Annotated in this window: 150 protein-coding genes, 2 tRNA genes, 1 other RNA gene, 1 pseudogene and 2 riboswitches; of the genes and pseudogenes, 100 read left to right on the top strand and 54 right to left on the bottom strand. The window is 44.8% G+C overall.

Going from position 1 to position 166532, the window contains the following annotated elements:
• Positions 1 to 38: 38 nt before the first annotated feature.
• The 3 genes from ACE1OE_RS16065 (at position 39) to ACE1OE_RS16055 (ending at position 876) form a co-directional block, all read left to right on the top strand.
• Positions 39 to 115 (top strand) — tRNA-Asp (locus ACE1OE_RS16065).
• Positions 116 to 151: 36 nt separating this feature from the next.
• A tRNA-Trp gene (locus ACE1OE_RS16060) sits at positions 152 to 228 on the top strand.
• Between the two features lie 339 nt (positions 229 to 567).
• Entirely contained in the window at positions 568 to 876 is a 309-nt protein-coding gene (locus ACE1OE_RS16055; protein ID WP_102471074.1) for a hypothetical protein, read from the top strand.
• A 36-nt stretch (positions 877 to 912) separates the two neighbouring features.
• Here ACE1OE_RS16055 and ACE1OE_RS16050 read toward each other — a convergent pair whose 3' ends face one another.
• From ACE1OE_RS16050 to rdgC, 3 genes are all read right to left on the bottom strand, one after another.
• A complete protein-coding gene (locus ACE1OE_RS16050; protein ID WP_449211624.1) occupies positions 913 to 1167 on the bottom strand; it encodes a YfhL family 4Fe-4S dicluster ferredoxin in 255 nt (84 codons plus the stop codon).
• Between the two features lies 1 nt (position 1168).
• Entirely contained in the window at positions 1169 to 2554 is a 1386-nt protein-coding gene (gene trhP / locus ACE1OE_RS16045) for a prephenate-dependent tRNA uridine(34) hydroxylase TrhP (protein ID WP_449211623.1), read from the bottom strand.
• 137 nt (positions 2555 to 2691) lie between these two features.
• Complete coding sequence (gene rdgC, locus ACE1OE_RS16040) at positions 2692 to 3600, bottom strand: recombination-associated protein RdgC (protein WP_372061895.1); 909 nt, start codon at positions 3598 to 3600, stop codon at positions 2692 to 2694.
• A 194-nt stretch (positions 3601 to 3794) separates the two neighbouring features.
• Between rdgC and phoB the strand changes: the two genes are divergently transcribed.
• From phoB to ACE1OE_RS16025, 3 genes are read left to right on the top strand one after another with little or no spacing between them, the layout of a single operon-like run.
• Complete coding sequence (phoB, locus tag ACE1OE_RS16035; RefSeq protein WP_042500693.1) at positions 3795 to 4484, top strand: phosphate regulon transcriptional regulator PhoB; 690 nt, start codon at positions 3795 to 3797, stop codon at positions 4482 to 4484.
• Between the two features lie 19 nt (positions 4485 to 4503).
• Positions 4504 to 5802: a phosphate regulon sensor histidine kinase PhoR gene (gene phoR / locus ACE1OE_RS16030; protein ID WP_102471070.1), complete on the top strand. Its 1299-nt coding sequence runs from the start codon at positions 4504 to 4506 to the stop codon at positions 5800 to 5802.
• Positions 5802 to 6767, top strand: a complete 966-nt coding sequence (locus ACE1OE_RS16025; RefSeq protein ID WP_449211622.1) for a PstS family phosphate ABC transporter substrate-binding protein — start codon at positions 5802 to 5804, stop codon at positions 6765 to 6767. The genes phoR and ACE1OE_RS16025 overlap by 1 nt, the downstream gene beginning before the upstream one ends.
• Positions 6768 to 6831: 64 nt before the next feature.
• Here ACE1OE_RS16025 and ppx read toward each other — a convergent pair whose 3' ends face one another.
• Positions 6832 to 8340, bottom strand: coding sequence for an exopolyphosphatase (gene ppx, locus ACE1OE_RS16020; RefSeq protein ID WP_372061893.1), 1509 nt, complete (start codon positions 8338 to 8340; stop codon positions 6832 to 6834).
• Positions 8312 to 10426 (bottom strand): polyphosphate kinase 1, encoded by a 2115-nt coding sequence (gene ppk1 / locus ACE1OE_RS16015; RefSeq protein ID WP_372061892.1) that lies wholly within the window; start codon positions 10424 to 10426, stop codon positions 8312 to 8314. The genes ppx and ppk1 overlap by 29 nt, the downstream gene beginning before the upstream one ends.
• Before the next feature lie 275 nt (positions 10427 to 10701).
• On the opposite strand from ppk1, the gene ACE1OE_RS16010 reads away from it, so the two are divergent.
• The 4 genes from ACE1OE_RS16010 to phoU are packed head-to-tail and all read left to right on the top strand — an operon-like array spanning position 10702 to position 16174.
• A complete protein-coding gene (locus ACE1OE_RS16010; RefSeq protein ID WP_449211621.1) occupies positions 10702 to 12975 on the top strand; it encodes an ABC transporter permease subunit in 2274 nt (757 codons plus the stop codon).
• A gap of 20 nt (positions 12976 to 12995) precedes the next feature.
• The gene (gene pstA / locus ACE1OE_RS16005; RefSeq protein ID WP_449211620.1) at positions 12996 to 14642 is read left to right on the top strand and encodes a phosphate ABC transporter permease PstA; all 1647 of its coding nucleotides are present in this window, start codon (positions 12996 to 12998) and stop codon (positions 14640 to 14642) included.
• Between the two features lie 2 nt (positions 14643 to 14644).
• Positions 14645 to 15463, top strand: coding sequence for a phosphate ABC transporter ATP-binding protein PstB (gene pstB / locus ACE1OE_RS16000; protein ID WP_102471065.1), 819 nt, complete (start codon positions 14645 to 14647; stop codon positions 15461 to 15463).
• A gap of 15 nt (positions 15464 to 15478) precedes the next feature.
• The gene (phoU, locus tag ACE1OE_RS15995) at positions 15479 to 16174 is read left to right on the top strand and encodes a phosphate signaling complex protein PhoU (protein ID WP_102471064.1); all 696 of its coding nucleotides are present in this window, start codon (positions 15479 to 15481) and stop codon (positions 16172 to 16174) included.
• 86 nt (positions 16175 to 16260) lie between these two features.
• Here phoU and ACE1OE_RS15990 read toward each other — a convergent pair whose 3' ends face one another.
• The gene (locus ACE1OE_RS15990; protein WP_449211619.1) at positions 16261 to 17010 is read right to left on the bottom strand and encodes a copper homeostasis protein CutC; all 750 of its coding nucleotides are present in this window, start codon (positions 17008 to 17010) and stop codon (positions 16261 to 16263) included.
• A 214-nt stretch (positions 17011 to 17224) separates the two neighbouring features.
• Positions 17225 to 17833 (bottom strand): peroxiredoxin C, encoded by a 609-nt coding sequence (locus tag ACE1OE_RS15985; RefSeq protein WP_102471062.1) that lies wholly within the window; start codon positions 17831 to 17833, stop codon positions 17225 to 17227.
• A gap of 186 nt (positions 17834 to 18019) precedes the next feature.
• On the opposite strand from ACE1OE_RS15985, the gene ACE1OE_RS15980 reads away from it, so the two are divergent.
• Entirely contained in the window at positions 18020 to 18925 is a 906-nt protein-coding gene (locus tag ACE1OE_RS15980; protein WP_102471061.1) for a hydrogen peroxide-inducible genes activator, read from the top strand.
• Positions 18926 to 19031: 106 nt separating this feature from the next.
• Here the strand turns inward: ACE1OE_RS15980 and ACE1OE_RS15975 are convergent, their stop codons facing one another.
• Positions 19032 to 19505, bottom strand: a complete 474-nt coding sequence (locus ACE1OE_RS15975) for a CBS domain-containing protein (RefSeq protein ID WP_102471060.1) — start codon at positions 19503 to 19505, stop codon at positions 19032 to 19034.
• 258 nt (positions 19506 to 19763) lie between these two features.
• Between ACE1OE_RS15975 and queA the strand changes: the two genes are divergently transcribed.
• The 5 genes from queA (at position 19764) to secF (ending at position 25453) form a co-directional block, all read left to right on the top strand.
• Positions 19764 to 20816, top strand: a complete 1053-nt coding sequence (gene queA, locus ACE1OE_RS15970) for a tRNA preQ1(34) S-adenosylmethionine ribosyltransferase-isomerase QueA (protein WP_449211618.1) — start codon at positions 19764 to 19766, stop codon at positions 20814 to 20816.
• Between the two features lie 167 nt (positions 20817 to 20983).
• Positions 20984 to 22117, top strand: coding sequence for a tRNA guanosine(34) transglycosylase Tgt (gene tgt, locus ACE1OE_RS15965; RefSeq protein WP_102471058.1), 1134 nt, complete (start codon positions 20984 to 20986; stop codon positions 22115 to 22117).
• Positions 22118 to 22287: 170 nt separating this feature from the next.
• Positions 22288 to 22617, top strand: a complete 330-nt coding sequence (yajC, locus tag ACE1OE_RS15960; protein ID WP_102471057.1) for a preprotein translocase subunit YajC — start codon at positions 22288 to 22290, stop codon at positions 22615 to 22617.
• Positions 22618 to 22639: 22 nt separating this feature from the next.
• Positions 22640 to 24496, top strand: coding sequence for a protein translocase subunit SecD (gene secD, locus ACE1OE_RS15955; RefSeq protein ID WP_102471056.1), 1857 nt, complete (start codon positions 22640 to 22642; stop codon positions 24494 to 24496).
• A 9-nt stretch (positions 24497 to 24505) separates the two neighbouring features.
• The gene (gene secF / locus ACE1OE_RS15950; RefSeq protein ID WP_102471055.1) at positions 24506 to 25453 is read left to right on the top strand and encodes a protein translocase subunit SecF; all 948 of its coding nucleotides are present in this window, start codon (positions 24506 to 24508) and stop codon (positions 25451 to 25453) included.
• 171 nt (positions 25454 to 25624) lie between these two features.
• On the opposite strand, the gene suhB is transcribed toward secF, so the two are convergent.
• A complete protein-coding gene (suhB, locus tag ACE1OE_RS15945; protein WP_372061882.1) occupies positions 25625 to 26428 on the bottom strand; it encodes an inositol-1-monophosphatase in 804 nt (267 codons plus the stop codon).
• Between the two features lie 177 nt (positions 26429 to 26605).
• Here suhB and trmJ point away from each other — a divergent pair, with 177 nt between their 5' ends.
• The 20 genes from trmJ to ACE1OE_RS15845 all read left to right on the top strand — a co-directional run bounded on the left by trmJ (position 26606) and on the right by ACE1OE_RS15845 (position 45113).
• On the top strand, positions 26606 to 27337 hold the full coding sequence (trmJ, locus tag ACE1OE_RS15940) for a tRNA (cytosine(32)/uridine(32)-2'-O)-methyltransferase TrmJ (RefSeq protein ID WP_449211617.1): 732 nt from the start codon (positions 26606 to 26608) through the stop codon (positions 27335 to 27337).
• Positions 27338 to 27449: 112 nt separating this feature from the next.
• Positions 27450 to 27956 carry a Fe-S cluster assembly transcriptional regulator IscR gene (gene iscR / locus ACE1OE_RS15935; protein WP_102471052.1) on the top strand — a complete coding sequence of 169 codons (507 nt, stop codon included), beginning with the start codon at positions 27450 to 27452 and terminating at the stop codon, positions 27954 to 27956.
• A gap of 29 nt (positions 27957 to 27985) precedes the next feature.
• Positions 27986 to 29200 (top strand): IscS subfamily cysteine desulfurase, encoded by a 1215-nt coding sequence (locus ACE1OE_RS15930; RefSeq protein ID WP_102471051.1) that lies wholly within the window; start codon positions 27986 to 27988, stop codon positions 29198 to 29200.
• A gap of 33 nt (positions 29201 to 29233) precedes the next feature.
• Positions 29234 to 29614 carry a Fe-S cluster assembly scaffold IscU gene (iscU, locus tag ACE1OE_RS15925; protein WP_102471050.1) on the top strand — a complete coding sequence of 127 codons (381 nt, stop codon included), beginning with the start codon at positions 29234 to 29236 and terminating at the stop codon, positions 29612 to 29614.
• A 56-nt stretch (positions 29615 to 29670) separates the two neighbouring features.
• Positions 29671 to 29994, top strand: coding sequence for an iron-sulfur cluster assembly protein IscA (iscA, locus tag ACE1OE_RS15920; protein ID WP_102471049.1), 324 nt, complete (start codon positions 29671 to 29673; stop codon positions 29992 to 29994).
• A gap of 49 nt (positions 29995 to 30043) precedes the next feature.
• A complete protein-coding gene (hscB, locus tag ACE1OE_RS15915) occupies positions 30044 to 30559 on the top strand; it encodes a co-chaperone HscB (RefSeq protein WP_102471048.1) in 516 nt (171 codons plus the stop codon).
• A 23-nt stretch (positions 30560 to 30582) separates the two neighbouring features.
• Positions 30583 to 32433 carry a Fe-S protein assembly chaperone HscA gene (hscA, locus tag ACE1OE_RS15910; RefSeq protein WP_449211616.1) on the top strand — a complete coding sequence of 617 codons (1851 nt, stop codon included), beginning with the start codon at positions 30583 to 30585 and terminating at the stop codon, positions 32431 to 32433.
• A 19-nt stretch (positions 32434 to 32452) separates the two neighbouring features.
• On the top strand, positions 32453 to 32791 hold the full coding sequence (gene fdx, locus ACE1OE_RS15905; protein ID WP_102471046.1) for an ISC system 2Fe-2S type ferredoxin: 339 nt from the start codon (positions 32453 to 32455) through the stop codon (positions 32789 to 32791).
• Between the two features lie 27 nt (positions 32792 to 32818).
• The gene (iscX, locus tag ACE1OE_RS15900; protein ID WP_102471076.1) at positions 32819 to 33013 is read left to right on the top strand and encodes a Fe-S cluster assembly protein IscX; all 195 of its coding nucleotides are present in this window, start codon (positions 32819 to 32821) and stop codon (positions 33011 to 33013) included.
• Positions 33014 to 33189: 176 nt separating this feature from the next.
• On the top strand, positions 33190 to 34485 hold the full coding sequence (pepB, locus tag ACE1OE_RS15895) for an aminopeptidase PepB (RefSeq protein ID WP_102471045.1): 1296 nt from the start codon (positions 33190 to 33192) through the stop codon (positions 34483 to 34485).
• Positions 34486 to 34519: 34 nt separating this feature from the next.
• Positions 34520 to 34945, top strand: coding sequence for a nucleoside-diphosphate kinase (ndk, locus tag ACE1OE_RS15890; protein ID WP_102471044.1), 426 nt, complete (start codon positions 34520 to 34522; stop codon positions 34943 to 34945).
• Between the two features lie 186 nt (positions 34946 to 35131).
• On the top strand, positions 35132 to 36256 hold the full coding sequence (locus ACE1OE_RS15885; protein ID WP_102471043.1) for a bifunctional tRNA (adenosine(37)-C2)-methyltransferase TrmG/ribosomal RNA large subunit methyltransferase RlmN: 1125 nt from the start codon (positions 35132 to 35134) through the stop codon (positions 36254 to 36256).
• Positions 36257 to 36769: 513 nt separating this feature from the next.
• Positions 36770 to 37696, top strand: coding sequence for a cytoskeleton protein RodZ (gene rodZ, locus ACE1OE_RS15880; protein ID WP_449211628.1), 927 nt, complete (start codon positions 36770 to 36772; stop codon positions 37694 to 37696).
• Positions 37697 to 37705: 9 nt separating this feature from the next.
• The gene (ispG, locus tag ACE1OE_RS15875; protein WP_102471042.1) at positions 37706 to 38827 is read left to right on the top strand and encodes a flavodoxin-dependent (E)-4-hydroxy-3-methylbut-2-enyl-diphosphate synthase; all 1122 of its coding nucleotides are present in this window, start codon (positions 37706 to 37708) and stop codon (positions 38825 to 38827) included.
• Positions 38828 to 38851: 24 nt separating this feature from the next.
• On the top strand, positions 38852 to 40120 hold the full coding sequence (gene hisS / locus ACE1OE_RS15870; protein ID WP_102471041.1) for a histidine--tRNA ligase: 1269 nt from the start codon (positions 38852 to 38854) through the stop codon (positions 40118 to 40120).
• An 84-nt stretch (positions 40121 to 40204) separates the two neighbouring features.
• Positions 40205 to 40819 carry a YfgM family protein gene (locus ACE1OE_RS15865; RefSeq protein WP_102471040.1) on the top strand — a complete coding sequence of 205 codons (615 nt, stop codon included), beginning with the start codon at positions 40205 to 40207 and terminating at the stop codon, positions 40817 to 40819.
• A gap of 11 nt (positions 40820 to 40830) precedes the next feature.
• Positions 40831 to 41988 (top strand): outer membrane protein assembly factor BamB, encoded by a 1158-nt coding sequence (gene bamB, locus ACE1OE_RS15860; RefSeq protein WP_449211615.1) that lies wholly within the window; start codon positions 40831 to 40833, stop codon positions 41986 to 41988.
• Between the two features lie 170 nt (positions 41989 to 42158).
• The gene (der, locus tag ACE1OE_RS15855) at positions 42159 to 43646 is read left to right on the top strand and encodes a ribosome biogenesis GTPase Der (protein ID WP_102471038.1); all 1488 of its coding nucleotides are present in this window, start codon (positions 42159 to 42161) and stop codon (positions 43644 to 43646) included.
• 66 nt (positions 43647 to 43712) lie between these two features.
• The gene (locus ACE1OE_RS15850) at positions 43713 to 44576 is read left to right on the top strand and encodes an alanyl-tRNA editing protein (protein ID WP_449211614.1); all 864 of its coding nucleotides are present in this window, start codon (positions 43713 to 43715) and stop codon (positions 44574 to 44576) included.
• Between the two features lie 297 nt (positions 44577 to 44873).
• Positions 44874 to 45113, top strand: a complete 240-nt coding sequence (locus ACE1OE_RS15845; protein WP_449211627.1) for a zinc ribbon domain-containing protein — start codon at positions 44874 to 44876, stop codon at positions 45111 to 45113.
• A gap of 89 nt (positions 45114 to 45202) precedes the next feature.
• Here the strand turns inward: ACE1OE_RS15845 and xseA are convergent, their stop codons facing one another.
• The gene (xseA, locus tag ACE1OE_RS15840; RefSeq protein WP_102471035.1) at positions 45203 to 46540 is read right to left on the bottom strand and encodes an exodeoxyribonuclease VII large subunit; all 1338 of its coding nucleotides are present in this window, start codon (positions 46538 to 46540) and stop codon (positions 45203 to 45205) included.
• Positions 46541 to 46783: 243 nt separating this feature from the next.
• On the opposite strand from xseA, the gene guaB reads away from it, so the two are divergent.
• The 3 genes from guaB (at position 46784) to ACE1OE_RS15825 (ending at position 50812) form a co-directional block, all read left to right on the top strand.
• The gene (guaB, locus tag ACE1OE_RS15835) at positions 46784 to 48247 is read left to right on the top strand and encodes an IMP dehydrogenase (RefSeq protein ID WP_449211613.1); all 1464 of its coding nucleotides are present in this window, start codon (positions 46784 to 46786) and stop codon (positions 48245 to 48247) included.
• Positions 48248 to 48363: 116 nt separating this feature from the next.
• Positions 48364 to 49917 (top strand): glutamine-hydrolyzing GMP synthase, encoded by a 1554-nt coding sequence (gene guaA, locus ACE1OE_RS15830; protein ID WP_102471033.1) that lies wholly within the window; start codon positions 48364 to 48366, stop codon positions 49915 to 49917.
• Between the two features lie 292 nt (positions 49918 to 50209).
• Positions 50210 to 50812 carry an acetate uptake transporter gene (locus tag ACE1OE_RS15825; RefSeq protein WP_102471032.1) on the top strand — a complete coding sequence of 201 codons (603 nt, stop codon included), beginning with the start codon at positions 50210 to 50212 and terminating at the stop codon, positions 50810 to 50812.
• Between the two features lie 180 nt (positions 50813 to 50992).
• On the opposite strand, the gene ACE1OE_RS15820 is transcribed toward ACE1OE_RS15825, so the two are convergent.
• The 6 genes from ACE1OE_RS15820 to thiD form a co-directional block, all read right to left on the bottom strand.
• Positions 50993 to 52543 (bottom strand): alanine/glycine:cation symporter family protein, encoded by a 1551-nt coding sequence (locus tag ACE1OE_RS15820; protein ID WP_102471031.1) that lies wholly within the window; start codon positions 52541 to 52543, stop codon positions 50993 to 50995.
• Positions 52544 to 52875: 332 nt separating this feature from the next.
• A complete protein-coding gene (gene tenA, locus ACE1OE_RS15815) occupies positions 52876 to 53538 on the bottom strand; it encodes a thiaminase II (RefSeq protein WP_102471030.1) in 663 nt (220 codons plus the stop codon).
• A 25-nt stretch (positions 53539 to 53563) separates the two neighbouring features.
• The gene (locus ACE1OE_RS15810) at positions 53564 to 54511 is read right to left on the bottom strand and encodes an ABC transporter substrate-binding protein (protein ID WP_449211612.1); all 948 of its coding nucleotides are present in this window, start codon (positions 54509 to 54511) and stop codon (positions 53564 to 53566) included.
• 19 nt (positions 54512 to 54530) lie between these two features.
• Positions 54531 to 55277, bottom strand: coding sequence for an ABC transporter permease (locus ACE1OE_RS15805; protein WP_372062721.1), 747 nt, complete (start codon positions 55275 to 55277; stop codon positions 54531 to 54533).
• 67 nt (positions 55278 to 55344) lie between these two features.
• Positions 55345 to 56097, bottom strand: a complete 753-nt coding sequence (locus ACE1OE_RS15800; protein WP_449211611.1) for an ABC transporter ATP-binding protein — start codon at positions 56095 to 56097, stop codon at positions 55345 to 55347.
• Complete coding sequence (gene thiD / locus ACE1OE_RS15795; RefSeq protein WP_102471026.1) at positions 56097 to 56915, bottom strand: bifunctional hydroxymethylpyrimidine kinase/phosphomethylpyrimidine kinase; 819 nt, start codon at positions 56913 to 56915, stop codon at positions 56097 to 56099. Before thiD ends, ACE1OE_RS15800 begins: the two co-directional genes overlap by 1 nt.
• A gap of 61 nt (positions 56916 to 56976) precedes the next feature.
• A riboswitch (TPP riboswitch) is annotated at positions 56977 to 57076 on the bottom strand.
• Between the two features lie 327 nt (positions 57077 to 57403).
• On the opposite strand from thiD, the gene ACE1OE_RS15790 reads away from it, so the two are divergent.
• Entirely contained in the window at positions 57404 to 59926 is a 2523-nt protein-coding gene (locus ACE1OE_RS15790) for a glycosyl hydrolase family 18 protein (RefSeq protein WP_449211610.1), read from the top strand.
• 114 nt (positions 59927 to 60040) lie between these two features.
• On the opposite strand, the gene ribB is transcribed toward ACE1OE_RS15790, so the two are convergent.
• The gene (gene ribB, locus ACE1OE_RS15785) at positions 60041 to 60703 is read right to left on the bottom strand and encodes a 3,4-dihydroxy-2-butanone-4-phosphate synthase (protein WP_449211609.1); all 663 of its coding nucleotides are present in this window, start codon (positions 60701 to 60703) and stop codon (positions 60041 to 60043) included.
• Positions 60704 to 60806: 103 nt separating this feature from the next.
• A riboswitch (FMN riboswitch) is annotated at positions 60807 to 60959 on the bottom strand.
• A gap of 259 nt (positions 60960 to 61218) precedes the next feature.
• On the bottom strand, positions 61219 to 63372 hold the full coding sequence (locus ACE1OE_RS15780) for a bifunctional 2',3'-cyclic-nucleotide 2'-phosphodiesterase/3'-nucleotidase (protein WP_449211608.1): 2154 nt from the start codon (positions 63370 to 63372) through the stop codon (positions 61219 to 61221).
• Positions 63373 to 63830: 458 nt separating this feature from the next.
• Between ACE1OE_RS15780 and ACE1OE_RS15775 the strand changes: the two genes are divergently transcribed.
• From ACE1OE_RS15775 to ACE1OE_RS15750, 6 genes are all read left to right on the top strand, one after another.
• Positions 63831 to 64895 carry a threonine aldolase family protein gene (locus ACE1OE_RS15775; RefSeq protein WP_449211607.1) on the top strand — a complete coding sequence of 355 codons (1065 nt, stop codon included), beginning with the start codon at positions 63831 to 63833 and terminating at the stop codon, positions 64893 to 64895.
• Positions 64896 to 64993: 98 nt separating this feature from the next.
• Complete coding sequence (locus ACE1OE_RS15770; RefSeq protein ID WP_449211606.1) at positions 64994 to 65833, top strand: LysR family transcriptional regulator; 840 nt, start codon at positions 64994 to 64996, stop codon at positions 65831 to 65833.
• A 410-nt stretch (positions 65834 to 66243) separates the two neighbouring features.
• The gene (gene gntH, locus ACE1OE_RS15765) at positions 66244 to 67869 is read left to right on the top strand and encodes a guanitoxin biosynthesis MBL fold metallo-hydrolase GntH (RefSeq protein ID WP_372062696.1); all 1626 of its coding nucleotides are present in this window, start codon (positions 66244 to 66246) and stop codon (positions 67867 to 67869) included.
• A 129-nt stretch (positions 67870 to 67998) separates the two neighbouring features.
• Positions 67999 to 68511, top strand: a complete 513-nt coding sequence (locus tag ACE1OE_RS15760; protein WP_372062697.1) for a hypothetical protein — start codon at positions 67999 to 68001, stop codon at positions 68509 to 68511.
• Between the two features lie 103 nt (positions 68512 to 68614).
• On the top strand, positions 68615 to 69106 hold the full coding sequence (locus ACE1OE_RS15755) for a hypothetical protein (RefSeq protein ID WP_372062698.1): 492 nt from the start codon (positions 68615 to 68617) through the stop codon (positions 69104 to 69106).
• 249 nt (positions 69107 to 69355) lie between these two features.
• Complete coding sequence (locus ACE1OE_RS15750; protein WP_102471119.1) at positions 69356 to 69781, top strand: phosphate-starvation-inducible protein PsiE; 426 nt, start codon at positions 69356 to 69358, stop codon at positions 69779 to 69781.
• A 248-nt stretch (positions 69782 to 70029) separates the two neighbouring features.
• Here ACE1OE_RS15750 and ACE1OE_RS15745 read toward each other — a convergent pair whose 3' ends face one another.
• Positions 70030 to 70617, bottom strand: coding sequence for a porin family protein (locus ACE1OE_RS15745; protein WP_372062699.1), 588 nt, complete (start codon positions 70615 to 70617; stop codon positions 70030 to 70032).
• Between the two features lie 849 nt (positions 70618 to 71466).
• Here ACE1OE_RS15745 and ACE1OE_RS15740 point away from each other — a divergent pair.
• Positions 71467 to 74163, top strand: a complete 2697-nt coding sequence (locus ACE1OE_RS15740; RefSeq protein ID WP_449211605.1) for a polysaccharide lyase 6 family protein — start codon at positions 71467 to 71469, stop codon at positions 74161 to 74163.
• Positions 74164 to 74583: 420 nt separating this feature from the next.
• Here ACE1OE_RS15740 and ssrA read toward each other — a convergent pair.
• Together ssrA and smpB are read right to left on the bottom strand one after the other, a co-directional pair.
• Positions 74584 to 74950: a transfer-messenger RNA gene (gene ssrA, locus ACE1OE_RS15735) on the bottom strand.
• Between the two features lie 68 nt (positions 74951 to 75018).
• Positions 75019 to 75504, bottom strand: coding sequence for an SsrA-binding protein SmpB (gene smpB / locus ACE1OE_RS15730; RefSeq protein WP_102469622.1), 486 nt, complete (start codon positions 75502 to 75504; stop codon positions 75019 to 75021).
• A 175-nt stretch (positions 75505 to 75679) separates the two neighbouring features.
• Between smpB and ACE1OE_RS15725 the strand changes: the two genes are divergently transcribed.
• Both ACE1OE_RS15725 and ACE1OE_RS15720 read left to right on the top strand, forming a co-directional pair.
• Positions 75680 to 76108, top strand: coding sequence for an SRPBCC family protein (locus ACE1OE_RS15725; RefSeq protein ID WP_102469687.1), 429 nt, complete (start codon positions 75680 to 75682; stop codon positions 76106 to 76108).
• Between the two features lies 1 nt (position 76109).
• Entirely contained in the window at positions 76110 to 76412 is a 303-nt protein-coding gene (locus ACE1OE_RS15720; protein WP_372062808.1) for an RnfH family protein, read from the top strand.
• A 98-nt stretch (positions 76413 to 76510) separates the two neighbouring features.
• On the opposite strand, the gene bamE is transcribed toward ACE1OE_RS15720, so the two are convergent.
• The 3 genes from bamE to nadK form a co-directional block, all read right to left on the bottom strand.
• Positions 76511 to 76870 (bottom strand): outer membrane protein assembly factor BamE, encoded by a 360-nt coding sequence (gene bamE / locus ACE1OE_RS15715; protein WP_372062809.1) that lies wholly within the window; start codon positions 76868 to 76870, stop codon positions 76511 to 76513.
• A gap of 158 nt (positions 76871 to 77028) precedes the next feature.
• The gene (gene recN, locus ACE1OE_RS15710) at positions 77029 to 78693 is read right to left on the bottom strand and encodes a DNA repair protein RecN (RefSeq protein WP_449211604.1); all 1665 of its coding nucleotides are present in this window, start codon (positions 78691 to 78693) and stop codon (positions 77029 to 77031) included.
• 237 nt (positions 78694 to 78930) lie between these two features.
• Entirely contained in the window at positions 78931 to 79815 is an 885-nt protein-coding gene (gene nadK, locus ACE1OE_RS15705) for an NAD(+) kinase (protein ID WP_102469626.1), read from the bottom strand.
• Between the two features lie 151 nt (positions 79816 to 79966).
• Between nadK and grpE the strand changes: the two genes are divergently transcribed.
• The 4 genes from grpE to dnaJ all read left to right on the top strand — a co-directional run bounded on the left by grpE (position 79967) and on the right by dnaJ (position 85690).
• Positions 79967 to 80569, top strand: coding sequence for a nucleotide exchange factor GrpE (gene grpE, locus ACE1OE_RS15700; protein WP_372062811.1), 603 nt, complete (start codon positions 79967 to 79969; stop codon positions 80567 to 80569).
• A gap of 273 nt (positions 80570 to 80842) precedes the next feature.
• On the top strand, positions 80843 to 82117 hold the full coding sequence (locus ACE1OE_RS15695) for a dicarboxylate/amino acid:cation symporter (RefSeq protein ID WP_449211603.1): 1275 nt from the start codon (positions 80843 to 80845) through the stop codon (positions 82115 to 82117).
• A gap of 244 nt (positions 82118 to 82361) precedes the next feature.
• Positions 82362 to 84269, top strand: a complete 1908-nt coding sequence (gene dnaK, locus ACE1OE_RS15690) for a molecular chaperone DnaK (RefSeq protein WP_102469629.1) — start codon at positions 82362 to 82364, stop codon at positions 84267 to 84269.
• Positions 84270 to 84550: 281 nt separating this feature from the next.
• The gene (gene dnaJ, locus ACE1OE_RS15685) at positions 84551 to 85690 is read left to right on the top strand and encodes a molecular chaperone DnaJ (RefSeq protein ID WP_102469630.1); all 1140 of its coding nucleotides are present in this window, start codon (positions 84551 to 84553) and stop codon (positions 85688 to 85690) included.
• 127 nt (positions 85691 to 85817) lie between these two features.
• On the opposite strand, the gene ACE1OE_RS15680 is transcribed toward dnaJ, so the two are convergent.
• Positions 85818 to 86237: a type IV pilin protein gene (locus tag ACE1OE_RS15680; RefSeq protein ID WP_449211602.1), complete on the bottom strand. Its 420-nt coding sequence runs from the start codon at positions 86235 to 86237 to the stop codon at positions 85818 to 85820.
• Positions 86238 to 86351: 114 nt separating this feature from the next.
• Between ACE1OE_RS15680 and ACE1OE_RS15675 the strand changes: the two genes are divergently transcribed.
• The 5 genes from ACE1OE_RS15675 (at position 86352) to ACE1OE_RS15655 (ending at position 91049) form a co-directional block, all read left to right on the top strand.
• A complete protein-coding gene (locus ACE1OE_RS15675) occupies positions 86352 to 86864 on the top strand; it encodes a GspH/FimT family pseudopilin (protein ID WP_372062814.1) in 513 nt (170 codons plus the stop codon).
• On the top strand, positions 86852 to 87469 hold the full coding sequence (locus tag ACE1OE_RS15670; protein ID WP_449211601.1) for a PilW family protein: 618 nt from the start codon (positions 86852 to 86854) through the stop codon (positions 87467 to 87469). Before ACE1OE_RS15675 ends, ACE1OE_RS15670 begins: the two co-directional genes overlap by 13 nt.
• Complete coding sequence (locus ACE1OE_RS15665; RefSeq protein WP_449211600.1) at positions 87466 to 88731, top strand: hypothetical protein; 1266 nt, start codon at positions 87466 to 87468, stop codon at positions 88729 to 88731. Before ACE1OE_RS15670 ends, ACE1OE_RS15665 begins: the two co-directional genes overlap by 4 nt.
• A complete protein-coding gene (locus tag ACE1OE_RS15660) occupies positions 88721 to 89134 on the top strand; it encodes a type IV pilus modification PilV family protein (protein WP_449211599.1) in 414 nt (137 codons plus the stop codon). Before ACE1OE_RS15665 ends, ACE1OE_RS15660 begins: the two co-directional genes overlap by 11 nt.
• 355 nt (positions 89135 to 89489) lie before the next feature.
• Positions 89490 to 91049 carry an AbgT family transporter gene (locus ACE1OE_RS15655; RefSeq protein ID WP_102469635.1) on the top strand — a complete coding sequence of 520 codons (1560 nt, stop codon included), beginning with the start codon at positions 89490 to 89492 and terminating at the stop codon, positions 91047 to 91049.
• Positions 91050 to 91224: 175 nt separating this feature from the next.
• Here ACE1OE_RS15655 and fghA read toward each other — a convergent pair whose 3' ends face one another.
• Together fghA and ACE1OE_RS15645 are read right to left on the bottom strand one after the other, a co-directional pair.
• On the bottom strand, positions 91225 to 92076 hold the full coding sequence (gene fghA / locus ACE1OE_RS15650; RefSeq protein ID WP_372062818.1) for an S-formylglutathione hydrolase: 852 nt from the start codon (positions 92074 to 92076) through the stop codon (positions 91225 to 91227).
• 57 nt (positions 92077 to 92133) lie between these two features.
• Positions 92134 to 93264 (bottom strand): S-(hydroxymethyl)glutathione dehydrogenase/class III alcohol dehydrogenase, encoded by a 1131-nt coding sequence (locus ACE1OE_RS15645; RefSeq protein ID WP_372062819.1) that lies wholly within the window; start codon positions 93262 to 93264, stop codon positions 92134 to 92136.
• 185 nt (positions 93265 to 93449) lie between these two features.
• Here ACE1OE_RS15645 and ACE1OE_RS15640 point away from each other — a divergent pair, with 185 nt between their 5' ends.
• Positions 93450 to 94319: a LysR family transcriptional regulator gene (locus tag ACE1OE_RS15640; RefSeq protein ID WP_449211598.1), complete on the top strand. Its 870-nt coding sequence runs from the start codon at positions 93450 to 93452 to the stop codon at positions 94317 to 94319.
• A 1-nt stretch (position 94320) separates the two neighbouring features.
• Positions 94321 to 94869: a tRNA adenosine(34) deaminase TadA gene (gene tadA / locus ACE1OE_RS15635; protein ID WP_449211597.1), complete on the top strand. Its 549-nt coding sequence runs from the start codon at positions 94321 to 94323 to the stop codon at positions 94867 to 94869.
• A 25-nt stretch (positions 94870 to 94894) separates the two neighbouring features.
• On the opposite strand, the gene ACE1OE_RS15630 is transcribed toward tadA, so the two are convergent.
• Complete coding sequence (locus ACE1OE_RS15630) at positions 94895 to 95032, bottom strand: hypothetical protein (RefSeq protein WP_198593089.1); 138 nt, start codon at positions 95030 to 95032, stop codon at positions 94895 to 94897.
• A gap of 264 nt (positions 95033 to 95296) precedes the next feature.
• The gene (mltF, locus tag ACE1OE_RS15625) at positions 95297 to 96880 is read right to left on the bottom strand and encodes a membrane-bound lytic murein transglycosylase MltF (RefSeq protein ID WP_449211596.1); all 1584 of its coding nucleotides are present in this window, start codon (positions 96878 to 96880) and stop codon (positions 95297 to 95299) included.
• Positions 96881 to 97177: 297 nt separating this feature from the next.
• Between mltF and purL the strand changes: the two genes are divergently transcribed.
• Together purL and ACE1OE_RS15615 are read left to right on the top strand one after the other, a co-directional pair.
• Positions 97178 to 101074, top strand: coding sequence for a phosphoribosylformylglycinamidine synthase (gene purL / locus ACE1OE_RS15620; protein ID WP_449211595.1), 3897 nt, complete (start codon positions 97178 to 97180; stop codon positions 101072 to 101074).
• A gap of 246 nt (positions 101075 to 101320) precedes the next feature.
• Positions 101321 to 101632 carry a DUF3622 domain-containing protein gene (locus ACE1OE_RS15615; RefSeq protein WP_102469642.1) on the top strand — a complete coding sequence of 104 codons (312 nt, stop codon included), beginning with the start codon at positions 101321 to 101323 and terminating at the stop codon, positions 101630 to 101632.
• Positions 101633 to 101819: 187 nt separating this feature from the next.
• On the opposite strand, the gene ACE1OE_RS15610 is transcribed toward ACE1OE_RS15615, so the two are convergent.
• The 3 genes from ACE1OE_RS15610 to tsaA all read right to left on the bottom strand — a co-directional run bounded on the left by ACE1OE_RS15610 (position 101820) and on the right by tsaA (position 105263).
• Positions 101820 to 102482 carry a tellurite resistance TerB family protein gene (locus ACE1OE_RS15610; protein ID WP_102469643.1) on the bottom strand — a complete coding sequence of 221 codons (663 nt, stop codon included), beginning with the start codon at positions 102480 to 102482 and terminating at the stop codon, positions 101820 to 101822.
• A 276-nt stretch (positions 102483 to 102758) separates the two neighbouring features.
• Positions 102759 to 104474: a proline--tRNA ligase gene (locus ACE1OE_RS15605; RefSeq protein WP_102469644.1), complete on the bottom strand. Its 1716-nt coding sequence runs from the start codon at positions 104472 to 104474 to the stop codon at positions 102759 to 102761.
• Between the two features lie 90 nt (positions 104475 to 104564).
• Positions 104565 to 105263: a tRNA (N6-threonylcarbamoyladenosine(37)-N6)-methyltransferase TrmO gene (tsaA, locus tag ACE1OE_RS15600; RefSeq protein WP_102469645.1), complete on the bottom strand. Its 699-nt coding sequence runs from the start codon at positions 105261 to 105263 to the stop codon at positions 104565 to 104567.
• Positions 105264 to 105570: 307 nt separating this feature from the next.
• Here tsaA and ACE1OE_RS15595 point away from each other — a divergent pair, with 307 nt between their 5' ends.
• Positions 105571 to 107157, top strand: coding sequence for an AbgT family transporter (locus ACE1OE_RS15595; protein WP_449211594.1), 1587 nt, complete (start codon positions 105571 to 105573; stop codon positions 107155 to 107157).
• Positions 107158 to 107229: 72 nt separating this feature from the next.
• Here the strand turns inward: ACE1OE_RS15595 and ACE1OE_RS15590 are convergent, their stop codons facing one another.
• The 3 genes from ACE1OE_RS15590 to map form a co-directional block, all read right to left on the bottom strand.
• Positions 107230 to 107613, bottom strand: coding sequence for a DUF3461 family protein (locus ACE1OE_RS15590; protein WP_372062828.1), 384 nt, complete (start codon positions 107611 to 107613; stop codon positions 107230 to 107232).
• Positions 107614 to 107814: 201 nt separating this feature from the next.
• Positions 107815 to 110439 (bottom strand): bifunctional uridylyltransferase/uridylyl-removing protein GlnD, encoded by a 2625-nt coding sequence (gene glnD / locus ACE1OE_RS15585; protein WP_449211593.1) that lies wholly within the window; start codon positions 110437 to 110439, stop codon positions 107815 to 107817.
• A 118-nt stretch (positions 110440 to 110557) separates the two neighbouring features.
• Positions 110558 to 111436 carry a type I methionyl aminopeptidase gene (gene map, locus ACE1OE_RS15580; RefSeq protein ID WP_449211592.1) on the bottom strand — a complete coding sequence of 293 codons (879 nt, stop codon included), beginning with the start codon at positions 111434 to 111436 and terminating at the stop codon, positions 110558 to 110560.
• Positions 111437 to 111809: 373 nt separating this feature from the next.
• Here map and rpsB point away from each other — a divergent pair, with 373 nt between their 5' ends.
• From rpsB to ACE1OE_RS15475, 21 genes are all read left to right on the top strand, one after another.
• A complete protein-coding gene (gene rpsB / locus ACE1OE_RS15575; protein ID WP_102469650.1) occupies positions 111810 to 112547 on the top strand; it encodes a 30S ribosomal protein S2 in 738 nt (245 codons plus the stop codon).
• Positions 112548 to 112678: 131 nt separating this feature from the next.
• Positions 112679 to 113524: a translation elongation factor Ts gene (gene tsf, locus ACE1OE_RS15570; RefSeq protein WP_102469651.1), complete on the top strand. Its 846-nt coding sequence runs from the start codon at positions 112679 to 112681 to the stop codon at positions 113522 to 113524.
• A 181-nt stretch (positions 113525 to 113705) separates the two neighbouring features.
• Complete coding sequence (gene pyrH / locus ACE1OE_RS15565) at positions 113706 to 114437, top strand: UMP kinase (protein ID WP_102469652.1); 732 nt, start codon at positions 113706 to 113708, stop codon at positions 114435 to 114437.
• An 84-nt stretch (positions 114438 to 114521) separates the two neighbouring features.
• On the top strand, positions 114522 to 115079 hold the full coding sequence (frr, locus tag ACE1OE_RS15560) for a ribosome recycling factor (protein WP_102469653.1): 558 nt from the start codon (positions 114522 to 114524) through the stop codon (positions 115077 to 115079).
• A gap of 94 nt (positions 115080 to 115173) precedes the next feature.
• The gene (locus tag ACE1OE_RS15555; protein ID WP_449211591.1) at positions 115174 to 115929 is read left to right on the top strand and encodes an isoprenyl transferase; all 756 of its coding nucleotides are present in this window, start codon (positions 115174 to 115176) and stop codon (positions 115927 to 115929) included.
• A gap of 12 nt (positions 115930 to 115941) precedes the next feature.
• Positions 115942 to 116784 (top strand): phosphatidate cytidylyltransferase, encoded by an 843-nt coding sequence (locus ACE1OE_RS15550; RefSeq protein WP_102469654.1) that lies wholly within the window; start codon positions 115942 to 115944, stop codon positions 116782 to 116784.
• 56 nt (positions 116785 to 116840) lie between these two features.
• Positions 116841 to 118040, top strand: a complete 1200-nt coding sequence (gene ispC, locus ACE1OE_RS15545; protein WP_449211590.1) for a 1-deoxy-D-xylulose-5-phosphate reductoisomerase — start codon at positions 116841 to 116843, stop codon at positions 118038 to 118040.
• Between the two features lie 48 nt (positions 118041 to 118088).
• Positions 118089 to 119447 carry a sigma E protease regulator RseP gene (gene rseP, locus ACE1OE_RS15540; RefSeq protein ID WP_449211589.1) on the top strand — a complete coding sequence of 453 codons (1359 nt, stop codon included), beginning with the start codon at positions 118089 to 118091 and terminating at the stop codon, positions 119445 to 119447.
• 48 nt (positions 119448 to 119495) lie between these two features.
• Positions 119496 to 121931 (top strand): outer membrane protein assembly factor BamA, encoded by a 2436-nt coding sequence (bamA, locus tag ACE1OE_RS15535; protein WP_449211588.1) that lies wholly within the window; start codon positions 119496 to 119498, stop codon positions 121929 to 121931.
• A gap of 84 nt (positions 121932 to 122015) precedes the next feature.
• Positions 122016 to 122516, top strand: coding sequence for an OmpH family outer membrane protein (locus tag ACE1OE_RS15530; RefSeq protein WP_198593091.1), 501 nt, complete (start codon positions 122016 to 122018; stop codon positions 122514 to 122516).
• Between the two features lie 26 nt (positions 122517 to 122542).
• Positions 122543 to 123571, top strand: a complete 1029-nt coding sequence (lpxD, locus tag ACE1OE_RS15525) for a UDP-3-O-(3-hydroxymyristoyl)glucosamine N-acyltransferase (protein WP_449211587.1) — start codon at positions 122543 to 122545, stop codon at positions 123569 to 123571.
• A gap of 170 nt (positions 123572 to 123741) precedes the next feature.
• Positions 123742 to 124173, top strand: a complete 432-nt coding sequence (fabZ, locus tag ACE1OE_RS15520; RefSeq protein WP_449211626.1) for a 3-hydroxyacyl-ACP dehydratase FabZ — start codon at positions 123742 to 123744, stop codon at positions 124171 to 124173.
• Between the two features lies 1 nt (position 124174).
• On the top strand, positions 124175 to 124963 hold the full coding sequence (lpxA, locus tag ACE1OE_RS15515; RefSeq protein WP_449211586.1) for an acyl-ACP--UDP-N-acetylglucosamine O-acyltransferase: 789 nt from the start codon (positions 124175 to 124177) through the stop codon (positions 124961 to 124963).
• A 118-nt stretch (positions 124964 to 125081) separates the two neighbouring features.
• Positions 125082 to 126221 (top strand): lipid-A-disaccharide synthase, encoded by a 1140-nt coding sequence (lpxB, locus tag ACE1OE_RS15510; RefSeq protein WP_449211585.1) that lies wholly within the window; start codon positions 125082 to 125084, stop codon positions 126219 to 126221.
• A 17-nt stretch (positions 126222 to 126238) separates the two neighbouring features.
• Positions 126239 to 126859, top strand: a complete 621-nt coding sequence (rnhB, locus tag ACE1OE_RS15505; RefSeq protein ID WP_372062838.1) for a ribonuclease HII — start codon at positions 126239 to 126241, stop codon at positions 126857 to 126859.
• Between the two features lie 44 nt (positions 126860 to 126903).
• On the top strand, positions 126904 to 130383 hold the full coding sequence (gene dnaE, locus ACE1OE_RS15500) for a DNA polymerase III subunit alpha (RefSeq protein WP_449211584.1): 3480 nt from the start codon (positions 126904 to 126906) through the stop codon (positions 130381 to 130383).
• 49 nt (positions 130384 to 130432) lie between these two features.
• Complete coding sequence (gene accA / locus ACE1OE_RS15495) at positions 130433 to 131392, top strand: acetyl-CoA carboxylase carboxyl transferase subunit alpha (protein WP_102469665.1); 960 nt, start codon at positions 130433 to 130435, stop codon at positions 131390 to 131392.
• 66 nt (positions 131393 to 131458) lie between these two features.
• On the top strand, positions 131459 to 132847 hold the full coding sequence (tilS, locus tag ACE1OE_RS15490; RefSeq protein ID WP_449211583.1) for a tRNA lysidine(34) synthetase TilS: 1389 nt from the start codon (positions 131459 to 131461) through the stop codon (positions 132845 to 132847).
• A 108-nt stretch (positions 132848 to 132955) separates the two neighbouring features.
• A complete protein-coding gene (locus tag ACE1OE_RS15485) occupies positions 132956 to 133267 on the top strand; it encodes a c-type cytochrome (protein WP_102469690.1) in 312 nt (103 codons plus the stop codon).
• 117 nt (positions 133268 to 133384) lie between these two features.
• Positions 133385 to 133723, top strand: coding sequence for a nitrogen regulatory protein P-II (gene glnB, locus ACE1OE_RS15480; RefSeq protein WP_102469667.1), 339 nt, complete (start codon positions 133385 to 133387; stop codon positions 133721 to 133723).
• A gap of 69 nt (positions 133724 to 133792) precedes the next feature.
• Complete coding sequence (locus ACE1OE_RS15475) at positions 133793 to 134638, top strand: endonuclease/exonuclease/phosphatase family protein (protein WP_449211582.1); 846 nt, start codon at positions 133793 to 133795, stop codon at positions 134636 to 134638.
• A 104-nt stretch (positions 134639 to 134742) separates the two neighbouring features.
• Here ACE1OE_RS15475 and ACE1OE_RS15470 read toward each other — a convergent pair.
• A pseudogene (locus ACE1OE_RS15470) lies at positions 134743 to 136140 on the bottom strand (LysM peptidoglycan-binding domain-containing protein); the annotation flags it as partial.
• 245 nt (positions 136141 to 136385) lie between these two features.
• Positions 136386 to 137144, bottom strand: a complete 759-nt coding sequence (gene gloB, locus ACE1OE_RS15465) for a hydroxyacylglutathione hydrolase (protein WP_102469670.1) — start codon at positions 137142 to 137144, stop codon at positions 136386 to 136388.
• Positions 137145 to 137184: 40 nt separating this feature from the next.
• Between gloB and ACE1OE_RS15460 the strand changes: the two genes are divergently transcribed.
• On the top strand, positions 137185 to 137925 hold the full coding sequence (locus tag ACE1OE_RS15460) for a class I SAM-dependent methyltransferase (RefSeq protein ID WP_372062842.1): 741 nt from the start codon (positions 137185 to 137187) through the stop codon (positions 137923 to 137925).
• 82 nt (positions 137926 to 138007) lie between these two features.
• On the opposite strand, the gene rnhA is transcribed toward ACE1OE_RS15460, so the two are convergent.
• Positions 138008 to 138472, bottom strand: coding sequence for a ribonuclease HI (gene rnhA, locus ACE1OE_RS15455; RefSeq protein WP_372062843.1), 465 nt, complete (start codon positions 138470 to 138472; stop codon positions 138008 to 138010).
• A 57-nt stretch (positions 138473 to 138529) separates the two neighbouring features.
• Between rnhA and dnaQ the strand changes: the two genes are divergently transcribed.
• Positions 138530 to 139270 carry a DNA polymerase III subunit epsilon gene (dnaQ, locus tag ACE1OE_RS15450; protein ID WP_449211581.1) on the top strand — a complete coding sequence of 247 codons (741 nt, stop codon included), beginning with the start codon at positions 138530 to 138532 and terminating at the stop codon, positions 139268 to 139270.
• Positions 139271 to 139279: 9 nt separating this feature from the next.
• A complete protein-coding gene (locus tag ACE1OE_RS15445; RefSeq protein WP_449211580.1) occupies positions 139280 to 140524 on the top strand; it encodes a TIGR03503 family protein in 1245 nt (414 codons plus the stop codon).
• Between the two features lie 256 nt (positions 140525 to 140780).
• Here ACE1OE_RS15445 and fadE read toward each other — a convergent pair whose 3' ends face one another.
• A complete protein-coding gene (gene fadE / locus ACE1OE_RS15440; protein WP_372062846.1) occupies positions 140781 to 143225 on the bottom strand; it encodes an acyl-CoA dehydrogenase FadE in 2445 nt (814 codons plus the stop codon).
• 355 nt (positions 143226 to 143580) lie between these two features.
• Between fadE and lpcA the strand changes: the two genes are divergently transcribed.
• The gene (gene lpcA, locus ACE1OE_RS15435) at positions 143581 to 144156 is read left to right on the top strand and encodes a D-sedoheptulose 7-phosphate isomerase (RefSeq protein ID WP_102469675.1); all 576 of its coding nucleotides are present in this window, start codon (positions 143581 to 143583) and stop codon (positions 144154 to 144156) included.
• A 76-nt stretch (positions 144157 to 144232) separates the two neighbouring features.
• Positions 144233 to 145075, top strand: a complete 843-nt coding sequence (locus ACE1OE_RS15430; protein WP_449211579.1) for a class II glutamine amidotransferase — start codon at positions 144233 to 144235, stop codon at positions 145073 to 145075.
• Between the two features lie 63 nt (positions 145076 to 145138).
• Here the strand turns inward: ACE1OE_RS15430 and purN are convergent, their stop codons facing one another.
• Together purN and purM are read right to left on the bottom strand one after the other, a co-directional pair.
• Positions 145139 to 145777, bottom strand: coding sequence for a phosphoribosylglycinamide formyltransferase (gene purN / locus ACE1OE_RS15425; RefSeq protein WP_102469677.1), 639 nt, complete (start codon positions 145775 to 145777; stop codon positions 145139 to 145141).
• Between the two features lie 3 nt (positions 145778 to 145780).
• On the bottom strand, positions 145781 to 146821 hold the full coding sequence (purM, locus tag ACE1OE_RS15420) for a phosphoribosylformylglycinamidine cyclo-ligase (RefSeq protein ID WP_102469678.1): 1041 nt from the start codon (positions 146819 to 146821) through the stop codon (positions 145781 to 145783).
• Positions 146822 to 147064: 243 nt separating this feature from the next.
• Here purM and upp point away from each other — a divergent pair, with 243 nt between their 5' ends.
• Positions 147065 to 147691 (top strand): uracil phosphoribosyltransferase, encoded by a 627-nt coding sequence (gene upp, locus ACE1OE_RS15415; RefSeq protein ID WP_102469679.1) that lies wholly within the window; start codon positions 147065 to 147067, stop codon positions 147689 to 147691.
• A 67-nt stretch (positions 147692 to 147758) separates the two neighbouring features.
• Here upp and ACE1OE_RS15410 read toward each other — a convergent pair whose 3' ends face one another.
• Positions 147759 to 149000 carry a uracil-xanthine permease family protein gene (locus tag ACE1OE_RS15410; RefSeq protein WP_102469680.1) on the bottom strand — a complete coding sequence of 414 codons (1242 nt, stop codon included), beginning with the start codon at positions 148998 to 149000 and terminating at the stop codon, positions 147759 to 147761.
• Positions 149001 to 149272: 272 nt separating this feature from the next.
• On the opposite strand from ACE1OE_RS15410, the gene ACE1OE_RS15405 reads away from it, so the two are divergent.
• Positions 149273 to 150544 (top strand): DUF2066 domain-containing protein, encoded by a 1272-nt coding sequence (locus ACE1OE_RS15405; protein ID WP_449211578.1) that lies wholly within the window; start codon positions 149273 to 149275, stop codon positions 150542 to 150544.
• A gap of 81 nt (positions 150545 to 150625) precedes the next feature.
• On the opposite strand, the gene ACE1OE_RS15400 is transcribed toward ACE1OE_RS15405, so the two are convergent.
• Genes ACE1OE_RS15400 through bepA form a run of 4 tightly spaced genes read right to left on the bottom strand, consistent with a single transcriptional unit; the run spans position 150626 to position 153443 of the window.
• Entirely contained in the window at positions 150626 to 151051 is a 426-nt protein-coding gene (locus ACE1OE_RS15400) for a DUF2069 domain-containing protein (protein WP_449211625.1), read from the bottom strand.
• A 5-nt stretch (positions 151052 to 151056) separates the two neighbouring features.
• Positions 151057 to 151629: an NAD(P)H:quinone oxidoreductase gene (wrbA, locus tag ACE1OE_RS15395; protein WP_102469682.1), complete on the bottom strand. Its 573-nt coding sequence runs from the start codon at positions 151627 to 151629 to the stop codon at positions 151057 to 151059.
• On the bottom strand, positions 151629 to 151979 hold the full coding sequence (gene arsC, locus ACE1OE_RS15390; RefSeq protein WP_102469683.1) for an arsenate reductase (glutaredoxin): 351 nt from the start codon (positions 151977 to 151979) through the stop codon (positions 151629 to 151631). The genes wrbA and arsC overlap by 1 nt, the downstream gene beginning before the upstream one ends.
• Before the next feature lie 12 nt (positions 151980 to 151991).
• The gene (bepA, locus tag ACE1OE_RS15385) at positions 151992 to 153443 is read right to left on the bottom strand and encodes a beta-barrel assembly-enhancing protease (RefSeq protein WP_102469684.1); all 1452 of its coding nucleotides are present in this window, start codon (positions 153441 to 153443) and stop codon (positions 151992 to 151994) included.
• Positions 153444 to 153724: 281 nt separating this feature from the next.
• On the opposite strand from bepA, the gene ACE1OE_RS15380 reads away from it, so the two are divergent.
• Both ACE1OE_RS15380 and ACE1OE_RS15375 read left to right on the top strand, forming a co-directional pair.
• On the top strand, positions 153725 to 153952 hold the full coding sequence (locus ACE1OE_RS15380) for a sulfurtransferase TusA family protein (RefSeq protein ID WP_102469685.1): 228 nt from the start codon (positions 153725 to 153727) through the stop codon (positions 153950 to 153952).
• Between the two features lie 3 nt (positions 153953 to 153955).
• Positions 153956 to 155023 (top strand): AI-2E family transporter, encoded by a 1068-nt coding sequence (locus ACE1OE_RS15375; RefSeq protein ID WP_102469686.1) that lies wholly within the window; start codon positions 153956 to 153958, stop codon positions 155021 to 155023.
• A 127-nt stretch (positions 155024 to 155150) separates the two neighbouring features.
• Here the strand turns inward: ACE1OE_RS15375 and bcp are convergent, their stop codons facing one another.
• Positions 155151 to 155621 carry a thioredoxin-dependent thiol peroxidase gene (gene bcp, locus ACE1OE_RS15370; protein WP_102471232.1) on the bottom strand — a complete coding sequence of 157 codons (471 nt, stop codon included), beginning with the start codon at positions 155619 to 155621 and terminating at the stop codon, positions 155151 to 155153.
• Positions 155622 to 155867: 246 nt separating this feature from the next.
• Complete coding sequence (locus ACE1OE_RS15365; protein WP_102471233.1) at positions 155868 to 156413, bottom strand: glycine cleavage system protein R; 546 nt, start codon at positions 156411 to 156413, stop codon at positions 155868 to 155870.
• Between the two features lie 287 nt (positions 156414 to 156700).
• Here ACE1OE_RS15365 and dapA point away from each other — a divergent pair, with 287 nt between their 5' ends.
• Together dapA and bamC are read left to right on the top strand one after the other, a co-directional pair.
• Positions 156701 to 157579 (top strand): 4-hydroxy-tetrahydrodipicolinate synthase, encoded by an 879-nt coding sequence (gene dapA, locus ACE1OE_RS15360; protein WP_102471234.1) that lies wholly within the window; start codon positions 156701 to 156703, stop codon positions 157577 to 157579.
• Between the two features lie 49 nt (positions 157580 to 157628).
• Positions 157629 to 158660, top strand: a complete 1032-nt coding sequence (gene bamC / locus ACE1OE_RS15355; RefSeq protein ID WP_449211577.1) for an outer membrane protein assembly factor BamC — start codon at positions 157629 to 157631, stop codon at positions 158658 to 158660.
• Positions 158661 to 158685: 25 nt separating this feature from the next.
• On the opposite strand, the gene ACE1OE_RS15350 is transcribed toward bamC, so the two are convergent.
• From ACE1OE_RS15350 to ACE1OE_RS15335, 4 genes are read right to left on the bottom strand one after another with little or no spacing between them, the layout of a single operon-like run.
• A complete protein-coding gene (locus ACE1OE_RS15350) occupies positions 158686 to 158883 on the bottom strand; it encodes a DUF2897 family protein (protein ID WP_102471236.1) in 198 nt (65 codons plus the stop codon).
• 9 nt (positions 158884 to 158892) lie between these two features.
• On the bottom strand, positions 158893 to 159570 hold the full coding sequence (locus tag ACE1OE_RS15345; RefSeq protein WP_102471237.1) for a M15 family metallopeptidase: 678 nt from the start codon (positions 159568 to 159570) through the stop codon (positions 158893 to 158895).
• A 2-nt stretch (positions 159571 to 159572) separates the two neighbouring features.
• Positions 159573 to 160709, bottom strand: a complete 1137-nt coding sequence (gene dapE, locus ACE1OE_RS15340) for a succinyl-diaminopimelate desuccinylase (RefSeq protein WP_102471238.1) — start codon at positions 160707 to 160709, stop codon at positions 159573 to 159575.
• 41 nt (positions 160710 to 160750) lie between these two features.
• Positions 160751 to 161101, bottom strand: a complete 351-nt coding sequence (locus ACE1OE_RS15335; RefSeq protein ID WP_102471239.1) for an ArsC family reductase — start codon at positions 161099 to 161101, stop codon at positions 160751 to 160753.
• A gap of 291 nt (positions 161102 to 161392) precedes the next feature.
• On the opposite strand from ACE1OE_RS15335, the gene ACE1OE_RS15330 reads away from it, so the two are divergent.
• A complete protein-coding gene (locus ACE1OE_RS15330; protein ID WP_372062031.1) occupies positions 161393 to 161674 on the top strand; it encodes a winged helix-turn-helix domain-containing protein in 282 nt (93 codons plus the stop codon).
• A gap of 82 nt (positions 161675 to 161756) precedes the next feature.
• On the opposite strand, the gene ACE1OE_RS15325 is transcribed toward ACE1OE_RS15330, so the two are convergent.
• Together ACE1OE_RS15325 and ACE1OE_RS15320 are read right to left on the bottom strand one after the other, a co-directional pair.
• On the bottom strand, positions 161757 to 162062 hold the full coding sequence (locus tag ACE1OE_RS15325) for a DUF4156 domain-containing protein (RefSeq protein WP_449211576.1): 306 nt from the start codon (positions 162060 to 162062) through the stop codon (positions 161757 to 161759).
• A gap of 31 nt (positions 162063 to 162093) precedes the next feature.
• Positions 162094 to 162444, bottom strand: coding sequence for a DUF2956 domain-containing protein (locus ACE1OE_RS15320; protein ID WP_449211575.1), 351 nt, complete (start codon positions 162442 to 162444; stop codon positions 162094 to 162096).
• Between the two features lie 111 nt (positions 162445 to 162555).
• Between ACE1OE_RS15320 and ACE1OE_RS15315 the strand changes: the two genes are divergently transcribed.
• The 4 genes from ACE1OE_RS15315 to ACE1OE_RS15300 form a co-directional block, all read left to right on the top strand.
• The gene (locus ACE1OE_RS15315) at positions 162556 to 163050 is read left to right on the top strand and encodes a DUF2919 domain-containing protein (protein WP_449211574.1); all 495 of its coding nucleotides are present in this window, start codon (positions 162556 to 162558) and stop codon (positions 163048 to 163050) included.
• A 35-nt stretch (positions 163051 to 163085) separates the two neighbouring features.
• Positions 163086 to 163988: a Dyp-type peroxidase gene (locus ACE1OE_RS15310; protein ID WP_449211573.1), complete on the top strand. Its 903-nt coding sequence runs from the start codon at positions 163086 to 163088 to the stop codon at positions 163986 to 163988.
• A gap of 150 nt (positions 163989 to 164138) precedes the next feature.
• Positions 164139 to 165275: a flagellin gene (locus tag ACE1OE_RS15305; RefSeq protein ID WP_449211572.1), complete on the top strand. Its 1137-nt coding sequence runs from the start codon at positions 164139 to 164141 to the stop codon at positions 165273 to 165275.
• 230 nt (positions 165276 to 165505) lie between these two features.
• On the top strand, positions 165506 to 166532 hold a 1027-nt coding region (locus ACE1OE_RS15300; RefSeq protein WP_449211571.1), incomplete at its 3' end, for a flagellin.

Genomic DNA, 166532 nt, shown 5'->3' with positions numbered 1-166532 from the left:
TAATTTATGGACACTTGCAATAGCGAGTAAGCCACTGCGGAGTGGTAGTTCAGTTGGTTAGAATACCGGCCTGTCACGCCGGGGGTCGCGGGTTCGAGTCCCGTCCACTCCGCCATTTATTTAGACAAAGTTAAGTCTTTAAAACAACTACAGGGGTGTAGCTCCAATTGGCAGAGCAGCGGATTCCAAATCCGCGTGTTGGGAGTTCGAATCTCTCCACCCCTGCCATATTCAAGGCTCTGACTTAGGTCAGGGCCTTTTTTACATCATATAAAAACCTATCCCTTATAAGACTTATTCTACTTTCCACACCTTTATAGGTAAGCGGAATCAAATCATATTTGACCCTTGAAGCTTACTTCCTAATCTATCTCTACAGATACATGTCCGTCTTTATATGAATCAAGCTTCTCTCATATTTGCGACTGGAGAAGTGGCGGTTAGTTGGCTATCTTTATCTGTAATTCAGTGGATTAGTTGTTTTGTCGGTGCTCTTATCTTAGTGGGAACTACTCTACTGCTTTTCTTTGGCGCAAGCCCTTAAAGTTTTAGGTAAGGAATACCGTTATGACAATGATATCAGCACGGCAGTTTTCGAGGTGGTTGAGAGAAAGGTTTGCTTCTGAGAAATCGGGGGTAATTTTAACGCGAGAAGATATTAACCAACTTTCTGGTCGACAAAGTTTCACGCTCGGGTTTATCAATGATATTCATTTTGAATTGATGCAGCATGGCATTGCGTTTGTCACAGACACCAGCCGAGAAAAATTTTATTTAATTCCAATAAACTCAGCTGAAAACTGGCGCAAAAAACTAGAGATACAATATGAGAAAGAGTTGTATTGTAATGTCTTTCCAATAGAAAAATCAGGTTAAAAAAAAGCCTTCGTCTGACGAAGGCTTTTTACTTGTCTAGGCCATGCCTTGAATGACAACAAATTTTTCTAACAATTCATCTTCCGTTTCTATGTGCTTTGGATCGGTGATGATGCAGTTACTTATAGGACAGACCGATTGACATGTCGGTTTATCATAGTGTCCTTTGCATTCCGTACATAGAATAGGATCGATTTCATAGATCTCCGCGCCCATAGCAATAGCATCATTCGGACACTCTGGGTCACACATATCACAGTTAATGCATTTATCTGTAATTAACAGTGCCATGTTATTTGCCTGTTGGGTTGCGGGTATCCTGACCATTATCTAGATTACGCATCAATAAGGCATAATCAAGCTCCATGTCCGCTGGAACTGGAATAAATACGAAGTGGCCATTGCCTTTCGCATCATCGATAGTTTCTGACTTACGGTTTTCCATTGCTTCTAGGGTAAAAATAACGTTGCCGTTAGGTGTCATTAGCTCAAGGCTATCGCCGACAATGAATTTGTTTTTCACGTCTACTTCTGCAAGATCACCACGGCGCTTGCCGGTGAATTCACCAACAAATTGCTGAGCATCAGAAACAGAATATCCATAGTCATAGTTTTGATAAGCATCGTGGGTATGACGACGCAAGAAGCCTTCTGTATAACCACGGTGTGCCAAACTCTCGAGGGTGCTCATCAGAGTTTCATCAAATGGCTTACCTGCTACTGCGTCATCTATTGCTTGGCGATATAGTTGGGCGGTACGAGCACAATAATAGAAGGATTTAGTTCGACCTTCGATTTTAAGCGAATGAACGCCCATTTTTGTCAATCTTTCGACATGTTGAATAGCACGAAGATCTTTTGAGTTCATGATGTAAGTGCCATGCTCATCTTCAAACGCTGCCATTTTTTCATCGGGACGGTGGCTTTCCGAAAGAAGAACAACCTCATCCGTTGGTTTACCAAGTCCGAGGGTGTTATCAGGACGCTCGTCTTGAACTTCGATTGGGTTAGCCGTTTTAGGATCGAACTCTTCTACGATCTGTCCAGCATCATTTTCTTTACCCTTTTCAACATTATATTCCCAACGACAAGCATTAGTGCATGTACCTTGGTTCGGGTCTCTTTTGTTGATGTAACCGGAGAGCAAACAACGACCAGAATACGCCATACAAAGTGCACCATGGACAAACACCTCTAACTCAGTCTCAGGACAATGCTCACGAATCTCTTCAATCTCTTCAAGCGATAGTTCACGAGAAACGATGACACGTTCAACGCCGTTTGCCGCCCAAAATTTCACGGTTGCCCAGTTGACGGCATTTGCTTGAACCGATAGGTGGATGGCCATATCAGGAAATGCTTCGCGGACCATCATAATGAGACCAGGATCAGACATGATTAGTGCATCAGGGCCCATCTCAACAACAGGTTTGAGATCGCGAATAAAGGTTTTTAGCTTTGAGTTATGAGGCTGAATATTGCAGACCACATAAAATTGCTTACCGAGTTCGTGGGCTTCGTTAATGCCAATCTGAAGATTCTCATGATTAAATTCATTATTACGTACACGAAGACTGTAGCGTGGTTGCCCTGCATAAACGGCATCAGCACCATAAGCGAATGCGTAACGCATGTTTTTAAGGCTGCCAGCTGGAGACAAGAGTTCAGGAGTAAACATTGCTTAATTCTCTATTCTGATTATAAGTCAGGGAAGTACCACCTCATGGTACTAAGGGGCGCAAATTTTACGCTAAAATTGTGGGTATTCCAAGCGCAGAAATATGCCCGGAAGAGCCGGGCATTGATTAGAAAGGATTATTGCTGTGGTAAACCGCCAAATGCGTTATACAGACTTGGTAAAAATGCGCTCAGCTCTCCACATAGCAAAGAGAAGTCAGCGTCAATTCGTGCTGCGGCATCTTCTCTTGGGATATCTTCGTTTTGGTCTTTTAGCTCGTCACTAAATTTCAGGCGTTTGATGCTGCCATCGTCAGCAAAGATAAATTCAATACGCTCCTGCCAGTTAAGGGCAAGCTTGGTCACAAATTTATTCGCCTCAATATGACCAAGGATTTCATCACTAGATAGCTCTTGTTTTTTACAGCGAATGATACCGCCGTCTTCAAGTACTGATTTGAGTTCAGCCTCGTCTAGCATATTGAAGCCTGCTGGTGTCGTGCCAGTCTTTACCCATTCAGTCAGCGTGTTTTCAATTGGTTGCTCTGGAAATGCAGGTATGACCGGTAAGCTGCCCATGGTTTTACGTAGCAGTGCGATCACGTCTTCTGCTTTTTTAAAGCTGCTTGAGTCAACGATAATAAAGCCATCTTTTGGCATTATTACCATGTAGGTTAGGTTACTTCGACTAAATGCACGTGGCAGTAAATCAATGATAATGTCTTCTTTAAGATCGTCTTTTTCTTTTTTCTTCAGGGGACGACCTTCCTGCGTTTCTAATAAATCTACCTTGTTGCTCAATGACTCTTTGATCACTGATGCCGGCAACATTTTTTCTTCTTTCTTAGCGCAAAGCAAAATACGGTCTTCAGATACATGAGTCATCATGTCGCCATGTTTACCCAATGCAGTAACCCAGCCAAATTTTTGCTTATCTTGGCTACCACATGGTGTGAAACGAAACTCTTCAAGCTGCTGTTCTAGCTTATCAGCGTTAAACTCAAGTTCCTTATTGAAACGATAGACCAAACAGTTTTTAAACCACATATTACTCTCACATTAATAATTGAACGCTGCACATCATAGGCAATTTTTATGGAAATGTCTTAGCCTAAATATTGATTCTGACAATGGGATTTGTGCGAAACTTATATTAAAAATTGTTTTCAATGGTCACAAAAGTGTCATAATAATTACTGATAATGCATGCAGTTGATTAGATTCCATAAGGTTATTCCATTATGTCTAGAAGAATCCTGGTTGTTGAGGATGAAGCGCCAATTCGCGAAATGTTGTGCTTTGTATTAGAGCAGAAAGGCTACCAAGCCGTAGAAGCTGAAGATTACGACACGGCAGTAAATAAATTGGCTGAACCGTTCCCCGATCTTGTCCTTTTGGATTGGATGCTGCCTGGTGGCTCCGGCATTAACTTTATCAAACATATGAAGCGTGAAGAGTTAACGCGTAATATCCCGGTAGTCATGCTGACAGCTCGAGGTGAAGAAGAAGATAAGGTACGTGGCCTTGAAGTTGGGGCTGATGACTATATTACAAAGCCATTCTCACCGAAAGAGTTGGTGGCTCGATTGAAAGCCGTCATTCGCCGAGTCACACCAACGGCGCTAGAAGATGTTATTGATGTACAAGGTTTAAAATTGGATCCTGTTTCGCACCGCGTAACCGCTAATGATCAACCATTAGATATGGGGCCAACCGAGTTTAAAATGTTGCACTTCTTTATGACCCATCAAGAACGAGTGTATAGCCGAGAGCAGTTATTGAATAACGTTTGGGGTACGAATGTGTATGTAGAAGATCGCACGGTTGATGTTCATATTCGTCGTTTGCGAAAGGCATTAGAGTCAGCTGGACATGATAAGTTGATTCAAACTGTTCGAGGTGCTGGTTATCGTTTTTCAACCAAAGGCTAGCACTGAACTGGAGAAATAAATGGTTGAACGATTAACATGGAAAAAGCTAGCCTGGGAGCTGGCTTTTTTTTACACCCCTTGGATTATTGTCGGGTGGATGTTTGGCTACATGCCATGGTTACTGCTTGCTGCAACGGTGATGCAGCTTGTATGGCATCTACACAACCAAATGCGCCTGTCAGCATGGCTTTGGGACGAGAAGCGCCTGACGCCGCCGTCTGGTACTGGTAATTGGGAGCTGTTATTTAATGGCATTTACCGATTACAGCAACGCCAAAGACGTAAGCGTAAAGAGCTAACGAATCTTATTCGACGTTTTAAAAATGGTGCCGAGTCACTGCCCGATGCTGTCGTTGTATTTCGCAGCGAAGGTAATATTGTGTGGTGTAACAAACTTGCTCAGCACTTACTCGGCTTTCGTTGGCCAGGTGACTCTGGTCAGCCAATTTCGAATTTAATCCGAACGCCAGATTTCATAAAATACCTCAATAAAAACGATTTCTCTGAGCCGTTAGAAATGCCTTCACCCCTGAACGTAGAAAGAATGATTGAATTACGTATCGTGCCTTACACGGAAGGTGAACACTTGATGGTGGTACGTGACGTAAGTCAGTTGAAGCAACTGGAAGGTATGCGTCGTAACTTCTTTGCCAACGTTTCACATGAACTACGTACACCAATGACCGTACTTCAGGGTTATCTGGAAATGACAGAAGACCCTGACATGGTGGTTGGACCTATGTGGACTAAGGCTCATGGGGTCATGACCGAGCAGCTCAATAGGATGAACAGTTTGGTGAATCAGCTGCTCACACTTTCTAAAATTGAGGCAGCACCAATGCATGAGCTTGATGAGGTTGTTAATGTACCCGCCATGCTTGAAATTTTGGAAAAAGAAGCGGTCAGCTTGAGTGGCGATGATCAACATAAGATAGAATTCGATATCGATAACCGTCTGCGAGTGTTTGGTGATGAAGACCAGCTGCGTAGTGCTATTTCTAACCTAGTTTACAATGCCGTGAAGTACACACCACCAGGGGCTGGAGTCAAGGTCCGCTGGTACCAATCCTCTCAAGGGGCATGCTTGGATGTAGAAGACACAGGTGATGGTATTGAAGCCCAACATTTACATCGTTTAACCGAGCGTTTTTATCGAGTGGACAAGGCTCGGTCGAGAGACACTGGAGGCAGTGGCTTAGGGTTAGCGATTGTAAAACATGCCTTGTCTCACCATGACTCTCATTTGGAGATTCATTCAGAGGTTGATGTTGGGAGTAAGTTTTCCTTTATTCTTCCAGAAAGACTGGTTGTTGAGTAATGACTCATCGCTTTTACGCCATTTTAGCATCATGGACGTTGTCAGTTTCACTGGGAGTGGGGGCAACAGATCTTCCTCGTTATCAGAAGATACCAGGTGTATCGGGTAACCTCTCATCAGTGGGATCTGATACGCTCTCAGGAATGACAACATTGTGGTTAGAAGAGTTTAAGACTATCTATCCAAATGTGAATGCACAAATACAAGCATCCGGTTCTTCAACTGCTCCGCCGGCGCTCGCTGAGGGAACGGCACAGTTTGGGCCGATGAGTCGAGCTATGCGACTTCAAGAAGTGACGGCATTCGAGCGTGAGTATGGCTATAAACCCACAGCACTTAGTGTTGCGATCGATGCAATAGGTATCTTCGTTCACAAGGATAATCCGATCAAAGGGCTTAATTTTGAAGAGCTTGATAGTATCTTCTCTGCGACCTTGCGTTGTGGTGCGTTAGAAAGTGTTCAAACTTGGTCAGATTTGGGTGTTGAGAGTAGTTGGAGTCAACGGCCTATACAAATGTTTGGACGTAACTCAGTATCAGGTACCTACGGATTTTTTAAAAAAAATGCTCTGTGCGGAGGTGACTTTAAGCGAAATGTAAATGAGCAACCCGGCTCTGCTTCGGCTGTTCAATCTGTCGCATCTTCAGTGAATACGATTGGTTATTCAGGTATTGGTTACAAAGTGTCTGATGCACGGCTGCTACCGATTGCCAAGTATGGTAAGCAGTATGTCTATCCGCACCGAGAGAACGTTTTATCTGGTGATTACCCATTGTCACGCTATCTTTATATCTACGTTAATAAAAACCCTAATAAACCGCTAGAGCCCATAGAAGAAGCCTATATCCGTTATATCTATTCTCAAGAGGGGCAACAAATTGTCGAGCAAGATGGCTATGTGCCATTAACTCGATCTTTTGTTGAACATGAGCTATCTAAGGTTGGTCTCTCTCTGGCGCAGTAAGCTTCGTTTCAGTTTCGGTGGTGCAAGTCTGGTGATGTCAGTGATGAGTTATTGAAATATAACATCATGAAAACTCTAATACCCAACCGGCACCTTGCCAGTAGCGCTGTTCGGTTTGTAAATCCGCATCAAGTAACTTGTTATGGAGAAGCCAATCTTTCTGAGTACTTGAGAGTATCCAAGCGCCTTTATTGATGACAATTTGCATGGGAGGCTTAGGCTCTTCATTGCGTTGACCATTTAAAATTATGGCTAACCTTAGTACCCGAATTAACCCTTCAATATGCTTCTTTTTATATAAAGAAAACTCAGGGAGTTCTTGTAACTTAAGTTGCTTTCTTTGAAAGCGAGCGAGTGTTGCGAGCACAAGTTGCTCTTCACTGTTGAATCCAGGCATAGTGGTATGTTGAAGAATATAGCTTGAATGCTTATGAAAGGCTTGGTAGTTGATACTCAGCCCTACCTCGTGAAGTAGCGCGCTCCATTCGATTAGGCTATAGAGCTTACTTTTCTTTTTTAGTTCCAGAGAATCGTGTAATTGGTAGAGAAAGTCACGAGCTTGAACTCGGACATTGTCTGCATGATTGATGTCGACAGAGTGTTTTTGAGCCAGGTTTTCGGCGGTTCTCATTCTAATGTCTGAACGCTGAAACTGATCTTCCATCTCATACAACAACCCTTCACGGAGTGCACCCGTTGAGCAATGCATTTCATCTAAAGATAGGCTATCAAAAATGGCGGCTAAGATCGCGACACCAGCAGCAAAAACAGGCTGTCGTTCAACCGTCAAGCCGGGGAAGGTAATGTTGTCGATATGGTTAAACTCACAAAGCTTATCAATGAGTTTGTGTAAACGTTTAAGGGTGATGACGCCATCATCATAACCCAGCCCCACAAGTACTTCTTTAATTGCTTTTATCGTACCTGATGAACCTAATGCGATCTCCCACCCTGACTTTCTGTAGCGAGGGCTCAACGCTTCCAGCCGTTGCTGAGCGGACAGGATAGCCTTGGAAAAGTTCTTAGTGGATAGCTTACCATTCGCGAAGTATTTTTTTGTATAACTGACACACCCCATTTGGGTACTATTGAGTAATTTAGGTGTGAACGCTTCGCCTATAATGAGTTCTGTGCTGCCACCACCGATATCTACCACAAGCTTGGAACTTGATTCTGTTTGCGTATGAGCAACGCCAGAATAAATGAGCCTTGCTTCTTCTTCGCCTGGAATGATCTCGATAGGAAACGGCAGGATCGCTTTAGCGCGTTGCAAAAATATGTGGGCATTATTGGCGATACGTAATGTATGTGTCGCTGCAATCCGGACGTGGCCGACCTCAAAACCCTGCAATCTTTCTGCGAACATGGCGAGGCACTCAAGGCCTCGTTCAATCGACGCGTTATCCAAATTATTTTGCGCGTCTAGCCCGAGCGCTAAGCGCACCCTTTGCTTATGTCGACTAACGATTTGCAAGTCTTGATTGATGACTTTAGCGACGACCATATGAAAGCTATTGGAGCCTAAATCAATGGCCGCGACCTGTTTACTGATTTCCGTTATGTTCTGACTCATTCTCTAATCGCTGCTTATTGTTCTTTTTAGTTTGCTTCTCTACGTGTTTAAGATAGTCGTAAATAGCAACTTGTGAACGCACTTTTTTCTTATTGCCCCGTGAAACGTAAGCGTTACTCATTTCTTTATCGATGTGGCGTGCTTTCATTGTGTCTGTGAAATGGATATTGATAATATCAATGATTCGCTGTTTTAAACGTGTGTCGTAAATCGGTGTGGCAACCTCAATTCGATGGTCAATATTTCGAGTCATCCAGTCGGCAGAGGATATATAGACCTTAGGATCGCCATTGTTGTGGGTAATGATAACTCTTGGATGTTCCAAAAAACGATCGACAATACTAATTATAGTGATGTTATCGCTGATCCCTTCTAGTCCTGGTACTAACGCACACATGCCACGAACAATCATATTGATTTTCACCCCCGCCTGGCTTGCGGTATAAAGCCTATTGACCAGCCCTTTATCAGCAAGGTTATTCACTTTCAAGGTGAGCTTGGCTTTATTTCCCGCATGAGCGTGACTGATTTCTTCATCGATGAGTTGATAAAGTTGTTTACGAGAATTGCGAGGAGAGACAATTAAATGGTCAAATTTTACGGGTCTATACGGGTTTTCTATATAACCAAAGACATTACGGACTTCATTGGTAATGGCATGATCGGCAGTAAGTAACGAGAAGTCAGTGTAGAAACGAGCATTTTTTTCGTGAAAATTGCCTGTACCAACATGGGCGTAGCGGACGATCTCCCCGTGTTCGAGTCGGCTAATAAGCAATAGTTTCGAGTGGATTTTGAGGCCTGGAGCGCCAAAAATTACCTGGACGCCATTGTCAGTGAGTACTTTCGACCATTCAATATTGGCTTCTTCATCAAAGCGTGCTTGCAGTTCAACCACGACGGTCACAGCCTTACCATTGTGTCGTGCATCGATGAGAGAGTTCATTAATCTAGAATCTTTTGCGACTCGATAGATATTAATCTTAATACCACGGACTTTAGGGTCGTAAGAGGCTTGGCGAACGAGCTCGGTAACGTGTTCAAATGAATGATATGGGAAATTTAATAGAATATCTTGTGCACGTATAGCATCAAACTGATTGGCGTAGCCATCAAAATCGGCGCAACGCATTGGAGGTAATGGTTTGTTTTCTAAGTAATCGCGGCCTACGTTTGGAAAATTGATGAAATCTTTAAAGTTATGGTAACGCCCACCCCGAATCAAACTGTCATAGTTTGAAATGCCGAGCTTGTTACACAATAAGGTGAGCATGCTTTCGGGCATACCATCTTCATATACAAATCGAACGGGCATTGCGCTTAGGCGTTGGTTGACCCCTTCCGACATTTGTTCGAGCAAACTATGTTCAACCTCATGACTCAGGTCATATTCCGCGTCACGTGTCATTTTGATTGAATAGCCATTGAGTGAATCGTAATCAAAAAAACCTCGAAAGACGTCGTCTAAGCAATATCGAATGATGTTATCGAGTAAAATAATGGTCTTGCGTCGCTCTCCCTTTTGTTCCGGTACCATAACAAAGCGGGGGAGGTGGTCCGTTGGAATCTCGAGTAATGCGTATTGAGACGTCTCTTCTTTTTTTATATCTACACCGATATAGGCGTATTCATCTTTTAAAAATTGCAGAACGTCGATATCATCTTTGAGAAGCAATGGCGTTAAATGAGGGAGTACTTTCTTCTGGAAGTACTTCTGAATCCATTTTTTCTGGGTGTCGGTGAGTTGCGTTTCATTGACCAAAAAAATGCGTCGGCGCGCCATTTCCAAAATGAGTTCATTGTAGAGCTCATCAAATCTAAGGTTTAGCTTGAGAACCTTGCTCTGCATTTTTGAAAGCAGCCGCTTGGATTTATCACCATTACCACTTTCTTGGTTTATTAAAATTCGACGTTTAACGTCTGAAAATCGAACCTTGTAGAATTCATCTAGGTTGTTAGAGAAGATCCCGAGAAATCGGATCCTTTCGATCAGAGGAACGGTTTTATCCGCAGCTTCCTGAAGTACCCGCTCATTGAAAGACAACCAGCTAAGTTCTTTTTCTACATAGAATTTTTCTGCGCTCATATAATCAACCATTCTTAATACCCTATTGATGAACAGGGGGGATAACGAAATCTAGCCGTGAACCATAGTGGTCTTACATGACACTTTTATTTAATTTCTAATACAGCGTACTACATTTTATGATTTTCAGTACGTTAGAGGCTGTGTAATATAATTGTCACCTAAACGACATATTATGTTGAGGCATTTCGTGCAAGCTTGTATTTTATCCCATAATCTAAGTGGGACAGCTCCCCTTACAACCTCAAACATCATCAAGAGATAGAATGTAAATTATGGCAAACGCCAGCTTTTCATTGCACACTAAAGATCGTAAACGTCAGATTCAGGATCGGCTCGTTCGTTGGATCGTCTCATTCGGTGGCCTCAGTGTGCTTGCTGGATTGATCTTTATCTTTGTCTACCTTGCCTTTGTTACCTTCCCCATTTTTTCTGATGCTAAGATCACTTGGTTAAAGGCTGAGCCGATTGAACTTACCGCCCCTATTATAACAACCGTTGTTGATGATAATGCGACTAAAGCTCGGTTTTATACGTCTGACGGAATTGTCACAGAAAAATCGTTAGTATCAGGACAAGTGACGCAATCGCAGTACCTCCAAGATGGAGCGGAATTATTAAGCTCGTCATCCAAATGGTTAATACTGCTTCGTAATGGCAATCAATTGGCCGCTGTAACGCCGAGCTTTGACATTGAAATCGCGAGCAATCAGGTTGTAGCGTCAGACAACAACAGATTGAATTGGATTGTCGCGTCGACGGATGGGCAGCCCGTCGTGATTGCTGCAGCGGCGAAGAATCAAAAGACGATGTCCTTTGCGACGATAGATGCACTGGGTCATGTGCATCTAATCCAAGAAACAGAGAGCTCGAATGATGACTTGATGAGCCGATTGTCCGATCACGTTGAGAAAGACCATATTCAAACATTAAGTGCTCAACGTACGACAAGTATTTCGGATGATAATACGCCAATAGCAGGGGCTAACATCACGACGTCAAACTTCACTATAAACGATGCCGATCAATTGTTGCTGACCCCCAATGGCAACACGATATACGTCCGCGTTAAAGATGAATTGTATGTCATTGTTCATCAATCAAATCAACTGACCGTCAGAGAAGTGATTAACCTAAGAAGTGCTAACGAAGCGGCAGTGACGGACATATCGTTGCTAGCTGGGGCCTATTCATTGCTTGTTCAATACGATAATCACATGGTTTGGCAGTGGTTTGATGTATTAACGAATAAAACAAGGGTATTGACGCCGATTCGTTCGTTTGAATTTGATGCTTCGGTTGAACAAATTATACCCGAGAACCTTAGTAAAGGCTTTTTAGCTCGCTTGGATACTGGTGAGATCCAAGGGCGTTATACCACCAGTGAAAAAGCGGTCTCTGATCTTCGACTACCCGATGGCACATTACAAAGCATCGGCTTATCGAATAATAATCGCTATGCCGCGTTGGTCATCGATAATGTCCTTCATATCGCTAAAATAGATAATGAACATCCGGAGATATCCTGGAGTGCGCTGTGGGGCAAGGTTTGGTATGAAAGCTACCCAGAACCTGAGTTTGTTTGGCAGACAACGGCAGCAAATGATGATTTTGAGCCTAAATTCAGCTTAGTTCCTATTGCGTTTGGCACGATAAAAGCCGCGGCGTTTGCTATGTTGTTTGCTGCACCTATTGCCGTATTTGGTGCTATTTATACTGCTTACTTTATGTCTTCGGGAATGCGTAAAGTCGTCAAACCGACCATTGAATTGATGGAAGCTTTACCTACGGTGATTATTGGCTTTTTGGCCGGGATGTGGTTTGCTCCTATCGTCGAAAGTCATTTACCTGCAGTGATGATGTTGCTTATCACGCTACCGCTCTTATCGTTAGCTTCTGGAATCGTCTGGTACCTTATTCCCAAGCGTTTTACCGGGAAGCTACCCAGTGGATTGCACCCGTTTACGCTGATCCCTGTGATTATCATTGCCATGTACTTAATGATGACGTACTCCTACGATATGGAGGTATGGATGTTTGGTGGTGATGTTAGGGTGTATCTGGCGCAACACGGCATTGATTTTGACCAACGCAATGCGCTGGTGGTTGGCTTTGCAATGGGCTTTGCTGTGATACCAACAATCTTCACTATTGCAGAGGACGCTATTTTCTCAGTGCCTAAGCACTTGTGCGATGGTTCATTGGCATTAGGGGCAACACAGTGGCAAACCCTATTATATGTGGTTTTGCTGACAGCAAGTCCAGGGATTTTCTCCGCGGTAATGATGGGGTTAGGTCGAGCGGTGGGGGAAACGATGATTGTGCTTATGGCAACAGGTAATACCCCGATACTTGATTGGAATATTTTTGAAGGCATGAGAACCCTTTCTGCCACAATGGCGGTGGAGTTACCCGAATCAGAAGTGAACAGTACTCATTATCGCCTATTGTTCTTGATTGCTTTGATTTTGTTTAGTTTTACTTTTGTTGTTAATTCATTAGCTGAGTGGGTACGACAAAGGTTAAGAGAGAAATACAGTGCACTTTGACGTTGTTAAGGAAGCTCACCATGTTTAAATGGTTTAAGTCTGGAGCGCCTTGGGTTTGGTTGACCGGTGGTGCGGTCAGTATTAGCTTGATTTCTGTCTTAGGCTTGTTGCTTCTGATTGGTTGGAAAGGGTTAGCTTATTTTTGGCCTGCTCCTTTGTACCAGTGGCAAGATGCCGACGGTAAATATCTTATTGGGCAAGTGTATTCCAGAACCTGGATGTCGACTCATACTATTCCCAATGCTTCATCGGTATTACCTGAGTCGGTTATCGCATCAGGTAAGGTTGAGCGGTTGAGTATTAAAACCGCCAATCGTGATTTGTATGGGATGGACTTTGTATCGGTTTTAGAGCCAGAGCTTTATAACCAAACCACCCCTGCAGGGCTTGTTGTTATCGAACGGACGAGAGGTGGAGACTTCTTTGGTGATATTCTCGCGCTCAATACGCCTGACGGTGCGTTTGTTAAGGATATTCATCTGCGATTGGATGAGGCCTTAGCGCTGACGCAGCAAACACAGCAAGCGATTGATGATATTGTGGATCGAAAAATACGCGGTCTGGGCTATCAACTTGAAGTGATGAGGTTAAAGCATCGCAAGGAACAGCTGAACGGCACATTAACTGCAGCATTATCGGAAAAGTATCGACAACAAAAGCGTATTATTCAGCAACAACTGGCAATCAATGAACTTGAGCTAGATGAGCTAAGAAACACCCTCAATAGCAAGACACTTATCGTCGCGGACATGAAGGGCGACCGAGTAGAGGTTCCCCTCAGCCGTATTGTGGATTTTTGGTTCCCTAATGATATGACGCTTGCTGAAAAACTCACACATTGGAGTGGTCAAGTTTGGAAGTTTTTGTCAGACGACCCGCGTGAATCTAACTCTGAAGGTGGTGTTTTTCCCGCTATCTTCGGTACGGTATTGTTGGTATTAATTATGTCGGTGATGGTGATGCCGCTAGGGGTGCTCGTTGCGCTGTATTTGCACGAATACGCTGAAAATAATTGGCTAACCCGTATGATACGTGTCGGCGTTATTAACCTTGCTGGCGTCCCCTCCATTGTGTATGGCGTATTTGGACTTGGCTTCTTTGTGTACACTATTGGTGGCTCGATAGACTCATTGTTTTATGCTGAGCGACTACCGGCTCCTACCTTCGGAACGCCAGGTTTACTTTGGTCAGCATTAACATTAGCTATTTTGACGTTACCCGTTGTGATCGTAACGACAGAAGAAGGCCTGAATCGTATTCCACTCTCAGCAAGGCATGGTTCTTTGGCGTTAGGTGCCACGCAATTCGAAACAATATGGCGGATAGTCTTACCAATGGCGAGCCCTGCTATTATCACCGGGCTCATCTTGGCGGTAGCGAGGGCGGCGGGTGAAGTGGCACCTTTGATGCTTGTTGGCGTGGTGAAATTTGCCTCTAGCCTGCCTGTTGATGCCCAATTTCCTTTTTTACATCTAGAGCGAAAGTTCATGCATCTAGGTTTTCATATATACGATGTTGGTTTCCAAACCTCTAATATAGAGGCCGCTCGCCCATTGGTTTATGCGACGTCATTTTTGTTGGTGACAGTGGTGGTCGGTTTGAACTTAACCGCGATTGCTATTCGCAATAATCTAAGAGAAAAATATCGAACATTGGGACAAGACTAACTATGTTTTCTATCAATCAAACCCTAGGTTACCCCACACCACTTGATGTTAATGACTTAAATGATGATCAGACCGCCATTGAAATAGAAAAATTAAATTTGTTCTATCGCGGTTCGCAAGCTCTGGATAATGTTTCAATGCGCATTCCAAAAGGGCAAGTTACCGCGTTCATTGGGCCTTCTGGTTGTGGCAAGTCAACCTTGTTGCGATGTATCAATCGTATGAATGACCTCGTTGAAGGATGCAAGGTCGAGGGAGATGTTAGACTGCACGGGAAAAATATTTATCACCCTAAAGTGGATGTGGCAACATTGCGCCGTCGAGTCGGTATGGTATTTCAAAGACCCAACCCGTTCCCCAAGTCTATTTATGAAAATGTGGTGTATGGATTACGCTTACAAGGGATACGCAATAGTCGTAATCTCGATGATGCGGTTGAGCGCTCACTGCGCGCTGCTGCTTTATGGGACGAGGTTAAAGACCGACTCCATGATAATGCGTTTGGATTATCGGGTGGTCAGCAGCAGCGTTTAGTGATTGCTCGTGCGATTGCTATTGAGCCAGAGGTTCTGCTTCTGGATGAACCAACCTCAGCGCTTGATCCTATCTCGACACTGACGATCGAAGAGTTGATTAACGATTTAAAGAGAAAGTACACCGTGGTGATGGTGACGCATAACATGCAACAAGCAGCGCGAGTAAGTGATCACACTGCGTTTATTCATTTGGGAAAACTGGTAGAGTACTCAGATACCGATGCAATCTTTACATCACCGCTGCAAAAGCAAACGGAAGACTATATTACTGGTCGATACGGATAGAGGAATAGTTAACACATGCACTTTGGTCGTCATATTTCTGGTCAATTCAATGCGGAATTGGAATCCATTCGTACTCACGTCCTTACGATGGGAGGGCTGGTGGAGCAACAGCTTTCATTTTCAATGCAGGCGCTACACAGTGACGATATTGATTTAGCGAGAAAGGTGGTACGTGATGATCATAAGGTGAATGCGATGGAGGTCTCTATCGATGAAGCTTGTACTCGAATTATCGCCAAGCGGCAACCCACAGCCAAAGACTTGCGTTTGGTTATGGCCATTATTAAAACCATTACAGATTTAGAGCGTATAGGCGATGTGGCTACGAGAATCGCAAGAGTAGCCATCGAGACGCCATCAACCAAAGAACAAAATTATCATGTGTCGCTAGAGCCGTTATGCCGTCAAGCTATTGGTATGCTTCATCAGGTGTTGGATGCCTTTGCGCGAATGGATGTTGATGCCGCCGCCGAGGTCTATAAACAAGATGATAAACTTGACGCTGAGTATGAAGCAGTGATTCGCCAACTGACGGCGTACATGATGGAAAACCCCAAAAACATCCCTAACATATTACAGGTTATGTGGTCTGCACGTGCCATTGAGCGGGTAGGTGATCGCTGCCAGAATATTTGTGAATACATTATTTATTTTGTGAAGGGCAAGGATGTTCGCCACCTTGATGAGAAAGAGATCGATAACTTTTTATAGCTTGAGACCGTCGCTCTACTGCCGGTTAGCGAGTGACTAACCCAGCAATTTTGGTGGGCTTATAGGTGTACTGGTCACCAACCTCTTTATACGTTGGGCAGTTGCTCGATGACGGCTCGTATTTTATCTGGATCGGTAACGGGAATCGCAAAGTCATCCACATCGTCTTGTCCCATTTTAGCTGTCGAAGCGACAAATAACATCTGACTTGGGCGAGTGGATTTCCCTGAAAGGTGGACCTCAGTCACCTGAGTTGTCGCAATCACATCCGCAACATTTTTCTCATTCAGCCCAGCGCCCGCCATAATAGCAACTCGCCCATTCGCCTTCTCGTTGAGCTGTTTCAGCATCGCCATACCCTCACAAACATTTTTTCCCAGACCAGAAGTGAGTATGCGCTCACACCCCAGTTCAATAACATGTTCTAAGGCTTGGAATGGATTGCTGCATTGGTCAAAAGCACGGTGAAAGGTTACGCCTAGCCCTAGTTTATGTGCGAGGGCAATAAGACGAGTAGCTAGTGGTTTATCGATGTTCCCTTCTTTGTCTAGCATACCTAATACGATACCTTGAGCACCATATTGAGCGCTGATTCGAATATCTTCTGCCATGACCTCGGCATCACTGTGATCATAGAGAAAATCACCTTGCCTAGGGCGAATCATGACATAAATAGGAATTGACGATGCTTGTACCGCTTGTTTTATCAAGCCTGCATTAGGAGTAAGCCCGCCAAGAGCTAATGAAGCGCACAGTTCTATTCGAGTTGCGCCACCCTGAATAGCCAATGGGAGAGATTCAATATTGTCGATGCACACTTCGATTTGGTAGGTCATTGAGTTATCCGACAGAAAGGAGGGGGGCAACAATATAACCCTCTGAGGCTGGATATACTAGCGATGAAAAGTGTATTGAGGGGAAATAAAAAAAGCCCGAGTAAAAACTCGGGCTTGGATTCGGCTAACTGAAAATCTCTTCAATGATTGGCTGCGGTGTCCGCTTTATTATTTCCAACCATCAACCCCGTGAGCATGGGGCGGAAGGTTTCAATTATTTAGATAGGTCGTCTGCGTGCTCAGATAGGAACGCTGCAACGCCTGTTGGAGATGCGTCCATACCAGCTTTGCCTTCTTCCCATTGTGCAGGACAAACTTCACCATTCTTCTCGTGGAAGTTTAGTGCGTCTACCATACGAAGCATTTCATCGATATTACGACCAAGTGGAAGATCGTTCACTACTTGGTGACGAACAAGGCCGTCAGCATCAATTAGGAAAGAACCACGGAACGCAACGCCAGCTTCTGGGTGCTCTACGTCGTATGCTTTGCAGATTTCGTGCTTAACATCAGCAACTAGAGGGTATTTAACTTGACCGATACCGCCATCTTCGATAGCAGTGTTACGCCATGCGTTGTGAGAGAATTGAGAATCGATAGAAATACCGATAACTTCTGCGCCTTTAGCTTGGAAATCAGCTAGACGGTTATCAAATGCGATAAGCTCAGATGGGCAAACGAACGTGAAATCTAGTGGGTAGAAGAAAACAACTGCTTTTTTACCTTTAGTGAATTCAGCGAAGTTGAAGTTATCAACGATTTCGCCGTTACCAAGAACAGCTGCTGCAGTAAAATCTGGGGCTTGACGACCAACTAGTACCATTTTTTTGCTCCTAAAATAGGTTAATTCAAACCGTCTTCGGTTTGGTCCGTGTTTGTACGAGACAAACTATAGTACACATTGTAGTATTGAAAAAAGCGAAATTAATAGATTGATTTAATCGAAAAAAGCGATGAATGAAACTGACTCATTCCTTTTTTGATAGTGTGTTAAAAGCAGGCAATAATTATGAACAAATGGCCCAGTTTAAAACAAATTCACTACCTCGTAACGCTGAATGAAACTCGACATTTTAGTGAAGCCGCAGAGCGTTGTTTTGTTAGTCAATCGACCTTGAGCAAAGGTATCCAAAACCTTGAAGAGCTCATTGGTTGCCCGCTTTATGAGAAAAAAGATAAGAAAAGCCCATTAGTATTCACCCAGGCGGGTGAAATGGTGGTAAAGCAAGGTAGGGAGCTGCTTGCGAAAGGGCAAGACCTAATGGAATTAGGTAATTATTGCCAAGGTGACGCGATGCAAGGGCAGATTAAGCTTGGTTGCATTCCAACGATTGCGCCGTTTCTATTGTGTGATTTAGTGCAAGAGGTTAACGCTCGCTACCCGCAGCTTAACCTACTACTAAGAGAAGATACGACCTCCAATTTATTAGCCGCCTTGAAACACGGTGAGTTAGATGTGCTTATTCTCGCTTTACCAATGGAAATTGGTAATATGGAGAGCTGTATTGTTGGGCAAGATCCGTTCAAAATGGTGATAAGCCGAACTCAAGCCGATCGTATCCGAGTACCAATTAAGTATGATGATCTACCGGATGAATCAGTATTCTTACTAGAAAATGAACACTGTTTAACCGAGCATGCAGTGTCTGCTTGTAAGTTGACCAAAAAAGAAAAAATCAATCCATTTAGTGCAACGAGTTTGCACACGCTTGTGCAGATGGTGGCAAACGGTTTGGGTACCACATTTATCCCACAAATGGCGATTGAGCACGGGTTATTAGACAATCAGAATCTGATTGTTATTGAGCCGCCAGGTCAGCAAGCACACAGAGAAATTGGTTTAGTTTGGAGGCCTAGTTCGTCAAGGCGAGAATCTTTTATGCACTTAGCGGATGTCGTTTCGGGGTTGCTGTAATACTAGTGAGTCTCTGCTGCAGAATAAAGTATGCGTTGCTATTTGGGGTTGGTATATAAGACACATACACCAACCATCTTGTTGTGTTTTAGATGACGTTGTTAAACTATGAAGGCTCGGTGGTTTGCTGAACCACTTCAACTTCCGACTCTTCTGGTTCTACTTCCTCTTGTAATTCGAGTAAATTAATCGCGATAGCAACAAAATCACTGTCAGTGATGATGCCCACTAATTCTCCTTTTTTGACCACTGGCAAACAGCCTACTTTGTGTTTTTGCATATACACGGCACTTTCACGAAGCCCTGCTCTGGGTTCAATTGTCATGATATTGACATGCATAAAATCGCTAATAGGTGTTGATAATGTGTAAGATTGGTCGCTTGGAACACGTTGTAAGATGGATTCTTGTACGGCGAACAAGTCGCGTTGGGAAATAATGCCTAATAGTTGTTTGTGGGCATCAACGATAGGGATATGCCTGATATCAAGCGCTTCCATCATGTGCTTAGCATCGGCGAGAGAGTGAGACCGCAATAGGGTGTGAGGGTTGCGGGTCATCATATCTTCGACCTTAATCATATAGGGCCTCCAACTCAGTGTGAATGTCTACTTTAACTATAGAATTTTCGACGCATTAAAGTTGAGAACTCGGTCGTTATTTGATGCGAATCATTAAAATTAGATAGCAAAAATGGAGTGACCGTCACGCACTAACATTTTGCTCGAAAAACCAGCATGATTACCCTTGTTCAACTTGCTATTCCATGCCGTAAGCCTATACTTAGCCGCTGCGAAATTTTTCGCCCTTCATGTCATAGATTAAGAAAGATTGGTGTTATGCAAGTTTCAGATTTTCACTTCGACCTACCTGACGAACTCATCGCCCGCTACCCTAAAGCAGAGCGCAGCGCTAGCCGGTTATTGCAGCTCACTGGCAATACAGGCGAAGTGGCAGATAAAACTTTTACCGACATTGCCAGTTTGGTTCAACCCGGCGATTTATTGGTGTTCAATAACACGCGCGTCATTCCTGCCAGAATGTTTGGACGTAAAGCATCGGGTGGCAAGTTAGAGGTGTTAGTTGAGCGCATGCTCGATGATAAACGTGTATTAGCTCATGTTCGTTGTTCTAAATCGCCAAAGGTGGGAACTGAACTATTTCTTGGTGAAAACGATGATTATCAAGCGATCATGGTCGCTAGACACGATGCATTGTTTGAGATTGAAGTGCAATCTGACAAAACGGTACTCGAGGTATTAAATGACATCGGTCATATGCCGCTGCCGCCGTATATTGATAGACCTGATGAAGACACTGACAAAGAACGCTATCAAACGGTTTACAATGAAAAGCCCGGAGCCGTTGCAGCGCCTACCGCTGGTTTGCATTTTGATGACAAAGTATTAGCAGAAATAAAAGCAAAGGGTGTGAATTTCGCCTACGTGACACTACACGTTGGTGCCGGCACTTTCCAGCCTGTCCGAGTCGACAATATCGACGACCACCATATGCACTCTGAATACGTTGAAGTATCTGAAGAAGTGGTGAAAGCCGTCGCTGAAACCAAAGCACGTGGTGGGCGAGTCATTGCTGTCGGGACAACGTCTGTACGCTCTCTAGAAAGCGCGGCTCAAGACGCGAAAGCAAAAGGAACGGAATTAGCGCCGTTTTTCGGGGATACAGAAATCTTCATTTTCCCTGGTTATGAGTACCAAGTCGTCGATTGTTTAGTGACGAACTTCCATCTACCAGAATCGACGCTTATTATGTTAGTGAGTGCATTTGCTGGCTACGATAACGTCATGGCCGCGTATCAGCATGCGGTCGATAGTGAATACCGTTTCTTTAGCTATGGTGATGCAATGTTCATCACTAAAAAAGCCGATTAGCGTTCGGTATTAGTTTTTCGTTTCACTCAAGGAATCAGTGAGAGTTTTGGTAAGGATGACCATCAAGCATTGGACAGAAATGTCAGTGCAATCGAGTGCGACAAGCTACGCTTGTTAGTGCGTTTTGACATTGAGTCAGACTGTGTCTCTGGCGAATAGGAGCCTTCGTGAAATTACAATACGAACTTAAGAAAAAAAATGGTCATGCCCGCCGTGGTCAATTGACGTTTGAACGCGGTACCGTGCAGACCCCGGCATTTATGCCAGTTGGTACCTACGGTACCGTGAAAGGTATGACACCTGAAGAAGTGAAAGACACCGGAGCGGAGATCTTGCTTGGTAATACTTTCCACCTTTGGCTACGCCCTGGTCAAGAGATCATGAAGCTACACGGTGATTTACATGATTTCATGAACTGGAAAGGACCTATCTTGACCGATTCAGGCGGTTTTCAGGTATTCAGTCTAGGTGCGACACGTAAAATCACTGAAGAAGGTGTGCATTTCCGTAGCCCAGTAAATGGCGACAAAGTATTCATGGATGCTGAGAAATCCATGGAAATTCAAAAAGATCTTGGCTCAGATGTCGTCATGATTTTTGATGAATGTACGCCTTATCCTGCGACTCACGACGAAGCAAAGAAATCGATGGAGATGTCTCTGCGTTGGGCTCAGCGTTCTCGAGATCATTTTGATAAGCTTGATAACCCGAACTCGCTATTTGGTATCGTTCAGGGTGGCGTCTATGAAGACCTTCGTGATGTCTCCGTTGATGGTTTAACCAATATTGGCTTTGACGGTTATGCCGTTGGTGGTCTAGCAGTAGGTGAACCAAAAGAAGATATGCACCGTGTACTTGAACACACAACTCCAAGACTTCCGGAAGATAAACCTCGCTACCTGATGGGTGTAGGTAAACCAGAAGATTTGGTTGAAGGTGTTCGCCGTGGCATCGATATGTTCGATTGTGTTATGCCAACACGTAATGCTCGTAATGGTCACTTGTTTGTGACAGGCGGCGTGATTAAGATCCGTAACGCCAAACATAAAACAGATGTGAGCCCTCTTGATCCAGAATGTGACTGCTACACGTGTAAGAATTACTCGAAAGCGTACTTGCATCACCTTGATCGTTGTAACGAAATTTTGGGCGCACGCCTGAATACGATTCACAACCTTCGCTACTATCAACGCCTGATGGAAAGCATTCGTAAATCCATTGACGAAGACCGTTTTGAAGAATTTGTACAAGAGTTTTACGCACGTCGCGATCGCGAAGTGCCGCCAATTGATATGAAATAATTGGTTAAATTTACGGCTATCCTGACAGTAGCTAACAATTCCTAGCTCTACGTCACATTTTTTGTGCACTTAAAGGGTGAAGAAACATTGAGTTACTGTTTGCTTCTTGAAAAGATAGGGGGATAGCCCAATTTTGAATATGTATTTACATTTAACGAGGATGTTTTCCAATGAGTTTGATTAGTTCAGCTTACGCTGCTGAAGCCGCTCCACAAGGCGGTGGTTTTGAAATGTTGATTATGCTTGGCATGTTTGCAGTGATCTTTTACTTCATGATCTACCGCCCACAAGCAAAGCGTACTAAAGAGCACAAGAACCTAATGTCATCTATGGGCAAAGGCGATGAAGTGCTAACAAACGGTGGTCTAATTGGTAAAATTACTAAGATTGCTGAAGACAACGACTACATTGCTATCGCGCTAAACGATAACAACGAAGTGGTTATCAAGAAAGATTTCATCACTGCAGTGCTACCAAAAGGTACGCTGAAGTCTCTATAAAAACAGCTAAAGGATCCTCGCTGTGCTAAACCGTTATCCCCTGTGGAAGTACTTAATGGTGATTTTCACCATTGCTATCGCAGCATTATATGCGCTTCCCAACTTATACGGTGAAGATCCGGCTATTCAAATTACAGGGGCGCGTGGCGCCTCTGTTGATATGTCGACGCTGGATACTGTCACTCAAGCTCTAGATGAAGAGCAACTCTCTTATAAATCCATTGCCTTAGAAAATGGCTCAATCTTGGTTCGTTTCAACAATACTGATGTTCAAATCGGTGCGCGAGACGTAATCAGTGAAGCTCTAGGTCAAGATTCTATAGTTGCCCTTAACCTTGCAGCCGCAACGCCTCATTGGCTTGAAGCAATTGGTGCTGCGCCAATGAAACTAGGTCTCGATCTACGTGGTGGTGTTCACTTCTTAATGGAAGTCGACATGGATGCGGCCATGGACAAGCTGGTTGGTCAACAAGAAGAAGCCTTTCGAAGTGAATTGCGCGAAGACCGCATTCGCTATCGCTCGATTCGCCCTTCAGGAAAAGACGCCGTCGAGGTTTTACTTCGAGATGAAGCGCAGCTTGCACAAGCATTGGCATCATTAGAGTCAAAGCATCCAGATATGGATTTCTTTGATTCCAATACTAATGGGCGCTTTGCTATTGTTGCTCGTTTTAAAGAAACCCGCCTACAAGAAATCCGTAATTATGCTGTCGAGCAGAACATTACCATTCTACGTAACCGTGTGAATGAGCTTGGTGTTGCTGAACCATTAGTGCAGCGTCAAGGCGCGAGTCGTATTGTAGTTGAGCTCCCTGGTGTTCAAGATACGGCAAGAGCGAAAGAGATTCTTGGTGCAACGGCAACCCTTGAGTTCCGAGAAGTCGATAGCAGCGCTGATCTAGCGGCTGCGGCTAGTGGCCGTGCGCCTGCAGGCAGTGAGATTAAGTTTGATCGTGATGGTCGTCCTGCTGTACTGAAGAAGCGTATAATCCTTGGCGGAGCAAGCATTACCGATGCGAGCTCAAGTGCTGATGAATACGGTCGTCCACAAGTTAACATCTCGCTAGATAGCGAAGGTGGTAATAAAATGGCGGCGTTCTCTCGTCAAAATATCGGCAAACTGATGGCAACAGTGTTTGCGGAATATAAAGACAGTGGTAAGCGCACCCCTGAAGGCAAAGTCATTCTTGATAAGCACGAAGAGGTGATCAACCAAGCAACGATTCAATCGGCGCTGGGGCGTAACTTCCGAATTACGGGTATCGATTCTGCGGCTGAAGCCCATAACCTTGCATTGTTGCTTCGTGCTGGTGCCTTGATTGCACCTATCTCTATTGTTGAAGAAAGAACCATTGGTCCATCAATGGGACAGCAGAATATTGATATGGGTATCATGGCGTGTATTACCGGTATGATTGCTGTGATGCTGTTTACGCTTATCTACTACCGTGGTTTTGGTCTTTTTGCTAACTGTGCCTTGATGGCAAACATCGTTTTAATTATCGGTGTGATGTCGATGATTCCTGGCGCGACAATGACGCTCCCTGGTATCGCTGGTATTGTACTGACGGTCGGTATGGCAGTTGATGCCAACGTACTGATTTTTGAGCGAATACGGGAAGAGTTAAGAGACGGACGCAATCCTCAACAAGCGATCCAACAAGGCTACGCAAACGCATTTAGTACGATTGCCGATGCCAACATTACGACGCTAATTACTGCCATTATTTTGTTTGCTGTCGGTACGGGGGCTATCAAAGGCTTCGCTGTGACACTTTCAATCGGTATTATTACCTCTATGTTTACCGCAATCATTGGTACTCGCTGTTTAGTGAACCTGGTTTATGGCGGCAAGCGCGTTAAAAAATTGTCGATCTAGGAATTAGTTATGTTTCAGATAATGAAATTGGACAAAACGATCGACTTTATGCGTTGGTCAAAAGTAGCATTTGCGTTCTCACTCGTAATGATTGCTGCAGCATTATTTACTCTGTCTACGAAGTGGTTAAATTGGGGGCTAGATTTCACCGGCGGTACGCTGATTGAAGTTGGTTTTGAGCAACCTGCGAACCTTGAAGATGTGCGTAGCGCATTGGATGCCGAAGGCTTTGGCGATGCAACCGTGCAGAACTTTGGTTCTTCTCGTGATGTCATGGTGCGTTTACGCCCGCGTGATGGTGTTCAAGCTGAAGCGCTAGGTAATCAAATCCTGAGTGCAATCAAAGAAGGTACGGGCGAAAGTGTTGAAATGCGCCGTATTGAATTCGTCGGCCCGAATGTGGGAGATGAGCTAACGGAAGCGGGTGGTCTGGCCATCTTAGTCTCACTGATCTGTATCTTGATTTATGTCTCGATACGTTTTGAGTGGCGCTTAGCGGCGGGTGCTGTTATGGCGCTGGCGCACGATGTTATTATTACCTTAGGTATCTTCTCTCTATTACAGATAGAGGTTGATTTGACCATTGTGGCAGCATTGCTCACCGTGGTTGGTTACTCACTCAACGATACCATCGTAGTTTTTGACCGAATTCGTGAGAATTTCCGTAAGATGCGGAAAGGTGAATCGCCAGACATCATGAATAGCTCGATTACACAAACGCTAAGCCGTACGTTAATTACGTCTGGCACGACATTGTTTGTGGTCATTGCGTTGTTTACGCAAGGCGGAGCGATGATCCATGGCTTTGCATTAGCACTATTGCTTGGTATTACTGTTGGTACTTATTCTTCAATCTATGTGGCTTCAGCCCTTGCTCTGAAACTTGGTATTCAGCGTGAGCACTTGATGCCAACACCGATAGAAAAAGAAGGCGAAGAGTTCGACGAAATGCCGTAGTTCTTTGATGTTGAATGAAAAGGGTCGCTCTCAGAGCGGCCTTTTTTTTGAGGGTAGGTTTCTATTATTCATTGATTAATGAAAACTAGCAGGAAGAAAAGCAACAGGTAAAAAAAATCCCAGCCGATGGCCGGGATTACAATTCAATACTTAGCGCTTAGTCATTATGACTTACTTAAGCATACCTTCGTTTGAATTTTCACGAATGTGTTTAAGCATTGATTTCACGCCACGAGCACTTGAAGCAACGATGTTGCCTGATTTCATGTGGTCTGTTCCGCCAGCAAAATCAGTAACAATAGCGCCTGCTTCACGAGCAATAAGATCGCCAGCTGCCATGTTCCAAGGCTTTAGTCCAAGCTCGAAGTAACCATCTACGCGACCTGCTGCTAAGTAGCAAAGGTCAAGTGCTGGAGAGCCAGTATGACGGAAGTCAGAACACTCAACAAACATTGAAGACATGATTTTGAAAAAGCTTTCAGAATGCTGCTTTTGCTTGTATGGGAAGCCAGTACCGATAATGGTACCTTTGATATCTTTTAAAGGAGTAACGCGAATACGAGCGTTATTGAGTTGAGCGCCAGAACCACGTTGTGCGGTAAATAGCTCATTGCGCATTGGGTCGTAAACACACGCTACTTCTGTTCTGCCTTTAATGCGAACAGCAATAGAAACACAAAAGTGCGGGAAACCATTGATAAGGTTAGTGGTGCCATCCAGTGGGTCGATGATCCATTGAACATCACTATCTTTACCTTCAATCATACCGCTTTCTTCAGCAACAATGCTGTGCTCAGGGTAAGAGGTTTGAATGGTATGGATAATGAGTGCTTCAGCTTCGTTGTCTACGTTAGTGACAAACTCCTGAGTGCCTTTCTGTACTGATTCAATCTTATCAGTGTTTTCAAGTGATTTAGCAATATGGTTGCCAGCTTTACGCGCTGCGCGTATAGCGATATTTAGCATTGGATGCATACGAATTTTCCCAACGGATGTTAAAGAACAAAAAGCGGCGGCGAGTATACCAAAGATTGAAGAAAAAGGAAGTGGTTATTTTTTGTCCTGTCATCGGCGTGAATAAAAAGACCCTGACTATTTTAGTCGGGTTTATGTTATTATTCGTCGATTTTGTAATCTTGGTGCTATTTGACAATGCTAAACAACGTTAAGATCATTCTTGTTGGGACGTCCCACTCGGGGAATATTGGTTCGGCAGCCCGTGCGATGAAAGTAATGGGAATGAGCCAGATGGTATTGGTTGATCCCCAATGTGAAGTAGACGCACAAGCCGTTGCTTTAGCTGCGGGTGCAAGTGATATCGCTTTAGGTGCCACTATTGTCTCGACTTTAGAAGAAGCCATAGAAGATTGTGGCCTAGTTGTTGGCTCAAGTGCGCGCTCTCGTACATTAGATTGGCCTATGATAGAGCCTCGTGAATGTGGTCAGCGTTTTGCTGTGGAAAGCGAAAAACATCCTGTAGCGTTAGTGTTTGGTAGAGAGCGTACCGGTCTAACTAATGATGAATTACAGTTGTGTCATTATCATACCTGCATCCCAGCTAACCCAGAATACAGTTCGTTAAATTTGGCCATGGCCGTTCAAACGTTGAGTTATGAAGTTCGGGTTGCTCATCTCGATAGAGCAAGCCAACAATTTCCGGCTCAAGATGAGCCTGATTATCCTCGTCATAAAGAGTTGGAATTATTCTATCAACACCTTGAAAAAGTGATCACGGATACCCAATTTATATCTAAAGATAAGCCGAACTTAGTGATGAATAAGTTACGTAGACTATTCAGCCGAGCTCGCCCTGAGTCTCAAGAAATCAATACCTTGCGAGGCATTTTGACCTCTATCGAGAAAACGAATTCCAAAGATATTTAACCGCACTAACTGTGTGGATGAATACCTGACTATTTTAGTCAAATGAATACTTGACTAAAATAGTCAGGTATGAAAAAATTGTTCCCACAAAGACAATGTGGAAACGTGTGATATGAGATTAACATCAAAAGGAAGATACGCAGTAACGGCGATGCTCGATGTCGCTCTGCATTCGCAGCAAAGTCCAGTCCCACTGGCCGATATTTCTGAGCGTCAAGGGATTTCCCTTTCTTACTTAGAACAGCTGTTTTCAAAACTGCGTAAAGCTGGATTAGTCTCAAGTGTGCGGGGTCCTGGTGGTGGTTATCGCTTAGGCTCGGACGCCACTGATATTTCTATTGGTACCGTTATTGCTGCCGTCGATGAATCAGTCGACGCAACAAAGTGCGCTGGCAAAGGTGATTGTCAGGGCGGTACACGTTGCTTAACTCACACATTGTGGCGAGATTTGAGTTCTCGCATTAGCGACTTTTTAAACAACATCACTCTCGGTGAGTTGATGGTGGATAATGAAGTCCTACAAATTTCTGACCGTCAGGACATTGACCTTACGGTAAATAATGGGTTTTCAAGAAAGAATAATAACGCCGCGCCCATCGGTATCAATGTTCGCTCGTAAGTAGTGTTGCTTTTACATTGGAGTAAAGAATGAAACTGCCGATATATTTAGATTATTCTGCCACTTGTCCAGTTGACCCACGCGTCGCTGAAAAAATGGTTAAATGCATGACAATGGACGGAACGTTTGGTAATCCAGCATCACGTTCACACCGTTATGGATGGCAGGCAGAAGAAGCAGTCGATAATGCACGTGAGCAAGTCGCAGATTTGCTCAACGCTGACCCTCGTGAAATTGTCTTCACATCGGGCGCAACAGAATCAGATAACCTTGCGATAAAAGGTGCTGCGCACTTTTATGGTAAGAAAGGCAAGCACATAATTACGTGCAAAACCGAACATAAAGCGGTATTAGATCCATGCCGTCAACTCGAGCGTGAAGGGTTTGAAGTGACTTATCTTCAACCTGAAAGCAACGGGATTATTGATCTCAGCAAGCTTGAAGCAGCAATGCGTGAAGACACGGTGTTAGTCTCTATCATGCACGTGAACAACGAAATTGGTGTCGTTCAAGACATTACGGCAATCGGTGAGTTATGCCGTAGCAGAAAGATCATCTTCCATGTCGATGCGGCTCAATCTGCGGGTAAAATCCCAATTGATGTACAAGAGATGAAAGTTGATTTGATCTCATTATCTGCTCATAAAGCGTATGGCCCTAAAGGTATTGGTGCACTTTACGTGAGTCGTAAACCACGTGTTCGCCTCGAGGCGCAAATGCATGGTGGCGGTCATGAGCGTGGTTTCCGCTCGGGCACACTTGCTACTCATCAGATTGTTGGTATGGGTGAAGCGTTTGCTATCGCTAAACAAGATATGCAGAAAGACTATGAACACGCGAAAGCATTAAGCGAACGTCTTTACGCAGGTGTTAAAGATCTTGAAGCGGTCACTGTGAATGGCGACCTTGAGATGCGAGTACCGCATAACCTGAACATTAGCTTTGCTTTTGTCGAAGGTGAATCATTATTAATGTCGTTGAAAGACCTAGCCGTATCTTCGGGTTCGGCGTGTACTTCAGCGAGCTTAGAGCCGTCTTATGTTCTGCGTGCGCTGGGTCTCAACGATGAGCTTGCACACAGCTCTGTTCGTTTCTCTTTTGGTCGTTTTACGACAGAAGAAGAAGTAGATTATGCGATTGAGCAGCTTAAGACAGCGGTGAATAAATTACGCGACATGTCTCCTCTATGGGATATGTATAACGAAGGGATTGACCTTGATACGGTCGAGTGGGCACACCACTAATCTCAAGGAAATAGAGGATTCGAGGAATAAATTATGGCGTACAGTGAAAAAGTAATTGACCACTATGAGAACCCACGTAATGTTGGTTCATTTGATAAAAATGACCCAAGCGTAGGTAGTGGTATGGTAGGCGCACCAGCATGTGGTGACGTGATGAAACTGCAAATCAAGGTAACACCAGAAGGTATTATCGAAGATGCGAAGTTTAAAACCTACGGCTGCGGCTCTGCGATTGCATCAAGCTCACTGGTAACAGAATGGGTTAAAGGCAAGTCAGTAGACGAAGCCGCTGCAATTAAAAACTCAGAAATTGCTGATGAGTTGGAATTGCCACCAGTAAAAGTGCACTGTTCTATTCTTGCAGAAGACGCGATTAAAGCCGCGGTTGCTGATTACAAGAAAAAGCGCGACTAAATACCGGGTTGATACCCACAGAATTGATTCAATAGATAAACAGATAAGGTTGTAGTATGGCCATCTCCATGACAGACGCAGCAGCGAGTCGAGTAAAAGCATTTCTAGATAATCGAGGCAAAGGCCTTGGTTTGCGCCTAGGTGTCAAAACAACTGGGTGTTCAGGAATGGCTTACGTGCTTGAATTCGTTGATGACCTTGACGATGGTGATGAAGTCTTTGAGCACGCTGGTGTAAAGGTGATCATCGATGCTAAGAGCCTTGTCTATTTAGATGGAACAGAACTGGATTACGTAAAAGAAGGTTTGAACGAAGGCTTTGAATTCAATAACCCGAACGCGAAAGGCGAATGTGGTTGTGGTGAAAGCTTTAATGTTTAACCGATAAGGAGCTCAGTTTACTGAGCTCCATTACTACGAGTCATACGATATGAACCATTTTGAACTATTTGGGCTACCTGTTCAGTTTCCGCTGGACGGTAGCCTTCTTTCTTCTCAGTTCCTTGAGCTTCAAAAGCGCTTTCACCCTGATAACTTTTCGACAGCTTCAGAGCGAGATCGTTTGCTGGCGGTACAAAAAGCCGCACAGATCAATGATGCGTATGAAGTATTACGACGGCCCATATCTCGAGCGGAATATTTACTTGCTGAAAACGGCATTGATATTCGGGGAGAGCACAGGACATTGCAGGATCCTCTGTTTCTTATGGAACAAATGGAGCTGCGTGAAACCCTCGAAGACGTCGCGAATTCACCTGATGCAGAAGAAGAACTTTTTGACTTTGAACGTCAGGTAAGCAAAATGTTTAACGAACACCTATCAAGTCTGACGAATGAGCTGGTCAACGGCCATTGGGATAGCGCTGCAGATAGTATTCGGAAACTCAAATTTATCGCCAAGCTGAAAAGCGAAATAGAACAATTAGAAGAAAAACTGCTTGGTTAATCACAGCCTCCAAGGATATTTGAATGGCATTACTTCAAATCGCAGAGCCGGGACAAAGTTCTGCACCACACGAACATAAACTGGCCGCGGGTATTGATTTAGGCACCACTAATTCATTGGTCGCAAGTGTAAAAAGTGGCGAGACCTCAACACTTTCAGATTCACAAGGTCGAAAAATCCTTCCCTCTGCTGTGCATTACTCACCAGAGCAAGTAACGGTTGGTTACGATGCGAGAAATAACGCATCGAAAGACCCAGAGAATACAATTGTCTCTGTAAAGCGCCTATTAGGTCGCTCATTAACAGACGTTAGATCACGCTACCCATCATTGCCTTACCATCTAGTCGAAAGCGACAACGGCTTACCGATATTGCAAACGATGAACGGCGACAAAAACCCTATTCAAGTCTCCGCGGATATCCTTAAGGCATTGGCGGCTCGCGCAGAAGCGTCATTGGGTGGCGATCTTGCGGGTGTTGTCATTACCGTACCCGCGTATTTCGACGACGCGCAGCGTGTCGGAACCAAAGATGCGGCAAATCTAGCGGGATTACATGTGCTTCGTTTGCTTAACGAACCGACGGCTGCCGCGATCGCTTATGGACTGGATAGCGGTCAAGAAGGTGTTATTGCCGTGTATGATCTCGGTGGTGGGACGTTTGACGTCTCCATATTACGCTTATCAAAAGGCATTTTTGAGGTACTGGCAACCGGCGGTGATTCGGCGTTGGGCGGCGATGACTTTGACCATCTTATCGCTGATCACATCCAATCTTTAATCGGAATGTCAGCGCTATCTTCGGCTCAACAGCGCGAACTGCTTGATGCGGCTACTCAGGCTAAAATCGATCTAAGTGAGGCAGAGCGTGCCACGATCTCTGTGCTGGATTGGCAAGGAGAACTGACGCGCGACACATTTAATGATCTTGTTCGACCTTTATTGAAGAAAACGTTGATGTCATGCCGTCGTGCTTTGCGCGATGCAGAAGTTGAGGCCGATGAGGTCTTAGAAGTCGTGATGGTCGGCGGCTCGACTCGTACCCCTCTAGTTCGCGATATGGTTGGAGAGTTCTTCGGTAAAACACCACTTACGAGCATTAACCCTGATGAAGTGGTCGCGTTAGGCGCGGCTATTCAAGCCGATATCTTGGTGGGGAATAAACCCGACTCTGAGATGCTACTTTTAGACGTGATTCCATTGTCGCTCGGTATTGAAACGATGGGCGGCTTGGTTGAAAAAATTGTGCCTCGTAATACAACAATTCCAGTTGCCAAGGCGCAAGAGTTTACGACGTTCAAAGATGGTCAAACAGCGATGTCTGTGCATATTGTTCAAGGTGAAAGGGAGCTGATTGATGACTGTCGTTCATTAGCGCGCTTTTCTTTGAAAGGGATCCCACCGATGACGGCGGGGGCTGCGCACATTCGAGTCACCTATCAAGTTGATGCAGACGGTTTGCTCTCTGTGACCGCAATGGAAAAAAGCACCGGTGTTCAATCAGAAATCCAAGTGAAACCGTCTTATGGGTTGAGTGATGAAGAAGTCACCAATATGCTCAAGGACTCAATGACGTTCGCTAAAGAAGATATGCTCGCACGAGCATTAGCGGAGCAGCGCGTTGAAGCGGACCGAGTGATTGAAGGACTGGTCGCTGCAATGCAGGCAGATGGCGATGAGTTGTTAGATGAAGCCGGTAAGCAAGCGTTGATGAATGCGATAGAATCATTGATCCAATTGCGCAATGGCGACAGTGCCGATGCAATTGAACAAGGTATTAAAGACACTGATAAAGCCAGCCAAGATTTTGCCTCTCGTCGAATGGATAAATCTATCCGAGAAGCTTTAGCTGGTCAGTCAGTCGACAATATTTAAAAGTAAGGACCAAGTAGTCATGCCAAAAATTGTTGTATTACCTCACGAGGACCTTTGTCCTGAAGGTGCGGTTTTAGAAGCGAAACCGGGTGAAACGGTATTAGATGTTGCTTTAAAGAATGGTATCGGAATTGAGCACGCATGTGAGAAGTCATGTGCCTGCACCACATGTCACATTATCGTGCGTGAGGGCTTTGATTCTCTTGATGAAAGTGAAGAGTTAGAAGATGACATGCTCGATAAAGCGTGGGGACTTGAACCCGAGTCTCGTCTTGGGTGCCAAGCAAAAGTGATGGATGAAGACCTGGTTGTTGAAATCCCTAAATATACACTTAACCACGCGTCAGAAGACCACTAATCGGTCTGCTAAGGAGAGCTTATGAGTATTACATGGACGGATTCGCGCGATATCGCCATTGAGTTGTGTGACAAATTTCCTGAGACGGATCCTAAAACGGTACGTTTTACGGACTTACATCAATGGATCATCGAGTTGGATGAATTTGACGATGAGCCAAATCGTTCCAATGAAAAGATCTTGGAAGCCGTCATATTATGCTGGATGGATGAGTTTGAGTAAGCAAATTCGCTGACTAAATATAAAAAAAACGGGCCTTTGGCCCGTTTTTTTGTACCGACTTGTTACATTGTTATTAAATCGGATGGGCCTGTCATTGGTATTGACTCTACATAATGCTAACATCTTGGAATTACAGGTACGATGAAACATAAAAATGGACAAGACAAGGAGAAACCATGTCTAACACACTGTCAGTATTTCTTAGCCAAGAAGTGGCTCCTTCTCAATGGGGCGAAAACGCGACTCTTTCCTATCTAGAGTCAGGCGTTACCATTCATATCAGCGATAACCTAGAGCTAGATGTTATTCAAAAAGCGGCTCGTAAATTGGATGCTCAAGGTATTACGAGTGTTGTTTTACAAGGGGGTGAGTGGGATTTGGAAGCGTCTTGGGCTTTTTACCAAGGGTATCGTAATCCGAAGAAAACCACGACAGTTGAACTGCCGACGCTATCTGAAGCGGATAACAATGAGTTGAATGCACGCATCAAAGCGTCTAATTGGACTCGTGACATCATCAATAAAAGTGCAGAAGAAGTCGCACCTCGCCAATTAGCGACGATGGCTGCCGAGTTTATTAAATCGACCGCACCAGAACATGTGACTTATCGTATCGTTAAAGACAAAGACCTGTTAACTGAAGGGTGGACGGGTATTTTTGCGGTAGGTCGCGGCTCTGAGCGCACATCAGCTATGCTCCAACTCGATTATAATCCAACAGGCGACCCTGAAGCGCCAGTATTTGCTTGTCTTGTCGGCAAAGGAATTACGTTTGATTCTGGTGGCTATAGCTTGAAACCTTCAAATTTCATGACGGCGATGAAAGCTGACATGGGCGGCGCAGCCACGATTACAGGCGGCCTAGGTCTTGCTATTCTTCGTGGATTGAACAAGCGAGTGAAGCTTATTCTTTGCTGCGCAGAAAACATGGTTTCAGGACGAGCGTTAAAGCTTGGCGACGTTATTACCTACAAAAATGGTAAAACGGTTGAGATCATGAATACTGATGCGGAAGGACGCTTGGTATTGGCGGATGGTCTAATTTTTGCGAGTGAACAGAACCCAGAAATGATCATCGATTGCGCCACATTAACCGGTGCGGCTAAGAATGCATTGGGGAATGATTACCACGCTGTTTTATCGTTTGATGACGAGCTCACTCATCAAGCTCTAACGCATGCCAATCAAGAAAAAGAAGGGCTCTGGCCACTTCCTGTTGCTGACTTCCACCGTAGCATGTTGCCATCAAACTTTGCCGACTTATCCAACATCAGTAGTGGCGATTACTCACCAGGTGCCAGCACCGCTGCTGCGTTCTTATCGTACTTTGTTGAAGATTATAAGAAAGGTTGGCTGCACTTTGACTGTGCCGGTACATATCGCAAGTCTGGCTCTGATAAATGGGCCGCTGGCGCAACGGGTATGGGGACACGCACTCTTGCTCGATTACTCGTAGAACAATCTAAAAAATAGAAAACAACTGATAATAAAAAAGAAAGGAAAAACGATGACCCTAGAAAGAACATTTTCAATCGTTAAACCCGATGCAGTAGAGCGTAATCTTATTGGCGAAATCTATCACAGAATAGAAAAAGCCGGTTTGAGTATCGTTGCTGCTAAAATGGTTCGCTTAACGGATGACCAAGCGAAAGGCTTCTATGCGGAGCACGAAGGCAAACCTTTTTTTGGCGCATTACGTGAGTTCATGACATCGGGACCTATTATGGTTCAGGTCTTAGAAGGGGAGAATGCGATCTCTCGTTACCGTGAGCTTATGGGGAAAACAAACCCAGAAGAAGCCGCGTGCGGCACCATTCGTTCTGACTATGCGCTAAGTATGCGTTATAACTCCGTGCATGGCTCTGACAGCCCTGAATCAGCAGCGCGAGAAATTGAATTTTTCTTTCCAGAATCTGAAATCTGCCCTCGTTAATCGAGTGCTGAAGATTAAAAGGAGGCTGAGGCCTCCTTTTTTATTGCCACTCTTCTTTACTGTATGAAAAATGTTCACTTATAAATGAAAGCCTTATTATTTTAAGGTTTTGTTGCGCTTGTTGCAGGAGGCTAAAGGCTGTACAATTCGCGCCCTTAACAGAATCTTCGTCATTTAAGAGGCAACATGACCGTACAAAAAGTCAATCTACTCGATTTTGATCGCAAGGGCTTGCGCAAGTTTTTCCAAGAAGAGCTAGGCGAGAAAGCCTTTCGTGCTGATCAGGTAATGAAGTGGATCTACCATTTCGGTTGTGATGACTTTGAGAAAATGAACAACATCAACAAGAAACTTCGTGAGAAGCTGTTGAGAGTTGCCGAAATAAAGGCTCCGACTGTTTCAGAAGCTCAGCATTCATCGGATGGCACCATAAAATGGGCGATGCGAGTAGGGGATCAAGATGTTGAAACCGTTTATATTCCTGATGATGATCGGGCCACTTTGTGTGTGTCATCTCAAGTGGGTTGTGCGTTAGCGTGTACATTTTGCTCTACGGCTCAGCAAGGCTTTAACCGTAACCTAAAAGTATCAGAAATTATTGGTCAGGTTTGGCGCGCTGCGCGTGAGATTGGTCTGCAAAAAGAGACTGGCCGCCGCCCGATCACGAATGTCGTGATGATGGGGATGGGCGAGCCTCTACTAAATATGAAAAACTTGATACCAGCGCTAGAGTTGATGCTTGATGATTATGGCTTTGGTTTGTCAAAACGCCGTATCACTGTCTCAACCTCAGGTGTTGTGTCGGGTCTTGACCAAATGACCGGCAATATCGATGTAGCGCTTGCCATCTCTTTGCACGCACCTAATGATAAGCTTCGTAGTGAAATCATGCCGATCAATGATCGTTGGGATATCCAAGACTTTTTGGCGTCAGTTCAGCGTTATATTGCCTCATCAAATGCCAACCGTGGCAGAGTAACGGTTGAATATGTTCTCCTCGATCATGTCAATGATGATATGGACCATGCTCGAGAGCTCGCTGAGTTGCTTAAAGATACGCCTGCGAAGATTAACTTAATTCCATTTAACCCTTATCCGGGCTCACCGTATAAAAAGCCAAGTAATTCTCGTATTGATCGCTTTATGAAAACGTTGATGCAATACGATTATACCGTCACGGTGCGAAAAACACGTGGTGATGACATCGATGCAGCGTGTGGCCAATTGGTTGGCGACGTGATCGACAGAACGAAACGAACGAAGCAACCAGCGTTACAAGGTGCGGAAGAGATTCCAGTCAAGACACTGTAATAATTTGCGTGATTTAAAAGCCAAGTTTCGACTTGGCTTTTTTGTACCAATACATAAAGTGTAAATACACGGTATTTATCCGATCGCAGCCACAAACTGATACAATTATTTTTTCCATTAGGGAACAAATATTGTTTTTATTAATCAAATAGTTCAAACCGTCGCCTGATTGACGTAAGTTTTGTTATTTTTTAATCAAAATAGCGTGTATTCGTAATGATTTACGATTGGTTATTTTAACTCACGATCATAATCGACTATCATGGTACGCCGGAATTGATAATCTCAGGCTTTGGGCATTGATTCTTTCAGTGAGAACATATTATAGCGTCGGCAGTTCGGTAATGAATACCTCGTTGACGTTGGCCATTAGGGACTATGCTGTAAAAACAGGTAGTGCATTCGATTGACTATACTGAAGCTGGTAAGCACCAATAAATAAAATGAAATAAGTGTGCATCAACTACAGTACCAACTATAAGAAGTACAAAATTAATGAGCACAGAAACGAAGATGAATACCGACGACGTAGTAAAAGACAAAGACGTTGTTTTAGCCGGCACAATTTTAAAGCAAAAACGTGAGGCATTAGGGCTTACTCAAAAGCAAATTGCCGATAGGCTTCGCCTAAGAGTCGCTTTGATTCAAAAGATAGAAGCAAACGAGTTTGATGGTGAACTGGTCGCTACCTTTACGCGCGGTTATCTTCGTTCATATGCTAAAGCTGTTGGCGTTGACGAAAAAGAAGTGCTGGGCGCAATCGATCATCATGGAGAAGCTCAGCATAGCGAACAAGCAATGCAGAGCTTTTCTAAGAAAACGAATAAAGAAAAACATGATAGCCGAATCATGAAACTTACCTGGGGCATCTTTGCCGTTATTATCGGTATATCTTCGATTTGGTGGCTACAGAATCAACAAAAAGATACCTTGTCTGAAATTGCAGATACTAGTGAACCTAGTGCTGAGGTTGCTGAATCTGCGGTTATCGAAGACACTAATTTTGAAAGCGTTTCTGATGCTGAAACTGCACCGGTTAAGACTCTTGATGTTTCTGCTGTGTTGGAATCATCAACGCCGGCTACTGAGCAAAATGTAACAGACACAATTGATGCTTCAGCCACGGAAGAGAACCTTTCAACGGCCTCTGAGGAAGTCGAGAGTGAAGTAGCTCCAGTGGAAAAAAAAACAGCTGAAATTGGGTTAACGAATCTTACAATGTCGTTTGAAGGTGATTGTTGGATCCAAGTAAAGGATGCCAACGGGAAAACCATTACGACAGGCATCAAGAAACCCGGAGAGCGAGTAGATGTGAACGGCACTGCGCCGTTTAAGATCATTTTAGGCGCGCCAGAAAAGGTTTCTATGACATTTGCGAGTGAACCTGTTGACCTTTCTGGGTATACTTCAGGCAAAGTAGCTCGATTCACCTTACCTTAGATATTTACTATGCATCACGAATCTCCAATTAAACGTCGCCCATCTACGCGTATTTATGTGGGTGATGTACCTATCGGTGACGGCGCTCCAATTGCCGTTCAATCCATGACAAACACGCGTACGACGGACGTGCAAGCGACCGTCGCCCAAATCCGTGCGTTGGAAAATGTAGGGGCGGATATTGTCCGTGTCTCAGTGCCAACAATGGATGCGGCAGAAGCATTTAGAGAAATAAAAAAACAAGTCTCGGTCCCCCTGGTTGCTGATATCCATTTCGATTACCGAATTGCATTGAAGGTTGCTGAATATGGGGTGGATTGCTTACGGATCAACCCTGGTAACATCGGTAATGAAGAGCGAATTCGTTCTGTTGTCGATTGTGCAAGAGATAAGAATATCCCTATCCGAATCGGCGTCAATGGTGGTTCGTTAGAGAAAGAAATCCAGATGAAATATGGCGAACCGACACCTGAGGCGTTGGTAGAGTCAGCAATGCGCCATGTGGATATTCTGGATCGCTTGAACTTTGATCAATTTAAGATCAGCGTGAAAGCCTCTGATGTATTTCTAGCGGTTGACTCCTATCGTTTGTTAGCAAAGAAAATTGATCAGCCCCTCCATCTCGGCATTACTGAAGCTGGTGGAGCAAGAGCTGGGGCCGTTAAATCCTCTGTGGGTTTAGGCATGTTGCTTGCAGAAGGTATTGGCGACACACTGCGAATTTCTTTAGCCGCAGATCCGGTTGAAGAAATCAAAGTAGGTTTTGATATCTTAAAATCGCTGAGAATTCGCTCACGCGGTATCAATTTTATTGCTTGCCCAAGCTGTTCTCGCCAAGAGTTTGATGTCATTAATACGGTCAATGCGCTTGAAGAACGTTTGGAAGATATTATTACTCCAATGGACGTATCCATTATAGGCTGTGTGGTGAATGGACCAGGAGAGGCAGAAGTGTCTCACCTTGGATTAGCTGGCAGCAATAAAAAAAGCGCTTTTTATGAGGACGGTAAACGTCAAAAAGAGCGCTTGGACAATGACGATCTAATCAGTAAGTTAGAAGCTAAAATTAGGGCTAAAGCCTCAATCTTAGATGAAAGCAATCGAATCGACATTAATCAAATCGACAAATAATCTCAATGATAACGGTATGTAACTGTGGCTAAAACAATACAAGCAATTCGAGGCATGAATGATTGCCTTCCAACACAATCTCCACTGTGGCAAAAAGTAGAGAATACGGTTAAGCAGGTTGTCAGTGCATACGGCTACAATGAAGTCCGTATGCCAATTGTTGAGATGACAAACTTATTTCGCCGTGCGATCGGCGAGGTAACGGACGTGGTTGAAAAGGAGATGTATACCTTTGAAGACCGCAACGGCGACAGTCTAACGCTTCGTCCTGAAGGTACGGCTGGTTGCGTTCGTGCGGGAATCGAAAATGGTTTGCTCTATAACCAAGAACAACGTTTGTGGTACATGGGACCAATGTTCCGTCATGAACGCCCACAAAAAGGCCGCTACCGCCAATTCCATCAATGTGGTGTTGAAGTATTTGGTCTCAATGGCCCTGACGTGGATGCTGAACTGATCATGATGACCGCACGTTTATGGCGTGAATTGGGTATTAATGAACATGTCCGTCTTGAGTTGAACTCAATTGGCTCACTGGAAGCTCGAGCGAATTATCGCACGGCATTGATTGCTCACTTAGAGCAGCATATTGATGTGTTGGATGAAGACAGTAAGCGCCGTATGCACACCAACCCGTTACGTGTTCTTGACAGTAAGAATAAAGATGTTCAAGCCATTCTCGTTGATGCTCCTGAGCTGTCTGACTATTTGGACGAAGAATCAAAAGCCCATTTTGCTGGCTTGTGTGCATTATTAGACGCAGCAGGCATCGCTTATACGGTTAATCAACGTCTTGTTCGCGGTTTAGATTATTATAACCGCACGGTATTTGAGTGGATTACTGAAAGTCTAGGTGCACAAGGTACGGTTTGTGGTGGCGGTCGTTATGATGGTCTCGTCGAGCAATTGGGTGGCAAAGCAATGCCAGCGGTTGGCTTCGCAATGGGATTGGAGCGCCTTGTTCTAATGATGGAAACGTTAGAGCTGACCGAAGTACGTCGTAGTGTTGATGCTTATGTCGTTACTTCTGGTGATAGCACGATGACGGCAGGCGTTAAACTCGCTGAGCACCTTCGTGAATCTATCCCTGGTATCCGTGTCATGAACCACTTTGGTGGCGGCAACTTTAAGAAGCAGTTTAAGAGAGCTGATAAAGTAGGCGCGGTGTACGCATTGGTTCTAGGTGACACTGAAGTCGCTGAGAACACGGTTGTGGTCAAAGATTTACAAGGTGGCTCACAAGAAACAGTTGCGCTTAATGAGTTAGTCGCTAAATTAGCAGATATTATTTAAATCCTGTCTTATGAATAAATAAGAGGCGTTTATAGCACGACCTCTTATTTGGACAGCGATGGCATTATTTTAAGAGGACAGGAAGTGGAACTCTACGATTCTGAAGAACAACAAGTAGAAGCGATCAAAGATTGGTGGCAAGAGAACGGCAAAGCGGTTGTATTAGGCGTTGTTGTTGGCTTAGGTGGCTTATTCGGCTGGCGTTACTATCAAGACTCAGCGGTTGAAGCTCAAGAAGCGGCTTCTGAGCAGTACACGAAAGTAATACAAGCTCTCGCAGCGCAAGGCGTGGATGCAAGTGACGACGTCCAAAGCTTTATCGATAGCAGTAAAACAACGGAATATTCAATTTTGGCTGCGTTGCAACTAGCAAAAGCTCAGGTTGAAGCCGGCAATCTTGATCAAGCCTTAGAGCAGTTACAGTGGGCTCAAAGTAATACGAAGGATGAGGCGGTTTCTCCGTTGGTCACGTACCGTATTGCGAGAATAATGGCGGAACAAGACAACGTTGATGGTGCAAGAGCTGAGTTGGATAAAGTCTCTGATGAAGCTTGGGCTGGTCGTGTCGCTGAGCTCCGTGGTGATATTGCTATTAAAGCCGGTGACCGTGACGCAGCTTATTCAGCGTATACAGAAGCACAGCAAGCACAAGATGCAAGTCAAGGGCTACAAATTAAACTGGACGATCTTGCTAAGTAAGGGCTTAACCGATGAATAGATTCGTTAAGAAAGTCCTACTTTCTATTTCGGTATTGGGCGTGTTGGTGGGGTGTTCTAGTGAAGAAGACACCATCATAATGGCACCATTACCGGTCGTTCAAAGTGAGTTTTCACCAACAACCGAATGGTCATCAAGCATTGGTGACGGTATTGGGCAGTTTTTTTCAAAACTGTCACCTGCGTATTCGTATGACAAGTTATTTGTCGCAAGTAGAGATGGTGTTGTCAAAGCGTATGATCCTGAGAATGGCAATACGTTATGGCAAATAGATCTCGAAGAAGATGACACGGCTCGCTTGTCTGGTGGCATCGCCGCAGCCTATCAAAAGATTTATATTGGTAGTGAAAATGGCGAAGTGATTGCTCTTGATGTAGAAACGGGTGAAGTCGCGTGGCGTGCAAAGGTTAATGGTGAGGTACTGGCTAAGCCCGTCGCTGATTCTAACCTGATCATGGTACATACCAGCCAAGGCTTATTAGTCGCGCTAGAACAAAGCACTGGAGAAGAACGTTGGGCTATCAGTACCGACGTTCCAAACCTAACATTGCGCGGAGATAGTTCACCCGCCACCGTCTCTGGTGGTGTATTTTGGGGAACGGCAAACGGGCGTCTAGCGGCAGCGATTATCGAGCGTGGCCAACTTATATGGCAACAGCCGGTAGGGACACCAAAAGGTGCAACTGAAATTGATCGCTTGGTCGATGTTGATGCATCACCGGTCATCCTAGGCGGTACCTTGTACACAATAGGGTTTAACGGACAGTTGATCTCTATTGATTTACGCTCAGGTAACCCAATTTGGAAACGTAATTACTCTTCAGCTACGGACATGGCGACAGACAACCGTAACCTTTACTTAGTTACCGACAACGATCATGTTGTTGCTGTTGATGCACGAAGCGGTACCGAGCTATGGGAAAATGATCTGTTAGAAAATAGACAACTTACAGCGCCAGTGATTGTTGATGGTTTCATCGTCGTGGGTGACAGCCTAGGTTATCTGCATTGGTTAGATCGTGAGACAGGGTATTTTGTCTCTCAGCAAATGACGAACGATAGTGGCTTGTCTGTTGGACCAACGATGGTCCCTGGCGGTTACATCATCGTGAATCGTGATGGTGAAATAAAGAAACTGACGATCAACTAAAAAATCGTGATATAATTCACATAAGGCTCCTTGCTGATTTCAGTTAGGAGCCGTTTTATTGCTGCGAAGCAAAAGGATCTTTTCGTACTCGGATAGATGGATAATGATGTGGTTATAGGAAAGCAAGATTTTACCTATAACCACATAACAAGATAAGTATAGAGGTTATTATGGTACCTGTTGTTGCCCTAGTTGGACGTCCAAACGTAGGTAAGTCGACCCTGTTTAACAGGCTAACTCGCACTCGTGATGCGTTGGTTGCAGATTTCCCTGGACTAACTCGAGACCGTAAATATGGTCAGGCGAAGCTAGGTGAGCATGAATTCATTGTGATCGATACTGGTGGTATCGATGGCACTGAAGAAGGTGTTGAAACAAAAATGGCAGAACAGTCATTAGCGGCAATTGATGAAGCTGATGTTGTATTGTTTATGGTTGATGGTCGTGCGGGTCTGACTGGATCAGATGAAGCTATCGCTCAGCATCTACGTAAAATTGATAAACCAGCCATTTTAGTAGTAAATAAAGTTGATGGTATAGACCCTGATACAGCCAGCGTAGAGTTTTGGAAGCTTGGTATGGAGTCTATGTACCAAATCGCAGCCGCTCATGGTCGTGGTGTCTCGGTGTTGATTGATCTAGCATTGAATCCTTTTGCAGAAGCGCTTGAACAAGCCAATGGTGAACTTGAAGATCTTACTGAGTTTGAAGATTCAGAAGAAGAGAAACTTGATTACACCGAAGAAGAAGCAGAAGAGGAATTCAAACGCCTGCAAGATCAACCAATCAAATTGGCAATCATTGGTCGCCCTAATGTTGGTAAGTCAACCTTGACTAACCGTATCCTAGGGGAAGAACGCGTCGTCGTTTATGATATGCCTGGGACCACGCGTGACTCTATATACATTCCAATGCAGCGTGATGAGCGTGAATACGTACTAATTGATACCGCAGGTGTTCGTCGTCGTCGACGCATCAATGAAACCGTAGAGAAGTTTTCAGTGGTAAAAACCCTGAAAGCCATCGAAGATGCCAACGTGGTTTTACTCGTTATTGATGCCCGTGAGAATATCTCAGATCAAGACCTGAACTTACTCGGTTTTGCGCTAAACTCTGGTCGCTCTATTGTGATTGCAGTAAACAAATGGGATGGACTTGCAAATGACGTTAAGGATGAGGTTAAAAAGCAATTAGACCGTCGCCTTGGCTTCGTTGATTTTGCTAGAATCCACTTCATTTCGGCTTTGCATGGAACGGGTGTTGGCCACTTGTTTGAATCTGTGCAAGAAGCTTATAAATCAGCGACGACACGAGTGGGTACCTCAGTTCTTACTCGTATCATGAAAATGGCAACTGACGATCACCAACCGCCGATGGTACGTGGACGTCGTGTTAAGCTAAAATACGCGCACGCGGGTGGCTATAACCCACCAATCGTTGTTATTCATGGCAACCAAGTAAAAGAGCTGCCAGATTCGTACAAACGTTTCTTAATGAATTACTATCGTCGCGCATTAGAAATAATGGGCACGCCGATTCGAATTCAGTTCCAGAACAGCGAAAACCCGTTCGAAGGAAAAACGAATAAGATGACCCTTTCGCAAGAGCGTAAACATAAACGCTTGATGACGATGATGAAAGGTCGTACGAAGAAATAAACAATAGCAATAATAGAAACGCCCGCTGATTATCAGTGGGCTTTTTTTTGGTTTGAAGGAATGAAAATGATCACAGCGACAAAAACCTATTTTTGCCATGAACTCGATTCAATGGAAACCTTTGTACAACTCAGCGTTAATCATTCAACACATACCGACATTGTGGTTGAAAATACGCCTTTCCATCCCGTCAGCCATATTTGGCCCGATCACCCAGCTGATATAGGGTGGGTAACCATTAAAGGAGAGTGCTACCAGGTCTTTGATTGCCTGGTTGGCGCGGTAGAGCTAGCGACGACTACCCTTTATGTTGGAAAAGAAATCCCAGTTAAGAGAGATACAGAGGGTTGGCTGTTCGTTGTTGTACACCGTGTAAAAGAAAAGCTTGAGCTGTTCTCAGACCAAACGATCAGTCTTAAAGTGGACCGTGACTATCAATTAAGCTTAAGCCGTGGTCACAGCGCTGGGCACATCGCATCATTGGCACTCAATAAAGTCTTAGCGAATCAATATTGGCGTAAAGTTGCTGACCGCACGGATGGATTGGGTCATTACGATTTTAACAGCTACGCACAAGAAAAAAGCGAGGTGTTTCCTGAGCGCTGTGTCGACCTGTATCGCCTTGGTAAGACCTTAAAGAAACGCGGTCTTAATACCGCTGATGTGTTGGCGGACTTAGTTCAGATTGAATCTGAGGTCAATGCCGTGTTACAGCATTGGCTTGCCAAACCGACATCAATTCGAATGAGATTAGAGGGCCCCTATTTGACCAGTTCACGCTACTGGGAATGGGAAATGAGTGATGCGGTGGTTGTTATGCCTTGCGGGGGGACACATGTTTCATCTACCGCAGAGTTATCCCAAGTCAGTATTGAGCTCCAAATGATAGAATCTACGTATATACAGATGCATACCTATGTAAATCGATAATAGCCAAGATGATCTTTTTATTAAATTCTTAAATGCTGTATCTTTCAATGCTTGAGTAGAGTTTTATTTTGCGCAAAGTCCAAATGCAGGATATGTAACTTATGCTTTCGGTGTGTGGTTATATAAATGTTCTTTTAGGAGCAGATCGCTGATCAAGATAGCTTTTGCATAGGATCGCGATAAGATCATCAAAACCAGAAGTAAGCTCAACACGTCGATACTGCTGCTTTCTGTTTCTATTATGTGGCTGATACGAGATAATGCAACGAAGAAATTGGTATTAGGGGATCCATCGTGATACAGCAAAATAACCACTGTCCCAAGTGTGAATCTGAATTGGGGTGGGATGGACAATATTATTGCTCATCGTGCAATGAGCATTTTAGTAAGGTAGGTTTTTGTCCTGATTGCGAAGAGGTGCTAGAAAAGCTGCAGGCTTGTGGGTCTGCGAGTTATTTTTGCCCGACGTGTAATGAACTGAAATCTAAGTCCAGAGTCGTCGTTGAATTCCAACCTATTCCAGTGAGCCCAAAATAAGCAGTGAGCTCAAAATAAGCGGTGGACCTAGAATATATTGGTAGTGCAATCAATAGTTATCACGCTCTTGATTGCACGAATGAACCGAATCAAACCGGTCGAATTTTTGTCACGGTTGCTTCGATGACACCTTTTTCTACTTGGGTTGTCATCGAGTCACCCACTTCTATTTGGTTTACCGCGGTAATGACTCGGCCTTTACCATCTTGGGTAATGGAATAGCCACGCTTTAGAGTGGCAAGTGGACTAACAGTATCGAGTTTTTCCACAGCAACTGTAAATTGGTGGCGTAGCTGCGTTAGTTGGCGGTCCATAGCCTGCTTTAAGCGCTGCTCAGATTGCTGCATTTGAAACTGTTGTTGCTGCAGTTTTTTTACCGGCGAGCATAGCGTCAGGCGATGTTCTTTTGCTTTCATCCGCATGGTTTCTTGCGATAGACGCTGACGCATTGCTGCACTTAATCGGTACTCCGCCTCGTCAAGCAATTGATTTTGGCGTTGGAGTTGGTGCTTTGGATGATGAGTATTTAGGGCTTGGATCTTTATCTGTAAGTGCTGTTTTTTCTCAGCGAGGTAGACCCTTAATAAGTGGTGTAGCTGTTGTTGCTTAGTGAGCAAGGATTCTCTTTTATGAGAGGTGTCATTACTGACGAGCTCCGCTGCGGCACTTGGAGTGGGTGCGCGTACATCGGCTACATAGTCAGCGATAGTGACATCAACTTCGTGTCCTACTGCGCTAATAATTGGAATTTGGCTGGCTGCCATCGTACGAGCGACGATCTCATGATTGAAGCTCCATAGATCCTCAAGAGAACCACCACCACGACCTACGATGAGAACATCACACTCATTGCGAGTATTCGCTCGTCCTATTGCCTGAGCAATGTCTATCGCTGCGTTATCACCCTGTACCATGGTTGGATAAACGATGACAGGTAAGCTTGGATCTCGACGTTTCAAAACATCTAAAATGTCATAGAGGGCGGCGCCCGTTTTTGACGTGATAACACCTACACATTTAGGGTGTGCGGGTAATGTTTTTTTCAACGACTGTGCGAATAAACCTTCTGCTGCGAGCGACATCTTGAGCTTTTCAAACTCTTGTTGAAGTCGACCATCCCCTTCAGGCTGCATAGATTCGATGATCAGCTGATAATCGCCACGAGGTTCATACAATGATAGCCGAGCTTTAACTAGTACCTGGTTGCCATTCATAGGTTTGAATGCCACGTGTCGGTTATTGCCTTTGAACATGGCACATTTCACTTGAGCGCGAGCGTCTTTTAAAGTGAGATACCAGTGGCCAGAAACCGGCGCAGAAAAGTTGGAAATTTCGCCAATCAACCAGACTATTCCCATTTCGTTTTCAAGCAGTAAGCGGACTTCTGCATTGAGGCGAGAAACGGTAAAAATGTTCTGGTTTTGCACAGAGGAATTCGATACGGAACGTGGAGAAAGGGACACAGCTAATCTCTAAGACGTGAGTATGGAAATTAGCGACAACATAATACATATCAAGCCTTAAAATGCAAATAAAAAGTATAAAAATGAGTAGCCAACCGATTACGTGCAGCGTATAATCCCACCGCAATATCTAGCCCAAACCCCTTATTATGCGAAACGATAAGGGAGGGTTAATTCCTTAAACTCCTCTGTTGTGAGATATTGCAAATGCTAAGAATTGCCAAAGAAGCGCTGACGTTCGATGACGTATTACTCGTACCAGCACACTCCACCGTTCTCCCGAATACCGCCGATCTTCGCACTCGGTTGACCAAGAATATCGATCTAAATATTCCGATGATTTCAGCGTCTATGGACACTGTAACTGAAGCTCGCCTAGCGATTGCGCTAGCGCAAGAAGGTGGCATTGGCTTTATTCATAAAAACATGTCTATCGAACAACAAGCTGAGCAAGTTCGCCTTGTTAAAATCTTCGAAGCAGGCGTGGTCACTAATCCTGTTACGGTTCGCCCTGATGAGACAATTGCTGACGTTAAAGCACTGACTGAAAAACATGGTTTTGCAGGCTTCCCTGTTGTCACTGAAACGAACGAACTCGTGGGTATTATCACGGGTCGTGATGTTCGTTTTGTTACTGACCTCAACAAGAAAGTTGAATTGGTTATGACACCGAAATCGCGTCTTGCTTCAATTAAAGAAGGGGCATCACGTGAATCTGTTCAAGAAGAGATGCATCGAGCACGTGTAGAGAAAGTATTGGTCGTCAATGATGAATTTCAATTGACCGGTATGATCACAGCAAAAGATTTCCATAAAGCAGAGCGTAAGCCTAATGCATGTAAAGATGCACAAGGCCGTTTGCGTGTTGGTGCAGCAGTAGGTGCGGGTGCTGGCAATGAAGAGCGCGTCAAAGCGTTGGTTGAAGCGGGCGTTGACGTACTGCTTATCGATTCCTCTCACGGTCACTCTGAAGGTGTGTTACAGCGCATTCGTGATACACGTGCATTGTATCCAAATCTAGAAATAATTGGCGGCAACGTTGCAACAGCAGCGGGCGCTCAGGCATTGATTGATGCTGGTGTTAGTGCTGTTAAAGTGGGTATCGGCCCTGGCTCTATCTGTACGACTCGTATCGTAACGGGCGTTGGTGTTCCACAAGTGACCGCTATTGCTGACGCGGCTTCTGTTGCCAATGAGCACAACATCCCAGTGATTGCTGATGGCGGCATTCGCTTCTCTGGCGATATCTGTAAAGCTATCGTTGCTGGCGCATCTTGTGTCATGGTGGGCTCTATGTTCGCAGGAACAGAAGAAGCGCCGGGTGAAGTCATTCTTTACCAAGGTCGCTCATACAAATCTTACCGTGGTATGGGATCGTTGGGCGCCATGTCTCAAGGCTCATCGGATCGTTATTTCCAAACAGATAATGCGGCCGATAAGCTCGTACCTGAGGGTATTGAAGGTCGTATCGCTTATAAAGGTCGTCTTAAAGAGATCGTTCACCAGCAGATGGGCGGTCTACGCTCAAGCATGGGCTTAACAGGTTCTGCCACAATTGAAGATATGCGTACGAAAGCAGAGTTTGTCCGTATCTCTGGTGCTGGCCTGAACGAATCACACGTACACGATGTTCAGATTACAAAAGAAGCTCCGAATTACCGCTTAGGTTAATTCGACGTTGGTAAGAATCATTCTTACGTAAACGTTTGCTTTTTTCCTTGAAGCATTGATGTGAGGCGAGTAAACTCGCCTCCGTTCTCAACACTTAGCTTATAAGATTGCCCAAAATGACGAAAAATATTCATGACCAACGAATTCTTATCCTAGATTTCGGTTCTCAATATACTCAACTGGTCGCTCGCCGTATTCGTGAAATCGGTGTGTACTGTGAGCTTTGGAGCTGGGATGTAGAAGAAGCGGATATCCGCGAATTTAACCCAGACGGGATCATTCTTTCTGGTGGCCCTGAAAGCGTTACGGAAGCAAATTCGCCACGTGCACCACAATACGTTTTTGACTCAGGTGTGCCTGTTTTTGGTATCTGCTACGGAATGCAGACCATGGCTGAGCAATTAGGCGGTAAAGTTGCCGGCTCTGATGAGCGTGAATTTGGTTACGCGGCCGTTCAAGTTACCGGTGAATCTGCGCTGTTCAAAGACCTTGAGGCAACTCAAGATGTTTGGATGAGCCACGGTGATAAAGTGGTCGAGATTCCTGCTGATTTCGTTAAAGTCGCTCAAACGGATACTTGCCCTTATGCGGCAATGGCCAATGAAGACAAAAAATACTACGGTGTTCAGTTTCACCCAGAAGTAACACACACGAAAAATGGCATGCAAATGCTAGAGAACTTTGTGCTTGGAGCTTGTGGTTGTGAGCGCCTATGGACATCTGAATCTATTATTGAAGATGCTGTCGCGCGTATTAAAGAACAAGTCGGCGATGATGAGGTCATTCTTGGCCTGTCGGGTGGTGTTGATTCATCAGTTGTAGCAATGCTTGCTCACCGCGCCATTGGCGATAAATTGACGTGTGTGTTTGTTGATAACGGCCTACTTCGATTAAACGAAGGCGAGCAAGTTATGGAGATGTTTGGTGACAAATTTGGCCTAAACATTATCCATGTTAAAGCGGAAGACCGCTTCTTGGCTGCACTGGAAGGCGAAAGCGATCCAGAAGCTAAGCGTAAGATCATTGGCCACGTATTTGTTGATATCTTTGATGAAGAATCAAAGAAACTCTCTAATGCAAAATGGTTAGCTCAAGGGACTATCTACCCAGATGTGATTGAATCAGCAGCCTCTAAAACAGGCAAAGCACATGTGATTAAATCGCACCATAACGTAGGTGGTCTCCCTGACGATATGGAAATGGGTCTGGTAGAGCCATTACGTGAACTGTTTAAAGATGAAGTGCGTAAGATTGGTCTAGAGCTTGGGCTGCCTTACAACATGCTTTATCGTCACCCGTTCCCAGGTCCAGGCCTTGGTGTACGTGTTCTTGGTGAGATCAAGAAAGAGTACTGTGACTTGCTACGTCGTGCGGATGCGATCTTCATTGAAGAATTACACGCAGCAGACCTATATAACAAAGTTTCTCAAGCATTTACGGTTTTCTTACCAGTACGCTCTGTGGGTGTCATGGGTGACGGCCGTAAATATGACTGGGTTGTTTCGTTACGTGCGGTTGAAACCATTGATTTTATGACGGCGCATTGGGCTCACTTACCATATGATTTCTTAGGTAAGGTATCCAATCGAATCATTAACGAAGTGGGTGGCATCTCTCGCGTGGTTTATGATATTTCAGGTAAACCACCTGCAACGATTGAATGGGAATAACCATTTAGCTGTTGACGCTTTAAAATAAAAAAACCGACCTAGAGTCGGTTTTTTTATTTCTGCTTTTGACCCGTCCTAAATAAGGTTGTTACTTTTAATCAATATGCCGACTTCTCTGTTAGAGCCGTTTTTGCGAGCGAGTGTCACCTGTCATCTAAACGTATGCATTGTTTTTTATATGATCGATTTATCAATCTAAGATTGCAGATAAGAGATCTGCTGCTTATCACAAAAATAGATTAAAATTTTCATGTAAATTTTATTACTTAATTTGAAATCAGGGCTCTTTTACATGTCGAACAAACTCGCAAACCCAGCGCCGTTAGGCCTAATGGGTTTTGGTATGACTACCATCCTTTTGAATATCCACAATGCAGGTTTCTTTCCTATTGATTCAATGATTCTAGCTATGGGGATTTTTTATGGCGGTCTAAGCCAAGTGCTAGTGGGTATGATGTGCTTTAAGCGCGGTGATACATTTGGTACAACGGCCTTCACGTCTTATGGCCTCTTTTGGTTGTCGCTTGTCGGCATTATCGTTATGCCATATATGGGCCTACCAGCAAGCCCTGCGAGCTTTATGGGTTGGTACCTGCTGTTATGGGGTATTTTCACTGGTTTCATGTTTATTGGCTCATTATGCTACCCAGTTGCGAAGCAAGTCGTGTTTGGTTCTCTAACCATCTTGTTCTTCCTTCTAGCCGCTCGTGATTTCACGGGTAGTGAATTGATCGGTACTATTGCCGGCTTTGAAGGTATTTTCTGTGGAGCGAGTGCGATTTACTTTGCTATGGCTCAGGTCATCAACAACGAATATGGTCGTACAGTGATGCCTATTGGTGATAAAAAACCAGCGGCAGCGCCAGTTCAAGCGACACAAGAAATTACCGCATAGATTTAAGTTTATTCATTTCGGAAACGATGAATAGCAAAAAAGGAGGGTAGCGAACGCTACCCTCCTTTTTTAATACATAAATGTTAGCCAATGGGTAAACGCAAACAATGTATCAGGAGCAATCTACTTGCCCTTGTGATTACGTTGCCATTGTACTCCCGCTTACGATGGTGTCCCTACTCACAACTGTGTTTGAGTATTAGGGGTGGCTGTGCTTTCTGTTTCTTTGCTTGCCGTTTCCCCTGTGCGTCTTTTGTATTTTCCTTCCCAATAATGAGCGCCTTTAATACCCAACGCTACAGGGTTAAACGTATAATCTTTAACGCCTTTCTTCTGTTGGGCTTCGTAGTCTTTAAGTGCAAGAATAGCGGGTTTGCCCATAAAGAAGATGATGACGAGACCGACGATGTTAAGCCAAGCCATCAAGCCAACACCGATATCACCCATTGCCCAAGCTAAGTTGGCCGTTTTTACGGTACCGTAGAACACCGATGCCATAATCACGAGTTTCAATATAAACATCAGTCCACTGACCTTAAAGGTACGACGAATGTAGGCAATATTGGTTTCAGCGATATAGTAGTAAGCCAGAATTGTCGTGAAAGCGAAAAAGAACAGCGCAAAAGCGATGAACGGTTTTCCTACACCTGGCATGGTGCTTTCAATCGCAAGTTGTGTAAAGGCTGGTCCATTTGCTCCGATATTTGCCGCAAGGTTTTGAACAAGGAAGGCTTCGTCACCGCCGCCGTGTACATTGTAAGCACCAGTAATCAAAATCATAAATGCCGTTGCTGAACAGACAAGCAAGGTATCAATGTAGATAGAGAATGATTGCACAAGGCCTTGCTGGGCTGGATGGTCTACGTTTGCCGCAGCCGCCGCGTGTGGACCTGTACCTTGACCGGCTTCGTTAGAATAAACCCCACGCTTTACACCCCAACCAATGGCCGCGCCAAAACCAGCCATAGGAGTAAAGGCATCACCGATAATTAATCCTACAATGCGCGGTACCTCACCAATGTTGAGTAAGATGATCACGAAAGCAATAATTATGTAAGCGAGCGCCATAAATGGCACGACAACTTGTGTGAAATTGGCAATACGTTTAACACCACCAAAGATGATGAAACCTAAGATAATTGAAACAACGGTACCGGTGAAAATTTTTGCAAAACTAAAGGTGCCGATAGCCGTTTCAATCATAGGGCCAGTGCCAAATGCGGTTTCTACTGCGTTACCAATACTGTTAGATTGGACGCCTGGAAGAAGCACACCACAAGCAAATATCGTGGCAATGGCGAAAATCCATGCATACCATTTTTGCCCCATTGCTTTCTCGATGTAGTAGGCAGGGCCTCCTCGAAATTGTCCTTCGTCTTCTTCTTTATAAATTTGAGCTAATGTCGATTCAATGTACGCGGTCGCAGCGCCAAAGAAAGCCACGACCCACATCCAGAATACGGCACCAGGACCACCAAAACCGATGGCAGCGGCGACGCCAGCGATATTACCTGTACCGACTCGGCCTGATAATGAAACGGCGAGTGCCTGAAATGATGAAATGCCTTTTTCAGAACTTTTTCCTGACAGTAACAATCGCCACATCTCAAAGAAATGGCGGATTTGAACGAAGCGAGTTAGCACTGAATAAAACAGGCCGGCACCAAGACATAAATAAATAAGAGCGGGGCTCCAGATAACCCCGTTCAATAGATCAACAAATGATTGCATAGTTCTTCCCTGTAAAGCTCGGGTAAATATCCATTCATCGACGGCTATAAGCGTAAGATGATGGGTATTTTTGTTGTGAATTAGAGTCCCTCAATCGTCCTTGCTTGTACGAAAAGCATGAGAAAATCTAAGTGCGAGTGTTTAATTTTATAAAGCAAGCGAGGCCATCCTAACCAATTGTGACCGCGTTGTTAACTGGAGATGTAAAATTTATGTTAACCCGTGACGGTTAGCACAAAATTTCATCACTTTGACTAAAAGGTGTGGTTTGTTTTCATATTGAACTGAACGGCGAGATAAAGATTGGCCTCGTTAGAGGCCAATTATATTGATTAAGCGGCGTCTAAACCTTGCTGCCAAAAGGCAATTTCCATTCGAGTCGCTGTTTTAAATACGTGTATTAATTCCTGCGCTCGCTGGCTGTTCACATCAATGTCTTCAAGGAGTGCATCCAAACGTTGAATGGACGTCTGAACGCCAGACTGGAACTCTTCGCTCGCGTACATTTCGATCCAGCTTCGATACGGGTTGCCTTCGAGTGATGTGCTTGCGTGCTTTAATCTCTCTTCGCCAATTACGGCGTAGCCAATCGAGCAAGGCGCGAGCGCAGCGTATAGGTCGACCAGTTCACCTGTCATGCCAGCGTCCAACACGTAGCGCGTATAAGCAACGGTGCCAAAATCCTCTTGCTCCGCTTCCATATCCGATTCGGTTAAGCCCCATTGGCTGCAATAGCTTACATGGTGAGCGATTTCGCTATTGAGCAGCGCTAGCACACTGGGAACGGCTTCTCTCATTTGATCCAGTGTTTTTGCTTTATAAATAGCCAGTGCATAAGCCCGCGCATATTGTTTTAAGAACAAGAAGTCTTGCTTTAAATAATGCAAATAAGCGTCTGGGTGTAGCTCCCCAGTTGCGAGTTGCTCAACAAAGCTGTGCTGTGTGTAAGCGTGCCATTCGTCTTGGCATGCTTGAATAAGGTCATTGTGATTCATGGTATTCCTACAGAAATTATGGCTATTACAGCGTCGGTACAAACGTGGCCGCTTTTGGCTGAGTTGGGATGATTTTATGCTGGTACATAAACTCAGTGAACGCGTCGTATTTGTTGATATCGACGGCTGATGGGCGTAATGCAAAACGCGTCAGGGTATCGCGCCATGCACGCTTATTGAGCTCGTTGTTTAGTGTATCGGGTGCGTAGGCAACGAATTCGTTCCAAGAATCATGAGGATGATTAACAATATACGTTGTGGCTTTCTCTATTGCGCGATTAAACTTCTTGATGGCCTCTTTGTCGTAGCTGTTCGCATTGGCGACAAATACAAGTTCCTCGTAGGTTGGCACGCCATGCTCTTCTGGGAAGAACGCTTTTGGCTTAAACCCTTCAAGTTCAAGCTGATTGGTTTCAAAGTTGCGTAGTCCGCCCCATATTGCATCTACTTGTCCAGACGCGAGAGACGATGACAATGCCCAACCAACATTGATGATCTTCACATCTTCAAATGCGACACCCTCTGATTTCAGCATAGTGCCGATGGTGGCTTCCTCGTTTCCTGCGATGGCAATACCAATCTTTTTGCCTTTTAAGTCAGCTAGGTTATTGATCTTGCCGTTGTCGATAACCATCATGGTGTTCAACGGTGTGGCAATTAGCGTTGCGCTGCGAATTAATGGCAGACCCGCTGCGACATCAATGGTAAGACTCGTTTGATAAGAAACGGCCATGTCTACCTTACCTGCGGCGACAAGCTTCGCTGGGGTACTAGGGTCCGCAGGTTCTTGGATATTAATCTTAAGCCCTTGCTCTTGAAAGTAGCCTTTTTCTTTTGCAATAACGATAGGGCCATGGTTTGGATTAACAAACCAATCGAGCATTAGCGTCAATTCTTTGTCTGCCGCTTGCGCGGGCAAAGTGGCAGCGAGCGCTATCAAAGCGGCAATGCCTTTTTTGAAGATAGGGGTCATGACTTTTCCTTTTTGATTATTATTTACTTTCCCAAGGGATGATGTGTTTTAGCAGCCTGTCGGTGATGAAGTACAAAGACACAGAAAGGCTGGCGAGAATAAATAGTGCCGCAAACATCTCATCGATGAGCATGCGCGCGTTAGTTTGTAGCATGAGATAACCTAGGCCCTCACTTGAGCCTACCCACTCACCGGCAACGGCGCCAATGGGAGCAATCACGACAGCGACTCGAATACCAGAAGCGAGCACAGGCAGTGACGCAGGTAAGCGAACATGCCAAAGTTGTTGCCAACGACTGGCACCCATCGTTTGAGCAAGGTCGAGGTAGCCAGTGGGGGTATTGCGAAGTCCGTCGTAACAACAGGTTGTTACTGGGAAGAAGATAATCAACGCCGCCATGACCACTTTAGAAGCGATACCATAGCCAAGCCAAAGCATTAAAATGGGGGCGAGGGCAAAAACGGGAATCGCTTGGCTAGCAATGAGAATAGGTAACAGCCAGCGTTTTAAAGGTTGAAATAACAGCATCTGTAAGGCAAAAAATAACCCCATGCTTAGCCCTAACAACAGGCCAAGTAAGATCTCTTGCGCGGTTACCCAAGTATGTTTAAGTAACACCTCGTGACGACTGACGAGTTTACTCGCGACACTTTCTGGTGAGGGTAAAATAAAGCTAGGCATATTGAATGCGACTACGATGATTTTCCATAACCCTATAATTACAATCGCACTGATCAACATTCGAGTGACTGCGTTTATGCCCACTCTTTCATTGTCGGAGTGATGCGCAGAATGTGGCGAGTGATGTCTTTCTTTCGAAGGCTGGGCTAATTTAGTCAGAAGTGTCATCTGCTCCCTCCAAACGCTTTAAAATCTGTTGTTGAAGAGCGGCAAACTGTGCGTCAATCTCTCTAGGTACCGCTGTCGTCGGGGCAGTAATGGGGAATAGCGCAGCGGGCTTGCCATTCATGACCAAAATCTGATGACCGAGACGAAGCGCTTCTTGTGGATCATGGGTAATCAGCAGTACGGTTTTTTCCGCTAGGAGTGAGGCCGCTAAATTTTGCAACTTGTAACGTGTGACTGCATCCAGCGCAGAGAAAGGCTCATCCATTAACACGATGGGCTTATCTTGCATAAGTGTTCTGGCTAGTGCGACCCTCTGCTTTTGTCCGCCAGATAAGGCGGTGGTCTTGTCATAAGCCTTGTCTTTCAATCCGACACTAGCCAATAAAAACAAGGCGCGTTCGGTAATCTCAGGGGTGACATTGACTCCCCGTAACCTTGATGCCAAACACACATTGTCGATGACACTCAACCAAGGCATCAATAAATCTTGTTGTGCCATGTACGCAATTTGATGGTGAATACCAGCCTGAGATGATGATGTCAGTTGCCCGGTAAATGTGACTTGGTCTTTGAGTAATCCAGCCACGTAACGCAGCAAGGTACTCTTTCCGCACCCGCTAGGCCCAAGGACAGCGGTGCAGCTTCCTGATCCCAAGGTCATGTTTAGGTTGGAAAATATCGGTTGCTCATCCCCTAGATAGGTCAGGGATGCATTGCACAGCGTAATATCTATCATTACTTCAGCATATAAAAGTGGTTAACTGGGCCGTGTCCCTTGCCAATTGAAAGGGTATCAGCGTGAGAAATAGCCTGTGTGATGTAATGCTTCCCTGACTGGACGGCGTCGTGAAGCGTTTCACCTTGCGCAAGAAATGATGCGATGGCCGAGCTTAATGTACACCCAGTGCCATGCGTGTTGTTGGTGTGAATTCGCGTGGTCTCAAGGCGGGTGACGTCGTTAGCTGTGATCAACAAATCTGTGCTGGTGGATTCTGATTCTAAGTGGCCACCCTTCAACAAAATTGCTGGGGTTTGGAGTGTTCTGAGTCCATCAATCATCTGATCCATTTCTTCTTCAGATTGCGGAATAGCACAATCAAGTAACGCAGCACCTTCCGGTAAATTGGGTGTGATGACAGTGGCGAGTGGTAATAGCTCGGTTTTTAGTGCGTCGATGGCAGAAGTGGCTAGTAGGAGGTCCCCACTGGTTGCAACCATCACGGGGTCGAGCACAACGTACTGAGGTTGATACTGTTTAAGCTTCTTAGCAACAGATCGAATAATGGCAGTATCCGCTAACATACCTATTTTGACGGCGACCACGTTGAGGTCTGAGAAAACGGCATCTAATTGCGCCTCAATAAAGTCAGGCTCAATACCAAGTATTCCCGAGACACCTTGTGTGTTTTGTGCGGTGAGTGCAGTAATAACAGAGCAGGCGTAACTGCCCGTGGCGGAAATAGCTTTGATATCGGCTTGAATACCTGCGCCACCACCAGAGTCAGATCCAGCAATAGTGAGAACAATAGGGGTAGAAGTTGAAAGGCTTGCCATGAGAGTGCTCCTCGCCGACGTAGGAGCGAGCGCATAGCCTGGAGCACAATAGGCTACCGGTAAGCTATGTCGATCAGTTCCCTACGTCAGTGTTAACTGAATCAGGTTCAACGGGTCTCACCTATGGTGATCTCAGCAGTAATGCTCCCCGACTAATGAGAAAACATATTGTTATACAAGCGCCCAATTTTTTCCAGCGTTAAAAACAAACTCTGAATGATGAAGCGTTAAATTGACATGGATTATGGGTGGTGTGGGCGTTTGTTCTGTTTTTTGGTTATTTTTCCCATCATTACGTTACAAATTATTTGTGCAGAAGATTAAACGGTTTGTGAAAACATGTGCTTCAAGATTCCTTTTTATGAGCGATCACTCGAAGAGCTGTTTAATTTTTAATCGTTAATTATTATCAAGTTCTAATACTGTTCTCGATGCCAATAAGAATTTTTTGGCAGGATTTAATTTTTCAGGGAATAGAGAATATACCAATGAACAGAATTGTATTGGGTGCTTCGCTCCTAACGCTCGCGATGAGTAATGCCTCTTGGGCAGCACCAGCTACACCAGCTATTGACGCTTATGGCTCCAATAATTTGCAGTTTTCGAAAGTACAACTGGCGATGGAAACCACCGCTGGGTATAGCCAGATGGTTCAATATCAAGATGCCGCGGATATTACTATCAAGTTTAATCAATGGAGCGGAACACCAGGAGACACATATCACGTCTATTTTGATGGGAGCAAGGTGGCGACGGGGCCCATCACCGGGAGTCAAACTGCTGCGATTTTCACTTATGCAAAAGGCGGGCGGTATCAAGTTCAGGTAGAAGCTTGTGATGCCAGTGGCTGTGCTAAAAGTAGCTCGATGGAGTTAGTTGTCGCCGATACGGACGGGTCCCATCTGCCACCTTTGGTGATGAATGTGGATCCCAATAACAAGTCCTTTGATACTGACCCCAATACAGTGGTAGGGACCTATTTTGTTGAATGGGGTATTTATGGCCGAGATTTCACGGTTGATAATATTCCTGTTGATAACCTGACGCATATTATCTACGGCTTCATTCCAATTTGTGGGCCGAATGAGTCGGTAAAATCAGTTGGTGGTAACAGCTTTAATGCCCTGCAAACCGCTTGCCAAGGCATGGACGATTATGAGGTCGTGATTCATGATCCTTGGGCCGCTTATCAAAAAAGTTTTTCTCAAGCAGGGCATGAATACAGTTCGCCAATTAAAGGTAATTACGCGATGTTGATGGCGCTTAAACAGCGAAATCCGGATCTGAAAATATTGCCTTCCATCGGTGGTTGGACTCTGTCTGATCCATTCTATAGCTTTACGGACAAAGCGAACCGAGATGTATTTGTGGCCTCAGTTAAACAATTCCTCACCACTTGGAAGTTTTATGACGGTGTCGATATTGACTGGGAATATCCGGGTGGTGACGGTGCAGTGCCGGATCTTGGCGATCCAAGTAAGGATGGCGCAGCATACGCGGTGTTGATGCAAGAGCTGAGAGCCATGCTTGATCAGCTATCAGCAGAAACAGGCCGAACCTATGAATTGACATCAGCAGTTGGTGTGGGTTTTGATAAAATTCAAGATGTTGACTACGCTCAGGCCGTTCCTTTTATGGATTATATCTTTGCGATGACGTATGACTTTTACGGCGGCTGGAACAATGTTCCCGGGCATCAGGCTGGGTTATATTGCGGCAGTTTCATGAGGGTAGGTCAGTGTGATGGCAGTGGCGTTGATGCCGAAGGCGTGCCGTACAAAGGCCCTGCCTATACTGCTGACAATGGTATAGAACTGTTGCTCTCAAAAGGGGTTCCGGCTAACAAACTGGTTTTAGGCGCGGCAATGTATGGGCGTGGCTGGGAAGGTGTTATGCCTAGTACATTAACCGACCCTACCGATCCAATGACGGGTACCGCGAGTGGAAAATTGAAAGGCTCCACAGCACAAGGTGTATGGGAAGATGGCGTTATCGATTATAAAGGCATTAAATCCTTCATGCTTGGCGATGGTCATACCGGGATTAACGGCTATGAATATGGCTACGATGCCTTAGCAGAGGCGGCCTATGTTTGGAATCAAACGACGGGCGCGTTGATTACTTTTGATGATAACCGCTCAGTAAAAGCAAAAGGCGCATACGCTCGCAGCTTAGGTCTTGCAGGGTTATTTTCATGGGAAATTGATGCCGATAATGGCGATATTTTAAATGCAATGCATGAGGGCCTGGCTGGTGGTACGCCGAGTAACCGTCCTCCTAAAGCGAATGCAGGTGTTGATCAATACGTTGAGGGCCCAATGGTTCTCTCGCTTAGTGGCGCAGCGTCAAGCGATAGCGATGGCAATATAGTGAGTTACGCCTGGACTCAAAGCGCGGGGTCGCCGTTAGTTTTAGTGGATAAGAACACGGTTACTCTACAAGTGAATATTGGGGAAGTGACAGAGAACAACAAATATGAATTTGTCCTTACTGTGACCGATAACGAAGGGGCGACTCATTCCGATACGGTCGTCGTCAATGTTGCACCTAACAATACCAAGCCAACGAATACGCCGCCTGTCGCGAGAATAACAGGACCAACTAGCGCCGTGGCTAATGAGGTTGTCTTGTTGGATGCATCGAGCTCGACGGATATCGATAACGATGTTCTGACTTATATTTGGCAATCACCAGCAGGACTGAGTGTGAAGACGCAAGGAGACATACTGAGTTTTAACGCGCCAAGTTTGCCGGAGAGCACGGATTATCAATTTATTGTGACGGTCAGCGATGGCTCACTTAATTCAGTGATGAGTCATACCGTAACGGTCGCCGCAGATACTGGCGGTGTGGTGTGCGAAAATACATGGCAAGCCGATTCGGTTTATACCGGTGGTGAGCAAGTGATATATAAAGGTAATACTTACCAAGCCAAGTGGTGGACACAAGGTGAAGACCCGCAGACAACGGGAGAGTGGGGGGTATGGAAAAACCTAGGGAATTGTTTGTAATACAGACCCGTGTGCAAGCCTCAATATTGACTATTTAAAATGTGAGATGAGCCTTAGTCACAAGGAATAAAAGGGAAGCGCTGGCTTCCCTTTTTTCAAATCAATTAATCGGTATTACGCGGATTTTTCGGTGAGAGCGATGCGGTATTGAACCATATCTTCAATCGTCAACACTGGCATATTGTGGTGTTTACCGAATGCCACAATTTCTGGGGCTTTTGCCATTGTGCCATCAGGGTTGGTGACTTCACATAGTACGCCAAATGGTGATAGGCCGGCCATTTGCATCAGATCTATTGTGCCTTCTGTGTGCCCACGGCGAGTTAAAACACCGCCCTGACGTGCTCGTAGTGGGAAGACATGACCGGGTCTTGCAAGATCTTCTGGTCTTGCTTGTTGCGCGCAAGCCGTTTTGATGGTTGTGACTCTATCGGCGGCGGATACGCCAGTTGTAACGCCGACTTTTGCTTCGATTGAGACGGTAAAAGCCGTTTGATTGGCGCTATTATTGTTCACGACCATTGGAGGAAGTTCCAGTTGCTCTGCTTGCTCATCGTTGATGCACAAGCAAACAATGCCACTGCCTTCTCGTATCATTAACGCCATTTGTTGATCGGTTAAGTGATCCACTGAGCAAATAATATCGCCTTCGTTCTCGCGATCTTCATCATCGAGTAGCAATACACCGCGGCCTTCACGAAGTGCAGCGAGAGCAATCTCTACGCGTTCCATCGGTGTGCCGAATTCTGAAAGTAGTGAGGTTTGGTTCTGATTCATGGTAAGACTCCGAAATAAAATACCAGAATCAGGGCATAAGTAATGGGGACCACGTTTGATCCAAGAGATGTCGGAACGCTCCCTCGTTAAAAGGAAGTGCTCTAATTATCCTCTCCCATCCGGACTATGACCGTCGGCTCTGGATTCACACCAGATCTGCTGACCTTAAATCACAAGAGTGAGATAAGCGCTCGCGGGCTAACCAAAAATCTGGCTTACCGCCGGTGGGGAATTGCGCCCCGCCCTGAGAATAAAATAGGTGTCAAAAATTGACAGTAAAGATGGTAGCGTTTTTTGCTCTTAATGGAAAGTATTAGGGAGGAGGTTAGTGATGCTAATGTATATCAAGGCATCACTACGCTAACACGCCATTGACCCAAGGACGTGGTTTTGATTGGCCTGCGTATCGTACCGTCATAGTAATGCTATCTATAAAAAGTACCTGCATAAGCAGGTACTTTATTACCGTTAATGGTTACCGGTTTGTTGCCTACATTCAGTAAGTGATGAAGGCGTTAGTCAAAGGAGTAGAGATAGACAGAATAGCCATGTTTATCACCCATGCTACCCGTATCTTCCGTCCAAGTAACATTGTCTAATGTGGTTGAGTACTCTTGCCCTGCAGGACCGGATAAGAATTGAACTTTGATGCCTGCAGGCCCTGCTAGTTCATAGTTATTCATGTTCTCAAAGCGAACTAACGGAACATCACCGCCAAGCGCTTCAGCAAGTTCTTGCAGATATTGGCTGACGAGCTCTCGATTTGAGTATGCTGCATCTTCAAGAACTAGTGTTGCGTTACCTACGCCAGGTATGTTTGTATTTGTAGCGCGGTAGTTATTTGTTACGACATAAAATATTTGCTCATCGTCTACGTCGGTACCGTCGTAAGTTAAATTGGAGATTCGATTGACACCGTCGTTTGGAATTGCTTGATTATTGTCGTCATATATTAGGCCACCAGTATCATTTACTTTGTATCCTGGCTCTACACCAACATCGATAGTGTAACTCATTTCAATGCTTTCTCCGGCAGCATTCCAACCGCCATAAAATGCATCAAAGTTGTAACTATCAAATTCGTTAAATAGAAGATCATCATTATCAGTGGCGACCGTTCGGTATTGCTGAGACGCAATGGCTTCTAACCACTTTTTGACATCCGCTGCCGTGAGCTTAAGAACCGCAGGTGTGTTGTTGTCAAAGTTGTATAGGTCGGCAACACTGGCGTTAGTGAGTACGTCACCATCAATATTTGTGTAGTTGTGATTACCGTCACGGCCTCCTTTAAATGGTGCAGAAACTGAAATCAGAATTGCTTCTTCTTCCATGGCTAGATTGCCTTCGGCAACTTGTTTGACACCCCAATTAAATTGAGCTTCATTTACGATTTGAATTGAAAGATCAGGTTCAACAGCAGAGAAGAAACTATTGATTGATTGCTCGATAGCAACAATTGGCTCTTCCATATAACTGACAGTATTATCATGATCGGCTTTGACTACTGAAACAATATCGTCAGCAACCAAGTCTGGGTTTTCAGGTAAGCCTCTTAGCTGAGCTGAACTTTCAGGATAATTAACAACCCATGAGTCGCCGCTGTTACTGGTTTGAATGACAAGATCAATAACACCGACTTTATCGCCTAATGAGCCTGGCATCACAGCAGGTTTACCAAAGATAGTTCCCTTAGGTCCATTAACACCGTCCATCCCATCATAAGTACCGGCATCGGTTGGGAAGTTATTGTGATCATGGCCAAACATAATGGCGTCAATACCATCAATTTGTGCAAGCTCCCAAGTTGCGTTGTCTTGGAATGGAGTGGCATTGTCACTGTTTGATAGGCCACTATGTGGAACCGCAACAATGATGTCAGCCCCATCTTCTAGCATTCTAGGCACATAATATTCAGCGGTGGTTTTTATATCTGACACCAAGACTTCACACTCTAAATGTGATTTGTCCCATCCCATGATGCCAGGAGGGGTAAAGCCGATAACGCCAACTTTTACCGTGTAGGATTCACCGTTTCTTGCTTTGAATGTTCTATCAAGGATTTCGTATGGGGCAACTGTGTTAAATGCTGATTCCGCAAAATCATAAAAATCCTTGTGTTCAATACGTGGCGAACAAGTGTTCTCGAATGTACCGTACGTGCCAGCAACGGATTCATCATATTTCCAAACATTTGAAACGACGTAAGGAAACTCGGCACCTTCAATAGAGTGTTCCATAAACGCTATGCCGTAGTTAAATTCATGATTACCAATATTAGCTGCGTCGTAATCTAGAAGGTTCATTGCCTTATAAACGGGATGGCGACCATGTTTCTCAAAATAATCTAAACCGAGGTTAGCAACGTAATCTGCCATTGGGCTACCTTGAATAAGGTCACCATTATCAAAGAGCATACTATTATCTACTTCATCACGAGCATCACGAATAATAACGGCGGCACGAGCTAAACTTAGGTTACTATCGGTCTTATTATCGAAGTAATTAAAAGGCATCATTGTGCCATGCAGATCTGTTGTTTCCATAAGACGTAAGTCGATGGTTGCATTTCGATCTCTGACTATATCTTGGTTATCTTCGCTGCCGCAACCCGTCATGGCTGCTGCTACAGAGAGTGCTAACAGGGCTTTATACCCCAATGCTATTTTCATTTTCCTTTCACCTAAATTATTGAATCACTCGAATCCGCGTCAATGTAGATGTCTTACGTGAAGTTTTTATTACACTTTTGTTGGGGGAGATTACTTATTGTCAGTGAAGGGTTCATTGAACTTATATAGGATGGTGATGTAATCAATTACATTATTTATTTTCTTTTTTTTGATTTATTTTGCTGATATATCGGCCTGTTTTTTATTTTATTTATTTGATATGTGCTGGTTCGTATTAATATAGATGTGCTGTTTATAAATTTATGTTTCGATAATGTATATATATCCTCTTCGTAATAAATTAAGTTATTCGAATAAATAAGGCCGGATTAAATACGAGTGAGTGAAAGCGCATTTAAGGGGGTTATGAAGCATGATGATAAACGAAGACACTGCTTTACTCATTGGTCACTAGATGAGATTGTTGGGTAATTGCTAGCGTTTAAAAGGAACAATACATGCAGGATAAGTGTCGCGTAGTGCTACCCGGTAACCATGAACAAAGCCCGGCCGATATGTTTGCTGGTATGGCTGCATGGTGTAAAGACAACCATGTTACTCACGATAGATACGGTGAGGGAGAACTTATTCAATCATTTGAGCAAAAGGTTGCGACGTTGCTTGGGTTTGAGTCGGGGCTTTTCGTGATCACCGGCACCATGACACAACCGACCGCCTTGCAAATAGCTTGTGAAGAACGACGCTGCCATAACGTTGCAATGCACCCATCAAGTCATATCTATATTCATGAGAATCAGGGTTATCAGTTACAAAATCGCTTTAATGTATTGACCGTCGGTAAGCCTTTTCAACCATGGACTGTGGATTCCATTGCCCAGATTCCCGACGAAATTGGCGCTGTACTTTATGAGCTGCCAATGCGAGAGATTGGAGGACAACTTCCGAGCTTTGAAGCGCTAGAAGCAATCAAACACCATTGTAATCAGTCTAATATTCATTTGCATATGGATGGCGCTCGCCTCTGGGAAACCTCTGCATTCTTTGGCAAAGCCTATGATGAAATCGCACATGGTTTTAACTCTGCCTACGTTTCTCTTTACAAAGGTATCGGTGGTCTAGGTGGAGCAATGTTGGTGGGAGATAAGGAATTTATCGATAAAGCGAGCGTATGGATGCATAGGCAAGGTGGCAGCGTTTACCACCGTACGCCTTATATTGTTGCGGCTGCCATGCAGTTTGAGCAACGACTCAAGCTTATGCCTGCTCTGTTTGAAAGAACGAAACAGGTTTATCAGATACTGAAAGAATTTCCGCTGTTGACGCCAAATCCAGAGAAACCACAAGCCAATATGTTACATATCCATCTTCCGGTTGGTTATGATCGGGCAGTGGAACTCCGTGACACGCTTGCAAAAGAAAAGAGTGTATGGATGGGTAATCCACAGCGAGGGCAATTGCCACAACAAAGTTATATTGAGTGGTATGTTGGTGACCGATTACTGAGCATGTCGGATGAGGATCTGCGACAGTATTTAACGTTACTGAGTAAAGGTTGCGTTTAAATCATTGCTGTTTTGTGCCCAATTCAGGTTGGGCTCTGAGATAATAAATAAGTACTGTACTGTGCCTAACAATTAGATTGAGTTAAGGGGAAAATATTTTGGATCTTAATCTACTAACGACATTTTTCGCCGTATATAAGCAGCGATCAATTACGCTTGCCGCCGACCAATTAGACTTAACTCAGCCAGCGGTCAGTGCTGCCATCAGGCGCTTAGAAGCTGTGATAGGGAAGGCACTTTTTGTTCGGGACGGCAGGGGCATTGTTCCCACCAGTACGGCGGTGCAACTGGCGACCAGAATAGAAGACCCATTAAGTATTATCGATAATGTAGACAAGCATACTTACGATCTCAAAGTGTATTGTACCGAGAGTTTGATTCATTTCATTACCGGTGTTGATGGCATCAAGCTGAGCGAAGCTCCGCTTGATGAAAGTGAACTGTTTGATGCACTCGTCACGCAAAAGATCGATATTGTAATTGATGTTGTGTCTAGCAAGAAACATTCGTTATTAGAAGAAGCATTGTTTGAAGAAGAAGCGGTCTGCCTTACCCGAATTGATCACCCTCGTATCGGCGAGACCCTGACTCAAGAAGCGTACTATCAGGAACAACATATCGCGTTAAAGCTTAAGCGCGGAGATATGAATACGGTAGAATTTTTGTCACAAGGTGAGCAAAAACCCCGTAACGTAAAAATTGAAACCAGTTCGATTTCTAGTATGTTGATACTGGCGAGTACAACTGATTATATCGCCTCTTCAACCCGCTCATTTGCAGAACAATGGGCTCCTAAATTAGGCTTACGGATTCATCCCATTCCCCTTAGCTTGAGCAAGTTCAAGTTTCGAATGCTCTACCATAAGCGGTACGTTAATGATAACCATCACCGTAAAATCAGAGAGGATTTGATCAACGCTTTCGCTAGGCGCACATAAAGATCATCAAGATGAACGGTGGCTCGATGTCGATGACGAACTATTTTGGCAGCGTCGAGCTACTAAGTAGGCGTCGTACGCACATTGTCTAACGCATGATTCCTAGAGACTCTAATGAGGTCAAAATCTTGACCAACAAGTGGCTAAGTGCTCTTAATATTTAGTCACTTAGCGACCCTTCCTTCTATCGCATTATGATTTATCCCTTTCTATTTTTTGCCAATACAGAGAGCGTTTTAGCTGCTCGCCATTATTTTTAAATCACGATAATGGACATTTATATATAAATGCTGCTTATATATTGACGCCTGTTAGCTATATTTATCTGTTTTTTGTTTATGAGTAAACTCTTTGCATCGGAGTGAGGAAGGAACTTCATTCATACACATACTCAACCGATAGGTGGCACGATGAGAACCTTTGCAAAACTATCCTTAGCATCAACGGCGATGTTCATCACGACGACGGCATTTGCTGCTGACCCTATGATGGAATACAACACAAAGAAAACTCAATCAGATATTGAAAACCTTCAAAAATTTGAATATCACGAAGGGGATACGCTAGATGAATATCTAGAAGGTCAACCCAAAGGCAAGCTTTACTCCTCTGAAGAAGATGTACTTTCAGTGCTCATGGGTGGGGTTAATAATGGTGAATATCGAACTAAAACCGACTCAGGCTGGAAGGAAGGCTTAATGTTTGAGGGCATCGCTCCTTATGGTGATCATATGGTGTCAGGTGCTAACTGGTTCCCTCGTACTGAAGAGGTGCAGCCAGATGAAATGCGAGTGACGTTTATGGGGACTTCTCCAATGATTCGTCCCGGGCAAGCGAACACGTCCATCTATGTAGAATTAGGTAATGGGTCAAATTTTGTCTTTGATTTGGGTGAAGCTTCGATTGCAAACTATGTCGCGGCAGGGGTAGCGCTTAATGAATTAGACCATATATTTATTACTCATTTGCATGTTGATCACTATGGATCCCTGCCTTACTTGTATCAGTTCGGTGGGTGGAACGGACGTTGGGAAAAACCGCTGAATATTTATGGTCCAAGTGGTGCAACCCCGGAATATGGCACTCGCCATATGATTGAAGGTATGCAACAAATGTTGAACTGGCATACCGATGCATTTGATGTCTTCCCAGCAGGAAACGATATTGTTGTTCATGAGTTTGATTTTCGTGATGACGGTGGCGTCATTTACGACCAAGACAATGTACAAGTCATCCATTGGCGTCGCAGCCATGCCAAAGATGGTGCTTCAGGTTATCGTCTAAATTGGACCCAGGATGATGGTCGAGTGCTGTCATTCGTGTGGACTGGTGATGGTCGCCCAACCGAGCTAGATCTTAAATATGCTAAGGGTGCAGATTTGTTTATTACCGAGCTTCAAACGGAAACCTTTGGCGTCTCTTCGATCATCCAAGGAGTCCCCCCATTCCTAGCGCGTTATACCGTCGATACTCATCATACACCAGCGTATGCCGCAGGATATGTTGCCAATGAGGTCCAGCCTCGATTGTTCATGACCACTCACATGACATTCGACCCTTATTTGAATGAAGAAACGGTTGCAGAAGTTCGTCATCATTGGAAAGGACCTTATCACTTTGGAGCGCCTGATGGCATCGTAGTCAACATGACCAAGGATAATGCTTGGGTACGTGAAGGGATCTTACCGGATTTCCCTAACGCGAGAGCCCCACAATTTGATTTAGCTGATGGCTCTGAATTCCGTATTCCGATGCCTAAAAATAGCCGTGAGGATATTCAAGAGCAGGAGATCCGTGACCTAGAGCTTGATCCGAAGCTTTATTACCCTGAGGGCTACATGCCAGAACTAATGACGGAGTGGCCAGTTGACAGTGACATTGTGATACCTGCAGAGCAAGTACCTGATGCAATGAGAAAAGGCATGAACACGAAACAAGAATACGTGGATAGAGTGCGCGAGCATCATAACTTAGAGCGCAAGTCAGTGACTCGTCCAACGGAACCCGGAGAAGGCTCAGGAACCGATAAAGAATAGGGCGACATAGAATGAAAAGGGGAGCGTTTTGACGCCCCCTTCAGCTTAAGGAAAACACATTCCATTAATACGTTAATCGGTCTTTGTTTTCATCACTTGATGTAAGTGACTCAATATTTGGAGTACAACATGAAAAAATCCATTATCACAGTAGTTATTCTCACCATCGTTTCTGGTTCAGCGTTTGCTGCTGGACAATCAAATGCTCATGACTACCGACCTGGTGCAACCAATAACCAAGAACGCCTTGCCGCTATAGACCCAAACTACGAGCTGACACTGCCTTCCGAAAAAGAGGGCTATACCATGTATGACAATCAATACATGTCTGACGGCGGCACTTATACGACCTATGTGAAGCCAAATCCAACAGATGAGCTTCATGTCGCCGATAAAGGGTCTTTAAAAATCACCCATGGCCAAGGCGGCAGCATCATGACGGACTACACAACAAAAAATGGAACCAATGCATTTTCAGTGATGTGTGGGTATACCTCTGGGCCTTCTTTTTGGGCGGATGGTAAACCAGCGAATGTTTGTAAAGATGCTCAGGCGCTGGCGGTGAGTTTGGAAGCTGAAGGGAAATGGGAGGTTAACCCAATGGTTTATACCGTAGCACCCCCGAGTATTGTGGTTAACTAACTCTATTGGCATGTTTGATTAGTGAAATGAATAAGGAAATTTATTGACTATGTTGACTCAAATTTCTTTGATTAAATCACATTAGATGTGGAGACCGTATCCTATGAATCACGTTTTAAAATTACTTACCCTTGCATGTCTACTTGTTACGCCGACGATGGCAGTAGCGGAAGGACATAACCACAGTCACAATCATTTTAGTCCAGCACTAGAGCGACTAGGTGACGACATTATCGGTTTGACGGTTTGTTATAGAAATGGCTATCTATCCGATGAGGATCAAGAGCCTGCTTTTACCAATTTAATCAACCAAGCTAATGCAACCGGTGAAGAATTAGGTATGTTCTACATGGATAAGCTAGGGCCTAAAGCGGAAACGATTATGGGTGATGACAATGCACGAGCGTTATGGAGCCAAGATTTTTGTTCAGATTTAACGACCACTTACTTAGATGCGGATGAGTTAGCGAAATCTAAAAATCATCAACATGACCATACACACGCTCATGAACACCATAACCACGACCATGCTGACCTATCGGCAGATATCGTTCAGCAGGATATAGAACGAGGACGCTTACTCAGCATTAATTAACTCTTTGTCCAAATACGAATGAGCTTGAAAGGGGAGAGGGTTTGGACTTCTCCTTTTTTATGAGCATGGTGTAGAGCCTTATTGGACACGCATTCAAAATGTGTGGGGCTTTTATCTAAAGGCATGATGGGCTGTGGATCGTGTCTAGTGTTTATGGAAGGTAATAGAAAGGCGATGACGGGAGATTGCGCGATTAACGCTGATGCATGCTAATCTAGAATATAGATTAATCATTTTTGAAGAACGTTTATGCCATCCCACTTACCGAAATCCTTTAGTAAGCCTTTTTTGAAGGTTTTTTACGTGCTTGAGGCCGTGTTGTTAGTTGCCATTACGCTCGCAACACTGTTTGCCATGATGGAGGAATTCATGCACGTTTTCACTGAACGCCGAGTTCAGTTGACCGATATCCTTCTCATGTTTATCTATTTAGAAGTGTTGGCCATGGTTCAGCAATTTGTAATGAACGGGAAGATTCCGGTTCGTTATCCTATCTATATCGCCATGATGGCGATAGCTCGGTATATCACTCTAGGCATGAAAGAGTTGGATGCAGTGCTAATCGTTTGGCTATCTGTTGCTGCCTTTATACTCGCGGCCGCGACGTTATTGATTCGAGTCGGGCACCATTACTGGCCTTATGTAGATATCAGAACTAAGCGGCCAGATGAGTAAAGACTGATTGAGTAAACCTAGTTATTTTAACTAGGTTTTTATCCAATATCGCTCAATATATCATTTAAATCTGGCTACTCTATTGAAGAAGCAGCCAGATCATATGATGTTAGAAGTTCAAGTATTTTTTAATAAATCATCTTTGAGCGCTTATGTATTAATTGCTATTAAGCACCCCTACCAATAAATATTATTTGCTACTAGATCGTTAAATCACTAAAGATTATTAGCTTCATTCACTATAATATTTAGAATCGGTACTGAACACCAAGGTTAAAACCACTGTGTGTTGCCGTAAAATCAACATCACTGTCAAGATCTATCTTCACGGCACGATAGCCAATTGTTGCTACCATGTTTGGTTGAAATCTATAGCCTAATTCAGCACCATATTGCCAGCCGGTATCAGTAGAGGTATCAGATTCATTGCCAGTACCGGTATAAACTGTTGCTTCGGTGCGATATTGACCTATACCCGCTAATAGACCAACATAAATTGGGCTATTCTTAATATGGAACTTTGGTCTTAAATTAAATGATAGCCCTTGCCCAGACACCTTCAGAATAGTCTGTCCACCTTCTTTATATTTACCTTCTCCTAACCAGCGGTATTCAGCTTCAAACCCAATGGTTACGTTAGGAGCCAATGCTATATCGTAGCCAGCATTAATATTGACAGGAAAATTGTCAATATCTGCATCGGCAGACGTTCCTTGTACTTCAAGCTCTACCGAATTTAAGACACCTAATTCAATACCAGCGTATGCACCTTCGAGACTTTCTTGAGCAAAAGAATAGGTTGGTAATAACGCCAATAATAATACCGTTTTTTTCATTGTTACATCCTTGATAGTTTATAGACCTAAGTAGCGGTCGCTTTATTTTTATAGATTAATCACCACTGCTATCATTAAAATGCAAGTGCATTATGTAGCATATCACATGAACTATACTACTATCAGATATGAAGTAAATAGAAAACTAACCAAACCTGGTTTAATAATACTTAGATGTTAATGGTACTAACTAAATTCACATAAAAACCATTAGATAATTAACGCAATAATCCATATGGAAATTTTTACTTTAGGACATTGAGATACTCACTCTAAGTCGCCACCGTTTTTATGGTGCAGTGGTTAACTTAATCGTTGTCGTGTTGTTGAATGTTACCAAAAACAATGATTCAAATTTATTGGGCGTCAGAAATTTATTCTATTGTTGAGGTGTAATCTGACAATAATATTGAATTATGTATCAGATTTGTGTAAATCGATGAAACTGAGTCAATAACCCACGACTGTGAGTTTTATCGTAATGCCACCTTAGCAACTACATCACAATAATAAAGGCAATTAGTACTACAGAGTTATATTGAATTGATCGGCTCATTTAAAAATCAGAAGTTGAATGATGACGTTGTTTAGTATTGATTGCCGACGGCTATTGCCAAAAAACCGCGACTTAGATCATCGATAGACTATTTGGTCTGTCGGTAACCTAAAGCTTCAGCGGCATCGTCACCTAAAAGGGGTGTGATCCTAGATTTGAATCACAGATTCACGGTGTAAGCCTGTCAATGTGTTTCACACCTCAAGTAATTGTGTTGAGAGTCACAGAACAAACGCCTTATTTATCACATTGTATTACAAAAATACAAGATGATATGTTTGCATGGAGAGTATATGAAGTTGGGTAAGCTTAGTTTTTTGATCATCGCAACATTACTTGCAGGTTGTAATAGCGATTCTAATACTACCGGAGACAGCACTACGGGCGGTACGCCTCCTGTAGATCCCAAGCTTCCTGGTGAAGTGACTGAAGGTGAAAGTCATGATGTCATCGCCGATATTCTTCCTGCCGCCATTTTATCCGTTCCGGATGTTATTTGTAGCGAGGTATTCACCTCAACTTCTGCGTTAGAAAGCGCGGTATCAAAAGAGATGCAGGCAGGCACTACGTTTTGCTTGGCTGACGGGACTTATAACGATCTTGAGATTACCTTTGGTGGGGTTGGTACCGAAGACAATGTCATTAAAGTCGCCGCCCAAAATTCAGGGAAAGTGGAAATAATAGGTTCGGCAAAAATTATTATGGGTGGCAGTTACGTTCAGCTGCAAGGGTTTGTTTTCAATGGAGCATCAAGCTCAAGTAGCAATTTGATCAGCACTCGTTTTGGTACCGGTGACCTTTGTCACCATTGCCGAATTACTGAAATAGCTGTTATCGATGTGGATGCTGATCAAGGTATTAGTTCAGATGATTCGACTTCGGGAGAGTGGATTCATATTTACGGGAAAAACAATTGGCTAGATCATAGTATCTTGAGCGGTAAAACCACCGCATCCCCCATGATTTCATTTAACCGCTGGGTAGATAGCAGCTGGGATGAAGCGACTAAGGTCGCGGAACTAGCACAAGGTATCATTGTTTATAATAACTACATCGCGAACCGAGCGCCTGCCAAGGGGCAAATGTATGCACAAAGTAGCGATAACAACTATGAGGCAATACGAACAGGGTTAAGTGATACGCATCATTATGATGGTGATTCATTCATTGTCGGTAATCTTTTTGAGAATATTCAAGGTGAAGCTGAGGTTGTGTCGAACAAAGGCACAAACAATACGATTAGCTTCAATACGATTCGTAACAGTTATGGTTCGGTTACTACTCGACATGGTGGCGGTGCGACTATTAGTAATAACTTTTTCTTTGGAGAAGACTACCCGTTAGCTGGCGGAATACGTCTAGTTGATGGTGATCATACGGTAACCAATAACTACATAGAAGGGGCTCGCTACAAAGATACCACGCATCATGGCGGCATAGTGATGATGGGATCTGATGGTGCGGGTGATGGTGACAATGGGTACCAAGAATTCTCAAATGTTCATATTGCGCATAATACTATCGTCGATAGCGTAAACAGCCTCAATATCGACGGTGGTGGAAAGTCATCAGCCCCTAAACAAGCTTTCCTCGCTAATAATCTAATAGACCTTGCTATTGGCCCGGTATTGACTCAGTCAGAGCGCGGCTTCGATTCTTCTTCACAGATCACTGGCAATATTATCTACGGGCAGGCCTTTGCAGATAGTGATAGCTTGCGGGTTGGTGAGCCTGGGTTTGAATTTATCTCAGCAGCATTAGAAAAAGACCAGTCCGGAGTTTATCGTCTATCGAATGATTCGCCTAATCTCGATGCCGTCAATGATTATGAGAAAGGAGAGTTTGAAGCGGTTTATATTGACCTAGATGGTCAAGTTCGCAGTGAAACAACCCTTGTAGGGGCGGATGAGCCATTTGCTAGTGAAGCGATTTATGTACCATTAAATTACGAGAATGTTGGACCGGTAAACTATACGTTACCCAAGCCGGTGGCTATCATGATTGAATCCCCATTAAATAATGCCTCATTTGATGAAGGTTTAGAGGGATGGTCATATCAAAACGCTCAGTTAATCGAAGGTAGTGACGCATTTTCTCGCAACAGCAGTATTATGGTTGGTGCGAATAGTGAATTGTCACAAGCAGTGACGTTAGCGCCCAATACTCGCTATAACGTGTCTGCGTTTGTTAAAGGCGCTTATCGTATCGCAGTCGGTGATGGCGTTACGTTAGAAGGACAAGCAAAAGCAGATGAATATACATGGGTAAATAAAGAGTTTGTTTCCGGTAGTAGTGGTGTCGCTGAACTGGTTTTAGGTTTGCCAAAAAGTGTCCAGCTATTTGCTAATGTAGCCGACCCTCAATTAGGGCTTTGGCGACAAGATTCAGGAAGCAGTGATGTTTGGACTACATATGAAGGTAGCAGCAGTGGTAATGGCGATGTAGGAAGTTCAGGAGACAGTGCGTTTAATGATTCTGAAGGAGAAAATGGTTCTGCGAGAATTCGTTATAAATCCAGTGAATTATCTCATGATTTTGAATCAAAACCGGGGCTCAGTCAGGTTGTCAGTGGTTTACCTCTGCATACGGATATGACGGCATCAGTTTATTATTGCGATAGTAAAGGTGACGATTCAATTAGCACATTACATTTTGGATTACGCCAACCAAATGAAGGAACGATTGCTGCAGATAGACGTGCGCATGTCAGTGAACTTGATGATGCCGACGTGGGCAGCGTAAAAAGCTGTTTTCGTAGGGTTACATTAGACTTCAATACTGGTGACAATGACACGCTTGAATTATTTGCTCTGATGGAAGTAAATACCGATGAGTATACCAACGACCAACTGATGGCACACAATCAGTACACGGACAACGGTTTTGAAGTACGAGTAGATGAATTTGCAATAAGCTATTCTGGTGAACCAAGTGATGAACTTGTGGGATATTTAGATGAAATCAGACTTGTTAAACGTGTAGAGCGTTAAGTTAAAACTCAGTCTTCATATAACGTTAGATTCTATGCAGCTGCCTTTATTTTGGCAGCCGCAGCCCTGTTTATTCGGGTGGGGCACCATTAACTGTCCGTATGTGGGACTCAGAAATAAGCAGCAAGATCAGTAAAGGGCAATGAGATAAGTTGTTGCCGTATATATGGAAAAACGTTACTACCAAGCGGTAGTGCAAACGGCGGCTTGTTGAGTTTTTTGTTTTTGCTCTTCAAATCGATGTTTAAACAGAGGACTGTGGATGGCGGGGATTTGAAACCGGAACGACTAGATTCCAGTTCTACTAAGGGTTAGATGGCGAATGTTTTAGTACCTACGTTCAGTACAAAACGACTAAAACTAGATGTATAAATACAAAAAGGGCGATAACTCAAAGAGTTACCGCCCTTTCCAAACGTTTGGTGGAGCTGGCGGGAGTTGAACCCGCGTCCAAAAATCATTCATCATTGGTACTACATGCTTAGTCGATCTTTAATTTCACCAAGTACCTGCGAACCGACACGCTAGTAAATGACTATCCTGAATTAAATTTCGAACTTCATCTCTCAGGCGGGAGAATCCGATCTAGCTAGTTTGGGTTTGACTCTTTGTTATTCCCCGTCTTACAAGCGGAAGCTAGGGCAAAGAGGCTCTCAGCAGGTTATTAAGCTGCTAGTGCGTAGTTTTCGTCGTTTGCGACTATTTTTTTGCGGCTTTTAACGTGGCCAACCGCCCCACGGCATGCACCTCAGACTTCAAAATTCCTGTCGAATCCTAAATCAGCCCCAAGTGTTATTTTTCATAGTACCAGAAAAGCTAAGCCTGTCTAGTAGCTGAAAGTTCAAGTGGTTAAGATTAGCGCAAATTACTCTTCATAACTCGTGCTTTGTCTCTTGCCCAGTCTTTTTCTTTTAAATCTTCGCGTTTATCGTGCAGCTTTTTACCTTTAGCCACACCAACTTTGAGTTTTGCCCAAGAGCGAGACCAATACAAAGAAAGCGCGATGAGTGTCATACCTTCACGATTGACACGACCGATAAGGTTATCGAGCTCTTTGCGGCGCATAAGCAGTTTGCGCACACGTGTGGGTTCGGCCACTATATGAGTAGACGCTTGATTTAGCGGGAGAATAGACATGCCACTGATGTAGGCTTCGCCATCGCGTACAAAAACGTAGCTTTCGACGATGTTAGCTTTGCCCTGACGAAGTGATTTGACTTCCCAGCCCTGTAGCTCAATACCAGCTTCGATATCATCTTCAATGTGATATTCGTGGCGAGCCTTTTTGTTTTGCGCGATAGTGTTACTACCCGCTTTATTTTTTGAGTTCTTTTTTACCATAGTGGCGCCATTATAAGGTGAGTCTGGAGTTTTAGGAAAGGCTTTTGTTTCCGCTCTATGAATTTACCACGACTCGCCAGTGCTTTGATATATTTGTCTTGAATGAGTTGGGAGCTTGAGCTGAATCATGGATATCAGTAGAATTGAACCTAGCCTTTTATTACGAGATGTATTTATGCCACAAGTGAAGCGTTCAGCGTTAGTGATGTTCAGTGCTGACCAAATGTTCAACTTGGTCAATGATGTTGCCAGTTATCAAGAGTTCTTACCAGGGTGCTCCGGCTCTCGAGTGCTTGAATCATCGGGTGTTGGCATGGTGGCATCGGTTGATGTATCGAAAGCGGGCATTAGTAAGACGTTTACAACGGCGAATACTTTGGTTCAAGGCAGCGAGATATTGATGGAACTGGTTGATGGCCCTTTTAAGGCGCTAAAAGGAGTTTGGTCGTTTATTCCTTTGGATGATCAAGCATGCAAGGTTGAACTTAAACTCGATTTTGAATTTTCTAGTAAGATGATCGAGCTTGCATTCGGTAAAATATTCCATGATGTCACCAGTAATATGGTGAATGCTTTCACCAAGCGTGCGAAAGAGGTGTATTGAAATGAATGCTGAACAGCCATTGATCCACGTTGAAGTGGTGTATGCATTACCTCAAGAGCAACGTGTTTTTACTATCGTGGTCAATCATGAATTAACGGTAGAAGAGATTATCGAAAAGTCAGGGGTATTAGCGGTCTACCCTGAGATTGACTTAAAGATGAATAAAGTGGGTGTTTTTAGTCGCAATGTAAAACTAGATGCAACCGTGAGAGATAAAGATAGAATTGAGATCTATCGCCCTTTGCTTGCTGATCCTAAAGAAATTAGACGTAAACGTGCGGAGCAAGCTAAAGCGGGTAAGTAACTTGTCATTTATGCCGTTATAAGAGTGCGAGGAAAAGCCTCAAGTATGACAATGTTAAATAATAAAAAAGCTCGCGATGCGAGCTTTTTTATTTGGATTTAGTTCAGGCTTTCGAAAAACTGATCACTCGCTTCGTAATCACCAGAAATCGTCGTTAATGTGCCGGTGGCGTCGAAGTCGACGACAAGATTTCGTTGTACTGGGTCATTGTGGCCCTTCGTCGCATGGTAGACGTAATACCAAGTATTAGGGTAACCATTTTCGATAAGCATCGGTGACCCAAGAACAAAGCGAACCTGTTCTCTTGTCATACCAAAACGTAATTGTTCAACCGCATTTTGTTCGACAAAATTACCTTGGTTGATATCAATACGATAAACGATTTTCTCTATTACTGAACAACCCGTCAGTAACGTTAGGGCGAGTGGTATTGCTGCCAACCACTTTTTTAATTGCATAGCGTCAATTTACAACTTTGATTTTTTAAACTTAACCGATAATAAACAAGGATGAGGCAGATGTAAAAACATGTCTGCTTCATAATGTAAAAAGAACACTGATTTATGAGTCAGATTACAATCCTTGCTGAAATCTATTGGTTTAGGGAACTTAACGTCTAAGCTGCAATCAATAACTCTTTTGCATTCGCTAGGGTAGACTCTGTAATTTGGCTTCCACCCAATAAGCGAGCGAGTTCGCTTATGCGCTCTTGTTCACTTAGCGCATTTATACTCGTTTCAGTTTTATTGCCTTTGGTTGTTTTGGTGACAAATAATTGATGATGACCATGACCAGCGACTTGAGGTAAGTGAGTGACACACAGTACCTGCGTGGATTCGCCAAGCTTTCTCAACATTTGTCCGACTACGGCCGCTGTTGGTCCACTGATGCCCACATCAACCTCATCAAAAATGAGGCTAGGGGTATCGACTTTCTGAGCCGTAATAACTTGAATAGCCAAGGAAATTCGTGATAACTCACCACCAGATGCTACTTTTGCGATAGGCTGCATGGGTTGGCCAGGGTTGGTTGATACCAAGAAGACCACCGAGTCCATTCCGGTCGGAGATGGATGTTCAGATTGAAACGTCACATCAATAGCAAATTTAGCTTTATCCATACTGAGCTCGTGCATGCTTTGTGAGATGAGTTTGTTCAGCTCTTTAGCGTAACGGCCACGTGACTTACTGAGCTTTTCACAAACCCGGGTGTATTTTTCGTAAAGAGCAGCGACTTCTTCTTCCTTAACTGACATGGTTTCTTCAGAACAATCTAGCTGTTCTATTTGAGTCAGTAAGCTTTGATGGTGCTGGTAAAGTTCATCTGGAAGCACATGATGTTTACGAGCAAGCGACATGATTTTTGAAAAGCGTGATTCCACATAAGCCATTCGCCCAGGATCCACATCGACTTTATCAAGGTAATCACGTAGCTCTGCATTCACTTCTTCAATTTGGATCATGGCTTCTTCTAGCATCGCTGGTAAAGGTGCAAGCGCAGTATCTAGCTCTGAGAGTTGAATGAGCTTGCTGCTGGCGCTTTGCAGTAACGCTAGTGCATTGACGTCATCACCTTCGTAAATAATATCAATGGCTTGTTGGCATGAAGTCGCAAGCTCTCCACTGTTGGCTAAGCGTTTGTGTTCTTGCTCAAGTTCTGGAAATTCTTGTTCCTCAATAGCGAGCTCATTGAGTTCCTTAATTTGATATTCAAGTAACTGCAACTGAGCTTGGTTATTGGCGCTGTTTTCTTTGAGTTTACGCAACGCAATATCGGCGCTTCGCCAAGTTTGGTAACTATTACGGACTTGCTTTTGTAAGGTGGTATGACCGGAATATTGGTCCAGTAATGAAAGTTGATAGTCGCTTTTCATCAGTTGATGGTGGGCGTGTTGCCCGTGAATGTTGATCAGCGTTTGTCCCAAAGATTTGAGTTGGGATAATGGCACTGGGCTACCATTAATGAAGGCTCGAGAGCGACCTTCTTTGGTAATGCTTCGTCGCAAGATACATTCACTACCATCATAGAGATCGTTGTCTTCTAACCATCTGGTGGCGTGGATATTATCATCAATCATGAAGGCGGCGGTGACTTCGGTTTTATCTTCACCAATTCTTACCGCACCAGCGTCAGACCGCCCACCGAGACAAAGGCTGAGAGCGTCAATCGCGATGGATTTACCCGCCCCCGTTTCTCCAGTGATGGTTGTCATCCCTGTACTGAGTTCTAACTGCAGAGATTTTACAATAGCAAAATTATTAACACTTAGATGAGACAGCATTTTCGTTACCTGTTTAAATCAACATTACTGTATATAAGGTCAGTATATACTGTTTCTTTATACAGTAAAGTTGTTCGATGGTTTTTTATGAGATTTAGTGCACGGATATCAGCAAGAAAGTAGATGAAGAGAGTGACAAAGCAGCGACAAAATAAGGAGGGAAAGTGGTATTCAATAGCGTTCAAAGAAATGGCAAGAAAAAGCCATGCCAGATGGGCATGGCTTTATACGCGGTGCTTAAAAGAGTTTGCTTGACCAGCCAAGCTTGTTACGCAAGACGTGATAGTAACTGTAATCTTTAGGGTGGATGAGCCTTAGTGCATTTGGGCTTTGGAAAATATGAATTTCATCTCCCGGCGATACGGGCAGTGAAATCTGCCCGTCACAGCTGACCTCTTGCGTGCCTCGATTATCAGGCGACACGATTAATTTGATGCGGCAATTGCCGTCAACAACCAGTGGTCTGCTGGACAGCGTATGAGGGAACATAGGAACTAACGAGATGGCGTTGAGTTGAGCGGATAGAATAGGGCCTCCACCAGATAACGAATAAGCCGTGGAGCCCGTTGGTGTCGCAACGATTAATCCGTCAGAGCGCTGACTAAAGGCAAAGGTGTCGTCAATGTAGACCTCAAACTCAATCATGCGAGCCACCTGTCCGGGGTGCAATACCGCTTCATTTAAAGCAGCATTATGGCTTTTGACTTGCCCATGGCGATGGATCTCAGCCTCGAGTAAAAAACGCTTTTCCTCTACATATTCACCTTGTAAAACGGATTCAAGCGCTTGATCAAAACCTTCAGGGTTCAGATCAGTGAGAAAGCCTAGGTTGCCACGATTCACACCAATGACGGCGACATCAAAGCGTGATAGTACACGTGCTGCACCCAGCATGTTGCCATCCCCACCGACGACAATGGCAAGGTCGGCTTCTCGCCCAATTCTGACGAGGCTGAAAAAGTGCTGTCTTGGAATGTCGACAAGAATATCAATTAATCGGTCATCAACGAGGACTTCATAACCCTTAGACGTAAGCCAATGAAACAATTCTTTGTGCGTCTGAATTGCTTTCTGTGCTCGGGGTTTACCTATGATGGCGATCACCTTAAAGGTGTTTTTCATATCACTTCCAAACTTTTAGTGCTTGAATCAAAAATCTTCATCCCCATAATATACCCAAAGTATTTATATATGCAGTGTTTGGAATGAAATTAATCCAAGTTTCTGGCTTGGCCAGCATGCATTGAATTGAATAGAGTATTTCGGAGAGACCATGAACAACGAAGAAAACAAAGTAAATAAAGACGATCTGCATACACAAGATGTTGAAACACAAGACGCCGATGTGGTGGGTTCTGACGCTGATGTTGAATGGAACGAAGAATCTGAGCAAGATATCCAAGAAGCTAAGATCGCTCAATTAGAAGCAGCATTGCTGTCTAGCGAAGCTAAGATTAAAGAGCAACAAGACTCGGTATTGCGCGCAAAAGCTGAGATGGAAAACATGCGTCGTCGTACTGAACAAGAAATTGATAAGGCACGTAAATACGCGCTGAATAAATTCTCTGAAGAGTTGCTGCCTGTGATTGATAACCTTGAACGTGCAATCGCAGCAGCTGATACAGAGAATGAAGTGGTTAAGCCGATCGTTGAAGGTGTTGAACTGACGCACAAAACATTGGTTGACGTTGTGGCTAAATTTGGCCTTAAGGAGATTAACCCTGAAGGCGAAACGTTCAACCCAGAACTGCACCAAGCGATGTCAATTCAAGAGAGCGCCGATCACGAACCTAATACTGTGATGTTCGTCATGCAAAAAGGTTATGAGCTGAACGGCCGTGTGATCCGACCTGCGATGGTCATGGTCTCTAAATAGTACTCAACGAAACTTTTGATAGAGAGAGTCAGCTTTATCATTAGTCTAAGTATTTCAATTAAATGAAGCCATATGGCTTCATTTTTTTTGGTTAAAAATATCAGTAGCCATGTTTGCATTAGGTTTTTATATTGTTTCGCTGAGGTAACAAAATGTAAAATTAATGCTTTATTTTAACCTCTGAATCTGTAAGATGCCCTGAGTTTTCTATCAATAAGAAAGCAAATAACTAGAAACACACAGGGAATCAACACAACATTCTGGAGTCTATGAATGAATAAACCACTATCCCAAAAGATCTTCATTGGTCTATTTGCTGGTCTACTGATTGGTACTGCAATTCAATACTTGTTCGCGGGCGTTAGCCTCTTTGATCAATACCTACTTGGCCTTGCGGAAGGCGTGGGCGGTATGTTTGTATCGCTGATAAAATTACTTGTTGTACCACTCGTCTATGTATCTATCGTTTGCGGTATTGTAGAACTTAAAGACATTAAATCCTTTGGCCGCCTGGGCGGTAAAACTTTTGCGCTTTATATTCTTAATACTGTCGTTGCGATTACCTTTGCACTGACTATTGGCATGATTGTTCAGCCAGGTGCTGGCGCTAACCTTGGCGGTACCGTTGCTGCAACTGTCGAGCTTACATCGACGACGACGCCGGATATCTTCTCGCTGATCACAAACATTGTACCAAGCAACCCTTTCCAAGCGTTTGCTAATGGCGACATGTTACAGATTATATTCATGGCTATTTTGACTGGGTTAGCGATTCAAGCCCTAGACAAGAAGGGTGGCCCAGCAATCAGTGCATTTAAAATGGGCAACGATATCATGATGAAGCTTATCGGCTTGGTGATGAGTCTTGCGCCATACGGTGTGTTTGCATTGATGATTCAACTTGGCGCTACTTTAGATGCGGGTACATTGGCGTCTGTTGCCGGATATGTTGCCCTAGTGGTGGGTATTCTTATCCTGTGGATATTTGTGGTCTACCCGATTATGGTTGGGGTCACAACGAAAGTGACACCGGCTCAATTTATGCGTGCGACGCGTGAGCAAGTTCTATTTTCATTATCGACGGCCAGTTCAAATGCAACCATCCCTGTGACAATGAGAACGTTGACAGACAAGATTGGTGTGTCTAAATCTGTCGCTGGTTTTGGTGTGCCTCTTGGCGCAACTATGAACATGGCTGGGGTGTCTATCTATATTGCGATTGCGACTATCTTTATTGCAAACGCGTTTGGTCAACCGATCCAGATGACGGATCTCGTGACAATGGGCTTTACTATCTTGTTGTTGTCGATTGGCGCTGGTGGTGTTCCTGGTGGCGGTGTGGTGATGATTGGTGTACTTCTACATCAACTTGGGTTGCCACCAGAAGGCCTAGCTATCGTTGCCGCCGTTGACCGTATCAATGATATGTTCTGTACCAGTTCCAACGTTGTCGGCGATACTGCTGTGAATACGATTGTTGCGCATACAGAAGGTGAGATTGATTCTGACTCAGTCAATGATGCAGCGCCGATTCAAGGGCAAGCATAAGCAACATAAGCAGTAACGCGCGAAGCGTGAACTCGATGAAACGGAGCCTTTGAGCTCCGTTTTTTGTCTAAATACAATAAAAATGCAATTTTTTTTAGCGCTCTCCCTTGAAAAGCGCGTTGCTGCCCTTATTTATGGTTCATACAGAAAACAAACCTATTTTGAGTTGGTTTTCAAACTGGCTCTCAGTCCCAATGTTGGGCATTAGAAAGCGTAATTACAGAATTTATTCGGAGATAGCCTGATGGGTAAGATCATTGGTATTGATTTAGGTACTACTAACTCATGTGTTGCAGTTTTAGACGGCGACAAGCCACGCATACTTGAAAACGCGGAAGGCGAACGCACAACCGCATCGGTTATTGCTTATACAGACGGTGAAACTCTTGTAGGTCAACCTGCAAAACGTCAAGCAGTGACTAACCCAGAAAATACGTTGTTTGCAATCAAGCGTCTTATCGGTCGTCGTTTTGAAGATGAAGAAGTTCAGCGTGACATCGAAATCATGCCTTACAAAATTGTTAAAGCTGACAATGGTGATGCATGGGTAGAAGCGCAAGGCCAAAAAATGGCAGCGCCTCAAGTTTCGGCTGAAATCTTGAAAAAAATGAAGAAAACGGCTGAAGACTTCCTTGGTGAAGCAGTAACGGGTGCAGTAATTACTGTTCCGGCTTACTTTAACGATGCACAGCGTCAAGCAACCAAAGATGCAGGTCGTATCGCAGGTCTAGAAGTTAAACGTATCATCAATGAGCCTACAGCGGCTGCATTGGCATACGGTCTAGACAAGAAAGGCGGCGATCGCACTATCGCGGTTTATGACCTTGGTGGTGGTACATTCGATATCTCTATCATCGAAATCGATGAAGTTGAAGGTGAGAAAACGTTTGAAGTACTTGCAACTAACGGTGATACACACCTTGGTGGTGAAGATTTCGATACTCGTCTGATCAACTACTTGGTTGAAGAATTCAACAAAGAGCAAGGCATCAATCTTAAGAACGATCCACTTGCTATGCAACGTGTTAAAGAAGCAGCAGAGAAAGCAAAAATTGAGCTTTCTTCTACTTCTCAAACTGACGTGAACCTACCGTACGTAACGGCAGACGCGACAGGTCCTAAGCACATGAACGTTAAAGTGACTCGTGCAAAACTAGAATCTCTAGTTGAAGACCTAGTACAACGTTCACTTGAGCCACTTAAAGTTGCACTAGCAGATGCAGATCTATCAGTAAGCGACATCAACGACGTTATCCTAGTGGGTGGCCAAACTCGTATGCCTATGGTTCAAGCTAAGGTAACTGAGTTCTTCGGTAAAGAACCACGTAAAGACGTAAACCCGGATGAAGCAGTAGCAATGGGTGCTGCAGTTCAAGGTGGCGTACTTGCTGGTGATGTGAAAGACGTACTTCTTCTAGATGTTACTCCTCTTTCTCTAGGTATCGAGACAATGGGCGGCGTAATGACGAAGCTTGTTGAGAAGAACACAACGATCCCAACAAAAGCGAACCAAGTTTTCTCTACTGCAGAAGACAACCAAAGCGCGGTAACTATCCACGTTTTACAAGGTGAGCGTAAGCAAGCGACTTACAACAAGTCTCTAGGTCAATTCAACCTAGAAGGCATTCAAGCTGCTGCTCGTGGTATGCCTCAAATCGAAGTAACTTTCGACCTTGATGCGGATGGTATCCTACACGTATCTGCGAAAGACAAGTCGACAGGTAAAGAGCAGAAGATCACTATCCAAGCATCAAGTGGTCTGAGCGACGAAGACATCGAGAAAATGGTTCAGGAAGCGGAAGCGAACAAAGAAGCGGACAAGAAGTTCGAAGATTTAGTTGCAACACGTAACCAAGCGGACCAAATGATTCACGGTACTCGCAAGCAAATTGAAGAAGCGGGCGAAGCGCTTCCAGCGGAAGAGAAAGAAAAAATCGAAACCGCTATCAAAGAGCTAGAGGAAGTGAAGAGCGGCGATGATAAAGAAGCTATCGATGCTAAAGTTCAAGCGCTAATGGCTGCTGCTCAAAAGCTAATGGAAATGGCACAACAACAAGCGCAAGGCGCTGACGCAGAAGCTGGTGAACAGCCTAAGCAAGAAGACGACGTTGTTGATGCTGAGTTCGAAGAAGTGAAAGACGAGAAAAAATAATTCTTGTCGCTAGGCTGCCTAATCTCGGAGCCGGAGAGGCACGTTTTCTTACTCATTAATAAGAAAACGACGTGTTTTCCTCCTCTGATTTAGGATGGTTTAGCTGAGAGGACTCTTCTTAGAGTCCTTAAAAAAGCGATTTATACGGGCGTTTAGGGTAACCTTTACGCCCGTATAGTTATCATCTGTCTTTCTAGATAAGGAATTGCAATCTTTATCTAGAACGATACAACCCCAAAACAGCGCTGGGCTGTTTGTCGAAGTAATTGGTACCAAGCAATATGTCAAAACGTGATTTTTACGAAGTATTAGGTGTAGGTCGTGATGCGTCTGAACGCGATATCAAGAAGTCCTATAAACGTCTAGCTATGAAGTTTCACCCGGATAGAAACCAAGGTGATGAATCGGCGGCAGATAAATTTAAAGAAGTAAAAGAAGCGTACGAAATCCTAACTGACCCTCAGAAAAAAGCCGCATATGACCAATATGGCCATGCAGCTTTTGAGCAAGGTGGTATGGGCGGTGGCGGCTTCGGCGGCGGTGGCTCTGGTGATTTTGGCGATATTTTTGGCGATGTTTTCGGCGATATCTTTGGCGGCGGTCGACGTGGCCAATCACGCGCTCAACGTGGTTCTGATTTACGCTACAACATGGAGCTCTCGTTAGAGGAAGCGGTTCGTGGTGTATCAAAAGAAATCGAAGTTCCAACATTAGTTGAGTGTGAACCTTGTGACGGCAGTGGCGCTAAAAAAGGCTCATCACCACAGACTTGTGGTACTTGTCATGGGCATGGCCAAGTTCAGATGCGTCAAGGTTTCTTTGCGGTACAACAAACCTGTCCAACCTGTAATGGGCAAGGCAAGATTATTAAAGATCCATGTAATAGCTGTCATGGTCAAGGGCGTATTCAAAAATCTAAAACGCTGAACGTGAAAATCCCAGCTGGTGTTGATACTGGCGATCGTATCCGATTGTCTGGTGAAGGCGAAGCTGGCGAGCAAGGCGCACCAGCGGGTGATCTTTACGTGCAAGTTCATGTCAAAGAACACCATATCTTTGAGCGTGAAGGTAATAACTTGTACTGTGAGGTGCCGGTAAGCTTTGCTCAAGCGGCGCTTGGTGGTGAAGTTGAAGTACCAACGCTTGATGGCCGTGTTAACTTGAAGGTGCCAGAAGAGACACAAACTAGTCGTATGTTCCGTATGCGTGGCAAAGGCGTGAAGGGTGTACGTGGTGGCGGTGTTGGAGACTTAATTGTTAAATTGGTTATTGAAACACCAGTGAAACTAAGTGCCCGCCAAAAAGAATTACTTCGCGAGTTTGAAGATACTTGTGGTGGCGACGCGGCAAATAAGCATCAGCCAAAATCCGAAGGTTTTTTCAATGGCGTTAAGAAGTTCTTTGATGATCTAACCAGCTAATCAGCTCGGTGATAACAACCTAACCGAGTTGTATTACAGTAACCCGTCTAGATAAAGGCCACTGTTTAGCGAAGAGAAGCTCGCCTCATATGGCGAGCTTTTTTGTATCTGGAGCATAGATATCAATCTACTTCCAACAAGCCTCCGGAAGCGCAATACCTTTGGAATCTATGGTCATTACCCCTTCTTTTTTTAAACACGTATCTTGTGTTTGCTTAGTAACTGCTTGGGCTAGTGCGATGATCGTATAGGCGGCATCAGCCGAGCTGACCACCTTGAATTGATAACGGTCCCACTCCGACTCACAAGCGAGACATTGCCCATTTGAGATAACTCGAGTGAAGTCATAGCCCGCACTATAGCTACGTTCGAGTTCAAGTTGTATCTCAAGCATATCCCCCAAGGCAATCATTCGATATGCCTCTCGAGTGTGTTGAGTATAGGTGGGATACACCACCGCACTTAAGACACCGAGTACGGCTAAAGTGATAAGAAGTTCGATCAAGGTCAAACCAGATTGAATCTGATGGCTTGTTTTACATTTCATTTTATTAACTCAGCCCAACTGTCTATTTTTTATGGCTTTTATAGTGTTCTCGCCTGATAGGATTTGTGCAATATCTATTCGATTGTTGTGGAAGGTTACATTGGGATTTGAGAAATGGTTCGCGGATTTACCCTACTAGAGCTAATGATTAGCGTGTTTGTGATGGCGGTGTTGATGATAGCAATCGTGCCCAACTTTTCAGGGTTGTCGAGGGAGACTAAGGTAGAGCGAGTTGCTCAAGAAATCTATGGGTTAATGATGCAAACCAAGGCCCACGCTATCATGAGAAATGAACCGTTATGGGTTCACTTCAGTAATCTTCCTCATGGTTCGGAGCTTGGGGAGTGGGATATTACGGTAACGAATGATGCTTCTTCATCGACAGCTGCTGTCTTTACCCTGCATGGCCAACCTTATAAGAGTGTCTATATTCAACTCAATCACAATAGCCAGCAGATTAAGTTTGACCATTTAACCGGTGTCGTCTTATCTGCAGGGACGCTGACTATCAGTCCTTATTCTCAACAAGAGTCGGGGATTAAAATTGTTACCTCATCAGCTTCAGGTCGAATCGTCATCTGTCAGTTTGGGAGCCGAGAATATGGGGTCGGGCGGTGTTCATCGTGAGGCTTTGTCGTGAAAAAGGCGGTTCACTTATTGAGATGCTGATTGCTTCGACAATCGGTCTCATTGCGATTGGATCCATTGGTTCAATTTACCTAGTGGTGCAGCAGCACGCCTCTGAGCGCTCCCAAGTATTATTGCTTAATCAAGCGATGGCCACCGCTGCTCGTCGTATTCAAAATGATTTACTCAGAGCAGGCTACAGCGAGTTAGGAACCACAAGCCGACCATTGGGGGCGACGTCGACGATACATGTCTCTGCAGACGGAGCTCGCGCCCAATACGTGTACTGGGACGATCATCAAGAAAGTGGTGCTGAGTATGAAAATGTATTGTGGACATTCTCTGCTGCGTCTCAATCGTTGCGAATTTGTCGGCATCGTAAGAACACGATTCTTGATACGAATTATTTCAGTGCGAAGCGTTGTACGTCGTTACTTGAGGAAGACTTGATTTCAGTGACTCACTTTGCTTTGGGGGTATTTAATGTCTCTGGCCCTAGCGCCAGTAAGCAATACCTCCATTTGTCTATGGCTGCTCAACTTAGAGGTAACTCAGAGGTCACAGCAAGTATGGAAAGAAAGTTTCTCATTAGGAATGGTCAATGACGTCTATGTCGAAGAAGCCCCAAAGAGGCATGGCAACATTGATCACAACCGCTTTATTGTTGTTGATTGCCTTAGTCGTGGCATTAGGCGGTTATAAATCGACGTTCTACGAAATAAAAAGAGCGCAAAATGAGGTGTTATCTCGTCAAATGCATTGGCTTGCCGAAGGCGGTATTGAATGCGGGTTGGCTATCAATAGAATGAACCCTAGCATCCCCCCTTTGAGTCAAAACTATTCGTTGTGCCAAGAGAGTGCTGTCACGGTTGAGGAGATACCCAATAGCTCGACAGAATTTACCCTGAGTGCGCTGGCGAAAGGGACGAAAGAAATTAAACGGACCATTCAGTTTCAAACGAGATATACAGGGGCAATTCAAGCTCGATCTGATTTGATGTTAATCGGTTCGTATTACTTTACGCCTGAGCTCACCGGCATTGATACGTGTGTATCGGTTCGCTATCAAAATGCCTTAATTTTAAGAGGTGCTTTTAAAACCAAGTCTCCCTCCCTATCAACACCTTGTCATGCAATGATGCAAACGGACACTAGCTTGGTGACCTGCCCGGCCAGTACGGCAAACGGCAACTGTGTCGAACACGGTAGTCATGACGTTTATGTCAACATAACGGGTCAAAATGATGGGTTAGTTGGTGACGGGAAATTGTTAGAAAATGATTTTGTTTATACTGCGGATCTTGACCCGTTCCAGTCGTTCTTTGGCAAGCCTAGATCGGAATTAGAGTCAGTAAAGTCTGATTTTGAAATTGTTGCAGGCACGCTCATTCCCAACGCTCTTGGAAGTTGTCAGGAGCGGATAAGAAAGGCATTTGAATTCACTGATAAGGTTTGGGTTGAAGGGGACTGCGACCTTGAAGATGGCAGCAGCATGACCGATGCAAAACTAGGTTGGAAACCAAAAGTGTTAGTGGTTGAAAATGGGGTATTAGCAGTGCGAGGAAGTCATACCTTTACTGGGATGATCTACCATTTATTTACGTCCGGCATTGGCGATATGACAAAGCGTTGGGATCATAACGTATCGAGCTCAGCGTATATACCAGTGAGTCTAACGACGACACAGAAAGAGAACTTGGTATTTATGGTTAGCGGTTCTTTTAAACCCACTGGAGGGTATGTACTTGATACGCCAGGAGGGATGAGTGTATTTGATGGCGCTGTTGACCTGGATTTCGATCGTGCCGCGATTCCTGATTTCGCGTCTTTTGTTAAATGGAAAAAAGGTGCGTGGCGTGACTTCTAATCAGCGAGGCTTTAGCTTAATTGAAGTTATGATTTCTTTTTGTTTGATTAGTGTTGGTGCATTAGGGCTAGTAAAAATGCAAACCTACATTGAGCAACGCGCCGATTATGCATCGCAAAGCATTAAGGCACTTGGACTGGCAGAGTCACAGTTCGAGTGGTTTAGAACACGCGGCGCAGATGCCGCGATGTCGACATTGTCTATTGCTGATTTTGATACAGATATTGTTGCTGGTATGGATGCGACCCATCCCCCTTTTTTGATCAAATGGACCGTCAGTACTGGTTTATTAGGAGGTCGCGTTAAAACAATTGATATTGTGGTGACATGGCCTGATCGGACCGGACAACACCAATCGATCAATTTACAAACCAAGCTCACGCAATACAGCGAATTTGACTAGCTTCGTAAGCAGCGAGCACCTGTCGTATTTCTGATTTTTTCCTTTCTCATTTTTTATCATCACGAGTGATATTGTCACGCATTGCATTGGCCTCCTAACTTGGTCGATTAGTGCGCTATTATTATATAATTGGGTGTTTTACGTGCTAGTTAGAGGAATGTTTTGAATATGTGCGAGTTAATGTTGTTTTAATGTTATCTCTACTGGTGTTTTTTGCAAAATAAGTCTACAAAAATGGAAATACTTTGAAATTATCTACTATTTTCATTTTTTTTAAATAAAATGAGCACGAAGAATTTATAACACAGTGAAGCTACCCAAAGTTCACGCATTACAACATCAAAATGGAGTTACCATGAGTAACCAAAATATCAATCAAGCACCAACTCCAAAGCCGAGTGGAATGGATCGCTTTTTAAACGCAATTGAAAAGGCAGGGAACAAGATTCCTGATCCTGCTATTCTCTTTTTCTGGGCGCTCGTTATTGTTTGGGTTGCCTCTGCTGTCTTATCTAATGTTAGCTTTGACTTAATTAACCCGCGTACTGGCGGTGTGCTTGAAGTGAATAACTTGCTAACAGGCGAAGCGCTAGCAAGCTTCTTAGCCAACATGGTTACAACGTTCACAAGCTTTGCGCCACTTGGTATTGTATTGGTTGCAATGTTGGGTGTTGGTGTTGCTGATTCATCTGGCTTTATCCAAACTGGCCTGAAGAAGATGTTGAACTTCACGCCAGCAAAACTTCTTACACCAATGTTAATCTTGGTGGCTATCGTTTCTCATACTGCAGCCGACGCTGGCTATGTATTGGTTATCCCGCTTGGTGGCATCATCTTCCATGCTGCGGGTCGTCACCCACTGGCTGGTATTGCTGCTGCGTTTGCTGGTGTGTCGGGTGGTTTCTCTGCTAACTTTATTCCGTCTGGTATTGATCCGCTATTGGCTGGTTTCACACAAACTGCGGCTCAAGTATTAGACCAAGATTATGTGATTAACCCACTTTCAAATATTTTCTTCACAGGCCTATCTTCAATCCTAGTGATTGCAATTGGTTGGTACGTAACAGAGAAAATCATTGAACCACGCCTTGCTAATCTTCCTGTTGATGAAGATGCAGAAGAAGCGCCTGATCTGGGATCGTTTAACGAAACAGAATCAAAAGCTTTCCGTGCTGCAGGCTGGGCTATGATGGCTGGTATTGCGTTGCTAGTGGTTGCGCTTATGCCTGAAAACTCGGCACTTCGTTCTCCTGAAGGCGAGCTGACAGCGTTCTCTGCACCTATCATGCAGTCGATTGTACCTTTGATCTTTATCCTGTTTATTATTCCGGGTATTGTTTACGGCCGCGTTTCAGGGACGTTTAAAAACAGCAATGACATCATTAAGGCTATGTCACACACCATGTCTACCATGGGTGCATACATTGTAATGTCGTTCTTCTGTGCTCAGTTTTTATCCGCATTTGCTCAATCAAACATTGGTACGATGCTGGCACTTTACGGTGCAGAAGGTCTGAAAGCGATGAACCTTCCGGGTCAAGCGACTATCGTAGGGATGATTCTTCTTACTGCGTTTGTAAACCTTCTTGTTGGCTCTGCATCGGCTAAATGGGCGCTTATTGGCCCAATCCTAGTGCCAATGCTTATGGCTGTTGGTATCTCTCCTGAGCTTTCTCAGGCGGCTTACCGTGTAGGTGATTCTGTGTCTAACATCATTTCTCCACTTATGGTGTTCTTCCCGCTAGTTGTGGTTTACTGCCAACGCTACGTTAAATCAACGGGTATCGGTACGCTGGCTTCATTGATGATGCCATTCTCTATCGCTATGCTCATTGGCTGGACGGCCTTCCTGCTTGCTTATTGGGCACTTGGTATCCCACTAGGTATTCAAGCACCTTACACTTACACGATGTAAAGGTAAGGGGCCTGCGCCGATGAAATACTCGGGTGCAACCTAAAGTGATAAATAGAGAAAATCCCGTCCTTGAGACGGGATTTTTATTCTGTTGAGCACTTTAAAAAAAGGGCGCTTTAGCCATGAGTTACGTTTACCCATTAAAGTAGGGAAAGAGCAACATTCAGCGCAATGCTCATCGAGAGGTATTTAAGAAACTGGCGTGAAACCGAAGGTGATCGTCTATAAAGCTTTGGATAAAGAAATAGCTGTGATCATACCCAGGCTGCATCCTAAGTTTTACATCACTACCAGAAACTTCGGCAGCGGCCAGTAACAACTCAGGCTTGAGTTGCTCTTGCAAGAAGCCATCATCTTCCCCCTGGTCGACGAGAATCGGTAGCGTCGCCATTTTTGCCTTTAGCAGCTCGACACTATCGTATTCTTTCCAGCCGTCTACATTGTTGCCTAGGTATTGACTAAAGGCCTTTTGCCCCCAAGGACAATTCATTGGGTTAGTGATAGGACTAAAGGCTGAAATAGAGCGATACTTGTCGCTATTTTTCAGGCCGATTGTCAAAGCGCCATGCCCGCCCATGCTATGCCCTGAGATGGATTTGTCTTGCGTCACAGGGAAATGTTGTTCAATCAGTGCCGGCAGCTCATCAACGACATAACGATACATATGATAGTTTCGGTTCCATGGCGATTGAGTGGCATTTAGATAAAAACCTGCACCGAGCCCAAAATCATACGCACCGTCAGGATCATCAGGAATGCCTTCGCCACGTGGGCTGGTGTCTGGTGCCACAATGGCGATGCCTAATTTAGCGGCCATCTTGAACGCGCCCGCCTTTTGCATAAAGTTTTCATCGCTGCATGTTAAGCCTGACAACCAATATAAGACGGGTACGGGCGTCTCTTTGCTGGCTTCTGGAGGAAGATAGACCGCAAATCTCATCGCGCAATCTAACGCGCTAGAGTGATGAGTATATTGTTTATGCCAACCACCAAAGGCTTTTGCTTGGCTAATGTTTTCAATAGTCATGGGGATTATTATGCTCCAAAAAAAGCCCTAGGTTTGAGCCTAGGGCTTAGTCGATATTTATTTGCTGTAGTGAATAACGGTACGGATACTTTCGCCTTTGTGCATTAACTCAAAGGCTTCGTTAATCTCTTCAAGCGGCATCGTGTGCGTAATGAACTCTTGTAACCCAAACTCACCCGCCATATAACGGTCTACAATTTCTGGCAGTTCGCTGCGGCCTTTCACGCCACCAAATGCGCTACCACGCCATACTCGTCCTGTGACAAGCTGAAATGGGCGAGTGGAGATCTCTTGCCCTGCGCCAGCAACACCGATGATAACTGATTCGCCCCAGCCTTTGTGGCAGCACTCGAGAGCTTGACGCATGACGTTGACATTACCGATACACTCAAATGAATAGTCCACACCACCATCGGTCATTTCAACAATAACTTCTTGGATAGGCTTATCGAATTTGGTTGGATTGATTACATCCGTTGCGCCCAGTTGTTTAGCAAGGTCAAACTTGCTCTCATTGATGTCGACACCAATGATACGACTGGCGCCAGCCATGCGCGCACCGATGATGGCTGACAGGCCAATACCGCCTAACCCAAAGATAGCGACGGTGTCGCCTTTCTCTACTTTGGCGGTATTCAGTACCGCGCCCATGCCCGTCGTGACACCACAACCCAGCAGACAAACCTCTTCAAGAGGGGCTTCTTTGTTTACTTTAGCAAGAGAAATTTCTGGTAGTACGGTGTACTCAGAAAAAGTTGAACAACCCATGTAGTGGTAAATTGGTTGGCCGTCTTTATAGAAACGTGTTGTACCATCTGGCATTAAGCCTTTGCCTTGTGTTTCACGAACGGCTTGGCAGAGGTTCGTTTTACCCGATTTACAGAATTTACATTCACCACATTCAGCGGTGTAAAGTGGAATAACATGATCGCCGACTTCAACGCTGGTGACACCTTCACCAATCATCTCAACAATACCACCACCCTCGTGACCAAGGATGCTTGGGAAGATGCCTTCAGGATCGTCACCAGATAAAGTAAACGCATCTGTGTGGCAAACGCCAGTGGCGACGATTTTCACTAATACTTCACCCGCCTTCGGCAACATAACATCAACTTCTTCCATTTTAAGAGGTTGGTTTGGCCCCCAAGCTACGGCCGCGCGAGATTTAATAAATTGTTCAGTCATGATTACTTCCTTCCAAAATCGGTAGAGATAGCGTTGTTATGATTCACGGGTGAATTCAGTCTTATAAGACTAGCTCACTGTGCGTCATTTGCATTTGATACCGCCAGTATATTTGTTTCTTAAAAAATGATAATTAGCAAGATTTGAAATAAACTATTACCACAGTGTAATAATCAGGGTGTTCTATGGCCGATTGGGAAGGCGTAAACGAATTTGTTGCGGTGGTTGAAAGCCAAAGTTTTACCGGTGCCGCGAAACGGCTTAACACATCGGTGGCCAATATTAGTCGTCGTGTGAATGCACTAGAACAGCGTCTAGGGGTAAAGTTGTTGGTGCGAACGACCCGAAAAGTATCAGTGACAGAAGCGGGGGAGAGTTACTTCCGACACTGTAAACCGCTACTTGAAGGCTTGATGAGTGCTGAGCTTGCGGTGACTCAATTGCAAATCGCCCCAAAAGGATTAATTAAGGTTACAGCGCCCGTGACGTTTGGGGAGCAATCATTAGCCCCCATTTTGCATCAGTTCCTAAAGCTCCACCCACAAATTGAGTTGGATGTTATGCTCTCAAACCAAAAAGTCGACTTAGTACAGGAAGGGTTTGATCTAGCGATTCGTTTAGGCCAGCTTGATGACTCGACAATGATGGCCAGAAAGCTGCTTGATCGGCAATTGTTTGTTTGTTGTAGTCCTGATTATCTGGCCACTTACGGCGAGCCGCATACGCTGTCTGAGATAAAAAGGCATCAATGTCTTAGAGGATCCGTTAAACACTGGCGCTTCTCAAATGGAGGCAGTGAGCGAATGATCAATATTAATGGTCGATTACAATGTAATAGCGGTTACGCATTAGTCGATGCAGCGTTAAAAGGTTTGGGTATCGTTCAACTTCCCGATTATTATGTGCAGTCTTACTTGGAGTCGGGCGAGCTGGTTGAATTGCTCACCGACTATCGTGGTGACAGAGAAGGTATTTGGGCGTTGTATCCACAAAATAGAATGCTAACGTCGAAGGTGAGAACATTGATCGATTATCTTGTTGAGGCATTTCGTTAACATGACAAAAGAACATACGGAAGAAGCGGTGATTTACAGCGAAGATGATCAGCGGTTTATGCGCCGAGCAATAGCGTTAGCGAATGAGGCAGAGCGCGAAGGAGAAGTCCCCGTCGGTGCGGTGCTTGTTAAAGACGGTGAGGTTATTGCTGAAGGATGGAATCGATCCATTGGCCAGCATGATGCAACTGCGCACGCGGAGATTCAGGTGTTGAGAGCGGCCGGGAAAACACTCGGGAACTATCGCCTACTTGATACCACATTGTACGTGACGCTAGAGCCATGCCCGATGTGCGCGGGTGCGTTACTACATAGCAGAGTGAAACGAATCGTTTATGGCGCGCCAGATTTGAAAGCGGGAGCGGCAGGGACGGTACTTAATTTATTTGAGAGTCAGGCTTCGTATCATTATGCTGATGTTGAGGCGGGGTTGTTGGCTGATGAGTGCCGAGGTCAGCTTCAAGCGTTTTTTAAGCGCAGACGAAAAGAGATCAAAGACGCCAAAAAAGCCAAGCGTGAACAAGAAGAAAAAGGAACAACAAACACCTGATTGCCAGGTGTTTGTACAAAATAGTTTAAGGTGCGATAAGCTGCATGAATGCACGATTACGCCAAATGATTTTTTTCTTGTTATTGGCCAGTTTACGTTTTCGGCGATTAGCCGAGACCGTTTTACTCAGGTTTTTTGATTGTACTCGTCTCTTAGCAAGCATGAAACGATCTCCTATCACTAATAATTAGTTGTCTCAGTGGGCAGGCAAGGGGGGAATCAAACATCCCTTATCCTCAAAGTGCGCTACAGGTGTATACATTGCGGATGTGACAATATCATTAATTTAGGATGAGTTGGCGCTTTTTCATAGTTTGAGTGCCGTCGCATAATAATCAAGGGTAAAAACGGACGTAACTTTCGACGCATTTTTACCCTTGGATGTCTGCTATCTCAGCAGGATTATTTTATCTGCACAAAGCCATTCTTATTGAGTGTCACCTGACGCGCTGGCTTCATTTGACGAGGTAGTTTCATTTTCAGGCGATGATGCGACTGCACTGCTGACCGAATGAGAGATTGAACCCTCAGCGCCAGATACCGGTTCTATGGGGGTAATGACCTCTATCCCCTCAGTGCTATTATCCAGTGCGGCCTCGGCGGCAATTTTCTTGTTAACGTGGCCAATAATACTTTGATAGTAGCGGCGAATGTTTTCGACATAGTTTTGAGCCTCATCTCCACGAGCATAACCATATCGAGTTTGACTGTAGTATTTCTTTTGGCGCAATAGAGGCAGGCGATCTTTAACATCAGCCCAAGCGTCAGGGTTACCACCTTGGCGCTTGGTTAGTCGTCGAGCGTCCATCATATGCCCAAACCCAAGGTTGTATGAGGCAAGCGCAAACCATATTTTTTCGTGTTCGGGAATGGAATCGGGGACTCGGCCGACGATATAGCGCAGGTACTGTACGCCACCACGAACAGACTGCTCAGGGTCAAGGCGGTTAGTCACATTGACAATTTTAGCCGTTGGTAGGGTCAGCATCATCATCCCACGCACCCCAGTTGGAGATTTGGCTACGGGGTTCCAATGTGACTCTTGATAGGCTAGAGCAGCAATTAGGCGCCAGTCGAACTCTTGAGAGTACTGTTTAAACAATGGTGACCATTTCGGTAGTTTACTGTCGAGAGCTCGAATAAAGGCGCGCGTGTCGACGTAATCGAATGTACCGATATGACCGATGTATTTCTCTTCTAGGTTGGCGAGGTCACCGCTTTGTTTGAGATTGCCAAAAAACTCGATAAGTAATGCGTATAAACTCTCATCATCCGATTTACGCATATACCAAGATATCGGTTGGTCCTCGGTCATTTCAAAAGCAAGGGCTAAATCTGGGTAGATTCGTTGCGAAAGAGAGAGTTCGACCGAATCTGCCATGGTGAACAGTAGCTCGCCTTCAGAGACTTGCTTGAGCAGATCGTTGACATCGGCATTGGCATCGACTTTGTAGTGAAATTCAGAGTTATTTTCCGCAACGTTATCCAACGTCCGCTCAAAGTGAGAGTCTTGTACGACAGCAAAGATGTCCTCCCCCTCGGCTTTTTCGACTAATTCCGCCTGATTTGCTAAAAGCTGTTCTAGGTTTCTTGGGCGCCATTGGCCCTTTTTATAGACTACTTGTTGGCTGACGTAATAATACGCTGGACCTGCTCTAAATTGCTTAATTCGTTGAGGAGACTGGCTTAGCCCTGCGGAAATAATATCAATCTCCCCTTTCTCTAGGGCAGGGAAGAGGCTCGCTAAACGATAAGCGGGTTTCATTTCCAGTTTTACGCCTAATTCATCAGCAAACTGACGTGCGAGCTCATAATCGAGCCCTGTCGGGCCATCGGGGCCGATATAATAAGAAAGCTGATTGTTAAGCGTGCCGACTCGAAGCACACCACGCTCTTTGATGCCTTCTAGCTCACTTTTAGGATCAGAATCAATCTGGCATCCAAAGAGCCCTAAAGATAAGGTCAACAAGGAGGCAAGCTTTAGCCAACGTATATCAGAAATATTTCGCATTAATTCATTTATCTCACAAGAACTATGTTGCCTTTATACCAAAGCTAGAACTTCTGGCAAAGCAACATCATAGAAACTCTCGTTTACTATCACTTTATCGACATTGAACGACGGTTTTTTGTCTTTCGAAAAAAAATGACGAAAACGTTTGCGTTAGTGGTTACGTCACAAAAAAAAATACACTATAATACGCCCGAATCAGGGTAGGAGAAATTGGCATACGTTCATTTTTATGATGTAACCAATTGAATTTATTCCAATATCACCTCAAATCAATTGCATAAGAGACCTAAGCACATGAGAATTTTGCGTGGCTCCCCAGCTCTTTCTGAGTTTCGTGTTAACAAGCTAGTCGATCTTTGTCGTGAACTAAGCCTACCTGTAACGGGTATTTATGCTGAGTTTGCTCACTTTGCCGATCTAACGTCAGACCTAGACGCGTCTGAAATTGAAAAGTTGGAAAAGCTACTGACTTACGGACCAACAATCGAAGAGCACGAACCAACGGGCACATTGTTACTTGTCACGCCTCGTCCGGGTACTATCTCGCCATGGTCGTCTAAATCGACAGACATTGCGCATAACTGTGGTCTTAATAAAGTCTCACGCTTAGAGCGTGGTACCGCTTTTTATGTTGAGTCTTCTACTGAGCTAACTAAGCTTCAATTAGTTGAGTTAAAAGCGATTCTTCATGACCGCATGATGGAAGTTGTTTTTTCTGACTTCGATTCAGTGTCGGCGCTCTTCACGGTAGCAGAGCCTGCTCCTTATGCTGAGGTTGACTTATTGAACGGTGGCCGTAAAGCCCTCGAAGAAGCGAACATCACGCTGGGTCTTGCACTCGCAGAAGATGAAATTGATTACCTTCTTGAAAGCTTCACTGAAAAGCTAGGTCGTAACCCGACTGACATCGAGCTTATGATGTTTGCACAAGCGAACTCAGAGCACTGTCGTCACAAGATCTTTAACGCTGATTGGACTATCGATGGCGTTAAGCAAGAAAAATCATTGTTTAAGATGATTAAGAACACGTTCGAAGTAACACCAGAGCATGTGTTGTCTGCTTATAAAGATAACGCCGCTGTCATGAGTGGTTCAACCGTTGGACGTTTCTTCCCTGATCCAAAAACACGTCAATATAACTATCATCAAGAAAAGACTCACATCTTGATGAAAGTAGAAACGCACAACCACCCAACGGCAATCTCTCCGTGGCCAGGTGCATCAACAGGTTCAGGCGGTGAAATCCGTGATGAAGGCGCAACCGGTATTGGTGGTAAGCCAAAAGCAGGTTTAGTGGCGTTCTCTGTATCTAACCTTAAGATCCCGAACTTCGTTCAGCCTTGGGAAACGGATTTTGGTAAGCCAAGCCGTATCGTAACAGCGTTGGATATTATGCTAGAAGGCCCACTAGGTGGCGCGGCATTCAACAACGAATTTGGTCGTCCTAATCTACTCGGTTACTTCCGTACTTACGAAGAAAAAGTTAACTCTCATAACGGTGAAGAAGTTCGTGGTTACCACAAGCCAATCATGCTTGCTGGTGGTCTAGGTAACATCCGTGATGATCATGTTCAAAAGAAAGAGATCCCAGTCGGTGCAAGCCTAATCGTGCTTGGCGGTCCAGCGATGAACATCGGCCTTGGTGGCGGTGCGGCATCTTCAATGGACTCTGGTTCTTCTTCTGAAGATCTAGACTTTGCTTCTGTACAACGTGAAAACCCAGAGATGGAACGTCGTTGCCAAGAAGTTATTGACCGTTGTTGGCAGCTTGGTGATGCGAACCCAATCGCATTTATTCACGATGTAGGCGCGGGCGGTATCTCGAATGCACTTCCTGAGCTGGTAGACGATGGTGAGCGTGGCGGTATTTTCAACCTACGTGACGTGCCAAACGATGAGCCGGGCATGAGCCCACTTGAGATCTGGTGTAACGAATCTCAAGAGCGTTACGTAATGGCGGTTGCTGATAAAGACATGGCAACGTTCGATGCCATTTGTAAGCGTGAGCGTGCACCATACGCAGTCGTTGGTAAAGCAACGGAAGAGCGTGAGCTTAAACTTGAAGATTCACACTTCGACAACACACCAATTGATATGCCAATGGACATCCTATTAGGTAAAACGCCTAAGATGCACCGTGATGCGAAAACGCTAAAAGCAAATAACCCAGCGATTGACCGTTCTGGTATCGAAATGAATGAAGCGGTTGACCGTGTTCTTCGCTTGCCAACCGTTGCCGAGAAAACATTCCTTATCACCATCGGTGACCGCTCGGTAACTGGCCTTGTTGCTCGTGACCAAATGGTTGGCCCATGGCAGGTTCCTGTTGCTAACTGCGCGGTAACTGCAGCTAGTTACGACTCTTACCACGGTGAGGCGATGTCTCTTGGTGAGCGCACACCAGTGGCACTACTAGACTTCGGTGCATCGGCTCGTCTAGCGGTTGGTGAAGCAATCACTAACATCGCAGCGACGAACATCGGCGATATCAAACACATTAAACTGTCAGCGAACTGGATGTCTCCAGCGGGTCACCCAGGTGAAGATGCTGGTCTTTACGAAGCGGTGAAAGCCGTTGGTGAAGAGCTTTGTCCTGCACTTGGCTTAACGATTCCAGTTGGTAAAGACTCAATGTCGATGAAGACCAAGTGGGAAGATAATGGCGAGCAAAAAGAAGTCACGTCTCCGCTGTCTCTTGTTATCACTGCATTTGCCCGTGTTGAAGATGTTCGTAAGACAATCACGCCGCAGCTTCGTACCGACAAAGGTGATTCAAGCCTAGTACTTATCGACCTAGGTAACGGCAAAAACCGTATGGGTGCAACAGCACTTGCACAGGTTTACAAGCAGCTTGGTGATAAGCCAGCAGACGTAGACAACGCAGCGCAGCTAAAAGGTTTCTACGAAGGCGTTCAGGCGCTAGTTGCTAACGACCAAGTTGTCGCTTACCACGATAAAGGCGATGGTGGTTTATTCGTAACGCTAGCTGAAATGGCATTCGCAGGTCACTGTGGTGTTAATGCTAATATTGAAACATTAGGTGAAGACGCATTAGCCGCATTGTTTAACGAAGAGTTGGGTGCTGTTATCCAAGTTCGTAACGATGACCTAGACGCCGTACTTGCTACGCTTGCTGCAAATGGTCTAGAAACGTGTTCACACGTAATCGGTTCTGTTGAAGCCTCTGATGTGCTCGTGATTAAGTCTGGTGAATCGGTAGTGATTGAACGTAACCGTACTGAACTACGCACAATCTGGGCTGAGACCACGCATAAAATGCAATCACTTCGTGATAACTCTGCGTGTGCAGACCAAGAGCATGAAGCGAAGAAAGATAACTCAGACCCAGGTCTAAACGTTAGCTTGAGCTACGATGTTAATGAAGATATCGCAGCGCCATATATTGCGACAGGTGCGAAACCTAAGATGGCAATTTTGCGTGAGCAAGGTGTTAACTCTCACGTTGAAATGGCCGCGGCATTTGACCGCGCAGGCTTTGAAGCCACCGATATCCACATGAGCGATATCCTAACGGGTCAAGCGGTTCTAGAAGAGTACAACGGCCTTGTGGCTTGTGGTGGCTTCTCTTACGGTGACGTACTAGGTGCGGGTGAAGGTTGGGCTAAGTCAGTTCTGTTTAACGACGCTACGCGTGACCAGTTTGAAAACTTCTTCAAGCGTGAAGATACGTTCTCTCTAGGCGTGTGTAACGGTTGTCAGATGTTGTCTAACTTGCGTGAATTGATTCCGGGCGCAGAATACTGGCCTCGTTTCGTGCGTAACGAATCTGAGCGCTTTGAAGCTCGTTTCAGCCTAGTAGAAGTTCAGAAGTCTGATTCTGTATTCTTCAACGGTATGGAAGGGTCTCGTATGCCTATCGCTGTTTCTCACGGTGAAGGCCGCGTAGAAGTGCGTGATAACGAGCACCTAAACGCGATTGAAAATTCAGGTACAGTGGCGCTACGTTACGTTGATAACAACGGTAACCCGACGCAGCAATACCCAAATAACCCGAATGGTTCGCCAAACGCTATCACCGGTCTAACGACAACGGATGGTCGTGTCACGATCATGATGCCTCACCCAGAGCGTGTATTCCGTACGGTTGCTAACTCTTGGGCTCCAGAAACTTGGGGCGAAAACGGTGCTTGGATGCGTATGTTCCAAAACGCGCGTAAGAATATCGGTTAATCGATAGTCAACGACAGAGTAAATTGAAAGGTCGTCAGCAAGAGTGCTGACGACCTTTTTTATTATCAGTCGTTTTATGGCAATTATTCATGATTTAACACGATAAAAAACCGACGCTGTTACGAAAAATAGTGGAGCGTAATTGAGCTAATTGTGTTCTAATACCGCGCTGGCTTAGGGATGGCTGACAAAGTAACGATAATTATGTTGGAACATCCCTTAACAAAACCCTTAGGAATCATCTAAATGTCTGAAAATAAAAAATTTGCTATCCGTCTTACGGAAAAGCGCAACGGTTGGTCTGCAGAAATTACTCGCCAAGTAACCTCTCGTAGAACAGTAGTATCTAAGCGTGAAATGGGTTTTGAAAGCGAAGAGCTAGCACAAGCATGGGCTGAGAAAGAGCTCCAAGGCTTTATTGCAAGCCAAGCGGAACGCAACGTTCGTAAAGCTGATGCTCGTAAAGAGAAAGAAGCGAAAGAGCACGCGAAAGAAGCCTTAAAAGCGGTAAAAGCAGCCGCTCGTCAAGCTAGCGCTGAGCAAGAAGACGAAGAGTAATAGTTTTTAGTACGGTTGACGGGTCGTGATTCGTTGATTGATACGCACAAAAAAGCCGCTGTGTTATCAGCGGCTTTTTTGTGCGTGTTTTTCATGGAAAGGGCTAATCGCCTCAGAGCTTAAATAGCATGGTGTTTAACGTCGTATGGTGCTTAAAGTAGCGTTGTGAATCAACGGATTGGTTAGCTTAAGACACCTGCTCTTCGAGTTTGACGACGAGCTCTGACGGAAGCTGCAGTTGTTTCGCTAATTCCTGCAGGTAGGCTTTTTCCATAAAGTTTTGTTCATCCACGACGAGTAGACTTGCAAGGTAAATTTCTGCTGCTTGTTCAGGGGAGCGTGAAAGCTGGGCAATATAATGCGGATCCAGCGGTTTAGCGATTTCGGCTTGGACCAATGCCTGAACATGAGCGTCGGCATGCATTTGTTGAAGGGCTTGATCGATTTTACTCATTTCAGCATCGTCGATATGCCCGTCAGCTTTTGCTGCCCCAATCATGGCTTTGAGAACGATTTCTTCATGATTGGTATTGGCAAATTCATCGATGGTCGCACCTTGTGCGTCTGGTGTGTTCTTTTTATCCCAATCGTTATAGATTTTGAATGCAAGCGCACCAAGTGCCGCAGCACTGCCGACGCCGAGTGCGGTTTTACCCATTTTTTTTGTTTTCTTCGAACCCATTAACATGCCTAATAAACCACCGCCTACGGCGCCTGCACCCAAGGCTCCTAGGGTTTTTTTGTCACCGAGCGCTGAGCTGATGTTAGACGATGATTGTGAGGCTTTTTGAGTCGCGCTGCTAACGACATCTGACTTGAGTGCTTGATTAAGTAGTGATTTCAAATCCATCGTATTCTCCAAAATGTGGTAGAGGAACTCATGTAGGCAAGTGGTGAGTTATTGCCATTGAACGCGGTTGCCAGTTGAATAGTCCTGATGGTAAAGGAGTGAAGCTGAACAGAAGATGAAGAGGGTTCGCTTTTTTTAGTGGATATTAGGTGAATCGACGAATGAACTGGGGATCCTTATTGGCCACGTAAAGAAAAAGGCAGCCGATTGGCTGCCTTTTCGATCGTTAAGACTCAACTGGATCGTATTAATATCAATAGCGAAGTTAGTTAATCGTTAAGCTAACTGTGCTTTGATGTGCTCTACGATGTCAGTGATAGCGATTGGCGCTTTTTCACCGTTGCGACGGTTCTTATATTCGAAGTTGCCTTCGTCCATGCTGCGATCGCCAATGACTACAGTGTGCGGAATGCCAACCAGTTCGATATCTTTAAACATCACACCTGGACGTTCTTTACGATCATCGAATAGTACTTCGATACCCATCGCCGTCAATTCTGCATAAAGCTTTTCAGCGGCTTCTTTGACACGCTCAGATTTGTGCATGTTCATCGGAACAATCGCAACCTGGAATGGTGCTAGCGCTTCAGGCCAAATGATGCCGAACTTATCATGGTTTTGCTCGATGGCAGAGGCAACAACACGTGATACACCAATGCCGTAACATCCCATTTCTAGCGTTACACTCTTACCATCAGGACCAAGCACATTACAGTTCATTTTTTCTGAGTAGTTAGTGCCTAGTTGGAAGATATGGCCGACTTCGATACCACGTTTGAGTTGCAGTGTACCTTGACCACATGGGCTTAAGTCACCTTCTACTACGTTACGTAGGTCTTCAACTTGTGCAAGCTCAACGTCACGACCCCAGTTAATACCGAAGTAGTGTTTACCATCTACGTTTGCGCCCGCACCAAAGTCACTCATTACTGCAACGCTGCGATCTACAATGAATGGTAGCTCTAGACCTACAGGGCCTAGTGAACCTGGACCTGCGCCGACAAGAGCACGAATTTCTTCTTCCGTTGCCATCTCCAGTGGTGATGCCACTTGAGTTAGGTTTTCTGCTTTGATTTCGTTGAGTTCGTGATCGCCACGAATGATCAATGCAATGATGTCCGCATCTATGTCGTCAGACGCTTTAACAAATAATGTTTTAACGGTTTTCTCGATCGCGAGTCCGTGCTGCTCTACCAGCTCAGCGATGGTTTTTGCGTTGGGTGTATCAACCAGCGTCATTTCTTGAGTTGGCGTGGCAAGCTCAGCCGTTGGCGCAAGCGCTTCTGCTTTTTCGATATTTGCCGCGTAATCGGACTCAGAAGAAAAGGCGATAAGATCTTCACCACTTTCAGCTAGTACGTGGAATTCGTGAGAGTTTTTGCCGCCAATTGCGCCTGTATCCGCTAGAACTGGACGGTAGTTTAGTCCCATACGGTCAAATGCTTTACAGTAAGCGTCGTGCATCGCCTCGTAAGACTTTTGTAAGCCATCTTTGTTGATATCAAAGCTGTAAGCATCCATCATTGAGAACTCACGCGCACGCATCACACCAAAACGAGGGCGTCTTTCGTCACGGAATTTGGTTTGGATTTGATACAGATTCAAAGGAAGCTGTTTATACGAACTGATCTCGTTACGCACAAGGCTAGTGACCACTTCTTCTGCTGTCGGGCTTAGAACAAACGGACGAGCATGACGGTCAGTAAAGCGAAGTAGTTCTGGGCCCATGGTTTCAGAGCGACCGGTTTCTTCCCACAGCTCAAACGGCTGAACAACGGGCATTAAGATCTCGACAGCATTGGCATTATCGATTTCTTGACGAACGATGTTTTCGACTTTACGCAGCACACGTAGACCAGTAGGTAGCCAAGTATATAGACCTGAAGCTAGCTTACGAATCATACCTGCACGTAGCATCAGCTGGTGGCTGATAACTTCTGCGTCGTTTGGAGTCTCTTTCAGAGTGGAAAGAAGGTAGTTACTGGTACGCATTCTATGGTATCCGTTTCATCATGATAATAAGAGATTCAAGCCTGAGCTCAAATCGAGTTAAGCCGACTATGATATCAGCGTATTGCTGTTCTACAAAGGTTCAATCGTTGTTACCAATACGGATTCGTCCATTATTTTGAATTTGACGTTCCAGTCATACAGTTTGACTCCGTACTCTTTGTGATCGGCTTTGCCTTTTCGGTATGCGGGCCTTGGATCTTGTGCGAGCACTTGTGAAATCACTTGCCGTTTATGATCCCCATCCTTGTTCTGACTCAGGAAAGAGTCAACGTCTGGAGTAAATTGAACATCGATGAGTTCAGGCTCCTCTGAAGCGTATCCCCCTTGAGCATGTGGAATAGAGTCGGAATAGGGGATGTAGGGTTTGATATCAATAATTGGTGTGCCATCGACGAGATCGACACTGCCTAGGTGAATCAATGTCTGCGCACCTCTTTGTTCCACGCTTTTTAATTCAACCGCTGACATCCCAATGCTATTGGGCCGAAAAGTTGAGCGCGTCGCAAGAACCCCCATTCGTTCGTTACCACCAAGGCGAGGTGGTCGTACTGTCGGCTTCCAACCCGCGTCGATGTTTTGGTCGAATAAGAACACGATCCATAAATGAGTAAACTGCTCGATCCCCTTAATCGCTTCGGCACAGTTGGCTGAGCCTGATAGCTCAATGGTTGCTGTTGCCGCTGGTACTAGGCGAGGTTGCCGTGGTACCGCAAACTTTTCTTTATAGGGGGAGATAACCGTTCCAATAGGCTCAATAGTAAAGGCCATGATGGGTACCAATCTAATTGTTAAATAATAGGGATCATTTCAAATAGCGGAAAACAATACAAGTATTGTCTCTCCTGCTATGCGCCTGATTGATGTGTTAGCGCTGTTGATTGGCTTTGTCAATATTAAACGTTGTAATTTAAGCTAAAAATAGCTCAAAAACCGCTCTTTATTAATATTTTGCAACACATTCGGCTTTAATTTGAAACTATCCTAACGTACTCTGCCGCAGCGTTTTGTATGACTGTTAGAAATTGACGCTAACGAATGTCACACGCCAGGACAATATAATAAAAGGAGGGGACAGATGAGTTCATCTGCTGCAATGAAACACAACAAACCGAAAAAGCCTATATTTACCCGTTTTTTAGACGGCGTTGAATACTTGGGGAACCTATTACCCCACCCAATTACACTCTTTGCTATATTCTGTGTCGCCATCTTAGTGATGTCCGGTATTGCCGGTTACTTCGATGTTGCGGTTGTGGATCCTCGCCCAGAAGGCGCGGCGGGTCGTGCCGCTGATGGCATGATTAAAGTAGTAAGCCTGTTTAACGCAGAAGGCTTGCAACTGATAGTGACAAACCTTGTCACCAACTTTACTGGTTTTGCACCATTAGGTACGGTACTTGTTGCTATGCTTGGTGTGGCGATTGCTGAACACTCAGGTATGTTGTCGGCAGCAATGCGTGGTCTCGTTATGGGTGCTTCTCAGCGTATGGTTACGGTTACGGTCGTCTTCGCTGGTATTATTTCTAATACGGCTTCTGAGCTTGGTTACGTCGTTCTTATCCCGTTAGCAGCCATGCTGTTTCACTCTTTAGGACGTCACCCTCTCGCTGGTCTTGCCGCCGCCTTTGCTGGTGTATCTGGTGGGTATTCTGCAAACTTGTTAATCGGTACGGTTGATCCGCTGCTTTCAGGCATTACTGAAACAGCGGCGCAAATGATTGACCCTACTTATACCGTTGGTCCTGAGTCAAACTGGTACTTTATGTTTGTCTCTACCTTCTTTATCTCAATCACTGGTGCGTTCGTGACTGAGAAAATTGTTGAGCCAAAACTTGGTAAATACAATGATGAAGAAGCGGCGGAAGACCTGTCAAATGACCGTATGGGCAAGCTGACAGATGTCGAAAAGAAAGGCCTAAAAATGGCCGGTATTGCTGTGCTACTAGTGAGTGCGGTGATTGCGTCCACGATTGTTCCAGCAAATGGCGTACTTCGCTCTGCAACCGGAGAAGTGGCAGGTTCACCTTTCTTGAAGAGTATTGTTGCGTTTATATTTGTGTTCTTCGCGATTCCTGGTTTTGTCTACGGCAAAGTGACCGGTACGATGAATAACGATCGTGATGTGATTAATGCCATGTCGAAGTCGATGTCTTCAATGGGCATGTACATTGTGTTGGTTTTCTTTGCTGCGCAGTTTGTTGCTTTCTTTAAGTGGACTAACTTTGGTCAAGTATTCGCCGTGGGTGGTGCAGACTTTCTACAAACGATTGGCTTGACTGGACCTGCACTGTTTTTTGCGTTCATCCTGATGTGTGGCTTCATTAACCTTATGATTGGTTCTGCGTCTGCACAGTGGGCAGTGACAGCACCGATTTTTGTTCCAATGTTAATGCTTGTAGGCTACGCACCTGAGACGATTCAAGCGGCATACCGTATTGGTGATTCGACTACCAACATCATTACACCAATGATGAGCTACTTTGGTCTTATTCTTGCTGTTGCTACGCGTTATATGAAGAACCTAGGAATTGGTACTTTGATCGCGACAATGTTGCCGTATTCACTGTGCTTCTTAGTGGGTTGGAGTGTGTTGTTCTATCTTTGGGTATTTGTATTCGGCTTACCAGTTGGTCCTGGTGCCGCGACTTATTACACGCCTTAGTCGATGATAGTCATCCACATGCTTTAAAAATAAAAATGCTCCCAACTGGGAGCATTTTTTTGTAGAAGAACGCTATTTAAGCTTCTCTAGATCCGCTTCAATCTCGGCAATTTTACCGGAGACGACTTTTTCCAAGTGACGAAGGTCGGATAGAATTTTTTGCTTAACATCTACTTCGCCAATCTCGACGGGCTTGGTGATGGTGTTTAATTCATCAATGACCAAGGTTAAGTTTCGATTAATCTCTGTGATTTCTTTGTAGCCTTGACTGCTGCTATTCACCCGAACGTTTTTTACTTGCCTCGGATATTTGAACTTAACACTCTTCGCAAACAATTCCCCTTTTTGTTTACGAAAATAGATTTTTAACACATCCTTGTGCGCTTCTTGTCGAATTGAGTAACGCTCAATTTGTTTAGGATCATGAATGCCTAAACTTGTGAGGTTTGGATACATAGTTTACCTCTTTCATTGTGTGTTCTTGCTACAAATGTAGCAGTCTATTCGTGAGGTAGATAGTCAATTTGTAAGGTAGATAGTTGATAACGTGGGCGATTAAGAATAAATGTGGTGAAGATCGCTTATTCGTTGTTCACTGAAGGCGTAAATGGCTAGGCGTACAGTTTACTACTAACCATTTACGTCGAGTTGATGGGGTTAACTGGTTAATTGTTCTGAGATGGTGTCATGTAGCTTCTGTTTGAGAATTTCCTCTTCTTCTTCTGAAAGACGGCCACCTGTTGAGCTTGTTAGGATAAACAAATCTTCTGCTCGCTCCCCTATAGTGGTGATTTTTGCGGCGTGAAGGCTTATATCACACAAGGCAAAGGTTGCACCGACTTTGGCCAATAAACCCGGCGCATCAAGTGCGACCAACTCCATTAAGGTGCGTTTCTTGCTTTTTGTCGGTAGGAAATCCACCTTTGTTTTGACATTAAAATGCTTCAGATTTCGAGGTGCTCGGCGCGCTTTAATGGTGCTTGGTTTCCCGCTTTCCAATACACGCATCAGGTGTTTTATCACCGCAGCATGTCGGGTAGTATCAATTTTTTTACTGTGCTGATCGAGTACCATGAATGTATCGAGTACAAAGCCATCTTTGCTCGTCATTATTTGTGCATCATGGACGTTGAAATTACGTCGATCGAGTTCGGCAACAACGTTGGCAAATAATGCGGGTTGATCTTTGCTGTAGACAAAAACTTCTGTTCCGCCGCGCGTGGCTTTTTTACTCATCAATACCAATGGTTTTTTGGGATCACCTGATTTGAGTATATGCTCACAATGCCAAGCAATCTGTTTGTGCGTATGCCGTAGGAAGTAGTCGGCTTTAAAGCGTTGCCACAGCACTTCAATCTCTCGCGCAGAAAAGCCTTGTTTGCGTAACAATGCAGATGCGAGTTGTTGATTGTGGCGAATGCGGTCTCTAACGTCGACAGGGGTTTCTAAGCCTCGTCGTAGGACTCGTTGTGTCGAATGGAAGAGCTCGGCAAGTAGGGTTCGTTTCCAGCTATTCCAGAGCTCCGGGTTAGTCGCACAGATATCGGCGACCGTTAAACAAACCAGGTATTCAAGATGTTCTTCGTCATGCACTTTTTTTGCGAATTCAATGATGACGTCGGGATCGTAAATATCGCGGCGCTGCGCTGTCACTGACATTAATAAGTGGCTCTGAACCAGCCAAGAGACCAATTGAGCCTCTGGTTTGGATAGACCATGCTCAATACAGAAATCATACGCTTCCACAGCGCCAATTTCAGAATGGTCCCCCCCTCGGCCTTTGCCTATATCATGAAAAATGGCCGCGAGAATCAACAACTCTTTCTTTTGCATTCGAGGGTAGACTTCACAACAAATAGGGTGTTTGGAGTGATTCTCTTCCTGACTGAAGGTGTGAATATGATTCAGTAACCGAATGCTATGCTCGTCTACGGTGTAGACGTGAAATAGGTCGAACTGCATTTGACCTACGATTTGGCTCCACTGTGGCAGATACGCTGCCAGAACACCGAGCTTATGCATGAGTCGAAAAGCGCGATGCAAGGCGTTGGGGTGCCGGACAAGATCCATAAACTTATCGCGTGCCGCTGGGATTTCATGTAAAAACTTATTGAGCCTGCGTCGAGCGGTGCGAAGCTGCCTTAGTGTCGCGGGGCTTACCCCCTCAATACTGGAATCGTTGGCAATGTGAATGAACATGTCCAATATCGTTTCCGGACGAGCCTGGAATAGCGCCGGTTTTCTCGCTTCAATGAGTTGACCGCGGCGTTGAAAGTCATCATCCAAGATCTCGGCGGTAACGATCTGTCCTTTGTTTATGATGGCCTGATCGAACAATTTAAGCAGCATTTTGTTCAGCTCTGCCACTCGACGTAAGGTTCGGTAAAATTCTTTCATCATCATTTCGACAGCGACATTACCTTCACCAACAAAACCAAGGCTATCGGCGACTTGTGCTTGATGACCAAACGTGAGTCGGTTGTCGTAGCGTCTTAATTCAATGTGCAGAGCGAAACGCACCCGCCACAAGAAATTCTGGCATTCAACCAACTCACGATATTCCGCATCGGTTAGAAAGCCAAAGCGACTCATCTCATACAGAGAGGTGGCACCAAAATGTCGACGAGCCACCCAACTGAGGGTGTGAATATCACGCAGTCCACCTGGCGTCGACTTGATGTCTGGTTCGAGGTTATAGGTTGTGTCATGGTATTTGGCATGGCGAGCTTTTTGTTCAGCAATTTTTGCGCGATAAAAATCTTCAGAGGTCCAAAATGCATCAGAGTCGACAACCTTTTTAAGTTGAGTAAAGGTATCTTCGCTGCCGCATAAATACCGCGCCTCTTGCAAATTTGTTGCAACGGTAAGGTCAGATTGCCCGATATCGACACACTCCTGGATTGTTCGAACCGCATGTCCCACCTCTAAGCGCAGATCCCATAAAAGCGTAATGAATTCGCTGACAATGGTTTCTAACGCGGGGGTGAGCTTATGACGAGAAACAAAAAGAATATCAATATCCGACAGGGGATGAAGCTCCCCTCGGCCATATCCACCGACCGCGACTAAGGCGAGGTTGGTTTGATTGTTTAAGCCAGTCCGTTTCCAAAGACGGCTCAATAGTTGGTCAATGTAGTCTGAACGACCGAGGATGAGATCCGTAATCGGGTGGTGGTTCAAAAATTCATGCTTTTGATGATCAGAGAATGTGTCGAGCTGCGATTTGAGTTCAACCACTGTAAGCTGTTCATCACTTAGAGTTGTGGGCGTTTGAAAAGTCATAGAGAAGCAATCCGTGCAAGCAAAAGAAAAGACTAACTACGGTTATACCAAAATGGCGGGGATAAAAAAATATCCTCACGTTGTGAGGATATTTTTAAAAAGTGTGTTTAGCGAGTGATTATACGTTGTTCATGTGGCGAGGAATCGTTTCTTCACTGCGTAATGTGAGGACTTCACAACCTGTTTTCGTCACAACAATCGTATGTTCCCATTGCGCAGAATTTTTGCCATCGCCGGTGTAGACCGTCCAGTCGTCATCTGCATCAATGCTACAACCAAATTTCCCCGCGTTGATCATTGGCTCGATGGTAAACACCATCCCTTCTTTAAGAACACGACGGTCGGCATTTTTATAATGAACCACTTGTGGCTCTTCATGAAACTCGGAGCCGATACCGTGCCCACAAAAATCTTTCACAATAGAAAATTTAGCGCGTGGGTTATTCTTGTTGTTTGTTTTTATGTATTTCTCTATTTCAGTACCAATGGCACCGACGGTCGAACCTGGTTTGACGGTTTTCATGCCGAGATACAGTGCTTCTTGTGCGACCATGCATAATCGCTTATCGGCTGGTGCTACATCGCCGATCAAAAACATTTTCGATGTATCACCATGGTAGCCTTCAGGGCGAGTGTCTAGGGAGGCATTCTCGTCATTTGGAATGATGACGGTGACATCGACGTTGACGATATCGCCACTTTTCAATACGGCTGGTTTGGTTTTACCTGTTGTTCCCATCGTGTCTTTGTCGGCAGGGATGCCATGACAAACAATATGATTAATAGAGGTACAGATGGATTTAGGGTAGCCGTGATAGTCGAGTGGTGCCGAGTAAGCGCCATTTTCTCGAGTGTGTTCAGCACAAATTCTATCAAGCTCCTCGGTGGTCACACCCTCTTTAACATGGGGTTCGATCAGTTCTAAAAGCTCGGCCGCAAGTTTTCCTGCGATGCGCATTCTTTCGATTTCAGCTTCAGTTTTGATTTTGATAGACATTTGTGTTCTCTACTCTCTAATTTGACGCGTTATTCTAACAACGACAAGATTAAGCGCAACAAGAATAAAACTCGTTTCTTGAATTATAGTCTTGGTAACTCTAGTCCGACTAAGCAAATCTCGTCGAGAAAAAGTGGTTTTATTTTGTGCGTTTGTTGTGATTTTTCTGGTATTGAGACCATGAAATATGGTATAAAGCGCGCCAGAATCTAGAGTCTGTTTCTTCCTTGTGGCGAACTGGCTCGAGATCCTAAACATACTTTAATTTAAATCACACACATTTCGTCACATGTTCCGGGGTGCTTGAGTAATCATTCATACCAAGTCGGATTCATGGGAAGTGTGGAGGCCTAACCCCATAGAGGATTTTAAAATGGCAACTGTATCAATGCGCGATATGCTTAAAGCTGGTGTTCACTTCGGTCACCAAACTCGTTACTGGAACCCAAAAATGAAGCCATTCATCTTTGGTGCTCGTAACAAAGTTCATATCATCAACCTAGAAAAAACTGTACCTATGTTCAACGATGCACTAGCTGAGCTAGCGAAAATCGGTGAGAAGAAAGGTAAAGTTCTTTTTGTTGGTACTAAGCGCGCTGCATCTGAAGCTGTTAAAGAAGCTGCAATCAACAGCAACCAGTACTACGTGAACAACCGTTGGTTGGGTGGCATGCTTACGAACTACAAAACAGTTCGTCAGTCTATCAAACGCCTGAAAGAATACGAAGCGCAAGCTCAAGACGGTACTTTCGAGAAAATCACTAAGAAAGAAGCTCTAATGCGTACTCGCGAAATGGAGAAGCTAGAGAAGTCTCTTGGTGGTATCAAGAACATGGGTGGTCTTCCTGACGCTCTATTCGTAATCGATGCTGATCACGAGCACATTGCTGTTAAAGAAGCAAACAACCTAGGTATCCCAGTTTACGCTGTAGTTGATACTAACTCTAACCCAGATGGCATTGACTTCATCATTCCTGGTAATGACGATGCAATCCGTGCGGTACAGCTTTACCTAAATGCTGCTGCAGACTCGGTTAAAGAAGGTCGTAACAAAGATGTTGTTGTTGCTGCTGCTGCTGAAAAAGACGGTTTCGTAGAAGAAGCTGAATAATAGCAACTATAATTTATACTTAGTTTTGGGCGACATCGAGTCTTCATATAAACTGAGTTATAGTTAGCAATCAGGGGCCCAATGAGAGCCCCTGATTTTTACCTGGTTTGGAATCAACTGAGGATTTTAGAATGGCAACTGTAACTGCTGCTCTTGTAAAAGAACTTCGCGAGCGCACAGCCGCTGGCATGATGGAATGTAAAAAAGCGCTTGTTGAAGCAAATGCTGATATTGAATTAGCAATTGAAAACATGCGTAAAAGTGGTGCGGCTAAAGCAGCTAAAAAAGCAGGCAACGTTGCTGCTGAAGGCACAATCATCATTAAAGAAGACGCTGGCGTTGCCGCTCTTCTTGAAGTGAACTGTCAAACTGACTTCGTAGCAAAAGATGCAAGCTTCCTTGCGTTTGCTAACGAAGTTGCTGATGCTGCACTAGCTGAAAAGCTAGATGTTGCTGCTCTTCAAGCTAAATTTGAAGATGCACGTATCGCTCTAGTAACTAAAATCGGTGAGAACATCAGCATCCGTCGTGTTGAGTTCATCGAAGGTGCAAACGTTGGTTCTTACCGTCACGGTGAGCGTATCGGTGTTGTTGTTGCTGGTGAAGCTGACGCAGAAACAATCAAGCACATTGCAATGCACGTTGCAGCGTCTAAGCCTGAATTCGTAAACCCTTCTGACGTACCTGCAGACGTAGTTGCTAAAGAAAAAGCGGTTCAAGTTGAAATCGCAATGAACGAAGGCAAACCACAAGAAATCGCTGAGAAAATGGTTATCGGCCGTATGAAGAAATTCACGGGCGAAATCTCTCTAACAGGTCAGGCTTTCATCATGGAACCTAAGAAAACTGTTGGCGAAATCTTGAAAGAAAAAGGCGCTACAGTAACTAACTTCGTTCGTTTAGAAGTTGGCGAAGGCATCGAAAAAGCGGCAGAAATGAGCTTTGCTGATGAAGTAGCAGCGGTACAAAAAGGTTAATCCTTTTTTGTCTCGTTGATATGAAGACCGTAGCCAAGGCTGCGGTCTTTTTGCGAGTAAGCTAGATGGTATTTTTTAACCATCATGAATTAGGATTTCAATCCAAGGCGCTGAATCACAGTGACATTGGAGTCTTAATCCATGACCGTTAATCAACAACTCTCTTTGGAAGGTGAACTCCATGACAACGAACCCAAAACCAGCGTATCAACGTATTCTGTTAAAACTTAGTGGTGAAGCGCTGCAAGGCGAAGAAGGCTTTGGTATCGACCCATCTATCTTGGAGCGTATGGCTCAAGAAGTGAAAGAACTGGTAGAACTGGGTGTTCAGGTCGGTGTCGTCATTGGTGGTGGCAATCTTTTCCGCGGTGCTGGTCTTGCAGCCGCAGGGATGAATCGTGTTGTTGGTGATCATATGGGTATGTTGGCCACTGTGATGAATGGCCTAGCACTGCGTGATGCTCTGCACCGTGCTTATGTAAACGCACGAGTGATGTCTGCCATTCCTCTTAAGGGTGTATGTGATGATTACAACTGGGCTGACGCGATTCGTGAATTGCGTCAAGGTCGCGTGGTAATTTTCTCAGCAGGGACAGGTAATCCATTCTTTACGACGGACTCAGCTGCGTGCCTACGTGGTATCGAGATTGAAGCGGATGTGGTTCTAAAAGCAACGAAAGTGGATGGCGTATACAGTGCTGACCCTGTCGCTAACCCAGATGCAGAATTATATGATAAGCTTGCGTACAATACTGTTCTCGATAAAGAGCTTAAGGTTATGGACTTAGCTGCGTTTACTCTGGCTCGCGATCATAAAATGCCTATTCGTGTGTTCAACATGAACAAACCTGGTGCACTTCGTCGAGTTGTGATGGGTGAAGCAGAAGGCACACTTATCAGTGATGCAGAATAATAGTAAACTTTGTCGTTAGGATTTATCGAGCGAAATAACCTAAATGCGTACTCGCATTTAGGTGCACATTATTAAGGTGATACTGTGATTAACGAAATCAAACAAGACGCTCAAGAGCGTATGGAAAAAAGTGTTGAAGCACTGAAAAACAACCTGTCAAAAATTCGTACAGGTCGTGCACACCCAAGCCTACTTCAAGGCCTTTCTGTTGAGTATTACGGTGCGCCGACTCCTCTTAACCAAGTCGCTAACGTTATTGCTGAAGACGCTCGTACACTTGCGATCACAGTTTTTGATAAAGAACTGACGCAAAAAGTAGAGAAAGCGATCTTGATGTCAGACTTAGGTTTGAACCCAATGTCAGCGGGCACGGTTATTCGTGTACCACTACCACCGCTAACAGAAGAGCGTCGTAAAGACCTTGTTAAGATTGTTCGTGGTGAAGCTGAAGGCGGTCGTGTAGCGATTCGCAACATTCGTCGTGATGCAAATGGCGATCTTAAGGCGTTGTTGAAAGACAAAGATATCTCAGAAGATGAAGATCGCAAAGGACAAGACGAGATTCAAAAATTGACTGATATTGCTGTGAAAAATGTCGATGACATACTTGCAGCAAAAGAAAAAGAGTTAATGGAAGTTTAATCCTTAACCACTTAACTCTCAGAAAAACGCTGTGCTGACAGCACAGCGTTTTTTTATGCTACTCTACCTTCCCAAATTATTACTAAACTCTTTTATGCCAAACTCAGAACTCTTCAATGATTCCCTTCCTCAACACATTGCTATCATTATGGATGGTAACGGTCGCTGGGCTAAATCCAAGGGTAAACCACGCGTCTTTGGACACAAAAAGGGGGTTTCTGCGGTTCGAAAAACGATTTCAGCAGCGGCAAAGCTAGAAATTAAAGCCGTGACTCTTTTTGCGTTTAGTAGTGAGAATTGGCGTCGACCTGAAGAAGAAGTTGGTTTGTTGATGGAGCTGTTCATTACGGTTTTATCAAGTGAGATCAAAAAACTGCATAAGAACAACCTGCGACTTCGCATTATTGGCGACACAAGCCGCTTCAATGAACGATTGCAACGTAAGATTGCCGATGCAGAAACGCTGACTGAAAATAATACCGGAACAGTGATCAATGTCGCAGCGAATTACGGCGGCAAGTGGGATATCACTGAGGCGTTCAAGAAGGTTGCGGTTCAGATAGAGCACGGTGAGTTGAAGGCTGCAGATATCACCGAAGACATGATCTCAACGCATGTGACTATGTCTGACCTCCCGGATGTGGATCTCCTGATTCGCACCAGTGGAGAATGCCGAATCAGTAACTTTATGCTTTGGCAAATGGCGTACGCAGAGATGTATTTTACCGAAGAATTTTGGCCAGAGTTTAATGAAGATAGCTTAGTGGAAGCGATTACTTGGTTTGTGAATCGCGAAAGGCGTTTTGGTTGTACCGGAGAACAAGTCAAAGCGTTAATGGAAGCCAATTAAGGACGATCTAGTTTGAAACAACGAATTATTACAGCTCTAATCCTCGCTCCGTTGGTGGTTTGGGGTATATTTTCTTTACCACTGATGTGGTTTTTGCTCGCAGTGACCGCTATCACAATGATTGGTGCCTGGGAGTGGACGCAATTCACACTTAATCACTCACGACTCGTTGCGATGATTCCGCCAGTCTTGGTGACGGCACTGTCCTTGTTTGTTGTTCCATATGATGTGGATGCGCTTAATCAAGTAGGACTTATCCATATTGCTATCCTAGGCATAGGAACGGGCTGGTGGTTAATTGCGAGTGGTTTGGCAATGACATACCCTAAATCTGGCTCATACTGGCAGCATTCTAATGTTCTGAGGCATCTATTTGGCCTGCTTACCTTACTGCCGTTTCTTTGGAGTATCGTTATACTCCGAGCGCAAGGTTACCACCAAGACCCATATCACGGTGCCAAATTGGTGTTGTTTGTTTGTCTCATAGTTTGGGCAGCAGATAGCGGTGCGTATTTTGCTGGAAAGAGCTTTGGTAAGCGCAAAATGGCCCCTAATGTGAGCCCGAATAAGACCATTGAAGGCTTATTTGGTGGCGTAGCCACGGCTCTCCTTGTTGCGTGGGCGACATCGGTCATTTTTGATATTCAGTTTGCCAGTTTTACTAGCATGACTATTATTACGTTAGTAACAGTGGTGATTTCCGTTCTTGGAGATCTTGTTGAGAGCATGTTCAAACGTGTTTCTCAAATAAAGGACAGCAGTAATATTATCCCTGGCCATGGCGGTGTACTGGATCGCGTCGACAGCCTCACGGCTGCCTTTCCTGTTTTTGCTCTTCTTTATCTCATTTTCTAATATAGAGTAGGGAACAATCACTGTTCCCTACTCGATTTTAAAGCGGTCGTATTAGCATGCAAAATCTAACCATACTTGGTGCTACGGGTTCCATTGGTGCAAGCACTCTAAAAGTGGTCGCTGAAAACCCTTCACTCTATTCTATTTACGCTTTAGTCGGTGGTAAAAACGTCACTAAAATGACGCTCCTATGCTTACAGTGGCAACCTAAGTATGCTGTGATGGCTGAAGAAGCAGACGCCAAGCGACTAAAAAATGAATTGAATGGGCTCGTCGAAACACAGGTCCTGTTTGGTCAGGAAGCCATGTGTAAAGTGTCTTCTGATGACGCCGTAGATATGGTGATGGCTGCTATTGTTGGCGCAGCTGGCTTGTTGCCAACACTTGCTGCTGTGAAAGCAAGTAAGCGAGTATTGTTAGCAAATAAAGAAGCATTGGTGATGTCGGGGCAGTTGTTTATTGATGCCGTTCGTAACTCTGGCGCACAGTTGCTTCCCGTTGATAGCGAACATAATGCAATTTTTCAATGTCTCCCTCAAGCGATTCAAACTCAGTTAGGGCATTGCGATTTAGCGCAAGCGGGTATTGATCATATTTTGCTGACAGGCTCTGGGGGACCATTTCGCTATAGTGAGACCTCAACGTTGTCTTCGGTCACTCCCGCGCAAGCGATCGCGCATCCCAATTGGTCTATGGGGCCTAAGATCTCGGTTGATTCTGCAACCATGATGAATAAAGGTCTTGAGTTTATCGAGGCTAGGTGGCTATTTAATACAGCTAAAGAGCAACTCAAAGTCATCATTCATCCTCAGTCCGTTATTCACTCTATGGTCCAGTATCAAGACGGGTCTGTCCTTGCGCAAATGGGACAGCCAGATATGGCAACACCGATAGCATTCTCGATGTCTTATCCAGAACGCATTCCTGCAGGTGTACCGCCACTCGATTTTACAAAAATGTCGGAGTTAACTTTTTTAGAGCCCGACTTTGCACGTTATCCATGCCTAGAATTAGCCATTGAGGCGTGTTATGAAGGGCAACATGCGACAACAGCCATTAATGCGGCCAATGAAATCGCAGTGGATGCCTTTCTGTCTGAGAGTATAAAATTTACAGATATTAGCCGGATAAATGACCATGTTATGTCGAAGGTTTGTTCGTCAGGTGAATTTAAACAGTTAAGTGACTTGGAAAGCATTCTTGAGCTAGATAGAATGGCTCGAATCTATGCGAGCGAATTTGTTCGTGGCATGTAACGATAGACCTATAAATCACAAGCCATTGGCCGTGAGAGATAATTTACGATGACAGATATACTGTGGAACTTTGCCTCCTTCGTTATTGCATTAGGCATCCTTGTGGCAGTGCATGAATTTGGCCACTTTTGGGTAGCAAGAAAGTGTGGGGTTTATGTCGAAAAGTTCTCTATTGGCTTTGGCAAATCCATTTGGTCAAAAATGGGTAAAGACGGCACTGAATACAGTGTTTCTATGATCCCTCTTGGCGGCTATGTCAAGATGCTAGATAGCCGTGTTGATGAAGTCTCTGAAGCAGATCACAAGTATGCTTTTGATAAAAAGCCTCTTTGGAAAAGAACCGCTATCGTAGGGGCAGGACCTGCGTTTAACTTTATATTTGCGGTTTTTGCCTATTGGTTGGTTTTTTTGATTGGTGTTCCAGCCGTTAAGCCTGTTATCGGAGAGGTAACGCCTTCTTCAATTGCCGCTCAAGCTGGATTTGAGCCGGGTATGCAGATTCGTTCTATTGATGGTAAACAGACTCTAGATTGGGAATCCGTGAATCTTGGCTTAGTCTCGCGTATTGGCGATAATCAAATGACGGTCACAGTTTCATCGAGTGAACAAATAGGAACAGATAAAAAATTAACATTTGACTTGTCGAGCTGGAACTTTAATCCGGAAACAGAGTCTGCTATGGGGACGCTTGGATTTAGACCATACTCGCCAGCCATTAAAACGACGCTAGTAAACGTAAGCGATGATGGAGCAGGTGCTGCTGCTGGCATAGCGGCGGGTGATACGATTGTTGCGATTAACCAACAACCGATAGATGAATGGCAACAAGTGGTGGAAGCGATTCAAGCCAATCCAAACACACCAGTTGATATTGTTGTTGATAGGAATAATGAAAAGCGCACACTGACACTTATCCCTGATTCGAGGACACTTAAAGACGGGAGAAATATCGGATTCGCAGGCATTGCACCAGAGACGGAAGCGTGGCCTGAAGATTATCGATTTGAGCTTCAATATGGCCCTGTTGAGTCGGTAGGGCGAGCATTTGTTAAAACAGGTCAAATCATAGAGCTAACAGTGTCGATGCTCAAAAAATTGATCACCGGTGATGTTGGTTTAAATAACTTGAGCGGCCCCATCTCTATTGCTAAAGGGGCAGGGGCGACAGCCGATTATGGATTGGTTTACTTTTTAGGCTTTTTAGCGCTGATCAGTGTCAACCTAGGGATCATAAACCTGGTGCCATTACCGATGTTAGATGGTGGTCATTTGCTGTTTTTTGCAATCGAAGCAGTGATTCGCAGACCGGTGCCAGAAAAAATACAAGAAATGGGCTATCGAGTGGGAGGCGCTATTATTTTTTCACTCATGTTAATAGCAATTTTTAACGATTTTACACGCCTCTGATATCAGAATTTAGGCAGCAGTATTAGCAAAGGATTAATTAGAGCAGGTATGGCGATTAAGCATTTTCTATTCGCGTCTCTACTAGCGACCAGTGTGTCGGCGAATGGAGCTGAGGATTTTGTTGTACAGGATATTCGTATTGAAGGATTACAAAGGGTGGCACTTGGTGCTGCTCTATTGAAAATGCCAGTACGGATCGGTGACACGGTTGACGGGAAGGATATCTCAGAGATCATTAATGCACTTTATAAATCAGGGAACTTTGAAGATATCAAAGTGTTACGTGATCAAGATGCGTTAGTGGTAAAAGTAAAAGAACGACCAACGATTGCCAGTATTTCCTTTTCAGGAAACGAGGCAATTAAAGAAGAACAGCTGCAACAGAACCTAGATGCATCCGGTGTACTTGTCGGTGAGGCGCTCGATCGCACCACACTAAGTAACATTGAAAAAGGGTTAGAAGACTTTTATTACAGCGTGGGTAAATACAACGCTAAGGTTCAAGCGGTTGTGACGCCACTGCCACGAAATCGTTCGGACCTAAAGTTTGTCTTTACTGAGGGTGTGTCGGCGAAAATAAAACAGATTAACTTCATTGGTAACAAAGTGTTTACTGATAGTGAGTTACGTTCTCGTTTTAACCTAAATGTCGATGTTGCATGGTGGAATTTCCTAGCGGATGACAAGTATCAGAAGCAAGTCCTTGCCGGTGATATTGAAGCGCTTAAATCGTATTACCTTGATCGCGGCTATCTGAAGTTTAAGGTTGATACGACTCAGGTTTCGATCTCGCCAGACAAAAAAGGCGTCTACATCACCTTAGGGATAGATGAGGGGGCACCTTATCAAGTCGAAAACGTGAAGTTTCGTGGCCAACTCATTGGTAAAGAAGCCGATTTTAAAGCCATGGTTCCATTCCAGGATGGTGATACCTACAACGGCTCTAGCGTGACTGCGTTAGAAGAGAGCATCAAGCGTGAACTCGGTCAGTCAGGGTATGCTTATCCACAGGTTCGTACGATTCCTGAATTTGATGACGAGAATAATACCGTATCCTTAGTTATTAACGTTGAGTCGGGTAATCGGATCTATGTCCGTGATATTCGTTTTACCGGCAACAACTCGACGAAAGATGAAGTATTGCGACGTGAAATGCGTCAGATGGAATCCAGTTGGTTAAACTCCAAATCTATCGATGTTGGTAAGGATCGTCTTAACCGTCTTGGCTTTTTTGAAACGGTCGATGTGCAAACGGTTCGAGTACCGGGCTCGGAAGACCAAGTTGACTTGGTGTATGACGTCAAAGAAGCGAACTCAGGCAGTGTAAACTTTGGTGTTGGTTATGGTACTGAATCGGGTATCAGCTTCCAGGTCGGACTGCAGCAAGATAACTTTGCTGGTAGTGGCGATCGCGTTGGTATCAGCGCCATGACCAATAAATACCAAAAAAATGTCACACTGGATTATCGAGACCCATACTGGAACCTAGATGGTGTCAGTCTGGGTGGTCAGATTTTCTATAACGAATTCGAGGCTTCTAAAGCTGGGATTATTGACTATACCGACCAAAGTTATGGGGCAAGTTTGACGTGGGGTTTCCCCGTTGATGAACTGAACTACTTAGAGTTTGGTGGTGGTTATACGCATAGCCGATTAGGCAACATCAAAGAATACGTTCAGATAGAAAAATTCTTACAAGCACAAGCCGATAATATTGATGCTGATGGAAATCTTCTTACCGATGATTTCCATATGACAGCAGCATGGACTCGAAACAACCTAAACCGAGGTCGTTTCCCGACAGCCGGCAACCATCAAAAACTCTATGGTAAAGTGACGGTTCCTGGATCGGATGTTCAATACTTCAAGAGTCAATATGATATAAGACAATACTTTCCTATAACACAAAGTCACAATTTTACGTTATTGTTGAAAGGCCGATTAGGTTACGGTAATGGTTATGGGCAAACCAATGGCAACGATAACCTGTTGCCATTCTATGAAAACTTTTATGTGGGTGGTTTCTCAACACTGCGTGGCTTTAGGCAGAACTCAGTGGGGCCAAAAGCGGTCTATGATGACCCTAACGGCTGTTCCAGTAATGCCGGTGGTAATAACCCATGTTATTCCGCGACAGAACAGTCAGTAGGTGGTAATGCGGTTGCGCTTGCGAGTGTGGAGTTAATTGTTCCTACTCCGTTTGCATCGGATGAGTTCCGTAACCAGATTCGTACCAGTGTCTTTGTTGATGCTGCAAGCTTATGGGATACTGAATTTACTCATATCGCCGCTGACCCTAACATGTCCGGAAAAGAGTATTATTATGATTATTCGGATCCTTCAAATTACCGTGCATCTGTAGGGGTCGCGGTGCAATGGATGTCTCCGATGGGACCATTGGTATTTTCATTAGCAACGCCAATCAAGAAGTTTGAAGGTGATAAAACAGAAGCCTTTACCTTTACGATCGGTAATACGTTCTAGCGTTAGAACTAATACATAAACTATAGACTCATACATTAAGGCTATAGAACTTATATACACACAGAGGAATTGACCTTGAAAAAAATGATGAAAGCGGCTGGTCTTGGCCTTGTTATCCTAACGTCTTCACTTTTTGCTAATGCGGCAGAAGCGGCGCAAAAAATTGGCTATGTGAATACGCTGCAGGTATTCCAAGCTTTACCACAGCGCGAGGCAGTTCTTCAGAAGCTTCAAAATGAATTCAAAGATAAAGCGGCAGAGCTGCAAGCAATCCAAGCTGACGCGGCTAAGAAAATGGAAAAACTGCAACGTGATGGCGAGCTGCTAGGTTCTGAGGAAGTTGAGAAACTTCGCATTGAAATCGGTCAACTTGACAGTAAGTACAAGATTAAAGGTCAAGCACTTGAGAAAGCAAGTCAACGTCGCGAAGCCGAAGAAAAACAGAAACTATTTAAAGTGATTCAAGAAGCGGTTGAGAAAGTAGCGAAGAAAGAAGGCTACGATATGATTATTGATATCCAAGCGGTAGGTTACGCGAAAGAAGACTTCAATATTTCACAAAACGTTATCGACTCACTTAAGTAATAGATTAGCAACACGGTAGGACAATTATGACTGAAATGACGTTGGCTCAGCTCGCTGAGATTACTGATGCGGAGCTGCATGGCGATGAGAATACTATCATTCGCGCGGTGGCACCGATGGATAGCGCTGCAAAGGGCGAGATTACGTTTCTAACGAACGTAAAGTATGCGAAACATCTCGCTCAAAGTAACGCTTCCGCAGTCATGGTTAAAGCCTCTGAGCTGAAGCATTGTCAAACCAATGCTTTGGTTGTTGCTGACCCTTATATTGCTTATGCAAAAGTGGCGCAAGCGCTAGATCATACTCCTGAAGCCGCAGATGGCATCGCACCTAGCGCCGTCATTTCACCTGATGCAACAATCGGTAATAATGTGTCGGTAGGGGCAAACGCTGTCATTGAATCGGGTGCTGTACTCGGCGACCATGTACAAATAGGCCCAGGCAGCTTTATTGGCAAGGGTGCTAAGTTGGGAGCGCACACTAAGCTGTGGGCAAATGTGAGCATTTATCACCATGTGGAACTCGGTGAACAGTGCCTCGTTCAGTCAGGTGCCGTCATTGGCTCTGATGGCTTTGGTTATGCGAATGAGAAAGGCGAATGGATTAAAATTCCACAAACCGGTACGGTTCGCATTGGCAACCGTGTTGAAATTGGTGCATGTACGACGATTGATCGCGGCGCTCTTGACGATACCATCATTGAAGACAATGTGATCATTGATAATCAATTGCAGATCGCGCACAACGTGCACGTTGGATATGGTACGGCCTTAGCCGGTGGCACCATCATTGCAGGCAGTACAACGATTGGTAAATACTGTCAGATTGGTGGTGGTACGGTCATCAACGGGCACATTGAAATTGTCGATGGTGTTATCGTGACCGGTATGGGTATGGTGATGAGAGGCATTTCAGAGAAAGGTATCTACTCGTCTGGTATTCCATTGCAAACGAATAAAGAATGGCGCAAAACAGCGGCACGTGTGCATCGTATCGATGACATGAATAAGCGACTCAAAATGGCTGAGAAACAGTTAAGTGATAAAGAAGACTAGAATCGTTTCTTCTTTTCAAAAAGGCTCGCCATTTGCGGGTCTTTTTATTGTTTGTACACTAGCATCTTACGCCCACTCACTGCCACTTAGCAGGATTTGGGTATATAATGCCTGTAGTAAGATATAAGAATTAAATTAGGAATAAGACTTTGAGTACTGATACTAAAACAATGACCATCACTGAAATTCAAGAATTGCTGCCTCACCGCTACCCGTTTCTATTGATTGATCGTGTGACAGATTATGAAGAAGAAAAATATCTTAAGGCAATCAAAAACGTATCAGTCAATGAACCTCAGTTCACCGGTCACTTTCCTCAAATGCCTGTTTTCCCAGGAGTGTTAATCTTAGAGGCGATGGCACAAGCAACAGGCTTGTTGGCATTCAAATCTTTTGGTGCGCCTCAAGGTAATGAACTGTATTACTTCGCCAGTGTTGATAAAGCAAAGTTCCGTAAACCCGTTACACCGGGCGATCAGCTGATTATAGAAGTGGAGTTCCTCAAAGAGCGCCGCGGTATTGCTGCCTTTACTGGTGTTGCCAAAGTAGATGGCGAAGTGGTGTGCTCTGCTGAACTAAAATGTGCCCGTCGAGAGTTCTAATATGATTCATGAAACCGCTAAAATCCATCCAAGTGCAGTGATTGAAGGTAACGTCAGTATTGGTGCTAACTCCACTGTCGGTCCTTTCACTTATATTTCTGGTGATGTAACGATCGGTGCAAATAACGAGATTATGTCGCATGTCGTTATCAAAGGTAACACGATATTAGGCGATGATAACCGTGTCTTTCCACAGGCCATTATTGGTGAAGAAAACCAAGATAAGAAATATGGCGGTGAAGATACTCGAGTCATTGTAGGTAATCGCAATGTTATCCGTGAAAGCGTCCAGATCCATCGTGGTACGACTCAGGATAAGACACAAACTGTCGTGGGTGACGATAACCTACTCTGTGTGAACGCTCATATTGCTCATGACGTGATTGTTGGAAATCATACGCATATTGGTAACAATGCCATTCTTGGTGGTCATGTTACGGTTGGTGATTATGCAGGTGTGATGGCACTATCGGCTATCCATCCTTTTTGTACTGTAGGCGCTTATGCGTATGTTGGTGGTTGTTCTGCCGTCGTTCAAGACGTTCCAGCTTACGTGTTAGCACAAGGTAACCATGCCACCCCATTTGGGTTAAACCTTGTAGGGTTAAAACGTAATGGTTTTGAAAAACCGGAGCTACGCGCGCTTCAAAAAGCCTACAAAGAGATGTATCGCTCAGGAAAAACATTAGCGGAGGCTAAGCCTCTATTGGTAGAGTTGGCTGTTGAGTTTCCTTCAGTCAATCGACTCATCGATAGCTTTGAAAATTCAGAGCGCGGCATTATTCGCTAATTATACAAAGGCTAAGCATGTAAAGGCTGAGCTAGAAAAAGATCGCGGGTACTATACTTAGCGGTCTTTTTGTCTTTTAGGAATGATAGAATCTAACACGTTTACAAAGGTATAAATCATGGCAAGAGCACTCCGAATCGGCATTGTAGCGGGCGAATTATCCGGGGATACCTTAGGTGAAGGATTCATTAAGGCGATCAAACAGCGTTATCCTGACGCTGAGTTTGTCGGCATTGGTGGGCCTAAAATGATCGCCCAAGGCTGTGAGTCTTTGTTTGATATGGAAGAATTGGCCGTAATGGGCCTCGTCGAGGTGTTAGGACGACTTCGGCGTTTACTTCATGTCAAAGCGGAGTTGGTACGTTATTTTACTCACAACCCCGTTGACGTGTTTGTCGGTATTGATGCTCCGGATTTTAACCTTCGCTTAGAGTTGGACCTGAAAAAATCGGGAACGCCAACCGTCCATTACGTGAGTCCATCAGTATGGGCATGGCGCCAAAAACGTATCATAAAAATTGGTGAAGCCACTAATTTAGTCTTAGCATTTTTGCCTTTTGAAAAAGCATTTTACGATAAACATAATGTGCCATGTGAATTTGTTGGTCATACGTTAGCAGATGCTATCCCGTTGGAATCAGATAAGGTTTCTGCCCGTGATTTGTTAGGCCTTGAGCAAGATAAAACCTGGTTAGCCGTGCTGCCTGGTAGCCGAAACAATGAACTTAACATGTTGTCACAGCCCTTTATAGAAACCTGCCAACGACTTCATCAAGATAACCCTAATTTAGGGTTTGTTGTCGCCGCTGTGAATGACAAACGCAAACAACAGTTTGTACAAGCCTGGCAAGCATTCGCGCCTGAATTGGATTTTCATATTGTGCAAGATACCGCGCGCAATGTAATTACCGCATCTGATGTCGTGTTACTTGCCTCTGGTACGGTGGCCTTGGAATGTATGCTGATCAAAAGACCTATGGTTGTTGGTTATAAAATGAATGCCATCACGACCTTTTTAGCGAAGCGATTAGTCAAAACCAAGTATGTATCTCTGCCGAATATACTCGCTGATGATGGTATCGTTGAAGAGTGCTTAATGGACGCCTGCACGGTCGAAAATCTGTATAATGCACTGACGAAATTACTGAGCAGTGATAATTCAGAGGTGTTGTCTCAATTTACCGAGATGCATCATTGGATCCGCAAAAATGCTGACGAACAAGCCGCCAAGGCAGTACTAAAGCTCATTGATAAATAAAGAATTAAGTGAAAAATATGACTAAAAAAGCGCCAGTAGAGATTCCTCCATTTGAGTACCCGCAGGGATATCGCCTAATTGCTGGCGTCGATGAGGTTGGACGTGGTCCATTGGTGGGGGATGTCGTGACAGCCGCGGTCATCCTTGACCCTCAGAATCCAATATTGGGGTTGTCGGATTCGAAAAAACTCTCAGAGAAGAAACGTTTGGCGTTATTTCCTGAAATTCAGGAAAAAGCATTGGCGTGGGCGGTTGGGCGTTGTTCGCCCGAAGAAATTGATGAGCTCAATATCCTGCAGGCCACCATGGTCGCGATGCAACGTGCCGTCGCTGGGTTGAAGGTCACACCGGACCTTGTGTTGATCGATGGCAACCGTACACCGAGCCTACCGGTCGACGCTCAAGCTGTCGTCAAAGGTGATCTTCGAGTCGCCGAAATAAGTGCCGCTTCCATTATTGCTAAGGTGATTCGTGATTCAGAGATGGAAGAGTTAGATAAGCGTCATCCCCAATTTGGCTTTGCTCAACACAAGGGATACCCGACCAAAGCGCATTTTTCTGCAATTGAGCAGTATGGCGTTATTGATGAACATCGTAAAAGCTTCAAACCAGTGAAGCGAGTGCTGGGCATTGAATAGCACGATGTTAGTGAACCAACCTGTTGCAGTATTTAGGACGTAGAATGTCAGATCCCAAGTTTATACACCTTCGTGTACATAGTGATTACTCAATGGTCGATGGCTTATCGAAAGTGCCGCCATTAGTAAAAAAAGTCGCTTCAATGGGAATGCCTGCAATCGCGCTTACCGATTTTACTAACCTTTGTGGCCTCGTAAAGTTTTATAGTAATGCTCATTCGTCGGGTATTAAGCCTATCATTGGCGCTGATTTTGCCATGCAGTCTGACGAGTTTGGTGACGAACTGACGAGTGTCACGGTATTGGCCACCACCAATGTCGGTTATAACAATTTAACATTATTGATTTCAAAGGCCTATCTACGCGGTCACGTGCAACACCAACCTGTTATCGATAAAAGTTGGTTGGCGGATCTTGCTGAGGGTTTGATTGTACTATCAGGTGCAAAAAACGGTGAAATCGGTAAAGCATTGTTGAAAGGTAATCGTGCGTTAGCACTTCAGTGTGCTGAGTTTTACCAAACGCACTTTGACAACCATTTTTATGTCGAATTAATGCGTACTGGCCGACCGGACGAAGAAAGTTATTTGCACTTTGCCATTGAGCTTGCCCATGAGTGTGACCTACCCGTTGTCGCGACAAACGAGGTGGTTTTTGTTGAGTCCGAACTATTCGATGCTCATGAAATCCGGGTTGCGATCCACGATGGTTACACCATTGATGACCCTAAGCGTCCGAAACGATATAGCGCTCAGCAGTATCTTCGCACCGAAGAGGAAATGTGTGAGCTTTTCGCGGATATTCCCGAGGCCTTGCAGAACTCAGTAGAAATAGCCAAACGATGCAATGTTACTGTCCGCCTAGATGAGTACTTTCTTCCCGCTTTCCCGACGGAAGGGATGTTGGAGACGGACTTCTTAGTGAAGAAATCACAAGAAGGACTGGAAGAGCGACTTGAATTCTTATTCCCGGATGCAGAGGAAAGAGAAAAGCGTCGCCCTGATTACGATGATCGCTTAAGAATTGAACTTGATGTTGTCAACCAGATGGGCTTTCCTGGCTACTTCCTTATCGTAATGGAGTTCATTCAGTGGTCAAAAGACAACGATATTCCAGTCGGTCCAGGGCGTGGTTCAGGTGCTGGTTCATTGGTTGCTTACGCGCTAAAAATTACTGACTTAGACCCGCTTGAATACGACCTACTATTCGAACGTTTTCTTAACCCTGAACGAGTATCCATGCCCGATTTTGATATCGACTTTTGTATGGATAAACGTGATCAGGTGATCGACCACGTGGCCGAGATGTATGGCCGAGACGCGGTATCACAGATCATCACGTTTGGTACCATGGCGGCGAAGGCGGTAATAAGAGACGTAGGTCGAGTGCTGGGGCATCCGTTTGGTTTTGTCGATCGAATCTCAAAATTAATTCCACCGGATCCAGGGATGACGCTGGAAAAAGCGTTTAAGGCCGAGCCAGCATTACCACAACTTTATGAAGCCGATGAAGAGGTGCGTGACCTAATTGATATGTGTCGCATCTTAGAAGGCTGTACCCGAAATGCGGGTAAGCACGCGGGTGGTGTGGTGATCTCTCCAACGACGATCACTGATTTTGCGCCAATCTATGCGGATGCTGAGGGTAACTTTCCGGTTACACAGTTTGATAAGAACGATGTAGAAACCGCGGGTCTGGTTAAGTTTGATTTCTTGGGATTAAGAACGCTCACCATTATAGATTGGGCGTTAGGGCTGATTAACCCAAGGTTAGAAAAAGAAGGCAAGCCACCGGTTCGAATTGAATCGATACCTTTAGAGGACCCTGCGTCGTTTAGACTATTACAAAACTCAGAAACCACGGCTGTATTCCAATTGGAATCCCGGGGTATGAAAGATTTGATAAAACGGCTCCAGCCCGATTGTTTTGAAGATATTATCGCTTTGGTTGCGCTTTTTCGTCCGGGGCCCTTGCAATCAGGAATGGTTGACAACTTTATCGACCGAAAACATGGTCGAGAAGCGGTCTCTTACCCAGATGAAAAATGGCAACATGAAACACTAAAAGAAACACTCGAACCGACGTATGGCATCATTCTCTATCAAGAGCAGGTTATGCAGATCGCACAAATCTTAGCGGGTTATACGCTGGGTGGTGCCGATATGCTTCGTCGTGCGATGGGTAAGAAAAAACCTGAGGAGATGGCAAAGCAACGGGCTATCTTTGAAGAAGGTGCCATTGCTAATGGGGTTGATGGCGAGCTTTCGATGAAGATCTTCGATCTTGTAGAAAAGTTTGCGGGCTATGGCTTTAACAAGTCGCACTCGGCTGCTTATGCGTTAGTCTCATACCAGACACTCTGGCTAAAAACGCATTATCCAGCTGAGTTCATGGCAGCAGTAATGACTGCAGACATGGATAACACGGAAAAGGTAGTCGGCCTCGTAGACGAATGTTTACGAATGAAAATCAAGTTGCTGCCACCAGATATCAACTCGGGCCTGTACCGCTTTAATGTCGACGGTGATGGTGCTATCGTTTATGGTATTGGTGCGATCAAAGGGGTGGGTGAAGGCCCAATTGACGCCATTATTGAGGCTCGAAATCAAGGTGGGCACTTCCGAGATTTATTTGATTTCTGCGCTCGACTCGACCTGAAAAAGGTGAATAAACGCGTTATTGAAAAACTGATCATGGCTGGGGCATTAGATAGATTAGGGCCTCATCGAGCCGCGTTAATGGCATCGCTTAATGATGCCGTAAAAGCGGCAAGCCAGCATCACCAAGCAGAGGCATTTGGTCAATCGGATATGTTTGGTGTGTTGACTGAAGCGCCAGAGGAAGTGGAACACAAGTACGTCCAAGTTCCGGCGTGGCCAGAGAAGGTCTGGCTGGAAGGGGAACGAGAAACCCTTGGTCTTTATTTGACTGGGCATCCAATAAATGCTTATTTAAGGGAACTGAACAAGTACACCAGTTGTCGACTCAATGAAGCGACACCGACACGAAGAGATCAATCACTGACATTGTCAGGTTTGGTGATTGCCGCAAGAGTAATGACAACCAAGCGAGGTAATCGTATTGGTTTAATGACACTTGACGATCGATCTGGGCGTATGGAAGTGATGTTGTTCTCAGATGCACTAGATAAATATGCTGAATTGCTCGAAAAAGACAAAATAGTGGTCGTTTCTGGACAGGTCAGCTTTGATGACTTCAATGGTGGGCTTAAAATGTCCGCCCGCGAAGTTTTAGATTTAGGAAGCGCGCGCGAGAAATTTACTCGTGGGCTATCAATCTCTTTACTTGAACAGCAAATCGATGAGCGCTTTTATCAGCGTTTCACTGATATCCTAGCGCCACATAAAGCTGGGACCGTGCCGGTAAATATTTATTACCAGCGTGAAGATGCAAGAGCAAAACTAACGTTGGGTACAGAATGGCGTGTTACTCCTAATGACACACTGTTAGAAGAATTACAGCAGTTACTTGGTCAAGACCAGGTAGAACTCGAATTTAACTAATTGGGTCCTCGAATACTATTTTGAGGGCTGAATCGAAAAGGATTCATTGATGAGCTTAAACTTTCTTGAATTTGAAAAACCAATTGCAGAGCTAGAAGCTAAAATTGAAGCGTTACGTGATGTATCCCGCCATGGCGGTGATAGTGCAATTGATTTGGATAAAGAAATTGGACAACTAGAGAAGAAAAGCCTAGAGCTTAAAAAGAAGATCTTTAGTGACTTGGGTGCATGGCAAGTTGCGCAGCTAGCGCGTCACCCTCAACGTCCATATACGCTAGACTATCTTGAGCATGCGTTTACTGAGTTTGACGAGCTTGCTGGCGACCGAGCGTTTGCCGATGATAAAGCCATCGTGGGTGGCATGGCGCGACTTGATGGTCGTCCAGTGATGATTATTGGCCATCAAAAGGGTCGTGAGACGAAAGAAAAGGTACGCCGTAATTTTGGTATGCCGAAACCAGAAGGTTACCGTAAAGCACTTCGTTTGATGGAAATGGCTGAGCGTTTTCAAATGCCGATCATTACTTTCATCGATACGGCTGGTGCGTACCCTGGTGTTGGCGCGGAAGAGCGTGGGCAGTCTGAGGCTATCGCAAAAAACCTAAAGGTCATGTCAGGGCTGAGTGTTCCTATTATTTGTACTGTAGTAGGTGAAGGTGGTTCTGGTGGCGCACTAGCAATTGGTGTGGGTGATTACGTGAACATGCTTCAGTATTCTACGTACTCTGTGATATCTCCAGAAGGGTGTGCTTCTATTCTATGGCGTGATTCTGATAAAGCGCCACAAGCGGCGGAAGCGATGGGCTTAGTTGCCCCTCGTCTTAAAGAGCTCGAATTGATTGACGATATTATCGAAGAGCCGTTAGGCGGCGCACACCGCGATCCAATTCAAATGGCAGAGAATTTAAAAGAGACGTTGTTACGTCAGCTTGATGAATTAGAGCTGCTAGACCAAGAGACATTGCTTGATCGTCGTTACAAGCGTTTAATGAGTTATGGCTACTGCTAATCCTTGATAGGATTAGTATAATAAAGCGAGCATTGGCTCGCTTTATTTGTTTTTGGATATCCCTTTATGTCTCTTTATCAGCAGTTTTCAGACACGTTGTCTACGTCATTAGACACAGCCTCTAAGGTTATATTGGCTTTAAGTGGTGGGATGGACTCACGTGTGTTGCTGCGGTTATTGTCTATTTATTCTCGACAACATCCATACCGAGAGTGCCTTGCTGTGCATGTCCATCATGGCCTGAGTGAACATGCTGACGTTTGGCTTAGCGATTGTGAACGCTGGGCATCGGAAGAAGGGATAGCGTTTGTATCAAATAAGGTCACGCTTGAAATTGATTCCGGAAAAAGTATCGAGAAATTGGCCCGAGATGCACGTTATGGCGTATTGGAACAGTATATGGCGGTATCAGATATATTAATAACGGGGCAACACCTCGACGATCAAGCTGAGACCTTCATGTTGGCGCTTAAAAGGGGCAGTGGACCCAAAGGCTTATCGTCCATGGCTGAAGCTATGTCATGGGGAAAAGGGCATATCGTTCGACCGTTGATAACCGTCCCCCAGAGTGCCATTGCTGCGTATGCTGAAACCGAGGGGTTGCAATGGGTCAATGACGAAAGTAATGCCGATACGCGCTTTGACCGAAACTTTCTGCGTCATGACGTTATGCCTATCATTAATTCTCGCTGGCCAAATTTTGCCCATTCAGTTCATCGAAGCGCGCGCTTGTGTGCAAACCAAGAGTCATTACTTCATGAGATGTTATCGCCAGAGCTCGAAGCTCTGATCAATCCCTTGGGCGGTTTGTCTATATCCGATTTGCAAGCCGCGTCAGCGTTAAAGCGGGATTATCTGTTGAGACTCTGGCTTGAATCGCGTTCGGCTGCGCTACCGAGCGAGCGGCAGCTGCAGATATTGTGGCAAGAAGTCGCGTGTGCATGTCAAGATGCTAATCCAGAGTTACGCTTGGTCAAAGGCTCAGTAAGACGGTTTGATGGGCAGTTATATTGGGTTGATGAGAGGCCTGATATGTCCGCTGTTTCGATTAAGTGGACGCAACATGATGGGGAAGGTGTACCGAATGATAAATTGCAGTCTAATGAGGCGGTATCACCAGGTCAGCAATTACTACCAATGGCGCTAGATTTACCTGATGAATTAGGAACGTTGCGTCTAGCAAAAGCGTATGAAGCGTCCACAATGACGCTGAATAAGGCCCAGTTAACGTCAACAATGTACGTCAGGTTTAACCCTGAAGGGCTGAGCGCTCACCCTCATTCAAGAAATGGCTCCAGAAAACTTAAAAAACTGTATCAAGAATTGAGAATACCAAGCTGGCAACGAAGACGGCTGCCAATTTTAATGATGGACGGTGCGGTGGTTGCTGTTGCTAACTTATTTGTGGATCGAGATTTTTATGGTTCAGATTGTGAACTAATCTGGGACAAGTGACAGGCTTTCATGTCACAATCAACGCATAATAAATCGCCAGATCTGGCATGTTGACTGCAAAGATGTTGTTTTAATCTGGTTTATATGGAAGTAATGGAAGGTAATACAATGAATAAAGTCGTGATTGGTGCCGCACTTGTTGTTGGTCTGTTAAGTGGAACGGCTGTAGCGGCTGATGTCCAAGCCGGTAAAGCGAAAGCGGCGATTTGCGCTGCGTGTCATGGTGCGGACGGCATTGCTGTGATCCCAGGGTACCCAAACCTAAAAGGTCAAAATGAACAGTATCTAGCATCGTCGATCAAAGCCTATAAAAATAAAGAGCGAACAGGTGGTTTAGCGGTCGTGATGCAGGCACAAGCTTCTATGCTAAGTGATGAAGACATCGCCAATGTTGCGGCTTACTATGCAAGTATAAAGTAATTATTACAAAAAATTTTAACCTGAAGCCCGAAGATGTCCTTCGGGCTTTTTGTTTCTATTGATTGTTTTGATGCGCTACCAGATAATATCGATATAAAAGTGATGTAAGGGAACAACATGAAAAAAATTGAAGCGATTATCAAACCTTTTAAATTGGATGACGTGCGTGAAGCACTTGCTGAGGTGGGTATTACCGGAATGACCGTCTCTGAAGTAAAAGGCTTTGGTCGTCAGAAAGGGCATACTGAACTTTATCGTGGTGCTGAATACATGGTCGATTTCTTGCCTAAAGTGAAGCTGGAGATTGTGGTTTCTAGCGACGTTGCGGATCAATGTGTCGATACAATTATTGAGACGGCGCAGACAGGTAAAATCGGCGACGGAAAAATCTTTATTACCGACATCGAACGTGTCGTCCGTATTCGAACGGGTGAAGAAGACGAAGACGCGATTTAATCGCAATCGGCTAAACTATCAAAAGGAGTAGATATCTACTCCTTTTTTGTTTTTGGGAGGCGACGATAAATGAAACTTAAATGGTTTCTATGGGGCGGACTTGTCACGACAACGCTTGTCATAGCGAGTTTTCAATTGATCTTTACCACGCAAGTGACACCGGAGGTGACCTCTATTCATAGTGGTCATGTCGACACGGAGCTCAAGTGCTATCAGGGCGACGCTGATCAAGCCCTGGATCGTGCCGGTACCCTAAATGTATTAGTTTGGAACATCTACAAGCAAAACCGAGAGAATCTGTTTCCAGAGTTAGAAAAGCTTTCCACTGGAAAACAGCTGGCCTTGCTTCAAGAGGCTAATCTAGATCCGACGTTTATGGATTGGCTGAAAAAATCTAATTGGAATAGCAACCAAGTCAGCGCCTTCAAAGCCTTTGATGTTTCTGCTGGAGTCTTGAATTTAAGTACGGCCATGCCGTCTATCGCATGTGCTAATCTGCAAGTCGAGCCTTGGCTAAGGTTACCTAAATCGGGATTGTATGCAGAGTATGCCTTGAGTAATGGTGCTAAGTTGGTGACGGTGAACCTTCATTCCGTGAACTTTACTATTGGCACCGAGGAGTACATGGCACAACTTGAATCCTTCAAACAAGTATTGCTCACGCATCAAGGCCCGTTACTTATCGCTGGCGATTTTAATAGCTGGAGTGAAGAACGCTTGGGAGTGCTTCACCATGTATTAAAAAAATATGAGATTAAAGAGGTCATGTTTGCTGATGATAACCGTAAACGGTTTTTGAACGGGCTTCCTCTTGATCATATCTTTTATCGAGGTATGAAGTTAGTCTCCTCAGCATCGCCTCAGTCCACCGCTTCAGATCATAATCCATTGATTGCTGAGTTCGATATTCGATAAGGTTTTGATATTGATATTGATATTGATATTGATATTGAGAGATAAACGACAGATAAAAAAAGCGGCACAGTGGCCGCTTCTGATTAAATCCTAATGAAGGAAACCTATACGCTGGTTTTTGTCACGTCAACGTAGAGTTTTAGTTTTTGGCCTGGTTTCAGGTAACGCTGTTTATTCAGGCTATTCCATTTCATTACGTCATTGGTTCGGACATTAAACTTATGAGCGATGCCACTCACGGTGTCTCCCGATCGTACCGAATAAAAGACAGTGCGGATGATGGCTCCATTTGAACTGTCTTTCCATATCACTAACTCTTGGCCGATTTTTAGCGTGTCCTTTGGACCCATACCGTTCCATTTTGCTAGGGATTGGTGCGAGACTTTATTAGCCTTTGCAATTAACCATAGGCTATCGCCACTTTTCACTGTATGAGTCAGCTTATAGTTTCCACGAGAGGTCGATTGAGTCGCAGCAAGACGGTTTGAGGCGCTTAATGCATAAGTATCACTGTTTTTCGTCGAGGTCGGTACCAATAGGTATTGCCCAGCACGAATCGTGTTGTTTCTTAAGCCATTGGCATTTTGAATGACTTTGACTGTCGTCTCGTGTTTTTGAGCAATCACACCCAATGAATCACCCGATTGCACCTTGTAGCGAACCAGTCGCATGCCCTTGCCACGGTTTTTATCGAGCTCGGCTTTGAATTGGTCCACACTTGAAACGGGTAAAAGTAATGACTGTGGCCCTGCAGGCGCTGTTGCCCATTGATTATAGGCTGGGTTATAACCTTGCAACTCTTTCACTGAAATGCCGGCATATTTTGCAGCAATAGCAAGATCGAGCTGCTCTTCTGGGTCAATGAGTGTTAACGCAGGTTGGTTTGGAATCGCTGGAATGTCGAGACCGTACTTTTCTTGGTTCGCGATGACATCCGCAAGCGCGAGTAGTTTGGGTACATAACTACTGGTCTCTTTGGGTAAGTCGAGAGAGAAAAAGTCTGTCGGTTTGTTGAGCTTTCTATTTTTTCGGATCGCACTGTTAACACGGCCACCGCCACTATTGTAAGCTGCGATAGCGTGGTTCCAGTTGCCATCAAAACGGTTATTTAGCTGAGTGAGAAAATCCAATGCCGCACTTGTTGAGGCGCTCACATCGCGTCGACCATCGTACCAATAGGTCTGCTCTAGGCCAAAGGCTTTACCTGTTGCTGGGACAAACTGCCATAGACCTGCTGCGCTGCCATGTGAATAAGCAAAGGCGTCAAAAGAGCTCTCAACAACAGGGAGTAGCGCGAGTTCTAATGGTAAACCGCGAGCTTCAATTTCTTCTGTGATGAGATAAAGGAATGGCTGAGCACGCTGAGAAACTGTTTTTAGATGGCTTGGGTGTTTAATGTACCATTGGCGATAATAATCCACTTTTGCATGGTCAGGGATCGGCATTTCCAATTGCATCGCTATACGCTTCCACACATCTTTTTGTTCTTGTGGTGTGAGAGCTTTTGGCGCGGATGTAGAAGCATCAACAGAAACAGGTTTAGTTGTTGTGGTTTTTGCTGTTTCTGAAGGAGAGTTGGTGGGCTCTGTTGTGGAACTGCTCGAATCTGGCTGAGTCATTTGACATCCAGCCAGCAACAGGGCTAAGGCCCAACTGTATTTCTTATGCATGGTCTTTACTACAACCTCTTACTTGAACGGTCGTGCATAATACTAATACGGCTGGTGCCAACACAAGCACGAAAACGTTAAAATTCGTTTTTCCACTCACGCAATGCGGTAAAAGTAGACACAGGATCGTTGTTGATAGATCTATTTGCAACGGATTTCATGACTTCTTGTTGTTGAGTTCGTAAAAATGGGTTGATGCGTTTTTCAATCAAAATCGAGGTGGGTAACGTTGGGAGGCCTTGCACTCGTTTTTGGTTTGCTTGTTCTCGATAGTCGTGAAGAAAGTCATTATGGGGTTCGATGGCCATAGCAAAGGCGAGGTTGCTCAGTGTGTACTCATGGGTGCAATACACGTCGGTTTCTTCTGGTAGTAGCGTTAGCTTTTGCAAAGAATTAAACATTTGTGCGGGCGTACCTTCAAAAATGCGGCCGCACCCAGCAGAAAATAAAACATCACCGCAGAATAACTTCGCATCGCCTACGTACCCGATGTGATCTAGTGTATGTCCGGGTAAATCAAGAACCAAAAATTCCTCGCCAAATAACTGGATGCGATGCCCCTCCGACACTTGATGAGTTAGATGTAGGATATTCGGATTTTCTGGGCCAATGACCGTGAGGTTAGGGTATTTCGCGACAAGTGCTCCAATGCCGTTTACATGGTCCCAATGATGGTGAGTGACCAAAATGGTGGTTAGCTCTAGTTGATGCTGCTCTAAATATGCGATGACAGGTTCGGCATCTCCGGGATCGACAACAGCACACAACTTCTGGTTATTTTGAATCAGCCAGATGTAATTATCATTAAATGCGGGTATGCTTTTGATATGTAACATTGTTGTTTCTCCAATTCACTTTGAGAGAGAGCGCGAAAATATGAAGCCAGCACGCAGCAAGAAAAAAGTCGATCATCCTCATTCTTGGGAAGAACTTGCCAATGGTCAATGGGTTTCTGAATCCATTCAGACTCGTTTGGATGAATGGTGCCCGAAGCTTTTTGGTTATCATATGCTTAAGCTTGGTGGTTTAAGTTGCGAATTAACAAGCTGTAATTGCAATATACAACATCAAGTTAATTTAGACGCTAAAAATCCACTGCACAATATTATCGCTGATCGCTATGAACTGCCTTTTCTAGAAAAGAGCTTTGATGCTGTGATTCTGTCTCATCAGTTAGAATATAGCGAGGATCCTCATCGGCTTTTACGTGAGGTTGATCGAGTAATGATTGATGATGGCTACCTGATCATTACCGGCTTTAATCCCGTTAGTTTTACGGGGTTAGCGAGCTTAATGCCTTGGCGTCGAAACAACTTCCCGTGGAGTGGGCGCATGTTTACACCAAATCGAATTCGTGATTGGTTAAGCGTGTTGAACTATCAGGTTGTGCATGCCGATAGCTACGCCTTATTTCCTATGAAACGTAACCGAACCATGTGGACATGGTTAGAGAGCAGCATTGGAGATTGGGCGTCACCGATGGGGAGTTTATATTTTATCGTGGCGCGGAAACGGACGTATCCATTGAAGCCTATTAAGCCTCATTGGAACTTGAAAAAGAAGCTCACGCCGGTGAGCTTAAACTATCGAACAACAGATAAACGCAACACCAACTAGGCCCGTGCTCTCCGATTAGTGGTTAGCTTAGTGGTTAGCTTAGTGGTTAGCTTAGGGGGATGTTAGTCAGGTAACCGTCGTATTAGCTAGGTTGATAACCCACATCTTCTTCGCTTGGGTTTTCGGCGCCGTGTCTTGCAAGCTCGTCGCACATTTCATTTTCACGATGACCGGCGTGACCTTTAACCCAACGCCAATCGACAGAGTGGCGCGCTGTTTCTTCATCCAGTGCTTTCCAAAGATCCGCATTTTTTACTGGTTTTTTGTCTGCTGTCTTCCAGCCACGTTTTTTCCAATTATGGATCCACTGCGTAATACCTTGGCGCACATATTGGCTATCCGTGGTGAGGATGACATTGCAGGGCTCTTTTAGTGTCTTGAGCGCGACGATCGTCGCCATCATCTCCATACGGTTGTTGGTCGTTAGCTGGTAGCCCTTCGACAGTTTTTTTTCTGTTTGCTTATAGCGTAGTACGATGCCGTATCCACCAGGTCCCGGATTGCCTAAGCACGATCCATCAGTGAAAATTTCAACCTGTTTCGTCATGATTTGATACTATGTCGGTCTGTAACTTTATTAATATAGTCTGACATACAAAACATCATGAATACCAGCCTCAATTCAGAACAGCGTAGAATCATCGTACTCGATACCGAAACGACAGGTATGAACCGTGAAGGTGGCCCTCATTATCTCGGGCATCGGATCATTGAAATTGGTGCTGTCGAGATCATCAATCGAAAATTCACAGGTAGACATTTCCATGTTTACATTAAGCCCGATCGCCTTATCCAGACTGAAGCGATTGCGGTACACGGTATTACTGATGAGTTTTTATTAGATAAACCGGAATACAAGCAAATTCATGATGAGTTTCTCGAGTTTATCAAAGGCGCTGAGCTGGTGGCTCATAATGCCCCCTTCGATGTCGGCTTTATGGATCTTGAGTTTTCCATGGTTAATGCCAACGTTGGAAAAACGGAAGATTACTGCAAGATCACCGATACGCTGGCGATGGCCAAACGCATGGCGAACATGCCAGCAAGGAAAAACCTTGATTCGTTAGCAAAGCATTACACGATAGATACGTCAGCTCGTATCTTGCACGGCGCTTTACTCGATGCGGAGATCCTCGCCGACGTTTACTTAGCCATGACCGGTGGGCAGACCAATTTACAGTTTAATGCTGGACAATCTGGGGGGGCTGACTCAGAAATGATCAAAAGATTAACGACGGGACGAAAAGCGCTAAAGGTTTTGCAGGCAACGGCCGATGAAATAGAGGCGCATAATTCGCGTTTGGATATTGTAGAAAAAGGCGGTAACTGTTTGTGGCGCCAGTAGGAGAGAAACATGCAGAGGGTTTTTATCGCGTTTGGCCTGTGGCTAGTGCTGCTGGGGAGCGCCGTCGCCAGTGAGTCCTCGATGTCCTTTTTGGATAACCGGTTTCGAGTCGACGAAACCGTTGAGCAAATAACCTTTCTCGTTTATCGACAAGACAATTCACGCCCGGTCACCCTCGTTCGTCCTGATGGGAAAAAATATTACGCGTGGAAGCACCCTGACAATGTCAATTGGATTGAAGAACCCACCGCCGATATTATTACGGTTGAGCATCCAATGCCGGGTCCATGGCAAGCCATTGGTAAGGTTACCCCAAAAAATAATATTCAGTTAGTGTCAAAGCTAAGCCTAAAAGCGGAGACGTTACCTGAACGTTTGTATCAAGGTGAGAAGGTTAAATTTACCGCGCATCTATTGAGTGATGATCAGCCTTTGATTATCGAAAATATTCTCACGCACGTGAACCTAAAAGTAGTGATGACACGCTATCTCGAAGAGCAAGAAGCTCAAACGTCTGATACGCGCCCTATCCCTATTGTCATTGGTGAGTTTTTGGATAATGGGCAAGGGTTAGATGAGCGAGCGGGCGATGGGGTTTTTACGGTTACGTTACCCATTACAATTGAACCTGGAAAATACAATGTTCGTATTACGACCGGGAATGGTGTTTTTTTGCGAGCACTAGAACAGGAAGTGTTTGTGTACCCAACGCCGTTTACGACTCGGTTTGTTCAAGGCAATGTCAACTCGCCGCATGAAGTCGTGATGCGCGGCGAGCCTGCCACAATTCAAGCCGGAAGCTTAGCGGCGTCAATTGAACTTACGTCACCGAGCGATAGCGAACAGGTCGTTCAGGTTCAAGCGCAAGCGAATGAAATGATGCTCACTTCTTTGTTCACGGACCTCAATGAAATGGGAACCTATAAGTGGACCGGGCATGTTTATGCGAATGAGGCATCGACAGATCGAGAACTAGTATTCGACTTACCTGAGCGGTCTTTTAGTGTGGTTGGCGCGATTGATTTAGTGAAGGCTAAGGCGCTGCAAGAAGCGGCACGCAAGGCAAAGAAGAAAGCTGAGCAAGAAGCTCAAATTGCTCTGCATCGTGAAACGGTTCGGCAGCGCGCCATTATGGCGATTGTGATAGGCAACACCGTATTGTTGGTCATTGGTGGACTGATTTGGTGGCTGATAAGGCGCAAACGAGCGATAAAAGCCGTGACACCAGAAATGCAGTTAAAGATGCCAGGGTAAGGGAAGCCGTATCTCGATACGATTCTGCTTTATGGTAAAAGTGTTAGATGATTGCCGCGATGTGGGGATGTGCCAAAGATAAGCGTTGAAAACGGAATCATCTAATAAATGGCCTAACACGAGTCATGGCTAAATAATCCTGCCTTAAAAACAAAAAATGCCAACCGCAAAGGTTGGCATTTTTTAGTTTAACGCATGCACTGTCGTATCATATCAATAGTCGTTGTATCCTATTTACAGTCACGTTATAACAAGGTTACGCCACTTCCTCCATCGTCGGATAGACCGGCTTTGCTGCCAGCTCCTCAGGGGAGAAATCGTCGACATTGATGGTATACAGGCGGTGCGCTTCAGCGGTATGAAGTATGACGGCTTCTTCTTTGCTAATGAGCCCCTTCTCTAGACCGATTTCTGCAACCTCTCCAAGATTGGTAAATGGTCGGCGCTGTCCGAGCTCTTTACAGATTTTATTGAAAATAGGCTCTGCTTTTAACACCATCTCAAGCGCTTGTTCAATACGGCCTGCCGGGTTGAATTCGGTTGGTTCTAAGTATTGTCCGCGACCTAAGCGGCTACGTGCCCCTGACGGTGTTTGTAAGATTCGAGCAACTTGGCTATCAAGTTTATCTGATGGTGCTTGTCGTACGGTACCTAGTGGCATTACAACCCAACGCAACACACGCCCAATCATTCGGTTAGGGAAGTTAGCAAGGAAGTCATCAAGTGCTTGCTCCGTTTGTTTCAAGCTGTCTTGTAGACCCCAGTGCAAGAGAGGTAAATCTTCACTCTGACGGCCTTCGTTGTCAAAACGCTTGAGCGCAGCAGTGCTCAGGTAGAGCTGGCTTAAGATATCACCAAGACGCGCGGATAAACGTTCTTTGCGTTTTAGTGAACCACCCAGTACGGCCATTGAGACATCGGATAACAACGCTAGGTTAGCGCTGTAGCGATTGAGTTGCTGGTAATAACGCTTGGTCGCATCTTTATACGGTGCGTCTGAACCACGACCATCGGTGAGGCCGAGCCATAAACTGCGGACGAAGTTACTTACCGCAAACGAAACGTGACCGGCTAATGCCTTGTCAAACTCTGAGACTGCACTGTTGTCTGTTGAGTAAGCCGCTTCCATTTCTTTCAGTACGTAAGGGTGACAACGAATCGCACCTTGACCATAAATGATCATAGAGCGTGTAAGGATATTCGCGCCTTCGACCGTTATCGCAATGGGTGCGCCTTGATAACCACGGGCTAGGAAGTTCGACGGACCTAAGCAGATACCTTTACCGCCAACGATGTCCATGGCGTCAATAATGCATTGCTGTCCTCTGTGGGTGCAGTGATATTTGACGATGGCAGAAATAACCGAAGGCTTCTCGCCTAAATCAATGCCGGCTACTGTTAAACTGCTGGCCGCATCCATAACGTAGGTGTTACCAGCAATGCGAGCCAATGGCTCTTCAATGCCTTCCATATGACCAATCGGTTGTTTAAATTGTCGACGGATTCGAGCGTAAGCACCAGTCGCCAGTGCCGCCGTTTTTATACCGCCGGTCGAATTGGATGGTAGGGTAATTCCGCGCCCTACAGATAAACATTCAACCAGCATACGCCAGCCTTGTCCGGCCATTTTAGGGCCACCGATGATGAAATCGAGAGGAACGAATAGTGACTGTGCTCGTGTTGGACCATTTTGGAATGGCAAGTTCAGTGGGAAGTGGCGGTTACCAATTTCCACACCTTTTAAGTCGGTCGGTATTAGTGCACATGTAATGCCTAGGTCGGCTTTATCTCCGATTAGACCATCGGGGTCTCTAAGCTTAAATGCGAGCCCAAGCACTGTTGCGACAGGTGCAAGCGTGATGTAACGCTTGTTCCATGTCAGGCTCATACCGAGTACTTCTTTTCCTTCCCATTGGCCTTTGCAAACCACACCAAAGTCTGGAATGGACCCAGCATCAGATCCCGCTTCAGGGCTGGTGAGGGCAAAGCACGGAATTTCTTTACCAACAGCAAGCCTTGGAAGGTAATAATCTCTTTGTTCTTCTGTACCATAATGTTGAAGTAATTCACCGGGACCAAGCGAGTTTGGTACGCCGACGGTCGACGATAAAACACTCGAAACACCGGTGAGTTTTTGCAATACCAAAGACTGTGCATAGGCAGAAAACTGCAATCCGCCGTATTGTTTCTTGATGATCATCGCAAAGAACTTGTGATCTTTGAGGTATTGCCAGATCTCAGGAGGAAGGTCGGCAAGCTCGTGGGTGACTTGATAGTCATTCACCATTGCGCAGACTTCATTGACTGGGCCATCTAAGAATTCTTGCTCTTCTTTACTTAGCTTGGGCGCGCTGATTTGCTGCAGTTTTTGCCAGTTAGGCTTGCCTTTAAACAGCTCTGCTTCCCACCAGACTGTTCCTGCATCCAGTGCTTCTTTCTCTGTTTGAGACATCGCAGGCAAGACCTTTTTAAACACAGCGAGTGCTTTTGCTGAGATCAGAGATTGGCGCAGTGCAGGGATGCAAGTGATAGAGATGAGAACAACATAAACACTCCATGCGATGACACCAAAGGTGCCAAGTAGTGTTCCTATCGCCATTGCTGCAGTAACGAGTATAAGAGATTTTGCTAAGGATGAACGTTGATAAAAGCTAACGCAAACCGCTCCGAGCAAAATGACAGTAGAGAGCAAGATGTCCATGATGGTTCCTTTATCTGGTAGTGATGATGTTTTGATTGTTATCGTTATTGGGTTGTTATTGTTATCGTGGGTTTGACGGCTACACGTTAACTCGCGTTAAAGGTAAGAGGTCAAACCAGTTGGTAGTGTAGCCGAAATATTGCACAAATGTAAAATTTGAGGGTGTTTGTCATCACATAACTGGCAGAACGCAAAGTTTGCTCGCGAGAGAGAGGGGGGCAGTAAAAACAATAAAAAATTGATGATAGGAGGCGTATTGAGGGGGGCTAGCTATCGACAGCCTCTCTGATTTATAGGTACACTCAAGTTAATCGATTACTGCCGACCCTATCGGTGAAACAAAGAGAAGAGTCCTATGTACCAAGATCTGATTAAAAGTGAATTGAGCGAAGCCGCTGATGTCTTGAACCAATTTCTAAGTGATGACGATAACATTGCCAAAATTGAAGCGGCTGCGAAAATGATTGCGGCTTCATTTAAAGAAGACGGTAAGGTTTTGTCCTGTGGTAACGGAGGGTCTCATTGTGACGCCATGCATTTTGCGGAAGAGCTAACAGGGCGCTACAGAGAAAATAGACCGGGTTACGCGGGTATTGCGATTTCTGATGTTAGCCACTTATCGTGCGTGAGTAACGATTTTGGTTATGATTATGTTTTTTCGCGTTACGTCGAGGCGGTAGGGCGTAAAGGCGACGTGTTGTTTGGACTGTCTACCTCTGGTAACTCTGCGAACATCTTAAAAGCAATTGAAGCAGCAAAAGAAAAAGGCATGACGACCATCGCGCTAACAGGTAAAGATGGCGGAAAAATGGCGGGTTTAGCGGATATTGAAATTCGTGTACCGCACTTCGGTTACGCGGATCGTATTCAAGAAATACACATCAAGATCATCCATATTATTATTCAACTGATTGAAAAAGAGATGGAATAATCGAGTTAAGCGTCGTAGAAAATCGTTGTAGCGTCATCGCATCGTAGAATAAAGATTATGGAGAATAAGGGACGTAATGTGTGAATTGCTTGGCATGAGCGCCAATGTGCCAACTGACATCTGTTTTAGCTTTACAGGTTTGATTCAGAGAGGCGGCAATACGGGGCCTCATAAGGATGGATGGGGGATCACTTTCTATGAAGGAAAGGGGTTCCGCACGTTCAAAGATCCTAATCAAAGTTGTGATTCTCAGATCGCTGAGTTGGTGCAAAGTTACCCCATTAAAAGTCGGGCGGTCGTCAGTCATATTCGTCAAGCGAACCGTGGCCAGGTGAACTTAGAAAATACCCACCCATTTACGCGCGAGCTTTGGGGGCGGTATTGGACATTTGCGCACAATGGGCAGCTGAGCAACTATGATAGCTTAGCAATCGGGCGCCATAGACCCGTTGGTGAAACGGATAGTGAGCTATCATTTTGTTGGCTGCTAAACAAATTGGAAGCTCGCTTTCCAGAGCCACCTCAAGATATGATGGCCATGTTCCAGTATGTTGCTGAATGTTGCGATGAATTGCGTCAGTTTGGTGTCTATAACATGCTCTTAAGTGACGGTGAGTTTGTGATGACGTTCTGTACCAATCATTTGTATTGGATTACACGTAAAGCGCCATTTGGCCAAGCCACATTGCTGGATGAAGATGTCACGATTAACTTCCAAATGGAAACGATGTTGAACGATGTCGTATCGGTCGTAGCGACTCAGCCATTAACGGGTAATGAGACTTGGCACCGAATGAAGCCCGGTGAATTTAATCTATTTCACTTCGGTGAGCGGGTGCTGAGTAATTCTGATGATTTATCTGATGTGCCTCATGCCGCCGTAAAACCTGCGAGTCAGGCGCCAACAGAATCATTGTAATGATTTGTTTAAATATAAAAAAAGCGAGTGTTAGACACTCGCTTTTTTATGTTTACTATTTGGCTATTTATCGGCGTACCCTTGGGCACCGAGAGCTTGACCATCCAAAATAGCTTTGCTGCCATCCATGGAAAGCCTATCTTCAACAAACCATTTAACCACAAGTGGGTAGATCTGATGCTCTTGGACTTGAATACGTTGTTCTAGCAATTCCACAGTATCATTATCAAACACAGGCACTTTTGCTTGTAGGATGATTGGACCGCCATCTAATTTCTCAGTGACGAAGTGGATACTGGTTCCATGGTGTTCATCGCAGTTATCAATAGCACGTTGATGTGTGTGGAGACCCGGATATTTCGGCAACAATGAGGGATGAATATTGATCATCTTCCCCATATAGTGACGAACAAACTCACCACTCAAAATGCGCATGTAACCTGCTAAAACCAGTAAATCAGGGTGGTGCTTGTCAATGCGTCGCATTAGCTCTGCATCAAAGGCTTCTCGTGATTCACTTGCTTTTGGGTCAAGGAATTCAGCTTCGGCACCTGCATTTCTAGCACGTTCGAGAGCAAATGCTGACTCTTTATTAGAAAATACAGCACGAACTTTAGCGTTCGTGATTGAGCCTTCACAAGCATCAATAATTGCCTGTAAATTCGTGCCATTCCCTGAAACTAAAACAACGATATTCTTCATGAATTACTTGATCTCTACTTGCTCTTCGCCGGCTTCAGCTTGTGCAATCTCACCAATAACCCAAGCGTTCTCGCCTTCAGCTTGTAAAAGTGCAACTGCTGCGTCAGCTTGCTCTTTAGGAAGTGCGACAATTAGGCCCACACCACAGTTGAACGTACGATACATTTCGAATGTTTCAACGTTGCCTTTTTCTTGTAGCCAATTGAAAATTGCAGGCCATTCCCAGCTCTTGCCGTCGATGACTGCTTTAGTGCCTTCAGGAAGTACGCGAGGGATGTTTTCCCAGAAACCACCGCCTGTGATGTGAGAGATCGCATGGATATCATGCTCAGCAATCATTTTAAGCGCTGATTTGATGTAGATTTTCGTTGGTTCGAGTAGGTGCTCACCAATGGTGCGCTCACCGAGAACTTCATTTTTGTCTGCGCCAGATACTTCAAGTACCTTGCGAATCAAAGAGTAGCCGTTTGAGTGTGGGCCACTTGAACCAACAGCGATAAGGGCATTTCCTGCGGCAACTTTAGTTCCGTCAATAATGTCTGCTTTTTCAACAACGCCAACACAGAAACCAGCGACGTCGTAATCGTCACCTTCATACATGCCTGGCATTTCAGCAGTTTCACCACCAATCAGTGCACAACCAGCTTGAACACAACCTTCTGCAATACCAGATACAACATCCGCTGCTGTGTCGATATCTAGCTTACCTGTTGCGTAATAATCCAAGAAAAATAGTGGCTCACCACCTTGAACGATAAGATCGTTCACACACATTGCGACTAAATCGATGCCAATGGTGTCATGTTTTTTAAGGTCGAGTGCAAGACGTAGTTTTGTACCAACGCCGTCTGTACCTGATACGAGTACCGGCTCTTTGTATTTAGTTGGCAACTCACATAAAGCACCAAATCCACCGATGCCTCCCATTACTTCAGGGCGACGAGTGCGCTTAACCGCGCCTTTAATACGGTCAACTAATGCATTACCAGCATCAATGTCTACACCAGCGTCTTTATAGCTTAGGGAAGTGTTGTTTCCGCTCACGGGACAGTCCTCGATAAATAATTGGAAGTGAAAAGCGGCGCTATTCTAACAGGGGTTTATACAAAAAGGGAAACGTTTGCGTAAGAAAGTTTAAACTATTTTCTGTTCTCTTGTTTTGTAAGAAGGCAGAAGAATATCGCCGTTGTTTTGACTGGAAAAGGAGGGAAATGTCGAAACTCAACTGAAATAAAGGAACAAAGCATGTATAATTTTGTGGTTTTGTAAAAATTGCCGGAGTTGGACATGAAAGTTGTTGAAGTTAAACACCCTCTTGTGAAGCACAAACTAGGTTTGATGCGTGAAGGGGATATCAGCACAAAGCGTTTTCGTGAGCTTGCTACTGAAGTTGGTAGCTTATTAACTTATGAAGCGACAGCAGATTTTGAAACAGAGAAAGTGACCATCGATGGTTGGAACGGTCCTGTTGAAGTTGATCAAATTAAAGGCAAAAAGGTCACAGTAGTGCCAATCTTGCGTGCTGGTTTAGGCATGATGGATGGTGTACTTGAGCATATGCCAAGTGCTCGTATCAGTGTCGTTGGTATTTATCGCGACGAAGAAACACTAGAGCCAGTGCCTTACTTTAACAAATTGGCATCCAATATTGATGAGCGTATTGCTTTAGTTGTTGACCCAATGCTAGCAACGGGTGGCTCCATGATTGCCACCATCGACCTGCTAAAAGAGAAAGGCTGTAAGTCGATCAAAGTGTTGGTATTAGTGGCGGCGCCAGAAGGTATTGAAGCATTAGAAAAAGCGCACCCAGAGGTTGAGCTTTATACGGCGGCTATTGATGAGTGCTTGAACGATAAAGGTTATATTGTTCCAGGGCTTGGAGATGCAGGCGATAAGATTTTTGGTACTCAATAATCGATTGAATCCAGTATGAAAAAGGCTGACATTTGTCAGCCTTTTTACTTTTTACTGTGTTTGCGTTTTAGTCTTCGATCTGTGCATTGTCTACGACCTTGTTGTCACCTAGGTCATCAGGGAGGATAAGATTGAGAATAATCGCGACGATACCGCATAAGCTGACGCCCTGTAGGCTAAACTCGCCAATACCAAATGCCATTCCACCAATACCGAAAACTAATGTAATCGCCACAATGACAAGGTTGCGAGATTTATGTAGGTCAACGTTATTTTTAATCAAGGTATTCAAGCCTACTGTTGCGATAGAACCAAACAATAAGATCATGATGCCACCCATTACTGGAACAGGGATTGTTTGCAAAATCGCGCCTAGTTTGCCGACTAAAGCAAGAACAATGGCGGTGACCGCAGCCCAGGTCATGATTACAGGATTAAATGCTTTCGTTAGCATAACTGCACCTGTCACTTCGCTGTATGTCGTATTGGGTGGCGCGCCCATCATGGATGCGGCAATCGTTGCAATTCCGTCACCGGCAATGGTGCGATGCAAACCTGGCTTCTTGAGGTAGTCTTTGCCCGTTACGTTCGAGATCGCAAGCATATCCCCCACATGCTCAACGGCAGGTGCAATGGCGACGGGTAACATAAACAGTATCGCATTGATATTGAATTCTGGGGCTGTGAAGTTTGGCATGGATAACCAAGAAGCTTGCACGACAGGCGTGAAATCAACAACGCCGAAGAACAAGCTAGTAATATAGCCAGCAGAAATTCCGCTCACAATCGGTAGAAGCTTTAAAAAGCCTCGAGAGAAAACACTGACACCAATAGTGACGAGTAAAGAAATGCTCGAGATCCACAGCGCTGCATCAGAATCGATTAGCTGAATGCCACCATCGCCTGATTTGCCCAACGCCATATTGACAGCAACCGGTGCCAAACCCAAGCCGATGACCATAATGACAGGACCGACGACAACGGGTGGTAGTAGCTTGTGGATGATGGCGACACCACGCACCTTAATCAACACCCCCATTAGTACATAAACAACCCCTGCGGCCATTAGGCCACCCATAGTTGCTCCTACACCCCATGTTTGAACACCGAACATAATCGGCGCAATAAACGCAAAAGAAGAGGCGAGGAAAATAGGCACACTGCGTTTAGTCACGAGTTGGAATAATAAGGTACCGACACCCGCTCCGAAGAGGGCGACATTTGGGTCGAGTCCAGTCAATAAGGGGACAAGTACTAAGGAGCCAAATGCAACGAACAGCATTTGAGACCCTTGAAGGATAGTTTTCATGATATCAATTCCAGGCAAGTCATAAGCACACCTAACGGTCGTCAGGCAAACGCGCGAGATAGTACCATCTTGTAATCGATTACTTAATGATCTTAGTAAATAAAACCGGTTTATTGTTACAAATATCGCAATACTTGGCTTGACAACCTATTGCTAAAGCCCATTAGATTGCTTGTGCGTAATAATTTAACCAAACCTTGAAGCAGTCTGCTTGCTCCTACTCCCATGTTTGCTTATTATTCCGACTTATATCTTTGTTATTTAGGATTCCTATGCGTTATTTTGCTTGGTTGTTGGTTGGACTGTGTTCATTACCAGCGTATGCGTTGACTAAAGTTGATGTTTATTCAACTCAAATAGTGGTTAACACTGAAGAGCCAAATGCCGATGAGATCGCTCGTCAGCAAGGAATGCTAGAGGTGTTGGTGCGTGCGAGTGGTGATGTCAATATTGCTTCAAACGCCGTGGTGAAAAAGGCACTGAGTAAGAACTCTCGCTATATTTCTCAACTGGGTTACACCCAAGTAGAAGGTAAGCAGGCGTTGAGCATGAAGTTTAATAGCACTCAAATTGGTGTGTTACTTCAACAAGCGGATTCAGCAATGTGGCCTGCTGAACGCAGTAATATTATGGTCTGGCTAGTGGAAGACAACGGCTATGATCGATCAATAGCGTGGGAACATACTAACTCTCAAACGGCGCAGCAATTACGTGACGAAGCGAAAAAACGTGGCTTACCACTGACTTTTCCTGTCGGTGATTTTGACGATATGACGGGCATTCAAACCACAGATTTGTGGGGAGGATTTGTTGGCGCTATTGGACAAGCAACGCAACGTTATCCCGTTGATGCCGTTATGGTTATTAAAGCGAACGGAAAGCAGTTACGTTGGTCGCTTTATGACCAAAGTCCCGCCAGTATGGGAAATACGCAAGTCGCGCCAATAACAGGCGGAGCGTCGGGTGAGCTATCGGCCCAAAGCTTGATTGCTCAGGTGAGTGATTACTACGCATCTAAAAACACTACCCTTGTGAGTGGTGATAGTGCCGGCTCCGTGACGGTGTCCTTTACGGGGATGACAAGCGCCGATGCCTTTTTTACTTTAGAGCGAGCGCTAGGTCGATTAGCGTCAACAGCAAAAGTTGACGTTGCCGAAATCCGCGGTGAAACGGTGATTGTACGAATTGCGTTGTTGGGGTCGATTGATTCTTTTGAGCAAGAAGTATTGAAGCTTGGTTTGGTCAAAAAAGTGGAAGTGATTGAAGAAGTGCCAAACTCAGTAGATGAAAGCACCTTAGTCAACGACAAGGTTGTCGGCGCTCTGGATGAGGTCGAAAACAGTAATGCGACATCTCAAGCCGTGTCACCTCAAATCTCTGAAAACACAGCTACGAGTGCAGAGGCCGCCAGTGCGTCTGATATTGGCGCTGCGGTCAGCGATGTATCTCAACCCGAATTGCTCCCTGCAGACAATGCTGTCACCGAAAAAACCGCCTCAGGCCTTATCGATAAACCGAAACTGGCATTTGAATGGCTGTACTAATTCTATTGCAATAATCAAATAACAGACATAAAAAAGGAGGCTTAGCCTCCTTTTTTATGTCTGTTATTTATATTTAACGGCTTATTTTTCTTCGAATTTTTCCTTTTCTTTTTTCTCGACACTGGATAAGCGAGGTAGCTTTAGCCCCATGTCTTTGCCTTTTAGTCGGGCATAGAGTGTATTGCCGATAAATGCCAATGTGGTCAGTATGAGTTCAACGGCGGCTAGCCATCGCTCACCCTCATCGGTATACAGCAGCGTAAAAGCGTGCAGAAAATACAGCATGAGCACAAAGTTTGCCCAAGCGTGCGTATACGGCTTGCCTGCTAAAATACCGGGTAACGGCAACAAAAGAGGTATCGCCCAAGCGATGGTAATGGTTAGAGCGCTGATGTGTGGATGCGGTGAGAGTGTGCTGTGCCATAAGATAACCCAGGTTAGTAGGGCTAGGTTTGAAAGTAGGGCAAAGTATCGAGCGTACTGAGTATTCGGTTGCAAGCGAGTCATATCCATTATGATTGTTTGAGTTGTTGTGCCGTCTTTGCCAATCGCTTTCCAAGTGTCATGGCAAGAGCGGCCTCGTCAGGGGTTAATTGATTACTGTCGTTGGCAACGTGCGATGCGCCATAAGGCGTTCCCCCTGACGTAGTCGTATGCAGCGCTGGTTCGCTATAAGGAATACCCATCACCATCATGCCATGGTGAAGCAGCGGTAACATCATTGACTGTTGTACGGTTTCTTGCCCCCCGTGAAGGCTTGATGATGAGGTAAATACGCAAGCGGGTTTATCGATCAGTGATCCATTAATCCACAATCCTGTGGTTTGATCCCAAAAGTGCTTAAGTGGCGCTGCCATATTACCAAACCAAACCGGACTGCCCATGGCAAGTCCGTCGCAGTTTTTTAAGTCCGTTAATGTTGCATAAGCGTCAGAGGACTCGGCTGCAAGTGGGTCTAATTCAGCGACGGTTCTTAATACGGCCTCACAACCCTGAACGCTCTCGATACCACGGGCGATTGATCTTGCCAGGTTTTGAGTACTGCCGTGACGGCTGTAATACAGCACTAAAATTTTGCACGTCACTACAAAATCTCGAGAACTTGTTCTGGCGGACGACCATGTTTTGCTTTGCCATTACTGACGACAATTGGTCGCTCAATCAGCTTTGGATTGTCGAACATGGCTTGGAATAGGTGGTCGTCAGTCAATGCCGGATCTGCCAGATTTAGTGTTTTGTAGATGTCTTCTTTGGTGCGCATCATCGCACGCACGCTTTCAACTTCAAGTTGTGTGAACAATGTTTTGAGTGTCTCTTTGCTAGGCGGCGTATCCAAGTATTTAACCACATCCACTTCGATGCCTTGTTCTTCCAATAGGGCGAGAGTCTGGCGGCTTTTAGAGCAGCGTGGGTTATGGTAGATAGTGACTGACATATTAATTCCTTATTATTGTAGTGCCATGAACCGATCACGCTGAACCAACAGTTGATCAATTCGTGCGTCATAGCGGGCTTGTTTTAAACTTCCTAAGGTGGCGAGCTGGCTGGCTTGTGAATACAGCTGAATCGATTTATCCCATTGGGCATTGAGCGCCATGATCTCAGCTCTTGCGGCAAGGTCACCATCGCTGTTACTGAGCTTGATATTCGCCTCAGATAGTAAGTGCCACCCATTAGTATCATCCGGGTGTTCGTGCGTATAGCGCTGTAGAACCTGAACCGTTTTATCAAGTTGCTGGCTTGCCAATAATGCGTTGGCATAGTTGAGGGTAATCACAGGGTTATTTGGCTTAGTTTTTAATGCTTTTTCCATTAATTGCACCGCTTTTTCTGGTTTCCCTTGGGCGATGTAAAGATCAGAGGTCGCATCAAGATAAAAATTATCATTGGGTCTTGAGCGAAGAAGCTTGGTTAAAATTGCTTCAGACTTGTCGAGTTGATTATTGTCCAAATAAACCAACGCCTTCCCGTATTCAAAAGAATCTTTAATCGCGGGATCGGCTTTCTTAGCTGTGCGCTGGAACCAATCTAGTGCCGAGTTCTGTTTGATATTGGCATAGCGAGCGACGACTCTTGCTCTTGCTAAGTGGTAGTCAATTGAAGGCAGTACACGTAATGGTGGATAGTTTTGAGCGCGTGCGCGAGTGTCCGTGATACGGTCTTCTGGTAATGGGTGAGTCAGCAGCATTGGTGGCGGTTTACTTGCGTAGCGATAATCATCGGCAAGTCGGCCAAAGAAACGAGGCATGTCATTCACATCAAACTTGGCTCGGGCCAAGGTGGCAATACCAAATCGGTCGGCTTCTTTTTCGTTACTTCGTGTGTAGTTAATCGATGCCTGCATTGAACCCGCAGTGGTTGCTGTCAACGCCGCCATTCCAGCTTGTGGCGCGGCAATGGCCAGCAGCAATGACCCGACGAGCGCTGCCACGGTTGCAGGTGAGCGTCGTGCCTCGTCTTCCATTCGACGTGCTAAGTGTCGTTGGGTGACGTGGGCAATTTCGTGAGCCATAACGGAGGCAAGTTCACTCTCACTGTGAGCGTGAAGAAATAATCCGGTATGTAAGGCAACATGACCGCCAAAGAAAGCAAAAGCGTTAATATTGCGATCGCGAATCATAAAGAAGGTGAACGGTGTCTTTACATCATTGGCACTCGAAACCAGTCGGTGGCCGATAGAATTAACATACTCATTCATCACCGGGTCATTGACGACAGGCGAACTTGCTCGAATCATTCGCATATAAGCATCACCATAGATAATCTCTTGATCTATGGTTAGAGTTGCGCCTGCTGCCGTCCCGATTTCAGGAAGATCAGCTTCGGCAATAGCAATGTTCGGCACGCTTAGCGCGGTGGCGACACATAGGCAAATTAGAGAACGAGCGCGTTTTATCATACTGACTAAGGTAACTCCTGTGATTTGGTAGTTTTGACCATGGTTATCAAGCTTGGTTTCCTACCTTATTCCATATTTGTTTTATTTTTGCATACGATCTACGGATAAGAAAGTACTTAGGTGGTTCGAACAACGTAACTTTGGACTGCGACAGCAATGTATTAGGCGTCTATCGCTTGTAACACATACTGTTTGGGAAAGAAATGAAAAGCAATGTACAATAGCACGCTAGACTTAAGGTGTTACTATAGACGCACCTTATTGAAACGCTTAGTAAATGAATGTCGATAAAAAGCTTAGATCTAACACAAGAGCGTTGCCCAATGTCTCTTTTACGAGTGAAACGCTCTTATATGCCATTGGTAAACGGTGAACAATTATGCATCCAGTTAACCGATGAGAGTTCAGTGAGAGATATTCTTAATTACCTTAAGGTACAAAACGCAAACGTTCATTGCCAGACGGCAGCAGGCGTTACCACACTTACGATCAGTAAACAGGAAGATTAGTAGATGCTAGATATGATTCGTCATTGGTACAAACGGCGCTTTTCTGACCCAGAGGCGGTTAGCCTTGTCGTGATATTGTTGTTTGGATTCATCACTATCTACTTCTTTGGTTATTTGATCGCTCCCTTACTGGTTGCGATTGTGCTCGCTTATTTGCTTGAGTGGCCCGTCAGCCAGTTATGCCGGATGGGACTCCCACGATCGGTGTCAGTGATTGGCGTGATCTTGTTGTTTATTAGCCTGATGTTGATGGCTATTTTTGGTTTAGTCCCTACCATTTGGAACCAAGTTGGCAACCTGATCAACGACATACCTAATATGTATGCGGGGATGCAAAACTTCGTCGTCGATATCCCTAAGCGTTATCCAGACCTTGCTGAAATCCACCTTGTTGAGTCCGTAATGGTTAACCTTAAGAATAAGGTATTACTGTTGGGTGAAAATGTTGTGAAGGGGTCGCTTGCATCATTAGTCAGCCTGGCGGCACTTGCTGTTTATCTTATCCTCGTGCCGCTTTTAGTGTTCTTCTTACTGAAAGACAAAGAAGAGATGGTCGATATGGCGAGCGGTGTTTTGCCACGTAATCGTCGCCTAGCGAATGAAGTATGGCTCGAGATGAATCAACAGATTTCAAATTATATTCGAGGCAAGGTACTGGAAATACTCATTGTTGGTACCGTGAGTTACATTACATTCGCGATCTTGGATTTGCGCTACGCCGTCTTGCTTGCGGTATTGGTTGGTTTTTCTGTGCTTATTCCTTACATCGGAGCTGCCGCGGTGACGGTGCCCGTTGCGATGGTGGGATTATTTCAGTGGGGGCTTGCTCCACCGTTTTATTGGTTGCTACTTGCCTACGGAATTATCCAGGCATTGGATGGCAACGTATTAGTGCCGGTGTTGTTTTCAGAAGCGGTGAATTTACACCCTGTCGCCATTATTGTGGCAGTGCTTGTTTTTGGTGGGCTCTGGGGCTTTTGGGGGGTGTTTTTCGCTATCCCACTTGCAACATTAGTCAAAGCTGTGTGGAATGCGCTTCCAAGTAAAGAAGAACCTAATCAAGCCGCTTAGCAATGCTAACCTAGCAATGCTTACTTGGATATTGAGTATAAAAAAGCCTCGCAATAGCGAGGCTTTATTTTGTTGGTGTGACCCGCTCTAAATAAGGTCGATGCTATTTTAGCGTCGAAAGTGAGCCTTAAGCATTTTCTTCTAGGTACGCCAAAACCACGTCATGATGGGTCTTTGTTTTGAACTTGTTGAAGACATGCTCAATAACACCATTTTCATCAATCAAGAAACTGATGCGATGCAAGCCGTCGTAGACCTTACCCATGAACTTCTTTTCTCCCCAGACGCCAAACTGGTCTGCAGCGACATGCTCTTCATCGGATAATAGGGTGAAGTTTAGGTTATCGCGTTCAATAAATTTACCTAAACGTTTTACTGGGTCGATGCTAGCGCCAAGCACAACGACATTGTGTTCCGCGAGTTGAGATTGGATGTCACGCAAACCTTGTGCTTGAACGGTACAGCCAGGGGTCATTGCCTTAGGGTAGAAGTAAAAGAGAATTTTCTTACCCTTAAAATCGCCTAATGAAACAGTTTTTCCGTCTTGATCGAGTAAACTGAAGTTGGGTGCTGGTGAGCCAGCTGTCAACGTATTCATGTTGATTCCTTTGAAGTGATGGTTTCTATTTATTAGTGATGAGCTTTTTGTCAGTGGTGAACTTTTTATATACGGTGAATTCTATTTTTATGACCAATTAGCGCAACCGTATCGCTGATTAAGCAGCCGTGTGAGCACAGACGCTGTGAGCATTGATGCGGTGAGTAAGAGGTGTATATATGCGTTTCGTATTCATCGAATTTGTGGCTACTCAACGCATTATTTTAGACCAATCGACTGAGCGCTTTATTGTTTATTTGTGCTGATGAAGTTGAGTGAGCCTTTTACTGAAAGGGTTTGGCATAGCGCTTCAAATTCTTCTTGTAATTGCATTAAATTGCAGTTTTCTTCAACATTGGCACTGAGTGCGATTTGGAACTGATCAATGTCGGTGCCAGCACGTTCTTTGACAATAGTCTGTGCACTCAATGAAGCGAGGCCGATATCCTTGTCTGCAAAAAACTGTGTGAATTGCTCTGTAAGGCCGACACGGTCTTCCGATTCAACAAAGACCTCTACAGTGTATTGATTGGTCAGGTGGTCATGTCTTGACGTGCGTTTCATCATGGTGATGAGGTCGTGTTCTTGACCAAGCAGCGGTAGTGTTGTCTCGACACGTGTAATATAACTACTCGTACCAGAAATCAGCATAATGAGGGTGAATTCATTACCGAACATGGCGATACGGCTATCAACAATGTTGCATCCTGATTGAGTGACAAGGTGCACAAGTTCATTGCATATCCCTGGCCGATCGGTACCAACGGCGGTAATCACTAAATATTGATTCATAACGTCACTTCTATTCCCTGTTTGTTGATATGGTAGCACAACTCAAATTAAAGCTCTTGTAGTAGCCGTGATGGAATTGGCGTAAATCTTTCAATATCGACGTATTTTGCGTGACATATTTGACGATTGTTTGACACCAAATTATACCAAAAGCGCATCTTACACGTGCCTCATATCTGAAATCTGAAATTAATCATTCACTTCTTTGTGGGAACTGTTTTTAATCTCTTGTGTTTATCAATATCATTACAGTACCATGCAAGAAGTATCAATTTAGGGAGATAGCCATGTTTTCAGGAAGTATTGTTGCATTAATAACCCCATTCACTCCAGATGGTGAAGTGGACTTTGTTAGCTTAAAGAAGCTAGTCGACTTTCACGTTGACGCAGGTACCGACGGTATCGTTGCGGTTGGTACTACGGGTGAGTCTGCAACATTAACTGTAGAAGAACATGTCAAGGTTGTCGCTAAGACGGTTGAATTCGCAGCGGGCCGAGTCCCTATCATTGCGGGTACGGGAGCAAACGCGACACATGAAGCCATCACGTTTAGCCGCTTGCTAAATAACGTGGGTATTGCAGGTTGTTTGAGTGTTACGCCGTATTACAATAAGCCGACTCAAGAAGGTCTATATCAGCATTACAAAGCGATTGCTGAAGAAAGTGACATTCCACAGATTCTCTACAACGTCCCAGGGCGTACTGGCGTCGATCTTTTGCCTGAAACGGTAGCAAGATTATCTAAGATCCCAGGCATTGTTGCATTGAAGGATGCGACAGGTGATTTATCTCGTATTCAAATTCATCGTGAACTTTGTGGCGAAGATTTTATCTTACTAAGTGGTGATGATTCGTCAGGGTTGGATTTTGTCCAACAAGGCGGTAAAGGGGTTATCTCTGTCACTAATAACATTGCAGCGGCTGACATGGCTAAAATGATGAAACTCGCCTTAGCGGGTCAGTTTGAAGAAGCGCATCAAATTAACCAGCGCCTAATGACACTGCATAAAAACTTGTTTGTAGAATCGAGCCCTATCCCAGTTAAATGGGCTGCTCACAAAATGGGTTTAATTGAAGAAGGCAACCTGCGTCTGCCGTTAACAGAGTTGTCAGAGCAAGCCAAACCTATTGTTGCCCAAGCAATGTCGGAAGCTTGCATCTACTAAAATAGAATAAATAAGAGGAGCGTAAGGTTCCTCTTTTAAGGGAGTCTCAATGAAATTTTCTCGTCAGCTAACAGTGTCTTCGTTAGCTGTTATGGTATTAGCCGCTTGTTCAAGCGATCCTAACACTCGCCGTGAAGCTAAAGATGATTTCAATTATCTAGATGCGCCAGCGCTTCAAAGCTGGCAGCTTGCCGAAGGCGCAACCCCTCAGTTTTATCCCAATTATGAAATCCCTAAAGGTGACTATAAAGGTGGGGTTGGACGCGAGGTTGATATTCGTCCACCACAGCAAGTATTGGAACTGATCCCTGGAGCTCGTGTTGAACGTCAAGGCTCTGAAGTGACCCTTTGGCTCTTAAAGCAAGATGAGATGGATAAGGTCTGGGCAACGGTTCAAAAAATGCTGACTGAGATCGATGTGAAACCACTCAAAGAAACCAATGACCTTATCGAAACGGATTGGGTGACATGGGTGTCGGCGGATGAAGATGTTGAAATAGGCAGCCGCTACGAAATCACACGCTTTGAAGCCAATCGTCGCTTTGGATTCAAAATGAAGCTCATTGACTGGCGGGAGGCGAATACGGTTAAACCGGTGACGCGTACGAACGAGGAGCGCTATAACACGCTAATGACCAATCTCGTCACGGCCCGCTACGATCGCGACTTAAGAGAAGAAGCCGCCCTAAAAGCGCAACAACTGGTCAAGTCGATCCCGATTAGTATGGGGACAGATAGAAGCGGTTTACCGGTTATTATTGCCCGTACACCTTACAACGTGATGTGGCAAGAAGTGCCAGAATTGCTTCCAAGAATGGGCTTTACCATTGATTCAAGAAATCAATCACAAGGTACCGCAAAAGCTAAATATGCATCACCTGATGATGATTTTTGGAACGATGTGGGTCTGAAACCGATTGACTTGGAGCCTGGGGAATACACATTCCTGTTCGGGGATTTAGGGAACCGTACCTCAATCAATGTTACCGATAAAGATGGTAAACCGGTCAATGAAAATCTTCTGCGATCACTTGAGCCATTGATATCAACGGTGATACAACAAGGTAAAAACAACAAATAATTAAAAAGGACCTTTATGGTCCTTTTTACTTTTTCTTTGTCTCGTCATATTTTTTCTTGTCCAGTTCATTCAACCTGTCCAGCTCATACTTTCGTTTCTTAGCGGGGTTTTGTTGTTGGTCGAATTTCATATGGGCCGTGTATTTCAAGGCTGCAATGTTGCCAAATACCACGGCGAGTACAACAATAATGATGACCCAAGGATTAAATAACCACTCAATCATATTTTGTTCTCACTTGCTGATGTTAAGGATGTATTGATTGTAGATGTTATTCAGCTCGGAGAGTATGGTATTTCGTCCCAAAATCGCGGATTGCTCTATTGCGCGATGCAGTTGTTCAAGGCTTAATGCGGCGAGCATGCTTTGAGAAGCTTTTTGGTGACTGATATGCCAAGGCTCAAAGGCAACCCCGTTTACTAAATCTTGTTGATAAGGTAAGAAGAAGCCTGATGCAGGAAGGTGGGCTTTAAGCCACTGATAGAATGCTGATTGATGGCCGTCTATATACTCCCATGGCTCTAGCTTTAAAGGGGTATTTTCAGGAAGGGAGTTACCCGCATATACGTCGAAATCTGTCCCCCAATGGTGGCGACTCGCGCCTGGGAGTGCGCTCCATTTCAATATGGCATATACCTTTTCTTTCTCTGTTAATTGTTCTGAAATGAGAGGAATGCCATGACTGTCCAGAATTGGTTGCTTTCCCGTCATTTTATTGTTCCAAATAGTCAGTTGACGTTCGAAACTTCGGTAGCCACTGGCAATGTATAAAACAAAGCCAGCGTCTGATGCCGCTTGTGTTAATCCGTTTAAGTCTTCTTGGACATTCGGGTGGACTTGAAAAAAGCGTTGCCCAATTTGTAACTCAGTTAACACCGTTTCATCTTGTCCCACAAGCGACAGGTTTGTCATAACTACTTACCTAATAAGTTGATGAGGGTATGCTCATACATATCCGTTAGCTTTTCTAAATCCGCGACATTGACACACTCATTGACCTTATGGATGGTGGCGTTAACAGGACCTAGTTCAACAACTTGTGCCCCCATTTTGGCAATGAATCGTCCATCGGATGTCCCACCAGTCGTCAGCAGTTGTGGTTTTTGTTCATTGACTGTGGCAACAGCATCGACAACCGCCGTTAACAAGTTACCGGTATCGGTAAGGAATGGCTGCCCGCTTAATGTCCATTGTAAATCGTAGTCTAGCCCATGTAGGTCAAGAGTAGAGTGGACGCGTCGTTTGATATCGTCATCGGTAAGTTCTGTGCTAAAGCGGAAATTAAATTGCACATTAAACTCCCCTGGTATCACATTACTCGCACCAGTTCCCGCATGGAGATTGGGGATCTGGAAGCTAGTCGGAGGGAAGTAGTCATTACCATCATCCCACTTTGTCGCCGCCAGTTCAGCAAGTGCTGTTAGCGACTGGTGAATGGGGTTACGTGCAAGTTGTGGATAGGCCACGTGCCCTTGGATACCTTTGATGCAGAGATCGCCAGTAATAGAGCCTCTACGCCCATTCTTGACCACATCACCGACATGATCGGTACTGGATGGCTCACCCACGATACACATGTCAATAATTTCATTACGTGCCATCAAGGTATCAACGACGCGAGTCGTACCATTGATAAATGGGCCCTCTTCATCTGATGTAATGAGAAAGGCAATCGAACCATCATGATTAGGATTATTTTTAACAAATCGCTCCACTGCCACGACCATGCAGGCCAGTGAGCCTTTCATGTCGGCTGCGCCACGACCATGCAGGTGTCCATCTATAATGGTCGGTTCGAACGGGGGCGTATGCCATTGTTCAATAGGGCCTGCAGGTACTACGTCGGTATGACCAGCAAAAGCAAACAATGGGGCACTGTTGCCACGGCGAGCCCAAAAGTTGGTAGTGTCATCAAATACCATGATTTCAATTTCAAACCCGAGTGCTTCGAGTCTCTCAATCATTACTTTTTGGCAATCTGCGTCTTCTGGTGTTACTGATTGGCGGCTAATTAAGTCTTTTGCTAGTGCCAAAACGGGGCTGTCTGTCATCCTTGAGGATCCTTGTCTCTTAATTTTAAAATTGAATCGATTTAAAGATTGAAAATCTGTTGGTATTGTTCGGCTTTAAAACCAATGTGATACTGCCCATCGATACTAAGAATAGGGCGTTTAATCATGGCTGGCTGTTCAACAAGAAGCGCAACCACATTGTCTGCATTAAGCTGTTCTTTTTGCTCTGCAGATAACTGGCGGTAGGTGGTACCGCGCTTGTTGAGGACTAACTCCCAACCAAGTTGCTCACAGAAGTCGTTGATAAGTTCTGGTGTCACGCCTTGTTTTCGATAGTCATGAAAACTGAATTCAAGGTTGTTGGCGTCCAGCCATTTCTTGGCTTTCTTAATCGTGTCGCAATTTGGAATGCCAAACATAGTTATCGACATAGTGTTTTCCTTTGAGCGCTGAGGATCCCTCTGAGGGGATTAATGTTATGGTTCCCAGCATCCTACCAAGAAGTCTCTTGAGAGACAAAGCCTGTCAATAGCCATTGAAGACTTCCGTTTGTTCGCCACCTGAATACGAGTACAAATCAACGCATATCGGAGCGAAGTTCTAAAGACTCGTTACAAATTGAAGATCATTGAAACAGAAAGGATTATCGAGAACTTGATCAAGCGCAACACGATTGTGGTGAAATTCAATATATTGGATATGCACATAAATAGGAGGTGTCAATGGAACTGAGTCCTGTATTTGCACGTCGTCTCTATCTTGCTCTGCTCGTTGAAAGCTTAGACAGACCGAATGTGCCAAAACTGATTGAACGAACGGGCTGGCCTCGTCGCACCATACAAGATGTTATTAAAGCGCTACCCGGTATCGGTATTGAACTGATGTTTGTTCAAGATGGGCGCAGACACAACGATGGTTATTACCAGTTATCTGACTGGGGACCGTTTGATAGCCAATGGGTTGTACAACGTAAAATGGATATTGAATCTACTTTGGGCGTGTAACCATTTATTGGCGATTGAATGCGAATGAAATATCAATTGTGTATGAGTGAATAAAAATACAGCCAGGGTGTAGACTCTGGCTTTATTTTTGACAGTAATAAGCGGAACCGTACAAGGTTACTGATGTCTGAAAGTCAACCGGGGAAAGGAGCATCACCGTATTCGCGCCGATGATGGAGGCGTTACTTTTCATGTCATTCATCGCCCCTCTGACCATGGCGCTATTGGTGAAAAACAAAAAGCTGTACCAATGCCCCTCCGATCCGGTTACTTCGCCTTTCCATTCGCAGTGCTCCATGTCAAGCCCGTGATCAAAACGTAACACCACACTTTCAGATTGTGCGGATAGGTGATGAGTGGGTGATACACACCCCGCTAAAGCACTCATTGTAATAACCGCACCGACTATCAATAGTGGCCTATAGATAGAAAGCATACGCCAAGAAACCGATCCAACTGATGGCAAGTAAACCCCAAGGCAGCATTGAGCTGGTGGGAGAGGTTTGAGTGTGCGTAACTGAGGGTTCGTTGTTAGCGTCAAGCTCTGTCAGAACCGGCTTGAGTTTTTCTCTTCTTTGTTTCTTTTGGGCTTTGTCTGCTTGTCGTTTTTTTTCTTTTTGCTGCTTTTTGTAGAGAGCAATCCCTTTTTCAATACCTTGCGCGACGATGCGGGTTTGCTCTTTGGTTTGCCCTGGCTTTTGTGTCGATTTTGCAATTCGCATTGCTTCTTGTTGAGTTTCTATCGAAGGGGTGGGTTGTGGGTTTTTCATAACTTACTCGCCAATACGTTTTCTTTATTTTATCACAATGTTGTGCTGGATCTTGAATACTCCTGTAGTCAGCTCAATATATTGTGATAAGCACCCAGCAGAGAAATAAATATGCGTTATGCATTAGAACGATACGATAAAGACGGCTTTTTGAAAGCCCCCGTTTGGTTATGGCTAGGATGGCTTTTTCTGACTCGAGCATGGGTGGTATTTATTGTCGCTGGCGCAAGCAGAAATGACGGGGTCACGATTTTGGAGTATGTCTACCCGGATCAAAAAATGCTCTATCTAGGGTTGGCTATGGGGCTGCCCATTGTTGTATCTATGTGGTTAATTGGTTTAAGAAAACCAGAGACAAAAAAAATTAATCGCATGGTCAATTACTGTAAGCCAATCACGCTCATTGTCGTTATTGGGCAGTTGATACAAACCATTTACCTTGTTAATTTACAACACTGGGGATTTAGCTGGGCCAATGCGATTACGTTGGTGTTACTACTCTGGTTTGCCATTTATTTAGCCAACAGCCGCAGTGTCGTCGATTGTTTGGCAATCCCCGTTGATATCCGTCCCGTTACTGATCAGAATCATAACTCCGCTGACTAGTTGAAAATACACTGAGAAAAAATAGAGGAACTCGCATGTCTTTACCACAAAGTGCCATTATTCCAGAGGCGGAACCTTTCGCGCTGTATACACAATTGAAAGTGAACCAACACCCGCAACAGGTGCTTACCGCATTACAATCGCTACCTCAACTAGTGGACGACTTAAATCAATCGCAACCCGATGCAGCACTGACATTGTCGTTGGCATTTAGCCATCAATTTTGGACGGGACTGACACAAGCGATGCCCAGTGAACTCAAAGTTTTTCCTGAGTTAGGGGAGGGTGAAGTTCATGCGCCATCTAGCGATGTGGATGTATTAATTCACTGTCATTCTAAGCGTCACGATTTGCATTTCTATGTCCTACGTAAACTGATGTCTCAAATTGCAGATTCAGTCACCATTGTCGACGAGACGCAAGGGTTTCGTTTTATGGATTCAAGAGACATGACGGACTTTATTGATGGGACGGAAAACCCTAAAAATGAGAAACGTACAGAGGTTGCCATCATTAACGATGGTGAGCTTGCTGGTGGTAGTTATGTCATGGTGCAACGCTTTGAGCACAACGTACCCGCTTGGAATCGTCTCAACGTGTCTGCACAAGAAAAAGTGATAGGCCGAACGAAGCTTGACTCCATTGAGCTGGACGATGTTCCCGTGGCTTCTCACGTTGGTCGCGTTGATCTTAAAGAAGACGGCGTTGGTTTGAAAATTGTTCGCCATAGCTTGCCATACGGCAGTGTCAGTGGTGCACACGGGTTGCTATTTATTGCATACTGCAACACGGTCCATAATTTCGACGCTATGTTAGAAAGCATGTACGGCGTCACTGATGGTAAAACGGATCAGCTGTTGCGTTTCACCAAAGCGGTGACGGGGGCGTACTTCTTTGCACCATCACAGGCGATGCTTGCCACGCTAAGCGTTAAATAACGAGCTCACCTATTAATACTGGGTTTCTTGTGAAGCAATATTATTGACAGCAAGAAACCTACATTGCCCCCTCCTCCCGCGTCACTCTTTCTCTTAAGTTTTTTTCAAGCTTGCCGATAGGTTTAATAATCACCTTATCTGTGGATAGCTATGTCGATTACTGTCAATACCAATGTGAGTGCAATGATGGCGCAGAATCAGCTCCATAAAGCGACTCAATCCTTAAACCAATCCCTAGAAAGGTTGGCATCAGGCAGTCGTATTAACAGCGCTAAAGATGATGCCGCGGGCCTACAGATTTCCAATCGATTAGAAGCACAGATCTCTGGATTAGGTGTGGCACAGCGCAATGCCAATGATGGTATTTCTATTATGCAGACTGCAGAAGGCGCGATGAACGAGACATCTCAGCTCTTGCAGCGCATGCGTGATTTGTCATTGCAATCCTCGAACGGCGCTAACTCACCCGATGACAGGCGTGCCTTACAAGAGGAGTTTACTGCACTTAATGATGAACTCAACCGCATCGCGGAAACGACCTCTTTTGGTGGTAGAAAGCTACTGAACGGTCAGTTTGGCAGTTCATCATTTCAAATTGGATCGGGTGCAGGAGAAGCACTGCAAATTGAACTGAAAAGTATGCGCACTGATCAGCTACAAATGGGGGGCGTCGCCTACCAAGCTGCCAAAGGTGCGCCGGATACGTGGCGTGTTGATCCAAATCAGCAAACTTTTAGCTTTAGTTATCAAGATTCAATTGGACGAGACATCACCCAAACTATTGAGGCAAAACCCGGCGATGATATTGAACAGGTAGCGACGTATATTAACGGCCAAACCCAAGTGTTATCCGCATCAGTCAATGAGCATGGTCAGCTACAACTGTTTGCTGATTCAGATCGTGTCACTAGTGAAGCCACTTTTTCGGGGGCGTTGGCAGAAGAACTCAACGTTGAGACTCGCGGCCGATTGACCGTCGACGATCTGTCGATTGGTTCTGTCGGAGGGGCGCAAATGTCCGTATCGGTAATAGACAAGGCTATAAAATTTGTTGATAGCCACCGTGCGGAATTGGGCGCGAATCAGAATCGCCTTGGGCATACTATTAATAACCTAGCTAATATGGAAGAAAACTTATCGGTATCACAAGGGCGGATTCGTGATACTGATTATGCCAAAGAAACGACACAGATGATTAAGCAACAAATTCTGCAACAGGTCAGTACAACGATATTGGCACAGGCGAAGCAATCGCCCAGCCTCGCCATGACATTACTCCAATCATAGGTCGGGCATTCGACCTAACGCTAAAGAACTTTAGGCTTTTTTAGTAAAAACTTCTGCTTTTCCTTACTTCATCACACTCCATGTTGTTAGCCATTAAAAAACGTAATTATCTTAAAAAAAAACTCAAGTAATTGCTTTGTAAGACGATAAAGAAAGTAACTTTGAGAGAACTACTTGGTTTTCCGAGACGTCGGAAACCGCTACACCGGAAAATCAATTGGAGAAACAACATGGCAGTGAACGTAAATACTAACGTATCGGCAATGACCGCTCAGCGTTACCTAAACAATGCAAGTCAAGCGCAAGCGACGTCAATGGAGCGTTTGGCTTCGGGTTCTAAAATCAACAGCGCAAAAGATGATGCGGCTGGTCTGCAAATCTCTAACCGCTTAAACGTACAGAGCCGTGGTCTTGATGTGGCCGTGCGTAATGCTAACGATGGTATCTCGATTGCTCAAACCGCTGAAGGCGCGATGAATGAAACGACAAACATCCTGCAACGTATGCGTGACTTGTCGCTACAATCTTCAAATGGTTCAAACTCAAAATCTGAGCGTGTCGCAATTCAAGAAGAAGTGACGGCGTTGAATGACGAGCTTAACCGTATTGCTGAAACCACGTCTTTTGGTGGTAACCGTCTATTAAACGGTACCTACGGTACACAATCATTCCAAATCGGTGCAGACAACGGTGAAGCGGTGATGCTGAACCTTAATGACATGCGCTCTGATAACTCAAGAATGGGTGGCACAAGCTACCAAGCAGAAAACGCGAAAGGCAAAGACTGGAGCGTAGCGGCCGGTTCAAATGATTTGAACATCACGCTAACAGACAGCTTTGGTGAAGAGCAAAATATCGCTATCACGGCTAAATCGGGTGATGACATCGAGCAACTGGCAACTTACATCAATGGTCAAACTGACCTTGTGAAAGCATCGGTCAACGAAGATGGTCAGCTGCAAATGTTTGCCGGTAACAACAAAGTAGACGGTGACGTGTCATTTGGTGGGTCACTGGCAGGTGAGCTTGGCATGCAAGATGGTCAAGCGGTTACGGTGAACACTATTGACGTGACAAGCGTGGGTGGTGCACAAGAGTCAGTGGCTATCATCGATTCAGCATTGAAATATGTGGACAGCCACCGTGCTGAACTTGGTGCATTCCAAAACCGTTTCGACCATGCGATCAACAACCTTGATAACATTAACGAAAACGTGAATGCCTCGAAGAGCCGTATCAAAGATACTGACTTCGCCA

The organism is Vibrio sp. E150_011, assembly GCF_053544015.1.
This window is presented reverse-complemented; position numbering and strand designations above follow the sequence as displayed.

Coding starts and splice junctions, on each gene's coding strand:
- ACE1OE_RS15460 (WP_372062842.1), top strand. CDS start 137,185: ATGAAGCCAGCACGCAGCAAGAAAAAAGTCGATCATCCTCATTCTTGG.
- thiD (WP_102471026.1), bottom strand. CDS start 56,915: ATGGCAAGCCTTTCAACTTCTACCCCTATTGTTCTCACTATTGCTGGA.
- ACE1OE_RS15720 (WP_372062808.1), top strand. CDS start 76,110: ATGAATGCTGAACAGCCATTGATCCACGTTGAAGTGGTGTATGCATTA.
- fadE (WP_372062846.1), bottom strand. CDS start 143,225: ATGGACATCTTGCTCTCTACTGTCATTTTGCTCGGAGCGGTTTGCGTT.
- bamE (WP_372062809.1), bottom strand. CDS start 76,870: ATGCAATTAAAAAAGTGGTTGGCAGCAATACCACTCGCCCTAACGTTA.
- ACE1OE_RS15675 (WP_372062814.1), top strand. CDS start 86,352: ATGGTTCGCGGATTTACCCTACTAGAGCTAATGATTAGCGTGTTTGTG.
- gloB (WP_102469670.1), bottom strand. CDS start 137,144: ATGTTACATATCAAAAGCATACCCGCATTTAATGATAATTACATCTGG.
- fabZ (WP_449211626.1), top strand. CDS start 123,742: ATGACCATCACTGAAATTCAAGAATTGCTGCCTCACCGCTACCCGTTT.
- ACE1OE_RS15980 (WP_102471061.1), top strand. CDS start 18,020: ATGAACAAATGGCCCAGTTTAAAACAAATTCACTACCTCGTAACGCTG.
- ACE1OE_RS15645 (WP_372062819.1), bottom strand. CDS start 93,264: ATGACTGAACAATTTATTAAATCTCGCGCGGCCGTAGCTTGGGGGCCA.
- grpE (WP_372062811.1), top strand. CDS start 79,967: ATGAACAACGAAGAAAACAAAGTAAATAAAGACGATCTGCATACACAA.
- dapA (WP_102471234.1), top strand. CDS start 156,701: ATGTTTTCAGGAAGTATTGTTGCATTAATAACCCCATTCACTCCAGAT.
- glnB (WP_102469667.1), top strand. CDS start 133,385: ATGAAAAAAATTGAAGCGATTATCAAACCTTTTAAATTGGATGACGTG.
- ACE1OE_RS15310 (WP_449211573.1), top strand. CDS start 163,086: ATGTCTTTACCACAAAGTGCCATTATTCCAGAGGCGGAACCTTTCGCG.
- rodZ (WP_449211628.1), top strand. CDS start 36,770: ATGAATACCGACGACGTAGTAAAAGACAAAGACGTTGTTTTAGCCGGC.
- guaA (WP_102471033.1), top strand. CDS start 48,364: ATGACGAAAAATATTCATGACCAACGAATTCTTATCCTAGATTTCGGT.
- ACE1OE_RS15850 (WP_449211614.1), top strand. CDS start 43,713: ATGATCACAGCGACAAAAACCTATTTTTGCCATGAACTCGATTCAATG.
- ACE1OE_RS15605 (WP_102469644.1), bottom strand. CDS start 104,474: ATGCGTACCAGTAACTACCTTCTTTCCACTCTGAAAGAGACTCCAAAC.
- ACE1OE_RS15410 (WP_102469680.1), bottom strand. CDS start 149,000: ATGAAAACTATCCTTCAAGGGTCTCAAATGCTGTTCGTTGCATTTGGC.
- ACE1OE_RS15655 (WP_102469635.1), top strand. CDS start 89,490: ATGAGTAACCAAAATATCAATCAAGCACCAACTCCAAAGCCGAGTGGA.
- rnhB (WP_372062838.1), top strand. CDS start 126,239: ATGACTAAAAAAGCGCCAGTAGAGATTCCTCCATTTGAGTACCCGCAG.
- dnaQ (WP_449211581.1), top strand. CDS start 138,530: ATGAATACCAGCCTCAATTCAGAACAGCGTAGAATCATCGTACTCGAT.
- ACE1OE_RS15405 (WP_449211578.1), top strand. CDS start 149,273: ATGCGTTATTTTGCTTGGTTGTTGGTTGGACTGTGTTCATTACCAGCG.
- bamC (WP_449211577.1), top strand. CDS start 157,629: ATGAAATTTTCTCGTCAGCTAACAGTGTCTTCGTTAGCTGTTATGGTA.
- tsf (WP_102469651.1), top strand. CDS start 112,679: ATGGCAACTGTAACTGCTGCTCTTGTAAAAGAACTTCGCGAGCGCACA.
- ACE1OE_RS15790 (WP_449211610.1), top strand. CDS start 57,404: ATGAACAGAATTGTATTGGGTGCTTCGCTCCTAACGCTCGCGATGAGT.
- ribB (WP_449211609.1), bottom strand. CDS start 60,703: ATGAATCAGAACCAAACCTCACTACTTTCAGAATTCGGCACACCGATG.
- tadA (WP_449211597.1), top strand. CDS start 94,321: ATGACAAAAGAACATACGGAAGAAGCGGTGATTTACAGCGAAGATGAT.
- ACE1OE_RS15985 (WP_102471062.1), bottom strand. CDS start 17,833: ATGGTACTAGTTGGTCGTCAAGCCCCAGATTTTACTGCAGCAGCTGTT.
- der (WP_102471038.1), top strand. CDS start 42,159: ATGGTACCTGTTGTTGCCCTAGTTGGACGTCCAAACGTAGGTAAGTCG.
- ACE1OE_RS15975 (WP_102471060.1), bottom strand. CDS start 19,505: ATGATTAAGGTCGAAGATATGATGACCCGCAACCCTCACACCCTATTG.
- ACE1OE_RS15820 (WP_102471031.1), bottom strand. CDS start 52,543: ATGCAATCATTTGTTGATCTATTGAACGGGGTTATCTGGAGCCCCGCT.
- map (WP_449211592.1), bottom strand. CDS start 111,436: ATGTCTATCAAAATCAAAACTGAAGCTGAAATCGAAAGAATGCGCATC.
- ACE1OE_RS16010 (WP_449211621.1), top strand. CDS start 10,702: ATGGCAAACGCCAGCTTTTCATTGCACACTAAAGATCGTAAACGTCAG.
- dapE (WP_102471238.1), bottom strand. CDS start 160,709: ATGACAGACAGCCCCGTTTTGGCACTAGCAAAAGACTTAATTAGCCGC.
- tsaA (WP_102469645.1), bottom strand. CDS start 105,263: ATGGCCTTTACTATTGAGCCTATTGGAACGGTTATCTCCCCCTATAAA.
- ACE1OE_RS15780 (WP_449211608.1), bottom strand. CDS start 63,372: ATGAAAATAGCATTGGGGTATAAAGCCCTGTTAGCACTCTCTGTAGCA.
- ACE1OE_RS16055 (WP_102471074.1), top strand. CDS start 568: ATGACAATGATATCAGCACGGCAGTTTTCGAGGTGGTTGAGAGAAAGG.
- lpcA (WP_102469675.1), top strand. CDS start 143,581: ATGTACCAAGATCTGATTAAAAGTGAATTGAGCGAAGCCGCTGATGTC.
- rdgC (WP_372061895.1), bottom strand. CDS start 3,600: ATGTGGTTTAAAAACTGTTTGGTCTATCGTTTCAATAAGGAACTTGAG.
- ACE1OE_RS15930 (WP_102471051.1), top strand. CDS start 27,986: ATGAAACTGCCGATATATTTAGATTATTCTGCCACTTGTCCAGTTGAC.
- ACE1OE_RS15740 (WP_449211605.1), top strand. CDS start 71,467: ATGAAGTTGGGTAAGCTTAGTTTTTTGATCATCGCAACATTACTTGCA.
- ACE1OE_RS15990 (WP_449211619.1), bottom strand. CDS start 17,010: ATGACCTACCAAATCGAAGTGTGCATCGACAATATTGAATCTCTCCCA.
- recN (WP_449211604.1), bottom strand. CDS start 78,693: ATGCTGTCTCATCTAAGTGTTAATAATTTTGCTATTGTAAAATCTCTG.
- ACE1OE_RS15305 (WP_449211572.1), top strand. CDS start 164,139: ATGTCGATTACTGTCAATACCAATGTGAGTGCAATGATGGCGCAGAAT.
- nadK (WP_102469626.1), bottom strand. CDS start 79,815: ATGAAAAACACCTTTAAGGTGATCGCCATCATAGGTAAACCCCGAGCA.
- ispG (WP_102471042.1), top strand. CDS start 37,706: ATGCATCACGAATCTCCAATTAAACGTCGCCCATCTACGCGTATTTAT.
- dnaK (WP_102469629.1), top strand. CDS start 82,362: ATGGGTAAGATCATTGGTATTGATTTAGGTACTACTAACTCATGTGTT.
- iscA (WP_102471049.1), top strand. CDS start 29,671: ATGGCCATCTCCATGACAGACGCAGCAGCGAGTCGAGTAAAAGCATTT.
- ACE1OE_RS15330 (WP_372062031.1), top strand. CDS start 161,393: ATGGAACTGAGTCCTGTATTTGCACGTCGTCTCTATCTTGCTCTGCTC.
- ACE1OE_RS15725 (WP_102469687.1), top strand. CDS start 75,680: ATGCCACAAGTGAAGCGTTCAGCGTTAGTGATGTTCAGTGCTGACCAA.
- hscB (WP_102471048.1), top strand. CDS start 30,044: ATGAACCATTTTGAACTATTTGGGCTACCTGTTCAGTTTCCGCTGGAC.
- ACE1OE_RS15885 (WP_102471043.1), top strand. CDS start 35,132: ATGACCGTACAAAAAGTCAATCTACTCGATTTTGATCGCAAGGGCTTG.
- secF (WP_102471055.1), top strand. CDS start 24,506: ATGTTTCAGATAATGAAATTGGACAAAACGATCGACTTTATGCGTTGG.
- trhP (WP_449211623.1), bottom strand. CDS start 2,554: ATGTTTACTCCTGAACTCTTGTCTCCAGCTGGCAGCCTTAAAAACATG.
- ACE1OE_RS15430 (WP_449211579.1), top strand. CDS start 144,233: ATGTGTGAATTGCTTGGCATGAGCGCCAATGTGCCAACTGACATCTGT.
- ACE1OE_RS15380 (WP_102469685.1), top strand. CDS start 153,725: ATGTCGATAAAAAGCTTAGATCTAACACAAGAGCGTTGCCCAATGTCT.
- ACE1OE_RS15345 (WP_102471237.1), bottom strand. CDS start 159,570: ATGACAAACCTGTCGCTTGTGGGACAAGATGAAACGGTGTTAACTGAG.
- bcp (WP_102471232.1), bottom strand. CDS start 155,621: ATGAATACGTTGACAGCTGGCTCACCAGCACCCAACTTCAGTTTACTC.
- ACE1OE_RS15555 (WP_449211591.1), top strand. CDS start 115,174: ATGCCAAACTCAGAACTCTTCAATGATTCCCTTCCTCAACACATTGCT.
- ACE1OE_RS15755 (WP_372062698.1), top strand. CDS start 68,615: ATGAATCACGTTTTAAAATTACTTACCCTTGCATGTCTACTTGTTACG.
- iscU (WP_102471050.1), top strand. CDS start 29,234: ATGGCGTACAGTGAAAAAGTAATTGACCACTATGAGAACCCACGTAAT.
- fdx (WP_102471046.1), top strand. CDS start 32,453: ATGCCAAAAATTGTTGTATTACCTCACGAGGACCTTTGTCCTGAAGGT.
- ACE1OE_RS15745 (WP_372062699.1), bottom strand. CDS start 70,617: ATGAAAAAAACGGTATTATTATTGGCGTTATTACCAACCTATTCTTTT.
- ACE1OE_RS15315 (WP_449211574.1), top strand. CDS start 162,556: ATGCGTTATGCATTAGAACGATACGATAAAGACGGCTTTTTGAAAGCC.
- bepA (WP_102469684.1), bottom strand. CDS start 153,443: ATGATAAAACGCGCTCGTTCTCTAATTTGCCTATGTGTCGCCACCGCG.
- pyrH (WP_102469652.1), top strand. CDS start 113,706: ATGACAACGAACCCAAAACCAGCGTATCAACGTATTCTGTTAAAACTT.
- lpxD (WP_449211587.1), top strand. CDS start 122,543: ATGACTGAAATGACGTTGGCTCAGCTCGCTGAGATTACTGATGCGGAG.
- lpxA (WP_449211586.1), top strand. CDS start 124,175: ATGATTCATGAAACCGCTAAAATCCATCCAAGTGCAGTGATTGAAGGT.
- glnD (WP_449211593.1), bottom strand. CDS start 110,439: ATGACTTTTCAAACGCCCACAACTCTAAGTGATGAACAGCTTACAGTG.
- ACE1OE_RS15615 (WP_102469642.1), top strand. CDS start 101,321: ATGTCTGAAAATAAAAAATTTGCTATCCGTCTTACGGAAAAGCGCAAC.
- ACE1OE_RS15320 (WP_449211575.1), bottom strand. CDS start 162,444: ATGAAAAACCCACAACCCACCCCTTCGATAGAAACTCAACAAGAAGCA.
- ACE1OE_RS16025 (WP_449211622.1), top strand. CDS start 5,802: ATGACTCATCGCTTTTACGCCATTTTAGCATCATGGACGTTGTCAGTT.
- ACE1OE_RS15800 (WP_449211611.1), bottom strand. CDS start 56,097: ATGATAGATATTACGCTGTGCAATGCATCCCTGACCTATCTAGGGGAT.
- phoR (WP_102471070.1), top strand. CDS start 4,504: ATGGTTGAACGATTAACATGGAAAAAGCTAGCCTGGGAGCTGGCTTTT.
- ACE1OE_RS15640 (WP_449211598.1), top strand. CDS start 93,450: ATGGCCGATTGGGAAGGCGTAAACGAATTTGTTGCGGTGGTTGAAAGC.
- ACE1OE_RS15595 (WP_449211594.1), top strand. CDS start 105,571: ATGAGTTCATCTGCTGCAATGAAACACAACAAACCGAAAAAGCCTATA.
- ispC (WP_449211590.1), top strand. CDS start 116,841: ATGCAAAATCTAACCATACTTGGTGCTACGGGTTCCATTGGTGCAAGC.
- ACE1OE_RS15375 (WP_102469686.1), top strand. CDS start 153,956: ATGCTAGATATGATTCGTCATTGGTACAAACGGCGCTTTTCTGACCCA.
- ACE1OE_RS15825 (WP_102471032.1), top strand. CDS start 50,210: ATGTCGAACAAACTCGCAAACCCAGCGCCGTTAGGCCTAATGGGTTTT.
- ppx (WP_372061893.1), bottom strand. CDS start 8,340: ATGAGTCAGAACATAACGGAAATCAGTAAACAGGTCGCGGCCATTGAT.
- dnaE (WP_449211584.1), top strand. CDS start 126,904: ATGTCAGATCCCAAGTTTATACACCTTCGTGTACATAGTGATTACTCA.
- ACE1OE_RS15630 (WP_198593089.1), bottom strand. CDS start 95,032: ATGCTTGCTAAGAGACGAGTACAATCAAAAAACCTGAGTAAAACGGTC.
- fghA (WP_372062818.1), bottom strand. CDS start 92,076: ATGACTATTGAAAACATTAGCCAAGCAAAAGCCTTTGGTGGTTGGCAT.
- upp (WP_102469679.1), top strand. CDS start 147,065: ATGAAAGTTGTTGAAGTTAAACACCCTCTTGTGAAGCACAAACTAGGT.
- tenA (WP_102471030.1), bottom strand. CDS start 53,538: ATGAATCACAATGACCTTATTCAAGCATGCCAAGACGAATGGCACGCT.
- mltF (WP_449211596.1), bottom strand. CDS start 96,880: ATGCGAAATATTTCTGATATACGTTGGCTAAAGCTTGCCTCCTTGTTG.
- ACE1OE_RS15335 (WP_102471239.1), bottom strand. CDS start 161,101: ATGTCGATAACTATGTTTGGCATTCCAAATTGCGACACGATTAAGAAA.
- pstB (WP_102471065.1), top strand. CDS start 14,645: ATGTTTTCTATCAATCAAACCCTAGGTTACCCCACACCACTTGATGTT.
- ACE1OE_RS15475 (WP_449211582.1), top strand. CDS start 133,793: ATGAAACTTAAATGGTTTCTATGGGGCGGACTTGTCACGACAACGCTT.
- trmJ (WP_449211617.1), top strand. CDS start 26,606: ATGCTAAACAACGTTAAGATCATTCTTGTTGGGACGTCCCACTCGGGG.
- accA (WP_102469665.1), top strand. CDS start 130,433: ATGAGCTTAAACTTTCTTGAATTTGAAAAACCAATTGCAGAGCTAGAA.
- arsC (WP_102469683.1), bottom strand. CDS start 151,979: ATGTCAGTCACTATCTACCATAACCCACGCTGCTCTAAAAGCCGCCAG.
- ACE1OE_RS15485 (WP_102469690.1), top strand. CDS start 132,956: ATGAATAAAGTCGTGATTGGTGCCGCACTTGTTGTTGGTCTGTTAAGT.
- ACE1OE_RS15350 (WP_102471236.1), bottom strand. CDS start 158,883: ATGATTGAGTGGTTATTTAATCCTTGGGTCATCATTATTGTTGTACTC.
- phoB (WP_042500693.1), top strand. CDS start 3,795: ATGTCTAGAAGAATCCTGGTTGTTGAGGATGAAGCGCCAATTCGCGAA.
- suhB (WP_372061882.1), bottom strand. CDS start 26,428: ATGCATCCAATGCTAAATATCGCTATACGCGCAGCGCGTAAAGCTGGC.
- gntH (WP_372062696.1), top strand. CDS start 66,244: ATGAGAACCTTTGCAAAACTATCCTTAGCATCAACGGCGATGTTCATC.
- ppk1 (WP_372061892.1), bottom strand. CDS start 10,426: ATGAGCGCAGAAAAATTCTATGTAGAAAAAGAACTTAGCTGGTTGTCT.
- ACE1OE_RS15750 (WP_102471119.1), top strand. CDS start 69,356: ATGCCATCCCACTTACCGAAATCCTTTAGTAAGCCTTTTTTGAAGGTT.
- ACE1OE_RS15325 (WP_449211576.1), bottom strand. CDS start 162,062: ATGAGTGCTTTAGCGGGGTGTGTATCACCCACTCATCACCTATCCGCA.
- purL (WP_449211595.1), top strand. CDS start 97,178: ATGAGAATTTTGCGTGGCTCCCCAGCTCTTTCTGAGTTTCGTGTTAAC.
- lpxB (WP_449211585.1), top strand. CDS start 125,082: ATGGCAAGAGCACTCCGAATCGGCATTGTAGCGGGCGAATTATCCGGG.
- ACE1OE_RS15775 (WP_449211607.1), top strand. CDS start 63,831: ATGCAGGATAAGTGTCGCGTAGTGCTACCCGGTAACCATGAACAAAGC.
- ndk (WP_102471044.1), top strand. CDS start 34,520: ATGACCCTAGAAAGAACATTTTCAATCGTTAAACCCGATGCAGTAGAG.
- ACE1OE_RS15665 (WP_449211600.1), top strand. CDS start 87,466: ATGACGTCTATGTCGAAGAAGCCCCAAAGAGGCATGGCAACATTGATC.
- iscR (WP_102471052.1), top strand. CDS start 27,450: ATGAGATTAACATCAAAAGGAAGATACGCAGTAACGGCGATGCTCGAT.
- rpsB (WP_102469650.1), top strand. CDS start 111,810: ATGGCAACTGTATCAATGCGCGATATGCTTAAAGCTGGTGTTCACTTC.
- yajC (WP_102471057.1), top strand. CDS start 22,288: ATGAGTTTGATTAGTTCAGCTTACGCTGCTGAAGCCGCTCCACAAGGC.
- phoU (WP_102471064.1), top strand. CDS start 15,479: ATGCACTTTGGTCGTCATATTTCTGGTCAATTCAATGCGGAATTGGAA.
- ACE1OE_RS15810 (WP_449211612.1), bottom strand. CDS start 54,511: ATGACCCCTATCTTCAAAAAAGGCATTGCCGCTTTGATAGCGCTCGCT.
- ACE1OE_RS15610 (WP_102469643.1), bottom strand. CDS start 102,482: ATGGATTTGAAATCACTACTTAATCAAGCACTCAAGTCAGATGTCGTT.
- hscA (WP_449211616.1), top strand. CDS start 30,583: ATGGCATTACTTCAAATCGCAGAGCCGGGACAAAGTTCTGCACCACAC.
- ACE1OE_RS15400 (WP_449211625.1), bottom strand. CDS start 151,051: ATGACTCGCTTGCAACCGAATACTCAGTACGCTCGATACTTTGCCCTA.
- ACE1OE_RS15445 (WP_449211580.1), top strand. CDS start 139,280: ATGCAGAGGGTTTTTATCGCGTTTGGCCTGTGGCTAGTGCTGCTGGGG.
- tilS (WP_449211583.1), top strand. CDS start 131,459: ATGTCTCTTTATCAGCAGTTTTCAGACACGTTGTCTACGTCATTAGAC.
- purN (WP_102469677.1), bottom strand. CDS start 145,777: ATGAAGAATATCGTTGTTTTAGTTTCAGGGAATGGCACGAATTTACAG.
- pepB (WP_102471045.1), top strand. CDS start 33,190: ATGTCTAACACACTGTCAGTATTTCTTAGCCAAGAAGTGGCTCCTTCT.
- queA (WP_449211618.1), top strand. CDS start 19,764: ATGCAAGTTTCAGATTTTCACTTCGACCTACCTGACGAACTCATCGCC.
- dnaJ (WP_102469630.1), top strand. CDS start 84,551: ATGTCAAAACGTGATTTTTACGAAGTATTAGGTGTAGGTCGTGATGCG.
- ACE1OE_RS15695 (WP_449211603.1), top strand. CDS start 80,843: ATGAATAAACCACTATCCCAAAAGATCTTCATTGGTCTATTTGCTGGT.
- rseP (WP_449211589.1), top strand. CDS start 118,089: ATGACAGATATACTGTGGAACTTTGCCTCCTTCGTTATTGCATTAGGC.
- ACE1OE_RS16050 (WP_449211624.1), bottom strand. CDS start 1,167: ATGGCACTGTTAATTACAGATAAATGCATTAACTGTGATATGTGTGAC.
- rnhA (WP_372062843.1), bottom strand. CDS start 138,472: ATGACGAAACAGGTTGAAATTTTCACTGATGGATCGTGCTTAGGCAAT.
- smpB (WP_102469622.1), bottom strand. CDS start 75,504: ATGGTAAAAAAGAACTCAAAAAATAAAGCGGGTAGTAACACTATCGCG.
- ACE1OE_RS15680 (WP_449211602.1), bottom strand. CDS start 86,237: ATGAAATGTAAAACAAGCCATCAGATTCAATCTGGTTTGACCTTGATC.
- guaB (WP_449211613.1), top strand. CDS start 46,784: ATGCTAAGAATTGCCAAAGAAGCGCTGACGTTCGATGACGTATTACTC.
- ACE1OE_RS15365 (WP_102471233.1), bottom strand. CDS start 156,413: ATGAATCAATATTTAGTGATTACCGCCGTTGGTACCGATCGGCCAGGG.
- ACE1OE_RS15760 (WP_372062697.1), top strand. CDS start 67,999: ATGAAAAAATCCATTATCACAGTAGTTATTCTCACCATCGTTTCTGGT.
- bamB (WP_449211615.1), top strand. CDS start 40,831: ATGAATAGATTCGTTAAGAAAGTCCTACTTTCTATTTCGGTATTGGGC.
- pstA (WP_449211620.1), top strand. CDS start 12,996: ATGTTTAAATGGTTTAAGTCTGGAGCGCCTTGGGTTTGGTTGACCGGT.
- ACE1OE_RS15590 (WP_372062828.1), bottom strand. CDS start 107,613: ATGTATCCAAACCTCACAAGTTTAGGCATTCATGATCCTAAACAAATT.
- bamA (WP_449211588.1), top strand. CDS start 119,496: ATGGCGATTAAGCATTTTCTATTCGCGTCTCTACTAGCGACCAGTGTG.
- ACE1OE_RS15530 (WP_198593091.1), top strand. CDS start 122,016: ATGATGAAAGCGGCTGGTCTTGGCCTTGTTATCCTAACGTCTTCACTT.